The sequence below is a fragment of the Pelosinus sp. IPA-1 genome, from assembly GCF_030269905.1.
GTDB lineage: Bacteria > Bacillota > Negativicutes > DSM-13327 > DSM-13327 > Pelosinus.
In genome coordinates this window covers 1-230,686 of the sequence record NZ_BSVC01000009.1, presented here as the reverse complement: position 1 = coordinate 230,686, position 230,686 = coordinate 1, and the positions used below count along the sequence as shown (strand labels likewise).

The window sequence follows — 230,686 nt, the reverse complement described above, 5'->3', positions numbered from 1 at the left end:
CCTATCATTGTTTTTTGCAGTTTATTTTCTTCAGTCAATGGCAAGCTTTAAAACATTATGCAACAGAAAAAAATGTGAAAATTATCGGAGATATACCAATTTTTGTTGCTCATGATAGCAGTGACATATGGGCAAATCAGAAGCTCTTTGATCTAGACGAAAGGGGAAAACCAAAAACTGTAGCGGGCGTTCCTCCTGATTATTTCAGTAAGACAGGTCAGTTGTGGGGAAATCCTCATTATCGCTGGGAGGAGATGGCTAAAGATGATTATTATTGGTGGCAGCAGAGGATAAAAGTACTCCTCACCTTAGTCGATATAGTCAGGGTAGATCATTTCCGTGGTTTTGAATCTTTTTGGGAGGTTTCAGCTGAGGAGGAGACGGCAGAAAAGGGACGTTGGCGTAAGGGGCCTGGAGCGGTTTTTTTTCACGTTCTGGAAAAAAAGCTAGGTAAGCTGCCAATTATTGTCGAAGATTTGGGAATTATTACACCCGAAGTAGAAGCCTTGAGAAATGAGATTGGATTCCCAGGAATCAAGGTATTGCACTTTTCTTTTTCGTTTGATAAAAAGGGCAAATGTATACCTTACAGTTGCAAGAAAAATACGGCTGTATATACAGGAACACATGATAATGATACAACGGTAAGCTGGTATAGGAATCTCTTGGTGGAAGATCCTAAGCTAGCTGCCTGTGTACAAGAGCAGATTGGCATTCAGGCGTTAGAGGAAAATGAAATTCACTGGAAGTGTATCGAGTTTGTTTATCGGGGTAATGCCAATACAGCCATTGTGCCACTACAAGACATTATGGGTCTTCCTAGCCAAGCTAGAATGAATTTCCCTGGTACAATAGGGGGCAGTAATTGGGCCTGGCGATATCATAAAGAGATGTTAACAAAAAGGATAACGGATAAATTGGCAACACTTGTTGATCAGTATAATCGGTAGTAATTTAGAGGAACCATTTTCTTCAAAAAAAATCTTGACGAAGGATATGTCACAGAGTAAAATTATAATTAATACCGAACCAGTATAGTATTGTTTTAAAGAGGAAGTGTATATGTGCAGTTTAACCAAGCAACGGATTACGCATTTCGGGTCATTATACATCTAACGGAATTACCAGAAGGAAAGCTAGCAAACGGTCAGACCATTGCTGAGCAGCAGAATATACCTCCAGGATTTTTGCAGAAAATCATGAGATCTTTAAGTCGGGGAGGGTTGGTAAAGTCCTATCGGGGGGTAGATGGTGGTTTTGTGCTGGCAAAGCCTGCAAAAGAGATTAGTCTGTTAGATGTGATTCAAGCGATGGAAGGTCCGATTGATTTACAACGATGTTTGAAGGAAGATGCTTCCTGTACTAAAGGCTGTGAATCGAAATGCCTAGTACATACATCGTTGGCTGTTATTCAACAGGATTTTGTGAAGTCCCTAGAAAAGGTTAAGTTTGATCAGTTAGTAGAAAAAAATAATAGAGAAGGGTAGGGATAGTATGGATGTTTTGCTTTTAGCACGATGGCAATTTGCAATGACAACGGTATACCACTTTTTATTTGTACCGCTGACATTAGGCTTGTCAGTTTTAGTAGCGGTCATGGAAACCTTGTATGTTCAGACAGGAAATGAAATGTATAAAAAGATGACCATGTTTTGGGGGAAGTTATTTTTAGTTAACTTTTCCATGGGTGTGGTAACTGGGATTGTTCAGGAATTTCACTTTGGTATGAACTGGGCTGAATATTCTCGTTTTATGGGGGATATTTTTGGAGCACCTTTAGCATTAGAAGCCTTGACAGCCTTTTTCATAGAATCAACTTTTCTTGGATTATGGATTTTTGGCTGGGAGCGATTATCGAAGAGAGTGCATTTAGCTTGTATTTGGTTAGTCGCATTTGCTAGCAATTTATCTGCTTTTTGGATTTTGGTCGCCAATTCCTTTATGCAGTCTCCTGTAGGATATGCCTTACAAAATGGACGGGCAGAAATGACTGACTTCTTAGCCGTAATTACGAATCCTTATGTCTGGGGGCAATTTCCACATACTGTTTTAGGCGGACTTGTGACAGCGGGTGTATTTGTGACAGCGATTAGTGCTTATTATTTATTAAAACAACGTCATTTACCCATCTTTCGTATGTCGATTAAAGTGGGTTTAGCATGCATGTTAGTAAGCACTTTATTAGTAATGGGCACAGGGCATTTGCAAGCTCAATACCTAGCTAAAAAACAACCAATGAAAATGGCTGCCATGGAAGCCTTATGGGAATCGGCAGATCCTGCTCCTTTTGCCATTGCAGTGGTGGTGGATGAAGCGAATAAAAAGAATTCCTTTGAAATCGGTATTCCCAAGGTGCTATCTTTATTGGCCTATGATAAGCCAGAGGGAGAAATAAAGGGCATTAATGAACTACAAGCTGCAGCAGAAATGAAGTATGGGCCAGGAAATTATACTCCATCCATTACACAGTCCTTTTGGACCTTTAGAATCATGGTTTTGTCGGGTTTATGGATGATGTTATTAGCGGTTATTAGTATATTTTTATTATATAAAGAGCGATTAGAGGAGAATAGGACAGTTCTTAAGTTGTTACTCTGGAGCCTACCTGTGCCTTACATTGCAAACTCAACTGGGTGGATATTAACTGAAGGGGGACGTCAGCCCTGGATTGTTGTAGGTTTACAGAAGGTTAGTCAGGCTGTTTCTACCAACGTAACAAGTACGGAAGTTTGGATTTCTTTAATTGGTTTTACGGTAATATACGGCGTGCTGGCGATAGCGGCTATTTATTTAGTGCGGAAGTTTATTTTAGAAGGACCTGTGGAGCATAAGCCGGTTCTAGGTGTGCTGACTAAGAATAAGGAGGCGACATTATGGAACTAAATGTATTATGGTTTATTTTGGTTGGTGTTTTATTTACGGGCTTCTTTTTCTTAGAAGGATTTGATTATGGTGTTGGAATGTTATTGCCTTTCTTAGGCAAGGATGATGTAGAACGACGGATGATTATAAATACCATTGGGCCGGTTTGGGATGGAAATGAGGTTTGGATGATTACTGCAGGGGGTGCCATGTTTGCGGCGTTCCCACATGTATATGCAACTATGTTTAGTGGTTTTTACATGGCATTGTTTGTAATGCTCATGGCTTTGATTGTGCGGGGAGTGGCTTTTGAATTTCGGAGCAAAGACGAAAATCCTCAATGGCGCAGCACTTGGGATTGGATGATCTTTATTGGCAGTGCTCTGCCAGCACTGCTTTGGGGTGTAGCTGTTACCAACCTGATTCAAGGCATCCCTATTAATGCTAAGATGCAGTATGCTGGAACCTTCTTTGATTTGTTAAGCCCTTACACTTTAGTAGGTGGGGTTGCCTTTTTACTCGTGTTTTTATTCCATGGGGCTTTGTTCTTAACCCTTAAGATTGAAGGGCCAATTATTGAACGTGCGCGAAAAGCAGCTGTAACAATTGGAATTCTTGCTGCCTTAGCCTTCTTAAGCCTCGTAGGGTTAACGTATACGAACACAGATTTATTCAAAAGTGGATTAGCTAGTGTTACCATGTGGGGAGCCGTTGTAGTTTTTGTTTTGGGATATGCTTTAGCATGGATAAAAAAATACGGATGGGCTTTTGCTATGAGCGGGTTGGCCATTGTTTTCACAACAATCGCCTTTTTCAGTGGCTTATTCCCTCGGATTATGGTCTCTAGTTTAAATCCGTCATGGAGTTTAACGATCCACAATGCATCTTCTAGTGCCTACACTTTAAAAATAATGACATTTGCGGCGCTAATCTTAGTGCCCATAGTGCTAGCTTACCAGGGCTGGACCTACTGGGTATTTCGAAAACGCGTTACTGCTAAAGACTTAGAATATTAAAAGATAAGGGCGGCTTTCGAGCTGCCCTTATTCAATAATTGAGCTAGATTTATTGTTTTATCAAAAAATTATGTATATTTTGTCGATTTATGATATAGTTATTGGTATATTATTCAATTCGAAAAAGGGGGCTATAACAGTGAGTTTAAAATTTGTTGAGAGTGATATTGCAAGTCTTCCTGAGGCTTATCGGAATTTTTATCATGTTATTATAACGTTCATACCTAGAGAAAGAGTTTTTGTCGATCCGATTCGGACATTAGCTTATGGCGCCGATGCTAGTTTTTATAGCATGCTACCGAAACTGGTGGTAAAAGTAAAATCTCCTGAAGAAATGGCGAAAATTTTAAAAGAGGCCAATAAGGTGAACATTCCTGTAACTTTTAGGGCAGCAGGCACAAGTTTGTCAGGACAGTCAATTACGGATTCTGTGCTTTTAGTAGCAACGGAAGGCTGGCATAAGTACTCAATTGGCCCAGGTGGCGAATCCATCGCCCTAGAGCCAGGGATTATTGGGGCTGAAGCCAATGCTTATTTAAAATCATATTCCCGGAAAATTGGACCTGATCCAGCTACCATTAACAATGCGATGATTGGCGGTATTGCTGCTAATAATGCCAGTGGTATGTGCTGTGGGACGGCGGATAATAGCTATAAAACAGTAGCTAGCATGAAACTTATTTTTGCTGACGGCACTATGTTAGATACTGGTGATGCAGCATCCCGTGAAGCATTTAGAAAAACTCATCCATCAATCATACAGGACATTGAAAAGATACGTGATGAAATTACTGCTGACGAAGAGTTGACCAAACGTATTAAGCATAAATATAAAATTAAAAATACGACAGGTTATGGACTAAATTCTTTTGTAGATTATTTTGATCCTTTTGATATTATCAACCATTTGATGATTGGTTCTGAGGGTACTTTAGCGTTCATAACGGAAATTACCTATAAAACAGTAGTCGATCATGAATATAAAGCATCCGCGTTAATGATTTTCAAAGATATGAATACAACTTGCTTAGCAGTTATGAAACTTGACAGAGATCTAGTCGCAGCTGCAGAAATGATGGACCGTGCATCTCTTCGCTCGGTAGAAGATGAAGCAGGCATGCCAGCCTATTTGAAAACTTTATCACCTGATGCTGCTTCTTTACTAGTGGAAGTGCGTGCCGAAAGCAAGGCTGCCTTAGATGAATTAATTGAGGGCGTCAAAGCAAGGTTAGCAGATATTCCTACGGTACTTCCGATAGAATTTACCGATGTAAAAGCAGAATACGAAGTATTATGGCATATTCGCAAAGGAATTTTCCCTGCGGTTGGCGGTATGAGACAACCGGGTACTTCCGTAATTATTGAGGATGTTGCTTTTCCAAAAGAGAAAATGGCAGAAGCAGTGCCAGAACTAAGAAACATTATGGATAAATACCATTATGAAGATGGTATTATTTATGGACATGCTTTAGATGGTAATGTGCATTTTGTTGTAACCCAGACATTTAAGACGCAAGAAGAAATTGAACGCTATCAATCATTAATCCAGGATGTCTGTAACATGGTAGTGAATGAGTATGGCGGTTCTTTAAAAGCAGAACATGGTACAGGACGTAATATGGCACCCTTTGTAGAAATGGAGTGGGGTCAAACAGCTTACCGCTTTATGCGCAAATTGAAAAAGGTGTTTGATAAAGATAATACCTTAAACCCTGATGTTATTATTACGGATAATCAACTGCTTTATATTCAAAACTTAAAACCAATGGCTCAGGCGCACGAAATTATTGATAAATGTATAGAGTGTGGTTTCTGTGAAATTAACTGTCCTTCTAAAAATCTTACGGCAACTCCTAGACAGCGTATTGTAGTACAACGTGAGATTGCTAGATTAAGGCAAACCGGGGAGGATAATACTCGGCTGCGTCGTTTGGAAGAAGATTATGCTTATTTTGGTGACGAAACCTGTGCGACAGATGGACTATGTTCCACTACTTGTCCTGTAGGGATTAATACTGGTGAGCATACTAAACATTATAGAGCTAATTTAATGGGGGATCGCGGTAAATCCATTGGTCGATTTATTACCCAAAACTTTGCAGGAGTTACTACGATGGCACGCCTTGGTCTTACTAGTGCCGGCATAGCCCACTCGATACTGGGTACGTCTTTAATGGGAGGAATTGCTCAAGGCTTACATTCTTTGAGTGGTCATAAAGTGCCTTTATGGAATCCATGTATGCCTGGCGCCGGAAAAACTCCAGATCCATCTCAATCGAAAAAAGGCGTAGCGGGACGGAAGGTAGTGTACTTCCCAAGCTGCGTTAGCCGGACCATGGGTGGTGCTTCTGCTGTTGATAAAGACAAACGGCAACTCAGTCAAGTAATGATTAAGCTGATGGAGAAAGCTGGCTATGAGGTGATTTTCCCTCGTGAGATGGATAAATTATGTTGTGGCATGCCTTTTGAGAGTAAAGGATTATTTGAATCCGCAGATAAAATGAGCAGTGAGTTAGAAAAAGAATTACTTGTTGTTAGTAATAATGGAGAGTATCCAATTGTTTGTGATACCAGTCCATGTATTTATCGTATGAGAAAAATGATGGATAAAAAACTTAAAATGTTTGAACCATTAGAATTTATTCATGATTATCTACTCGAATTACTAAACTTTAATAAAGAGCAAGAAACGATAGCGGTTCATGTTACTTGTAGTTCTACAAAATTAGGACTTAAAGAAAAATTCAAAAAAGTAGCAGAGGCTTGTGCTACTACTGTTGTTATGCCGGAGAAGGTAAGATGTTGTGGTTTTGCTGGTGATAAGGGTTTCGAAGTCCCTGAATTAAATGAATCAGCATTAGCCGAACTAAAGGATTGTTTACCAGCTGATTGCAGTGCAGGCTATTCCAATAGCCGTACTTGTGAAATGGGTTTATCTCATCGTAGTGGCCTTAGCTACCAATCCATAGTATACTTGGTAGATCGCTGTACTACGGCAAAATAATCTTCCTTTCTTGATGTTTACTAGCTATGCCTCCTATGAAAATAGGGGGCGTAGTCTTTTCTTATACTGAAAAGGTTTACAAACCACAAAGACACAATGCTGCTAACACGGCACACAAAGGATAAACTATGAGTAGAACTTTTTGTGAATATCTCTTTGTGTCCTTTGTGTCTTTGTGGTTTAAATATTTTGTGTATGTTTTGAAGGACACAAGCGTTTTTCTTATGGCAAATAAAAATATTGCAAGTTTATTAAATCCTCGCTATGATTATAGAGTAAGATAACAATTATCCGATGACTAAACCGCTCTAACACTCCCATCTTCATCTCTTTAACAGTCTGTAATTCCCTGCCCTTGAAGGTCAGGGAAACAGGCTGTAAACTCGAAATAAGTTCGCTCTAGGGGTCTCCGGACCCAAGGCTCACTTATATAAGTGGGAGTTAAGAGCGGCTAAGTCCCTGGATAAGTGCGACTAAGATTCAGATGGAGTTAAAACTCCATCTGAATCAAGTCTTCTTTATCAATAAAAAATAGTTTTTTCACTAGTGTTAAGGAAGGGAGACTGCTAAGTGGTTGCATGGTGACATGCTTTCTTTTTTTACGGTTATAATAAGACTCTCCCTATAGAAATAGAACAGGAGCATGTTTTATGATTGATAAACGTCTGATCGAGCAGCTAAAACAGCATAGAGAACAATTCTGTCTGCTAGTTGGGCTGGGGTTCGGTGGTGGTATATTAGCGGTACTACAAGCTAACTATTTAACCAAAGTGATAGCCGGGGTATTTTTGGACAAGCTGGATCTGCCTGAGGTATGGCAGTGGATGGGTGCCTTGTTTGGGGTTATGATTGTGCGTAGCCTATTCACGTGGCTAATCGAGGTTAAGGCGCATCGGCTGGCTTCCTATGTAAAAGTTAACGTCAGGCAACATATATTATCCTCCCTTTTGGCCTTAGGTCCCCTTTATATTCGTGGGCAACAAACAGGAGAATTGGTTAATGTATTGGTAGAAGGGGTAGAAAATTTAGAACCATATTTTGCAAAATTCCTGCCTCAGTTATTTACAGCAGTGATAGTGCCATTGGTTGTTTTGACTTCTGTAGTCCCTCTAGATGGAACTACAACGCTTATTTTACTATTCACAGCGCCGTTAATTCCGATTTTTATGATATTAATCGGACGTTCAGCAGAACAAGTGAATAAAAGGCAGTGGGAGACTTTGTCCCGCCTAAGTGCACATTTTTTAGATGTGCTACAAGGCTTAACCGTGCTGAAAGTATTTGGGCGCAGTATTGAGCAAATACAAGTAATTGATCGTATGAGTAATCAATTTCGAGATAAGACGCTGAATGTATTAAAAGTAGCTTTTTTGTCAGCCTTAGTATTAGAGTTGGTGGCAACAATTAGTACGGCGTTAGTGGCGGTAACCATTGGATTGAAATTGTTATATTTTAAGATGGATTTTCCCCAGGCTTTTTTCTTACTGCTGCTAGCTCCAGAATTTTATTTGCCCCTGCGCCAGTTAGGGGCTCATTTTCATGCTGGAATGGCTGGAACTGCGGCAGCTGATCGAATTTTTGCCATTTTATCCTTACCCCGGAGGCAAGATAAGGCAAGACATAAAAATCCCTTTCCTCAGCAAGAACAAGTGGAAATTACTTTTGAAAATGTACATTATGCTTATCAAGAGGGAGAACGTCCAGCTTTGCGAGGGTTGACCTTTGAGATGAAGCCAGGAGAGACTGTTGCTTTAGTTGGAGCTAGCGGTTCGGGAAAAAGTACGGTGGCAAGCCTATTGCTCGCATTTATGCAACCGGATAAAGGAAGTATTTCTATTAATGGAATTTGTTTATCCGACATACGGGTTGAGGACTGGTTGGCTCAAGTTGCCTTTGTGCCTCAAGAACCCCATTTGTTTTACCGCTCGGTGGCTGATAATATACGTTTAGGGCGGGAAGAGGCAACAATGGAGGAAGTCATTAGGGCGGCAAAGAATGCGGGAGCCCATGAATTTATCCTCAGTTTACCGGAAGGATATGAAACATTAGTGGGAGAGGGGGGGCATGGTTTAAGCGGTGGACAAGGCAAGCGACTAGCCATTGCTCGAGCTTTTCTGCAGGATGCCCCCTTCTTGTTGTTAGATGAGGCTACAGCAGGCTTAGATCCTCAAAATGAAGCTGTGATTGAGGAGGCTTTGGCACGCCTCATGAAGAGGCGCACCGTCTTAATTATCGCCCATCGTTTGACGACAGTGTACCAAGCAGATTGGATTGTAGTGCTAAATGAGGGGCAGGATGTAGAAGCTGGTCGCCACGATACATTAATGAAAGATCGTGGCTTGTATTCACAACTTGTAATGGCCTTCCGAGGTGAAAAATGAATATATTGTTACGATTATTAAGAATTATAGGCCCCTCTTGGATGACGATGCTTGTGGCTGGTGTTTTTGGTTGTTTGACCATTGGCAGTAATATAGGATTAATGGCTGCTTCCGCCTACCTTATTTCTAGTGCGGCCCTGCATCCCTCAATCGTAGAGTTATCAGTTGCTATTGTGGGAGTGCGTTTTTTTGGTATTTCTAGGGCTGTTTTTCGCTATTTAGAGCGCTATATTTCTCATGATGCTACTTTTCGTTTATTAGGGATAATACGGGTATGGTTTTATACCAAACTAGAAAGATTAGCGCCTGCAGGGTTATTAAAATGGCAGAGTGGGGAATTGTTTGGCGCTATTGTTGGTGATGTGGAAACCTTAAAAGAGTTTTATCTTAGAGTTCTGGCTCCTCCTTTTATTGCACTTTTAGTACTGATTGGTACGTCCATCTTTTTGGCACAGTATAGTAGGCAATTTGTATATGTACTGGTAGGCGGATTTTTCACGTTAGGTGTCCTGTTACCTTTTATGGTTCTAAGGTTACAACGCCCAATTGCCAATGAATTGGTCCAAACTAGAACTGAAATGAAGGCCCAATTAGTGGACAGTATAACAGGTGTTGTTGAACTTGCCGCTTTTGGTCAAACGCAAAGGCAGGCTCAGCGTATTGAAATTATTGATCAACGTTTAGCAAGACTTCAGGGAAAAGTAGCAAACGTGACTGGGATGATAGATGCGCTTGGCATGTTAATCGTCAATGCTACGGTGTGGCTCGTTTTGTGGTTAGCGATTCCTTTGGTACATAGCGGTCAACTAGAGGGGATTTATCTAGCAGTAGTGGCTTTAACAGTGCAAAGTAGTTTTGAAGGGGTATTGCCCTTACCGATAGCAATGCATTATTTGGCTGAAAGTTTGTCAGCTGCCAAACGTCTCTTTGCTATAGTGGATCAGCAGCTTGCTGTGCTTGATAATGGCCAAGATATATTTTTAAATAAGAATGTAAATATTGAGGTAGATAAACTCAGCTTTTCTTACCGGGAAGGAACGACCATATTGGATAATGTCTCCTTTTCCGTTGCACCGGGACAAAGTTTGGCTATCGTAGGGCCTAGCGGGGCGGGAAAGAGCACTTTGCTGCACTTATTATTACGGTTTTGGGATTATCACCAAGGTTCTATTCGGTTTGCCGGGAATGAAATAAAGAATTATGATTCTCAGGAAGTGCGTAAGCAGTTTGGTGTGGTAGCACAGCAAACGCATTTATTTAATGCTAGTATCAAGGATAATATTTTGCTGGCAAGACCAGACGCTACTGAAGATGCCCTCATGGAGGTCATTAAAAATGCTGAGCTTAGTGAATTCATTAAGAGCTTACCTCAGGGTTTAGATACTATGGTAGGGCAAAATGGACATGCCTTATCAGGAGGGCAAAGACAGCGGATTGCCATTGCTAGGGCGCTTTTAAAAGATGCTCCCCTATTAATTTTAGATGAACCTACGGTAGGCTTAGACGCTTTAACGGAAGAGGCGATTATGGAGACCATTTCTCGTTTAATGCAAGGGAGGACTACCATTTTAATTACCCACCGTTTGACTGGATTAGAAAGAGTAGGGGATATTATCGTACTAGAGGCAGGCCGCATTATTGAACAAGGTAGTCAGGTAGAGTTATTAGAAAAACAGGGTCTTTTTTATCAGTTGTGGCGTTTACAACATGATGTGTTATAATAGTATAGGAAAATAATAGGTAGTAAAATAAAGAAGTATTTATGATAGGATATGGAGTGAAAAAATCGTGTTAGATGCTTTATTTACAGTAGAAAAGGACTGCCCTATTTGCGAAAAAAAAATCAAAGTAACACGTGTACGTTCACGATTAGATATGATTAAACAAGACACTGACTTTTGCTGTCAGTATAAGAATGTAAATCCTTATTATTATGCAGTTTGGTTTTGTCCTCATTGTAGCTATGCGGCACAAGACACTTATTTTGATGAGATTGTACCTGCGGCGGCAGAACGAATCCGAAAATTTTTTTCGGAAAGAAATGTGAGCATTGATTTAAGTGGTACTAGAACTAGAGAACAGGCAGTTGTTAGTTATCAATTAGCGATTTTGTGTGCAGAATTGGCAGCAAGCCCTGCTAGTCGATTGGCTGGTCTGCATTTAAGATTAGGGTGGCTGTACCGAGAAGCTGGGCAAGAAGAGGAAGAAAAAGTCATCCTGGCAAAGGCTGCTGCATATTATGAAAAAACCTTGGCAAAGGAAAGTATGCCAGTAGGCCCTATGTCGGAGTTAACGATTACGTATCTTGCGGCGGAATTGTTAAGGCGAACGGGAGCAAATGAGAAGGCATTATTATATCTTAGTAAGGTAGTGAGTAGCCCACAAGCTAGAGAGGAAAAACGGATTGCCGATTTAGCTCGTGACGTTTGGCAGGATATGCGAGCAGCAGCGAAAGCAAAAGTCCCTGCGAAATAACAAGGATAAGAGTTACGTAAAAAAGTAGACTTGACGAACACGCGCCAAGTCTACTTTTAATTGTATATTAAGAGATGTATTATTTACTTTCTGGGTCAAAAAGTTTATACTGATTTACTTTTCGTCTAAGTGGGTAGCTAGAATTTCACCGAAATAAAGGGTATGGTAGTTGCCAGTAGGATACCATTTTTCGTTTAAGTCAGCGGCCAGTTGATCCTGTACCATTTCTTGTTTATACACTACTTTGCATTCGTAGTGTAAACCGCAATTTGCAATTACAGGAGTGGATATTTTTTTGCCAGGAATCGTCTTTAAATTAGCGGCTGCTAACTTATCTAGATCTCTGCCGGACTTAGAACCTGCGACTCCTAATGCTGCGCTCATATCTTTAAAAGGGATGCTGACGGTAAATTCCTGGCTTTTTTCGAGACACTCATAGGTATAGCGAGACGGTCTTACCATTGCCATGAAAACAGGTTTGCCCCACATGAAGCCAATACTACCCCAGGCGATTGTCATAGTATTAACTTTTCCGTCAACCATAGTAGTTAAAAAGGCTCCTTTGCTTAGTATTTCGGTAACTTCCTTAGCGTGTTCGTTATAGGATATTTCTGTACTCATGAATAAACCTCCCACGGATTTTTGCTAAATTTAGTCTATATTTTTATCAGATGATAAATACTAGGTTCTTCTATTCTGACTTAAAACCCATTGCCCTGTCAATAAAGACCAGTTAACTTCTTGATTTCATTTCACCATTTTGCTTAACAGTTAGCTTGTATAAAACAAGAAAATAGATACTATTTGAAAGAAATGTTTTCTGTAAAAATACACTTGACTTTAATCTGGCGATAAAATATAATATGTTTAAATTGATAGTTGAACATGATGAAAGGGAAGCTAAGTGTGCAGAATGTACAGAGAACCGACGGATGGTGGAAGTCGGTCATTTTGGCAAATGGTTCCGCCCTGGAGTGGCTAATGATGAATTATGACGGGTGTCGCCCGATATAGCGATTAGAGTTGGCTGTTATGGCAATTTGGGTGGCAACGCGGGAATATCTCTCGTCCCTGTTATGGGATGAGGGATTTTTTTATTTCTTTTTAAGACAAAATGCTTTCTGTTCACGTTGAAAATAGTTAAATTTTAATTCATAAAATATGGAGGGGTATAGAATGAAAATATTAGTGAGTGATCCTGTTTCAGCTCAAGGTGTAGAGTTATTACAAAAGGAATATGAGGTAGATGTTAAAATAAAACTACCGATAGAGGAATTAATTCGTATTATTCCCGAATATGATGCTTTAGTTGTACGCAGCGAGACCAAGGTTACTAAAGCAGTAATTGAGGCAGCTGCTAACTTGAAAGTGATTGGTCGTGCTGGAGTCGGTGTTGACAACATAGATGTAGAAGCAGCAACTCAGAAAGGCATTGTAGTACTTAACGCTCCTGAAGGCAATACGATAGCAGCAACGGAGCATACCATGGCTATGATGCTCGCTCTAGCTCGCAACGTCCCCCAAGCTCACGCTAGCATGAAGGACGGACAATGGATGCGCAGCAAGTTAATGGGAGTTGAAATGCGTGGTAAAACACTGGGGATTCTTGGCTTAGGACGTATCGGTACGGGTGTAGCCAAAAGAGCTTTGGCTATGGAGATGAATGTTGTAGCTTATGACCCATTTGTTAGTGCAAATCAAGCGACTGCCATGGGTATTCAGTTATTGGAATTGGAAGAAATTTTTCCAGTTGCTGATTTTATTACTTTACATTTACCCTTTACAGCAGAAACAAAGTATCTTTTAAATAAAGAAAGTTTTGCGAAAATGAAACCTGGGGTACGGATTGTGAACTGTGCTCGTGGCGGCGTAATCCATGAAGGAGATTTGGCTAAAGCTGTGGAAGAAGGTATTGTAGCAGGGGCGGCAATTGATGTGTTTGAAAAAGAACCCGTTGATCCAGAAAATCCATTGCTAAAATTAGATAAGGTGATTGTAACACCTCATTTAGGAGCGTCTACTGCAGAAGCACAAGTTGGTGTAGCTGTAGACGTAGCAAAGGGTATTATCGCGGCATTAAAAGGGGAACCTATCGCAACAGCAGTTAATATGGCACCAATTCAGTCACATGTGCTAGAAGTCATTCGTCCTTACTTTAATTTGGCGGAAAAGATGGGGTGCTTGGCTATTAACTTGGCAGAAGGCCGTATTACAGCAGTAGATGTAGAATACAATGGAGAGATTAGCGAAGTAGACACAAAAATGCTGACAACAGCAATGATTAAAGGCTTGCTAAACTCCATTTTGACAGAACATATTAATTATGTGAATGCTCCAGGTGTTGCTAAATCTCGTGGTATTAAGGTGCGGGAAGTAAAAAGCAAAGAAACAGCTAATTTTGCTAATTTGATTACAGTAAGAGTCCATACAGACAAAAAAACTCATGTTGTGGCGGGGACTTTATTCGGTCATCAAGAAGGACGTATTGTTATGATTGATGGATACCGAGTCGATGTAGATCCACAAGGATGGTTAATTGTCGGTCTTCATTTGAATCGTCCAGGCATCATTGGTCATGTGGGCACGATTTTGGGAAGTGATGGAATTAATATTCATAGTATGCAAGTGGGGCGTACTGAGGAAAAAGGAACGAATATCATGGTTATGGGCGTAGACTCCGATGTTCCAGCAGCCGTTATGTTAAAGATAAAAGCAGTGGATGGAATATTAGGGGCGAAAATGATTAATTTTTGTGTAGTATAGGAGGAAAAAAATTATGGCAATTGTAAAACCTTTTTGTGGATTAAGACCGGTACCTGAACTGGCAGATAAGGTTGTCTCTTTACCCTATGATGTAATGGATTCGAATGAGGCAAGAGCGATTACCACAAAAAATGAATATAGTTTTTTAAGGATTACAAAATCCGAAGTAGATCTTGCTCCTGATGTTAGTCCATATTCGGAAGCCGTATATGAAAAGGCAGCTGAAAATCTTAAGGATTTTATTGCAAAAGGTGTTTTGGTACAAGATGAAAAACCGTGTTTTTACATTTACAAACAACAGATGGGCTCTCACAATCAGGTAGGATTAGTGGCTGCTTTATCCGTAGAAGAGTATAAAAATAACATTATTAAGAAACATGAATTAACTCGGCCAGATAAAGAACAAGATCGAGTGAATAATATAATGGCGACGGAGGCTCAAACAGGAGCTGTATTCGTTACTTACAAAGCAGATGATCATATTAATGCTGTACTAGCTCAGTGTATGACAAAACAACCAGTTTATGATTTCCAGACAGAGGATGAAATTCGTCATACCTTATATGTTGTGGATGATGCAGCTAAGATTAAATCCATTGAGCAAGCCTTTGCTCGCATTGGAACTTTATACATTGCTGATGGCCATCATCGCTCGGCTGCTGCAGCAAGGGTGTATGATACCTACAAAGAAAAAAATCCAGATCATACAGGAGAAGAGGAATATGCTAAATTCCTTGCTGTAATCATTCCTCATACAATGACGAAGATTATGGATTACAATCGAGTGGTAAAAGATTTAAACGGCTTAACCGAGCAGGAGCTATTAGAAAAAATTCAAGAAAAGTTTACCATTAACCCATGCACTAGAATATCGTGTAAAGCCGAGTATCCTCATTACTTTGGCATGTACATTAATAAGGCCTGGTATAAGCTGGTGGCCAATCCAGGTACCTATGATGAGAATGATCCTGTAGATAAGTTAGATGTAAGCATCTTACAAAACAATCTTTTAGCACCTATTCTTGGAATTGGAAACCTTCGGACGGATAAACGCATTGATTTTGTGGGTGGAATTCGCGGTATGGCGGAATTGGAAAGGTTAGTAGACAGTGGTGAGTATGCGGTTGCTTTCTCCATGTTCCCAACGTCTACCAAGGAATTAATGGCGATTGCGGATTCAGGACAAATTATGCCACCTAAGTCTACTTGGTTTGAGCCAAAACTTAGGGATGCTATTGTAGTACATTTATTAAATGGGAGGAATTAAATTGACTCATCGCGTTTTTAACTTTAATGCGGGTCCAGCTGCATTGCCGATAGAAGTATTAAAACAAGCTCAAGCTGAATTTTTAAACTATCAGGAAACTGGTATGTCTATACTCGAGACCAGTCATCGTTCTAAAGCCTATGAAGCGGTAAATCGGGAAGCTGAAGCAACGTTAAAAGAACTATTAGGACTCGGCGATAATTACCGAGTTCTATTCCTCCAAGGAGGAGCTAGTACTCAATTTGCGATGATACCGATGAATTTCTTGCCTCAAGGGCGCACTGCAGACTATATCTTAACAGGAGCTTGGTCCGAAAAGGCTCTTAAAGAAGCCAAACTATTTGGAAATACACACATAGCGGCGACTACTGGGGAAGACAATTATAAACGTATCCCCAAAATCGGCGAGATTCAATTAAGCGAAAACCCGGCCTATGTTCATATTACCTCAAATAATACGATTTTTGGTACCCAGTGGCAGGACTTTCCTTCCTTTGGGCAAGCACCTCTGATTGCCGATATGTCCTCTGATATCTTAAATAAACCTTTTGATGCGGAAAAATTTTCGCTGATTTATGCCGGAGCTCAAAAGAATTTAGGGCCTTCAGGGGTAACAGTTGTTATTGCACGCAAGGAGCTGCTAGAGAATAATCCAAAGGATATTCCTACGATGATGCGCTATGAAACACACGCTAAGAACGATTCTTTGTATAATACACCACCTGCTTTTTCTGTATACATACTCAATTTGGTATTGCAATGGCTAAAAGGACAAGGCGGCTTAGCAGCAATTGAGAAACGCAATGTAGAAAAAGCCAGTCTGATCTATAATGCCATAGATCAAAGTGGCGGTTATTACCGAGGTCATGCGCAAAAAGACAGTCGCTCTTTAATGAATATTACCTTTCGTTTGCCTAGTGAAGAACTGGAAAAGACCTTTGCAAGCCAAGCAGAAAAGGCTGGCCTCATAGGCCTTAAAGGGCACCGTTCAGTTGGTGGATTACGAGCATCCATATACAATGCAATGACAGTAGAAGGATGCCGTGCATTAGAACAATTTATGCTGAATTTTCAACAAAAAAATGGGTAGACTATAAAAAGAAAAATAAAAAAGCGGGAGTACAGGGTAACCTGTATCCCGCTTTTCATCTATATAAAATTTGGCAAAATAATATAAGAATGTTAAGTTGGCATATCCATTTTTGGTTTAGTTTCAGGGGTGGGTGAAGGCACTATATGAATAGAGATGCCACCAATAGCAGGCGCTAGTGTATTAAAAACAGCCGTATAGATGAGAGCAAGTATGCCGGAAGCTAGACCAGCCAGTAATGTAATGAAAGCACCACCTAATATGCCAAAGGAACTTCTATCTAGCAGGCCGAAGGTTATACCAACAAGACTTCCTGTGCATATTCCACCAATAAACATTAAGTAGAACAAAGGTCTGTATTCAAGGCGCATAAGTTTATAATTATACATACTATCACAACCTTCCATCTAGATTTCTATAAGGATGTAAGAGGGGAATTTTAAAAAGGCAGGAGGAATAGCAAATGTCTAGTGAAATTTTTGATATTGCCATAATTGGCGGAGGTCCGGCGGGATTATCTGCAGCCCTTACTGGAAGAATTCGCAATAAGAATGTTGCCATTTTTGAGCATATGGATTTCAGTCTAAAACTACAAAAGGCCCATATTGTAGATAATTATTTAGGAGTACCTCAAATTACTGGACAAGGGATGATGCAGCAATTTTTGGCTCATTGTTCCGCTCATAACCCAACAATTATTAAAGAAAAAGTCGTTAATATTTTCCCTGGAGAAGGTATTTTTACCTTGGTATCACCAAAGGCAACTTATCAAGCGCGAAGTGTAATTATTGCTACTGGGGTAGTTGCTACTACTATATTCCAAGGTGAAAAAGAATTTTTAGGGAAGGGTGTAAGTTATTGTGCTACTTGTGATGGCATGATGTATAAGGGGAAAGATGTAGCTGTGATATCTTATACGGCAGAGGGGGAACATGAAGCAGAATATTTAAGCGAATTATGCCGCACAGTATACTACTTACCTCAATATAAGGAAGTGCCTACTTTGCGTTCAGAGATCAAAATACTGAATGAAAAGCCGGAGGCAATTACAGGTGATGTAGTAGTACAAAAGCTACAAGTGAATAAAGAAGAATTATCTGTTCATGGTGTATTTATTATTCGGATGTCTGACCCTGTAGAAAACGTATTGCCAGGCCTTGCATTAGAAGGTGAAGTGATTAAAGTCAATCGTGATATGTCAACAAGCATACCAGGAGTTTTTGCAGCAGGGGACTGCACGGGAAAACCATGGCAAATTGCAAAGGCTACTGGTGAGGGCTTGGTAGCCGTATTAAGTGCCATTTCTTATTTGGGGAAGAAAGATAAATAAAGCAATCGACAAGTAAACCATAAGGTTGTATAACCAAAAAGCGGGAAGATAATAGCAATAAGGGCAGTAAAACCAACATGACTGAGCAGTAAAGCAAGTAAAATTATAAGTAGTAAGCTGACTGTTGTAGATAGTCCGGTGGCAGCAGTCAGTTTAGTTATACATCCATATAGGCTTGCCAGGCCCGTGGTATACATGGCAGCCGCGAAGATAAAAATATAAGCCATATGATGTAGTGTATGCTGAGATTCAGCTATATAGAGCATCGGTATTTCATAATCTAAGGATAAGGGATAGTGAACGAGAACGACTACTGTAATCAGACCTGCTAGTGACAATAATAAGATACTGCCAACAATGCTGCCAGCAATACGGATAGAACGCTCAGAAATGCGAGATCCTAAAGGTGCTAATAGAGTGGCACTCATCACCAAGTTATAGGAAAGATAAAGTAGGCTAGAAATCAGCCAGTTTGAAACAGGCAAATTTGCTGCTCTAGGTGGTGCTTGGACGAGGGCTATGTCCCATTCGTGATAAGAGAGTGAGTAAATTCCAATGTAGATTGTGATAATAGCTAGTAGTGGAGTGATAATAAGATTAGCATTCGTTATTCCAGTAAGTCCGTATAGGGTTGTAAGGGTGAGACAAAGGGCCATAAGACTTGCTCCAAGGCTATAAGATATAGTCAGAGTATCTCGGAATAAGGTGCCAGCCGCTGCTAGCATAATGGTAAGTACACCGAAGAGAAAAATTGTTACAAAAAGATCTAATGCGGTACCAATTTTCTTGCCGCAGACATAATATAATATATGATGATAACTTGTAGCTCTGATTGAGTAACTGATTTCCAAAAGTGTACTGCCCAGCAACGCGAACAAACAGCATGTTACCAATAAACCTACTAATCCCATATTGCCATAAACAACAAAAAACTGGGTGAGCTCTTGCCCAGAGGCAAAGCCAGCACCCATGATAGTACCAGCATAGGTAGCCGAAATCCTAGCGATCCGCATGAGTTGATGAGAGGACATTGCATCACTCCTTCAGTTCCAATACTGTTTTACTTTTTCATATGTAAAAAAGTGGGATATTATGCAGGAAATATAAAAAAAACATGGAATTCCAATATGTAGATGTAGAAAAGTTATGTCGTAGGGTTTTAGCTTATAATAGTGAGCTGCTTGTGTAGGTGAGTTGTGAAAAATGCTGTAAGAGGAGTTTGCCACAAATGAAAAAAGACGTTCGCTATCGTGTAGCAGAGATAATCGAGAAGGGGTTACTGCACGGCGTTTTAGTCATTAATAATGAATTTGAATCTGTATTTATAAACGATGCATTGTGCAATATGTGGCATATCAGTGAAGAAGAGTTTATCAATAAATCAATACTAGACATTTTTTATAACGGTAATAAGAAAAAGAGTTGTGGTAGCTACCAAGGACCTTTAATTGAGACAATGGATACTGGAGAGGAATTTAGCTCTTGCGAGGTGTATTTAAATATGCCTAACCAAGAGGGGAAATGGTTTTTAGTAAGTACCTTTTTATTGCGAGATGAGAATGGTCTGCCTGAGTTTGCTGTAGGCAATTATATTATGATAGACAAATTTAAAATGTTTGAAAATAAATTAAATGTCGTGAATATGAATATTATAAAGGCATTTTGTAAAGCCATTGGCGTAAGAGATCTGTACACTATGCAGCATAGTGAAAATGTTGCTGCCCTCATTGTTGGATTAACAGAATATATGAAGCTTTCTGCAAGTGAAGTCACTATGGCATATTTAGCAGGTATAGTACATGATGTAGGTAAAATTGGAATTTCAGAAGAGATTCTAAATAAGCCAAGTCGCCTAACAGATGTAGAATATGAAGTAATTAAGCGCCATCCAAGTAAAGGCGCAGATATTTTGAAGGAAGTAGAGGAATTTGCCACCTTGGCAGAGATTGTGCGCCATCATCACGAACGATACGATGGAAAAGGGTATCCTAGTGGCCTACAGGGGGAAAATATTCCATGGATTAGCCGTATGCTGACCATTTGTGATGCATATGATGCTATGACTAGCTTACGATGTTATTGTGAACCTCATAGTGTGGAAGAAGCTCTAATCGAGATTGAAAATTGTGCAGGTAAGCAATTTGACCCTGGCATTAGTAATGTTTTCATTGATTTTATTAGAGAATGCAATGGCGATTTAGGGTTGAATGCTGTTATAAGCACGTAACCATTATTCAATAGAGAGATGCTTTACAATAAATGGTGAATATTGTAGAATATAATGGTATAAGCTATTTATGTATAAGAGCAGATTTATGCCGTTATGTACCGTATAACAGCGCTTATGCGGGAAAGATACTCTCGTTCCTGAATAGCAGGCGGGAGTTTTTTATTATTATTTATGTATCATCCCAGGAGGGAAATGTACATTCCAAACAATCTATGTTAAAAAACGATAGAGTTTTCTTAGTATAAATAGGAGGGTTTAAAGCATGCTTGATATTAAATTTGTCAGGGATAATACAGAAGAAGTACAACAAGCTTTAGTAAAGCGCGGCATGAATCTCAGTTTAGATGAGTTCTTAGTTTTGGAAAAAGAGCGTCGTGAATTGTTAAGTCAGGTAGAGGCACTTAAAAATAAACGAAACACTGTATCTCTTGAAATTAGTCGTCTTAAAAAAGCCAAGGAAGATGCGGAAAGTTTAGTATCCCAAATGCGTTTAGTCGGCGATCAGATCGGTGAATTCGATGGCAAGGTTAAGGAAGTAGAGGGAAAACTGCAAGCTATTATTATGAACATCCCTAATATACCTCATCATTCAGTACCTATTGGCAAGGATGAGCAGGACAATATCGAGGTGCGCAATTGGGGGACTCCTACTACGTTTGAAAAACCGCCACTGGCTCACTGGGAAATTGGCGAAAAACTTAATATTCTTGATTTTGAACGGGGTGGCAAAGTCACTGGAACACGATTCACTTTTTATCGTGGACTAGGAGCTCGGTTAGAACGTTCTCTGATTAATTTTATGCTTGATATTCACACTGGTGAACACGGCTATACGGAATTTTTCCCTCCATTTATTGCAAATAAAGAGAGTATGACAGGAACCGGGCAATTGCCTAAGTTTAGTGAAGATATGTTTAAGTTGGAGGGACTGGATTATTATTTGATTCCTACTGCAGAAGTACCAATCACTAATTATCATCGAGGAGAAATCTTAGATGTCAAAGATTTACCTTTATATTATACGGCTTATAGTGCCTGTTTCCGTGCAGAAGCAGGAGCAGCTGGCCGGGATACTCGTGGTTTAATTCGTCAACATCAGTTTAATAAAGTAGAGATGGTGAAGTTGACTTTACCGGAGAACTCTTATGATGAATTAGAAAAGTTGACTCGTAATGCAGAACGTATACTGGAGTTGCTAGAATTGCCTTATCGTACAGTTGCCTTATGTAGTGGCGATATGGGCTTCTCTTCTGCAAAAACCTATGATATTGAAGTGTGGCTGCCTAGCTTTAATACCTATCGAGAAATTTCATCCTGTTCAAACTTTGAGGATTTCCAAGGCCGTCGTGCTGATATTAAATTTCGTCGTGAGGCGAAAGGAAAACCAGAATTTGTACATACGCTAAATGGTTCAGGTTTAGCGATTGGCCGTACGGTAGCCGCTATTTTGGAAAACTATCAACAACCTGATGGTTCTGTTGTTGTACCTGAAGTATTGCGTTCTTATATGGGTGTTGATGTAATTAAATAGCCAATCATCAGGATGATGGTTCTGATTAAAAAGAGACTTGGTAAATGCCAAGTCTCTTTGCAGAATCAGAGAGTAGATGTATTTTAGGTAGTCCGTGCAGTATCTATATTATTAACGCTCCGCCATTTCATTTAACCTATGCTTATAATAATATAGATACTGCGCTTAAAGCTAATAGGTGAAGGAAGCCTTGCCGACTTTCTTATATAGAGGAGGATCCGTTATGATCAAAGCCGTTATTTTTGATATGGATGGTGTCATTATTGATAGTGAGCCATTGCACTATAAAATTTTTATGAATTATACAAAAACTAAATTTGGATTTACCATTTCCGATGAAGAATATGATACTTTCATAGGTACTACAAATCTTCATATGTTCTCCAAGCTTAAAGAAAAATACAAAATTGATGGTGATATCAATACTTTGCTTCAAGAGTATGAAGACAAATGCGTTGAATTCTTAATGTCGGAAAAAGATGAAAAGCCTATCTCTGGTGTTGATATCTTAGTAAAAAAGCTTTACGATGAAAACTTCAAATTAGCCTTGGCTTCTTCCTCGCCTAAAAAACAAATTCTTATTGTTTTGGATATGTTCTCATTAAGTGATTATTTTGCCAAAAAGGTTAGCGGACAAGAGGTTGAGAAGGGCAAGCCTGCCCCTGACATTTTTTTGCGGGCGGCTGAATTATTAGGCGTTCTCCCCGAGGAGTGTTTGGTTTTTGAGGATTCTAAAAATGGAATCCTCGCAGCTAAAACTGCTGGAATGAAGTGTATTGCTTTTTATAATCCGAATTCCGGGAAGCAAGATTTGTCTTATGCAGATAAAATTATCAAAAGTTTTGATGAAGTCAACAATGATGTTTCTTTTGTAAAAGAATTTTATTAAAAAAGATAAGTGCGACTAAACCGCTCTAAGACTTCCTCTTATAGAAGATGGGAGTCTTAGAGCGGTTTAGTCATCGGATAAACTTTCTTAGTAAGGATTTGCTAAGAAAGTTTATCTTTTTATTTATGTTTTTATAAAAAAACTAGAAGAATTAGATTCTAACTTCAAAATTGCCTTGGATTTTAGAAGATGCTTTTTTCTTGTTTTTTACCATAGCCACAGGTAGAGGGGGCGTAGCAGTACCCTCAGCAGAATTGATTAAGTCTAAGAGTTCTTTCTCGTTACTTTCTGAATAATCCAGAATGGTACGTTCCTTCTTTTTCTTGTTGTTCCACAAATGAAGAGCTACAAAAGATAAAGCAAATAGTAGAACAATGGTAGAAATCAATCCAAAGCCAAAAATCGAAGTTGGTTTATTCTTTTGAGCTGGTGTAATATCTGATGCTGCAGTAGTTGCACTTGTGGTTTCATTATAAGTACCTAAAAGTGGTGGAGATGCTGTGCTTTGGCTCTGAGGCGAGGATGATTTTTCGCTAGTAGATGCTTTCGTTGGAGAGCTTTGTGGTATCACCTCTGCTTTTTTAGCATCTTGCGCTGATTTCGTAGTTTCTGATTTCGCTGGATTTGTAGAAGTTGTAGGAGATGTTGCTGCATCACCCCCAATAATTGATGAAGATTTTACCTCCATAGTAGGCGGAGTAGGGGGGGTTGGTTTAGTTGGTGGGGTTGGGGTTTGCATAGATAAAAACTCCTTTATGTAGGAATAATGTAGTATCTTGGCGAAGTATAGTATCTTATAATTACGAGTATAGCAAAAGTTTTTATATAAAGATAGAGCCAGATATAAAGAGGGGGAATAATTTTGCACATGAAGTTGAGCAATAGCATTGCCCAAAAAATTGCGACGTTACTCTATGATATAAGCGGCCTTCCTGTAACAATTTGGGATAATAAAGATAGAATTCTCGTTGCGACAGGGACTTGTAACACCCTGTCTCAAAATAATGTAAGGTGCAAATCCCATACGAAAGATAGTAAAAAGGAACAAATTAATAGCTCTAATAGGACTATAGAGAGAATGATCCTTCGAATCGGAGAAACGGTAATCGGTAAAATTGCCGTTGAGGGTCCAAGCCAAATTGCTAATATAGTAGCTAGACTTGCAGCCGAATTTATTATGATTTTAGTGCAGGAAAGGGACTCCTGTTTGACAGCTGATGTTAAGGATTTTAAGAGAAGCGAAAATCGGCTTCCTATTTTGGCTAAGATATTTGAGAGCAGTGGCGAAGCGATTTCTATTACCGATAGAGAAAATCGCTTTGTTGCCGTAAACCAAGCCTTTTCCAACATCACAGGCTATGCTACTGAAGAGATAATTGGAAAACAACCTAGTATTTTAAAATCAGGTCGCCATGATCGTATTTTTTATCAAAATATGTGGGATTCCATTAATCAAAGCAGTTGCTGGCAAGGAGAGATATGGGAAAAACGCAAAGATGGAGCAATTTACTTAAAATGGTTAAGAATTGACCTAATAAAAGATAGTAAGGGTAATCTTATAAATTATTTAGCTACATTTACAGATATTAGCGAAAAAAAAGCGGCAGAGGAACGGATACATTATCTTGATCGGCATGATACTTTAACTGGGCTGCCGAATCGAAAAATGTTAGAAAAACAATTATTAACTGATATTGAACATGCTAAGCTTAGCAACAAACGTGTAGGCGTTATTTCAATGGATTTAGACCGATTTAAAAATATCAATGATTCTTTAGGTCATCAAATTGGTGATGAATTCTTAAAGCAAATAGCCCATCGGTTACAGTCATTTTCTGAAAAAACAAGTATTACAGTGCGGTTTAGTGGTGATGCTTTCATCATTATTTTGCCGATTATTTCGCGGAAAGAGGAAATTATTGCTCTGATCGGTGAAATCGTGAATGTTATTGAAAAACCCCTTGTCCATGGTGATTTAGAATTAATGATGACAGCTAGCATTGGTATTAGCATGTTCCCCGATGATGGGGATACCCCCGAGGTTTTGATCCGCAATGCGGACACGGCAATGCACAAGGTAAAAGACAATGGGCGCAATGGTTATGAATTTTTTGAGGCCAATATGAATGAATATGCATCGGAGCGTCTTATGCTCGAAAATAATCTGCGGCGAGCCTTAGATCGGGGAGAATTTATTTTGTTTTACCAACCGCAGTTTGATAGTAAAACAGAAAATGTGATTGGGGTAGAAGCGTTAATTCGGTGGAAACTTTCTACTGGAGAAATCATATCTCCGGCAGATTTTATCCCTATTTTAGAGGAAACAGGTCTTATTATCCCAGTTGGTGAGTGGATCTTATTAGAAGCTTGCAGGCAACACGGGCGATGGATTGAAATGGGGCTACCTCCCATTCCAATGTCAATAAATATATCTGCTATTCAATTTCATGATTCGGATTTTTTAATTATGCTTGGAGATGTTATAAGAAAAAGTGGCATAGATCCAAAGTATTTGGATTTAGAAGTAACGGAAAGTGTTGTAATGAGGCAACTGGAAGTTGTGATTAAGCAATTAGAAAGTATTAAGGGAATGGGAATTAGCTTATCGCTAGATGATTTTGGTACAGGCTTTTCAAGCCTTAGCTATTTGCGTTATTTTCCTTTAGATCGGCTGAAAATAGATCAATCTTTTGTGCGGGGATTGGCGGTAGCTTCTGTGAATGAGGCAATTATCGAATCGGTGGTTGCCCTTGGGAAAAGTTTAAAAATAAAAACCATAGCAGAAGGCGTAGAAACAAAGGAAGAACTGGAATTCTTGCGTAAACTGCAATGTGATGAAATACAGGGATATTACTTTTCAAGGCCTTTGCCGAGTGAAGAATTTGTGAGATGGTTTAAAATGAGATAAATATAAAACCCTTATACTATCAAATAGTATAAGGGTTAATTAACAAAAAAATGCAGTTATTCAAGTCGTAATGGCTAGGGCGGCAGGACTCGAACCTGCGGATGCGGGAATCAGAATCCCGTGCCTTACCAGCTTGGCGACGCCCCAATAAAAGTCACATACACAATTATATACTATATCTTTTTAAATAGCAAATTCATTTTCAGGATACTTTTCAACCCGTTGGTATACAGGGTGATAAGCTAAATTGGGACTAACTGCATTAATATTGACATAAATTAAGAACGCTGATAAAATTTGCAGTAGTAAATAGACTTAGGCAATAGTGCCTTCGAACTTTGCTCCCTTATAAGAGATTGCCTTTTCTAGTTACGCATTAGTAAATAAGGCAGAAGAATTGCAAAAACAATTAGAAATTTTAATATAAGAAAAAATCATATAATTACCCCCCGACCATAGGCACGGGGGGTAATTATATGAAAAGGTGGCCTGTCGGTGGATGGGCTAACAGATAGTAGGAGTAGCATGTATGCGTTGCAGAAAATAATAAATGAGAAAATGCCTAATCGAAACATAATGCCAACGAAATGCAATGAAAGGAGATAACAAATTTTTTGTTATTGAATAAAAAATGAAAAAATTGATTATTGCAGAAAAACCATCTGTAGCGAGAAATATTGCTGATGCAATAAATGCAAAGGTTAGAAAAGATGGATTTATTGAAGGAAATGACTATGTAATAACTTGGGCCTTCGGACATTTATTGCAATTATATGATGTGAAAGATTATGATCCGTCGTTAAAAGGCTGGCGATTGGAAAATTTCCCTTATATTCCACAGGAATTTAAATATAAAGTCAAAACCTCTGGGATTAATAAAGAACAAGTGGATAGCGGGGCGCAAAAGCAAATTAATATTATAAATACTTTGATTGCAAGATCAGATATTGAAGGGATTATTGCTGCAACAGATGATGATCGCGAAGGACAGGTGATTTTCGATGAAATAACAATTTATCTAAAAACGCAGAAACCGATTGAAAGATTACTGTTAAATGAATGGACAAGTGACGAAGTTCAAAGAGGATTGAAGAATTTAAAACCTAATAGCAATATGCAATCTTTACAGGATGCGGGAATAGGACGTCAACTGGCCGATTGGCTAATTGGCATTAATCTTACCTCAGTGGCGACTGTAAAATATCGCGGTGACGAAAAAATAAAAGTTTTAAATATTGGACGGGTCTTATTGCCAACATTGAAGATTATTTATGATCGTGATAAAGAAATAGAAAGCTTCCAAGAATCTAGGTATTATAAATTGATCGCAGAATTTAATACACGCGAAAATGTTACGTTTGAAGGTACCTATTATGAAGATGATAATGAAAAGTTTGAGCAGCAAGAGTATCTAGACGTCATAAGAGAGAAAATAAATGGCAAGAACGCTGTGGTTATGGCCAAGACGGTTGAAAGAAAAAAAGAATATCCACCATTTTTATTTAATTTATCGAACCTACAAGGGGTTATCACCAGTAAATATAAAGACTGGACATCAGATAAAGTATTAAAGACAGCACAATCTTTATATGAAAAAAAGGCTATTACTTATCCGCGTACGGCTAGCCAGGTTCTGGATGAAAGTTTAATAGAGAAAACTGAAAAAGTATTAAATACTCATAAGCAGGGTAATCCATTTGCGAATGAGATTATATTTCACACGGCTAAAAGGATATTTGATAGTAAAAAGGTTGAAAGCCATTCAGCAATCATTCCTACATACATGTTACCGGGGAATTTAACCAATGATGAAAAGATTGTCTATGATGAAATAAAAAATCGTTTTCTAGCGCAATTTATGCCTATTGCTGAGAGCGAGGAAACTATTTTAACTATTAAGATTGATGATAATCTGCTAAAAGGGATATTTATCAGTAAAGGCAAAGTTCAGCTTACTGAGGGATGGAAAAAAATAGAGAAGGTAACTACTAAAGAAGTAGATTTGCCAATGATAAAGGAAAAGGAACAGTTGGTAGTCGAAAATGGAAAGGTAACTGAAATTAAGCGTAAAGCCCCTAAAGCTCATAACGAAAAAACGTTGTTACGGGTTATGGAGACTTGTGGGAAAAGTTATGAAAAAGAAGATTCTGAAGAAATGATGTTGGCAATACTGAGCGGATTTAGTATCGGGACACCGGCAACTAGGGCTGAGACAATAAAAAAACTAAAAGACGTTGGCTATATAAGAGCCAAAGGGAAAAGTCTTGTTTGCACTGATCTAGGCAGAATGCTAGTTGAAAGCTTTCCGGTACCTGATCTGTTTGATTTAGAGTATACTGGTAAGCTTGAAAAAACACTTGCCGATATTGAAAAAAGGAAATTTCACAAAAGCGATTTTATTAATATGATAGTAGAGTTTATAAATAAATCAGTTAATGATATAAAAAATGATCCGAAATTCGGCGCGAAAAGTACTGTGGCCAGCGATGTGGAAATATTGGGGCAGTGTCCGGAATGCAGTAGTCCTGTGGTGGAAACGCCTAAAAGCTTTGGTTGTAGCAATTGGAAAAATGGCTGTAAATTTGCGATATGGAAAGATGATCGATACATTACGAGTTTTGGCAAGCAAGTTTCGCCGGAAATGATTAGACTGTTGCTGCAAAATGGCCGGGTAGGTTTTCGGGGGCTAAAAAGTAAAAAAGGAACAAATTTTGCTGCATATTTTCATTATGTAAAAGATGAGAATACGAGCCGCTATAATTGGAGCATAGAGTTTATTGATAATTGATATTAAATCATACTAAGCACGCAAATGTCCTATAAATATATGCTGTACAATGAAATAAAGGGGCATAATCTACGTCGTGTTAATCGAGACGATTGAAACAACTTTAGACTATATAACGAATAAATAGAACCGCGATAGTAAAGCGTCCATAAAATTTAAACGAAATTATTTAAGCTACTAAGGACTGAATCCTGTATTACACAGTGCTCAGTCCATTTAATTTGTCTTTAATTGTATCGAAGATTGATCTGGGAGATCGTTTTAAAATCGCATGGTAGACGATAAGGCTGAGCTAAATAGTTTTGATCAACAAACTATTGTTACGACTTTATGGCAAAAAGCCAAGGAATATCTTCAAAAAATGGCAAAACCTCTTTACTACTTACAAAAGATGCAATTTTAATATGAAAACCTGTCGAAAGAGGCAGGATTTTAACTCAAAATTGTAGTAATATAGTAAATGTTGGTTAATGCATAAAAATACAAATTCTTTTACTATATAGCTTTTAAAAGTAGCTATATAGGGAGGTTATCATGAAAAAAGCTAAAGTCCTATTGGTTGATGATGATGGTATTGCCCTATTGGTACATAAGAAGATGTTGGAGGGATATTCTCATGTCATAACAGCAACGAATGCAAATGATGCCTTAGAATTAATAAAGAAGGATTCTTCGATTGCTGTAATTGTATCTGATCAGTACATGCCTGAAATGAATGGGATTGAACTATTACAAATTGTACGTACAATGGCGCCTGCTATGGTTCGCATTATGATTACCGGTTTTGCAGATTTAGATGTTGCAATGCAGGCAGTAAATATGGGTAATGTTTTTCGTTTTTTAATGAAACCTTGTTGCAAGGAAGATTTGGTACTAGCGGTAGCGGACGGGATTGATAAATACTGTAAGATAACTGGAGGAACTTTAGAACACGAAGTACTAACCGAACAGTTGACAGAGAGAGAGCGAGAGGTTCTCATCATGTTAGGTAACGGCTTTACAAGCGGAGAGATTTCCTTGGCTATGGGAATTACCATTGGTACTGTTAAAACACATGTAAACCATATTTTTGGTAAGTTAGAGGTTAACAGCAGAATTAAAGCGGTAGCCCGAGCAAAAAAAATTGGTATTATATAAGAAAAGGTTATTTTGTTTTGGGGGATATCTATAGAAGATGTTCCCATTTTTATTTTTAATATCTATATCCTTTGGATGATGTAATTTTAAGATAATTAATCTATATTAAGAGTAAAAAATGATTTTGGAGAGACGTAATGAATGTAGAACTTACATTACTATTAGTGCTGTCGGGAGCTTCTTTTTCGATTTCTTACTATATTTGGCGAAACCAATTTGTATATGGATTATGGTTGTTTTGGAGTATAACCTTCTTAGGGCTTATGTTAGATGTGATTGGATTTTTTATATATGAAGGCTGGGATAGTGCAATGATAAGCATAGCCGCAGCATTTCTATGTATAGTAGTTACTAGTTTTCTTACTTTTAAATTTGTCGCCGTAGTGCCAACGGCTAAAAACATAATATTTGAAAATATGGGCGAAGGCGTAGTCGTACTTGATACTAAAAATCGGATACTCGACATAAATCACAGGCTTGAAAAGATCGTAAATATTAAAAAAAGTGATGTAGTAGGAATTTCGGTAGAAAAGATAACATCTAAATGGCTGAAACAAGCGGTTCAAGGTGATGGCCCTGTGCGTTATTCTATTACGATGCAACTTGGAGATGTCTATTATGAGGTTAATTCTAAATTATTAGAGCATGAGGGGAAGGTAGTTGGTAGGGTCGTTGTATTATCGAATATTACAAGTCGTATTTTGGCGGAGCAACGCCTAGGACAGTTGTTGCAATCAGAAGAAAAACTACTGCAGACTGAAGTACTAGCTCATATGATGTTTAATCATCATCAAGCTTTGATGATGATAATCGAAAGTAAGACAGGGCATATACTGGAGGCTAACAAAGCGGCAGAAAACTTTTATCAAATCCCTTTAGTTGGACGCTTAACTTCCGAATTGCTTGAGTCGCCTCACAATGTAGTGGAACAGGATATAGAACAATATGCTAAGATTGGAGAGTATCAGTTTACGACACGGCATAGGCTCGCATCCGGTGAAGTAAAAGATTTATCCGTGCATCTGACAACAAAGGTAGTTGGTGAGATGATATTATCCTTTTCAATTTCCGAAGATATTACGGAAAAACTGCAATTGGAGAAAGCGCTGCGAGAGGCTAAAGAAAAAGCGGAAAATGCAAACCAGGCGAAGGATAATTTTTTGGCGATTATTAGTCATGAGCTTCGTACTCCGATGAATGGTATCTTAGGTATGGCGAAATTGGTATTGGGAACGAAATTACAACCTGACCAGCGGGAAAGTTTAGAATTGGTATTGGTTTCGGGAGAAAAGCTATTAGGTTTGTTAAATGATTTATTGGATTTAGCAAAAATAAATGATGGGAAGCTAGAATTGGAATGTATTTATTTTTCATTGCAGGATATGATGAATGAATTTGGTAGGCTTATAAAGATAAAATCACGGAAAAAAGGTCTACAGTGTATGATCCATATTGAGGATGACGTACCAATGGGATTGTATGGCGATCCTAGGCGTTTACAGCAAATTTTAATGAATTTAGCAGATAATGCAGTCAAATTTACGAAAAGTGGATTAATTGCCATTACTGTCAATGTAAAGCAACGGCTTGATGGGACGATAAAACTCTTATTTACTGTACGGGATACGGGGATCGGTATTCCTCAGGACAAGATTAATGTTATTTTTCATAAGTTTACACAAGTTGATTCATCGACGACACGTAAATATGGTGGCACTGGTTTAGGGCTTAGCATTGTAAAACATTTGGTAGAAAGTATGGATGGCGCGGTATGGGTAGAGAGCAGCTTAGGAAAAGGCAGTTCTTTTTATTTCACGATTGACTTTGCTGTACCTAAGAATATCCCTGATAACAGCCTCTTAGAACTGGGCTCTCAGGAGAGCAATAAAGAACATGAAAATATTAAACCACTGAAGATTCTATTAGTTGAAGATGAATTTATTAACCAAAAAGTGGCTATAAAATTACTGTCGAATCAAGGTCATATAGTTACCTTAGCGAGTAATGGACGTCAAGGGGTAGAACTATTTTCGACGGAGCACTTTGATGTAATTTTTATGGATATACAAATGCCAGAAATGGATGGAATTCAAGCAACCGCAGCGATTCGTGAAGTAGAAAAAAGAGCTGGTGGTACTAAGCATACTCCTATTATAGCTATGACGGCTTATGCCATGAAAGGGGATCGGGAGCGTATGCTAGCTGCAGGATTGGATGAATATGTAAGTAAACCCCTAGATTTTGATTTACTTACTTCCATATTAACAAAAATCGATCAAGAGAGGTATGGTAGTGGGGTGAAGGATGATTTAATAAACCCAACTGAGGACCAAGAAGTCTTGAATAGTACCTATCTGGAGCAACTCATGACGTTATGCATGGATGACGTAGAAACTGTTAGAGCTGTTATTAGTTGTTTTCTAGATAATGGTGCCCAATATATGGAGAATATAGAAAAAGCAGTAGCGGAAAAGGATGCCATCCAACTAAAAATGAGTGCTCATCGCTTAAAAGGTGCCGCTACATATTTTGGCAATCAGACAGTGGTAGATTGTGCAGCTCGGCTAGAGAAGATGGGACATGACAAACAACTATCTGAAATTGAAATGGTTTTTGAGCAGCTTCAAAAAGCTACAGATGAATTAAAGTTAGGGTTAAAAGAGGCTTGGGATGTTTTAAATCAAAAAAGATAAAAAAACACACGGAAAAACCGTGTGTTTCTTTTTATATTAGATTGTTAGTGCTGTATTGGATCACCAGAAAAGACTTTTAGAATTTCAAAATTAAGTTTTTGTGTTTCCAATATAGCAGTTACTTTTGCATCAATATGTTGTAGGGTAATAATTAGGTCATCTTGATTGTCCGTAGCAAGATGATCGATGGTTGCGTGTATCTTCTTTAGTTCCCCGGAAGTGAGTTCTTCTAGATTGTGTAGACGCCGGTCAATGTTCTCCATTGTTGTCAGTAATTTGTTTAATGTTTCTTCTTTCATGTGATCCACCCTGTCTTTATCAAGTCTTAATCATGTATATTAGCTGAAAGTTAGTATTTTTGTCGATTCATTGTACATTTTTTATGCTCCAACGTCAATAATTATTCGAATCTAAAAGGAAATAAAGATATAGCGATAGTAAACTCTCGCCACGTCAAATATTTTTTACGGAATCAGAAAGTATAACACTTTCTTGATTCCAAGTAAGAACGACTAAGGCTTCTGCCTACGTTTGAGAACTTGGCCTAAACCAAGTCTTTTCTTATATCTTTTGGATCTAGGATTGCAATAGCTCCTTCTTCACCAGTACGAATTCGAATAGCATTTTCAATAGGATAAATAAAGATCTTTCCATCTCCGATTTTACCCGTAGAACACACCCTTTTTACTGTTGCGATTACCTTTTCGACAGGGACCTCACATACTACGATTTCTATTTTGATGCCAGCTAAAAGGTTAATGTTATACTCCTTACCTCGATATATCTCTGTATGGCCTTTCTGTAAACCACAGCCAAAGACTTGACTTACAGTCATACCGGTAACGCCAATCGTATTTAACGCCTCTTTTAATTCTTCCAATTTACCGGGACGAGTTACTATGTCAATTTTGGTCATTTTCATTTATTATTACCACCTTTTTATAATAAATTATGGTTTTGGTGGCCAAATTCCCCAATTTAGGTTTGTCATTTCTCGCGCAGGGTCTTCATTGCCAGAGAAAGCAAGAGGAGATCCGGCTGTTAGATCTTGATAGATGTAGCCTCGTTCACCATGTTCTGTAAGATCAAGCCCTACCGATTCTTGATCGGCATCAACACGTATAGGAGCAAGAGCGCTGATGATTTTGAGGATCATATAGGTTCCGGCTGCTGCGAAGAGTACGCTGGCTCCAATGCCAATTAATTGTATCGTTAATTGATGAGGGTTGCCAAAAAAGAAGCCGTCTGCTCCTGCTGGGTTTATCGCTTTCGATGCAAATAAGCCAGTAGCAAAAGTTCCCCAAATGCCGCCGATGCCATGGACGCCAAAAACGTCAAGAGAGTCGTCGTAACTGAATTTTGCTTTTAAGCGGCTAACAGATAAGAAACATAAAACGCCTGATATACCTCCAATAAAAGCGGCGGGCAGGACATCGACAAACCCTGCTGCAGGTGTAATAGATACTAATCCAGCGATGCCACCACTGACGGCACCTAAAACAGTTGGTTTACCATGATATAGCCATTCGGTCATTACCCAAGTCAAGGTGGCCGCTGCACCTGCAGCATGGGTAGTAACAAAAGCATGTACAGCCAAACCATTGGCGCCAAAGGCACTGCCTGCATTAAAACCTAACCAACCAAACCATAGTAAAGAGGCGCCGAGAACGGTCATTGGAAGATGGTGGGGGAGAATAACCTCGGTATTATAATCCTTACGTTTTCCGATAAAGATCGCAATGATAAGTCCAGATATACCTGATAAGATTTCGATCACCGTACCACCGGCGAAATCTAGCAGCCCCATTTCTCGTAGCCAGCCACCTGTGCCCCATACCCAATGAGCAAAAGGATCGTAAACAAAGGTGGCCCACAGGAGCGTGAAAAGAATAAAAGCGGGGAATTTCATCCTTTCGGCAAAGGCACCACTGATTACAGCTGGAGTAATAATAGCAAACATAGCCTGGAAAATCATAAAAGCCATATGTGGAACCGTTGCTGCATAATCCGTATTCGGCACTTGTCCGACAGTAGCGAGACCTAGCCAGGAAAAACTTCCAATTAAGTGGTTTATATCAGGGCCAAAGGCTAAGGTATAACCAAATAATATCCATTGAACTGAAATTAGGCCAATTAGAAAAAAACTTTGCATGATGATACTCAATACATTTTTAGCCCTCACCATACCGCCATAAAATAATGCTAGGCCAGGCGTCATCAGCATAACGAGTGCAGCGCATGTTAATAAAAAAGCAGTGTCACCCGTGTCGATTTTGGGAAATTCATTAGATACCGAGGCTTCTGCGAAGGCCGTTGTTGTAGTAAACATCATAAAGAGAATATAGGTACCTATTCTAATAATTAGCTGTTTCATGCCATATTCCTCCTAGTTTATAGTAGTAACATAAAGAGAAAATTAAATGAAAAAGGACAAAGATGTCCTAAGGAATATTCCTTAGGACATCTTTGTCCTTGACAAGTGTACAATATTCTGCGGTATGCGCAAAATATTGTCTACCTGTTTACTATAAAAGTTATAAGTAGAATATAGCAGGATTTTAAAAGCGTGTCAATTGGGTGAAGATAGAATATATTGTAAAGTTAATGCAATCCTAATAGAGAGAATCTAATTTTTGACGTAAAAAAGAACCTGACAGCTAAAACTGTCAGGTTCAAAAGGAGGATTATCGTTATAATAGAAAGTGCTAGTAAAAGAATGTTATGATTTAATCTCTTGGGGATCGATGATCGCAATATCCCCTTCTTCGCCAGTGCGAATTCGAACGGCATTTTCGATTGGATAAACAAAGATTTTGCCATCCCCGATTTTTCCTGTACGACATACTTTTTTGATTGTTTCTACTACTGTTGTTACAGGTACTTCGCATACGACTATTTCAACTTTGATACCAGCTAAAAGATTAATATTATATTCTTTGCCGCGATACACTTCCGTATGGCCTTTTTGTAATCCACAACCAAACACTTGGCTGACTGTCATACCTGTAACGCCAATGGCTGCTAAAGCTTCTTTCAACTCTTCAAGCTTTCCAGGACGGGTCACAACATCAATTTTGGTTATTTTCTGCATGTCACTTTACCACCTTTCCCATTGATTATTTAGAATGTGACGCTTGTAGAATAGGGCTTACTAGTGATTCTTTTGATTGATCAGCAGCAAGAGAGAAGGCTAAAGAAGAACCAGCGGTTAAATCTTGATAGGTATAACCACGTTCGCCATGTTCGGCGATATCAAGGCCGATATCTTCATGAGTTTCATCAGAACGAACTTGCATAAAGATACTAATTACTTTTAAAAGAAGTAAGGTCATAACAGCTGCAAAAACCCAAGTAACAGCCACACCAATTAATTGAGTAACAACCAAATCTGGGTTACCGAAGAATAATCCATCAGCACCTGCTGGGTTTATTTCCTTAGAAGCAAATAAGCCAGTAGCTATGGCGCCCCAAGTACCGCCAAGACCATGAACACCAAAAGCATCAAGTGCATCATCATAACCAAGTTTTGCTTTTACTATACTAACGGCGCTGAAACAGATGGCGCCACCCGCTAAACCAATAATAATGGCAGGTACTGTACTAACAAAACCTGCAGCAGGAGTTATGGCGACAAGACCTGCAACACAACCGCTAGCTGCACCTAAGATTGTTGGTTTACCATTGACTTTCCATTCTGTTAAAACCCAAGAAATCGTGGCTGCAGCTGCTGCAACATGAGTAACAACAAAAGCACTAGCGGCAAGACCGTTGGCGGATAATGCACTGCCTGCATTAAAACCGAACCAGCCAAACCAAAGAAGAGAAGCACCGATAAGAGTCATTGGCAGATGATGTGGCAACATAATTTCCGTGCCGTATCCTTTGCGTTTGCCAATAAATAAAGCAACTACCAAACCAGAGATGCCTGAAGAAATATGAACTACAGTACCGCCAGCAAAATCTAGAACTCCCATTTCACGCATCCAACCACCTACGCCCCACACCCAGTGAGCTAGAGGATCATAAACAAAGGTGGCCCAAAGAAGAATGAATACAGCAAAAGCTGAGAATCTCATACGTTCTGCGAAGGCGCCAGTAATTAAAGCTGGTGTGATAACGGCAAACATGAGCTGAAAGATCATGAAGGCTAAATGAGGGATGGTAGCTGCGTAATCCGCATTTGCTGTTTGGCCTACGTCGTTTAAACCAAACCAAGCAAAGCTACCAATAAAGTGATTAATATCAGGTCCAAAGGAAAGTGTATAACCCCAAAGTACCCATTGTACAGAAATAAGTCCAATAATAAAGAAACTTTGCATAAGAGTGCTGAGTACGTTTTTGGTTCTGACCATACCACCGTAAAATAAGGCTAAACCAGGTGTCATGATCATAACTAGGGCCGCACTTAGTAAAACGAAAGTAGTATCACCTGTGTCAATTTTAGCGACTTCGGCAACTGTTTCTGTTGCTTCAGCGAATACTGTTACGACACTAAGTAACATCATAAGAACAGCAGTACTCATAATAGTAAATAGCTTTTTCATGTTAAAATCCTCCCATTTTTGTTATAGATAATTTGTTTTATATTTCCAAATGGAAAGAAAAAAAGCGCCTAAAGGTAATAATACCTTTAGGACGCCTTTGTCCTAATAGACAGAAAAACCTCCGCAAAATAAATTGCGAAGGCATCATTGCCTATTAATATAAAATTTATTAACTGAATTATAACAGTACGTAGAGACTGTGTCAATAGAAAAAGATAATAAAAGTATTAAAGGGCACAAACAAAAGAAAATAAAAAAATCCGAACAAAAACTAAACATTTATATATAAAATTCGGAAAAAATGAGTTATAATGTTTGTTGGATTCCGAGCAATAAAATTGGTAAGAAGAGTTCTGTAAGCAAAATTTAAAGCAAGTTTTATGTATGTATTCTAGTTAAATATAATAATATGAAGGAGTCAATAATGAACAATAAATATGATGTAGCTATTATTGGTGGAGGGCCTTCGGCAATTTTTGCAGCCTATGAGTTAGTAAGTAATAATCCTTCAATTCGTGTAGTTATGATTGAGGAAGGTCACGATATTCACCAAAGAAAGTGCCCTATTTCCGAGAAAAAGGTGACCCATTGTATCGGTTGTAAACCTTGTAATATAATGAGAGGATTTGGTGGGGCAGGTGCTTTTTCTGATGGGAAATATAACTTTACCAGTGAATTTGGAGGCTGGCTTAATGAATATATTTCGGATGCCCAAGTGGAAGAACTAATTGATTATGTAGATTCTATTAATTTGCAATATGGAGCACCAGCAGAATTTTTTACAACTAAAAATAGTACCATTCGTAAAAAAGCCATCGCTCATGATTTACACCTTTTGCAAGCAAAAGTTCGACATTTAGGCACAGAAAATAATTTGCAAATCCTAAAATGCATTAATGAAATCCTGAAGGATAAAATTACCATATTGTTTAATAAACATGTAGATGAGTTTAAGCAGCAGGGGGAAAAGTTTATCCTTAGCCTACAAGATAGTGATGAGGCCATTGAATGTGATTATCTGATCGCGGCTCCTGGTCGTGCCGGTTCAGAATGGTTTTCTAAAAAGTGTAAGGATATGGGGATGACAATTTCTAGCAATCAAGTAGATGTTGGAGTGAGAGTTGAAATTCCAGCAGAAGTATTTCAACATGTTACTGATGAGGTGTATGAAGCCAAATTAGTATATCGAACGAAACAATATGGGGATTTAGTACGTACTTTCTGTATGAATCCCAAAGGTTATGTGGTAGCGGAAAATACAGATGGTATCATTACTGTGAATGGACATAGTTATCGGGACGAAAAATTGCATAGTAAAAATACTAATTTTGCATTATTAGTAAGTAATCGTTTTACTGAACCTTTTAATGAACCTCATCAATACGGTAAGCGGATTGCCTCTTTCTCAAATATGTTAGGCGGAGGAGTATTGGTACAACGATTTGGTGATTTGATAAAGGGGCGTAGAACGAATGAACATCGTCTGGCCCAGAGTTTTACTAAACCGACACTTGCTGCAACGCCTGGAGATTTAAGCTTAGTTCTGCCTAAACGTCATTTGGATAATCTAATTGAAATGATTTATGCCTTAGATAAAATTGCCCCAGGTATGGCAAACGATGATACACTACTCTATGGTGTAGAAGTGAAGTTTTATAGTTCTCGTTTGAAATTGACAGAAGAGCTAGAAACACAGATTCCCAATATGTTTGGTATTGGAGACGGAGCTGGCGTAACGAGGGGGCTGTCCCAAGCCAGTGCCAGTGGTGTATATGTAGCTAGAATCATTAAGAAGAGAATGGAAAAAAGGTCATAACAAGTAGTGAGGGAGGGGCTTTCTTTTAGAAAACAAAGGAAGCCTCCCTATATATAAATATCTATAAAAATAGATAAATAAATAAAAATTATTTGACATGTGAAAAAATAAACAGATTTCATTGCAAAAAACTATAACCGACATAGCTTTTTGCTATAGCGAAAAAGTGAGTAAAAGTGAGAATGGCTGAGGAAAAAGGACAAAATAGCAATAAGATTCACCGTAAGTACTAGTGAATCTTATTTATGAATATGTTATTGTTATACTAAGAAGATGGAGGTGCATATATATGCAAAATGAAACCGTGGCCAAAAAGCCTCATGTTGTTATTGTTGGTGCTGGTTTTGGGGGAATCCGCACAGCAAGGGCTTTAGCAAAAAATGATGTAAAAATTACTCTTATTGATAAGTATAATTATCATTTATTTCAACCCCTGTTGTATCAAGTCGCTACTGCTGGATTATCTGTGGATGATATTGCTTATCCCGTTCGTGCTATTTTTAGGGACCAAAAGAATGTAGATTTTCGTTTAGCGGAAGTATCAAATGTAGATTTTGAAACTAAAGTTGTTACGATGAACACAGGTCAAATTAGCTATGATTATCTAGTGGTAGCAGCGGGTGGTATGACAAACTATTTTGGCATGGCTTCCATGGAGAAAAATGGCTTTGGTATGAAAACTCTTGATGAGTCCGTTGAGATTCGTAATCACGTGTTACGTATGTTTGAATTAGCCGCTCATGAGAGAGACGCAGATAAACGTCGTGCTTTACTAACTTTTGTTATTGTTGGTGGCGGTCCTACTGGTGTAGAGTCAGCGGGTGCCCTTTCCGAGTTGATTTATCATGTAATGGTTAAGGAATACCATAATATGAATTTCAAAGAAGTACGTATTATGCTAGTCGAGGCTTCCGATAAGCTATTAGCAACTATGCCAGAAGAATTACGAGATATTACAGTAGAAACCTTAATCCGTAAACATGTAGAAGTACGGATGTGTGTGCAAGTGACAGAGTATGATGGTCAACGTATGAGCCTTAAAGGCGGCGAAGTCATTCCGACTTACACCGTGATTTGGGCTGCTGGGGTAAAAGCTAACAATTTAATAGACACTCTAGACGTGGAGCAAGCTAGTATGCGTAGAGCGGTTGTAAATGAATACTTGCAGCTACCTACTCGTCCAGAAGTCTTTATTATCGGTGATGCAGCACATTGTATGCAAGGTGAACGGCCATTGCCGATGGTTGCTCCTGTTGCTATGCAGCAAGCAGATGCTACCGCTAAAAATATAAGAAACATAATTAGGGGCAAAGAACTTAAGAAATTTGTCTATAAAGAGATGGGGAATATGGCTACGATTGGTCGTAATGCTGCTGTCGTTCATATGGGGAAATTTAAGACTCATGGTTTTTTTGCTTGGGCAATTTGGTCTTTTGTTCATATCTTACGCCTAATCGATTTCCGGAATCGGGCAGTTGTCTTTGTAAAATGGATGTGGGACTATCTTGTTTACGAACGAGTAGTGCGCATTATTACCCGGCAATAATATAAATAGTAACGGGCAGGAGAAAACTGTTTGTTACTATTTTTATTTCATCACCCTTGGATCTCACGCAGCTTTAATATAGAATATATCGTTTCTACTTAACCCTCATATTCCTCCAATTACCATCCAAGTTGTTCCACTGAGCGGTTTTTGGTTTCCTCCACAGTAATACTTAAGGTAAGTTATATATGAATCGATTTTATATATAACTTAAAAAATAGGAGGAGGTTTATTGTGAACGGTATTTATCTTGTCATTATTGCTGCACTTTGGCTAACGCTAGCTTATCGCATTTATGGTTCTTTCATTGCCGCTAAAGTGCTTACTCTAGACGCAGAGCGGGCTACACCGGCAGTACGTCTAGACGATGGTCGGGATTATGTTCCGACAAACAAGTGGGTTACCTTTGGTCATCATTTTGCGGCCATAGCCGGTGCTGGACCTTTGGTCGGTCCGGTAATCGCAGCACAGTTTGGGTATCTTCCAGGAACTTTATGGTTATTAATTGGGGCAGTTTTTGCTGGTGCTGTCCATGATATGGTGATTTTGTTTGCCTCAGTCCGCCATAATGGCCTATCAGTGGCGCAAATCGCAAAAAAAGAAGTCAGTAATATATCTGGTTTTTGTACTTCGATTGCGGTCTTATTTCTGCTAATTATTACTCTTGCTGGTATGGCTGTAGTTGTAGCGAATGCCTTGTACAACAGTCCTTGGGGTACATTTACTGTTGCTGCGACGATTCCTATTGCAATCTTTATTGGTATTTATTTACGTTGGCTGCGACCTGGTAAAATTCAAGAAGCTTCCGTTATTGGTGTTTTGTTGGTTTTGGCAGCTGTTTTTGTTGGTCCTTGGATACAACATTCTTCCTTGGCACCATATTTTACATTTGATGTAAGGCAATTATCTATTATGCTAGCCTTTTATGGCTTTTTTGCAGCTGCATTGCCAGTATGGTTGTTGTTAGCGCCTCGAGACTATCTGAGTACCTACATGAAAATTGGTACAATCGCAGCTTTGACAATTGGTATTATTGTAGTTAGACCTGAAATTCAAATGCCTGCATTTAGTCAATTCGTCAATGGGGGCGGACCCGTTATTGGCGGTCCAGCCTGGCCGTTTGTTTTTATTACAATTGCCTGTGGTGCGTTATCTGGGTTTCACTCTTTAATCAGTACTGGTACAACACCGAAAATGTTGACAAATGAACGAGAAATTCTTCCTATCGGTTATGGTGCTATGTTAGTAGAAAGCTTTGTTGCCTTAATGGCATTGATTGCTGCTACAAGCTTAAATCCTGCTGACTATTTTGCAATCAACTCAACTCCTGCGGCTTTTGCCAAATTGGGATTAGTAGTTGATCAATTACCTCACTTGTCCGAAATGGTTGGTGAAAATATAACAGGCCGTCCGGGTGGTGCCGTTTCTTTGGCGGTTGGCATGGCTCATATTTTCTCGAAAATACCTGGTATGGAATCGTTAATGTCCTTCTGGTATCACTTTTGTATTATGTTTGAGGCATTGTTTATTCTAACACTGATTGATGCCGGTACTCGCGTTGGTCGTTATTTATTACAAGAAATGGGCGGCGTAATCTATAAACCACTCAAAAATACTCACTGGTGGCCTGGAATTATCTTTACAAGCGCCTTGATTTGTTTTGCTTGGGGCTATCTAGTACTACAAGGTAATATTTCCACGATTTGGCCTTTATTTGGTGTTTCAAATCAATTATTAGGTACTTTGACTCTTGCAATTGGTACGACAATGCTCTTTCGTATGGGCCGGGGGCGATATGCCTGGATCACAATCATGCCAATGATTTTCTTGGCAACTGTCACATTTACTGCAGATTATATGAACATTTTTAATACATATTTGCCAGCAAAAAATTATCTTCTAGCTGGCGTAAGTGGTGTAATGTTTGTTTTAGTAATCGTTGTTCTTGTTGACTCAATTATTCGCTGGGTAAAGTTATCGCGAACGGTTCCACCTGATTATAACAACGAATCAGCAAAAACAAAGACAATTCTTAGTTAGAGTCAATAAAGAAGGTTAAGAAAAGAAGTTCCGCTAGTCGGAACTTCTTTTTACGGAATCAGAAAGTATAACACTTTCTTGATTCCAAGTGAAGGACGACTAAGGCTTCTGCCTGCGTCCGGGGACTTGGCACAAGCCAAGTCTTTTTTTATGGTATCAGAATTTATAAGTTTCTAGTTAAAAAGATTGAACCACAAAGACACAATGCCGCTATCGCGGCACACAAAGAAGATGGGAATGAACCCCTTTGTGACCTTTGTGTCTTTGTGGTTCAAAAAGGACGCGTAGCGTTTTTCTTATTTATAATCATGATTGCATAGATGATATGATTTATATATAATGAATTGGAAACATGTGGGGTTTATAGGGGGTTATAAAATGATAGATATGCCAGCCATCATTTCAAACAATGTAATTGATAATATGAAGGGATGGAGCATCGATCTAAAAATACCGGATATGTCTTCTGTAATTTCTGTTTTAAAAGAGACTTGGGATCTACAGACTTTTACCAACTTAGAGCAGGGAAAGGTCGCAGTTCCTGATGATGTAATAAATCAATCGCTGGCAGCTATGTTAGAGGGGAATGGCCAGGTCAAGGAATTGTCAATTACATCATTAGACGATAAAAAAATAAAAATTACAGCATTAACAAAAACAGCAGGGCACATTATTTTTATATGCCGTGTGGAACAGTTTGAACATAATAAGGACTATTCTGTGATGAAGCTGAAAATTTTAGATAAAAAATTGCCTGATAAGCCGATTGTATCCTGGATTTTTTCTAAAGTAAGCTTGGCTATGGTAACTAAGTTAGTAGGTAATGTAAATCCGGGACAAGGCTTAGCAGTGAAAATTACTGGCAACGAGGTAACCATTGATTTTCATCAAGCCTTATATAATTCTTCACTTGGTGGTGTCGATATATTAGGTTATAAGCCACTAGACGCTATGATCATTACAGAAGCAGCGCCGCAAAAGGGGTTTGTAAATTTTACAACTAGTATTGATATGCCAGACAATGTTAAAAACATGATTAAGAATGTACTGCCTTAAAGTTGGAAGATAAATTCTAGAGGGTAGAGAAAAACAGGCATTGTGATAATGCCTGTTTTTCTCTGCGTTACTATGTACATTGTTTTAGATCATTGGTACATAATCTGGGGTGCACATGCGGAGGATAGTAATATTCTTTTCTGTGGAAAGATCAATAAGCTTTTCGTCAGTGGTACGTACAATTGGAATATTAGAGTTAGACGCAGGGAAGAAAATGATAGTTGCTTCTCGGTTATCACTAAGGATAACATTACAATTAACAAGGGAATCACGGACTTGCTGCGTAAATAATTGACAAATGGAAGGATCTAGCTTGCCAAACATTTCGTGAGATAAGACGTTAAGAGCAGTAAATGGATTGCAATATTCTTCCTGATAAGCGTTTTTATGAAAAATATTAGCGATGGCAATGATCTTAGCATATTTATGAATCTTGGAACCGTCAACTCCCATAGGAGCTCCTGTTCCATCTAGGTATTCGTGATGCTGTAGTACGCTGAGGATAATTTCATCGGGAATACCTTTTACACTTCTAAGTAACTTTGCGCCATTAATCGTATGAGATTGAGGCTCGGGGAGATTATCAGTACTAACGACCATTCTGCCAATATCATGAAGCAATCCAGCTAAGGTCAATGCTTTCATTTCTTCTTCATTAAAATGCAATTGTCGGCCGATTAAGCCACTAATGTAGGATACCATTACGGTATGGTGAGAGATTTTAGTAGCCAGTTGAAAGTCATTGATTAATAAATAATCCATAAGAGCAGGTCCTGTTGTAAGGATTGAAGAATAAATAGCAAAAGAAGTATCTTTAAGAGATAAGACGGGTACCTTATTTTTGCTACGTACAAAATCAAAAGAATTCTCAGCCGACGTTGTAATTGAATCATATTCTTGTAAAAACTGGATACATTCTGGAGAAACAAAAAATGAAGAAGGCGGTGTTTTCGGCTGGGCTGCTTCTTGTGTTGACGGATCGTGATCATCTTCTATATTAATGAAGACGTAATTTACGTCCCACATACTTAATAATGAGATTGTCCGCTGGCTTATTGTGCTTCCCTTGCCCAACAGAATTTTTCCGTTAGGAGTAATGACGGCATCACTAAGAATCAACCCTGGTGTCAAATCGTTTACGGAAATCATTTTGTTAGCGATAAGAATCAACTCCTCTAATTTTATAGCGATCGTTTGGGAATTTAAAATGCAATAGTAGAATCTAAAAATAAAGTATATGTATTATTATACATGTTCAACTGAAATTACCAAAGTAATTTAGAAGAATAGGTAACTTATTTTATGATTCTTCTTATGCAAGTTACAGAATGAGAGTTATAATAGCAATTAAGAGTAAAATTTGTGTGAAATACGGAGGAAAAGAAAATTGATATATTTTATTAAGTTCCTATATAGTACATTTTTGTTTCCCCCAGGGATTTTTATTGTCGGATTTTGTTTATTCTGTCTTTTATTATATCGTCAAAAATCTGTATTTACAAAAGGGGTTGTGCTACTGACATTCCTATTTTATTTAAGTACTATTCCCTTTGTAAGTGATCGGATTATCGGTTCTTTAGAAAGTACATATCAACCTCCCCAGATTGTAAGTGGAGATGTGATTATTATGCTGGGGGGCGGTGCAACTCTAGATACACCGAATGTATATGGTTTAGGTCATTTATCCGGATTTGCTGCTAACCGTCTTTTAACTTGCGCGCAGCTCTATCAAAAACTTCATATTCCCATTATTGTGTCAGGGGGAAAGGTGCTAGAGACAACGGGTAGTGAAGCCGATATTTCTAAAGTGATTTTAATCGGGCTTGGGGTGCCCGCGGAGAAAATAATTGTAGAAAATAAAAGCTTAAATACAACGGAGAATGCCAAATTTACAAAAGAATTAATAAAACAGTATGATTTTAAACAGCCTATTCTCGTGACATCGGCTTTTCATATGGAAAGGTCTGTCCTGCAGTTTAATAAAGTTGATATAGCTGTCACGCCTTATCCAACAGATTACCAGACCAATGTAGAACGGAAATTTCAGCCTCATCAATTATGGCCTTCAGCAAGTGCTCTTCTAGATATCAGTTTAGCTCTAAAAGAGTATGTAGGAATTTTAGCTGTAAAGTGGTACTGAGTGCCGTTGTAATATAGTGCTAGAGTATTTATAAAATACTGGGTGTAGACATTTGCCATATAAGACTGTTACAATAATGCAAGGATCAAATATGATAAAATAGTATTAATCGTTTAATAATAAAAATATTTAAGAAAAGAAGTGAAGATATGATAGGTGTAAGCAAATTGCTTTGTGATACAGAAAATTTTGGGGATAAACTTCGTTATGCTCCAGGTGTTCATGGACAACGCCATGGTGCTGCTCATGGTATGGGGCCAGTACTTTCTTGGAATATTACTAGAACCTGTAATTTAAAGTGCGTACACTGCTACTCTGATTCTGACGGCAAAAAGTATGAAGGTGAATTAACAACAAAAGAAGCCAAAAAATTCATTGATGATTGTGCTGATTTTAAGGTGCCGGTATTGTTATTGTCAGGAGGAGAACCTTTAATCCGCCCTGATGTATTTGAATTAGTGGAACATGCGAATAAACATAACATACGTGTTACTTTTTCTACGAATGGTACTTTAATTGATAAACAGTTAGCAAAAGATATTAAAGCATTAAATGTAGGTTATGTTGGTATTAGTCTTGACGGATTAGGTGAGGCTAATGATAAGTTTCGTGGCAAGGCAGGAGCTTTTGATAAGGCGTTAGAAGGTATTCGAAACTGTTTAGAAGTTGGGCAGCGCGTCGGATTGCGTTTTACCATTAACCGCTATAACTTCCATGATCTTGAGAATATTTTTCGGCTTATTAAAGAAGAAAAGATTCCTCGGGTCTGTTTTTATCACCTAGTGTATTCGGGTAGAGCTTCGCAAATGATGGAACATGATGTTACCCATGAAGAGTCTCGCCAGGCGATGGATCTCATCATGAATAAGGCAGTAGAACTTAATAAAACCTGTGAAATCCTGACAGTTGATAATCATGCCGATATTGTATACTTGTATTTGCAATCATTAAAAAATGATCCTGTCCGTGCGGAAAAAGTATGGGAATTAATGATGCGCAATGGTGGCAATCGTTCTGGTATTGCCTTTGGTAATGTGGATCCACTGGGGAATGTGCATTCCGATCAATTTACGCAAAATTACACTTTTGGTAATGTTCGTGATCGTTCCATTGGAGATATATGGAAGGATGAATCGAACCCTATATTAGCGGGCTTAAAGGATCGCAAGGCTTTACTGCAAGGCCGTTGCGGTATCTGTAAGTGGTTAAGGGTTTGTAATGGTAATTTCCGCGCCCGTGCTGAAGCTGCTACCGGTAACTTTTGGGAGTCGGATCCAGCTTGTTATTTAACAGATGAGGAAATCGGAATCAGTAAATAGGATATAACCAGGCTTGCTGTCATCTGAGGGTGACAGCTTTTTTTTATCGGTTAGATAGTATCCAATACTAGAGAGTAAGAAGATAATTGACAGGAGAAAGTAGGAGAATGGAGAACATTATAGTAGATTGAAACCCATATAATGGGAGTGTAGGTGTTGAATATGATTTGTGGGAGGAACTATATGCAAAGGGCAATTATAGGACACACAAATGGATTGAATGCCGATTTTGCTGTCCTAGTTGTACGGGAAGCACATCGGCTGCAGCTAAAATATAAAACAAAATTATCGATAAATTACAAGGATGATAAAAACATAGCGAGCACAGATTTTGGTTTACTTGTTGGGTTACAAGTAAGGAAAGATGAAGAAGTCTTCATTTCCAGCAAGGAAAATTATTCGAGTGATGCAGTTCAAGAAATGGTTAAATTCTTAGAAAACAAAGAAGAACAGGTTTGTGATTTAAGTAGAAGGTTTAATAGTATTTTAGGGTTAATTTCGGATGGAGTTGGTTTGTTAAACCAAAAAGGGCACATTGTTTTTGTAAATGCTGTTTTTTCAAGTTTAGTACAGCGATCCAGCGAAGAGCTACAAGGAAAACACATAAGTGAAGTGGCTTCTAATGTGTGGGAGAATCGGGATCTATCAAAGAGTATCGCTCCTGCTATAGTCCCCTTACAATATGTAATAAGGCCAATTATTGCTGACGACGTAGAGATAGGATATATTATCTTAATGAAAGATGATCGAGAAGTGAATTGCTTAAAAGAAAAAATTAAAATACTCAAATTGAAAACGGAAAGTATGGAAAAGCAGCTAGCAAAAGAAAAAGAAGCAAACTGGCATCCCCATCAGTATATAGGGCAGTCCTCAGAGAAAAATTTTATTAAAAGGATTAAAATGGATTCGGCATTTGAAAAGTTTATTGGCATGAATGAACAGGTTTTAAATGCCATAGCACTGGCAGCTAAAGCAGCTAAAGTTCAATCTACGGTTTTAATTACAGGGAAAAGTGGAACGGGCAAGGAAGTGGTCGCTGAAGGGATCCATTTAGCTAGCCCAAGAGCAAAACAGCCTTTCATAAAGATCAACTGCGCCGCCATTCCAGGGGCTTTATTGGAAAGTGAATTATTTGGGCATGAAAAGGGTGCTTTTACAGGAGCAATAAAGCGAAAGCTAGGAAAATTTGAGATGGCAGATGGTGGAACTTTGTTTTTAGATGAAATTGGTGAGATGGAAATGAGCATGCAGACGAAATTGCTCAGGATTTTACAAACCAGTAGTTTTGAGCGAGTTGGTGGAGAAGAAACGATAATGGTTAATGTTAGAATTCTAGCTGCTACGAATCAAGATATAGAGGTTATGGTAAAGGAAGGACGTTTTAGGGAAGATCTTTATTATCGTTTGAATGTTATTCCTGTATCGCTGCCGCCTTTAAAAGAAAGAAAAGATGATATCCCTTTATTGGTAGATTTCTTTCTGAAAAAGTTTAATAAAGATTTTGGTAAGGGGATATTAGGAATTAAAAAAACTGCTATGGATGCATTAATAAGCTATGATTGGCCAGGAAATGTGAGGGAATTAAAAAATACAATTGAAAGAGTGGTTGCTCTAGCAGATAACCAGTACATTGAATTAAGTGATTTACATCCGACAATTCTCCAAAATACAAAAAGTAAATTTGACAATAAAGCAGAGCCAATGTTTACTTCTCTAGTACAAGGAGATATATTCCTTCTAGAAGAATATGAAAAACAAGTTATTAAAGCAGCATTACAAAAATATGGTAGTTATACTGCGGCAGGTAAAGTCCTTGGTATAACACATAAAACGGTGGCAGCTAAGGCACAAAAATATGGTATCGATAAGAATATTGAAAATGGATAATACAGATAAAATCCCTCTAACAAATTTATTAGAGGGATTTTATCTGTACTTAGTATTGGAGCAAATTTCCCCGTTACGGGGAATTAATTCCTAAAATGCTTGTGATAAATTAAGTGTACCTAATTTATCGGTTGAAAAAATATACGGTGTAATCCTTAAATAGCGCGCGGCAAGCTTAGTGGAAGGAAAAATCGCATCAATTTTAGTTTCTCTTAGATCTTGGCATATAACTTGCAACTGATAATAGTAACTGTTAGTAACAAATTAACTTAGAGAGAAAGGAGGCATTTGTTACTATCTAGGTAAAAAAATGAGTATGAGGAGGAGTTAAGTTTATGTCACTGGTATTAGCGGAATTTATGGGCACGACAGTCCTGACTACCTTTGGATGTGGTGTTTGTGCGAATGTCAATTTAAATCGATCGAGAGCAAATGTTAGTGTATTAGGTGGCGGATGGATTACGATTACAGCAGGATGGGCATTTGCCGTAATGCTCGGTGCATTTGTTAGCAATGCGCTGGGTGGTGCGGGGGAATTAAATCCAGCACTCGTTTTATTTAAGGTACTTGCCGGTGCTTATACGGTTTCCGTGGCGATTCCCATTATGATAGCTGAAGTAGTTGGTGCTATGCTCGGTGCTGCTATGGTTTGGTTGGCGTATCTTCCTCACTGGGAAGTTACGGAAGATAAAGGAGCTATTTTAGGTACTTTTACCAGTGGCGCAATGATCAAAAATGATATGGCCGCGTTTCTCTGCGAACTTATAGCCACTACATTCTTATTTATCTGTCTTACTGCTTTTGGCAGTAAATTAGTAACTGGTACTGGTCTGGCACCTGGCTTCGGCAATTATTTAGCTGCTATGTGCATCTGGGCTGTAGGCTTAAGCTTAGGCGGACCCAGCGGATATGCATTAAATCCTGCTCGTGACCTTGGTCCTCGTATCATTCATGCAATTTTACCGATTTCTACAAAGGGCAGTTCTGACTGGGGATATGTCTGGGTGCCTATTTTTGGTCCATTCCTTGCAGCGTTTGTTGCATATGGGGTTTGTATAAGCACAGGGTTGCTTTAATATATAAAAGACTTGATGCAGATGGGCTAAAAAACCATCTGCATCAAGTCTTTTTATATAAAAAAGAAAAGGCGCTTCTATAGTAGCTTTTTAAAAGTTTGCTAATTGAATTTTATGGATACTTTGATGTACTATAGTACTAAGGAATAAAAAGTAAAATGGTTACTTAGAGGGGGATATATTATGGATGTAAAAACAATCAAAGAAACCGCGAAGAAAAAAATGGCTGGAAAATGCCGAGTATGTCCTATTTGTAATGGAAAAGTTTGCGCAGGAGAAGTCCCTGGCATGGGGGGCACTGGGACGGGAGAGGCTTTCGCAGAAAACGTAAAAGCCCTTGCAAATATAAAATTGAATATGCGGACGATACATAGTGCGTTGCAGCCTGAGACAAGTATAGAAATGTTTAATCATCAGTTTAAAACTCCAATCATGGGTGCGCCGATTACTGGAGCAGTGATTAATGCCGGGGATGCATTAAATGAACTGCAAATGGTTTCTGCGATTGTAGAAGGTAGTAGCTTGGCTGGAAGTATAGGATGGATTGGTGATCCCGCGAACCCTAGCCTGTATGAAGACGGCTTGCAATCAATTCGCCTTGCAGGGCAAGGAATCGCAATTATCAAGCCACGCCTTGATCTAAAAGAAATTAAAGAGCTTTTCAAATTAGCGGAAAAAGCGGGTGCAATAGCTTTAGGAGTAGACCTTGATGGGGCGGGACTTATTACGATGGCTTTAAAAGGACAACCTGTTGGACCGAAAACCAAAGAGGAGCTTACGGAATTAATACAGTCTACCAAATTACCTTTCATTGTTAAAGGCATAATGACGGCAGACGAAGCAATCAAATGCGTGGAAGTGGGAGCAAAAGCGATTGTAGTATCCAATCATGGAGGCCGAGTGTTAGATCATACCCCAGGTGCAGCAGATGTGTTACCTGAAATTGCTAAAGCCGTAAAAGGAAGGATAACCATTTTAGCTGATGGTGGTGTGCGTTCTGGAGCCGATGTATTAAAACTCTTGGCATTAGGTGCAGATGGAGTCTTGATTGGCCGTCCGCTGATTGTTGGTGCTTATGGCGGCGGTACAGAAGGCGTTAAAACTATCGTTGAAAAATATACCAGCGAGCTAAAAGCTGCAATGATTCTGACAGGCTGTAAAAGCATCAAGGATATTGGGCCAGAAGTTTTATGGCATAGATAATTGAACCACAGAGACACAGAGGACACAGAGAAAAATAGGGTTATAAATCACTTTTGCGCACTCTGCGCCTCTGCGGTTAAGATATCTTTTCCCCTTTTGTGTGCCACGTTAGTGGCATTGTGTCTTTGTGGTTCAAAATTTAGTACAAAAAGTCAGATTTCTTTTAGCTGAGCAAATTTAGTAAAAAAGTTGCGATAAGCCCAATAACTGGCAACAAAGGAAGATATGCTTACAGCACCCGCAAGCATGAAGGCAACCATAATTTGATATTTGATGGCTGTTTCTGGAGCAACTCCTGCTAAAATTAGACCTGTCATCATCCCTGGGAGTTGGACAATTCCTAAGGTTTTCATAGAATCAAAAGTGGGCAGCATAGCGGTTCTAATACTGTCTCTGATTAGGGAGAGGGAAGCTTCTTTCGGTGGAGCCCCTAGGCAGAGTTTGACTTCCACCTCTTCTCGTTTCGTTTGAAAATTACTCAGGAGGTTCTTAAATAAAAGACTAGTAGCGACCATTGAATTACCTACGACCATGCCACTAATGGGGATGACTTGACTCGGCTCGTAAGGAATGGCCTTGAAACTAACTAATCCACCTAGAGTAATGACCAGACCAGTAAAGATGGCGGCGAAGGATATCAACGTGGCTTGTTCAATACCTGCCCCTCGTTTCGCAGCAACGGTTGAAGCATTATAGACCATGATCACTAGAATAATAGTTGTAAAGAATAAATCATCAAGGGCAAAAATAAATTTTAAAACAAAACCGATAAGAGTTAGTTGTACTACTGCACGTAGACTGCCAATGAGCATGTCTTTTTCTAACCCAAGTTTCTCTTTATAAGATAAAGCGAGAGATAGAAGTACTAAACTAAAGGTTAGAATAAGAGATAGATTATTCATGGGCTTCTCCTTTTTGTGAAAAAAAATCAATACTGGTACCAAAAAAACGAATAGTACCTGCTTCAAGATAGAGAATCTTTTGCGCTAAACGCTTTGCTTGCGAAATATTGTGGGTAATAAATAATAGGGTTGTATTGTGAGCCTGTTGCTCATGAATGAGTAGTTTTTCAATAAGCAGAGTGTTTTCCTCATCCAGGGCCGCTGTGATTTCATCTAGTAATATAACTTCTGGTTTCATTAACAGGGAGCGAATCAATGCAATACGTTGCTGCTCACCGCCTGATAGGGCGGTGTTCTTTTTTTCTAGGGTATTTTCTGGTAAATTTGCTTTCAATAAATAGTTGCGTATCTCATCTAGGTTAGGTTCTTGATTAAGTAATTGATAAGGATAAAATATATTTTCTTGTACAGATGCACCAAATAAATATGGTTTTTGTAAAATATAGCTAACGCTACGTCGTAGCTCTGTAGGGGCATAGTCTAAGGTATTTTTGTTTTTATATAATACTTCACCTTGTGTTGGGCTAAAAAGTAAGTTTAAAAGGCGAAAGAGAGAGGATTTGCCTGATCCTGACGGCCCAATAAGACCAACTCGCTCTCCTTTTTGTACCGAAAAGGAGATATTATGTAAGATGGATTGTCTATTTAGAATGAGTTGGACATTATTACATTGCAGTATATTCACGGTATCACCTCAAAAATAGTATAGATATATCATATCATAAGATGCTTATTTTATAGGGTATAGATTGAGCGAATAAGACGCAAGATAAAAGAAAAACTAGCTCAGCCTGCTTCTTTAATTACAGAGCTAAATACCTTCTATTGAGTGAAGTTTGGTAAACTAAGAAGCTTTCACAGTTTTGTGGGAGTTTTTTATTGTTTTTACTAATTTTTTTATTGCACTTTTGCTAGTGTATGATACAATCAAATCGGTCGCTTTTTTTGCTGTTTAAATAGGAGCAAAAAATGCAAAAAAATAACAAACAGGATGGGAGAGGGATATGAATAGTTCATTCAAATTAACAAAGGCAGCTGTAGAAAAGTTGGCACAGCAGTACGATACTCCTTTATTGGTAGTATCATCAGAGCAAGTAGAACGTAATTATTCTTTTTTGGCGAATTATTTACCGGGGGTTAAGTTACATTATGCGGTAAAAGCCAATCCTCATGAAGCAATTATCCGGAAACTGGCTGAACTAGGCTCCTATTTTGATGTGGCCTCTGATGGCGAGATGCAATTTCTAACAGAGATGGGCATAACGTCAGAACGTATGGTATATGCCAATCCTGTGAAAACAGCCAATGGGCTTAAGGTAGCCAAAGATACCGGTGTATATAAATTTACTTTTGATAGTGAAAGCGAAATTAGCAAAATGGCCAAGGCGATACCTGGTGGTACTGTATTACTTAGAGTTAGAGTGGACAATCCCAATGCCTTGGTAGATTTAAATAAAAAATTTGGTGCCCATCCTGAAGATGTGTTGCCACTTCTAGAATTAGCTCGTAAGCAAGGGCTTGATGTTGCTGGTTTGTGTTTTCATGTAGGCAGTCAATCTTCTAGTGCTGATGCTTATATGGAAGCGTTAGAAATTTTCCGTGACCTGTTCGATAAAGCGAAGGAAGCTGGTTTTGCACTGCGAATTCTGGATATTGGCGGTGGATTCCCAATTCCAGCTATTAATGAGACTACTGATATTATTGCTATGCTAGAAGCCATACGAGATGGACTTGAGAAATATTTCCCTGATACGGAAATATGGGCGGAGCCAGGGCGTTTTATCTGCGGTACGGTAGCTAATTTGATTACTCGTGTCATTGGCACACAAAAACGTAATGGCAAGCAGTGGTACTTTTTAGATGATGGGTTGTATGGCACATTCTCTGGTGTTATTTTTGATCATTGGGATTTTGAATTAGAGACATTTAAAAAGGCTGAGAATATACCTGCTACCTTTGCAGGACCGAGCTGTGATTCTTTAGACATTATGTTCCAGGACAAAATGACGCCTCCGCTAGCCATTGACGATTTGATTTTAGTGCCCAATTGTGGGGCATATACCTCCGCATCGGCGACCGTTTTTAATGGTTTTTCTAAAACTCCTATTCTAGTGTGGGAAGAAATCAAGGATAAGGCGTAAATCAAAATGAAGATGGGATGCCTTCGGCATCCCTTTTTTATTTTTTTATTGCAGAATTAGTAATTACAGGTTAAACTAAAAAAATGTCGAATTTGGAAAGAGGAATGAATCGATAAGGTGGATGTATTAAAAAGATGGACATGAACACTCTTGATAAAATTGTTAAAAATACAATTGCCGCTGTCGAGAATGGGAAAACGCAGATCTATGATATTTACGAAGCTGCTCGCAATGAAGTTGAAAATATAAAAAAGGACGTAGAACGTATCAAGCAAGAAACCGTTAGCATTATATTTACAGTAGATGATTTAGAAAAAAAGGAACGGCGTTCTAGACTTAAGTTAATGGAAGTAAGTCGTAATTTTAGCGTATTTACTGAAGAAGATATTAAAGCGGTGTATGATGATGCTAAAAGCTATCAAATTCAGTTGGCTGTAGCCAGAGCGCAAGAACAAAATCTGCGGCGTCAACGAGATGAACTGGAAGTTAGATTACGCTCTTTAAAAAATACAGTGGCGAAGGCAGAGGGATTAACAACCCAGGTCGGAGCGGTGCTCGGGTATTTAGGGGAGCAAATGGGCGGCGTTGTGACGCAGATCGAATCTCTACAACAAAGCCAGGTGTTTGGGGCCAAGATAATTAAGGCCCAGGAGGAAGAACGACGTAGAGTTTCTCGAGAAATTCATGATGGCCCAGCACAAGCTATGGCAAATATTGTTTTCCGTGCGGAAGTTTGTGAACGGCTGATTGATATTGATTTAATTAGGGCTAAAAAAGAAATAACGGATTTGCGGGAACAGGTGCGGGTTTGTTTAAAAGAAACAAGAAAAATTATTTTCGACTTACGCCCGATGACCCTTGATGATTTGGGTTTGATACCGACAATGAAGCGTTTTTTAGATGCGGTCAAAGAACGAAGTGGAATTATCTCTGAAGTTAGAGTATTGGGTACAGAACGAAGGTTGGATTCTTATGTGGAAACCGGTCTTTTTCGAATTTTTCAAGAGGCCGTTACAAATGTTGAGAAGCATGCCAAAGCGAGTATAATTTCCCTTGTGATAGAATTTCGTTCAAATTTATTGTTCGCTACCATTGAAGACAATGGCGAAGGTTTTGAGATGGTAGATAATTTTGGTAGTGAAAGTTTTGGTTTACTAGGTATGCAGGAAAGAGTAAACCTTTTGAATGGTGAACTAACAATTAAATCAGAATTAACTGTAGGTACAAAGATTATTATTAAGGTAAATTTAAAGTAGTAGGGATACGTAGAGTATATTCCTATTACTTTTTTTTCGTTGAATTAACAAAATGTAGTTTTTAGTTTGTATTTTTTATTCATCTTATGAATGGATTATAGTAGATTTATGTGGGTATTTGTTATAATATAACAATTATAATATGTCATAAGACCGTAAAATCTTATTAATTGAAGAGTATTTTATTACAAGGGATGGATGGCATGAATCATCAATTTAAAATTCTAATTGCCGACGATAGTAAATTGGAACGTCAAATATTACGGAACAACCTTATCTCTTGGGGCTATAAGGTTTACGAAGCTGCGAACGGTAGAGAAGCTCTTGAGATGTTTGACAAAATTGGGCCTGATTTGCTCATCCTGGACGGAATTATGCCAGAGGTGGATGGCTATGCTGTATGTGAATATTTGCAGCAAGAAAGAAAAAGAAGCAAAACCCCCATTATTTTAATTACTGCTTATGATAATGAAGAAGCTGTAGAGCGGGCCTTTGTAGCGGGAGCCGGTGAGTATTTAACAAAACCTGTGTACTGGAACGTCTTGAAGTATCGTATAAAAAGGATTTTACTCGCAAGGCAGGCGGAGATCGCATTAGGGAAAAGTGAAGAGAAATTGCAAGGTATCTTAAGCAATGCTGTAGTCGGAATTGGAATGCTGAATGATCGTGGTCACTGTATTTATGCCAATCAAAAACTTGTAGAGATGTTAGGATATTCCATGGAAGAGTTATATAATATTACCTTAGAACAGGTAACACATCCTGATGATAAATCAGTTATGAGAAAGCAAGTAAAAAAAATGATTAAGAATAAGAAGCAGGAATATCATATAGAACGGCGCTATATTAGAAAAGATAAAACTATTTTTTGGGCTCGATTATCTGCATCCGTGGTATACGATGAAGAACGGAACATCAAGAGTATTATCGGAATTGTCATTGATATTACAGACCGCAAGGCAATGGATGCTCAACTAAGTTTACAAAATCAATATTTACTAGCATTAAATGAAGTATCACTGCAACTATTAAATCGTTTAGATCTTGATGATGTGTTGGCTATGATCGTGACTCAGGCTGTGAAATTGTTTGATAATGCAAGTGGCAGTTTGTATCTTCTAAAACCTGGTAATGTAGAGGCCGAGCTTAAGTTTGCCGTTGGAAAGGAAGAAGATAATCTAGGCGAAATTCGGTATAAAGATGAGGGCCTTCTTGGTGAGGTATTTAACACGGGTGAGACCATTATCATAAATGATTATCAGAAAAGGACAAATTCTAGATCTAGCCACAATATGGAAAGTGGTGGAGTTTTTATTGGAATGCCTCTATTTTCGGATAAAAGAGTTGTTGGTGTCATTTATATTTACATTAACGAGCCAGGTTGGGAATGTACCCAGGAGCAAAAATTCTTGTTAGAACGTTTTATTGGCTTAGCTTCTGTTGCCTATGATAATGCAGTGCTTTATAAACAAGCCCAGGAGGAAATTACTGAGCGTAAGCTTATGGAAGAAAAATTACGCTATATGAGTATGCATGATTCTCTTACAGGTCTTTATAATCGTACCTATTTTGAAGAAGAAATGCAGCGTATTTCATCGAGACATTACAAGTCGGTAGGCATCATTGTTTGTGATGTTGATGGGCTAAAAATTGTTAACGATACATTAGGACATGCTTTCGGGGATGCATTGATTGTTGCCGCAGCAACTGCCTTACGTCGAGCTTGCCGTATAGGAGATAGGGTGGCTCGTATTGGTGGCGATGAATTCGTAATTTTATTGCCGGAGGCAGATTCTCTAGTTGTAGAAAAAGTGAGCCAAGGAATTGAGGGGAAATTGAAAGAGTGTCAACTAGATAGGGCTATGGAAGGGAAAGTCGTGCGCATTTCAATTGGCTGGGCTGTCCAGACAGGACAGAACTTAGATATACAAGAGCTGTTTAAAGAAGCTGATAAAAGTATGTATGAAGATAAATTAAGGAATAAAAGGAGTAAACTAAATTAGATTTCAGCTTACCTGTCATTTTTCACGCTAAATGGGTATAATATGCAGGTGGAAAATTACCTATTTAAGGGAGGCGAGATAGTTGCGTTTAAGGCAAACGGATACACCCTTACTAGCGGCGATGCAACATTATGTTAAAGAGGAAGTCATTCCTTTTCATACACCAGGGCATAAACAAGGCAAAGGTATGCACGTTGCATTAGAAAAACTAATTGGCAAAAATGCTTTAGCTCTAGATTTGGCTTTAATGGAAGAATTGGACGATTTCCATGAACCTCATGGTTGTATAAAAGATGCGCAAGATTTAACAGCACAGTTATATGGTGCTGATCATAGTTTTTTTGTTATTAATGGTACTACCGGAGGTATTTATGCCATGATTTTGGCCGTTGCAGGTCCTGGTGAGAAGATTATCGTACCCCGTAATGCTCACCGTTCTATCATTGGCGGAATTATATTAAGCGGTGCAATTCCTATATTTATACAGCCAGAAGTTGACAATGAGCTGGGGCTTGCTATGGGGGTTACGCCGGAAATGGTTGAAGCAGCGGTGCTTGAACACCCTGATGCAAAGGGGGTATTGGTAATAAACCCTACTTACTATGGTGTAGCTACGGATTTAGAAAGGATTGTAAGCCTTGTACATCGAAATAATATGGTAGTATTGGTAGACGAGGCACACGGTCCTCATCTTCGTTTTAGCAGACGTTTACCGATACAAGCTTTAGATGCGGGGGCAGATATTTGTGCTCAGAGCAGCCACAAGATTATTGGTGCCCTAACCCAATGTTCTTTAGTTCATTGCCGAGAAGGACGTGTACGGGTTCCCCATTTAAAGGCAATGCTGCAGCTAACTCAATCGACAAGTCCCAATTATATTATGTTGGCATCGTTGGATGTAGCACGAATGCAGATGGCTTTAGAAGGGCCTCAATTGATAGAAAAGGCAATTGACTTAGCCAATTGGACAAGGGCGGAAATTAATAAAATCCCTGGTTTATATTGTTTTGGTTCTGAAAAGGTTGGGGAACCAGGTGTTTTTGATTTAGATCCAACGAAGATTACTGTTACCGTGAAAGGTTTAGGCTTAACTGGCGGTGAAGCTGAGCGGATACTACGCCATGAATACAAAATACAAGCTGAATTATCGGATTTATATAATATTCTTTTTTTAATTACCTTAGGGGATGGGGAGTACGAAGTAAATGCATTGGTGACAGCTTTGAAGGATATGGCAGAAAAGCATGCAAAACCTTACGACTTTTCATTAGTAGAGAAATGTATCAAAGCTCCTTATCCTACAGCGCCACAGGGGGTGTTATCGCCTCGTGATGCTTTATTCGGAAACACTTGCATGGTAGATTTTACTCAATCCGTAGGTATGGTCTGTGCAGAGATTATTACCTTTTATCCTCCAGGGATCCCCTTGCTTTGTCCAGGGGAAAGGATTACTCAGGAAATTATTGATTACTGTCAATTACTGCAACAAGGTGGCATGCACGTATCAGGGCCTGAAGATTATACGCTAAAAACGATTAAAGTGGTGGATTAAATGAATGGTAAATTGATTATTATTGAAGCTGGAGATGGTTGTGGCAAAGCAACACAGACTGAAAAATTGTACAATCGCTTGGTGTCCGAGGGGAAAAGTGTCCGCAAAGTGACATTCCCTGATTATCAAAGCAAATCTTCTGCTTTGATTAAAATGTACTTAAATGGCGAGTTTGGTGATAGTCCAGATGCAGTGAATCCATATGCTGCATCAAGTTTTTATGCTGTAGATCGCTATGCGTCTTATAAGCAGGATTGGGGAGAGTTTTATCGTCGGGGTGGTATTATCATTGCGGACCGTTATACTACGTCTAATATGGTTCATCAGGCGGTAAAAATTATTGATGAGCAGGAAAAGGATGCTTTTCTAGATTGGCTATGGGACCTGGAATTTATTAAATTTGGTTTACCGATTCCTGATGCAGTTATGTTTCTTGATATGCCGCCAGCATATAGTCTTATCCTTAGGCAGGAGAGGGCAAAACAACAAGGGCAGGAAAAAGCAGACATTCATGAAAGAGATGAAAAATACTTAGAGCACTGTTATTTTAATTACTGCGCTATCGCACAAAAGTATCAATGGCATAAAATCCAATGTATTGAAGATGAAAAACTTAAAACTGTGGCACAAATCCATGAAGAAGTATACCAAAAGGTACAGGATATATTGGCTAGTAGTATGGTATAGTAGACAATATATAGGATAGGGGGTAAGGCCATATGTTGATTGTTTTACTTGGCGCAAATGGATGTGGAAAAACAACCATAGAGAAGAGATTAGAAACCGCTAGTATGCATAGACTTCGCTCTCATACAACCCGGGCAAGAAAAATCGGTGAACCTGAGGATGCGTATTATTTTGTGAAAAAAGAGGACTTTAAAAAAGTTGATATAGTGGAAAGTGTATTATATAAAAACTCTTTTTTTGGTCTTAGCCGCGAAGAAGTCGAGAAAGCAAAAACACAAGACTGTGTAGTAACCTTAGATTGGAATGGTGCGCAGCAAATTAAACACCGCATTCCTTTTGCCGTCACTGTATATATTGATTGTCCAATGTATCAGCTGGAAAAACGCTTACCGATTCAAAGTGATAAAGAACAACAAAGAAAAATTCTAGAACAGATACAATTAGATTCTAAATGTGCAGAGGATTGTGATTATATCGTTCGTAATTATGATGGCCAATTAGATGAAGCCTGCACTCAAATTTTAGAAATTTGTCGTGAGTACAAAAGTAAGGAACAAACTACATAATTAGCTATGAAAAAGGTGAATGCTAGCAAGCTATAGCATTCACCTTTTGGCTAATAAAAAAGTGAGTTTTAAAAAGACAAAACCCAATGTAAGTAGTAGCGGTCCATGGGGAAAAAGGAATGATGTTTGAGAATTAATGGTATAATAAAATAGATCAATTTTAAAAATGGAGGGACTATGGACCGTTCAAAATCATTAGGGGAAGAGAAAATTTCAACATTACTTTGGCAATTTTCCCTACCAGCCATTACGGGAATGGTAGTAAATGCTTTTTATAATGTAATTGATAGCATTTTTGTTGGTCGTGGCGTGGGTGAAGTTGGTCTCGCCGCAGTGACTATCGCTTTTCCCATTATGACGGTTTTAATGGGCTTTGGTATGTTAGTAGGTGTAGGGGCGGCTGCTACCGTTTCTCTTAGAATTGGCGAACAAAAACAACAAGAAGCCGAAAAAATACTAGGCAATGCTTTTACTCTGTCCATGATACTCTCCATAGCTTTCACAGCCTGTATACTATTATTTCTAGATCCGATATTAAGTAGTTTAGGTGCTGAACCGGCGGTGTTGCCCTATGCGAGGGACTTCACTAGGATTATAGTTCTTGGTAGTGCTTTTATGTATGTAGGTTTTGGTTTGAATAATATTGTGCGGGCTGAGGGAAATCCTAAAATGGCCATGTCTACCGTTCTTATTTCAGCAGTGCTTAATACCTTGTTAAATCCTTTATTTATTTTTGTTTTTAATCTGGGAATCAGCGGATCTGCTTTGGCGACAATAATGTCTCAAGGGGTATCGGCTTTGTGGGTATTAGTTTATTTTTTGGGAAAGAAAAGTTTGCTGAAATTACATTCTGTCAATCTTAGATTAGAAAAAAGAATTGTGATTAATATTTTTAAGATTGGTATGTCACCTTTCTTAATGCAGATCGCTGCTAGTTTAGTGACAGTTTTATTTAACTTTACCTTATTAAAATATAGTGGAGAATTAGCCATTGCTTCCATTGGCATTATTAACCGAATGGCAATGCTTATGCTTATGCCTATTTTTGGAATCAGTCAGGGGTTACAGCCAATTATTGGATATAACTATGGAGCGGGTAACTATGGAAGGGTTATGAAGGCTTTAAAAATAGGTATATGGGCTGCAACTTTGCTTTCAACTGTGGGCTTTATAATCATTCAAGTGTTTGATAAACAAATTATTATGTTGTTTAATGATAACCCTGAACTGATTGCTATTGGTTCTGAAGCCATGCGGATTAATTTATGCATGCTGCCAGTGATTGGTTTTCAAATTATTGGGGCGAATTACTTCCAAGCTGTTGGTAAAGCAGGTTACTCCATTGTGCTTAGTATGTCGAGACAGTTAATTATACTTATTCCCCTATTGTATTTTTTACCAAAAGTATTAGGGCTCAAGGGAGCTTGGATGGCTAGCCCAATCGCTGATCTTTCTTCTGCTTTATTGACAGGTATATTCTTATTCTGGGAGCTTCGCAAATTAGGTAAAATGTAGATACTAGAAATATCGTAGGTAAATATAAATATGAGCCATGATAATAGATAAGATCATGAAGGGGAAAGCGACGAATAAAAAGTGGCGAAAAGAGATGGGATAACCATTTTTTTCTGCAATACCAGCCACGATGACATTGGCAGAAGCCCCAATTAAGGTTCCATTACCTCCAAGGCAAGCACCAAGAGCCAGTGACCACCAAACGGGTTCCATCTGAGCGCCTGAGATGGCGCTCATTTCTTGTAACATAGGGATCATAGTAGCAACAAAGGGTATGTTATCAATAAACGCGGAAGCGATAGCCGAAAGCCAAATGATTAAATAAGCTGTTAATTCAATTTGGCCGCCTGTGAAAGCTAAGGCCCACTGGGCTAAGGTTTTAATAACGCCTGTTGATTTAAGACCACCTACTAAGATAAAAAGTCCTGTAAAGAAAAAGACGGTAGGCCATTCTACATGTAGTAAAATATCTTCTGGCTCTTCCTGGCTAACTAACATAAGTAGCATGGCCCCTGTCATTGCAATGGTTGCAGATTCTAGATGCAGCGTACCATGAAGCAGAAAGCCAATTAAAGTAAGAGTGAGTACAAATAGGGATTGTTTCAATAGTAACCAATCTTTAATCTGTTCTTTAGAAGATAAGGTTAATACTTGCAAACGGTGTTCTTCTTCGACCTGTAATTGTTTGCGATAAAATAGCAGCAAAAGAAGAATGGTAACTAGTAAGATCAAAAAGGCAATAGGAGCCAAGTGAAGAATAAAGTCGGTAAAGGTTAGGTGAATGGCGCTGCCTATCATAATATTAGGAGGATCACCGATTAAGGTGGCAGTACCTCCAATATTAGAGGTGAGTATTTCGGTAATAAGTAAAGGCATAGGATTTATATTGAGACGTTCTGTTAATGTTAGGGTAACTGGTACGATGAGTAGTACTGTAGTAACATTATCTAATAATGCGGAAGCAACGGCAGTAATGATAGAAAGTAATGCCAGTAAGGAAATAGGATAGCCTTTTGTTATTTGTACTGCCCAGATTGCAATCGCCTCAAAAATACCACTGCGACGCGTAATGGACACCAAAATCATCATTCCAATAAGTAATCCTAACGTGTTAAAATCAATATCATCTTTGATCGCTACTTCCTGGCTCAAAAAACCTACAAGTATCATAACTAGACCACCGATCATGGCGATCACTGTACGATTAAACTTTTCTAGGATGATCATGGCATAGACAAGGATGAAGATCGTGATGGCACCATAAAAGGACAATGCTGGATTCATAAAATACCCTCCTTCTAAAAAAAATCATGGAGAAGTCTTGTTGCAGACTCCTCCATAAAAAAACAAGATATTATATTGTGCCTAAAGTTATTGGAATTAGTATACGATAATTGGTAATGAGAGTCAATATTTCACAAAAAAATAGTTTTCTTGTGAAAATAGGTTATTTTACTAGTAATAAAAGCATAAATTGATTATTTACTGTAAAACAATTATAATTTAAATGATCAAATGTTATTTTGTAATTCTAGTAAATTGTGGCTCAATATAGCGTGAAAGGCAGTGACTGACCTATATGAAAATTAATACGTTGGGTGCTCCTCAGTTACCATCTCTCCAGGAGAGAGATACTACGAATAAGACCGAGACATCTCAAGGCCATTTCGCCTCAGACCTGCTCAAAAATCAGGATGGACAATCTCGAGAAAGATTAAACGCCTTATTGGTGGAGATTGACAATCAAGGGAAAAAATTAGGTGAAGTACCTACCTATTCCGAACTTAAAAAATATCGTGAAGTAGTACGGCAATTTGTTGGTGAGGCGGTAGGACGTATGTATACGTTACAATCGCAACAAGGTTGGGATCGCCATGGTAGACAGAAAGTGTATACCATCATTAAAAAAGTGGATGCGACGTTAGATAGTTTAACTGAAGATGTGCGCCAAGGGCAGGAAAAGAAGCTGGATATCTTAGCGAAGCAAGACGCAATTCGTGGCATGCTAGTGGATTTATATATGTAGAGGTGCAGTATGGAGTGGAATGATGTAATTGGACATAAGGACCAGGTAGCGATATTGCGTCATATGGAAAAAAGCAAACGTATGCCTCATGCTGTTTTACTTGCTGGACCGACTGGTATTGGTAAGAGTATGGTTGCGAAAGTACTGGCAACGGCTTTATTATGTAATAATGAGGAAGAACGACCTTGTGGTAAGTGTCCTTCTTGTTTACAAATGTCCTATGATAGTCATCCTGATTTTTTATCAATTGTCCCTGATGGGGTAACTATTAAAATTGAACAGATTCGGAATTTGCAGCATGAAGTTTCGTTGGCGCCCTATATTAGCCAGCGAAAGGTGTGTATCATTGACAATGCTCAGTTAATGACCACGCAAGCAACTAATAGTTTATTGAAGGTGCTAGAAGACCCACCAGGAGAAATTATATTTATATTAACTACTGCAAGTAAAGATATGATGCTGACTACTATTTTATCTCGCTGTATGGTGATTTCTTTTCAGCCTTTAATGGATGATGAGTTAGTCCAAGCGTTAATTAACAAAGGCTACTTGCCAGGACAGTCTGAGGTGGCAGCTCGCCTTAGTGCCGGCCGTATGGGGATTGCAATTGCATTGCTTCAACCAGAAGGTTTTACCCTGCGGAATCAGGCAATGGAGATAATGGAAAGAGTAGTTTATGGCGGTATTGATAAGATATGGGATATTTCAGCTAAATTAGAAAAAATGGAGCGTAACGAAATTTTAGATATAATAAGGTATTTAACCTATATATTGCGTGATATACTATTGCTTGTAACGGGGCAAGGCAAGCAATTTGTGTTTAATATAGATATTGTGGAAGAATTGAGTGAACAGGCTGATCGGTGGAAGGAAAGTCAATTAACGAAAGCCATTAAAGTAGTGGAAGCTGCTAGGCGAGCCTTTCAGGCCAATGCAAATACAAGGCTTACAAGTGAAGCGTTACTGATAAAAATATATGATTTGGCAAGGGGGGTTTGAAGGTGGAAACAGTAGTAGGTGTTCGTTTTAAAAAAGCTGGCAAAGTTTATTATTTTGCACCTGGTGACATTATGCTGGTGGCAGGGGATTTTGTAATTGTTGAAACTGCTAGAGGATTAGAATATGGTGAAGTTGTAATTGCGCCACGAGAAGTAACCGAGGATGCGATTGTAGCCCCGTTAAAAACAGTGCAGCGTAAAGCAACTGCTGAGGATAGCATTAAGGTAGAGGAAAATAGGGCAAAGGAAAAGGAATCTTTTTCTATTTGCGAACAGAAAATAAAAACGCATGGTCTCAATATGAAATTAGTTGATGTAGAGTATACTTTTGATGTAAACAAAATTATTTTTTATTTTACTGCGGAAGGACGTATTGACTTTCGTGATTTAGTCAAGGATTTAGCAGCTGTATTTCGTACTCGCATTGAACTTAGACAAATTGGTGTACGGGATGAAGCGAAAATGATGGGAGGAATCGGCTGCTGCGGCAGACCATTATGTTGCTCTACTTTCTTAGGAGATTTTGAGCCCGTCTCGATTCGAATGGCTAAAGATCAAAAGCTTTCTCTTAATCCTACAAAGATATCGGGGATTTGTGGACGCTTAATGTGTTGCTTAAAATATGAAAATGACTCCTATGGACCTTGCTGCAAAAAAATTGCCCCTCCGGTTGTTGGATGTGAGGTCATTACGATAGATGGAGAAGGCAAAGTCACATCTGTCAACCAAGCCAAAAAAAACGCAGCGGTATTGCTTTCGAGTGGTAATACGGTAGTTATTCCATGGGAAGAGGTTGTTGAGAAGGATAACAATGGATAACCAAGTGGTATTAGGCCTAGAGGAGCGATTGGATGATTTGCTCATTGGGAATCTAAAGATAATTCAGCATGAGAAGGAATTTTGTTTTTCTTTAGATGCGGTGCTGTTATCCCACTTTGCTACTGTAAGGCCAGGGGCAAAGGCGGTAGATTTGGGGACAGGAACTGGTGTGATTTCTCTAATTTTGGCAACAAGAGGCATTGGACATGTAATTGGCCTAGAATTGAGTCAATCCATGGCTGCTATGGCAAGTCGCAGTGTTAATTTAAATAAATTAGATGAGAAAGTAACGATTATGCAAGGTGACTTGTGTAAAGTGAAAGATATATTTTCCTCAGATGGTTACGATTTGGTAGTTTCTAACCCACCCTATCGTCCAGTCGGCGGAGGTCACATAAATCCAAATGATAAAGTGGCTATGGCAAGGCATGAAGTAACTGCTACGTTAGAAGATGTTATAAATGCTGCTCGTTATTTGTTGAAATATCGCCGTGGACGATTTGCTATGGTTCACTTGCCGGAACGTATGGCGGAAATATTAACGATAATGAGTCAGGCCGGCATTGAACCAAAAAGGTTACAACTTGTATACAGTAGTATTGATAAAAAACCGACCATGCTCTTAGTAGAAGGCATACGAGGAGCAAATCCAGGCCTTGAGGTATTACCACCGCTAATTGTCTACAAATCTGATGGCAGCTATAGTGAAGAAATAACGAAGTATTATAAAGAGTATAGATAGTAAAGTAACGAGTAACGGGTAGCTATATACCCATTACTCGTTCTCGTTTAGCACCTACAGAGCAAATCTGATTTTAAGGATGTATTGAGGAATAATTGAGCCGCAGTGGGCACACCAAAACAGGCGTTATTACGAGATCTGAAATTTCTCTCTGCATCCTCTGCGCCTCTGCGGTTCAAAAAACTTGAAGTGTACGCCTTAGTTACTATTCTATACCATAAAAGGAAGTGAAAGTATTTGGTCGAGAAAATTGGTATGTTGTATTTGTGCGCTACGCCGATTGGAAATTTAGAAGACATGACTTACCGAGCAGTGAGGGTACTTAGTGAAGTTAGCGTCATTGCCGCGGAGGATACGCGTCATACTCGCAAATTGTTAAGTCATTTCGAAATACATACTCGTCTAGTTAGCTATCATGAACATAACAAAGTGACAAGAGGTCCTGAGATAATAGAACGCTTACTGACAGGAGAAGATGTTGCTGTAGTAAGTGATGCTGGTTTGCCGGGAATTTCAGATCCAGGTTCTGATTTAGTGCAATTAGCGATAGAGGCAGGTATCCAGGTAGTGCCTTTACCTGGAGCGAATGCCGCCTTATCAGCACTCGTTTCCTCAGGCCTAGATACAACAATGTTTACGTTTATCGGATTTTTACCAAAAAACAAAAAAAAACGTCGGGAATTACTAACCAGCTTTGCTGCCAATCCTTATACGATGGTGTTTTATGAATCGCCCCATCGGATAAAACAAACATTAACAGAACTTAGTGGGGCATTTGGCGAGAGGCCAGCAGTAGCAGCTAGAGAACTCACAAAGAAATTTGAAGAGTTTATTCGAGGCTCATTAGAGACTTTAGCCGTGCATTTTGCCGAAAATGATCCTAGGGGGGAATTTACTCTTATTGTAGGTGGACAAACATGTGATGAAGATTTGGAGCTGCAAGAGGCAGACGGGGAACAACTTACACTAGAAGAAGCCGTCATAAGACTAATGGAAACAGGTGTAGCTAAAAAAGAAGCGATCAAAACGATTGCACTTAAAAGAGGGTTATCAAAAAGAGAAGTCTACCAGGCTACATTGGAGTAATTTTAATTTTGGACAAAAAAAATAAGAGGTTATAGAACCTCTTATAGATCTTAAACAGCTTTTGTTACTGTCATAGCATCTAAACATTCTTTACAGATGTTTTTATTTTTAAAGACCGTTACTTCATCAGCGTTACCACAGAACACACAAGAACAAGCTGGTTCATATTTGCGCAAAATGATACGATCGCTATCTACATAAATTTCTAGAGCATCTTTTTCTTCAATGGAGAGTGTACGGCGTAATTCAATTGGAATAACGACCCTGCCAAGCTCGTCCACTTTTCTTACAATACCAGTTGATTTCATAGTAATTGATTTCTCCTCTCATTACAACAACATTCGACAATTTATGTCTAACTAAATACTACCAAAAATTATACAAGCTGTCAACCTATTTTTACCATAACAGTAAATATGTTGTACAATACTCCAGAGAATTTTGTCATAATGAGGGGAACGGTGGAAAGAGACTAGAATCATTCGACATTAGTGTATATTTTTGGTAAAATAGGATCATCTTAAAAGGATATAAAAAAATAATTTAAATGTCGAATTATGGCATGAAATATTATTGTAAAGAATTTTAAGTGTAATACATATAAGTTTACATAAGTAAAGGGGAATTGGTCTTTTAAATCTGGAATTTACTAAAGTTTACTACTATAATTAGTTTATGTTACACAATATAAGGAGGCTATTAAAAGCTATGGAAAAAAAACCATTTTATATTTCAACACCAATTTACTACCCTAGTGATCGTTTACATATCGGTCATGCTTATACGACAACAATTGCAGATGCAGCGGCTAGGTACAAACGTTTGAATGGTTGCGAGGTTCTTTTTCTTACAGGTTCTGATGAACACGGCCAAAAAATTCAGCGAAAAGCTGCGGAACAAAATGTTACTCCGATTGCTTATGTTGATAAAATTGTAGATTCCTTTAAGCAATTATGGGAAAAGCTTAATATTTCTAATGATGATTTTATCCGTACAACAGAACGACGCCATCATGAGGTAGTACAAGCTATTTTCCAAAAGATTTATGACAAAGGTGACATTTATAAAGCTGCTTATGAAGGCTGGTACTGTACGCCTTGCGAGACATTTTGGATTGAACGTCAGGTTGTAGATGGAAAATGTCCGGATTGTGGTCGTCCTGTAGAAATGGTACAAGAAGAAAGCTATTTTTTCCGTATGTCTAAATATCAAGATCGATTGCTTGCTTATATTGAAAGTAATCCTGAATTTATTCAGCCAATCACTAGACGAAATGAGATGCTCAATTTTATTAAGGGTGGTCTAGAAGATTTATGTGTTTCTCGTACTACCTTTGATTGGGGCATTCCCGTGCCATTTGATACCAAACATGTAGTTTATGTATGGTTTGATGCTTTAACTAATTATATTACCGCTGCTGGATATCTTGATGACCAAGAGAAATTTACAAAATTCTGGCCAGCAGATATACATTTAGTAGGCAAGGAAATTGTGCGGTTTCATAGTATTATTTGGCCAATTATTCTAATGGCTTTGGATCTTGAACTACCTTCCCAGGTATATGGCCATGGCTGGCTAATCATGGAAGGGGATAAGATGTCCAAATCCAAAGGTAATGTAATTGATCCAGTGGCTTTAATTGAAGAATTTGGTCCAGATGCCATCCGATATTTTCTACTTAGAGAAATTACATTAGGGTTGGATGGAAATTTTTCGCGGGAAGCGTTAATTAACCGTATAAATGCAGATTTGGCCAATGACTTAGGCAATTTATTACATCGGACTTTAAATATGATTGGCCGCTTCAATGAAGGGGTTATTAAGCCGGCTGGTGATGTAGAAGAAGTTGACAGAGCCCTGGCAGAGCTAGTAAAAAGTACTGTAAATCAGTATGAAAAGTTAATGGATGGCATGGATATTAATGCTGCCATCAAAATAGTGTGGACATTGATCAGCCGTACCAATAAATATATTGATGAAACAGCACCATGGGCACTTGCTAAGGATGAGGCTAAGAGAGCGCGTCTCAACACGGTATTGTACAATTTGGCTGAAACTCTTAGAGTCGTAGGAGTTCTTATTTATCCTTTTATGCCGGTTACAGGGCCTAAAATTTGGGCTCAGCTAGGCATTCCTACTGACTTTAAAACCGTATCCTTAGAGGATGTCAAAGGTTGGGGGAAACTTCCAATCAATGGCGTGGTAGCAAAACCAGAACCAATTTTCCCACGGATTGAGGATAAAGTAGCTGAAATTCCAGTTGAGGAAAAGACAGAAGAAAAACCAAAAACAAATGTGGTGGCAGAGGCTACAAATAGTTTACCTGAAGTAACAATTGAAGAGTTTGCAAAAATGGATCTTAGAGTGGTTACTGTACTAGCAGCTGAAAAGGTGGAAAAGGCTGATAAGCTTTTAAAACTTACAGTAGATTTAGGTACGGAACAACGCACCATTGTATCAGGAATCGCCAAACATTATGCACCAGAAGATTTGGTAGGAAAAAGTGTAGTGATGATAATTAATCTAAAACCGGCGAAAATTAGAGGAATTGAATCCCGTGGTATGGTACTTGCTGCTTCTTGTGATGAAAAACTAATTGTTGTCACTGCCCCCGAAATGCCAGCTGGCAGTAAAGTGAAATAAAGAAGACTTGATTCAGATGGAGTTTTAACTCCATCTAACCCTAGTCGCACTTATCCAAGACTTAGCCGCTCTTAACTCCCATTTATATAAGTGAATCTTGGATTCGAAAATCCTTAGAGCGAACTTACTTGGAGTTTTACAGACTGTTATCCTAAGCAGAGGGCAGGATATTACAGGCTGTTAACGAGATGAAGATGGGAGTCTTAGATCGGTTTAGTCATCGGATAAATTTACATAAAAAAGCAAAAGCGCCTGCAATAGGCGCTTTTGTCAACTAGAATAAAGGAGTTGTTTTTCTATGTTATTTGACTCTCATGCTCATATTGATGATGAAAAATTTGATAATGATCGTGATCAAGTAGTGGCTAGAGCCTTAGAAAATGGTATAACAGGAATCATTAATGTAGGTGCTTGTATGGCTTCCTCGGCTCGTTCTATAGCCTTAACACAAAAGTATGAAAATATCTATGCAGCTGTAGGCATCCATCCCCATGACGCAAAAGACGCTTCGGAAGAAGATTACGAACAACTCGCTCAGTGGACAAAGTTACATAAAGTTGTAGCGATTGGTGAAATTGGCTTAGACTATTACTATGATTTATCACCTCGGGAAGTGCAACGGGCGGTTTTTATTCGTCAACTTGATGTTGCGCGGCAAACGGGTGTACCCTTTATTATTCATGACCGTGATGCACATGGAGAGATTTTAGATATTTTGAAAAAGGAAGCCAAAGGAGCGCCAGGTGTATTGCATTGCTTTTCTGGTAGCTTAGAAATGGCCCGTGAAGTACTAAAGATGGGGCTTTATATCTCTATTGCAGGTCCCATTACCTTTAAAAATGCTGCAAAGCTTCCAGAAATTGCGGCAACGGTTCCTCTGGATAGGTTGTTAGTGGAAACGGACTCTCCTTATTTAACACCACATCCTCATAGGGGGAAAAGGAACGAGCCTGCTTATGTAAAGTTAGTTGCCCAACAGGTTGCCGATTTGCGTGGTATAGAATTGTCTGTATTAGCTAAGGCAAACCGAGAGAACATAAGAAGTTTATTTAAAATATAGAAATTAACAGAATAAATTACCTTATGTGGGAATATCTTTATAGAGAGTATTCCCACTTTTTGTTTTAGAAAAGGAGGTTAGTTTTAATCGATTTCTTAATTTTAAGGATTAAGATGACCATTTTCTAATTCATGCATAAATAAGGACATTTTGGCAAATAATCTATATAATTTAGCAAAATAATTAATAAAAGTTAAAATAATATTGGACAATAAATGAAACTCGTGGTATAATACTCAAACGTTTGAAAAGGAGGTATTTTATGCGTCAAATTGAATTGAAAAAAATTATTTTTCGACAAAAGATGCTACCCCTACTTCTCTCACTATTCACTGTTTTATTGGTGGCGACAGGGTTCATGTTTGCCAACAAAAAAGTTCAAATTGCCGTTGATGGCAGCACCATGATGATTAGCACATTACATAGTAAACCGGAAGAGGTTTTAGCTCAAGCCGGAATAAATTTAGGATCCAAAGACGAATATCGTCTGTCAACAGCAAAACTGGCTGATGGCAGCGTGATTTCTGTATATCGTGCTGTGCCTGTTACAATGACCTATCGAGGAAAAACAGAGGTACTAGTTACTGCTAAACCTACGATAGGAGAATTGGCTGAAAGTCTGGGACTAGAAAAAGAAAATACTAAGCTTATTCCCGATGGACAGACCAAGTTAGAAGCAAATATGGTGATTCAGGCTGTATCGTTAACGGAAAAAGTTGTTGAACGCGACGTACCCGAACGATTTACAGTAGTTCGTCAGCCTGATTCCACAATGGAAAAGGGTGTAGAGAGAGTTGTAGAAGACGGACAGGATGGTATTAAAACCGTTACTGTTCGTATTCATTTTGCTGATGGTGTAGAGGTAAGTGCTGAACAAGTTAGTGAGAAGATTAAAGAGGCGCCAAAACCTCAGGTCATTCATGTGGGTACTCGGGATATGATTGAAACATCCAGGGGATCCATGAGATTTAGTCGAGTAGAAGCAATGGAGGCCAGTGCTTACCTGCCAACGGATGGATCATCGGCTGGTATAACGGCAACCGGCGTACAAGCTCGCCGTGGTATTGTGGCCGTGGATCCTGATGTCATACCTCTTGGAACCAAGGTGTATGTACAGGGGTATGGCTTAGCTACGGCTGCTGACGTTGGTGGTGCTATTGTTGGTAACCGTATTGATTTATGTATGGAAGATGACAGTGAAGCTTGGAGATTTGGTAGACGCGTAGTAAAAGTTTATGTTCTTGACTAACAGGGGGTATACTCCCTGTTCTTTTTTTGATACTATAGTAAGGATATTAAAATAGTAGTTATTAACCACAAAGACACAAAGAAAAACCTCTTAGTGTTCTTTGTGTCTTTGTGGTTCAAATAGTTTCTACATTCTTTATATTGAAATACCATTAGCGGTAGTGAGAACGTATCTGGAAGAGGTAAATGAATTGATTAAAGAAGTTATTGTTGTGGAAGGCAAAAATGATATACACGCGGTAAAGCGGGCTGTAGATGCGGATTGCATTTCGACAGGTGGCTTTGGGCTATCAGCTCATAGTTTAGAAAAAATTGAACATGCTTATAAAAAACGGGGCATAATTATTTTAACGGATCCAGATAGTGCTGGTGAGCGAATCCGTAAATTTCTGAGCCAACGTTTTCCCGAGGCGAAGCATGCTTTTGTTCCTAAAGAGGATGCAATGGCAAAAAATGATATTGGTATAGAACAAGCATCTGGTGAAGCCATTCGTGCAGCACTTTCGAAGGTGCGCTATTTAGAGTGGCAGCTAAGTGAAGAGTTTGTTTGGGCAGACATTATGAACTGGGGTTTAAGCGGTGCGAAGGATGCTTCAGCTAGGCGGGCAATCTTAGGAGCCAAACTTGGTATTGGTTATGCCAATGCGAAAACCTTTTTGCAGCGACTGAATCATTACGGCGTAACCCGTAATGAGTTTGAACAAGCCGTAGAATTAAATTTGGAGGCATACGATGAAACAGCCGACTATAGCAAATAAAGACGTTACGTACCATATCCTAAAACGATTTGGTATTCGTATGAGCAAAAAATTGGGGCAGAATTTTTTAATTGATGAACATGTGGTACGCAGTATTGTCGAGGCTGCTAATATTACAGATGGAGATGCGGTGCTAGAGATTGGTCCTGGCATTGGTACTTTAACGCAAGGTCTTGCAGAAGCGGGAGCCAATGTTACAGCTGTGGAAATTGATCGACGACTCATTGAAGTATTGGCAAAAACTCTAGAAGGCTATGAAAATATTCGCGTAGTCCATGGAGATATTTTAAAGATTAATATCGCTGAGGAAGTAATGGCACCTCGTTATAAAGTGGTCGCTAATTTGCCTTACTATATTACTACGCCTATTATTATGGGGCTGTTAGAGGCACGGATGCCAATTGATGTATTGGTAACTATGGTGCAAAAAGAAGTCGCTCTACGAATGGTGGCTGTACCTGGTACGAAAGACTATGGTTCATTATCTGTAGCCGTCCAGTATTATACGAAACCAGAAATTATGTTCAAAGTACCACCTGCATCCTTTGTTCCGCCGCCAGCTGTAGATTCGGCTGTCATTCGCTGTACGGTAAGAGAAAAGCCCCCGGTTGAAGTAAATGAAAGAGTCTTTTTTAGAATTGTCAAGGCTGCTTTTGCTCAACGCCGTAAAACCCTGTCCAACACTCTGAAAACAACAGGTGTACCTGCAGAAACGCTGAAGATTATCTTAGACAAAGCAGGCATCGATGGTACTCGCCGTGGTGAGACCTTATCAATTGAAGAATTTGCTGCCATTGCGAACGTTTGGATTCAGTAATAAAGAAGGCCTACTTTTTATAAAGTAGGCCTTCTTTATCTGCATAAGTTAGTTGTGCCCCAAAAAGTCCTGTTGTCATAACAAAAAAACGCTTTGCTAAGGAGTCATTTCAAACATAATGGATTTCCTGTGAGAAAATGGTCTAATACATCAAAGCGTCGTTCGCTATGATAACCTGTATAGGTTTTATTTTGCCACTGGCGTGTACGGGGGGTATTTTGAAAAACACTAATTGCCTCTAGGCAATCACCTACAATAGTTTCAATAATTTTAGCACCATGAACATTGGTTTTAAGAGATGAGCCTAATTGATAATGGGGAATTGTAGTGGCCACGTCAATCTTAAGTTTGTTAATTCTTGCTAATGCCATAGTTACGGGAGGGATTGCTAATTCGCGGAGGGGTATAGTGGTTAAAAAACGCCGTGAAACGGCATGGGGACCATGGGAGGGAGTTGCTAAGTTTATTTTTTTGTCTAAACCTAGTTCTTTATTAAGGTTTAATCTCCATTGGAAGGTAGGGTTATAGCGTTCTATGTGACGGGGCGGAGAGGGATAACAGTTGGTTAAAGCCATATCTAAGTGTTTAATTAATACTCCATCAATAAGTTCTGTTAAACTATCAGCAAAAGTTCCTACCATATCACCGTCTACAAAAGCCACTACATCGCTACCCATTGCTAAGGCAACCTTTGCGCCAATTGCTCGGGGGATGTCAATACCGAGACGTTCGTGAAAATAGAGAATTTGTAACTTGGGAATACCAATTTGTAAGACTTCATGCAAGGTAGAATCAACGGAGCCGTTTGCTACTAAAATAATTTGATCAATTTGCAATGTGCTTAAGTTTTGTAGGACTGTTACAATACGTCCAGCTTCATTCTTTGCTGGGACAACCACAGTAATCATGCGCCATCACCTCGATGATTTTGAGTGCGGTGCATGTGACCTTAAAAAGGCCACAGGTGTAATACAGTATATTGAATAGAAGTGTATTTTGACACCGATTTGAAAAAGATAAATATACGTTTGAATAAAACTAAAGATCAAAATAAAAGCATCAACATTTTTTCTTCCCTTCTCCCATTGGTGGCATTTTGCTTTATGCTACATAGTATGTAATAAGCGAGGGAGGGATGAAGGTGGCGAATGTAGCAATAGGAGATTTGGTAATCCGCAAATCCCATGGCGGTGATATTGTCTTTAAAGTAACAGATATATTCGAAGATGATATAGGGCAGTTGCACTGTGTCTTAAAGGGGATGCATTTACGCTTAGTGGCAGATGCGCCTATCGTTGATTTGGAACGTGTAGGTGCAGAGCATTTGCGTAGTGAAATTTTGCATATGGAAAGTGTGCATAATGATACATTAAAAAGGGTTATGATGCGGCGTAGTATAGAACGAGAAAGAGTCAATCTGAACCGCTCGGAGAGCTCTAAGAAGTATGATTACTTTGATTTACCAGGTCGAGTTTTGCATTTGGATGGTGATGAAGAGTATCTTAACATGTGTTTAAAAACCTATGGACAAATGAACATGGAAGCCGTTGGCCGATGCATTGAGGAGTCTAAACAATCTGAACATGTGATTGAGTTAGTCGATCAATACCGGCCCGATATTTTGGTGCTAACGGGTCACGACGCCCTAATAGGCGGTGGAAAAAAGGATTTACGGGATATTAATAATTACCGTAACTCTAAATATTTTATAGAATCAGTAAAAAAAGCTAGAATCTTTGAACCGTCAAGGGATGACTTGGTCATTTTTGCTGGGGCTTGCCAATCTTACTTTGAAGCAATACTGGCCGCAGGATCGAATTTTGCAAGTGCACCGACAAGGATTTTCATTCATGCTTATGATCCTGTTTTTATTGCAGAAAAAGTGGCTTTTACTCCGATCAATCGTACAGTAGATTTAGGTGATGCTATTACGGCATCCGTTACAGGTATTGAAGGAGTAGGTGGGGTAGAAACAAGAGGGAAATTCAGATTAGGGTTACCCAAGACGCCTTATGGTACTTAATAAAGACACCTCCAATGATGAATTGCGATCATTGGAGGTGTTTTTCACTTTCTATTTTTATACAGATATCTAAATTAGTGCCTGCTTTTATCCGATGACTAAACCGCTCTAAGACTCCCATCTTCATCTCGTTAACAGCCTGTAATATCCTGCCCTCTGGTTAGGATAACAGTCTGTAAAACTCGAAGTAAGTTCGCTCTAAGGATTTTCGAATCCAAGGCTCACTTATATAAGCAGGAGTTAAGAGCGGCTAAGATTCAGATGGAGTAAAAACTCCATCTGAATCAAGTCTTCTTTATGAAATTTTTGTGTTTTTGATTGCAATTTAACATATATATAATTGGAAAGGTTATATGAGCTTTGATAAGATTGAAAAAATAGTTAAGATTAGGTGGTAATAATCGGAGGTATAGGAATGAATGAACTTATTACAGGAATCTTAGGAAACTATTCTCATTTTTTTAATATGGCCGAATTTACTAGTGTTGTTTATAATCCTATGAATTGGGCGATTATCGGCAGTTTGATTTTATTAGAAGGGCTGTTATCAGCGGATAATGCCCTAGTGTTAGCAATCATGGTTAAACATTTGTCGAAAAATCATCAGAAAAGGGCATTGTTTTATGGTATATTAGGTGCTTATCTGTTTCGATTTATCGCTATCGGTCTAGGTACCTATTTAATTAAAATATGGTGGATTAAAGCTGCTGGTGCTTTGTATCTTTTATGGATGGCATTTCAGCACTGCTTTTATAAAAAAAACGGTAAGGATAATGCTGTTACGGAAACGCCACATGGTTTTTGGCGTACCGTATTAGCAGTTGAAATTATGGATATTGCTTTTAGTATTGATAGCGTCTTGGCTGCTTTTGGGATCAGCGATCACGTTTGGGTTTTATACCTAGGCGGTATTTTTGGTGTTATGATGATGAGAGGGGTGGCGCAGATTTTTCTGACTCTAATTAATATATATCCAGAGTTAGAAACAACGGCATATATTCTAATTAGTATTATTGGTGCCAAAATGATGGCATCTGTCTTTAATTACCATGTTAGCCAAACGGTGTTTTTCTCTATTTTAATTACTATATTTTTTGGCACATTTGTGGTGCATCACTGTCGCAAGCGGAATGCTTAATATCTATTTTATCCTTAAAAAATAACAAAAAGAGGTGAGGTTATGGGCAAAGATATTGGTTTATGGAGACATCGATCTTTTTGGGGATTCCATTTTGTCTTTCATCTTATGATTGGAATCGTAGCGATAAGTGCTGGTATTGTAGTTATTATGAATGAGGAAATCTTAAGTGGCCTAGGGCTAGTGGGAGCAGGGCTCTTTGCCGTGTTAAATGGCGGGGCGGGGTGTATAGAATTATGGAAAAGTAAGAAATCCAGGCGAAGTAGAATAAACATAAGCCAATAGAACAAAAGGCGTTATGCCGATTGTTCTATTTTATTTTTCATAGACAAATAGTTATGTAAACATTACCACAGTAGAAAAACAGGATTTTTGTCGATATAAGTAGAATAAACACTCTTATACCAACATAAAAGGTATTATTATGTTAAGTAGAAAGGTAGGTAATTATATTGAAAAACCAAAAGTTGTTTAGTATGGTCACCCTTGGATTTTTAACGGTTTCGCTAATAACGACATCGTTTGGTGGAATTTTTGCTAAAGCTGCTTTCGCAGCTGATTCTGAGGTCAGTGTCCAAGATGAAAAGAGTAAAGATAATAAGGGAATTGTAAATGGAGTTTTGGCTTTAGGCTTGATTGCCTTAGCTTCAGGTCATGGGGGAAGTAAAGGAGACGTTAGTACGTCAAGTAAGTCCGCAACGTCTACAACAGGAAATACAACGACTACTACAGGAAACACAACTACCACAACACCTACTGCAACAACGGGAACGGCAGCAAATGAAAAATTAGCATTTGATTTGTTAAATGCAGATAGAGCAAAAAATGGCTTAGCTCCACTAAAGCTTAATTCACAGTTAACAAAATTAGGGGAAAACTATGCTAAGGATATGATACAACGTAATTTCTTTGCTCATACGGATCCTGATGGCAAATCACCTTTCGATCGGATGGCTAATGCAGGAATCAGCTATAAATCAGCAGGGGAAAACTTAGCAATTAATACAAATGTAACGACTGCTGAAACAGCTTTTATGAATAGCTCAGGTCACAGGGCAAATATTCTTAATTCCAGTTACACAGACGTTGGGGTCGGTGTCGCTTATGATTCCAAAGGATCAGCCTATGTAGTACAAGAATTTATTGGCAAGTAAATCTTAAAAAAAGTAAAAAATCCTACGGCTTAGCCGTAGGATTTTTTTGTAATTCGAAAAATTACATAGAAACGCCGCATTTATGGCACATGCCACGGTGTCTGTGATAATCAAATTCATGGCCACAGCAGGGGCATACTTTGTAAAGGCGGTATTGGCATACTTTATACAGTTTGTAATAAGTCTTATAAGTCTTTATACATTCTTTTTCCATTTTACATTTCATTTTTGACATGTCTGAACACATGTTGGAATAACAATCCTCACCCATTTTTTCTTTCATATAGGGCATTTCTTCATAATGATCTTCTTCATCCATATGACAATAGTCATGCTTGTGAGGGTGACAGTCGTATTTTGGGTAATCCATTAATTAACAACCTCCTTTATTTTATTACTACTCTGTGAAAAGGGATTTGTTATATGCTATGCGAGTAAGGGTTAAAGTGTTATGTCTAATATAATTTTTTTATGAAGTAAAATATCTAACTGACGTTCATTTGTTTAAACCTTTTTGCACATAAAATATCATGTCGGCATATATATAAATAGAACATAAAAAGGGGGGAATACGTGTGGACGATAAAGATATTCGTCAGAATTATAATCCGTGTACATTAGGAGTAGAAACTGGGCCGCAAAATATTATTGTACGACAAGTCATTGGGGAAGCAGAAAAACAAAAGGTTCTAGATATTCATGTTGTTGTTCCTGACACAAAACCTGCCGTTGAACAAATTATTGATGTTTTTGTAAAAAATTTAGAAATTAATTGTGTTGATGTAATTTATGATAAAATAATTGTTCGTGGCGAGTTCGAGATTAAAACCATCTATGTAGCTGATTTACCTAATAATCCTGTGCATGCTATTGAAATTAAACATTACAGATGGACTCAGGATATTGATATGCCTGGTGCACGTCGAGGTATGGATGCGGATGCCAGCGTTTTTGTTGAATTCGTAGATTATGATGTGGATGAATGGTCTCGTGCATACAAGTACAAATATGGTGAAATGGATTGCGATGATGATGATAAGGACTGCGATGACGATTGCTATGACGATGATGATGATTGTGATGACGACGATGACCATCACCATCATGACCATGATAACCATAATTGCCATGATCCTCATAATTGCAATGATCACAAACATCACAAACACCACCACCATCACCACTGCAGCCGTGAGTTTGATATCTCTATCGTACTTAAGATTATTGGCAAGGTTATCGCTGACCGTGAAGTGCAAATTGGTGGGGGAGGAAGCCTGCCTACCAAACCGAAAGGATAAGTAGGTCTCATATGTTTCTAAAGGGGGGGAGTTAAGTGAGTGATGAGCTAAAGCAGGGTTCTAGGGCAACAGATATTGAAACAATGAATACCATGGCAGGAAATTGCGGCTGCCCAGAGCCAGGTCCGGAAACAATTGAAGTCGAACAAGTTTTAGGCGCAGAAATGAAGCAGTTGGTTGTAGAATTTGACATGTTCCTACCTGAGCAAAAGCCAGACATTGAACAAGTCATTGATGTGTATGTAAAAGATGTAGATATTGATTCAGTAGATGTTATTAGAAATAAGGTTATTATTCGCGGCGATTTAGAAGTAAAAGTAATGTATGTAGCAGACCTGCCCAACCAGCCCGTTCATGCGTTTGAAAGACGTCACGTACGTTATACTCGAGATATTGATCTTCCTGGTGCTGAACCAGGTATGGATGCTACTGCTGACGTTACCGTTGAGTATGTAAATTATGAATTTCATAAACACCATGATAGACGTAAAGTATATGTTACCATTGTTCTTAAATTCTGGGCGCGTGTCATTGTAACAACGCAAATGGATGTATATGCCCTAGGCCCAGTTTCAGACGTGAGCGAAATATCGTATAATACCGCCAATGCAACGACATCCCTGCTTAGTAACCAAGATATTGTTTCTGCTTCCCAAACAGGTGGCGGAAATATTGAGGGTTTTGGTGAAGAAAATTACTTTGTAACCGGCCCAAGTATGGAGAATGAAAACTTTAATGTAACTGGGCCAGGAATTCCTCAAACTGCTGGTACGAGTATGGGAGTTAGCGGCACAGGTACAATTACCGGAGATAATGTTAATATTCGCACAGGCCCAGGCACTAATTTTCCTGTAGTGGTCAAGGTGAAAAAAGGTGCCACAGTAACCATTAAAGAGCAGGCATTTGGCTGGTACCGGGTGGCTATTAATAATAGTTCTAACGTAGGTTGGGTTGCAAGTTGGTTAGTCCAGACTACTGGTACACCAACAAATCCCAAAGGATAATGAAGGCGCTAAAATACCGCACAATCTGCTTAAATAAGTAGTTTGTGCGGTATTTTTTTTACTAGTATTTAATACGGGTGCATATATTGTAGCGTATTAGAAATAAAATAAGGAAAAAATTTATCGCAACCTAGAAAAAGAGGGGGGAGAAAGGTGCTAACAGCAGTTAAATACATTGGTTCAATAGGAGTTGGCGTTACATCACCTCAGATGTTTCGGGGAAATGACGGAAACGTATATGTGGTTAAATTACAAAATAATCCCATGGGAACGAAGGTACTAGTCAACGAATATATAGCATGCTGGTTTGGTAAACGAATGGAATTATGTTTTCCCCCAGGAGATATGCTAGAAATTGATCAACAGTTACTGCAAAAAAATAGGCGGATGCGTGCTGCCGGGGTTCGTTGTAGAACGCATTTTGCCAGTCAATATATTCATAGTAATCGATATGTCACAAGAAATAATTTATATAAGGCAGTAAATAAAACAGCGATGGCTGGTGTCATGTTATTTGATCATATGTTTCACAATATCGATCGTACCAAAAATCGCAAAAATTTATTAGCACATTTGAGAGATTCGGCTTATATGTTATATGCCATTGATAATTCTCACCTATTTGTGCGTGGGCGCTGGAATGTAGGGACTTTAGAAAAGCTTGTAACGAAAATAGTTGTGAATAAACGAAGAGTATATGGCTGGTTACTTACTTATTTTCTTATTGCTAAAGATTTTGCTCCTTTTGCAGCCCGGGTTAAAGAGATTACTAAGGAGGATTTAGTTCAGCTGGTAGAAAGCATTCCTCAGGAATGGCTGCCCAAAGTAGAAGAGCGTGAAGCATTACTAGCCTTTATGATAAAGCGTTGTGAAATGGTAGATGCAATCGTGCTGCGTTTATGTCAGTCAATTCCGGATATAAACAGGCGTACCCACCTTTACTAGGGAAAAGAGTTCTTCTACATTGCTATTATGCATACGAATACAGCCATGAGATACCATAGTACCAATTAACCATGGTTGGTTGGTACCATGAATTCCATAAGAATCTAAATTAAGTCCTAACCAGCGAGTGCCTAGCATACCACCTGGATTCATCATTTTATAAACAATGGAGTAATCCCCTAAAGGTGTGGGGGTGGAGGACTTACCGATCCCTACTGGATACTGACGTACAGGAGTGTTACCGTTAAAGAGTGACAATTGGCGAGAAGATTCGGTAATTAAAATATTGGCTCTAGGTAAGGAAAAATCAGCTCGTTTGCTAGACGGGAGAGATTTGATGGTAGTGATCCTTGCTTGTTGTAGGTGGCAGTAGGTAAGAGGATCTACCATTCCTGTTGTAGGAAGGTGTTCTTTTTCTTGAAATAAAGCGACGGCGCGGATTGTTTCTATATCGTATTTATTATGGATCGGCCCTTGATAAAATTCTTGATTGACCAATAACTGCTGTATTTCTCCAATGAGAGGGTTCTCACTATCTTCCTTAAAATCAACAGTTCGTAAACGGTGGGGCAAGTAGAGGGTACGAAGATTCATAAAATCTACCTCCTGAAAAAATCTTTAGTTATTATATGTTCAAATGGTTCGGCTGGTGCAGCGTATAAATAGGGGTAGTAAAGGGTCAAAATATCCATGACGACAATCCAATAGTAAAGGCTCGATAATCCCAAAGGATATAAAATATATTGTATAAAATATTACTGATATTTGCAGGCAAACCCCCCTAGCACGTCGAATATAATAAAATCATTGTTTTGTGGGGGTGCATTACCATATGGAGCAAATAAAGGCAGAAGATGAATTACAGTTGGTTACTTTTCGGCTGGCAAGTGAGGAGTATGGGCTTCCTATTACGAAGGTTCAGGAAATCAACCGCTTATTACCAGTTACTAAGTTGCCGCAAACACCTTCTTTTATGGAAGGAATTATTAATCTTAGGGGTCGCATCATTCCGGTGATTGATTTAAGAAAAAGATTTCAATTATCAATAACAGAGCATGATGATGATACACGGATTGTTGTTGTAGAAATGAATGGACAAACCGTAGGTGTTACCGTTGATGCAGTGAAAGAAGTAGTAAGGTTGAGCACCGCAAACATTGAGACGCCACCGGCATCAATCGCGGTAGATTCTCGATTTATTAATGGAGTTGGCAAGACGGACGATCGTCTAATTATTTTATTAGATATTGATCAAGTTTTAACAGCCCAGGAAGAAGTTGCTGTAAAGCAAATGAATGAATAGGTGAGTATGCTAAAAGTAAGAGGAAATGCGAAAATTAATTTAACCCTTGATGTCCTTTATAAAAGAGAGGACGGGTTTCATCAAGTGGAAATGATAATGCAAGCCATAGAACTTGCTGATATACTTCATTTAGAAGAAAGAGAGAATGGCAATATAAGTGTGAAAAGTAATATTGCCAGATTGCCTTGTGATCATAGAAATTTAGCTTACCGAGCGGCAGCTCTGATTAAAGAAGCTTGTCAAGTGAATAAAGGTGTACATATTCATCTGGAAAAGAACATACCTGTAGCTGCTGGGTTGGCTGGTGGCAGCACAGATGCTGCGAGTGTTTTAAAAGGACTTAATGAATTGTGGAAATTAGGTCTATCGATCTCCGATTTGGAGATACTTGGAGCTAAGTTAGGTTCAGATGTACCGTTCTGTTTACGAGGCGGTACTATGCTGGCAACAGGACGAGGTGAACTATTAAAGCCACTTACGGACTTAAAACCTTGTTATGTAGTATTGGCAAAGCCCCCCATTGGTGTTTCGACTGCTTGGGTCTATCGCCAATATCGGGGACAGGATGTAAAAGATCATCCTGATACTGATGGAGTGGTAGCTTGTCTAAATCAGGGCGATCTAACTGGTGTAGCCAATCGCTTGCAAAATGTATTAGAAACGGTAACAATTAAAGAGCATCCTGAAATCAAGGAACTCAAAAAAACTATGATGCAATACGGTGCAATGGCCAGTTTAATGTCGGGCAGCGGGCCTACTGTCTTTGGACTAGTAGAGGAGCAGGCCGGAGCCGAGTACCTTGCTGCAAAAATTAGAAGCCAAAGGTCGGCAGAAGTATTTGTAACTAAGACAGTAGGAAAAAATGGGGGAGTATAATGGAGCGGCGTTTATTACCAATTAAATTAGATAGCTATCAACCTCTTCGGGAAGTGGTATGTGAAACCTTGCGGAATGCAATTGTTTCTGGTGTATTACAACCTGGAGAACGTTTAATGGAAATTCAAGTAGCTGAAGAGTTAGGTGTAAGTCGTACCCCGGTCAGAGAAGCCATCCGTAAGTTAGAATTGGAAGGTTTTGTCGTAATGATTCCAAGGCGTGGTACCTATGTTTCTGATCTTTCAATTAAAGATATTACAGAAGTATTTGAAGTTAGAACATCATTGGATGTTTTAGCTGCAGGACTGGCCGCGGAACGTATTACCGAGGAAGAATTAGAACAAATGGAAAGGCTCTTAGTCGAAATTGGCGGTTACATTGAAATAAATGATATGGATAAAATAGTAGAAGCCGATAGCCAATTTCATGATATTTTATACCGGGCTAGTCGTAATGAACGCCTTGTAGGAATTATAAATAACTTGCGGGAACAACTCACTCGCTTTAGGTCTTTATCTATGTCATATCCAGGTAGACTTAAAGAAATGTTTGGTGAACATACCCGCATGGTTGAGTCTTTAGGACAGAGAAATGTATCCTTAGCTCAACAATTTGCAGGAGAACATATGGCGAATGCGGAACAAGTTTTATTAAAAAATATGCTAGAGAAGGGTTCGCATTCAAAGCAAGAATAGTTTTCGATTTTTGGGATAATATATAGAGAGATCTTGATTTTTATAATTTTTAATATTCACATGGGAGGTTTGGGTTATATGTATGATGCCATTATACTGGCTGGCGGTGAAAATAGTGAACATTTGAGTAAGTTTTCATCTCAGTCGTATGAGGCGATGATTGAAATAGCTGGTAAACCAATGGTGACCTTTGTGGCAGATGCATTGGCAGCTTCCCCCCAAGTGGATAGAATATTTATAATGGGGCCAATTCCTCATTTACAAAAATGCAGATTTCCAGATAATGCAGTGTTACTTGAGGGCGGCTACACTCTTTTAGAGACAATTCAACTGGGGATGAAAGCGCTAGGACATGAAAATAAGGTACTAGTTGTTACTGCGGACATTCCCCTTTTAACTCCTAATGCCATTGCTGATTTTTTCGCCCAATGCGACAAAGAAGAGGCGGATTTGTATTATCCGATTGTTAGTAAGGAAATTAATAATAAGTTTTATCCCAGCAGCAAACGCACTTATGTACGTTTTAAGGATGGAACCTATACGGGGGGGAATATTTTTTTAGTCAACCCCAAAATTGTACCGCAATGTCTCTTAGTAGCTGAGAGGCTCATTAATAATCGTAAAAATCCTTTTAAACTTTGCTGCATATTAGGTTGGGGATTTGTATTACAATTTTTCCTTGGGACATTAAGTTTAACTAAGGTGAAAGAAAGGGTAGCTACATTATTAGGTATTACAGGTGCTGTTGTTCAATCGCCCTATCCGGAACTGGGGATTGATGTTGATAAACCAAGCGATTTAGAATTGGTTCGCACTACTTTCTCTTTTCGCTCCTAGTGTTATAAGGCGTGACTTGGCATAAGCCAAGTCACGCCTTATAACATTAGGATACCCCTGCTTTTTTAGCAGTCAAAATGAAAAATAATTATAATTTCGTGCAGGGATTTGATCTTTTGCGGAGAAAGTGAATGAAAATATAAAAAAACAGGATAATATTCGGTGTTTTTCATGATGGAGGATAAAAAGCAATGACGAAAGTACGGAGAGTGGAAAGAGTTATAGCCCTTAGCAAAATGTTGATGGACATGCCTGGCTATCTATTTTCATTGGGACATTTTAGTAGCTTGTTTGGCGCAGCAAAATCAACATTAAGCGAGGATATGGTAACGATAAAACAGTCTATGCAGGAATTTGGCCTAGGAACAGTAGAAACAGTGTCAGGAGCCTCTGGCGGTGTAAGGTACGTACCATGCCCTTCCGAAGAACGCATGAATACTATGCTTACCCAGTTAGCAAAACAACTCTCTGATCCCGAACGGATAATTCCTGGTGGTTTTTTATATATGTCCGATATTTTATTTATGCCTGACTTAATGATGCAAGCTGGTGAAATTTTTAGGGCCAGATTTTCCCATTTAACACCTGATTTTATTATGACAGTGGAGACGAAAGGAATTCCTCTGGCCTTTGCTACGGCTAGAGCTTTTGGTTTACCCTTAGTTATTGTACGGCAAGGTAGTAAGGTTACAGAAGGGCCTTCTGTAAGTATTAACTATGTAACCGGCTCTACAAAACGGATTCAAACCATGTCCCTGCCTCGCCGGGCTCTCGCTGCTGGTTCGAAGGTACTGGTAATCGATGATTTTATGAAGGCTGGTGGCACCGCACTTGGTATGATAGATTTAGCAAATGAGGTAGGAGCACAAGTTGTAGGTACAGGTGTACTCATTGCCACCAATGAACCAGAAAAAAAATTAGTAGAAGATTATTTAGCATTACTCATGTTACATGACGTTGGGCAGCATACTAAGACAATAGATATTCGACCCGTGTTATAACTACTGTTTCTAAATGATTTAGGAGGCGATGTTGTTATGAAACAAGGTATCGGTTTAGCTGATGTCAAGAAAGCCCATCATGCCATGTATGATGTAATTCATCATACCCCTTTAGATAAGAGCGTTACATTTAGTAATATGGCTGGGTGCGATGTATATTTAAAATTGGAGAATTTACAAAAAACAGGTTCCTTTAAATTACGTGGTGCTTATAATAAAATTCACTCCCTTACTCCTGAAGAAAGGGCGAAAGGCGTTATTGCCGCATCGGCAGGAAATCACGCCCAAGGGGTAGCTTATGCTGCGAGGATGATGGAAGCAAGAGCCACAATTGTCATGCCGGAAGTGGCTCCTTTGGCTAAGATAATTGCGACTAGGGGATATGGAGCTGAAGTCCTGTTGAGTGGAACCGTATATGATGATGCTTTTCATAGAGCGCAAGAATTAGAACAAGAAAATGGGCAAACGTTTATTCATGCGTTTAATGATTATCAAGTAATCGCAGGGCAAGGGACAGTAGGTATTGAAATCTTAGAAGAGCTAGAGGATGTTTCAGCGATTGTCGTACCCATCGGCGGTGGAGGATTAATTGCAGGTATTGCCCTTGCTGTAAAAGAATTGGCTCCCCATGTAAAAATCTATGGTGTTCAAGCCCAAGGGGCACCCGCCATGTATATGTCTAAATATGCTCATACTCTAAAAAGTACGCCTGATGCTGTGACTATTGCCGATGGGATTGCTGTAAAAGCTCCTGGAGATTTAACCTTTCCCATTGTAGATCATTATGTTGACGACATCGTAGTTGTTGATGATGAGGCCACTGCAGGTACGATTTTAATGTTACTGGAAAGAGCAAAATTAATGGTGGAAGGTTCAGGGGCAATTGCGTTGGCTGCGATTTTAAATCATAAAATTCCTGCCAAGGGTAAAGTCGTGAGTGTTGTGTCTGGCGGAAATATAGATGTAAACTTTATTTCGCGCATTATTGAAAGAGGGTTAGTCAAAGCTGGAAGACGTATTAAAATTTCTACACAAATTACGGATCGGCCTGGTTTATTACAGCAATTATTGACGGTAATTGCGAATTCGCAAGCAAATGTTATTTCTGTTTTTCATGATCGCGTAGAACAAAATGTTCCGATTGGGCAAGCCGTTATTGAAATTAGCTTAGAGACAAGAGATGCACTGCATACGGAGCAAATTCTGCAAAATTTACGTCAGCACGGATATAGTGCGAGAACGATATGAGTTTAATTAAAGGGAAGATAAAAAATCTTTAATGCATTATAATATAACTAGAAAATTCATTATTATCAAACTTTATTTTATAGGCAGGAATGTTGTCTTTGATGTCGAAAAGTAAAGAAGTTTGGGGATTTGAATACATTGTTATCCTTAGTGAGAATATGGATTTTGGTCGAATGGAGGAAGGTTAATGTCTGATTTACTGGCGGTAATTTTGGCGGCAGGCAAAGGTACACGGATGAAGTCAACCTTACCCAAAGTGTTACATAAAATTGGTGGCAAGCCAATGGTGCAGCATGTACTTGATGCAGCAGATGTAGCAGGAGCCAAGAAAAAAGTTGTAGTTGTTGGTTTTGGCGCAGAATGTGTGGAAGGTACTTTAGGAAAACAGGCTGAATTCGTCGTTCAGGCGGAACAATTAGGAACAGGCCACGCGGTTATGCAGGCGGCTGAGTTTTTAAAAGACTTTGATGGAACGGTAATGGTGTTATGTGGCGATACACCACTGCTAAGGGGAAAAACCTTAGAAAAACTTTTTACTGAGCACAAAGCGGTTGGGGCATCCGCAACAGTGTTGACGGCTCATATGCCAAATCCGACAGGTTATGGACGTGTCATTCGTGATGCCAGCGGACAAGTCTTAAAGATTGTAGAACAAAAAGATGCTAATAGTAGAGAGTTAGCAGTCAACGAAGTAAATACAGGTATCTATTGTTTTGAGCGAGCTGCTTTATTTGAGGCACTGCAAAATACAAACTGCAATAATATGCAAGGTGAATATTACTTAACTGATGTTATTGGAATTTTGGCAACGGCTCATTCTAAAGTATGGGCGGTTAAAGTGGATGACTATCAAGACACATTAGGAATTAACTCGCGTATGCAATTAGCTGAAGCGGAGAAAATAGTCAGAAAGCGTAAGTTAGCAGAACTAATGGATGCTGGCGTTACCATTATGGATATCGATAGCACTTTTATTGACCAGGAAGTAACGATTGGTCCAGACTCCATAGTTTATCCATTTACTTGGATTGAAGGTAACACTACAATTGGCGGTAACTGTCAAATAGGACCCAATAGTCGTATCCAAGAGAGTATTATTGGCGATAATACTACCTTGCATTTTAGCTATGCCCATGAATGTAAAGTAGGTAATGATGTAATTGTTGGCCCATATGTTCATTTACGTCCGAAAACGGTGCTAGCTGATAAGGTTAAAGTTGGAAATTTTGTTGAAGTGAAAAATTCTCAAGTTGGTATAGGTAGCAAAATTCCTCATTTAAGTTACATTGGCGACACAGATATGGGGGAAAAAGTAAATATTGGATCAGGCACCATAACTGTGAATTATGATGGTAAGAACAAAAGTCGGACCATTATTGAGGATGGTGCTTTTATTGGTTGTAATACTAATTTAGTGGCTCCTGTTACCGTCGGTAAAGGTGCTTACGTGGCTGCAGGCTCGACTATTACCAAGAATGTACCATCAGAGTCTTTAGGTGTGGCTAGAGCACGTCAAAGCAATATTGATGGTTGGGCTGCAAAAAAGTAAGGTGACATGAAAGATAACAAAAGTTAGCATAGGAGAAAGATTTTCTCTTTTAATATAAATTGATTTCGTAAGAAAAAAGCATAATCAGGAGGTAACGTTTTACAATGGAAGATATGAAGAGGTTGCGGATTTTTTCCGGTAATGCCAATCCAGGGTTGGCTAAAGAGATTGCTGACCATTTGGGTCTTACTATGGGGAATGCTTTTGTTGGGCATTTTAACAACGGAGAAACGCAAGTCATCATTGATGAAAGTGTGCGCGGTAAGGATGTATTTATAGTGCAGCCTACTTGTAATCCCGTAAATGACAGCATGATGGAGCTTTTAATTATGGTTGATGCTGCAAAGCGGGCTTCTGCACGTACAATTACGGCCGTAGTTCCTTATTATGCTTATGCACGGCAAGATCGTAAAACTCGAGGCAGGGAACCTATATCTGCTAAATTGATTGCAGACTTATTGACAACAGCTGGTGTTGCCCGTGTCCTTACAGTCGATTTGCATGCTGGTCAAATTCAAGGGTTTTTTGATATCCCAGTGGATCATATGCCTGGAGTACCTTTGTTAGCAGATTACGTTCGTTCTAAGAATTTGGATGATTTGATTGTGGTGTCTCCAGATTTAGGCGGTGTAACTCGCGCTAGACAATTGGCCGATAGGCTGCATGCGCCAATTGCTATCATTGAAAAACGTCGTCCTATGCCTGGTGTTGCAGAAGTTATGAATCTTATCGGTAATGTAGAGGGCAGAACAGCCGTTATGATTGATGATATCGTTGATACGGCTGGTTCTTTAACAGAAGGTGCCAATGCATTAATAAAATTTGGTGCAAAAGAAGTATATGCTTGCTGTACTCATGCTGTATTAAGTGATCCAGCTGTAGCCCGCATTAAGGCATCTGTTATTAAAGAATTAGTTATTACCAACACGATTCCTCTGCCTGCAGAAAAAGAATGTGATAAAATTAAGGTATTATCCATTGCACCTCTTTTAGGTGAAGCCATACTTAGAATTTTTGGTGAGCTTCCAGTTAGTAGAATGTTTGATGAGTAAGCTATATAAAAATAGAAAGGGCGCGCATATTGCGTCCTTTTTTTTACTTACTATATATAATAGAATCTAAAGTCATCTCTGACAGCGTATAAAATTCTTTAATGTAATCTTGGCAGTTCTTATTTTTTCTCTGAGAATCATATGGTATAATCCCAATAAGGTTGGTGATGGTAATGGTGAGGATAAAAAATGGAGAAATTAGCATAGGAAAAGCGACAATTGCTGATATACCTCAAATTGCATCATTATTTACAGAGAGTTTCATTGAAAGCGTGCTCCATCATTGTGGTGGAGTTTTGCCAGAACCTCAGGCAATGCAGGATGTATTTACCTTAGTCTATCAGGCAGAGCCTGAGGCTGCAATTGTGGCCCGAGATGTAACAGGTAAGGTGATAGGCTATTGTTTTGCTCCTACTGAATTATCAAATTTGTGGCTGCGGGCAATATGGGAAGGTCATTTGCTAAAATGGGCCTGGCGATGGATATCTGGGAAATATGGCTTTGGTTTACATCCAGTTAAAATCATTATAATGAATAAAGTGGCTTTTTTTTACTCAGCCGTTACCCCTAGTAAGCCAGCAAAAGGCAGGATTTTATCCATTGCTGTTGCAGAAGAGGCTAGAGGTCAAGGGGTAGCCAATTTACTATTAGAAAATGCAATAAAGTATTTTTCGAAAAAAAGAATCAATCGAGTGCGCTTAGAAGTAAGGCCCTCAAATAAAGTAGCCATTCGATTATACGAAAAGTGGAATTTCGTGTTTGCAGGTTATACGGCAGATTCACAAGGTAAGTGGATGATTATGTACAAGGAAATGGAGCACGATCATGTTTGATATAAAAATACGATTGATTAGTATGTTAGGGTTACTGACAATTATCGTATTGGTTGGTTTGGTATTAGATTATCGTAATGTTGCCACAAAACCTATACGTACAGGGATGTGGTTGGCTGTTCTTGGAATTACAGCGGGGATTTTTTTAACACTTAGTGCCGTATTACCGGAAAACGAGTTTTTTGGCAGAGTTTTTACCGAGGTAAGAACTACACAAAAAGTGGTGGCCCTCACCTTTGATGATGGGCCTTATCCCCCCTATACGGAGCAGGTATTAGATGTATTAAAGGAATTTCATGTACCTGCTACCTTCTTTGTTATTGGAGAAAATGTTAAAAAACATCCTGAGTTGGTAAGTCGTATTGCTTCCGAGGGACATCAATTAGGAAACCATACCTACCATCACATCGATTTATTAAAAGCGGATCGGAAGGTAGTTGTTGGTGAAATTGACTCCACGAGTCAGGTTATTGCAGCCGCCGTTGGTTCTGCACCCCATCTAGTAAGGCCACCACATGGTTTCCGCGATCCTGTTGTACTAGAAGTGATGGCGGAGCGAAGCTTAAAAGTTGTGGAGTGGTCAGTCATGAGTCGGGATTGGACCAATCCGGGGGTTGAAGAGATTGTAGACCGTACGGTAAGTAAGGTGAAGAATGGCTCTATTATTCTGCTGCATGATGGGGATGGTATCGCGTCTCAGGCCTCAAGGGCGCAAACGGTAGAAGCTACTAGGCGTATTATTCAAACCCTGTTAGCGCAAGGGTATAAATTTGTAACAGTTGACGAGATTTTAACAAAAATGGAGGACAGTAAAGGGTGAAGATTGTAGTAGGTCTCGGTAATCCGGGGCAAGAATATAGTGCTACACGCCACAATGTCGGCTTTATGGTGATTGATGAATTAGCACGGCGCTGGGGCGTTAGTAATTGGAAGAATCGTAAGGAAGCATTAATTGTGGAACATCGCAAAGAGGAGCCAGTGCTCTTAGTGAAGCCTCAGACCTATATGAATCTAAGCGGTGTAGCAGTAGGTGAGCTGGCTCGATGGTACAAAGTTACTCCGGAAGATGTTATTGTTATCTTTGACGATATGGATTTGCCTACTGGTCGTTTGCGTCTTAGAATGAAAGGCGGGTCTGGAGGTCATCGAGGAATTGAATCCTTACTAACTCATTTAGCTAACGATTCCTTTCCCCGTGTTCGAATTGGAATTGGTCGTCCGCCAACAGGGTGGCAGGTTGTAGACTATGTCCTTAGTCGCTTTACAGTAGAAGAGCAGCCCCTGCTTGTAGAGGCAATCGATAAAGCGGCTGAAGCGGTGGAGTCGATTATCACACAAGGTATGAACAAAGCGATGAATCTGCATAACAAGTGATTACTAAATAGAAAAACTAAGATGCAGCTGGAGTTGAAACTCTAGCTGCATCTTAGTTTTTTTTTACGGAATCAGAAAGTATAACACTCTCTTGATTCCAAGTAAGAACGACTAAGGCTTCTGCCTGCGTCCGAAGACTTGGCGCAAGCCAAGTCTTTTCTTATAGTACCAGAAAGTATAAGTTTTGTTGTTGTTTGTAGGTCGCTTCGAGTCCATATTATTAGCGCTTCACCGTGTTACTTGACTTACGCTTATAATAACATGGACCCGTCGCTTGATCCGTAGACTAAAAGGACGCAAAGTGTTTTTCGTATAAACATTATCCTTTTGTTGTATTCGTTGTTGCTTCACTTTTTTTTAGCATAGTAACCAGGAATGCAGTGATGACGGTTCCGATGGCGATGGACACAACATACATACCTACATTGCTTACCGCATTTGGAATCAGCAAAACAAAAATGCCGCCATGAGGAGCTCTTAAAGCACAATTAAATATCATTGACAATGCGCCAGTAATAGCTGAACCGATTACAATAGAGGGAATAACACGAAGTGGATCGGCAGCGGCAAATGGTATAGCGCCTTCAGTAATAAAAGAAATACCCATTACAGAAGCAGCTTTACCAGCTTCTCGTTCTTCAGGGGTAAACTTGTTCTTGGCTAGGAATGTAGCAAGTGCTAAACCTAAAGGGGGGGTCATGCCTGCAGCCATAATCGCTGCCATTGGTTCAAAAACATTACTACCTAATAATCCAACGCCGAAGGTATATGCAGCCTTATTGATCGGACCGCCCATGTCAAAAGCCATCATAGCACCAAGGATAAGTCCTAAAAAGCCTGCATTAGCAGAAGTCATACCTTTTAATGTTTCAGTCATAGCATCCATAATCGCTTTTACAGGTGTTCCAATAACATAAATCATTAAAAGACCAATGAGCAAGGTGGATAAGAAAGGAATAATGAGTACGGGTTTTAAACCTTCTAGATTTCTAGGTAATTTCACATAAGTCTTGATCCATAAGGCAATATAACCAGCAAGGAAACCGGCAATAATACCACCCAGGAATCCAGAACCAATTTTTGCAGCTAACATACCACCAACAAGACCAGGGACTAAACCAGGACGGTCAGCAATAGAATGAGCAATAAAACCAGCAAGTAAGGGGACCATAAGAGCGAAGGCAGAACCACCACCAATATCCATTAAGGCAGCCGCTAAGGTTCCCTTTTCTTTAAAGGCTTCAATGCCAAAAACAAAGGAAAGGGCAATAATTAAACCTCCAGCAGCTACTAGTGGGATCATATAGGATACGCCATTCATGAGATGTTTGTAGGGGCCGCTTCTTTTGCTTTTTTGTGCTTCTTTGGAAGTTTCTACTGCTTCAATAAAGTCTGTTGTTTTTTTAGCATTAGTGGCTTTTTCGATTAACCCCTTGGGGTCTTTTATAGCTTCTTGTACAGACGCATCAATAATAGGAATCGAACGAAAACGTTCTCTATCGACTTGTGTATCAGCAGCAATAATAATAGCGTGGGCCCCTTTGATATCTTCGGGAGTGATTTCGTTTTCAACACCTACAGAACCTCTGGTCTCCACTTTCATTTCAATTCCCATTGCTTTTGCATTCATTTGCAAGGATTCAGCTGCCATATAGGTATGGGCGATCCCGGCAGGACATGACGTAATTGCTAATAATTTCATGATAAAAACCCTCCTCTTATTTTGCTTTTCTGTAATACAGAAAGGGTATGTTTTATGAATCACAAGGACTATTGCGATCAATAGATATAAAGAAGACTTGATTCAGAGGAGTTTTAACTCCATCTGAATCTTAGCCCTTCTTATCCAGGGACTTAGCCGCTCTTAACTCCCACTTATAAAAGATGGGAGTCTTAGAGCGGTTTAGTCATCGGATAAAAAGTAATCTAAAGTGTCCTCCAGTCCTTGCAACTCAAAAATCTTCGTTGTTTCTTATGCTTCAAATGCTGCTAATACATCTTCGTAGGTTGCAGCGGATAGTAATTTATCTCTTACTTCTTGATGCATCAGCTTGCGGGAAATATAAGATAACACTTTAAGATGGACATCATTAGAATCTGCAGGAACGGCAATCAGAAAAAATAAATGAGCAGCGGTTCCGTCTAGTGCTTCATAATCAATGCCAGCTCTCGATATCCCAAAAGTCAGAGCAGCCTCCTTAACACTACTATCTTTAGCATGAGGAATTGCAATGCCCATACCGATTCCTGTAGAAAATTCTTTCTCGCGGCGTAAGACTGCCTCTTTATACTTAGCTTTGTCCGTAAGTTTGCCATCGGCATGGAGAATTTCAATCAACTCATTAATAACGTCTTCTTTGTTGCTGGCCTCTAGGTTAAATTTCACTCTTGTTGCTGATAATAAATCTTGAATATTCATTTTAAATTACCTCCACTTTTGTATTTCAATTTGGCTTAATAGTTTATTAACGTCTGTCAAAGAAGCAGCTTGTGTACCGGGGAGCGTAACGGCTGCACCTGCGGCGGCTGATGCTAGCTTTATGCTATCAGTAAGGGATAGGTTACGCGCTTGCCCTACACTAAAACCAGCTACAAAAGCATCGCCTGCTCCAACTGTACTACTAACAGGTACATTAGGGGCTATAGCTCTTAAGATTTGATTGTTGTCAGCGACTAAAGAGCCTTTTTCGCCAAGGGAAATGGCTACTTTAGCGATGCCTTGGTTTAATAGATATTGTATGGCGCCAAGAATTTCCTCATCTGAATCCATGGGCGAATTCATTAATTGGCTAAGTTCGGGCAAATTTGGCTTAACTGCAAAGGGGCGGGCGGCAATGCCGGCAACTAATGCTGGCCCACTAGTATCTAGGATTACTTTGCAATCATATTGATGTAAAATTTCAATAAAGTTGGCATAGGTATCAGTTGGTATTGTGGGTGGCAAACTGCCGGATAATACGAACCATTTATGTTTGGCAGCAAGTTGACGTAGCGTAGTTTGTAAATTATCTAAATCTGCTATCGTTGGTGAAATACCAGGGAAATTTAATTCGCTGACTACATCAGTTGTAGTATCAACAATTTTAATGTTTACACGATTTTCTCCCTTTACTTCCACAAAATGGTTGTGTATATTTTCTTGATCAAAATACTCTTGAAAAGAACAAGCATTTTTCTTGCCTAAGAATCCTGTGACAAGTACTGGATAATCGAGGGCCTTTATCACTTTGGCCACATTGATTCCTTTGCCGCCGGGATCGGTACGTTCGTTATCGACTCGATTGACTTCTCCCAAAGTGAAGTTTTGTAAGTGCAATGTACGGTCGAGAGCTGGATTAAAAGTGACAGTAACGATAGGTGTTATAATATTTTGATTCAAAACATTCACTCCTTTATAATGTAGTGGATTCAGCGATAACAACTTGGGTGTAGTTATTTATAATATCCAGAGTGTCCTTATTAATGCCATTGTCAGTGATAATCATAGATAATTCGTCTAAACTGCAAATTTGAGTAAAGGTTTTCTTATCAAACTTAGAATGATCAGCTACTAATATAGTAGTTTTACCAGCTTGGAGCATAGCCCTCTTAGTTTCAGCTTCTGCTAGGTGGTGAGTAGTTGCGCCTAAAGTACAGTCAATGGCGTTAGCAGCAAGAAATACTTTATCAAAGCAGAAAAGTTTAAGCATCGCATTCGTTAGCGGACCTACGAGAGAATTAATGGATTTTCTCCATGTACCGCCTAATAAAAGTACCTCAATATCTGGTTCCTCGGCAAAAACGAAAGCAACATCCATGCTGTTAGTGACAACCGTTAACTTTCTGCCGCATAATGCCCGGGCAATTTCACGGGTGGTTGTACCCGCATCTAATAAAATAGTTTCACCGTCATGAACCATGCTGGCAGCTGTAGCGGCAATGTCTCTTTTTTCATTTAAAAGGAATACTTCGCGATCTTGAAAGCTGAGTTCAGAACCTAATTGGACAGAAACAGCACCTCCATGTGTCCGCTGAACAAGACCTAAATTTTCAAGTTCTTGTAAGTCGCGGCGTATGGTAGCTTCTGATACTGTAAATAAAGAACTAAGCTCAATTACCTTAACAGGCTGGCCTGCATTTATAAATTGTATAATCTTATTACGCCGTTCTTCAGCAAACATATATGCCCTCCTAAAGTAAACTGTATTTTCAGTTTACTCTGTAAATGTTCATTTGTGATCATTATAAGAGGGGGAGATGAGAAAGTCAATCACAAACGAACAGAAATAATCAAAAATCAAAAAATAACTAGGTTACTTAGGTTTTATCATTTAATAGTTCTCATTTTACGGAATCAGAAAGTATAACACTTTCTTGATTCCAAGTAAGAACGACTAAGGCTTCTATCTGCGTCCGAGAACTTGGCATAAGACAAGTCTTATCTTATAATTTACAAATATTTATAATTTATAAAGAAAAAACAATATTGCTTAGCATAAGCTGGTATGCTATAATAATGTGGTGAAAAGCAAGTAAGCGGCTTTAAAGTGAGGTGCAATAAATGAAAGATAAAATTCATCCTAATTATGGTGAATCAAAAGTAATGTGTGGTTGTGGCAACACTTTTGTAACTGGTTCTATTAAGAAAGAATTACGTATTGATGTGTGCTCAAAATGCCATCCGTTCTTTACTGGTCAGCAACGTAATATAACTGCCGGTGGACGTATTGAGAAATTCAATAAACGTTACGGTCAACAGGCCTAAAAACGGGGTAGCAGAGCAGAAATGCTCTGCTACATTTATATCTGTAGCAAAGATATAAGCCCTTTTCTTATAAAATAAAGGAGGGGATACCATGAAACCGAAAGTAAGTATTGGTGGGCAAGCAGTCATTGAGGGTGTAATGATGCGTGGTCCTGGCATGATTGCAACTGCCGTCAGGGAGCCTTCAGGTGAGATCATCATCAAAAAGGAACCTTTTACACCTGTTAATGACCGGTATCCCATTTTGAAAAAACCGATGCTAAGAGGTGTCGTTGCCTTGGTTGAGTCTTTAGTACAAGGACTCAAAGCGCTATCTTTTTCAGCCCAAGCGGCTGGTGAAGAAGGGGAAGAATTATCAAATAAGGAAATTGCGCTAACCATGGTTTTTTCTCTTGGCTTAGCCATTGTATTATTTGTAATTATCCCTACCTATGCGGCAAAATATATTCATAGTGCGATTACTGATCCACGATTGTTAAACCTTATGGAAGGCGTGTTGCGACTATCGATCTTCCTAGTATATATTACGGCGATTTCTAGGATGAAGGATATTAGGCGAGTGTTTGAATATCACGGAGCTGAACATAAAACGATTCATGCTTATGAAGCCGGAGTACCCTTGGATGTTGAACATGTGCGGACATATACCACGCTGCATCCTAGATGTGGTACCAACTTTTTGTTGATTGTAATGATTGTAAGTATCATTATGTTCGCTTTTCTAGGCTGGCCAGAGTTATGGATCCGCATTGTTTCTCGTATTATTCTAATGCCGGTAGTAGCAGGTCTTGCTTATGAAATCATTCGTTTTGCAGGAAAAAGTGAAGCGGCATGGGTACGGGTTGCAATTATGCCAGGTTTATTATTGCAGAAATTAACTACTAGAGAACCAAGTGATGATCAACTAGAAGTGGCTATTAAAGCCTTAGAAGCAGTTCGAACAGTAGAAGAAGTATAGCTATCGGTAAGCACAAAGGACACAATCTTTTAACAACAAAGTGTTGTATGTTCTTTGTGCTTATGATACAAAATAGATTTAGAGGAGAATGACCATGCGGGATAAATTGCAGGCCATTGAAGATAAATATCTTGAATTGGAAAACTTAATTAGCGACCCTTCAGTTATGGCTAATATGGAAGAGTGGCAAAAACTTACCAAGACTCATTCTAAAATGACACCTATCGTAGCAAAATTTCACGAGTATAAAGAGGTACAACAAGGAATAGCAGATGCTCTTGAAATGCTTAATGATAAATTGGATAATGATTTTCGGCAGATGGTGTCAGCAGAACTTGCAGAATTAAAAGCTAAAAATGAAGTACTGAATGAAGAATTGCGTATTTTGCTCTTGCCTAAAGATCCTAATGATGACAAAAGTGTAATTGTTGAAATTCGTGGCGGAGCTGGTGGCGATGAAGCTGCCCTATTTGCTGGGGATTTATTTCGTATGTATACTCGATATGCTGAGAATCAAGGTTGGCGCACCGAAATATTGGATGCCAATGCACCGGATTTAGGTGGTTTTAAGGAAGTGGTCTTTGAAATTCACGGGGATGGTGCTTATAGTCGATTGAAATATGAAAGTGGTGTACACCGTGTACAACGTGTTCCCACCACAGAATCAAGTGGACGTATTCATACCTCTACTGTTACAGTGGCTGTATTACCTGAAGCTGAGGAAGTAGATGTAGTAATTCATCAAAACGATCTTCGAATTGATACCTATTGTGCCAGCGGTGCCGGCGGTCAGCATGTCAATAAAACAGAGTCAGCGGTTAGAATTGTTCATTTACCGACAGGCATAGTTGTTCAGTGTCAAGATGAAAAGTCTCAGCTTAAGAATAAGGATAAGGCAATGCGTGTACTCAGAGCTAAGGTGCTAGAGAAAGCGGAGGCAGAACATAACGCGGAAATGGCGGAAACTCGTAAAAGCCAGGTAGGTACAGGGGATCGCAGTGAACGGATTCGTACCTATAATTTCCCTCAAGGAAGGGTGACAGACCATCGGATTGGTTTGACATTGCATAAATTGGATTTTGTTCTTAATGGCGACCTTGACGAAGTGATTAATGCTTTGATTGCCACAGCTCAAAGTGAACGTATGCAGCAAGGTGAATGATATGGAAAATAAGAAAGATATTTGGACCATTCAGACAATTTTAAACTGGACAAGGCAGTACTTCTTAGATAAAGGCGTGGAAAATCCGCGCCTTGATGCGGAAGTACTGCTTTCCCATATTCTAGATAAAGAACGACTTTATTTATATGTTCATTTTGATCAACCCTTAGAAGAGAAGGAGTTAGCAGCTTTTCGCGTAGCTGTTAAAAAGAGAGCTGCCCGTTTACCAGTCGCTTATATTATTGGGATAAAAGAATTTATGGGTTTAGATTTTGAGGTCACACCCGATGTCCTCATTCCTAGACCAGATACGGAAATACTGGTAGAAGCGGCTTTGAAACGTCTTTCTACATTAGATAATCCTCATATTTTGGATATTGGTACAGGGAGTGGAGCTATTTGTGTAAGTATGCTCGCAAACTTACCTACAGCAAGTGGTGCGACCGTTGATATATCAGCAGCGGCTCTCGATGTAGCAAAAAGAAATGCAATGAAGCATCAAGTGCATGAGAGACTTACGTTTTGCCAGGGGGATTTGTTTACCCCTGTAGAAGGACAACAGTTTACTGCTATTTTGTCCAATCCTCCTTATATTCCTGAAGCAGATATTCGGGGGCTTACCCCTGAAGTGCGGCAAGAACCTAACTTAGCCTTAGATGGCGGTCAAGATGGGCTAGATTTTTATCGCCGGATTATAAAAGAAGGTAGAAAGCATTTAGTAACTGGTGGCTTTATCGCAATGGAAGTCGGTATTGGGCAAGCTCAGCTTGTTGCTGATATGGCAGAAAAAAACGGGGATTTTAAAGTAAGCGAAATTATAAAAGACTACGGCGGCATTGATCGGGTTGTGGTGATAGAAGGACTGTAAAGGTAGGTTTTTAGTTATGCATACTGAATATTTTATTGTGGATAAAGAAAATCCTGATAAGGCGGTGTTATCAAAGGCAGCAGAACTTTTAAAACAAGGCAAGCTAGTGGCCTTTCCTACGGAAACTGTCTACGGACTAGGGGCTAATGGACTTGACGAAAAAGCTGCAGCTGGAATTTTTTCAGCTAAGGGCAGGCCTTCTGATAATCCTTTGATTTTACATATTGCCAATCGTGAGGATGTTGATCAATTGGCTACGCATATTTCAACAAATGCGAAAGTATTAATGGAGGCTTTTTGGCCTGGGCCTCTAACTGTTGTCTTGCGGCGTAAAGCTATCGTGCCTGATATTATTACAGGGGGGCTAGAAACGGTAGCAATTCGTTTGCCGGACTCCATAGTTGCTAGGCAGCTTATTTTTATGGCGGGTACGCCCATTGCAGCTCCTAGTGCGAACACCTCAGGACGACCTAGTCCAACGAGTGCCCAGGCTGTATTAGATGACCTTGAGGGTAAGATACATGCTGTTGTGGATGCTGGTAATTGCCAAATTGGTGTAGAATCAACTGTTGTGGATTGTACTACGCCCGTACCAACCTTGTTAAGACCGGGGGGGGTTACCTTAGAAATGCTAATGGCAACAGTAGGGGAAGTGGAAATTGATCCAACTCTTGCCGGTAGTTTTGAACTTGCACCTAAGTCTCCTGGAATGAAATATAGTCATTACGCTCCAGATGCACCTATGGTTTTATTTGAAGGTGCCTACCCTCATTTGGCAGATCTTCTGCTACTGGAAGTAAAAACAGCGCTGGCAGAAGGCAAAAAAGTAGGTGCTGTGGTTTCGACAGAAACAGCAGCTAGGCTACCGAAAGAAGTAGTAGCTTTTGTTTATGGTAGTCGTAAGAGAATTGATGAAATTGCTGCCAATTTATATAAGGCATTGCGAAGTTACGATGATAATCCTGTAGATATAATTTATACCGAAGGTATTCCAGAAGATGGGCTTGGACTGGCGATTATGAATCGTCTTCGCAAAGCAAGTGGTTATCGTATCGTGAACGGATAACATATCCCCCATGCACTCCACATATATATACTCTAAGTGGAGGTGGGATTGGGTGAGTAGTTTAGAGATCCTGGTGCTAAGTGCAGCATTGGGAACAGATTTGTTCTCAGTGGCGGTTCCTATCGGTATGAATCGAATGCGGCGTAAGATTGTTTTCCGGGCAGCTGTTGTATTTGCTTTGTTTCACATTGTACTTATATTGCTAGGTTACTATATTGGGCACTTCTTGGGAGCGATAGTTGAGCGGGTAGGTACATATCATAGCCAATATTCATTTATTGCAATGGAAAATTGGGCTAGTATCTTAGGAGCATTGGTTTTAACTGGGTTGGGCATATATATGATTAAGGAAAATCTGGAGGATACTGTTCCAAATAAAAATAAGGTACACCCCTTGCAAGGTTTTTCTCTTATTGTATTGGCAACAAGTGTGAGTATTGATGCATTTGCCGCCGGTTTTAGCATGGGTATGATGGATGTAGATTTGTTAAAATTAAGCGTCATTTTAGGGATTGTAATCTTTACTATTGCCTTAATAGGCTTGGGTTTGGGCCGTAAGGTGGGGCGATGTATTGGTGGCAGAGTAGAGCTTCTAGGCGGAATGATTCTTATTTTGTTAGGATTACATGTGCTGTGGACCGTGCTATGATAAAAATGTAACGGATGAGATATAATATTAAATGGAGAAGGGCAGTTGAAAGATTGATATGCTGCAAATTTTAATTGTTTGCACGGGCAATACCTGTCGTAGTCCTATGGCTGAAGTATTGCTGAGAGACAAAATAGAGAAAAATTACTTAACGGATCAAATTGTTGTGTCATCTGCTGGTGTTGCTGTATGGGGTGAAGGCGCTGCCTCTATGGGAGCTCAAATGGCTATGGGGCGGCGTGGTATCAATATGTTAAGTCATCGTTCTCATCGCCTTCTCCCTGGGGATATCCAATCTGCTGATTTACTCTTAACCATGACAGCGAGTCATAAGGCGGCGGTGGTTGAAATTATGCCTGAGGCGATAGATAAAGTCTATACCTTGGCAGAGTTTGCCGGAGAGGATAGAGATATTATGGATCCTTATGGGGAGAATGTTACTGTTTATGAGATGTGTGCAGAGCAAATAGAAAAAAATCTAGAAAAGTCTTGGAAGAAAATAGTGACCCTTGCAGGAAAAAAGGATTGCATAGAGAAAAATGACGAATAGAGCGTGTTTTATACACGCTACCTTATTGTAAAGAGGTTGGAGGTTTATAATGTTAGTAGCGATAGGTAGTGACCATGGCGGCTTTCGGTTGAAAGAAGAGATTAAGAGTTTGCTGACAGAAGCAAACATCGAGTTTCAAGATTTCGGGACTTATTCTGCAGAGGCAGTTGATTATCCAGATATCGCAAAAAAAGTTTGTGATGTTGTAGTTAGTGGCGAGTATACGAGAGGCATTTTGATTTGTGGTACCGGTATTGGTATAAATATTGCTGCCAATAAAGTAAAAGGCATTCGAGCTGCTCTTTGTCACGATGTATTTTCAGCCCAAATGACGAGAGAGCACAATGATACCAATGTTTTAACTATGGGGGAAAGAGTCATTGGTCCAGGTTTGGCTCGTATGATTGTTTCTACTTGGCTTAATACGGAATTTCTTGGTGGTCGCCACGCGAAGCGAGTTGAAAAAATCTCTGCATTAGAAGGTTAAAGATGATCTGGTGGAGGTTAGTACAGTGATTGAACTAGATGCAACTAGAACACAGACGATAGAGGCTGCTACTGAATTGTTAGAAATCGCAAAACTCGCTCCAGGGCAAATTCTAGTAGTAGGTTGTAGTACAAGTGAAGTAATTGGTGAAAGAATCGGTTCTTCTGGCTCTTCCGAAGTAGCTAAGGCTATTTTAGGCGGCTTATTGGAGGCGTGTGCTCCCTTTGGAGTGTGTCTTGCAATACAGTGCTGTGAGCATTTAAATCGCGGACTAGTAATAACAGCAGAAGCCAGTGAACGCTATGGTTTAGAACCTGTCATGGTAATCCCAGTTCCAAAGGCGGGCGGAGCCTTGGCATCTGAGGCGATGAGGGTTTTTGAAAACCCTGTTGTAGTAGAAAATATTAAGGCCCATGCGGGGATTGATATTGGGAGTACCTTAATCGGTATGCATTTAAAAGCCGTAGCCATACCTGTGCGGTTATCCCGGAAACATATTGGACATGCGTTTGTTACGGCAGCTCGAACTCGCCCTAAGTTAATTGGCGGTTCACGGGCTGTTTATCCGATGACCAAACCGCTCTAAGACTCCCAGATATAGGTGGGAGTTAAGAACGGCTAAGATTTAGATGGAGTTAAAACCTCATCTGAATCACGTCTTCTTTATGAGTAATTATAAATATGGGGGAATAAACATGAGTATGCTATCAAGTTTTGATCCGGAAATTGCAAAAGCCATTGATTTAGAATTGCATCGGCAGCAAAATAAGTTGGAGCTAATTGCTTCTGAGAATTTTGTAAGTAAGGCGGTTATGGAAGCCCAAGGATCCGTGCTAACAAATAAATATGCGGAAGGCTATCCAGGAAAACGTTACTATGGTGGTTGTGAACATGTAGATGTTGTAGAACAGCTAGCGATTGATAGGGTGAAACAACTTTTTGGTGCAGAACATGCCAATGTACAGCCTCATTCTGGTGCCCAAGCAAATACGGCAGTATATTTTGCTTTTTTACAGCCGGGTGATACGATCTTGGGAATGAATTTAGCCCATGGCGGACATTTGACTCACGGTAGCCCTGTTAATATCTCAGGTAAATGCTTTAATATTGTACCCTATGGTGTAGATGAGGTAACCCATCGTATTAATTATGATGAAGTTGCCGAGCTAGCTGCTAAACATCGCCCAAAAATGATTGTTGCAGGTGCAAGTGCTTATTCTCGAATTATTGATTTTGAACGCATGGGTCAAATTGCTCGCGAAGTAGGAGCCTTATTTATGGTAGATATGGCTCATATTGCTGGTTTAGTAGCGGCAGGGCTGCATCCTAGTCCTATCGGGCATGCTGATATTGTAACAACAACAACGCATAAAACTTTGCGCGGACCACGTGGCGGCGTAATTATGTGCAAAGCAGAGTTAGCAGCAAAAGTTGATAAATCCGTATTTCCTGGCATGCAAGGTGGGCCATTAATGCATGTTATTGCTGCGAAAGCGGTTTCTTTCAAAGAGGCATTAACAGATGAGTTTAAAATGTACCAGCAGCAAATTGTGAAAAATGCAGCAGCTTTAGCAGCAGGTTTGTCAAAGGCTGGGTTCACTTTGGTTTCTGGCGGTACTGATAATCACTTGTTGCTGGTTGATTTGCGTCCACAGAATATGACAGGCAAAGATGCAGAGAAGGTGCTAGATGCGGTAGGTGTTACTGTTAATAAAAACGCGATTCCTTATGATCCTACTAGCCCTTTTATTACCAGCGGCATTCGTATTGGTACAGCAGCGATTACTTCTCGTGGGATGAAAGAAGCAGATATGGATCTTGTAGCTGAAATTATTGCCATGGTACTGAAGAATTCGGCTGATGATGCAGTGAAAGCTAAGGCTGCCAACATGATTGCTGATCTGTGCAAGAAATACCCATTGTACGCATAAAGAAGACTTGATTCAGATGGAGTTTTAACGCTATCTGAATCTTAGTCCTTCTTATCCAGGGACTTAGCCGCTCTTAACTCCCACTTATAAAAGATGGGAGTCTTAGAGCGGTTTAGTCATCGGATAAAAAATACATACAGAGCACTAGTTAAAATCGATTCCGAGTCATCGGAGTCGATTTTTTTATTGCATCGTGTTCTTTGCGTCTTCGCGTTTCAATAATTTTGCATTATCTCTAGTCTTCTATGTTCTTATGGTTCAAATGCGTTGTCTCAATATTATCTATGTAGACAAGGATTGAAACTCTATCATCGTATTTTGTATTATTTTTCTTACCGTAAAACAGTAAAATATTCTTGCTTTTTCTCTGCAATGACTGGTATAATGGCTTAAAATGTTACATCATGTAGCTACAAAAAACAGTTTTGTTTTTCTGTAGCGGTCATTGCAGTGATCCAATTCTTTAAAAATGAAAATGTTTGCGAAAGGAGGACTTGTATGTATTGGAATAAGACCATTGAAACCATGGAACATGAGCAAATGCAACAATTACAGGCCAAAAGATTACGCGATGTGGTAGAACATATGTATCAAAAAGTGCCGTTTTATCGTGCTCTTATGCAGCAAGAAGGCTTATTGCCTCAAGATATAGCAACACTAGCGGATATTAGCAAGTTGCCGTTTATGACGAAACAGGATATGCGAGATAATTATCCTTATGGATTATTCGCGGTACCACCTAGTGAAATTGTTCGTATTCACGCCTCTAGTGGTACGACAGGTAAAGCTACAGTCGTTGGTTATACAAAAAGAGATTTGGGCATGTGGTCAGAGGTTATGGCTAGGTCATTAACAGCAGCAGGTGTTAGTAAGCAATCTTTTGTGCAAATCTCTTATGGATATGGCTTATTTACGGGCGGTTTGGGTTTACATTATGGAGCAGAATTAGTGGGAGCTTCTGTCATTCCTGTATCAAGTGGAAATACGGCTAGGCAGATATCTCTAATGAAAGATTTTGGCACAACCGCATTGGCTTGCACTCCTTCCTATGCCCTTCACCTAGCAGAAACTATGAATGAGATGGGAATTGATCCAAAAAGTACAGCGCTAAAGGTTGGGATATTAGGGGCTGAGCCGTGGTCAGATAAAATGCGAAATCAAATTGAAGCAAGTCTTAATATTAGGGCTACGGATATTTACGGATTGAGTGAAATTATTGGGCCGGGTGTTGCCTGTGAATGTTCCGAGCAGCAGGGACTTCATATTAATGAGGATCATTTTTATCCAGAAATTATTGATCCTTTGACTGGAGAGATACTGGCAGACGGGCAAAAAGGCGAATTGGTATTGACTACTATTAGTAAAGAGGGCATGCCAATGATTCGTTATCGGACCCGGGATTTAACAGTACTAGATCGTAGTCCCTGTGGCTGTGGACGCACGCTTGTGCGGATGAGCAAAGTAATGGGGCGTAGTGATGATATGCTGATTATTCGCGGAGTCAATGTTTTCCCATCTCAGATTGAGAGTGTTTTGCTTGGCTTAGGGGAAACCTCACCTCATTATCAATTGATTGTTGACCGCCAAGGGCATTTGGATACATTGACTGTCATGGTGGAAATTTCGGAAGCTATGTTTTCTGATGAAGTGCGCCGTTTAGAAATGTTGGAACGAAAGATTCAGACAGAGTTAGCGAGTGTCTTAAAAATAGCAGCTAAGGTACGCTTAGTAGCTGCTAAAACGTTAGAACGAAGTGAAGGCAAAGCCAAAAGGGTAATTGACAATCGCCAAATTTAAGAAAACATGTAAGTTTTATGACTATCCGAAAAGGAGAGGTAGCGTATGATTATTCAGCAACTATCAGTATTTCTAGAAAATCGTACAGGGACACTGGCAGAAGTATTAGCAACCTTACATGAAAATAACATTAATATTAGAGCTATGTCTGTGGCAGAAACAGCAGACTTTGGAATTTTACGTTTTATTGTTAATCAACCTGAGAAAGTAGAACAAGTATTACGAAAAGCCCAATTTGCTCTAAGAGTAACACCCGTATTAACCATGGTATTAGATGATAGCCCTGGCAGCTTGCTAGATCGAATCGAAAAACTAAGCAATGCAGGTATTAATATTGAATATTTTTACGCATTTGCTGTGGTAGGCACGGAGAGGGCTCGGATTGTGCTAAAAGTAGATGCGTTGGCAGAAGCCCAGCAATTACTTGGGGAATACGAGGAAGGTCAACATAAGGAAAAAGAGCAAGAAACAGACTTTTATTGGTAATGTTCTACGATTTGCGTTTGAAATTGACGCCATGTCTATAGTCAAAAGCGGAGGTGAATGTTGTGGGGCATCATACAATATCCATTTTAGTATTGAACCAATCTGGAGTACTGGTGCGGGTGGCAGGGATGTTTTCACGTCGTGGATTTAATATTGAAAGTTTAGCAGTAGGCACTACTCACGTACCGGAATATTCCCGAATTACTGCTGTTATGCAGGGTAGCGATGCTATCGTTAAGCAGGTAGTTAAGCAGTTAGAAAAGTTAGTAGAAGTACGTGCTGTAGAAATTTTACCAGTAAATATCGCGGTAGTACGAGACATGGCTATGATAAAGGTGCGAGCAGGTAAAGAAAAGAATTTAGAAGTCTTGCAGTTAGCCGAATCCTTTGGGGCTAAAGTCGTAGATATATCTGAACAATCTTTAATTGTAGAAATTACTAGCGGCAAAACCAATGCGGATGCTCTAATTGCGGCCTTATCGCCTTACGGAATCATAGAAATGATTCGCGCAGGTGTTGTTGGCTTGCAACGGGGAGACTGTAGTATTTACGAAAAGGAAAAATGTGAAGTTAGCGAGTTGTTTGATACATCTCCAGCGGAATTGTAATCGAAAAAATGTTAAAAAGCGGTAAAGACCACCTCTCATAGGCAACTGAAGAGGCAGTTTTTAAAATAAATAGGATAATATTAAAATTTAGGAGAGATGATGAAGATGAGTAAAATGTATTATGACAAAGATGCGGTAGTAGAATTAATTGCAAACAAGACGGTAGCTATTATAGGCTATGGCAGCCAAGGGCATGCCCACGCTTTGAATTTACATGATAATGGCGTTAAAGTAATTGTTGGTTTATACAAAGGAAGTAAGTCTTGGGAAAAAGCACAAAAAGATGGTTTAGAAGTTAAGGAAGTGGCTGGAGCTGTAGCTGCTGCGGATGTAGTTATGATTCTAGTTCCTGATGAGAAACAAGCTAAGATCTATAAGGAAGAGATTGCCCCTAATTTGAAATCGGGTGCTGCTTTAGCCTTTGCTCATGGTTTTAATATTCACTTTAATCAAATTAAACCACCAGCAGATGTGGATGTATTTATGGTAGCACCAAAGGGACCTGGTCATTTGGTACGTCGTGTATTCCAAGAAGGTGCTGGAGTACCTTGCTTGAAAGCTGTATACCAAGATGCCTCTGGTCAAGCTGAAGCCTTATCTTTAGCTTATGCATGGGGTGTTGGCGGAACAAGAGCGGGCGTATTAACAACTAGCTTCCAAGAAGAAACAGAAACAGATCTATTTGGCGAGCAAGCTGTTCTGTGCGGCGGTGCTACTGCACTCGTAAAAGCGGGTTTTGAAACCTTAGTGGAAGCTGGTTATCAGCCTGAAGTTGCTTATTTTGAATGTTTGCATGAACTGAAACTGATTGTAGACTTAATGTACGAAGGCGGTATGGCAGCAATGCGTTATTCAATCAGTGATACTGCTGAGTATGGCGATTATATGATTGGCAACCGAATTGTAACCGATGCAACCAAATTAGAGATGAAAAAAGTTCTGAAGGAAATACAAACTGGAGTATTTGCAAAAAATTGGATTTTGGAAAATCAAGCGAATCGTCCGGAATTTACCGCTACAAGACGCAGAGAAGCAGAACATCAAATTGAAACAGTAGGTAAAGAATTGCGTGGCATGATGAGTTGGTTGAAAAAATAATTGCAAGATAGAGGTGTTGGTATGGAACGAAATATTAAAATTTTTGATACCACACTACGTGACGGTGAGCAGACGCCTGGCGTATGTTTGGATATGCATGAAAAGCTGGAAATTGCCCAAAGTTTGGTTAAGCTAAAAGTGGATATCATTGAAGCTGGGTTTCCAATTGCCTCCCCAGGTGACTTTAAAGGGGTTAGTAAAATAGCAGAGATGATTAGGGGGCCTGTGATAGCCGGTTTGGCGAGGGCGAATAAAAAAGATATCGATGCTGTGGTGCAGTCTTTAGCAAAAGCAGAGCGGCCGCGAATTCATACTTTTATTGCTACCAGTGATATTCATATGGAATATAAGTTAAAGATGTCTAGAGATAAGGTGCTGGAGATGACAGAAGAGTCTGTGCGTTATGCCAAGCAATTTATGGAAGACATCGAATTTTCCGCAGAGGATGCTTCTCGGTCGGACTGGCAATTCCTTTGTCAGGTATATGGGAAGGCAATTGCTGCAGGTGCTACTGTCATTAATGTGCCTGACACAGTTGGTTATACGACCCCTGATGAATATGGAGCTTTAATTCGTTATTTAAGAGAAAATGTGCCTGGTATTGATAAAGTAGATATCAGTGTTCATTGCCATAATGACTTGGGATTAGCTGTAGCTAATTCCTTAGCAGCAGTGCAGGCTGGGGCAAGTCAAGTGGAATGTACCATCAATGGTTTAGGGGAACGGGCAGGTAATGCGGCTTTAGAAGAATTGGTCATGGCATTTTATACCCGTCGTGATTATTACAAGGTAACGACAGGGATTGATACTAAGCAAATTTATCGTGCTTCTACCCAAGTCAGCGCGTTGACTGGCGTGGATGTACAGATCAATAAAGCTGTGGTAGGAGACAATGCTTTTGCTCATGAATCAGGCATTCATCAACACGGTGTTATGAGCAATGCTTTGACCTATGAGATTATTTCTCCTGAAGTTATCGGTATGAGTCGCAACGCCATTGTCCTAGGAAAACATTCTGGCCGGCATGCTTTTGAAGAACGTCTAAAACAGATGGATTATAATTTTGATAGTGAAACCATTAATGTGTTATTTGCCAAGTTTAAAGACTTAGCAGATAAGAAGAAAGTGGTTTTTGATCAGGATATCGCCGCCTTAATTATTGATAAACCGTCTATGCAGCCAGCTTGGTATCGTTTAGTATCTCATCAGGTAGTAAGCGGCGGCAGTGATAATGTGGCAACTGCGTCTGTACGCTTAGAGACCAGTAATGGTCTTACAGAAAAAGCAAGCTGTGGGGATGGACCGGTAGATGCCATCTTTAAAGCCATAGAACAAGCTGCTGGGTTTGCTGTAGGTTTGAAGGATTATCAGTTAAAGGCCATTACTGCAGGTGAAGATGCCTTAGGGGAAGCCACGGTATGGATAGAATATAACGGTTCTGTCTTCAATGGGCGGGGCTTAAGTACAGATGTTATCGAGGCTAGTGCAAGAGCCTACATTAACGCTATTAATAAACGTTTAACTGTATGCGGTTATCCTCAGGCGCAGCAGGTGGTTGGGAGTAAATAATTATGAGTGAAAAAAATATTGTTGTCATTCCGGGTGATGGCATCGGAGAAGAAATAACATCGGCAGCTGTCCGTATATTAAATAAGATAGCAAGTAAAAGTAATATAACGCTAACCTTTGAAAAACATTTAGCGGGTGGTGCAGCGATTGATGCGTATGGTGTACCTTTACCGGATAGCACAATTAAAGCAGCTAAAAATGCAGATGCTGTTCTTTTAGGGGCTGTAGGTGGTCCAAAGTGGGATAGTGTTCCTCCTGAAATACGGGCAGAAAAGGCAATTTTAGGATTGCGCAAAGAATTAGGCCTTTATGCTAATTTGCGCCCGATTAAAGTATCAGAGGCTTTAATCGAGTTCTCGCCGTTAAAAGCCGCAGCTATTTCTGGTGTAGACATTTTACTGGTACGTGAATTAAATGGTGGTATTTATTATGGGGCGAAAAATGAAGCTGCAATGGTGAATGGTGTTGAGCAAGCTTCTGATCTTGAAATCTATAGTGCCCCTGAGGTTCGCCGCATTGTCACATTGGCTTGTCAAGCTGCTAAACTTCGTCGTAATCAAGTGGTGTCTGTAGATAAAGCCAATGTGTTAGCTTCTTCAAGATTATGGAGGAAGGTAGCAAATGAGACGGCTAAAACATTTGCGGATGTTAGCTTGAGCCATTTATACGTGGATAACTGTGCAATGCAGTTGATTTTGGCACCAAAACAGTTTGATGTAATTGTAACCAATAACTTATTTGGTGACATTTTAAGTGATGAAGCTGCAGTGTTGACAGGGTCGATTGGTATGCTGCCATCAGCAAGTATTGGTGATGGTACGGGACTTTATGAGCCAATACATGGATCAGCACCAGATATTGCAGGCCTAGGCCTAGCCAATCCAGTAGGTACTATCTTGTCTGCTGCTATGCTTCTTCGTTATTCCTTAGGCGCTGAACAAGCAGCCAATCAAATTGAACAGGCAGTAGAACAGGTTTTGGTAGAAGGATATCGTACCGCTGATCTGTATAAACATGGATCGACAAAGGTGACAACAGAGGAAATGGCTGGACTGATTGAAGGAAAACTTTAGGTAATATCTCGATGTAGGGAGGTGACTTGTATGGAGATATCTGGTGCGCAGGCGATTGTGGAGTGTTTGTTAGAACAGGGGATTGATACGGTCTTTGGCTATCCAGGAGGACGTATTTTACCTTTGTACGATGCCATTTATGGTGGCTCAATACGTCATATCCTCACGGCGCATGAACAGGGTGCGATACATGCAGCTGATGGGTATGCCCGTGCTAGTGGAAGGGTCGGAGTCTGTATTGCCACTAGTGGACCGGGGGCAACAAATTTGGTAACTGGGCTGGCTAATGCTTACTTGGATTCTGTGCCTTTGGTGGTTATTACGGGGCAGGTCTCTACGGATCTTATTGGTAATGATGCCTTTCAGGAAGTGGATACAACGGGTATTACCATGTCCGTAACAAAGCATAATTTTCTCGTCAAAGATGTAACCTTATTACCAGAAGTCATACGCTTTGCATTTCGAATTGCTTGTTCCGGACGTCCAGGGCCCGTTTTAATTGACATACCAAGTGATATTCAAGCAGCTAAATTTATTTTTTCTCCTGGCAAAAAGGAAAAGAAAGCAAAACCACAATGGGAACTATCCGAATTTGGTAGTAGAACTATTGAGAAAGCAATTGATGCTATCACAAGAGCGAAGCAGCCAGTGATGATTGTTGGTGGCGGCGTGGTTTCTTCTGGTGCATACGAACAGGTTATTGGTTTGGCTGAAAAAATCGGGACGCCTGTGGTGAGCACTCTGATGGGATTAGGTGTATTTCCATCGAAACATCCTTTGTTTTTAGGATTAACGGGGATGCACGGTGGCAAGGTTGCCAATCATGTTGTCCATGGTGCTGATGTTGTCATTGCCATTGGCAGCCGATTTAACGACCGAGTAACAGGGAATAAGTTTAAATATGCAGAGGGGAAAACAGTCATTCACATTGACGTAGACCCAGCCGAATTAGATAAGAATGTTATCACCCATATTGCCTTAGCGGGAGATGTAAAACAATTAGTAGAAATCTTGCATCAACGTATTAAACCTGTTGATGGGCTTATTTGGTGGGATAAGATTGAGGCATGGAAAGAAAAATTCAAGGTTGATTATGGTAAAGATATATTGACTGCACCTTGGATGCTTAGGCATGTATCTGAGGTTACAGCTGGTAAGCCCTTTATCTTTGCCACGGATGTAGGACAGCACCAAATGTGGGCTGCTCAAAATTTAAATATAGAGTCACCTCGTTCTTGGATTACGTCTGGTGGTTTAGGAACAATGGGCTTTGGTTTACCTTCTGCTATTGGGGCACAGTTAGCTGTTCCTGATAAGAGAGTGATTACCATTGTAGGGGATGGCGGCATTAAGATGACTGGCTGTGAGTTATTTACGGTTAGGACGCAGAATCTGCCGTTGATTACCATTGTTGTTGATAACAGCTCATTGGGAATGGTCCGTCAATTGCAGGAGTTGTTTTACAAAGAAAGATATTCTGCTTCACTGCAAACAGTGCAGATGGATTTTGTCTGTTTTGCGAAATCCTTTGGCGTTGAAGGGGCTTTAGCTACGACGCAAGAAGAGTTTACTGAGGCCTTTGCTGATGCCCTAGAAAGTAACAGTCCAAGACTTATTGTAGTAAAGATTCTCACAGAGCATTTAGTAACCCCCATGTTAGTACCTAATTCACCCTTAGATACGTTTATGGATATTTAACAAAATAGAGACCTAGTCGATTATTATGACCAGGTCTCTATTTTTGTATATAGAAGAAATATGCTTTTCGGATGGAGTTTGGAAAACGTGATTAACCACAGAGGCGCAGAGGACGCTGAGAGGAATTTTAATAATAAAAGATATCCTGCCTCTGTGTTCTCTGCGTCTCTGCGGTTTCGTTATTTTTTTAGATTTGCTACAAACCGTCCAATCCGCTGGAGGGCTTCTGTAATATTTTTTGTTGATGTGGCATAAGAACAACGAACAAATCCCTCGCCGCTATCGCCAAAGGCATTGCCTGGTACTAAGGCTACTTTTTCAGACATCAATAACTGCTCCGCAAACTCGAGTGAAGTTAGGCCGGTTGATTTTATCGAAGGAAAAACATAAAAAGCTCCTTTTGGCTCAAAACACTCTAGTCCAATTTCGCGAAACCCATCTAAAATAAGACGGCGACGTTGATTGTATTCTGTAACCATATGAGTAACCTGTGACTCCCCTCTTCTGAGAGCTTCAATTGCAGCGATTTGGGCTGTGATGGGAGTGCATAGCATCGTATACTGATGGATTTTAGTCATAGCTCCGATAAAGGCAGCATTAGAGGCTGCATAACCAATACGCCAGCCGGTCATAGCGTAAGCCTTGGAAAAGCCGTTTAAAACTATGGTGCGATCCCGCATATCTGGTAGACTTGAGAAACAGGTATGGGTGCCGTCGTAAGTGAGCTTAGCATAGATTTCATCAGAAATAACGATAAGGTCATGCTTTTGGGCAAAAGCTGCAATACTCATTAATGCTTCTCTAGTCATAACAGCGCCAGTAGGATTATTAGGATAACCAATCAATAGCACTTTCGTGCGAGGTGTAACGTAAGCTTCTAACTGGTCTGCAGTGATGCAAAACTGGTTATCAATATTGGTAGGCACTGTAACGGCAACACCGCCTGCTAGTGTGACGCAGGATTTATAGGATACATAACAGGGTTCAGGCACCAAAACTTCATCACCAGGGCTAAGGAGAGCGCGCATAGCTAAATCTAATGCTTCGCTTACTCCCACTGTCACTAGTACTTCTTGCTTGGGGTCGTATGTAACTTGGTAGTCATTATAGAGAGATTTAACGATTTCCTCGCGAAGTTCAAGAAGTCCATAATTAGAGGTATAGGAAGTATAACCTTTATGCAATCCGTAAATACAGCTTTCCCGGATGTGCCAGGGCGTGACAAAATCAGGTTCGCCTACACCTAGAGAAATGACGCCCTTCATTTCTGCGGCAATATCAAAGAAACGCCGAATGCCAGAAGGGGGAATGGCATTTACAGTTGGTGATATGCGCTCTGACCAATTCATGGTGATACCACCAACCTGTGCTCTTCTTCTGAGTCATCAATGATAACCCCAGCATATTTATATTTCTTTAACATAAAATTGGTTGTGGTGCTAACGACTCCATCAATAGTCGACAATTTAGTAGAAACAAAATCAGCGACATCTCTTAAGCTAGCCCCTTCAATTGTGACAGAAAGATCATATCCTCCTGACATCAAATATAAACCTCGGACCTCGGGATAACGGCAGATACGTTCCGCGATGGCATCAAAACCAACCTCGCGCTGAGGAGTAATTTTGACTTCAATCACAGCTGTAACATTATCAACACCTGCTTTTTCCCAGTCGATAATGGTTTGGTATTTTAAGATTATTTTTTCATCTTGAAATTGTTTTATAAGCGCGGCAATTTCCGGTGCAGGCCTGTTTAACATAACCGCTAGCTGCTCTGGCGATTGAGTATGATCTCTTTCTAGGCATTCCAAAAGTTCTTTCATAGAAATGGTCCCCCTTGATAAAATAATAGGATAAAGAAGACTTGATTCAGGTGGAGTTTTAATTCATCTGAATCTTAGTCGCACTTATCCAGGGACTTAGCCGCTCCTAACTCACGCTTATAGAAGATGGGAGTCTTAGGGCGGTTTAGTCATCGGATAAAAAAGATACTGTATTTTCTAGGATACCACATATACTAATGAGAAGTACATGGATTTACAAAAAAAATGCCATATTTCCTATGATATAATTAGAATATTCGATTTATAGATGTTGGCAAATTGAAAAAGAAGAGGGAATTGAACCGCAGAGAACACAGAGGCGATATAAGTTTTAATTCCCTTAGTATTCTTCAAATATTCGTGTTTAAAATGGTTTTGTTTTCATAAATTTTTTCTGTGTCCTCTGCGCCTCTGCGGTTTATTTTTCCCCCGTTGTATTCTTCCTTTAGTTCACTTATCATATATAGTATAATTAATGTAATATTTGATTGCTGTTGAATTGAAATAGCGGAGGTAATTATGCGGAAAAATTGGGACTTATATTTTTTAGATATTGCATTTCAAGTAGCGGAACGTAGTACTTGCTTAAGAAGGCATGTAGGTGCAGTCATTGTGAAGGACAAACGTATTAAAGGAACAGGCTATAATGGGAGTCCTGCGGGATTGCCTCATTGTATAGATGATGGTTGTGCTATGCTAGGAGAGCATTGCGTACGCTGTATACATGCCGAACCCAATGCCCTTTTGGAATGTACGCCAGATGAACGGCGAGGCGCCACTCTTTATTGCACTGATAGGCCATGTCCTGAGTGCCAAAAACTAATTATTACTTCTGGCATTACTAAGGTCGTGTATGCTAGAGATTATACTCCTCACACCGATTGGTTTGCATTATCTGCAGTAGAAGTGGTATATATGCCAAAAGAGGGAGCGTAATACATTATGCTTGAACCAATTTACCTACCTAAATTAAATAACCTTACACCAACATTAGACTCTACCTTACTTAAGATTATGGAGGAGGCTGGTGAACTCGCAAGAGCTGTATTGCACTTTTTACCTTATGAGAATACACTAGTGAAAGAAAAAGATGCTAGTGACCAAGGAACAGTTTTACTTACCGAAGTGGCTGCCGAGCTCTTGGATGTAGCGCAAACTTGTGTAACCATGCTATTTGTAATGGAAGAATTTTATGGGATAGAGGTAGATACCTTAATTGATCAGCATCTGAGCAAGTTAGAACAAAAAGGGTATTTATTTGATAATCGCCTTCAATACAGCATCACGACGGTTGGTGATTTTAAATATTTAAAATTACCTCAGCTTATCTTGGAAGAGGTAAGTTTGCTGACAACGGTATGCAAGATTCAAGAAGAAATTGGTGAGTTAACTCAGTATTTAGGAAAAAGGGCAGGGGCATCAGGAGAAGAAGCTGACTTAACAACAGAAGCGGCTTTGCTAGGATGTGCTTACGAATTATTAGATGTAGCCCAATGTTGTTTTACTATGATGTATATTTTGGCACAAAAGTATCATGTTAATATACAAGAACTAAGAAAAGCTCATATTGAAAAACTGAAACGCAAGGGTTATTGTATAGACTGCCCCTAATAAATAGGTTATATTAAATAGTATAGATGCAAATAATGAAAGGATATGTCTAAGACCACTCCTAGCGTATCGACAATGATTTTGCAATTTCTTTAATGCATTCCATATAAGAGCATAGGGCTCAATATACTAGTAATAATGAGGATTTACCCTAATAGAATCCGTTTGACAAGGGTATTGACGTGATGTAAAATGGGATTGTTGTGTAGAAATGAGGTGCTTAATAATGCAGACATATATTGTGGCGTTTACCGTTGCCTTAGCGGTTGCTTACTTTGTAACACCGCGGGTAAAAGATTTAGCAATAAAAGTAGGAGCCTTAGATGCTCCGGATGCTCGTAAAGTGCATACCAGGCCTATTCCGAGAATGGGGGGCTTAGCTATTTATGCAGCCTTTGTATTGGCTGTTCTAGCAAGTATGTATGTGAGTCGTGAAGTGTTGGGTTTGTTAGTTGGTGGTACGGTAATTCTAATTGTAGGTATTATTGATGATTTAAAGCCATTACCTGCCAGAGTCAAATTATTAGGGCAAATCGTCGCGGCTTCTGTACTGGTTATGTTCGACATTCGTATCGAATGGTTAACCAATCCTTTTGGGGATATGTTGTATGTAGAATATTTGTCGATTCCTCTCACTATCTTATGGGTGGTTGGTTTGACAAATACAGTGAATTTGATTGATGGTTTGGATGGATTGGCTGCTGGAGTATCTACCATTGCTTCAGTCACTATATTGTTAGTTGCATTGCAGCAAAACTTTTGGACAGTGGCTGTGTTAACAGCTGCTTTAGCTGGTAGTGCTTTAGGATTTTTGCAGCATAATTTTAATCCTGCCAAGATTTTTATGGGTGACACAGGCAGTATGTTTTTGGGATATATGCTAGCGGCGATATCCATTCTTGGTGCAGTGAAGAGTGCAGCTACTATTGCCCTGATTGTACCTATCGTAGCGTTAGGATTGCCAATTTTAGATACTGCTTTTGCGATTATTCGTCGTTATATGAGCGGACGTCCTATTTTTAAACCAGATAAAGGTCATTTGCATCACCGTTTATTGGAAATGGGGCTAACCCAGAAACAAGCAGTATTATTGATGTATGTCATAAGCGGTTGTTTAGGTCTGAGTGCAATTGCCTTGACTGAGGTGAACAAATCGTTAGGAGCCTTTATTGTAATTGCTTTGCTTGGTGTTGCCTTTATTGGCGCAAGGAAAATAGGGGTATTAAAGGCAACGAAATCGATTGAAAGTCATTAAGTCACACAAGTGGGCGGGCATTATGCCTGCCTATTTTTGTTACGGAATCAGAAAGTATAACACTTCCTTGATTCCAAGTAAGAACGACTAAGGCTTCTGCCTGCGTCTGAAGCCTTGGCATAAGCCAAGTCTTTTCTTAATAGAATGTCCCTCCAAGGTTTTCCAAAACAGATTTAAAGGGGAGTATATAATGTCACGTATTAAAGTTATGACAGTGTTTGGAACAAGGCCAGAAGCAATTAAAATGGCTCCAGTTATTTTAGAACTCAATAAGCATCCTGAACAGATTCAGCCGATTGTAGCTGTTACAGCGCAACATAGAGAAATGCTTGATCAGGTACTGCAGCTATTTCAGATTGTTCCTGACTATGATTTGGATATTATGTCCCAAGGGCAAACATTATTTGATATTACAGCTCGAGCGATGCAAGGTTTGAATGAAGTCATTGGTAAAGAAAAACCTGATATTGTATTGGTACATGGGGATACAACGACTACTTTTGCAGGAGCTTTGGCTGCTTATTATCATCAGACGGCGGTGGGACATGTTGAAGCAGGTCTTAGAACCCAAAATAAATATTCTCCGTTTCCAGAAGAAATGAATCGAAAATTGACTGGATCCCTAACGGATATGCATTTTTCGCCGACTAAGACAGCAAAGGCCAATTTGCTAAAAGAAGCTGTAGCAGAAGAAGCTACTTTCGTTACAGGTAACACCGTGATAGATGCCTTACTAACTACTGTAAATAAAGAGTACAAGTTTGCAGATGAAATGCTAGACGGGATTGACTATATAAATAAACGAGTTGTTCTAGTTACGACGCATCGCAGAGAAAATTTAGGTGAACCTATGCGACATGTTTACCAAGCCCTTAGGCAGATTGTTACGGAATTTGAGGATGTAGTAGTCGTTTTTCCTGTACATAAAAATCCTCTTGTCCGAGAAGTGGTAAACAGTGAATTAGGTGACATAGAACGAGTTAAACTAATTGACCCATTAGAGTATCAGCCTTTTGCTAATTTATTAGCCCGTTCCCATTTTGTTCTCACTGACTCAGGCGGTGTGCAAGAAGAGGCACCAGCGTTAGGAAAACCGGTACTAGTACTACGAGATAATACAGAACGACCCGAGGCTATTGAGGCAGGCACTGTAAAACTAATTGGTACAGACAAAGAACGAGTTTATCAAGAGACTCGTCTCCTGCTGGCGGATCATGTGGAATATGAGCGAATGGCAAATGCTTGTAATCCCTATGGTGATGGACAAGCATCTCGTCGTATTGTAGAAAACATTCTTTGGAAGTATGGGTTTTCCCAGGTAAAACCTGATCAATTCGGAAATTGTCAGGTGAAATAAATGGTTACCTGTATAAAAAGTAATTAAAGAAGGTATAAAGGTATTAATGTTCTCTTCAATATAAAACGTATTTAGCAGGATTTTATTGGTATTTGTCGAAAAAGTAATATAAACTTATTAAAATGGGAATATTTATGTAGGAAACAGTAAGAATAGTGTATGTCTAGTTTTGAAGGAACGCCTTATTGTGAGGAGATTGCCATGCAGAAGAAGGATAAAAATGAGTTGTTTAGCGGGATTAACACGGCTGCAACGATTGGTTTTTATATGGTGTCTTCTGTAGCGGCAGGTGTTCTATTAGGTAAATTGGTAGATAAATACTTAGATAGTAGTCCTTGGGCGACGATAGTGGGTATAATACTAGGTATGATAGCAGGAATGTGGTCGATGTATAAGCGGTTAGTGGGAGGTAAGTAGGGAGTAAACCACTTTCTACCAGAGATATGCAAGAATATATTATACAAATACGGCGAACATTACTGCAGATCTTAGCATGGGGTTTTTTTATCTCAGTAGGTGCCTATTTCACTGGATCTGCCTGGAGGATACCAGGGTTTATAATTGGACTTTTTACCAGCGGGGTTTATTTTTTGTTAATGTGCTATCGGGTAAGTAAAAGTGCCGATATGCCTATACATAAAGCACTGCTATATATGCGAGTTGGATGGATTCTTCGTCTGAGTTTTATTGTAATTATGTTGTTTATGTCTTTAAAGATACCTGTTCTTGATTTTTGGTCAGCGGTTTTTGGATTATTTACACTTCAAATTGTCATGTTTTTAAATGGAGTTGTTATTGTAGGAAAAAGTTTTTTCCATATTATATAAGGTTGCACAGATACCTGTTTCAGGTGTTTTAGCATAATGGGGCGTATAAATTATACGCAACTTAACTAGAGGTTCTTAAAAATGATCTAGACGCAAAAAGCGATGGGGATTTTGAAAGAACCTTTACTAGCAAAAAGGAAGGGGGGAGGGTATGGAACACGGTGGAGGACATGAAATCGGAAGTCATAAGTTAGCCCATTTTGCAGGTTTGACCTTTAATTTGGATACGCTGACAATGACTTGGATTACGATGGCAATTGTCATTTTACTGGCAGTGGTAGCAACAAGACGTATTGAATTACGGCCAAGGGGCTGGCAGAATTTCCTGGAAATGGCGGTTGTTGCGTTACTTGAACAAGTGGAAGCAAACATGGGAGCAAAAGGTAAAAAGATGGCACCGCTGATTATCACACTGTTTTTATTTTTAGCAGTGGGTAACGAATTAGGATTGATACCCGGCTTCACGTCACCAACCAATGATATTAATACAACTCTAGGACTAGCGTTAATGATTGTGATCATCGTACATGTTCTGGGCGTTAAAAACAAAGGGCTTATACGGTATGTAAAACATTTCTTTGAACCCTATGTACCGTTTGTCATTATTAATATCATTGAAGAAGTAGCAAAGCCTATTACGTTATCTTTCCGTTTATTCGGTAACATTTTGGCTGGTGAAATTCTGTTACTAGTTCTGGGTATGCTGGTACCTTATGTTGTGCCTACATTATGGCTGGCTTTCAGTGTTTTTGTTGGCATTGTACAAGCATTTATCTTTACCATGCTGTCAATATCCTATTTATCAAACTCACTGCAAGATGACCATCATTAGCCTTAGACTAAACACATGTAATTAGAATGGTAAGAAATAGTTGAAATGGTAAGTAAATCAAAAATGTTTTAAGGAGGATTTTATAATGGAACATGCAATTATCGTTGCTGCCTCAGTATTAGGGGCAGGATTAGCTATTGGTTTAGCTGCTATTGGTGCTGGTATCGGTGATGGTGCTGTAACAGCAAAAGCAATTGAGGGAATGGCTAGACAGCCTGAAGCTAAAGGTACTATTTTAGTAAATATGCTGATTTCCGTAGGCTTGATCGAATCTATTCCTATTATCGCTGCTGTTATTGCGATTGTATTAGTATTTGCAAACCCTTTTTTAAAGTAAGGTTTAAAAAATATAAGGTTACTGGCATGGAAATGATGCCAGTGTCTCCTGATACCGTTTGATAAGGAGGTGCTTTCATTGGTTGAATTAAATGGGACGCTATTAGCACAAATTGTAAACTTTCTTATTTTAGTTGCTATTCTTGCTAAATTTGCTTATAAGCCCTTGATGCAAGGCCTAGAAGATCGTCAGCAAAAAATTGCCGACAGTATAGATTCAGCAGAACGGGAGAGGCGCGAAGCAGAGCAACTGAAGTTAGAATATAAACAACAGTTGGTAGAAGTTCGTGCACAGGCGCAGGCAATAGTAGAGAAAGCCGAGAAATTGGCAGAAGAGAATAAGGAAGAGATTTTAAAAGCGGCACGTGCAGAAAGTGCTCGTATACTGAAAAGTGTGCAAGAAGAAGTTGCTCGTGAACGGGAATTGGCATTAGCTCAGCTAAAAGGTGAAGTTGTTGCTTTATCAATGGCCGCGGCTACGAAGATTATGAAAGAAAAAATGGATAGCGAAGCTAATGCTGCCATCGTGGCTGATTTCATTGATAAACTTGATGATAAGAAGATAGGTGGCTTGCCATGCTAGCCAATCAGTTAGCAGTAAAGTATGCCCAGGCCATCTATGAGTTAGCAGCTGAGAAGGACATGCTAAATGTAGTAGAGCAAGAACTACGTTTGGTGGAGAGTACCATTGCTTCTTATCATGATTTGTCTATCCTAATGTATCATCCTCAAGTATTAGCTAAGGCCAAACAAGAAACCATTCGGAAGGTTTTTGAACAAGATTTAACTGATTTTGTTCTTAAGTTTTTATTATTATTAGTAGACAAAAGACGTGAAACCGTGTTGCCAGAGATCATTCGAGAATATATAAAAATGGCAAATGAAGCACGTAATATTCTAGAGGCAGAAGTCATTACGGCTATGCCTTTAGGGGAAAGCCAAGAGAATGCTCTTGTGAACAAATTGGGTGCTGTAACTGGTAAAAAAGTTGTGATAACCAAACGTATTGATACAAGTATTATCGGTGGGATGATTGTTAAAATTGGCGATAAATTAATTGATGGTAGTATTGTTCGCCAGTTAGCAACATTGAAAAATGCACTTTTGAATAACGAAGTGACGGGGATTGGGGTGACAGACTGAATATGAAAATAAGGCCAGAAGAAATAACTGCGATTATTAAACAGCAGATAGAAAACTATCAGGTAGACCTCAATGTAGATGATGTTGGTACTGTTATCGAGGTGGGAGATGGAATTGCCCGTATTCATGGTCTTGAAAAAGCCATGGCCGGCGAATTACTTGAATTCCCCAATGAGATATTTGGTATGGTCTTAAATTTGGAAGAAGACAATGTTGGTGCCGTGCTCCTTGGTGGAGAAACGGTAATAAAAGAGGGCGACACAGTACGCCGTACAGGCCGCATTATGCAGGTGCCTGTTGGCGAAGCTATGGTTGGCAGAGTTGTCAATGCCCTAGGGCAACCGATTGATGGGAAAGGACCGATCAAAACAACAGAGTTTCGTCCTGTTGAGTTTCTTGCACCAGGTATTGCAGCTCGTCAATCCGTTAAGGAACCGCTGCAGACAGGTATCAAAGCAATCGATTCTATGGTGCCAATTGGCCGTGGACAGCGGGAACTAATTATCGGTGACCGTGGTACAGGCAAAACTGCTATTGCCATTGATACAATATTGAACCAAAAAGGGCAAGATGTAATTTGCGTTTATGTGGCTATTGGGCAAAAGGCATCTACAGTGGCCCGTGTAGTACATACTTTAGAAGAAAGTGGTGCAATGGCTTATTCCATAGTTGTCGTTGCTTCTGCGTCGGATAGTGCACCACTGCAATACATTGCTCCTTATGCTGGTGTAGCAATGGGTGAATACTTTATGTATAAAGGTGGTCATGTACTTTGTGTATATGATGATTTATCAAAACATGCAGTAGCTTACCGTGCTATGTCCCTACTGCTTCGTCGTCCACCGGGTCGTGAGGCATATCCAGGGGATGTATTTTATCTACATTCTCGTCTGTTAGAGCGAGCTGCGAAGTTGTCCAAAGAATTGGGCGGCGGTTCGATTACTGCATTGCCAATCATCGAGACCTTGGCAGGCGACGTATCTGCTTATATTCCGACCAATGTTATTTCCATAACAGATGGTCAGATCTTCCTAGAAAGTGAAATGTTCTACTCTGGTATTCGTCCAGCGATTAACGCAGGGTTGTCCGTATCACGGGTAGGTGGCTCCGCTCAGATTAAAGCGATGAAGCAAGTTGCTGGAAGGCTTCGTCTTGATTTGGCTCAGTATCGAGAATTAGCAGCTTTTGCTCAATTTGGTTCTGATCTTGATAAAGCTACTAAGGCTTCGTTAGATCGTGGGCAACGTACTATGGAAGTTTTAAAACAGCCTCAATATTCTCCAGTAGGTGTAGATGAGCAGGTTGTTGTTATTTATACGGCCATTAATGGCTATCTTGACAATATTCCTTTAGGTGATGTTGCCGCATTTGAACGCGATTTCCTTAAGTTTTTAAGAGCCAATCATCCAACCATTGGACAGGCCATTAAAGAGACCAAGGCTTTGTCCAAAGAAACTGAGGAAGCATTAAAACAGGCAATTAAAGAATTTAAAGAAACATTTGTCTCAGATGATAAAACGGCGAGGTGATGTAAATGCCTAATGCACAGGATATACGCCGCCGTATAAAAAGCGTAAAAAGTATTGAACAAATCACGAAAGCCATGAAAATGGTAGCTGCCGCCAGATTGCGTCGAGCACAAGAAAAAGCTGCCGCTAGCCGCCCTTATACCGAAAAGGTTAGAGAGGTTTTGGCAAGTGTAGCTAATCATGCGAGTGATGTTTCTCATCCGCTATTAGAGGTCAGAGAAGTCAATCGTGTAGCTTACTTGATTTTAAGTGCTGATAAGGGCTTAGCAGGAGCTTATTCTTCCAACGTAATAAAAGAGGCATTACCTCAGATTACAGCGGCGAAAGATAAAAGCAGTATCCTTGCTGTTGGTCGTAAGGCGAGAGATTACTTTACAAGGCGAGGCTATGCTGTGGAGGAAGAGTATACTGGCTTTTCCGAAAAACCTACCTATCAAGATGCGGTAACCATTGCTAGGTCAGTTGCTGAAGGTTTTAAAACAGGTAAATACGATGAAATTCATTTAGTATATACCTTGTTCCAATCGGCAATTACGCAAATTCCTACCAGTGTGAAGTTACTTCCTATCGAAGATACGGGAGCAAGTTCGGCAGATCAAGAATATATCTTTGAACCATCAGCAGAAGAGGTTTTGAATTTTTTATTGCCTCAATATTTGGAAACCGTTATTTATGGAGCATTGCTTCAATCTGCTGCAAGTGAGCTAGGTGCTCGTATGACAGCTATGGGGTCTGCTACTGATAACGCAGAAGAATTAATTGCTAAGCTCATTTTGAATTACAATAAAATCCGTCAGGCCACTATTACTCGGGAGATTTCCGAAATTGTGGGCGGTGCCGAGGCGTTAAAGTAAAAGATAGGAGGGGGAAACCTTTGAGTAGTACAGGCAAAGTAATACAGGTTATTGGACCTGTTGTTGATATTGAATTCCCTCCGGAACAGTTACCTGCCATCTATAACTCTGTTAAAATCGCGGATACCTCTACTGATGTAGAGGTTAGTTTAACCGTAGAAGTTATGCAGCATCTTGGCGATAATATCGTGCGCTGCGTAGCGATGTCCTCTACGGATGGTTTGACCCGCGGTATGCAAGCTGTAGATACTGGCGCCCCTATTAAAATTCCCGTGGGTAAAGGTACGCTGGGTCGGGTATTTAATGTACTAGGTGAAACAGTAGATAACAATGAAAATAAAGTAGCAGTGGACGATTATTGGCCGATTCACCGTCCAGCCCCTAGTTTTGAAGAACAAGAGACATCAACACAAATCCTAGAAACAGGTATTAAAGTTGTTGACTTGATTGCTCCTTATTCTCGGGGTGGTAAAATTGGTTTGTTTGGCGGTGCTGGTGTAGGTAAAACAGTACTGATCATGGAACTCATTCGTAACATTGCAACAGAACATGGCGGCTATTCTGTATTTGCGGGTGTAGGGGAACGTACTCGTGAGGGAAATGACCTATGGATGGAAATGCAGGAATCCGGTGTTATCGAAAAAACTGCCTTAGTTTATGGGCAGATGAATGAACCACCAGGAGCTAGAATGCGTGTTGCCTTAACCGGTCTTACAATGGCAGAATACTTCCGGGATGTAGGCGGACAAGATGTATTGTTTTTCGTAGATAACATTTTCCGCTTTATTCAGGCAGGGTCTGAAGTGTCTGCACTCTTAGGACGTATGCCATCAGCCGTAGGCTATCAGCCGACGTTGGCGACAGATGTAGGAGCTTTGCAAGAGCGGATTACCTCAACGAAAAAGGGTTCCATTACCTCTGTACAAGCAGTATACGTTCCAGCAGATGATTTGACAGATCCAGCTCCTGCGGCTACCTTTGCTCATTTGGATGCTACGACTGTATTGTCTAGACAAATTGCGGAACTTGGTATTTATCCAGCCGTAGATCCGCTGGATTCAACTTCACGAATTGTTGACCCTAATATTATTGGGGAAGAACATTATCAAGTAGCTCGTGGTGTTCAGGAAATTTTGCAGCGTTATAAAGAATTGCAAGATATTATTGCAATTTTGGGTATGGAAGAATTGTCAGATGATGACAAACTTACCGTATCTCGAGCACGTAAAATGCAACGTTTCTTGAGCCAACCTTTCTTTGTGGCAGAAGCATTTACGGGTACACCTGGTAAATATGTACCATTGAAAGAAACCATTCGAGGCTTTAAAGAAATTTTGAGCGGTAAGCATGACGATTTACCAGAAACCGCCTTCTATATGGTTGGTTCTATCGATGAAGTAGTGGAGAAGGCTCGGACGATGAAAGGGGAATAATAAATGGCTAAAACAATTAGGCTGGATATTGTTACCCCAGAGAAAATGGCTTATTCTGAGGATGTTACCATGGTGATCGCCAGGACGACATCTGGGGATATTGGTATTCTTCCAGGACATGCCGCACTTATTGCTGCCTTGGAAATTTGGCCCCTTCGAGTAATTACCGAGAATGGTGAGCTGCAAATTTCCATGTGCGGTGGTTTTATTGAAGTGCAGCCTGAGAAAATTACTGTCTTGGCAAATTGTGCCGAATTACCTGATGAAATCGACGTGGAAAGGGCTGCAGCAGCAAAAGAACGTGCGGAAAGTCGCTTGCGTACAGCAAGTCCGGGTATCGATTTGATAAGAGCCGAGATTGCTCTCAAACGTGCTTTGGTCCGTCTACGAGTCAAAGAACATAAAGAATAATAGCTGAAAACAGGCTGAGCTTATGCTTAGCCTGTTTTTGTTTTAAAATCAAAAATTTAGTAAGACTTGGTGTACGCCAAGTCTTTTCTTACGGAATCAGAATTTATAAGTTTCTAGTTAAAAAGATTGAACCACAAAGACACAATGCCGCTATCGCGGCACACAAAGAAGATGGGAATGAAATGGATAGAACCCCTTTGTGACCTTTGTGTCTTTGTGGTTCAAAAAGGAAGCGTAGCATTTTTATGTTCACAAGATTTGTATATCTCCTTCAACAAGTGGCAAGAATAGGCATACAGAGTAATTTATATATAAAGAATTATTTATTAAAAAGGGTGGAGAGAATGGTTAAATTTCGGACAAGATTATCAATGACCCTAGCAATCTTATTACTTTTATCCCTTGCTATGGTGAAGGAATTACCTGCTGCTACTCCTGAAGAACCTTTAAGCCAAGCTATGGAAGCAACTGGTGCACATGTAAACGAATATAGTATAAATGCTTGGGTAAAGCTGCCTGATGAAAAGATGAATGATAATCAGCTGCAAGAGATGGTAGAAAAGATAATGGAACAGCTCGGCGTGAATGCTGAAGATTATCAATTGACTCAGCAGCAAAGGGGCACTCATCGTACAGTACAAGCGGAAGCAATAAGGCCGAAGTGGCACACTTTTGTTGCGGCGCAGGTGGTTCCCAAACAGGGAGATAGCTCTCAAATGGAAACTTATTTAGTGGTGAATATGGAATCCATAGTGAATGAAAATACTTCTATCCAGCAGTTACAAAGAAAAATTAGTGACAGTATAAAAAAAAATGGTGTCTCACCCAAGATTAATACTTGCTTGATTGGATGGCTTGATGGTAAACTAGTGGATGGAGAACAACAAAGAGTATTAGAAAAAGCCTTTATGGCAATAGACGGAGTTATTATTGACAAACTGAAAGTTGAAAACTTCCTTAGTTATACAGGATTTTCCTCAATTGCTGGAGAGTGGCTGCAAGTAGGTGACAAAAAGGTGAATATAAATATAGCAACACGCTACAGTCAATATGACAATCGTACTTACGTCATCATTGGATCACCAATTATTACGAAAGAATATTAATTAATAAAATAGCACTCATTCCTTTTAAATATATTAGTAGAGTTTGCGGGAGGATATGACCTTATGGAGAGATTAGTTATCCGCGGTGGTAACAAATTATATGGAACAATTAAAATTAGTGGGGCAAAAAACGCAGTGCTGCCACTTATTGCAGCAACTTTGCTCGGGACATCCCCGAGCACATTAGAAGGGATACCTGATTTAGAAGATGTGCGTACGTTTAGCCAAGTGCTTAAGCATCTAGGCGTTGAGGTACAATATAATAAAGAAGAACAGACCATGCTCGTTGATAGTACGGTGATTGGTAGTTGTGAAGCGCCTTATGAGTTGGTCCGTAAAATGCGTGCTTCTTTTTTAATTATGGGGCCATTATTGGCTCGTTATGGTCACTCCAAAATATCTTTACCGGGTGGCTGCGCGATAGGAACTCGCCCAATTGATTTGCATTTAAAAGGCTTCGAGGCCCTAGGTGCGAAGATTGATATTGGACATGGATATATTGAAGCAACTGCACCGAATGGATTGACTGGTGCTAGAATTTATTTAGATTTTCCTAGTGTAGGTGCTACAGAAAATATTATGATGGCAGCCAGTATGGCAAAAGGTCAGACTATTTTAGAAAATCCAGCTCATGAGCCGGAAATTGTTGATTTAGCCAATTATCTTAATACCATGGGTGCACGCATTCGTGGTGCTGGTACGAATCTAATTAAAATTGACGGAGTCCCTGAATTAACTGGTAAAACCTATGAGGTTATTCCCGATCGCATCGAAGCTGGTACTTATATGGTAGCAGCCGCGATGGCGGGTGGCGATTTATATGTTGAAAATGCCTTGCCAGAACATTTAAAACCTGTCATTGCAAAATTAAAAGAAGCTGGCGTTACCATTGAAGAAGATACGAATGGTATACGTGTCAAAAGTGATGGTAATTTGCGAGCTGTAGATATTAAGACGTTGCCTTATCCTGGATTCCCAACAGATATGCAAGCGCAATTTATGGCGATGACTACCATATCTCATGGAACCAGTGTGATAAGTGAGACTGTATTTGAAAATCGTTTTATGCATGTAGATGAATTAAAACGTATGGGAGCCAATATAAAAATTGATGGCCGTAGTGCTGTAGTAGAAGGAACTCCTACGTTAACAGGCTGTCCCGTAAAAGCCACGGATCTTAGAGCAGGAGCTGCCCTCGTGTTAGCTGGCCTCGTTGCTGAGGGAGAAACTGAAGTAGGTTATCTTCATCACATTGACCGAGGTTATGATGGATTAGTAGCTAAATTATGTGGGGTCGGTGCAGACATCAAACGTGTCGGTACAAATGAATGTAAAAAGTAAATGAGAAACTGGTGAGATATCTATCTTGCCAGTTTTTTTACTGCTTTGGTAAAGTAAACGTTGAACCACAGAGAACACAGAGCACCACAGAGGGCGCAGAGTAGCATTTATAATATGGTTTGCCATAAGAAAGCTTCCATTCTCTGTTTCCTCTGCGCCTCTGCGGTTCAAATCCTTTACGCCCTCCGTATTTAATGTTTTCTTTGTGCTCTTTGTGTCTTTGTGGTTCAAAAAGGACGCGTAGTGTTTTTATTAACTATATTTTCAATTCTTCACAATCTTCATATCTTCGCGGCTCAAGGCGCTTTTTGTTTGCAAAAAATGTATCTTTTCCTTAATCCTCTTTCCCGGTCATACTTACCCAAAGCTTGGCATAGAATGTAGTGGTTATGTAGAGCAAGGGGAGGGGCAAGTGTGAAGAAAATAATAGCATGCGCTGTATTATTAGTATTGGTGCTGGTTATTATTGTTCCGGCTCTGGTAGTGGGCAGCTTCAATAGAGAACCAAGTTCAGATAGGAGTGAGAACGTAGCGAAAGGAGAACATATATTAATAAGAGTATATCTTCACGAGCAGAATAAAATTGTTGAAATGAATCTTGAAGAATATATTAAAGGGGTTGTAGCGGCAGAAATGCCTGCAGAGTTTGAGTTGGAGGCATTGAAAGCCCAGGCAGTTGCTGCGAGGACCTACGCGGTTAAAAGCATGGTCGCATTTGGTGGTAGTGGAATTGCAGAACAACCTGGTGCAGACGTAAGTACTGATTTTAAGCAAAGTCAAGCTTGGCAAAATGAAATAAAATTAAAAGAACGCTGGGGTACGAATTATGATCGTTATTGGAGTAAGATCAGCCGAGCAGTGGAGGAAACAAGGGGCCAAGTAGCGACTTATAACGGAGAACTTATTCAGGCAGTATTTCATTCGACGAGTGGGGAACGGACAGCCAGTGCCAAAGAAGTATGGGGGTTTGATTATCCCTATTTAATTAGTGTGCCTTGCAACTGGGATCAAAAATCACCCCGCTATCATGACAAGAAAGAATTTACGTTAGCACAAGTAGAGCAAATACTAGGGCCGGAAACCCAAGTAGTAGCAGCCATGCAAAATGGCGGTACCGGACCAGCGCAGATTGTCAGTACAACAGAATCAGGCAGGGTAGGCCAGATACGTATTGGCAGTAAAATTTTATCAGGTGCTGAGATTCGTGAAAAAATGGATTTGCGTTCTAACAACTTTAACGTAGCAATTGAAGATGGAAAAATGGTTTTTAATACAATTGGCTACGGTCACGGTGTAGGTTTATGCCAATATGGGGCTAACGGTATGGCGAAAGAGGGTCATGATTTTCGTCAAATTATTACTCAATACTATACGGGAGTAGCTCTTAAAAATATTTATGCTTCCTAGATTAATAGGAGGCTTTTTTCTTACGGAATCAGAAAGTATAAGTTCCTAGTTAAAAAGATTGAACCACAAAGACACAATGCTGCGATGCAGCACACAAAAGAATACGTTAAACACAGAGAACACAAAGATGCACAAAGAACATAGAGACATTTTTATTCTACCCCTTTGTGCTCTCCGTGTCCGCGTAAGCGGCTTTGTGTCTTTGTGGTTCAAAACGTCTATCTTTTAAAAGGACGCGTAGCGTTTTTATTATAATTATAGCTAGAGGCTGTTTAAAAATATCCTAGAAAGGACATACTTAGTACGAGGTGATAGTATGTCCAAATTGAAGTTTGATACCTTGTCCTCTATAGCATTTTATTTAAAAAGAATCAATACTGCATTGCCAAAACCAAGGTTTTCTTCAAAAAAAATTTCTTTTAAAAGCTTATATACTGGAGTTGGTTTATTGGCACTCGCTCTTGTGTTGATGGTAGGTGTATTAATGGGATTACAAAGTAAGCGGCAAGAAATAATGGCAGGTCCACTGCAAGAAGTAAAGCAGCAAGTTGTAATTATCCCAAGTACGGCAGTAATCGATGAAAAAAGTAAAGAGATTTCTCAAACGGTTACTGTCACAAGCCCTGAAATAACAAAAAAACAAGAACCTATGATTACGTCAAAGGATTTCCATGGAATCAAGGGGCAAATTAAAGCTGACTTTGGCTGGCAAATGCATCCTTTATATAATGAGTGGCGTTTTCATACGGGTATTGACATAGTGGGAGCACAAGGACAGAAGGTATCTGCCATACAGGATGGTCAGGTGAGTGATATCTTTCAAGATAAAACGAGTGGCTTAACTGTAATCGTGAAAAATGATATATATATAGTTTATTATGGTTCCTTAGCAAACGCTAAAGTCGCCAAAGGAAGTTTTATCAAAGCGGGTGAAGAAATTGGGAAGATGGGTAATTCTGATGCCGAGCCATACTATCACCTGCATTTAGCAATCAAAAAAGCAGATGAATATATCGACCCTAAGTTAGTAGTAAGCAACGAATAAAGAAAATTTAATTCATATGGACTTTTAACTCCATATGAATCTTAGCCATTCTTATCCAGGGACTTAGCCGCTCTTAACTCCCACTTAAATAAGTGAGCCTTGGGTCCGGCGACCCTTAGTGCGAACTTATTTCGAGTTTACAGCCTGTTTCCCTGACCGTCAAGGGCAGGGAATTACAGACTGTTAACGAGATGAAGATAGGAGTCTTAGAGCGGTTTAGTCATCGGATAAAAATAGTAACCTTTAAAAAGCACAGCAGTGCTTTTTTTTATTTTGTCCGCATATATATTAGCAAAGCAGGTGAGGGGGCAGAATAAGTATGAAAGATTATATCCGTAAAAGGGTATTGGACATTTGTCAGCACATTTTAGAAAGTAAACATACAGTGCGGCAATCAGCAATTGTTTTTGGTGTAAGTAAAAGTACAGTACATAAAGATATGATAGAACGTTTACCTTTAGTTAACAAGAAAATGGCAAATCGAGTAAGAGTTATACTAGAACAAAATAAAGCAGAGCGCCATATCCGCGGTGGGGAGGCAACTCGCAAAAAATATAAAGAAGCTGGAAAAAGTGACAAAAAATGAAGGATTTTCTTTTTTAATGTAGAATGGAAGCAAGTGAACATTGTTTACTTAGAACAGTTAATTAACCACAAAGGCGCATGGGATTAGTAAATTTTTTGTCTTTGTGGTTTAAATAAAAAGAAAATATGGACAAGTATTAGTAGAGTGGAAGGGGATTGCACATGTTTGGAATGTCAATGGACATTGGAGTGGATTTAGGGACTGCTAACGTATTGGTATACATAAAAGGTAAGGGAATTGTACTTCGCGAGCCATCTGTAGTGGCGATTGATCGTGATACAAATACAGTATTGGCTGTAGGTGAAGAAGCACGCCGTATGCTTGGTCGGACACCAGGCAATATTATTGCTATTCGCCCATTAAGAGAAGGTGTCATAGCTGACTATGATACGACGGAGACTATGCTGCGTCATTTTATTCAAAAGGTCGTTCCGAGAAAAATTTTTTTTAAACCACGTATTATGGTATGTATACCCTCCGGTGTTACTACAGTAGAAAAACGAGCAGTATTAGAAGCAGCTGTACAAGCAGGTGCAAAAAAAACCTATTTAATTGAAGAACCTTTGGCAGCAGCTCTTGGTGCAGGTTTAGATATTTCTGAGCCTTGTGGCTCCATGGTAATCGACATTGGTGGCGGTACCACTGACGTAGCTGTTCTTAGTTTAGGCGGCATTGTGGTAAGCGAGTCTTTAAGAGTCGGTGGGGACAAGTTTGATGAAGCGTTAGTACGTTATGTTAAACGAGAATATAATGTTATGATCGGTGAACGTACAGCGGAACAAATAAAAGTCAATATAGGCACAGCATTAGCCACAGGTCGCAATGAGAGTATGGAAATTCGTGGACGTGATTTAGTGTCTGGTTTACCTAAAACCTTGCGAATAACTTCAGCTGAGACCTTTGATGCCTTATATGAGTCTGTGTCTCTTATTGTGCAAAGGGTAAAAACAGTGCTAGAAATCACCCCTCCAGAATTGTCCTCTGATATTATGGATAGAGGTATTGTAATGACTGGTGGTGGCTCTATGCTTTATGGTTTGGACAAGCTTATTCAGCAAGAAACCGGTATTCCTACCTATCTAGCGGAAGATCCTCTTTCTTGTGTAGCATTAGGTACAGGCAAAGCTTTAGATTCTTTGGGAACTCTTGAAGATAGTTTAACAACACTAAAAAGAGGTAGTATTGCTTAACATTAGTTTGCTTTAGGGTAAAAAAAGGAGTGATAACATGATTCGTGGTTTGTACACCGCAGCGTCAGGTATGTTAGCAGAGGCACAGCGCACAGATGTTATTTCAAATAATTTAGCAAATGCTAATACTGCTGGCTTTAAAAAGGACATGACAATTACTAAGGATTTTGCAAGTATGCTCATTTCAAGAGTGAATGATGGTCCAGAATCTCCAACGATCGGTAGTATGGGTGTTGGGGTCATGGTGGATGAAGTGGCAACTGATTATTCTACTGGGACAATTAGGACAACAGGTAATGATTTCGACCTAGCAATTGAAGGAAGAGGCTTTTTTGCAGTAGAAACCCCTCAAGGCAAAAGATATACTCGCAATGGTACTTTTGCCAAGAGTGCAAAAGGTGAACTCGTTACCAGTGATGGGTATCGAGTACTGGGGCAAAATGGTCCAATTATTATAAACGGTGGAAAAATGGAAGTTAGCAGTGACGGACGGGTTTTGGTTGATAACAATGAAGTAGGCAAACTTGAAATAACTGAATTTGCAAATGAAAAAGCACTAAAAAAAGAGGGTGCAAGCTTATTTCTTGAACCTACTGGTCAACGAGGACAGGTAGCCACTGGTGGTGTAAGACAAGGAGCCTTAGAGATGGCCAATGTAAATGTAATTGGCGAAATGGTGAATTTGATCTCTAACTATCGTGCTTATGAAATTAACGGTAAGGTCATTCAATCTCATGACAGTTTAATGGGGAAAGCCGCAAATGACGTTGGCAAATTATAGCTAATAATTTAATTTAAGTTTTTTGTCTGTTTTTGCGATAGTATAGATAGGAGTAATCCAAAAAAATGATTGTAGCACTGCTTTAGAAATAGAAGCGGATAAGCACATACATAGGAGGATTTTTATTATGATGAGGGCATTATGGACAGCTGCTTCAGGTATGGCTGCCCAACAGGCAAATGTGGATGTTATCTCCAATAACTTGGCGAATGTTAATACCACAGGCTTTAAAAAAGTTCGTAACGATTTCGAAGATTTGATGTATCAAACGATTCGTCAATCCGGTTCATCTACTGGACCAGATACGCAGCTACCTACAGGAATACAAATTGGGCATGGCGTACGTCAAGTTGCTACACAAAAGGTTTATACAGAAGGTAACTTTCAAACTACAGGAAATGCGCTGGATGTGGCAATAGAAGGAGACGGCTTCTTTCAGGTCACTATGCCAGATGGTACGCTTGCCTATACTCGTGATGGCTCCTTTAAAAAGGATTCTACGGGCAGAATTGTTACTTCAGAAGGTTATCCAATAGAACCTGCTATTACTATTCCAGAGGGTGCAACTAACGTTGCTATATCGGCGGACGGTCGTGTATCAGCGAAACTTGCTGGCCAGACGGCTCCTCAAGATTTAGGACAACTCCAACTTGCTGTATTTGTTAATCCAGCTGGACTCGATAGTATGGGAAAAAATTTATTAAAAGAGACCGCTGCATCGGGTAATGCAGTAGTTGGCAACCCGGGAACTGATAGTGCAGGTACACTTGTGCAAAATACGTTAGAGATGTCTAATGTTGCCGTGGTTGATGAAATGGTAAATATGATAGTTGCTCAAAGAGCTTACGAATTAAATTCAAAAGCAATCACTACATGTGACACTATGCTTGAGCAAGCTGCCCAATTGAAACGTTAAGGTGAGGATAATGGGAAAGAAAATAGGGCTACTGGTTTTGCTGCAATTTTGCTTTTCCTTTCATTTCGCGCTCGCCCAGGATATTGTTGTGACAATTTTTGAACAGGCAAGAGTAACTGGTTCGACAATAACACTAGGAGAACTGGCTGATATTAGTGGTGGCAGTCTGGAACAAGTTCAAGGTTTGGGGCAATTGCAATTAGGTGCTGCGCCGAATCCTGGCAGTAGCTTTGTCTTAGCGAAAGAAGTACTTAACATGCGTTTAGCAGCGGCAGGTGCTGATTTTGGTAATATCGTTTGGCAAATTCCTAATAGTGTTACCATTACTGGGAATTCACAAATTATTAATGGACAAGCCTTAATTGACCAGGCTATGATAGCTATCAGGAAACAAGCTGGATCCAATGTTTTAAAGGAGGATCTTGTTATTTCATCTCTGGGGCATGTACAAGATGTAGTCGCTCCGTTAGGTAATGTTACTTTTAGCACTTCGTTGCCTTATGGCATTCGTTATAATACGCCGACAACTGTGTTGGTTACTGCCACTGTAAACGAAAAAGAATTTGCAAAAGCTGGACTGAAATTTGATGTGAAACTATATCGCCCAGTCACGGTGGCCGCTCGCGAGGTCAATGCTGGTGAAATCGTGACCGAAGATACTTTGCGCTACGAACGAATGGATATAGGTAGGTTAGCTGCGGGTTATGTTATGGATAAGAAAAAGATTGTTGGGTTAATGGCAAGGCGTCCAATTACGTTAGGTACAGTGCTAACGGACACTATGATAATTAAACCGATAGCAATCAAACGAGGCAGCACTGTTACCTTAGTCGCTCATATTGCGAGTATGGAAGTAACGACAATTGGACAAGCCATGCAAGATGGCTGCGAGGGGCAATTAATTCGTGTGAGAAATACCTCTTCTAATAAAATTGTTTTGGGAAAAGTATTGAATGAAAGCACCGTAGAGGTGCCTACATATAAAGGTTCATAAAGATCTTGAGAAATTTAAATTATGCATGATTTGAAAGTGAAGGTGTAAATATGTTTAACCTAACAAAGATTATTGTTAGCTTGGCGTTAGGTTTCTTGTGTTTGGGGCTAACAGCAGCATCTTCAGTATCGGCTATGTCTTTGTGGAGTGATGCTGGGTCTGCCAATCTATTTAGTGACCATAAGGCTCGTGCAGTTGGCGACTCTCTTACGATCATCATTAATGAAAACTCTAGTGCGAGTCGTGTGGGGAATGCAAGCAATTCTAAATCCTCTAGTACGAGTATGAATGCAGGCACAGGGATCTTTCATGGTATAGCCTCTGCAAGCGCTGGTAATGCCGATTCTTTTACGGCAAAAGGATCACTTGCCAATACGAATACTGTTACAGCGCAAATGTCAGCTCAAGTTATTGAAGTGAAGCCGAATGGCACTTTAGTCATTTCCGGTACACAAAGCATTAAACAAAATGGCGAAGAACAAAAAATTACTGTTTCCGGTGTGGTTCGCCCCGAAGATATTCTGTCAGATAATACGGTATTATCTACTTATATAGGTAATGCGCAAATTCGAGTAGATGGCAATGGCCCTATTGCGAAGAAGCAACGGCAAGGAATTATAAGTCAGTTATTCAATTTCTTGTTCTAAAACGGAGGATATTATGCGTAAGTTAGTGGTTAGTGTTGCAATTGTAATTTGTGCCATATCTATTATGGCAACTGCCATGGCATCTAGTGCAGTAACACGAATTAAAGACGTAGCAAAGGTGCAAGGTGTACGGACGAATCAATTGGTCGGTTATGGGCTAGTCACTGGTTTAGCCGGTACAGGTGATTCCAATACACTGGTCCAAACGAGACAGTCAGTGGCTAACATGTTAAAAAGTTTTGGGATAACAGTTTCTGAAGCCCAACTTAAATCTAAAAATGTAGCTGCCGTTATGGTTACAGCTCAATTACCAGCTTTCGCAAAACCTGGTGATACAATTGATATGACGGTTTCTTCTATGGGGGATGCCAAGAGTTTGCAAGGTGGTATTTTATTGCAAACGCCTCTAAAAGCCGCTAATGGTCAAGTCTATGCTGTAGGACAAGGTCCTGTTTCTACAGGTGGATATAACGCTAGTAGCGGTGGTAGTAGTCAACAAAAAAACTTTCCTACAACAGGTACAACTCCGAATGGGGCTATTGTAGAACGGGATGTCCCTACACAATTGGTATCTTCAGACGGATCAATTACCTTATCTTTGAGCCAGCCCGATTTTACGACAGCAACCCGTATTGCTGATACGATTGATAGTCGTTTTGGTTCCATTTCAACAACAAAGGACCCGGGAACGATAATTGTAACCGTACCAAGTGGATATGGAAGTAATGTAGTAGGTTTCGTGGCAGCAATAGAAGAGCTCTATATTAATCCTGATAATATAGCTAAAATTGTAATTAATGAACGTACAGGCACAATTGTTATGGGATCGAATGTAACCATTGACGAAGTTGCTGTTGCTCAGGGTGGACTTAGCATTAGTATTACAAAAACGACAGATGTATCTCAGCCACCACCTTTCTCTAACGGATCTACAGTGACAACGAATAATACTACAGTAGATGTGAAAGAAGATAAGGCAAATATTATGGTATTGCCATCTACGGCAAGTGTTGGAGATGTAGTTCGAGGATTAAACGCAATTGGCGCTACACCGCGAGATATTATCTCAATACTACAAGCAATAAAAGCATCTGGTGCTTTACATGCTGATTTACAGATCATTTAAGGTGGTGAGCAAATATGGAAATATCAGGAATAGGTTCAACTGGTATGATAAATACCTTGAATTCTGCACAGACTAAAGCAAATAGTGATTTTGCCGATAAATTGGCAACGGAAACAGAGAAGGCAAAGGCTTCAAAAGATGATGCCAAACTCAAAAAAACATGTCAAGACATGGAAGCAGTATTCTTAAATATAATGATGACCAATATGCGAAAAACAGTGCAAAAGTCTAAGTTAGTAGATACTTCGCAAGAAGATACTATGCAATCCATGTTAGATAGTGAAATTACAAAAAATATGGCAAAGGCTGGTGGTATGGGATTGGCGGATATGCTTTATCGCCAACTCCATGTTGCTGCAGCACCTGCCAGTCAAAAGTCCCAGGCACCGAAATAGTGCCTGGGCTTTTCTCACAAAAAAAGATGAATTCGATGTTGCTCATATGGGGGTTATTTAAATGAAGGCTTATAAACGGTTCTATAGTATTTTGATTTTATTACTCTTGTGTTCTCAAATTGCATGGGCTGCTCCAAACAGCTCTGTGCTGCAAAACGTTAGATTTAGCCAAACGCCGGATAAGGTAAGAATTGTATTTGATGTAAATGAACTACCAGCATATACGGCTAATCTAACTGCAAATCCAGATCAAATTGTACTTGATTTTGCTAATGCTAGTAGTGCAATCAAGTTGCCAACCCTGTTATTAAATGACACAGCAGTTAAGGATTTACAATTATCTGAAGTGCAGCCGGGCAAACAGCGGGTTGTTATTAACCTAAAAACATCTGCCGTTACCTATAAGGTATTTACATTGGCCAAACCAAATCGAGTAGTGATAGACATTTCCAAGAAAGTCGATCAAAAATACGAAGAAGAGATTAGTACGGGGATCAAATATACTTCGTTATATCGTAATACCAATGCAGGCCCTATAACTGCTTATGTAGTTGATTTATCTCCTAGCAGTGCTTATCAACTAAAGCCCGTACTCTCAAATGATGCAATTGTAGACCGGGAATGTGTTTTGTCAATGACTGAGCGTGCTAAAGGGATTGTTGGCATTAATGCTTCTTATTTCGCTCCAAATGGAGAAATTTTGGGTTTACTGAAAATGGGTGATCAAATAGTAAGTACCTCAGCCGTAGGGCGTACTACTTTAGGAATACTACCTAATGGCCAAATTATGTTTGATCAGATCGACTACAAGGGAAGCGTTACCTTACCAGATGGACGATTAGTTGCAATTACAGGTGTCAATCATGAAAGAGGCCCAGATGATCTGATTTTATATAATAATTACTATGACAATATGACAGGTACTAATGAGTTTGGTACAGATTATATTGTAAGTAAGGATACCATTACCGCAATCGCTCATGGTAATGCTGTCATACCTCCAGGGGCTGTTGTTTTATCCGCTCATGGTAGTAATGAAAAAGCATTAGCAGGTTTAAAAGTTGGTGATAGTATCAAAATTAGTCAGTCGCTAGGTTCAGCATGGGACAATACCAGTTACGTCCTTGGTGCAGGTCCAAGATTAATTAAAGGTAGTAGTGTATTTTTAACAAGTAAATAGAAGAGTTCCCTTCAGATATAACTGTTGGTAGAGCACCACGAACGGCGATTGGCCAAACTAAAGATGGTCATATACTTCTCGTTGTTGTTGATGGTCGTCAAGAGCATAGTATTGGTATGACCCTCTTAGAATTAGCATTGTTGATGCAGGAATTTGGCGCTGTGGATGCAATGAATTTAGATGGTGGCGGTTCTAGTGAGATGGTAATAAAAGGTAAGATTATCAATAAGCCCTCAGATGGAAGAGAAAGGTATGTAGGCGATGCATTAATTATTGCTCCGAAGGATTGATAATTCCCTCCAATACTGTATAATGAAATTAAGTAAGGAGGTGGCTTTTATGCTACACAAAAAAAGGATAACAGTAGCAGTAGTAGCATTACTACTGATAGCAGGTAGTTTGTTGGCTACGGCGAGTAATATAGTAGATCAAAAGGCAACTTTATCTGGACCCGTTATGGCAAATGGACTAGTGACTCCAGGAACTGTTGTTCATGAAGGTGATATTTTGGTACGTGTTGGCACGTTAACTGGGGCAGTCCCAGCATCAAGAGCCACAATAAATGGCGTCGTTAAGGAAGTATTAGTTGCACCTGGCAGTAAAATTACCGTAGGCGATACAGTTGTTCGTATTGAAGCCGGTAAATAGAGAAAGGATGATAGTTTTGCAAAAAATATTCAGGCAGTGTCGTCTGGCACTGCTTATTTTTTTATTAACACTACCCGTATCTTCGGTATGGGCTGCCCCTGAAATGATGCCAGTAGATGACATTAAACAAGGCATGCAAGGTATAGGAAAAACCGTAGTTTCTGGTACGAAACTAGAAGAGTTTGGGGTAGAAGTGTTAGGGGTTATGAAAAATAAGGGCCCATCCGGGGACTTGATTCTAGTACGCACTTTCGGTGATGTCATTGATCGTACTGGAGGGATTGCCCAAGGAATGAGTGGCAGTCCCGTATACATTAATAATAAATTAGTTGGGGCTATTGCTTATGGTTGGTCTTTAACAGATCACAAAATTGGTATGGTTACTCCCATAGCCGATATGCTCAAGTTGTGGGAAATGCCTGATAAATACAATGCTTCTATGCAGGTAGAGGATAATTTACCAGGATTTGAAGAAATGGCTACTCCCTTAATGGTATCTGGCTTTAGCAGCAATGCCTTATCCATGCTGCAAGATAAACTGAAACCATTTAATTTAACACCGTACGAGGTGGGAGCTGCACCTTCCGATGCAGAATTTGGTCCTCTAGTACCAGGTGGTGCTGTAGGAGTAGAATTGGTTCGAGGCGATAGCAGTGTAGCCGCTTTAGGAACTGTTACTTATGTTGAGGGGGATAAGGTACTGGCCTTTGGACATCCCTTCCTAAAGAAGGGGAATATTGGCTATTTTATGACCAATGCGTATGTTTTTACTACTGTGATGGGATTAGAGAATTCATTTAAAGTGGGTACAACAGGAGAGGCCGTTGGTTTAATTAATCAAGATCGTGGTGCGGCGGTAGCCGGAAAACTAGGCAGGTACCCTACTATTATTCCTGTACGCATTATGGTAAAAGACAACGATACAGGGAAGATCTCAGATTCGGCAATTCAAGTGGTCAAGGATGAGCAATTATCCTCCATTTTATCTGCGACCACTGTATTCAATGTGATAGATAAAACGATAGACAGAGTGGGACCAGGGACTGCGAAAGTTAGCTTCGAAATTTCAGGACGAAATATGCCAGTAGAGGTCATTCGTCGGGAAAATATGTTCTATAGCCCCGCTAGCGTAGGTGAGGCTGCTGTAGGTGAATTTTTGGATGCTATGACGATGATCTCAGGCAATCAATACAATCCAGTTGATATTATGGATGTTAAAGTAAATGTTTCCATTAGTGAAGAGCGTCGTACCGCTACGATTGTTGAGGCCAAGGCTAAGACGCTTACGGCCAAACCTGGCGAGACAATAGATATAGGCGTTAAGATAAAGCCTTTTCGTGGTGAAACCATTACCCGCGTAGTACCCTTTACTGTTCCCAAAGAACAACCAGAAGGTCCTCTAACTTTAGAAGTGCGAGGCGGCGGCATGGTACCTATAATGCAACTATTATCCAAACAGCAAGGGCTTGATGAAGGCTTGTTGCTGCTTGCGAAACCAAAACAGAAGAATCAAGGATTTTCTGATGTTATTAAGGAATTCGTAGAACGTGACCGTAATAATGAGATTGTTGTAGAAGTGTTCGATATGGGCGTTGAGAATATTATGGGTGGCAGTAAAGTAAGCAAAAATAGCGTTGATAATAAAAGTCAAGAAAATACATTAATTGAGCAAACCAGTCATATGAAACAAGAGATACAAGATAGTAGCACTAAAGAGATTAAAAAACAAAATAAAGCCAAGAATCGTATTGCCACAGACTATATTATTGATGGCGATACGCAAGTTTTAGTTACAGTTGTAAAAGACAAAACTAAATAGTTAGGAAAATGAGTTTTCCTATAAGATAATAACCCTCTTATATGAATAGTTTTTCATAATGATTGACTATTTACATAAGAGGGATTTTCTTGTTTTATCCGATGACTAAACCGCTCTAAGACTCCCATCTTCTTGGGAGTTAAGAGCGGCTAAGTCCCTGGATAAGAAAGGGCTAAGATTCAGATGGAGTTAAAACGCTATCTGAATCAAGTTTTCTTTATGAATTTCTTATGGTGATGGTGCAGGGAACTTGTCTTTTTTATGGAATACTTCATATTATGACAAATTCTCAATATAATGATTACTACAAGTGAAATTCAATGTGAGGGATTGCGTATGTTACTATCTTTCTTAGAGAATATTGGGCGGCACGTGATTCATGCTGCAGAGAACAGTGGTCGAATTATGATACTGCTTTTTAATACTATTTATCACTTTCGAAAACAGCCTAGAATGCGACATGTGCTGCATCAGATGGCACACCTTGGGGTGGATTCCTTACCTATTGTGCTGCTAACTATTTTATTTACAGGTATGGTTATTACTTTACAGACTGCCAATGAGTTTATTAAGTATGGTGCTCAGTCATCTGTAGGCGGTGTTGTGGCAATCGCCATGGCTAGGGAATTAGCACCAGTGCTAACAGGTGTAGTCGTCGCGGGACGGGTAGGGGCAGCAATTACCGCTGAAATTGGTTCCATGAAGGTGACAGAACAAATTGATGCTTTGAGAGTTATGGCAATTGATCCGATCAAATACCTAGTGGTTCCTAGATTTTTGGCCTGTATAGTTATGTTGCCGATGCTAGTAGTTTTTGCCGATATTATTGGTACATTAGGTGGATATTTAGTAGCAACTTTATATGCTGGTATTGGCTCTTTTACCTATATTCACTCCATTAAATTATTTGCAGTAGTCAATGATATAATGGGTGGCCTAGTTAAGGCTATGTTTTTTGGTGGTATCATTGCCATCATTGGCTGTTACAAAGGACTGACAGCTGGAGAAGGAGCAGAAGGTGTGGGTAAGGCCACCACTGCTTCCGTAGTGAGCTCTATTATTTTAATTTTTGTCAGCAATTATTTCCTATCGTTATTAATCTATCGTTGAGGGTATTAGGAGATATGCTTAACTGCAGAGGCGCAGAGAATATAATATAAATCCATCTCTGCGTCCTCTGCGTCTCTGCGGTAAAAAACGTTACTTTTTTCAGTTTGTAACATAGGACGGTGATTTTATGATAAAGTTGGTTAACATCAGCATGAGTTTTCATGGGAAAACTATTTTGCAAGATATAAATTTAGAAGTAACCCAAGGGGAAACTATGGTGGTCATTGGCCCTAGTGGTTCCGGAAAAAGCACATTATTACGTTTAATGATTGGCCTTTTAAAACCTACAGAGGGAGAAATATGGGTTAAAGGACAGGAAATTACAAACCTATCAGAAGATAGTTTAAATAAAATCCGTATTGGCATGGGGATGGTATTTCAATATTCCGCTCTGTTTGATTCAATGTCAGTAGGGGAAAATGTAGCCTTTGGCCTTAGAGAACATACGGATATGTCAGAACCAGAAATTAAGAAGGTTATCTCTCGCAACTTGCGAATGGTAGGCTTGGCGGGGCAAGAAAATGTAATGCCTAATGAGCTATCCGGCGGTATGAAAAAACGTGTTAGTTTAGCGAGAGCCATTGCGATAAAGCCAGAAATTGTGCTGTATGATGAACCGACAGCGGGTCTTGATCCGATTATGTCAGGGACGATTGATAGACTCATGATGAACACTAAGCGTGTACTAGGGGTTACTTCCGTAGTGGTTACCCATCACATGTCTAGTGCCTTTAAAATTGCTGATCGCATTGCAGTAATTCATGGTGGGCGAATTATCGAAATGGGTACCGTAGATCAAATTAAGAATACGGAAAATGCCATTGTGCAACAATTCATTCACGGTTTTAAATCACCTGGCGCATATGTTCGAAGGAGGTCAGAAATAAAATGAATATGAGTACAGAAGCCAAAGTTGGTTCCGTGAGTATGATTGCCTTTTTGTTATTGGCTTATATGATTATTCATCTAGGCAGTTTTAGCTTTGGCGATCAAGGGTATCCAGTCCAAGCTGTATTTAGTCAAGTGAATGGCCTGAAAGATGGTAATGTAGTCCGCTATGCAGGTGTAGATGTCGGGCGGATAAAAGGTATAGAAGTGCTTCCTGAAGGCGTAAAGGTAACCATGCTAATGAGTCCGGGGACTAAAATTCCCCAAGAATCAAAATTTGTTATTGGGGCCGATGGTTTAATGGGAGAAAAGTATGTTAACATTATCCCGCCTAGCAAAAGTTCTGGTTTCCTAGTACCTTATGCAATCGTGAGGGGAGAAGAAATTCAGGGATTAGATGAGCTGATTGCTTCCTCGGATCGAGTGTTAGCAGAAGTTCACGATTTGGTGAAATCGCTAAATGAAATTATTGGTGATGACAAAGTGAAAGCGGCGATGAAAGGGACAATTCTAAACGCCAAAGAGATTACAGACAATCTTAATGCTTTAACAGCTGGTTTGGCACGTATGATGCAAAACAATGAGGGCAATGTAAGCGAAATGGTAAGTAACTTAAGTGCGATGTCTCGCAGTTTGCGAGATGTGGCAGGGCGAGTAGATACCATGTTGGCTGTGGTCGATAATGATGGGCAAACGGCCAAGGATTTGCGAGAAACCATTCAAAATATTAAAAATACCAGTTTGCGTGTAGAGAAAATGGCGGCTTCTTTAGAAGGTGTTGTAACGGATCCAGAAACGGCTCAAAACTTAAAGGAAACCTTAAAAAATGCTAGAGCAGCCAGTGATAAGGCCAATAAAATGCTGACCAAAGTGTCATCAATTCAGACCAAAATGGGATTTGAAACTTTATACAATAATGATACAGGCAAATACAGTAGTAATGCTGATGTTAAGATTACTACCTCGCCTCAGGATTTTGCCGTTATTGGTGTTAATAATATTGGGGATGGTAGTAAAGGGAATTTTCAGATCGGCAAAGGTAATGAACAATTTTCTGGTCGTGCTGGTGTAATTGATAGTAAGGTGGGAGTTGGTGTTGATACCCAAGTCGGAAAACAAATGCGGCTGTCCGTTGATGTCTATGACCCAAATGATGTGAGAGTTAAGCTGCGTACTCAATACCAAGTGGCCCCTGATACCTTTATCGTTGGTCAGGCGGATAACATTAACAAGTCAGATGATCGAAATACCTATGTGGGTGTCCGCAAAACCTTTTAAAGAAAATTAAAATCATAAGGCATCATTTCCTTTTATTGTTGACACTGGATATATTTAGCCATATAATTGAAATGTATTGACTGAACAGTCAAGGCTGTTTCGACGAATTGAGGGGGATTTTTACATGATAAAACATGCTCATTGGAAAAAACGTTTAGCAGTAGCGTTAACAGGTGGATTACTAATGCTAAATACGGTGGTTGCATTAGCGGCACCAGTCGAGCTAACTTTAGAAGATAGCATTGCCATGGCTCTAAACAGTAATCCTGCAATCAAAATGACAGATGCGGACCGAAAGAGTGCAGAGCTGCAGATTAAGGTAGCGAAAAGTGGAAATTTACCTGCATTAGCTATAGTGCATAATGATACTTTAGCACATTCAGGTGTTGATAAGGTTACTGATTTTAATACATCAGTTTCGTTAGGAATAAATCTATATACTGGCGGTAAGACAGAAAGTGATGTTTCTGCAGCAAAACTTAAATTAAAAGTAGCCGATTCTGCGGTAGAGCAAAGTAAACAAAAAATAAAATTGGATGCTACCAATGGTTATTTTACGATTTTACAAACGAAAAATGCATTAAAGGTTAGCCAAGAAGCTGTTGATCAAATGGAAGCACATTTGAAAAATGTGCAGGCACAGTATGCTGTAGGTACAGTGGCAAAATCTGATGTATTACGCTCTGAAGTAGAGTTAGCCAATAATCAACAAGCTTTAATTAAAGCAAAAAATGCTTACGATTTAGCAATTTCTAATTTAAATAATATAATTGGTTTGCCTTTAGATACAGAGGTAACAGTAAAAGATGAGTTAAAGCATGAGAGATATACGATGGCATTAGCCGACAGTATTCAATATGCTCTTGCCCATCGTCCGGAAGCCATACAAGCCGACTATAATATTGATGTCCAAAAGGAAGCTGTCAAGGGGGCTGAAAGTGGTAAATTGCCGACGGTCAGTGCCAATGCTACAACAGGCTGGCAAGATAAAGACTTCCCTGGTGCAGATAACAATTCTTGGTCAATCGGCTTAAAGGCGACTTGGACGCCTTTTGATTCCGGTGTAACCAATGCGAAAATTAAACAATCGGATTCAGCAGTAGTGAAGGCTACAGAGCAGGCTAGACAGACGAAGGATTCAGTCCAATTAGATGTACGCCAAGCTTATTTGAACATGAGTGAAGCGGAAAAGCGAATTGATACGAATCAAGTTGCCGTAGAAAAGGGAGAAGAAGATTTCAAGATTGCGCAAGTTCGCTATAGCGCAGGAGTGGGCACAAACATTGATGTAATTGATGCTCAAGTTGCCCTGACCCAAGCAAAGAATAATTATATCCAAGCCATGTATGATTTTAATACAAGCAAAGCCAACCTAATCAAAGCCATGGGTGTACCTGTGGTAGAGGTGAAAAAATAAATAAATATCTGAAGAGCTGGGATATCCCAGCTCTTCAGTATTATATATAGAAAGTATATATTTTACCAGTAGCAATAAATTTTAAACTTAGTAGAAAAAAGATGAAACACGAAGGTAGCGAAGACGTATAATGAGAAAGAAGGAAAATTATGTTTAGTTCTATTATTCTTCGTAATCTTCAGGTCTTCGCGTTTCAAAATGCTTTTCTTATATTCCTATCTTAGGTGAGGTTTCCATTTCTATGGAATATATTACTTTCTCTCGGATAGAATAAATTCAAGCGATGATAAAGGAAGCAGGTCTTCTTGTGTAGAAGTATATGCTGTTATGAACGCCTTATGAGGTGAATCAGGAGGCTAAAATGAAAGAGAAAATCATTGCAGTAATAATAGCAGGTATGCTTCTTGTTGCGGGTAGTGTTTTTTGGCTGACTAGAAGCCAAGAAGTCATGACAGGAGCCCAGCATATATTGAGTGAAGAGTTGGCTTCCGCGTTAGGAAGTTTAGTGACCGTTGGGGACATTGAACTCACTTCCTACAATCGTGTAACTATACATAATATTACTATTTACGATAAACAAGCAGAAAAATTAGCTACCAGTGATAAGATTATTGTTTCCTATAGCCCCTGGAATATTTTAAGGGGAAAAAATGTAGTGGGCTCTATTTCAGAATTACAGGTGGAAAACCCCATTCTTTGGCTTACCCAGAGAAAAGATGGGCACTGGAATATTGAAGATATATTAAATCAAAGTAAAACAACACAGTCCTCTTTAACCAGCAAAGTGAAGTTAGTAGAGGGCAAAGCAATTGTAAATGCTTACAGCACTACATGGGAATTTGAAGCATTAAATGGTAGCTTAAATTTTGCGAATAAACCAAGAATAGAACTGCAGCTACAGGCTTTCCATAATGGAGCGGCGCTGAAAGTCCGAGGGGCAATCAATACCCAAGGCCGTAGTACGGTAACCCTTACAGTAGATCAATTGATGTTGGCTGACTACCAAGCATTGTGTCCAGCGGATGGCCCTATCAATCTGGTAGGGGGTAGTGCAGAAAAAGTAGAAGTTATTGCCGCTTACGACAAAGGTAATATAGAGTGGGCTGGTGAAGCGCAGCTCAAAAAGGCAGATGTAGATGTTGATGGCGTACCCTTGCGTCAAATAGATGGAGGCATAACTTTTACTAATAAAAATATATATGTTTTTGCTAAAACCAAAATATTTGATCAGCCAATTGCTGTGCGTGGTACTGTTCGTACAGACGCCAGCGAGCCAATATTGGATTTAACGGTGGCTTCTACTGATTTTGATCCTAGAGTCCTCGGTGAAAATATTCCAATCAACGGTAAATTATCCTTTGAGGCTGGAGTGACAGGCATTACCAGTAATCCTAAAATTATTGGTAATGTAGAGATGAAAACAGGAGAAGTCGCAGGCTATCCAGTATATGATGTACAGGCCAAGTTAGATATGGCGGATAAAAAAATAACCATTCATCAACTAGATGCGGATGTCTTTAGTGGGCATGTTACTATATCAGGTCAAGTAGAACCAGAAACTACTGGCTACCAGCTTGCTTTAAAAGGGCAGCACATTGATACGCAAAATTTAGCCGAGATGATACCCTCTATGAGGGGCTATGTGGATGGGACGGCAGTAATTACAGGTACAGGACCCTTGGCAAATGCCAAGATACAGGGCACCGTAGCCATGGGGCAGGGAGAATATAGTGGTACAAATTTTACATCTCTTGCTAGTGGATTTTATTACCAGAGTGGTAATGTTACAGTAGATTATTTTAATGTTGGCTTGGGGCAAGGCGTGGTCACCGCCAAAGGTTTAATTACAGGGCAAAATATGCAGCTACAAGTATACGGACAAGGCATACCATTACAACTTATAGGAGAAAAGCTGGGAAAAGAAGTTCTAGGAGTCGGTCAGTTCGATGGTGAAATTCGTGGTACGCTAGCCGCCCCCGAATTATCAGCCAATTTTATGGCTGATAATGGGGAGATCTTGTATCAGCCCTTTACCCAAATCGTTGGAAATATTCACTTGACTCCTCAGCAAATCGCATTACAAAACGTTGAAATGACCTATGGGGTAACCAAACATAAAATACAGGGAACGTTAGAACTAACGGGGCAGCAAGAAATTAATATGGTAATCAATTCCCAGCGAGCTAGAGCGGAGACTCTGATAACGTTGTTGGCGCCAGGTGAAAAATTGACAGGTAATGTGGATAATGAAATGACCCTAAAAGGTCCTTTGGAAAATCTCACGATTGATGGACATATTACTTTGACAGATGGTAGTTTTCGTGGGCAGCTCCTTGCAAAGGGAACGGGTTCTTACAAACGAGAGTTAGGGATTACAACAATTAATAACTTTGTCATTCAATCACTCAGTACACAGATCCAACTATCAGGCAGTATTTCACCTAACAATGATTTAAATTTTGATGTAGTAGCCCAAGATATTGACATTGGGAAACTCAATATTACTACCAAGATTCCATATACAGCCGCAGGGAAGGCAAAATTTAAAGGGAAGTTGACAGGCACTCCTGCCATTCCTAACTTTACTGGTGAACTTTCCGCAGATACATTGTTCTTTAATAACCAATCATTTACAGGCGTCCTAGGTACCATTGCAGTTTATGGGAATGAAGTAAATATCCCTGCAGTTTCTTTTCAGCAGGGCAAGGGTAAATTTAATTTTTCTGGTGGCTTTACTCTAGATTCGGGAGAAGTGTATGGCACTCTTGATGTCGAAAATGGAGAATTAAAACCAATCATTGCAATGTGCAAATTAGGAGACAAAGAAGTTGCTGGTCTTCTTAACGGACAAATTAAAATGAATGGCACTATGGATAAGCCGATCATCCATGTAACAGGAGACTTAAAACAGGGGAGTATTAAGAATTATCCTCTAGAAGCGGTTACAATTGACGTTGGATTGGATAATAACAAGATAACCATTTACGATTTTACTGTACATCAAGGTACAGGGGTTGTTATGGCTCAAGGCACAGCGGATTTAAATAAAAATGGTCCCCTTGATTTAGAAGTAGGTGGCAGGGATATTGATGCTGGGTTAGTGGCAGCCTTCTTTAACACGAATGTAAAGCCTACAGGAAAATTAGAGTTTGCAGCTCAAATTTCTGGAGTCTCCGATAATCCTCATACGGCACTATCCTTAGATATTAACAATGGTGGAGTAGGCAATGCTACCTTTGATTCTTTGTATGGCTTATTGATCTTAGACAACGATATTATCCACGTGGATCAAATTTTATTAAAAAAAGGACCTTACCAAGCCAGTGCCTATGGTATGATCCCAGTTGCAGCATTAAGTCAAGATGGTAGACAAGAAGGAAACCGTGGCGAGGAAATGAATCTTAAGGTGCGCTTAGACCAAGCGAATTTAAGTATTTTATCCTTATTAACAAAAGAAGTCGCATGGGCCCAAGGGGCAACGCAAGGTGAGATTACCGTGACAGGGACCTTAGGGCAACCAATACTAATGGGTAATATTACTGTTAATGATGGTACCTTGAAATTAACAGCCCTGAAAGACCCTATCCAAAAAGTGGGGGTTGATATTGCCTTCGAAGGTGATAAAATAAATATAAAGAAATTTGATGGTCATATGGGCACTGGATTATATAGCGTCACAGGTACTACTAGAATTAAAGGGTTAGGTTTAGCAGACTACGATATATCGTTACTGCTTGATAAACCTGTTATTCGCAGCAAGTATTTTACGGGACCTATTGATGGTAAATTGATGCTTAGCCAAAAAGGTGATAAGGCCAAATTGTCAGGAAAGCTATTATTTGAAAATGACATGATTGACATTCCTACCATTCCCGATATGAAGGAAGCTGATTTGAATATGGATTTAGATGTGGAAGTTGCAGTCGGCAAAAAAGTCCGATTCTACAATCCTTATCTATATGATATTTTAGCTGCTGGACGGGTGAAATTGGGGGGAAGCATGACGGAGCCAGATGTTACAGGACATATTATTGGGATTCGTGGTACTGTCAGTTATCTTAGGACCCAATTTAAAGTAAATGAAGCCAGCGTTGATTTTCGGCAATATGCTTCCTTTGAACCGATAGTGAAGCTAAGTGCTCAGACGCGTCTTCAGCAAACAGTGGTCAATCTGAATGTAAGTGGTCCTGCACGGGCGATGCAGTTTAACTTAACCTCAGAGCCAGCGATGAGCCAGCAAGAAATACTATCTCTCTTGACTCTTCGCAGCCATTATTTTGATAAACAAAATGGTGGAAATACGGAACTTGGACGAGACGAACTTGTTAGTGCCCTTGATGCGGGCCTGCAAATGCGCTTTGTTAGCGAAGTAGAAGGTAATTTGCGTAATGCATTAGGCTTAGATGAATTTCGTTTTGTTAGGGATACCACTTCTAATATAGTCAAAAAAAGCTATGCCGATAAAGATGAGAATTCAACAGTTAATCGAGAAGTTTATAACTTGCAAATGAGTAAGTATTTGACAGATAAGCTACTGATCAACTATATTGTAGGTGTGGATCATACCAAAAGTGAACTATCTTTCCGCTATAGTGTTAACAGACGCCTCAATATAACAGGCTCAATTGATGACCAAAATCAAACATGGCTTGGAGCAGAGGCGAGGTTTAGGTTTTAAAGAAGGGTGATTAAGATGATTTTAAATCAATATCTAAAAGAACTGAAAAAAATAGAACTGCTGACAAGAGAAGAAGAGGCGAATTTGTGGCAGGAGTATAAAGAAAAGGAAAATTTAGAATGTCGAAGTAAGATCATTGAAAATTATCAGCCTTTAGTATTTAAGGTAGCATCTAGCTGGCGCTTGGATGAGACTAGGATGATGGATATAATCCAAGAAGGAACAGTTGGTTTAATTGAGGCAGTGGAGAAATATGATCATAAGCGAGGTGTGGCTTTTAGCCTCTATGCTACGCAGCGAATTCGTGGTCGTATGCTCAATTATATGGAGCGGGAAGGAAAAATCGGTATTGTGTGTATTGATAGTCCTTTATCTAGTGAGCAAGATATTACCTTAGGAGACATTTTGGTAGATACCAAAGCTGGTGTTTCTAGTCAGGCAGAGCATAACTATCTTGTAGCGCAGGTAAAGAATGCGATGAGCCGTTTACCGAGTAACGAGCATGCTGTATTAAGTGGTGTTTTTTTAGAGGATTGTGAACCAAAACAATTGGCTGAAAGTCTAGATATGAGCATTTCTCATATCTACCGCTTACAAAAGCAAGGTATAAAACGTATCCGTGGCATGCTATCCAGGTTTATGCAGAATTGGTAACTGCAAAACAATGAGGAAAAGGGCACATATAGGGCGCATGCTCATAGTAAAGACAGCTAATCTCCGAATATAAACATTTTTGCCGGATAGTCAATGACCATAATCTGGCCCCTTTGCAGGATTATATATATTGTTTATAATAGGGGTGTTGTATATGGCTGATTTTAAAAAGAATATTGATCAGCATTTACGTTCAGCAAAAGGATGGTTAACAAAAGCAGAAGATGCTTTTGATAAGGAAAGGGACATCCGTGGAGAGTTGGATTTGATGCTGGCCCAAGCTGAACTTCAACATGCTAAAGAAGCCAACCGATCTATGCATTGGCGCTACAAGTATATTGTCCTGCGTCATGGAGTTGCTTTATTATGTGCGGTAGTTATGGCAATCGGTTTAGGTGGAGTGTATTGGTGGAACCATCAATCAGAAAACGTTGTACCTGTTCCTTTGGTAGAAAAAGCAAACCTACCAGTGGAATCCAAGATACCCTGGAACAGTAAGGCGGAACCTTCTCCTCCCGTTTTAAAAGAACCGGAAGAGAAAGCAGTTGTCAAGGAAGATATTCCGCCAGTAAGAAAAACTACTACCAATAATGTAGTTAGTCAGACAATAAAGTCGGAACCTTCTTCTCAAGGGGAATCATCCGTATCTGTATCTCCAGATGAAATGCAAAAATTAGTGCGGGCCGCCGGAAAATCATTACGCGGCCAGTAAGACAAAAAGGAGGTTATGCATGAAAATCCAAAAAAACTATAGGCATATACTACTTGCGACTATCTTTAGTCTCAGTCTTGTTTTCTCCGTTTTGTCTCCTGCTTATGCCGCAGATCCTACTGGTAAAGTAGTTACTTCCGTTTCTGTAACAGGAAATACTACTGTGGCAGAAAAGACAATTATGGATGTAGTGAAAGTGAAACCCGGTGAAACATTAACAGCGGACAAAATCAAGCAAGATATGCAGGCTATTTATGAACTGGGTACTTTCTTTGACGTAGTATCTAACTTTAATGAAGTTCCAGAAGGAGTTCAGGTAGTTTATACAGTGATGGAAAACCCTGTATTGCAAGATATCATTATTAAAGGCAATACAAAGGTGTCAACAGACAAGTTAAGTAGTATGCTGAAAGTTACTAAAGGCAGTATTTTAAACTCGAAAACATTGAATGAAAATGTAAGAGCCATTGAACAATATTACCACGATCAAGGATTTATCCTGACTAAGGTTAGTGATGTGTCAATGGGAAATGGTGGCGTGCTGACAATTACCATCAATGAAGGGGTATTAGAAGGCATCCAAATTAAAGGAAATGAAAAAACAAAAGATTATGTTATTACTCGTGAAATGAAGTTGAAGCCCAATCAACCCTTCAATGTGAAAGATGCCAAACGTAGTATGCAAAAAGTGTACAACCTTGGCTATTTTGAAGATGTAAATATGAAATTGAATCCTGGTAAAGAACCCAATGCAATCGTTCTTGAAACCACAGTAGTGGAACAAAAGACGGGTAAATTTTCCATTGGGGGCGGTTACAGTAAATCCGACGGTATGATTGGCATCATTGAACTTGGTGATGATAATTTCCGTGGAACAGGAGATAAAATCAACTTACACTGGGAGTTTGGTGGTACGGCGAGCAATAAGAACTATTCCGTAAGCTATACTCGTCCATGGTTAGATGCTAAGCAAACTTCCCTAGGTTTTAATTTCTACAACATGACAAATCAATATAATGATTATGAAGATGATGGTAGCACGAGATCGACCTATGACAAAAATCGTAGAGGTTTTGATGTTACCTTAGGACGTCCTCAAGGGGAGTATACTCAGAATTATATTACCTTGAAACATCGTGATGATGCCTATGTAAGTTGGGTATCTGGTGTTGATTATACGAAATCAACAGATACCTTTATGCAAGATCATCCAAATTATTTAAAAGATAACTTTGGTACCACTAACAGCGTCAGCTTGATGCGTGTTTATGACTCTCGGGATAATGTGTTTAGTCCGACTGAAGGCAATCGGGTTTCCCTGACTGCTGAATTTGCTGGAAAAACCTTAGGTGGAGATTTTAACTACAATAAATATACTGCGGAATCTCGCAATTATATTAAAGTAGGACATGCACAAGTTGTAGCACTAAGGGGAACGGTTGGTTATGCCGATGGTAAGATGCCAGACAGTGGTCGTTTTGCCGTAGGTGGCTCTGATACCCTTCGTGGTTACCGTGATGATCAATTTAAAGGTGATAAAATGCTTGCTGCGACAGCAGAGTATCGTTTTCCTATCGCTAGTAAAGTAGAGGGTGTAGCCTTTAGCGATATTGGTAAAGCCTGGACTGGCGAAGGATATAAACTTAATGATTTAGAGGCTAGTGTCGGATTTGGGATTCGTGTTTCTACACCAATCGGTCCTATTCGTCTTGACTATGCTAAAGGCAGTCAAGGTGCAAAAACCCACTTTAGCTTTGGTGGACAATTCTAAGCTAACATTATTTCGGAGTCAGGTCTATGACCTGACTCCGAAAATCTATAAGTATGGTAAACTAAGAGGAGGTGCACTATCATTAATAGAAATCCCTCTAGTTTTGTTTGTATAACTGCATTCCTATGTCTTTTCTTATTATCAGGAGTGGCCCACGCCTCTGACGAAGTGGAAAAAGTAACAGTTACCATTGTTTCTAGTCAAATGCCACCTCCCAAGATTGCCAAACGTATGACTGCCAGTGTGGGGACTGTAGGAGAGCAAATGGTAGTTGGTCGTAAGATCAGTGAAGTTGTAGAGGGTAAGGCTTCCTATGAAAAGCTGATTAAAGAAATATTTGATCGGGTATTAGTTGGATATTCGGTACAATCTGTTACTCTTGCCCCTAGTGGGAATACTGCTTTAACAGTAGAGGTTGCTCCATGGGGAGATGTAGTACAAGGGGTAGCAGTGGAATTTGATTTTGGTAATTTATCGGAAGAAGTAGTGAAACTGATTAAACAAGACATGGGGAATGTAGAAGAAAAAGTAAGTGATGTGTTGATCGGATTGCCAGTTGATGCGGTAGACTGGGCAGGAGGGTTATCAAAAATAGCAACAAGAGAAATGCTATCTACTCAGCTGCCAGAGTTTCGGGCTAACATAGAAGTCATCCCTGGGATCCATACCCTTGTGAAAGTGTCATTGTTGCCAATCGGGGCGGTAGTGCAGGATGTTCATGTATCTCTTAGGTCGGAAACGATTCCGAATATTTTACTAGCCGCTGCACGGCCGACGATGGATGATACGAGTAAGAGTCTTATTGGTTTGCCGGTGGCTTTTCTTGAAAGACACCGTGATTATTTCACTACGCAACTCGTATCCACTGTTGCTGAACAGCCTTTAGCTAAAAAGTATGGCTTGCAAGTCACTCCCCAGCTTAATGTTGGAGTTGACACTGAAATTGCGTTGAAGGTAGAAACCGATAAATACAAAGTAACTCTAGAAGGCTATTTGGACATGGGGCGTAGGCAAGACAATACTTCGGCTAGATTGCACCTTGGAAAGTTTATCGGGAACCGTGATGAAGCCTTTGTAGAAGTAAACTTCATTCCTAGTACCGTCGCCTGGGGATTTGTTCCTGGATGGGGACATAAGATTGGTTCTAGTACCACATTTGGATTGAAATATGATACAAAGAATGCACAGGAGCGATTATGGCTTCAGCAAGAGTTAAAATCCAATTGGGCATTACGTCTAGAACGCACTCCCAAGAATGGTTACAATGAGCTAGGCATTCGGTACAAACTCCACGATTTTTTAAGTGCAGAATATATTATTACGAAAGATGACCAATGGCTACGATTAATTGGCAATTTGTAGAAACTATATAGTTTCTTTTACAAGCAATGCCTTGAATATGTAAGTGTACCCTGTTATAATAAAAAGGTAAAAATTTGATGCCGGTAGGCAGAGAGAAGGGTTTTTGTGCTTAAATTTGATAAAAAACAAGTTAAGTTTGTGTCCTTAGCAATAGCAGTATTTTTTATGTTGGGTATCGTTGGTTTAGCTTTATCCCAAAGCGGTAAATCTTATGCAGCAAGCGCCAACAGCTCCTCAAATATTGGTGTTGTCAATTATCAAGTTCTGGTTTCTCAGCATCCTGATATGGCGAAAGCCCAAGAAGCAATGCAGGCTGAAGTAGAATCAGCAAGAAAAGATTTCGAAACGAAATCAGCTACCATGAATGATAAAGAAAAACAAGATTTTTATGCGCAAGTACAACAAAGATTGTCCTTGAAACAACAAGAATTAATTGCTCCTGTATATAGCAAAGTTGATGATGCAATTAAAGCAGTAGCTAATGCAAAAGGTTTAGCAGTTGTCATGGATAAGAGCAATGTTGTTTTTGGTGGTCAGGATATTACCGACGAAGTTGGTAAGAAATTGAACGGGAAGTAAATAAAAAATGTAGTATGGCCGAGCAGGTATGACCAGCTCGGTTCTTTATTAGAAAGAGGTGATTTTGGTGTCTACTAGAAGGTTTCTTATTGTGACGCTAGCTTTGATGATGCTTGTCGCCGGATGCGGTACCAAAAAAGACCAAGACACTAAAGCGCCAGCTCAGCCCCAAGTGGGCATAATTGATATGAATAAGGCTGTAAAGGCCCATCCTAAATACAATCAGTTCCTTACTTTGGAGAAACAAGCAAATACAATAGCAGCTAAGGTAGAACAGGCGGCCATAACGCAGCAGAATCAAAGCAATCAGACAATGCCTGAAATGCCGCAAGGTAATATGGCAGAATTAAATAAGGCATTTGAGCAAGAGTACAATGAAAAGATGGCAGTGAAACAAAATGAAATGAATACAAGGCTTGCTGCTAAAGAAGCGGCCCTGCATAAAACTTTATCGGAGGAGCTTAAAGTCTACTCTGAAGAAGTGGATAAAGAATTCCAGCCGCAAATTTTTAATTTGCAACTTAAATTGAAAACAGTGCAACTGACAAAAGAGGAAACTACTTCCCTGCAAGGGCAATTAGAAACTCTACAAACTCAGTATGCTAAAAAGATGGATGAAAAACAAGCTCAGTTAGTAAAACAAATGGAGCAAGCTATGGCACCTGAACAAGCTGCCGTGCAAGAAGAACTAGGAGCCTATAGTAACCAGCTAAACCAAGAACTTTCTAAGCAAGCTGCTGCGAAAGAGGCAGAAATAGCAGTACGCAGTACGCAGCAAACAACCATACCAGATAGCACAAAACTCGTAGATGATGATCTTTCCCAGCAATTAGAAATGAAGCAGCAAGAAATGCGAGCTTTACAAGACTCTATTATAGAAAATATTAAAGATAAGACAGGTAAAGTTGCTGTTGAGCGGGGCTTTGAAGCGGTATTAACGAATGCTCTGGTAAATGTAAGTGGTGTCGACATAACAGATGCAGTAATTGCAGAGTGTAATAAATAATAAAATTGTATATAATAGTAGCGAATGTTACAAATTATGTAGATGAAATGCTACGATGATCCTTTTAAGAAATAACAAAGTAGAAAAATGGAGGACTTACCATGAAAAAAGGAAAAAAAATAGTTTTATTGTTCTTAATAGTACTTACTGCGGCTCTTTTGGGCGGTTGTATGTCAAGTGGTGACAATGTTGGGGTAATTGATGTGAATAAAGTGATGACAGACAGTCCAAAAGTAAAACAGTTTCAAGATCAATTGAATACCAAAGGAAAAGAACTTAGCGACCAATTAGAAAAAGATAAAGCATCACTAAGTCCAGCTGATTTTCAAAAGAAACAAGAAACCTTATATGCAGAGTTCATGAAAACGAAGCAAGATATGGAAGGTCAAATTGATGCGAGTATAAAACAAACCCTAGATGGTATTGCAAAAAATAAAAAATTAAGTGTAATCTTATACAAGAATGGTGTAGCCCAAGGTGGCACTGACATTACAGACGAAGTTATTAAACAACTCCAATAAGAATTTTTAGCAGTCCAGGAGGATTTCCATTGAAGAAGAAGTTAAGCGAAATTGCTCACCTGGTAAATGGCATTTTACTAGGCGATGGTGATATTGAAATAAGTGGCGTTACAAATATCGAAGATGCTGGTGCAACGGATATTGCCTTTGCAGTACCACCTCACCTGGATAAAGCAGCTTTGTCAGATGCTGCTGCTGTTATTATACCAAATTCGATAACGGACTTTGCCAAACCAGCAATTATGGTGGAAAATCCAAGAGTCGCATTTACCGAATTGTTAAAAGTATTTACACCTACCATTCTTGTGGAGCCTGGCGTCCATCCTACGGCAGTAATTGGTAAAGAGGTGACTCTTGGGAAAAACTCGGCGATTATGGCTTATGCTGTGATTGCTGATCATGTTAAGATTGGTGACAATGTCGTTGTGTACCCTCATAGTTATATCGGTGTAGAAAGTACCATCGGTAATGATAGTATTATCTATCCGAATGTTACAGTAAGGGAATATTGTCAGATTGGTAACAGGGCTATTCTTCAAAGTGGAGCGGTAATCGGTAGCGATGGCTTTGGTTTTATTACAGTAGGTGGCCGTCATCAAAAAGTGCCGCAAGTAGGCAACGTGATCATCGAAGACGACGTGGAAGTGGGAGCCAATGTAACAATTGATCGAGCTACAACAGGCAGTACCATTGTTAAAAGAGGTACGAAGATTGATAATTTAGTACACTTAGCTCACAATGTGGTAGTTGGTGAAGATTGCTTTTTAGTGGCACAAACAGGAATCGCTGGTAGCACTAAAATTGGCAATCATGTAACTTTTGCGGGGCAGACAGGCTGTGCAGGGCATATAACAATTGGTGATAATTGTGTATTTGCTGCACGGTCTGCTCCCATTAGCGATGTACCAGAGGGTTCCTTTCTTGCGGGGTTTCCAGCTAAGCCTCATAAGGAATGGCTGCGCGGGGAAGCCGGTATCAATAAGATCCCAGATTTAATCAAAAAAATCCGCGATTTAGAAAAACGCCTAAACTCCTTAGAGACCAATAAATAAAGGCATATATTGCCACTATTTTATAGTGTTAAAGTTTCAAAGAAGATAGTGATAAAAGATGATTGAACCACAAAGACACAAAGAACACAAAGAGAAAGTTTAATCCCGTTTTTTCTCTGTGTCCTCTGCGTCTCTGTGGTTCAAAATTCTTTACGTCTTTATGTCTTCATCCACTACACAAATATTACCTAGACAAGTTTGGCAGGAATGTGGCGAGGCTTGGGGAATATTTATTTTATATAGTTACATTTTCAGATTAAATTGTTTTAAGGAGAAAATTTCATGAAAAAAGTTTTATTTGGAATCAGTATATTGCTGTTGACGTCTGCACCTGTATTTGCAGCGCCATCTGTAAATGGCTCTACCGGTCTTATTAATAACCCATCCGCTGACGTATTGCGTGAGGGGCAGGTATCTTTAGGTTACTATCACCTGAAAGATGGTGGTGTGGGTATATTTAATACGAACATAGCACCTAACTTGGAGCTCGGTGTGGCGGGTTTTCGTTATGATGGGCAGCAAAACAAGAATCTTGTCAATGCGAAATTTGCCTTGGTGCCTGAGACTGTACTTAGCCCAGGACTAGCTGTCGGGGTAGAAGATATAGGCAATAATAATAAGCGCTCATCCTATGCTGTAGCAAGTAAAGCCTTACCTTTGGGCTTTCGAATACACGCCGGCGTAGGTAATGGACGATTTGATGGTGTCTTTGCAGGCATTGAGAAAACTATTAATCCTGTTAGCATTTTAACGGGTAATAATGCCTTTCCTGCTACAACGTTAATCGCCGAATATGATGGCAAAAACATGAATTATGGAGCCCGCATGTCTATTGTACCTGGCCTTAAACTAGATGCAGGCTGGCGCAATCATGACGGCTATGTGGGAATTAGCTTTACGAATTAATCATGCTGAACTATAGCTAAGAAAGGTGCATAACATGCTATATAAATTTGTGAAAATAATAAGTAGTATTGTCAGTATGTTACCTCAAGCTGTAAGGCAAAACATTGGCAATCTACTAGGTGAAGTATGTTGGCTGCTAGTGCCACCGAAACGAAAGACTATGGCCGTGAACAACATCATGTGCAGTTTAGACGCTGATACAATGCAGGCTACTACTATTGCTAAGAGAAGTGCAGCTCGTTTCGGCAGAATGTTTATGGAAGTATTGTATATGCCAAAATTGAATAAGGATAATATAAGAAAATCTGTGCATATTGAAAATTCCCAGTATCTAAAGGATGCTTTAGACTGTGGGAAGGGTGTAATCATAGCAACTGCACATAGTGGAAATTGGGAGCTTTTTGGAGCTGCCTTAGCCATGTATGGTTTTCCTATAGTGGGTGTGGCGCAGAAACAAACCAATGCAGACATGGATCGATTTATGATTGAGACTCGTACTATGGCTGGTATGCATATAACCTATAAAAGCGGCGTACGAGAAATGGTTAAGATGTTGGGGGAAGGAAAAATTGTAGGTTTGCTAATGGACCAAGATGCAGGTAACGATGGTGTAATGGTTGAGTTCTTTGGACGTTTGGCATCAACGCCGCAAGGGGCAGCAGCCTTAGCCAGAATGAAGGATGCACCTATTGTTCCAGCATTTATTACCGCGAATGCTGATGGAACTCATAAAGCAATTTTGCATCCACCTATTTGGGTACAAAAGACCTCAAGTCGAGAAGCTGACATTCTGTCAACTACCCAGCAGCTAACCAATATCGTTGAACAACACATTCGAAGGTACCCTCACGAATGGTTCTGGTTACACAATCGTTGGAAAAATAGTCCAAATAGTAAATAAGAATAATAAAAAGCTTTGCTATGTTCTTGGTGATGTTACCTCAAACCTAGTAAAGCTTTTTTTATTGTGCAGTGTTATGAAAAGATATTTGAACCACAAAGACACAAAGGACACAGAGGAGATTACACGTCCCTCTTTGTGTCCTTTGTGTCTTTGTGGTTCAACAACTCTACTTCTTTCCAGTATATACATTTAGAAAAAAACGTATATACTAATATTATTTTTTTGATATACGTGGTATAATATACCCTTGAAGGAGAGGGGTGAATAATCATGTCGACTATTATGAAAAAGATTAAAAAACTAGGCGCATTTAATATTATGAAAGATTCTTTTTATCGTGACGTAATGACTCTCATGGTGGTTAGTATAGTGATTGGTTCACTGCTGGCAACTTCTATATCTTTAGCAGCTAATTCCTATTTCTCCAAAACATTGTCAAGTTTAGTTGGCGATTATGGTGAATATGATATTATCATTCAATCCCGTGAAGAAATGAAAGAAGATACTGCAATACACATTCAAAAAATCATTGATGAAGTTTTTCCGGGATCACGAATGAAAGAAGGACCAACCATAACAGGTAAAACCTCCTTCTTTATTGCTGTGCCTGCACAATATAGAACAAAGCAGACCTATGAAGATTTGGGTAAAACCTTTGGTGGTATTCCTGGTGGCGCAGGGGTTGGAGTCTTAACAGAACCACGCCTAACCATCCGGGGGGTGCCTGAAGGAGCCAAAACTATGCTAATGGATCGTATCTCGCAAATTGATGGTGTAAGCTTTGCCTTTCGCGATGGTGCTTCCATTGGAGTGGTATTATCGTCACTGGATAAAGCAACCCTAGTAACAGAAAAAATCAAAACCATCCTAAAAGAATACCAAGTTGTTGAAATCAGCTTTCCCGTGGGTAGTGAACCGCAAAACCCGATTCGTATGGGGGAATCAATCGCCGATGCTATGCAATCTCAATTAAAACTAGAATATGCCAAAAATGTATCGATTGATGGCAAGAATGATGATATGACCTATACCGTAAGTACTATGATGGAATTAAAACGATTCCTTTCAGCCTATGCATCCCAAATTACCATTACACCAAATGGAAATGAAAAATTAGTAAAAGGTGATGTGGTTGCATTTGCCGGAAGCGGCGTTTTAACAACAGGCAATCCAGTAGAAAAAGGCAATGTGCTAGTACAAATTGGGGTTGTTCGTCCTGATGGTAAAGCAGAAGGTACGATTACCCAGGGGGATAGTACACTTCTTACTAATAACCAAGGTTATAAAGTGACGAATAACGTAGTAAGTACACCGGTTGGTACTGTGACCTATAATAATCCAAGGCAACAATTAGGTTCCGCCTTAACAGAAACGACAAAGATTGTAAATCAGATTCCTGGTGTTGCCCAAGATACCCAAAACCTAACTAATATTGCAACAGATACCTTGAACAATTATGGCAAGAGTATCAATGCAATGGATCAAACGTTAACCAGTTTGCAGTCGGCAGGTACGACGATTCAAGCCGCGACGAGTGGATTGGCTAATATTGATACGTCTTCCTTGCAGAATCAAGTAGATAGTTCCTCAAAATCTATGGGCGGTTTAATCAATACACTACAAGTGATTAAGTTGGTAAATAGCGATGTAGGTGTTACCGTCGATAACCTTGTTAGTTCCCAAAGAAATTTAACGAATCTAAAAACCGGTTTAGGAGCATTGGATCATGTGGCGGCTGATGCCCGCCAAGCTAAAGGAACCATCGATAATATTGTAGTGAATGGCCAAACCACCATTGCAGCTTTGCGCTCCTTTGATATAGACGGTTCTAAGAAAAATATTAATAGCATCAATGGTCGTTTGGCACAATTAGGACAGCTCAATATTCCTCTTGTAACAGGGCAGTTACAATATATGGCGGCTTCTGTCCCAAATCTGAAAGATGAAGACATTAGCCACTCCGTAGCTTTATTAGATAAATTTATTGCAGGTCAAGTAATTCCTGGTGAGCGTATTCAAATTCTTACTACTAGTAATATTAGCACGGATGCAATTGCGCCTGTAGTATATAGTCAAGTAGGACATAAAAATGTATCTTTATACTCTACAGAATTAGGAGTTATTGAACCCAATGCTCGTGGTGAGCTGTATAGTGTGTTAAATGAAGTGAGAGCAGTTTTAGCAGGTATGACAGCTATCATTGTGACAATACTGCTGTTAGCTCTAGATCATACGGCAATTATGACAGTAATTCGTCGTAGTAGCACTTTGAAAAAACAGAAGGCCAAAGGCTGGCGTGGGATGCTAAGTCGAATGATTCGAGTATTTACTGCGACAGAAAGAGTGTATGGTATGGTTGTAGGTGCTGTACTATTAACTAGCATGTTTATTTTAGGCAGAGGTGGAATTCCTTATTTACCGTGGATTGCTGTACCTTTCATTGGTGCAGTACTAGGACTATTGGTTGCTTGTTATACCGAGAAGATTAGCCCAATTTCAACCGATGAAATGATGGCAGGACAATCTTTAGGATTATCGATTGATGAAATCATGCGAGAAATTGTTATCCCCAATGGACGTCCAGGTCTATTGCAAAAACTAAACCAAAGAAAAATGAAGTTTAAGTGACGAAGAATGAACCACAAAGACACAATACCACTAGCGTGGTACACAAAGAAAAGCCTTCTTTGTGACTTTTGTGTCTTTGTGGTTCAAATTAAGCAAAACATTCTAAAATGAAATGAGGTGATTATTATGCTTACGATTCAAAACTTATATAAACGTTTTGGAAACTTGGTAGCAGTAGATGATTTTAATCTGCATGTTGAACAAGGAGAAACGGTGGTTCTTATGGGGCCGTCTGGTTGTGGTAAATCGACAACCATTCGCACGATTAACCGACTGGTGGAACCTGATAGTGGAATCATAACTGTATCTGGTACCGAAATCACGGGGCTTACAACAGAAGAGTTACGCAGAGTTCGTAAGCGTATCGGCTTTGTATTTCAACAATTTAATCTAATTGGCCGTTTAACTGCAGTGGAAAATGTTATGCTAGGGTTAGTAATGGATGGCATACCGCGAGAAGTTGCATATGATAAAGCGATAGAAGCGCTAACTAAAGTAGGATTAGAAAATCGTGCAGAGCATAAGTCGGCTGAAATGTCGGGTGGGCAACAACAGCGGGTCGGTATTGCCAGGGCTTTGGCTTTCGAACCAGAGCTTATGCTTTGGGATGAACCGACGGCTTCCCTTGATCCTATTTTAGTAAGAGAAGTTCTAGTTATTATGGAAGAGTTGGCTAAGTATCGTGCCAGTACTATGCTGGTAGTTACCCATGAAATTTCCTTTGCCATTCATGTGGCCGACCGTATTGTACTAATGGATAAAGGGCGTATTGTGGAAGAAGGCATACCAGAAACAGTTTTCGGGAGTCCTATCTCTCACGTCGGTGAGCAATATAAAGAACTTATTGAATATCAGCAAATTACCAACGCCCGCACTCTAACAGGAAAAAATATTGCATAAGAGATAAGATGGTGGAACCACAGAGGACACAGAAGCGCCTCTGTGTCCTCTGTGGTTTTGTAACCTTGTCTTTCTTCGTTTCTTCGCGGTTCAAAACATCTCTTTTTTCAAATCAATTCATAATTCATTTTGGTAAATTTACAATAATTTTATAAAATCTTCTTGCAGGGAGATGAAATATTTTATAGAATGTATAAAGGTTATTATATCAGGAGGATATCATGCATCAAAGAACAGTAGCCAAAGCTGTAACATACACAGGGATCGGATTACACTCAGGTCAAGATGTAACTATAATTATAAAACCAGCACCTCCGGGTACAGGGATCGTTTTTTCTCGCATTGATTTACCAGGAAAACCACAAGTGGCAGCAATCGCTGGTAATGTTACTAATGCAATGAGAGCGACTACTTTAGAAAATGGCTTGGCCAAAGTGCTTACCGTGGAGCATCTCTTAGCAGCATTCTATGCATTAGAAATAGACAATTGCTTAGTCGAAATCAATGCTGCTGAACCCCCTGTTGCAGATGGCAGTTCTCTGCCCTTTGTAAAGATGATTCAAGAGGCGGGGGTAGTGGAACAAAATGTTCTGCGCAAGTTGGTAACCATAGAAAAGACACAGATTATCAGAGTGAATGATAAATTTATAACTATTTTACCTTATGATGGATTTAGAATCACTTTTACCTCAATTAATCCCCATCCCATGTTAGGGGTTCAATTCGGTGATTATGAAATAACACAAGATGTTTTTATTCGTGAAATTGCACCAGCTCGTACTATCGGTTTTATGCATGAAGTAGAAGCCCTCAAGGCGCAAGGACTGGCTCTAGGCGGCAGCTTAGAAAATGCAGTAGTATATGATAATGAAAAAGCTCTTACACCCCTCAGATTTGAGGATGAATTAGTCCGTCATAAAATTTTAGATATAATCGGAGATTTAGCACTAGTAGGTCGCATCAAAGGTCATGTGATTGCGGTGAAATCAAGTCATGCATTAAATACTGCATTGGCGAAAGAAATAGTGGAACATATTTAGTTAAGGAGCTGAACCTACATGTTGTCTACAACTGAAATACAAGAAATTCTTCCTCATCGATATCCATTTTTATTGGTGGATCGTATTATTGAGATTGAACCGATGAAGCGGGCGGTGGGGATAAAAAATGTAACAATGAATGAACCATTTTTTCAAGGTCACTTTCCAGGGCATCCTGTTATGCCAGGGGTTTTGCTGATGGAGGCTATGGCCCAAGTTGGTGGGGTAGCTATGTTGTATCCAGAAGAAAATCGCGGGAAATTAGCTTTTTTTGCAGGTGCAGATCGAGTCAAATTTAGAAGGCCAGTAGTTCCTGGTGACCAAGTTCGTATGGTAGCAGAACTGATAAAAGTACGTGGCAACATGGGCAAGATATGGGCACAGGCTTTCGTTGATGAACAGTTAGTAGCAGAGGGAGAATTTTTATTTGCTTTAGCATCAAAATAAAGTAAATAAAAGAAAAGTAGTGATATTGGGGTTTAAATTTGCGGTAGTCGGTGAAATTCAGCTATAACGGCTGCATTTGGTTGAATATTGCTTGTCATATTTAGACTGGTCAGTCGGACTATAAGAATAGAGTGGATAGGAAGTACCGGAAAGTATTTAGTCTAGTAAGGAGTGAAGTGCAGATGAAGCCGGAAAAGGTTGTTGTAGCTCTGCGTAAAATACATGAAACAGCAGTGGTTCATCCGAATGCCCGTATTGGCAAGGATGTTGAAATTGGACCTTATGCAGTCATTGGAGAAAATGTGGTAATTGGTGAAGGCACTAAGATTAGTGCCCATGTTGCCATAGATGGATGGACTAGTATCGGGAAAAATTGCGTTATCTTTCCTAGTGCATCGATTGGCTCAGAGCCACAAGATTTAAAGTTTAACGGTGAGAAAAGCTATGTATTTATTGGCGATAATACAAAAATTAGAGAGTTTGCCACTGTAAATCGAGCAACTGGTGAAGGGGAAGAAACTCGCATTGGCTCGAATTGCTTATTGATGGCTTATACTCATGTAGCTCATAACTGTATAGTAGGCAATCATGTTATTATGTCCAATGCAGCTACCTTGGCAGGTCATGTAGTTGTCGAAGACCGGGCTGTTATTGGTGGTTTGGCTGGTATTCATCAGTTTGTTAAGATTGGTATGAATGCCATGGTAGGTGGTGCGTCGAAAGTGGTACAGGATATTCCGCCTTTCGTAATTGTAGATGGTCATCCAGCGAGAGTGTCGGGTTTAAATAATGTTGGTATGGCTCGTTCTGGCATTGGCATTGAAGCCCGTAGCAATATCAAAAAAGCATACAAGATATTATACCGTTCTGGTTTAAGTTTGGCACAAGCCATTGAAACAATGGAACAAGAATTGGAATCCTATCCTGAAGTGGAACACTTCCTGCGTTTTTTACGTAATGTAGAGCGGGGTGTCTGCCGCGGTCGTCGGGACGGGGAATAGGAGTTTGAGAGAATGAAGACAATAGGTTTATTAGCTGGTGTCGGACGATTGCCAGTAGAATTTGCCCGTGCCGCTCGCGGCATGGGCTTTACCGTGATTGCTGTAGGAGTAGTGCCTGGTGTAGATACTGAGCTAGAGCAGGTTACAGACAAGACGTATCACATTAGTGTAGGAGAGTTGCAAGAAATTATTACTACCCTCAAAAATGCAGGGGTTACGGAAGTGACCATGCTGGGAAAAGTCACGAAAGAATTAATGTTTACTGGTGCGGTCCAGCTTGACAATCGAATTAAAAAATTACTAGCCAGTCTTACGGACAATAGCGATGACACCATTATGTTAGCTTTTGTTCGTGAATTGGCTGGAGAAGGTCTAGGGATTCTAGACCAAACAGCGTTGCTTCGTACCTTGATGCCCGGGCCAGGAGTACTTACGAATCGAAAACCGACAGAAGAAGAACAAACTGATCTTGAATTTGGTTTTGCTATGGCAAAAGAGATTGGCAGACTGGATATTGGACAAACGGTTGTAGTCAAAAACCGCGCTGTAATGGCAGTGGAAGCAATTGAAGGTACCGACGTATGCGTTCGTCGTGGCGGCGAACTAGGACGAGGTGGAGTAAGAGTAGCAAAAGTAGCCAAGCCGAACCAAGATATGCGTTTTGATGTACCAGCTGTAGGCCCTAACACGATGGAATCCATGATTATAGCAGGAGCAACAGCCCTCGTCATAGAAGCAGGCAAAACATTACTTGTTGATCGAGAAACGGTGATAAAAATGGCCAACGACCATGGCATAACAATTCTAGTAATGTGATAAAATAGGAATAAACTTAGTGTTTTATTAACCACAAAGGCACAAAGACGCTAGCGCGTCACACAAAGTGGAACGTCCATAGTGTCCTTTGTGTCTTTGTGGTTCAAAAAGTTTTACCTTATGATAACAATTTTGATGGAGGCTTTGTATGTGTAAAATCATGATATCGGTTGGAGAAGCATCAGGTGATTTGCATGGCGCTAGTGTAGCTAGTGCATTGAAAACCATACAACCTGACGTCGAAATATTTGGTATGGGTGGTCAGGCGATGCAAGCCGCGGGTGTGAAAATCGTGTATGATATTGCGAATTTAGGCGTTATCGGGTTTGTGGAAGTCATTAAAAACCTGCCTAGATTGTTTAAACTACGCGATGATCTAGTCGAGCTCATGGAGAAAGAACGCCCTGATGCCTTAGTCATTATTGACTATCCTGATTTTAATATGCGGTTGGCTAAAATCGCAAAGCAAAAAGGTATTCCTGTAATATCTTATATTAGTCCTACCGTCTGGGCATGGAGACGAGGCCGGGCAAAAGAAGTCGCCGAAATTGTAGAAAAAGTGGCGGCTATTTTTCCTTTTGAAGCAGATGTATATCAGGAAGCTGGGGCGAATGTTACGTTTGTTGGCCACCCTTTGCTAGATATAGTAAAAACAACTATGACCAAGGAAGAAGCCTACCCGTATTTTGGAGCGAATCCTGAGCGGCCAATCGTCTTACTGTTGCCAGGAAGTCGACAACAAGAAATTCTTAAACTATTACCAGATATGCTGGCTGCTGGGGAAAAAATAGCAGAACGAGTGCAAGGTACCCAGTTTTTTCTGCCAGTGGCCTCGACAATTTCCCGGGAAATGCTACATAACATAATAGCGGAATATAAAATACCAGTTGTTTTGACAGAAAAGAACACCTATGATCTAATGAATATTGCCGATGTAGCCATCGCTGCATCAGGTACGGTTACTCTAGAAGCAGCTTTGCTCAAATTACCAACCGTTATTATTTATCGTGTAGCAACCTTGACCTACTTGTTGGGCAAACTTTTGATAAAAATACCCTATATCAGTTTGCCCAATATTATTGCCGGACGTAAGGTAGTACCCGAATTGTTGCAACATGCTGTAACAGCTGAGAATATTGCGAATGAAGTGCTGCCTATTTTAAGTGATCCTAAGGTCAAAAGTGAAATGCTGATTGATTTGCTAGAAGTAGGGCAAAAATTAGGTGAGTTAGGTGCAGTTGAGCGGGTAGCAAGGGAAATTTTAGCCGTTGCCAAGAGACCGAGTGGAGGATAACATGACAATATATTTGCGTCTATTACAATATGTCAAACCCTATTTGCCACGAATGATTGCAGCAATTTTTTGCATCATTTTAGCGGCTAGTGCCAACCTATATGTGCCTTGGATATTAAAAGGTGTTATTGATGATGTCTTGACGACCAAAAATATGACAATGCTGAATACCATTGCCATAGGCATTGTGATTGTATATTTTCTTAGAGGTATTTTCTTTTATGGACAAACTTACTTAATGTCCTACATTGGCCAAAAAGTTATTATTGATATTCGCGAAGGTGTTTACCGTCATTTACAACGATTATCTCTGTCCTATTATGAAAAACGACAAACTGGTAAAATCATGAGTTATATTACCAATGATGTTGCAGCTGTACAAGGCGCACTCGTCGAATCTATGATTGAATTAGTTACAGAAGGTATGACTTTAATTGGTTCATTAGGAGCCATGTTTTATCTGCATTGGAAACTATCTCTTTTGACTTTGGTTACTCTACCTTTAGTGGGCCAGGCTATTAATATTTTTGGCAAAAAATTGCGGAGATCTAGTACGGCAATGCAAGAAAGGGCTGCTGATATTACCTCCGTACTCCAAGAAAGTATTTCTTCTGTCAGGGTTATTAAATCCTTTGCCAGAGAAGACTATGAAATCGCACGGTTTAATAGAGAAAACGAGCAAAACTTTCGGGCAGTAATGAAGAATTCTCAAATCATGGCAACCTTAACTCCTGTTATTGAATTTCTAGCGGCAATTGGTGTTACCATGATCATTTGGTACGGAGGGCGGGAGGTAATCAGCGAAAACTTAACAGCGGGCTCCCTTGTTGCCTTCTTAGTTTATGCCGTAAATTTATCTAATCCGATTAAACGTCTAAGTCGTGTATATGGTAGCATTCAAAAAGCCTTATCTGCTGCTGAGAGAGTATTTGAAGTACTAGATACTAAACCGGAAATTGAGGATATGCCGAATGCGATGCCATTATCGACCATTAACGGTTATGTAGCATTAAATCAAGTAACCTTTGAATATAAAGAAGGAGAACCAGCTCTAAGTCAAGTAAATCTTTCAATCAATCCAGGCCAAGTCGTAGCTATCGTTGGACCAAGCGGTGCAGGAAAAACCACCATTGCCAATATGATTCCTAGATTTTATGACCCAACAGACGGAAACATTACCATTGATGGTATTGATATAAAAACTGTAACCTTACATTCGTTAAGGGAGCAGATCGGTATTGTGCCTCAAGAAACCATACTTTTCAATGGTAGCGTCTATGAAAATATTTTATATGGGAAATTAGATGCAACACAAGATGAAGTAATTCAAGCAGCCAAAGCAGCCAATGCTCATAATTTTATCTTAGATATGCCCGGTGGCTATGAAACTCAAATTGGTGAACGAGGTTCAAAACTATCTGGTGGTCAAAGGCAGCGAATTTCCATTGCCAGAGCTATTTTGAAAAATCCTCGCGTATTAATTTTGGATGAAGCTACCTCTGCTCTGGATACAGAAAGTGAAAAATTAGTGCAAGAAGCAATTGACAAGTTGATGATAGGACGTACTTCTGTTGTTATTGCCCATCGGTTGTCTACGGTACAACGGGCAGATTTGATTGTAGTTATGGATAAAGGCAGAATCAAAGAAAAGGGTACTCACAAAGAACTTTTAGCCGCAGGCGGTTTATATAGTAAATTGTATCAGGTCCAATTCGAGAAATAGGTAATGCCAAAGACAGAAAAAGAGGTATCTAACATGCATTTTCTTTATAACCTGTTAGCAATCGCGCTTGTTGTGCTAGCTACCCCGGTGTTTTTTATACGATTGATTAGGGAAAAAGGTTTTAGCAGGCGATTGCAGCAAAGTTTCGGTTTTTTGCCTGAAGAAGACTTGGCACCTGTAGTTAAGCAAGATTGCATTTGGCTGCATGCAGCTTCTGTAGGGGAAATCGTCGCCGCCAGTCCAATCATCAAAGAGATACGTTGTGCCTTCCCTGATAAGCCTATATTAATATCGGTAGTAACTTCTAGTGGGTATGACATGGCGAAAAGAATTATCAAAGATGCTGATAGTATTATCTTTTTCCCTCTCGACGTGCCCTATTTGAGCCATTATGTTATTAAACGGATTCGCCCTTGTGTATTTTTATTGGTAGAGACAGAATTGTGGCCCAATTTTTTAAAGGCAGCGAGACACTTTAGTATACCTGTAATGATGGTTAATGGCAGGATAAGCGATAAAAGTGTGGAACGTTATCATTATATGCGCAGCGTATTAAAAGCCATGCTCAATACGGTGGAAATATTTTGCATGCAATCTTCAATTGATGCTCAATATATTATCCGCTTAGGAGCGGATAAAGAGCGGGTTGTTGTGACAGGCAACACCAAGTTTGATCAAACCTATACGAATGTGACAAACGAGGAACAACAGACTCTACTTCGGGAACTGGGGATTGAAAATTCCTTCCCCATTTTAATGGCGGGTAGTACTCATCCAGGGGAAGAAGAACTCTTGTTTAGTGCCTTTCAAAAGGTAAAAGAGGAGTTCCCCACAGCCAAATTAGTAATAGCTCCTCGTGATATTCTTCGTAGTGAAGAAATTGCCCTTTTAGCGAACAAATTTGGTTTTTCTGGGAAACTGCGAAAAAATTTACTTGCCAATCCAAATATTAACCATGATGTTGTGGTACTAGATACTATTGGTGAGTTGGGGAAAATTTACAGTTTGGGGACGATTATTTATGTTGGTGGTAGTCTAGTACCGAAAGGCGGACATAATATTCTCGAACCTGCGGCACATGGTAAACCCATTATAGTCGGTCCTCATATGTTTAACTTTAAAGATACGTATGCATTGTTTTCCGAGAGGGAAGCCTGTGTAACAGTATATGATGCCGATGGCCTAGGGGAAAAAATACTAGATATCGTAAAGAATGAAACCTTACTGTTAAAAATGTCTCAAGAAACAATAAGGATTATTGAAGAAAACCGTGGGGCTTCACGAAAAAGTGTGACGTACCTAAAGGACTTGCTAGCAAGAATAAATTAAGCAAAAGGCGGAACAAGTATGCGCCAACGTGAAGAATTACAACTTTATTTATACAAATTAGTACATGGTGAACAGCCTGGCCGCTTTGCAGCTTTTTTACTAGGATTGCTGCAAGGATTTTCTATGCTTTATGGTTGGGCCGTACGCCTTAAATTACGCTTATATAAGCATGGTCTTTTAAAACAGCATAAGTTACCTTCCTATGTAATTAGTCTTGGTAATATTACGGTAGGTGGTACGGGGAAGACTCCCACCGCTCAGCGGTTAGCGATGATTATTCGGGATATGGGATATCGAGTCGTTATTTTAAATCGAGGTTACCGTGCTGGTTGGAAAGGTAAAGTTGGCTTAGTTTCAGACGGAAACAAAATCTATATGACAGCAACAGAAGCAGGGGATGAAGCCTATCTGTTAGCAAAAAGCTTACCAGGAATTTCAGTAGTCATTGGACGAGATCGAATTATTACAGGGGAATATGCTGTTAAGGAACTAAAAGCGGATGTGATTATTCTCGATGATGGATATCAGCATTGGCAGTTGGCTCGGGATTTGGATATTGTTTTAATTGATTCATTAAATATGTTTGGCAATAACTTTATGTTGCCAAGGGGAACCTTGCGGGAGCCCTTACCCAATTTGGATCGAGCGCAAGTCTTTTTATTAACCAAAGTAGACCAATCCACGAATGATGCGCGAGATGTAATTCATACGACTCTAGACCGCTACAACAATACCGCTTTGGTTGTGGAAAGCATTCACAAACCAAGGTGCTTCGTGGAAATTGAGGAATGGTATAAAGGGATGCGGGTGACTGATGTGGCATTAGAGACCATTCGTGGGCAAAAAGTATTAGCGTTTTCTGCCATTGGCAACCCTTCCTCCTTCGAACAAACCATTTTGGATATTGGCGTGGCCCAAGTTTCTGGGGTACGTTATGCAGATCATCATGATTATACAATGGCAGAAATGCAGTATCTTATGCAGCGAGCTGTGGACGAAAAGGCTTATGCCTTAGTGACAACGGAAAAAGATGCTGTGAAAATTCCTGCTGAATTTATCCACTCCAATCGCCCTCTTCCATTATACGTCTTAAGCATCGCTGTACATTTTACCGAAGGTTATGAAGAGCTAATGGGGCTAATCGAAACTACCGCTATAAAAAAGTATAATACAGTAAAAAGGTAGTATGGTTTCTTGAAAGTTCAATACGATACTTCTAAAGGAGGTTTTTCGATGAACATAGTATGTGTTATTCCAGCCCGTTACTCTTCCACTCGGCTTCCTGGGAAGCCTTTGGCAGATATTGCTGGTAAACCTATGATTCAACGTGTATATGAACGGGCGATTCTTTCTAAGCGCCCTAAGCAAGTCATAATAGCAACAGACCACTCTTTAGTATATGAAACGGTTGAAAGCTTCGGCGGAAAGGCTGTTTTGACATCGCCAGATCATCCTACAGGTACCGATCGACTAGCTGAGGTAGCAGAAAAATTCCCTGATGTTGATTTGATTATCAATGTCCAGGGGGATGAACCCATGATTCAGCCAGAAGTTATTGATCAGTTAGCTGGTGCTTTTGATAACAATCCTGACTTGCACATGGCAACCCTCATGACGCAGATCGATAAAAGTGAATATCAAGTTCCTAGTGTTGTGAAAGTAGTAACGGATTTACAAGGTTATGCATTGTATTTTTCTCGTTCCCTCATTCCCTTTCCTCGTGTAGAGACAGGCTTGCCTGTGTATAAACACATTGGTATTTATGCTTATCGCAGGGATTTCTTATTGAAATATGCAAAGCTAACTCCCACTCCCCTAGAAAAGGCAGAATCTCTAGAACAACTACGGGCCTTAGAACATGGCTATCGCATAAAGGTAATCAAAACAGACTTCCAATCCATTGGTGTAGATACCATGGAAGATTTAGAAAAAGTGAATTTATTATTGAAGAATTAATAACAAATTCAACTCTCAGCTTCCTTTGCGCTTTTGCGGTAAAAAAACGGTTGAACCACAGAGGGCACAGAGAAGCGCAGAGGAGAAAATACAATTATGTCAATATAAATCTCCTCAGCGTCCTCTGTGTCTCTGTGGTTCAAAAAATACATCCTCGAAATCAATGAAAATTTAGGAGGCTTTTTTATGAATACAGTTAACATTGGATCCATTACTGTTGGTGGGAAGAACCCTATCGCTTTGATGGCTGGGCCTTGCGTGATTGAAGGGGCAGAACGTACCCTCAAAATCGGGAAAGCTATAAAGGAAATTACAGATCGCTTAGGTATTCCCTATATTTTTAAAGCATCTTTCGATAAAGCCAATCGTTCATCTTATTCTTCTTTTCGTGGACCAGGTCTTACAGAAGGCTTAGAAATCTTAAGGCAAATTAAAGAAGAATTAGGCGTACCAGTGGTAAGTGACATTCATTGCAGTACACAAATTGAGCCAGCAGCAAATGTCTTGGATGTTTTACAAATACCTGCATTTCTATGTCGCCAAACTGACCTAGTCTATCAAGCGGCTAGCACAGGAAAAGTGGTAAATGTAAAAAAGGGACAATTCTTAGCTCCTAATGATATGAAAAACGTAATTGCGAAAATTCGCGAAGCTGGTAACGAAAACATTCTCCTGACAGAGCGGGGGGCAAGCTTCGGTTATAATAATTTGGTAACGGATATGAGATCTTTGCCTATCATGCGTTCTTTTGGCTATCCTATCGTATTTGATGGAACTCATAGCGTACAATTACCAGGAGGTGCTGGGACGACTTCTAGCGGGCAAAGGGAATTTGTACCTTATCTTACTCGCGCCGCCGTAGCAACAGGAATTGATGTCTTATTCATGGAAGTTCATGATAACCCAGCAGAGGCATTATCAGATGGCCCGAACATGCTCTACATTGACCAACTAGAAGACTTACTAAAAGACGTACAAGCTCTTGACAATGTTGTACGTAAACATAAATAACATGTGTTAGATGTACCCAAAAATGAACCACAAAGACACAATGCCACTGGCGTGGCACACAATAGGAAACATCCATTCCTATAGTGCCTTTGTGTCTTTGTGGTTCAATTCTTATTAGTGTAATGTCTTTCTGAATATAGAGAAAAAGCATTTCGAACCGCGAAGATGCGAAGGGTATGAAGAATAGTGAACAGCGCTTCCCAACTTTGTATCTTCGCGGTTTAAATATTTTTAACGGAGGTATAGGCCATGATTATTGAACAAGCAAAGAAAGTCTTAGCCATTGAGGCAAAAGCCATTGAAAGCTTAATTCCGCGGATAAATGGTCAATTTACAGCTGCTATTGATATGATATTATCTTGCACAGGGCGGGTTGTAGTTACCGGAATGGGCAAATCCGGGCATATTGGCAAAAAAATTGCTGCGACCCTTGCTAGTACAGGAACTCCTGCCTTTTTTTTACATCCAGCAGAAGGGATTCATGGGGACCTGGGGATGGTCACTGCTGACGACGTTGTATTGGCATTGTCTAACAGTGGGGAAACAGCAGAAGTTGTTAGTATTTTTCCGGCCATTAAACGTATTGGTGCCAGCATTGTAGTCATGTCTGGTTGCGCGGAATCTACCATGGCCAAAAATGCAGATATTTTTCTCGATGTAGCCGTAGAGCAAGAAGCTTGTCCTTTAGGTTTGGCGCCGACAGCTAGCACTACTGCCTCACTGGCTATGGGAGATGCCTTAGCAGTCGCCTTACTATCAGAACGTAAATTTACACCTGAAGATTTTGCCGTGTTTCATCCAGGGGGAGCGTTAGGCCGCAGACTTTTATTAACGGTAGAAAACATAATGCATTCCGGCGAAGAAAATCCATTAGTTACCCTAGATAAGACTGTGAAAGAAGCTTTATTTGTTATTACTGCCAAAGGACTTGGCGTTACTAATGTAGTGGATGAACAGGGGCATCTAGTTGGGATCATTACGGATGGTGACATTCGCCGAGGGTTAGAGCAAGGGCATGAATTCCTAGATAAAAAGGTGGATCGCCTTATGACAAAAACGCCACGTACCATTACAGCGAACAAGCTAGCTGCTCAGGCGCTGCGTATTATGGAAAAAAATCATCCTAGGCCTATTACTGTATTACCTGTAGTTGATGAACAAAATAAGGCGATTGGTATTATTCACCTTACTGACTTATTGCGCCAAGGAGTGGTATAATGGATAAGACAAGTCGTGGACAAAAAATTAAACTGTTGATCCTAGACGTAGATGGTGTATTGACAGATGGACATATTATCTTTGGTCGTGACGGGGAATTAATGAAAAATTTTCACGCTCAAGATGGATTAGGAATTACCATTGCTCATAAAGCAGGCTTAAAAACTGCTATCATAACTGGCCGAGAAAGCCAGATTGTTCAATTGCGCAGTTCTGAGCTTAAGATACTGGATGTCTACCAAGGATCGAAGAATAAACTAGAGGCTCTTTATGAACTAGTAGAAAAATATAATCTTGCTTTAGAGGAAGTAGCCTATGTAGGTGATGACTTGATTGATTTATCAGTTATGACAAAAGTAGGATTGTCCTGTGCTGTAGCCAATGCTGTACCTGAAGTCAAAAGTTATGCTCATCTAGTGACCAATCACCATGGCGGCAAAGGGGCAGTTCGTGAAGTCGTTGAATTTATCTTAAAATCCCAAGGGAAGTGGGAGGAGATAATAAACTCCTACATCCAAGGTGGACAGATAAAAACACAGCAGTAAGGAAGGAGGCTCGTCAATGTCTAACGTTTGGCAATATTATTTATTAAAGAGTATCAGTCGTATGGTTTGCTTATTACCATACAGCTGGGTTTTATTTTTAGGTAGAAGGCTCGGTAGACTTTACTACCATATTGCTGCTCGGCAGCGGCGGCGTGCCTTAGAGCAGATGCAAGAATCCTTAGGAATATCTTATGAAGAAGCCTCCAGAAACATCGCTAGTTTGTTTACTAAATTAGGACAGACTTTTTTGGAAGTGTTATATACGCCAGTTCTCAAAGTAGAAAATGTGCATCAATATATTAGCATAGAAAATCGTCATTATCTTAGCCAGGCGGTAGAGCAAGGACGAGGCGTAGTTTTGCTGACAGCTCATATTGGTAACTGGGAGTGGTTAGGCGCAGCCTTGGCTATGGATGGTTTCCCTATGGCCGCCGTTATTAAACGGCAGCCCAATGACCAACATACACGGATTTTAAATGAGTACCGTGAATTAGTAGGCATTGAAATTTTCTCAAGAGGCACGGCAGAATTGGTAAGTGCAGCTAAAGCATTGAAACAAGGAAAAATTCTTGGTTTCTTAGCGGATCAGGATGCAGGTGTCAATGGCCTATTTATTGAATTTCTGGGTAAGATGTCCTCTACACCAACAGGTCCTGCTATCTTTGCAAAAAAGTTCAAAGCGCCTGTAGTGCCCAGTTTTATCGTGCGAAGTCCAGAGGGTGGGCATCGAGTTCTTATTGGTGAGCCTTTTTATTATGAAGATACAGGTAACGAAGTAGAAGATATTCGTAACCTTACTATTAAAATGACCCAAATTATTGAACAAACCATTCGTCAATATTCGGATGAGTGGTTATGGTTTCAGAAACGTTGGAATACGGCCTATACCCAAGTTGCCGTGAAACAAGAAGAAAGTATTGGTGGCAAAGAAAGGGTGGGTAAACAGGCATGAAAAAAACAACAGGAAGCATCATAGCCTGTGTTATCATGATATTGGTTGGCGGTTTATACTATTTTCTCAAGGATGAACCCTTAGTTCCACAAGCCAAAGAGGCAGAACCAGAGGCTCAACAAACATCCAAACTTTCTTATGCAGGCAATTCGATTATTGAAGAAAAAGATGGCAAACGTTTGTGGGAATTAAAAGCCGAGACCATCGAGATTGATGTAACTACCAAAAATGTACAAATGAAAAATCTAGTAGGCACCTTTTATCAAGAAAAAGGTGGTAAAATTGAGATTACAGCTCCAGAGGCATTTTTAGATAGTAAGACGAAAGACATTTCAATGTCGACTCAGGTCCGTGCTGTGGCCAGTGATGGAGGAACCTTTAATGCCAAGGATGCACGGTGGTCAAGTAATGAAAAACGTTTTTATGGGTCTGGTGATGTAATTCTTACTAAAGAGGATACTGTCATTACAGGAGATAAAATAGAAAGCGATTCCAATATGGAAAAAGTAAAAGTGTATGGCAATGCTAAGGTCATAAAAGGAGGGTCTTCCCAATGAAAGCGAATATAACGAGAACAGTTTTTACCTTGGTACTTGCCTCTATGATAGCTTCATACGGTTATGCTGCGCAAAACAAGCCAGTGGAGCTGGCGGCAGACAGCATTGAATATGATTCGGTCAAAGGGATTATGACAGCCCAAGGAAATGTACGTATGGTGCAAGAAAATGCTACTATGACAGGTAGTAGTGCAGAATATAATAGTAAGACCAAGGAAGCACATGTATTTGGTGGTGTGCAAGTAGTACAAGAAGATGCTACCTTAACTGCACAAGAAGTACACTCCTATGACAATGTTCATATGGTTGCAACGGGAGATCCTATATTAACAAAGGGAACAAGTAAACTGACAGGGCCTAAAATTGACTATTATTCTGACAAGCAATATGCTATAGTCAAAGGATGGGCAAACTTAAATACTCCAGATGGGATTATGACAGCGGATCAAATAGAGTCCTTTTTCAGTGAAAATCGCGCTGTAGCCCAAGGTAACGTGCATATCGTCAGTGAAACTCGCAATATGGACGCGACATCAGACCAAGCCGTGTATTATGGTAGCAAAGATCAACAGGGAAAAACAGTTCTTACAGGCAATGCAAGAGCAGTGCAAGACGGTAACGTGTTGACAGGCAATACCTTAACCTTATACCTAGATAATAAAGTCATTGACGTGCAAGGTCGCAGCAAACTTGTCATAACACCTCAATAAGAATGTAATGAATGTTGAACCACAAAGACACAATACCGCTGTGCGGTGCACAAAAGAATAAATTCTATAGTGTCCTTTGTGTCTTTGTGGTTCAACTATTTTAATGCTTATCTGATTAAAAAGATAATATTTAATCCTTAGAGCAAGGAGTTTTCATATGTATATCGAAACGTTTAATCTGGTGAAAACCTACAAAAATCGCAATGTAGTTGATGGCGTTAGCTTACGGGTCAACCAAGGGGAAGTTGTTGGCCTATTGGGTCCTAACGGCGCTGGTAAAACAACGACTTTCTATATGATTGTTGGCTTGGAACGTCCTAACAGTGGTATGATTGTCATTAATGATGAGGAAGTAACAGAAACGCCTATGTACCGTCGTGCCAGTTTTGGTGTAGGTTATCTGCCCCAAGAAGCATCCGTATTTCGTAAACTTTCTGTAGAAGATAATATTATGGCCATTTTGGAAACGACACAGTTAACATCTGATCAGCGGACAGAAAAAGCAGAAAAATTGCTGGATGAATTTAATATTACTCATGTTCGTAAGCGCAAAGGCTCCCAACTATCAGGCGGAGAACGCCGCAGGGTGGAAATTGCCCGTTGCTTAGCTACTGACCCAGCATTTATATTACTAGATGAACCTTTCGCAGGTGTTGATCCGATTGCTGTTGCTGATATTCAAGAGATTATTAGTTATCTAAAACAACGCGGAATTGGTGTGCTGATTACCGATCACAATGTTAGAGAAACCTTAAGCATTGTAGATCGTGCCTATATTTTAAATGAGGGCCAAATTTTAATTCATGGTGATGCAGATACCATTGCCAATAGTGAAATCGCTAAAAAATTCTATCTCGGTGAGAATTTTAGCTTATAAATTTTAATTTAGATCTCCTTTGTGATCTTTGTGTCCGCGAAGCGGCTTAGTGTTGTTTGTGTTTCAAATGTTTTTTTTATGTTTTTTGTAAAAGGGAGAAATTTATGCGCATACTTGATAAATATATAATAAAAGAACTGTTAGGTCCCTTTATTTTTGGCATTGCCTCTTTTTCCAGTGTTTTTATTGGCACGAGCACCATGCTTCGAATCGCCCAATATGTAACCCAATATGGTGCGTCCCTGAGTTCTGTAGTGAAATTATTCATTTATAGCCTGCCTAGCATTGTTGTGTTAACTTTTCCTATGTCTATGCTTTTGGCAGCACTGTTAGCCTTTGGCCGTCTATCTGGTTCTAGTGAAATTACAGCCATGCGATCAGGGGGAATCAGCTTCTATCGCCTAGCAGCTCCCGTATTTATTGTTGCATTTTTTGTAAGTATCTTTGCGGTGGTGTTTGCTGAAATGGTTGTTCCTCAATCCAATGAAGCTTACAACTACGTGGTGCGTTCTGAAATTCAGAAGAATACGGCGCTAAAATCGCAGGAACATATTATTATTAAGGATGTTAAAGGGGATATGTTAGAAAGACTAACCTATGCTCGTAAATATGAAGAAGAAACAAATACTATGTATGCCGTAGCCACGCAGGAATTTGATAATGGCCAATTAGCACGAGTTGAAAATGCAGAAAAAGCAGTATGGCAAGATAATCATTGGACCATGTATAATGGAATTATTCATGATTTGACAGCCGAAGGAAACCTAGAACGTACTATGCATTTTGCTGAGCAAGTTATGCCAATGGATAAAGCTCCAAGTGCCATTTCCCGTGAACAAAAAAAACCAGAGGAAATGACCATTAAGGAACTAAAGCAGCATATTAAGATATTAGGACAAGAGTATGTAGACGCTAAAAAATATGAAATGGAATTACAGCAACGTCTTTCCATTCCAGTGGCGAGTTTTGTTTTTGCTCTCATTGGCACACCCCTTGGATTGCAGCCTAATCGATCTAGTTCTTCTATTGGATTAGGAATTAGTATTATTATTATCTTCGTTTACTACACCATAATGACCGTCTTCACTGCATTAGGGCAAGGTGGTGCCCTTCCTGTAGTATTAGCTGCTTGGATACCTAATATTATCGGTATTATTGCAGGAGCTCTCCTAGTTCGCAAAGCCTCACGCTAAGTATTATAGAAGATAACGAACGAACCGCAGAGGCGCAGAGACCACAGAGCGGATGCGGGAAATATCTCTAGAAATAAAATGATACCCTCTCTGCGCCCTCTGTGTCTCTGTGGTTCAAAAATCCTTCGCGTCTTTCACTTCCGCACAGCGCTTTTCATCTTCGCGTTTCAGAATCCCTCTGTGTCCTTTATGTCTTTGTGGTTCAAAAACTCTTCATTCCTTCCCGTTTCAATTGTCTATTTAAAATTTCCTCATTAGAAAGAAAGGAGGTAGCACATCATGTACGGTCTAACCCTTATAGCCATTCTTACCATTACTGGTGGTGCCATTGCCTACATTGGTGACAAATTAGGTACAAAAGTAGGTAAAAAGAAACTTAGCATCTTTGGTTTACGCCCCAAGCATACTTCTATCATCGTTACCATCATTACAGGTTTTCTTATTACCGCTTCCACAATTGGTGTATTGGCATTAGTCTCACAAGATGTGCGTACCGCCCTCTTTGGTATGGAAGCGTTAGCTAAGCAATTATCTTCCCTCAATCAAGAAGTAACAAGCAAAAATGCAGAGCTTGCCACTAGCCGTGCTGCTCTGGAAGCCAAAAATGCGGAATATACAGCCCTCACCCTAAAAGTAAAAGATACAGCCGAGCGTTTGAGTGCGATTACCGAAGAGTTATCTGCAGTAATAGCCCAGAGGGATCGTACCTCTTTGGAACTGCAGCAAACCCAAGCAGACTATGCGCTAGCCAAAGGTGATCTATCAAAAGCACAGCAGGCAATTAGTACTTTGCAAGAGACAAAGAACCAGCTAGATATACGGGTTCAGTCTCTAAACGAAGCCAAAGTAACATTACAAGATGACGTAGATCGGTTAAATCAATTGACAACGAGATTAGGTCAAGGCATTCAAGTAGTACGTGAAGGTTCTATTATATATAGAGCAGGAGAAGTACTTTCTACAGTTATTCTTCCAGGTGGAGAAAGTAAGAGTGATACAGAAAGAGCCTTAGCCGAAGCAATTTATGATACGAATCAGCATGTAATTGATAGACTGGGGATTGAAGATAGAAGCTTAAACGTACTGTGGATTGCCCAGGCCGACTTTGATAAAGTGGCAGCAACATTAGCAAAAATTCCTCAGAATGCTATTGTACGTATAACAGCAAACGGTAATACTGTATATGGCGAACCAGTTATTGGTCAAATTAATCTTTTCCCGAATAACCTTATCTATAAAAAGGGAGAAACCATTCAAATGGCAGTGATTGACCTTGGGTCTAAGACAGAGCAGCCTGAAGAGGCTGTGATGACCTTTTTGCGGAAGGTCAACGTGACTGCCGTGAATAAAGGTATATTGCCGGATCCGATTCAAGGAACCGTAGGAGCTATGAACGGTGCTGAGTTTTATGATACCGTCAACAAAGTAAAACGGTATAACAAAGGTAAAGTTATGATTACGGCCACCGCTAAAGAGGATACCTATGCCGTAGGCCCTTTAAAAATCGAGATGCATATTCAAGGGGGAGCAGAATAGGATACACCTTAAGAAACCATTGCAAAAGTTACCAATAAGGAATCCTGCTTAAAAAGCAGGATTCCTTATTTTTTTGCAGAATTACAAAAGTATAATAGTTATGTAAAACTATAATATTTTTTTAAGTGAGTATGACCAACTAGTCAATGTTTGTAGATATTAGATTAATACCAATATTTACACTAAGGTCATAAGCAGGAATATAAAAAGATTTATAGAATTATGTAAACTAGAACCTGTGAAAGCGACAGGGACATAAAAGTGGCATGCAGAGCATCCAAGATTATGTTGGTGAGAACACCCGCGAAAATATCTAGCGTTATGTAAACTATCATATTTTTTTAAAGTGATCTGACTAAATGGTCAATCCTGGAATTGCAAGAATAATACCAATATTTACACCAAGAACATAAGCAGGACTTTAAAAAGATTTATAGAATTATGTAAACTAGAACCTGTGAAAAGCGACAGGGGCATGAAAGTGATATAGAGTATAGGAAGGCTGTTGCTGAGGAAACGTGGACACTCATGGAACGCCCCCTTTAGTCAATAGCTCTTATCATGTTGGTGATAGCACCCGCAAAATTAAAAAACATTTTAGGGGGATTCTTCAAATGAACAAGAGACTTTTAAAAGTAGCAGTAACAACTGCATTGGCTGCTAGCATTGCAGTACCAGCATTCGCTAATCCTTTTTCCGATGTTCCTGTAAAACACTGGTCATATGATGCAGTATCCAAATTGGCACAAGCTGGTATCGTTGATGGTTATGGCGATGGCACTTTCAAAGGTGACAAAACTGTTACTCGTTACGAAATGGCACAAATCGTAGCAAAAGCTATGACAAAATCATTGAACAATGATCAAAAAGCAACTGTTGAAAAATTAGAAAAAGAATTCGCTACTGAATTAAACACTATGGGTGTTAAAGTAGAAGGCATGCAAAACCAAATCGACAACATGGTAAAAATCTCTGGTGATGCTCGTGTGCGTTATACTGATGTAAAAGATACGAATGACAAAACTGACCTTCGTACTCGCGTTTCTTTTGATGGTAAAATCAACAATGAAATTGGCTACAATGCGCGTTTAAGTGCAAACTTCAATCCTAGCGATAATAACCAAACCGTTGGTGTTAAATTAGATACTGCTAACGTAGCATTCAATGCATTGGGTGCAAAAGCTACTGTAGGTCGTCAAGACGTAACTTTAGGTTCAGGCATTCTGTTTGATGATAGAATGACTGGTCTTGGACTTCAAACTGGTGCATTAAAATTGTTTGCAGGTAATAATACTGGAACTACTACTAATGGAACTGCTAATGCTCCTGAACACATGTATGCTGCTGAATATGGTGTTAATGTAATGGGTGGAAAAGTAACTGCTGACTACTTGAAAAACGGTGACAACAAAGCATATGCAATCAATGGTTCTGCTCCTATCGCTCACGGCGTAACTGCTCTTGCTGATTATGTTAAGAACGATACTAACAAAGCAAGTGCTACTGCTTTTGGTGTTAAATTCGACAAAGCTGGCTTGACTGTTCTTCATAGAGATGCAGATGCAGGCGTTTACAATGCTTACTCTAGCTCTGATGTAATTGCTCTTCCTACAGACGTAGCAATTAAAGGTATGGAATATCAATACGACAAAGCTCTTACTAAAAATGCTAACTTAAATGTTAAATACCAAGATTTCGATAACATGAATGCACGTACTTCTGCAGCTGTTAACGTAAAATTCTAATTTAACCTTAATCAAAAGAGCACCCCCTCGGGGTGCTCTTTTTCCGTTGGCCTTGGCAGAGAGTTGAAACACAGAGAACACAGAGATCCACAGAGGGCGCAGAGGATTATTATAGTATTCGTGAGTATATAACCTTAGTGTTCTCTGTGTCCGCGTAAGCAGCTCTGTGCCTCTGTGGTTCAAATTAAAATCTCTCAAAGGAATTCACCCATCAACCGAGAACATTAACAATACAATATAAAAATTCCCCTCTACCAGAGGGGTGCCTGAAAGGCGGGATGTGTCGTGACCATAAGCCAAACGATTATCAGCATTGATCCAGGAAGAGAAAAATGCGGAATAGCTGTTGTACATAAAGAAAAAGGTGTATTAAAGCAAGCGATAATTGATACAATCAATCTAGCTACTACGATAGAACAGCTGACTAGTAGTTATCATATAGAAACAATCATTATGGGAGATGGGACTTCGAGTAAAGATGCAAAAAAAACATTAGAAAAAATAAAAGATATCGACCAATCAATAACTCTCATTCTCGTAGACGAATACCGTACCACGGATGAAGGTCGCCTTCGCTACTGGCGTGAGAATCCTCCCAAAGGCTTAAAACGCCTAATCCCAGTAACAATGCAAGTGCCACCCTGTCCAGTGGACGATTATGTAGCCGTAATACTAGCAGAACGCTATTTTCTTATGAATAAGCAAGTATTAAACGAAAACATAACAAAAACTTAACAAAAATTATAAAAAAATACAAAATACAAGAAGGATAAAAAAAAAAGTTGGAGAATATACACAAAAGTGAAGTAAGATTTTACATAGTAAGTTTGCGAAAGAAATCATTTGAGGAAACATGGACACTCAAGTTTGGATTCTTCTTAGGCTTATGGTGTAGGACTTGCTGAACAAAAATAAAAAACCTAAGGAGAGATTCTAAACATGAAAAAACAATTAGTAGCTTCTTTGGCAGCCGCAATGATCCTTGGTGTAGCTGGTACTTCCTTCGCTGCATCCAACCCTTTCGTAGACGTTCCTGCGAATAACTGGGCTTATGACTCTGTAAAAATGTTGGCTAAGGCTGGTATTGTTGACGGCTATGGCGATGGCACTTTCAAAGGTGACAAAACCATCACTCGTTATGAAATGGCTCAAATTGTAGCAAAAGCTATGGGCAACGAAGAAAAAGCGAATGCGCAACAAAAAGCAGAAATCAAAAAATTGCAAGCTGAATTTTCCGATGAATTGGACAAGCTTGGTGTACGCGTAGGTAATTTGGAAAAAAACCAACCTAATTTAAAATTCAATGGTACTTTTGGATTACGTTACCATTCACAAGATAATGAGGGAATTGCAGATACAACAGCATTTAAATACAGATTGCGCTTAGATGCTAAGGCTGTTGTTGACGAGAATACAACTTTTGGAATGAGAATTGCAAATAATAGTTACAATAAGAAGTTAAGTGCTTATGGATTGCCTGCCGGTTCTCAATGGTCTACTTTTGGGTCTGATAAATTAGGAGATAATAATGGTACTGGTACTGATAATGCGACAATTGACCGTGCATTCCTAACTCGTCAAATGGGTACTGTTACTGCTACTGCTGGTCGTCAATCTCTAGTAGTTGGTACAACTCAAGCTATCGTTGATAATGGCAATATTAACTTCGATGGTATTAAACTTGCTACAAAAATAGGCGCAGTAAATGCTACTGTGAATCATGGTCGTTTGGTAAGCCAAATCGATGTTGATTCAGTTGAATTATCCACTAAGACTGGTAAATTTGCTTATGGTGGAGGTTATTTCGCCGTAAGAGATAATGCTCCAACATCTACTAATACTGCGATTGGTCCAGATGTCTTAAAACTCAAATACCTCAATGCAGCATATACCTTTAATTCTAAGTTTTCATTAACTGCTGAAGGTGGACAAAATGATGCTAATTACGCTACACACGATGACAAATTCTATACTGTATTAGCGAAGTATGGTGCACAATCCCTTAAGAAAGACGGCGACCAAAACTTTGTTGTCCAATACTACTCAGTAGGTGCAAATTCATTAGGAATAGATACTCCTAATGGTAGTGGTTTGACAACATTAGATGCTGCTAAGAATGTTGCTACTAAATTCACTGGTTGGGACTACTCATACAACCGCGCTCTCAGCAAAAACCTTACTACTGAATTCCACTATGTGAAGATTGATAATAAAGACACTCAAAAAGACGATTACAATTATTATCGTGTAAATGTAACTGCTAAATTCTAATTCATACAGAAAAAAGAAACCTGACTTCGGTCAGGTTTCTTTTTTAGCTCATAAAAAATGTACATTGGTATGATACATTTTTGAAAAAAATCAACTTGACTTATCAGTCATTATTGTGTAAAATTGGAAATGTAAAGAACATGTTAAATTTTTCATATAAAGTTAATATTATCTTTGAAAAAACAGGGAAAATTTAATACAATGTTGAATATTTCTCAATATATAGAATATATTACTTATATGGAGATTTATTTTTAAGATCTTTCACTGCTAGAAACTAATTGTCATCAAAAGAAATTTTTGTATGACGAAAAATTCTCGCAGTAGTGAATAGATATGAACTGTAAACTTTAAGCTAGGATAACATTGAGGAAACATGGATACTCAAAAGATATCCTTTCTTAGGTGGAGGTTCATCGTAAACCCAAAAAAATAAAAACCTAAGGAGAGATTATCATGAAAAAACAATTAGTAGCTTCCTTGGCAGCAGCAATGATACTTGGCGTAGCTGGTACTTCATTCGCTGCAACAAATCCTTTCTCTGACGTTCCTGCAAAACATTGGTCCTATGATGCTGTAAGCTCATTGGCAAAAGCAGGTATCGTTGATGGTTATGGCGACGGTACATACAAAGGCGACAAAATGATCAGCCGTTATGAAATGGCTCAAATCGTAGCAAAAGCTATGGCTCATTCCGACAAAGCTGATGCAGCACAAAAAGCTACCATCGACAAACTTTCCGTAGAATTCGCTAGCGAATTGGAAGGCTTAAATGTTCGCGTAACTAAATTAGAAAAAAATTCCTCTACAATTAAAGTAACTGGTGAAGCTCGTTTGAGAGCTGAAAAATACTCCGATGATTTGGGAGGAAAACCTAATACTTTTAACTTACGTACTCGTGTAAATCTTGATGGTCAAATTAATGATCAATGGTCTTACTATGGTCGTTTGCAAGCTGTTAATGACTTGAAAAATTCTGGTAATACTGACGTAACCATGGATAATGCTTATGTAAAAGGACAACTTTTTGGTACAACAGCTACCATCGGTCGTTTTGACTACTTCTTAAACAATGGTTTAATGATTGATAGTACGTTAAATGGTGTGAATTTTGCAGCAGGTAATGCATTGAAAGCTAATCTGTTCTATGGTAGAGACAACAATACAGATGAATGGGGTAATGATTCAAAAGTTACTGGGTGGAGCCCTAACTTGGAAGTACTTGGTTTAGGTTTGAAATATGATACTTCCAAAGCGACTACATTAAATGGTGGTTATTATCAGTTTAAAGATACAGACAAAACAGGGAAATTGAATTTCTCAGGAAATGATAATGATAAAGTTAAAGTTTGGGAAGCTGGTTTTAATACAAAATTCGCTAAAGATTGGGCTTTAAATGCTTCTTATGGTAAGTCTGATGCTGATACGCAAAATAAAGCATATTATGCTGAATTTGATTACAAAGGTGCTGATAAAAAGAAAGTTGGCTCTTATGGCGCATGGGTTAACTATCGTCACTTAGATGGCTATGCTTCTCCTAAGGCTACTTTTGATGGCGCTTACACTGCATTCGGTCAAATTGACCTCGCCAACGGAACAGCTATTGGTGCTAAAGGTTATGAAGTAGGATTTAACTATACTCCAATGTTGAATACTGTTCTTCGTGTTAAATATGCAGATCTTAAACCAACTAACGATGCAGTATCCACTGAAAAAACTAAATTCTATCAAGCACAAGTTGAGTTCTTCTTCTAAGAACAACTCACTGAGAAGCCGCTGGCATTTGCCAGCGGCTTTTATTTTTCCATTATTTTCATTGATTAATTCAGCAGGAAATAATGGTTATTACATAGAAGGTATGAATATCCAAATAATATCTACAAGGGTGGGGAAAGTCATGAAAAAACGATTTATTACCGGTCTGCTAGTCATTTGTCTGCTATCTGTTTCTGCAGTGCCTGTTACCCAAGCCTTTGGCTTTGGTGATATTTTAAAAGTTGGTGGTATTTCCATTCTGATTGATAAGTTCTCAGGTCAACTGAATGGTTTTATCAATACTCTCACATTTAAGCATGGCGCTGGTTCTGACTACGCAACGAAAGTCGTGCCAATTCTTAGCTTCGGCGACGGTGGTTACATAGGTGCTGCCCAGGTAATTGGTTCCCAAGAACTAATAGACAGAACTCAAGCAGTTGTTCAAATTGAAGGTGACTTTAGTGGAAGAACCTTTCGCGTAAAGGCATTAATACCAATTGATAGCAAAAACCCTGTAAACTTCTCTCGTGTCAATGGTGTAGGGGTTTCAGCTATCATTGATGTAAAAATTTAGTAAAGAAAAAGAACAATTTTTTGAACCACAAAAGCACAATACTGCCATCGCAGTACACAAAGGATAGTGAAAAACTCCTTTGTGCCCTTTGTGTCTTTGTGGTTCAAATTTTTTATTTTGTTTTTTCTCTGTGTCCTCTGCTTCTCTGCGGTTAACGATTCCTTTATTTTTTGCTGTCTAATAGTTAGTCTCAGCAGGAAAATTTTGTAGTAATCACGAATTATGATATAATTAGACAAAATTAAAAGGAGGACATGCATTACATGTGGCGTAAATTTATTAGTTTAACAATACTTACATTATTTATATGTTCGAATATGGGGCTTGCTTTTGCTAAATCTGTTTCAGAAATGACTGTCTTGGATAAGATTGTTGCTACGGAAAAGTTTTTTTATGGTGCCGAAATGACAGGTGCGTTAGTAGAGCGTATGAGTAAATTAGAAAAAGATGTATTAGGAAAGGAAAGCAAAGAAGCATTGCTTAACCGTGCAGATACTTTATACTCTTATTCCCACGATAACTTTGTAGATGCACCATCCTTTTTTATTAAATTGAATGCTGTTGAATGGTCTCTTACTCATGCTGTTACAACAGGCCCAGCTAAAGGGCGGATTGAAAATCTTGAACATATGCTTACTGGAATTCCTTCCGCAGGTTCCTATGATGAGCGGTTAAACAAATTATTAAAGTTGGCTTATGCAAACGGTAAAGTATCTATTACGAATGCAGCAGTAAGTAAAGATAGTTTACTCAAAATAAAGTTAGTTACACCACTTAATACACGTACCAGTCGCCCTGGAGATGTTGTAGTGTTTCAGACTGCTGATGACATCTATATTGATGGAAACTTGGTAATTCCTAAGGGAGCGCAAGGTCAAGGGGTGGTCAATAAGGTAGAAGGGGCTAGAAATTTTGGCCGCAATGCTGAGCTCCAAGTTACTTTTGATACAATAGAGGCCATAGACGGCACGATGATTAATACGATACTAGGAGAAAAAGCAAAAGAGGAAAATAAGTCATTAGCGACAGCGGCAGGCGCCTCCATTGCGGGTATGGCCATTTTAGGACCAATTGGTATCGTTGGCGGAGCCTTTGTTCATGGTAAAGAAGTAGAGATTCCTGCAGGTACCGAAATGTATATTCAAACAAAAGTAGAAACAAATGTTTATGGTATACAGGGGAAATAATTAGGTAAATTTTCACAAAAGCCGTCAATAGACGGCTTTTTCTACATATTGCCGTATGGAGTTATATAAGAAAAGTGGTATAATAATAGAATAAAATAAGGAAAAATGCCACCTTTGTGTTCTCTGTGCCTCTGTGGCTCAAAACTTTCTTTTGTTTAAAGTATATGTTTTTTTGATAATAGAATTTGAAGCTTTGTGGGAAAACAATGAAACACGAAGATCGCGAAGACACAGAAAGAGTGCGAAGGGAGACTAGGCCTATTTCTATTCTTCACAATCTCTTCGTATCTTCGTGGTTCAAAAAGTTTTTTATGTATTGTGCCTTGGACATAATGTTTTATTGATCTAAATTTTTTTTGATAGGAGAAAGTAATGCAAATAAAGAAATTTATGGTTTGTGCATCTGTATTGATGTTAGTTTCTAGTGCCTCTGTGGTGGGACGAGCAGCTGATACCCAGGGAGAGCAAGCTCCTGATACGACTGATAAACCTCAGTTAAAGGCTACAACCGCTACAAGCAATACAACCAAGACAACAAACAAGGAAACCAAAAAGGAAACAAAAAAAGATAAACCCAAATATCCAATTGTAATTGAAGGTAAGAATTTATCTTTTAGTGAGGAAACAGGTGAGATATTTGCTGAAGGCAATGTAGTTGTAAAACAAAATACCGATGTTCTTTTAGCAGATGTTATACATGGCAATAACAAAACTACAGAAGTATGGGTAGACGATAAGGCGACACTACAGCAGCCAGGTAGTGAGCTGGTGGGTACACATACCCATTACAATTACACGACTCACTTAGGGAACATGCAGCAAGTTAAGGGGATCGTAGGCAAAGAGCATATTTCTGGGAAAGAGCTTGAGTTTTTTCCTGGTGAGCTGATCGCTCATGATGGCACGATGACTCAATGTCCTGCAATCGTACCTGATTATCATATCAGCGCTGATAAAATTGAAATTTGGCCCGGGGAAAAGATGATTGCATACAATGCTAAAATGTGGATTAAGAATGTAGTCATTTATTCCGTACCGAAATATAAAAAATCATTAAAAAAAGGTGAAGGTGAAACTGCTTTCCCACGTATTGGATATCGAAATTCAGATGGCGCATATATAATACAACATTTAGAGTATCCAGTGGGTAATACTGTTTCTGCTTATACAAATTTGGCTTATTACTCCAAATCGGGTTTTAAACCAACTGTTGGGGTGATTGATAGGGAAAAAAGCTATTCAATCAACTTAGAACAGGGCGATTTTCGCGATGATGATGATAATTGGATTAAGAAAGAGCCTGATGTTAAGTTCAATTTATATAGAAAACGGTTGGGCGATTTGCCGGTTAGTTATACTTTTGACATGAGTTATGGTAAATGGACCGATGCATACAAAACCAGTTGGCACCAAGAAGAAAATCTTTATTTTTCGCATGATACCATTACCCTTAGTAAGGGGTTATATTTAGGCTTAGGCACAGGAATACAACGGATCCATGAGAGTTATAATGGATCTACTACCAATAAGATTAAGTTTGATACATCACTTATGAAACAATGGTCTCCAAAGTGGACTACGACTACGGAATTCCATTATACCAAAAATAATACATCGTTATTTAATTACAATACGGCCGATATGGCGCGAGAATTTGATGCAGGATTTACCTATAAAATTGATAAAATGAATACAGTTGGTTTCCGGCAAAGCTATGATTTAAACAATAATAAAGTATATGACCAAGATTATACTTGGTATAGAAATTTACATTGTTGGCAAGCAACGGTTACCTATCGGGCAAAACGCCACCAAATTAATTTTGATATAAGTACGACACGCTGGTAAAAAGGAGTAAAGTCATTGCAAAATAAACTTTTGAATCGTATTGCACAACTTGAGAATCGTAAAATCATGGTTGTTGGCGATATGGTGGCAGATGTCTATTTAGAAGGTAAAATATCACGAATTTCACGAGAAGCTCCCGTGTTAATACTGGAGCATACAAAAGAAAATGTTGTTCCAGGTGGTGCTTCAAATGTTGTGCATAATGCAGCTACATTAAGTGGTATTGTATATGCTGTAGGTATAGTAGGTCAGGATTATGCAGGGCAAGAATTGGTACGAATACTTAAAGACAAAAAAACGGAAACAGCTGGATTGCTTGTGGATTATAATCGACCAACTATTACAAAAACACGCATTATGGCAGGTGGGCAAGCAACAGTGCGGCAGCAGATTGTACGAATTGACAAAGAAAAAAAAGAAGCTTTAGATGATAATATGAAGAAAGCCCTCAAAGATTATATAACGACTCATATTGTCGACATGGATGGAGTCGTGATCAGTGATTATGGCAGTAACACGGTTGCACCGCATCTAATACACCATATTATTCAAACTTGTCGAGATAAAAATATACCTTGTATTGTAGATTCTAGGTATAACGTAATGGAGTATAATGGAGTCACCGTGGTAAAGCAAAACGAATCGGAAGCAGCTGCAGCCGTTGGTTATGAGATAGTCGACCAAGCTTCACTATTAAGCGCTGGAAATACAATTCTAGAAAGGCTTAATGCCAAAGCAGTTCTTATTACCCGTGGGCCAGATGGTATGACCCTATTCGAACAATCAGGTAAGATGACTCATATTCCGGTAATCAATAAAAGCGAAGTATATGATGTAACTGGCGCAGGGGACACGGTAGTAGCGACAATGATATTAGCTTTGGCTGCGGGCGCAACCTATGAAGAGGCGGCGCGGTTATCTAACTTCGCTGCTGGTATCGTAGTCAAAAAACCAGGCACAGCAACCACTAACCTCGCAGAACTCCGCGAAGCAATCGGGGAACATTTTGAGTGAAAAATATTAAACCACAAAGACACAATTGCACTGAAGTGCAACACAATGGGGAATGTATAGAAAATCTTTGTGTCTTTGTGGTTAAAATTTCTTGATACTTTTTAAAGTAGGTGTAGTATGAAAATTGTAGATTCTAACCAAATGAGGAATATAGCAGAGCAACTTAAAGCCGATGGTAAAACGATTGTGTTTACCAACGGCTGTTTTGACATTCTCCACGTGGGCCATGTCCGCTATTTACAGGCCGCTAGGGAACTAGGCGATTGTCTAATTCTAGGCCTCAATAGTGACCAATCTGTTCGTACCCTAAAAGGTCCAACCCGTCCTATAAATACCCAAGCTGACCGAGCCGAAGTTCTATCGGCTCTTTCTGCTGTTGATTATGTAGTAATATTTGAAGAAGCCACAGCGGAAAACTTAATCTCTCAAATCAAACCAGCCATCTACGTAAAAGGTGGCGACTACAACATCAAAGACCTCCCCGAATCCGCCATCGTCTCAGAATACGGCGGTCAAACCATCCTCATCCCCGAAGTAATCGGCAAATCATCAAGTAATATTATAAAAAAAATAAAAAAAGATTAATGAACCACAGAGGCACAGAGCACGCAGAGAATGGTCGCAGAGGGTGGTTTAATGGAATATACTGATAACATGGCGGCTTTAATTGATAAAGTTATTGGTGCAGCGATTGAAGTGCATAAAATATTGGGGCCAGGTTATCTAGAAGGCGTATATGAAGAGGCGCTGGTGCATGAATTGCAACTAAGAAATATACCACTAGAAAGACAAAAGGTAATTAATATCAATTACAAAGACAAGCCAGTCGGTGAGGGACGGTTAGATTTGTTAATTGATAAATGCCTAGTCGTTGAGCTAAAGGCAGTAAATGAACTTGCTGATATACACGTAGCTCAAGTATTATCGTATTTAAAAACTACAGGGTTACAACTTGGATTATTAATTAATTTTAATACAAAATACTTGTGTGATGGAATAAAGCGTGTTACAAAATCAAAATAATATTCTCTGTGCTCTCTGCATCTCTGCGGTTAAAATATTTTTTTAGAGGTTTTAATATGTACAAAAATATCCTTATCGTAAAACTCAGTGCCATTGGTGATGTAATTCATGCTTTGCCTGTTTCATATGCTTTGAAGCAGACCTATCCTGATGCGCGTATTACATGGGTGGTAGAAAAACCAGCCTATGATCTCTTGACCAATAATCCGTATATTGATGAAATTATCATATTTGATAAGCCAAAATTCAAATCCCTAACAGGCTTACTGTCAAATGGATATAAATTTTCACAACAACTCAAAGCCCGCAATTTTGACCTAGCTATTGACTTGCAAGGTTTATTTAAAAGTGCCGCCATTTCCTATCTCAGTGGTGCACCCCAACGACTGGTTTACTGCAATGCACGCGAACTAAGTGACAAAATCGGCCAACCAATTTGTGGCGATCATCAACACGGTCATATCGTTGATCGATATCTAGATGTTGCAAGTTACTTAGGATGTAAAATAGATAATGTCATTTTCCCTGTTAATATTATAGAACTAGAAGCACGAAAGGCAGAAAACATTGCTAACCATGCTGGCTTAAAATTAGAAAATCCCTATGTAGTCCTGGCTTCTGGTACGAATTGGCCTTCTAAATGCTGGCCAATTACTCATTTTGCCCAGCTTGCCGACAAACTTTATGACAATAATATAATCCCAGTCATCATTGGCGGACCTAATGATCAGCTACTAGCAGAAGAAATAATTTCAAAAGCCAAGATACCACCCATTGACCTAACTGGAAAAACGTCCCTGAAACAATTAGCCTATATTATAAAGAAGTCAAAAGCCTTTGTTGGTGGCGATACGGGTCCCATGCATTTGGCTGTGGCAGTAGGAACGTCCGTAGTGACCATGTTTGGCCCTACTGACCCTAAGCGGAATGGACCTTATGGAGAGAAGCATAAAGTCCTACTAGCACCACATTCATGTCAAGGCTGTTGGCAGCGTAAGTGTCCCAAAAATGTTGATTGCTTGTCAGAAATCACAGTATGCCAAGTTATTGATAAATTACAGGAAATTATATATTAAGACTATCCGTGTTACAGTGAGAAATTTGTAGCAGGCAAATATTGTGTTATGGAGTGATTTTACATGGGGCGCTTTAGTGTTTTTTTTGAAAACATTCAAAAGGATTTAAAAACATATTTATTTTTGATAGTATTATTATGCGTATACCGGGGTGCATTTATTTTTATTATGCAGGAATATATTGGGCCGAATACAGCGATGAATCAGATAGCTCTGGCTATGTGGGCAGGATTGCGGCTTACTTTGAAATCGGCCGGGATTATGGCGATGCTTTCTTTTTTAGCTTGTACGCTAACAACGGTAATGTTACCTAGGTTCAATACCAATCGGCTTAGAGTTGTTTTAGGATATGTTTATATTGTAGTCTTATCGATTCTATTTCAGGCAAGGATTCCCTATTATCGTGTATTTAATGTTACATTTAATCAGAACATTTATAACACATTTAATGATGATGTATATGCCTTATTTATTACCATGATTCAAGAATATAATCTGCCATCTAGAATTTTAGCCGCTATACTAATTGGCGCTATTATTTGTTATTTGTTTAAACTGGTTCTATTTAGCAGAAATTATAGATTGCCCCAATTTACAGCAACGAAAAGTTTACTGCTGCGTTGCAGCATAATTGCCAGTATCCCTGTTTTTATGCTATTTATGAGATTTGGGGGTAGCTTTACTTACAACCATTCAATTAACTGGGAGAATGCTGCGATTACTAAGGATACATTTCTGAATGAGGCAGTTTTGGATGATATACAGGCATTATATCGTGCTTATAGCGTTAATGAACGTATGTCACAGGGGGCTATGGCCAGTGGTGTACATAAAGAAAAAATTCGCGAGTACGCTAAAATGGCTGCTGGAAATGATATCGAATCGGATCGTATTGATGATTATTTAATTCGGCATGCAGCCGGAGCAAAAATTGCAAAACCTCGACATATCTTTATTATTTTAGGTGAAACCTATGCCCAGTGGCCAATTATGGAAAAATATAGCAAGTTGAATCTTGCAAATGGATTAAAGGAAATTATACAGCAAGATAATGCGATATATACGAGTTCTTTCTTGCCGAATGGCTCATTTACGCAAATGGCAATTTCGGCCATGGTATCTGGATTATCAGATGTATCTGTCCCTGTAAATTATCAGCCGCGCAGTTATGAGAAACCTTATGCTACGGCTTTGGCTCCGCAGATGCAGAAACTGGGATATAAAGTTGACTTTTGGTATGGTGGGTTTCCATCATGGGAGCGAATTAAAGATTTTACATTGGCCCAGGGGTTTGATCATTTTTATAGTTCTACAGATTTTGCTGCTGAGCAGGATAATATATGGGGAACCAAAGATGAATATATTTTTCAGGCACTTTTAAGCCACCTTTCTGAAGAAGAGCCAACGGTTCACTTGATTTTAACGGTATCGAACCATCCACCCTATAATTTGGATTTGGAAAAAGCAGGATTCGATCCTTCTAAAATTATTGACGGATTGCCAGAGGAGCAGAAAAACAATCAAGAACTGATTCGGCAATTGGGACATTATTGGTATATGGATAAAGTAGTTCATGATTTTGTAAGAGAGACGGAGCAAAAATATCCAGATAGTTTGTTTATTATCACAGGGGATCATGCAGATCGTGTTAATGTTACGAAAACGCCCGTACCCTTTGAACGATATTCGATTCCCCTTGTGATTTATGGACAAGGAATTACCAAAGACATATTACCCCCAAATAGGGCGGGTGGGCATGTCAATATTATGCCGACGCTGATTGAACTCCTTGCGCCGGAAAACTTTACTTATTATTCGATCGGGAATAGTCTAACGAAAGAAAATAAAGTTGGCTTTAACCCTGCTTATTGGATTACACCCCATGCGATGGGAAGTATAGAGCATCCAGATGAATACGAAATATTATCCGCTACTGATGATCAGGAAATACGACATGAAAAAGAAATGGCCGAGGAAAAAGTATCCATGATGAGAACAATATCTTCTTGGATTTTATTAAAGGGAAATCAGCTTTAAGGAGTGCGTAGATTGAACATTTTGATTTTATTCTCGCAGCCATGGCGCGTTGGCGGAGCAGAAACACATGTAGAGGCATTATTAAAAGGCTTAGAAGGGCATAATCTGTTTCTTGCCGTGAATGAAGGCAGTAATGAAGAAAAACTAGCACAATTGAAACAAAAGTTTCCACGCCTAATGATTGTTATGATACAGGCACGTGGTGCGAATCTACTAAGATGGAAAAAGGACATTGCAAGATTGTGCGATTTGGTAAAACGAGAGCATATTGATGTGATTTCTGCTCAACAGAGAACTGCCGGAATATGGGCCCATATGATTCGTCACTATATGCATGTTCCTTATACGGTAACGATGCATGATCCTTGGCATAGAGCAATGTTTAAATCTATTTACGCTAAAATGTTTACCGCAATATTTGTCGTTAGCCGTAATCTTGCAGATAAACTGGTTAGAAGTTTTGGTTTTTCCAAAGAACAGATTTATTTGATAAATAATGGCATTGACTTTCACGCATTCAAACCAATGGAAAAAGAAGTATGTCGAGAGAAACTAGGGCTTGCACCAGAAACTAAAATGATTTTGCATGTCAGTCGGTTAAGTAATGTAAAAGGTGCAGTTTCTTTGGCGGTAATTGAAAGTATGAAACATGTCCTAAAAAAGCGCCCAGATGCGAGGCTAGTTATTATTGGTGAAGGACCGATGCGAGATGAAATTAATAGTAAAATTGCTGAATTCAATCAAATGTATGGTGATAAAATTATAATTTATGATTTTGTCACCAATATTGCCGACTGGTATAATGCAACGGACATTCTCGTTGGTGAGGGCAGAGTAGCTATGGAAACGCTAGCATGTATGAAACCGATTGTTGCGATTCGGAATGTGGGTGCATTTATCGGCTCGATCGATACCGAAAATATTGTCTATGCTTGTGACGTGAATTTTGATGGGAGCGATCAAACTGTTACAGCGGAAAACATGGCAAAAGAAATAGACAAGGCATTGCAGCTAGAAGTAAGTGAAAGTGAAAAAATTGCCGAATATATTAAAGAACGTTTGAGTTTAGAAAACATGGCAAAAGCGTATCTTAATGTATTTAAGGGGATGAGTTAGGAGGTTTCCATGCTGAGAAAAATTTTAATCATCAATCGATTGGGAATTGGTGATGTTGTTGTCACCACACCCCTAGCAAAACTCATCAAGGAGAATAACCAATCAAAGGTAGGATTTGTTGTGGCGGCAAAATCTGCCGATTTATTAGTAAATCACAGTTATATTGATGATGTGTTTGCCTATAGTAAAAAGGACAAGCAAAAAATTATTTCTGAAATCCAGCAAAAGGGATACAATGAAGCTATCATTATAGACGAGCGGTTTACATCCACATTGCTGGCATGGAAAGCAAACTGCAAGTTATTAAATAAAGGCCTTGAAATATCTTTAGGAGCAAATCGTTTGTTTCAACGAAAAATGCGTAAAGTGAAGGCAATTGAAGATTTTTCAACCTATATTCACTTGCTAAATCCCGAGTTAAAAGAATATGAAATAGCTGCAATCTTGGGAAATCCTGATGAAGGAAGAAAAGAATATCTTGAAGAATGGATTAAAGAGCAGAAAAAAATAAGTGAAAAGCTGGTATTGATTGTTCCCAAAAGTGCGGCACTCAATAAAAATTGGCCAACTGCATATTTTAGTGAAATTAACAGCTTTTTAAATGATAAAGGAATCATTCCTGTATATATCGGATCAAAAAATGATATAGAATATATAGAAACAATTAAGGGAAGGAAGACAAATGCCGCAGGATTATTTAGCCTGAGAGAATTACCAACAATTGCGAAACATGCTGCATTTGCGATTTCTGTTTGCACGGGACCAATGCATATCATCAGTACAGCTAAGATACCAACACTTGTTCTATACGGGCCGAGTGATCCTGTACGCTGGGCTCCGCCTAATGCAATTGTTCTGCAAAACAAATTGCCATGTGTTCCTTGTGAACGGCTTGATTGTACACAGAAGAAGGGACAAACATGTATGGAATTGATTACGCCAGAACAAGTGAAAAAAATTATTATAGAACAAGGCTGGATATAGATGGAACGTAGGAGAGAAACTTATGAATATAAATCATGCAGTACTAGAGCAGCAAACCTTTGGTAGAAGCAAATTTGCAGAAAAAAAGCCGATTCATATAGCCTTTGGTGTAGATGCTAATTTTATACGTCCGATGGGCGTTGCAATGACATCTATAATTGACAATAATTCTAATCAAAGCCTTATTTTTCATGTATTTGCAAATTCTATTGAAACCGTCGATGTAGAACGTTTAAAAATACTGGCGGATGCAGAAGAAATTTTGATTCATTTATACTTGATTAATCAAGATGTTTTCAAGTCCCTTCAAACGACTTGGAATTATACAGTGGCTACTTATAATCGATTCATCGTTGCAAAACTCTTATATCCAACTGTTGAACGAGTCATTTATATGGATGCGGATATGGTGTGTAAGGGTGGTTTAGGTGAACTTGTTAAGATGGATTTTGAAGGTAATATTGCAATGGTTGTACATGATCAGGGCAAATTTGTTGCAAGTCATATGAGAACGTTAGATTTGAAACATGATCGTTACTTTAATGCAGGTATGCTCTATATTGATTTAAAAGCATGGAATGAAAATCAAATTTCAGAACAAGCGATAGAGCTACTGCAACAGAGAAAGTTCTTTTTGTTAGATCAGGATGCATTGAATATTCTTCTAGATGGTAAAGCAAAATTTATTGACCGTAGATGGAATGAAATTTGCAATATGGAGAAAAAAAGTAGTAGAATTTCAGAGGAAGCCGTGCTTGTGCACTTTGCCTCACGTAACAAACCTTGGCACATCTGGTGCATTCATCCGGAGAAGGAACTGTTTATTCGTTACTCAACTGCTTCCCTATGGAAAGATGTTCCCTTCTTCAATCAGCCGCGGAGTTATAAGGAAATGAAAATGATGGGGGCGGCTATGCTCCATCACGGAAACTATAGAGAAGCAATCTCTTGGTACTGGAAATATTGGAAGGCGCGGAAGCACGAAAAAAATAATGGATAGGTGGAACATATAATGGAGCTTTTTAACAATGCAATTTTAAATACGAAGAAGTTGTATGAACAGAAGAAATTTGAGGATACAAAAGAAGTATTGCATATTGGATTTGGCATAGATTCCAGATTTGCTCTTGGTATGGGTGTACTAATGACTTCGATCATTTTAAATAATCCGAATCAAAATATTGCATTTCATGTGTTTACAGATGGGATAGAGAAAAGTGATACTGAAAGATTACAGGAAGTAGCAAAAAAAGAGCGTATCGAAATCACAATTTATTATATTAATTTAGAAGTTTTTATAAATTTTCCAACTTCGTTAGGATGGTCGCATGCAACCTATTATCGGTTTATTATGGGGGAAAAATTATATGGCACGGCAGACAAAATGTTATATCTTGATGCAGATATTTTGTGTGTTGGCTCTTTACAGGAATTATTGGAAACGGATATGGGGAATAACATTATTTTGGGAATTGATGATTGCATGACGGATTTTGATGTAAAAGTAAAAAATCTGTCAATTCAGCACGGCAGATATTTCAATGCTGGTGTTATGTATATCGATGTAAATAAATGGCATGACGAAAAAATTGCTGATCGCGCAATGCAATTAATTATAGAAGACCCACAAAAATATAAATCTTTGGATCAGGACGTATTAAATGTTCTTTTAGATGGTAAAACCCAATATGTGGATATAAAGTGGGATCATATTTATAATATGTCATTTATGAATCATAAATTGCCTAAAAATACGATATTGATTCACTATACAGGAGATAAACCCTGGCATCGTTGGACTGAGCACCACTTTATGGTGAAACGATATTATGAATATATAAAAAAATCACCTTGGAGTGATGTTCCTTTAGCAGAACCTATCCACTATAAGGAGAAAAGCAAAATGGCTAAATCCTATAAAAAAAGAGGAATGTATCTGCAATATTTAAAATGCTATTATGACTATTTAATTTCGAGAACAAAGACGAAATTAAATAGTTAGTCTGTGGATTTTTTGATAATAGTTAGTGAGGGAGGAGAGAAGCTATGTCGGAAATTACAATTGTAACGGCTTTTTTTGATATAGGTAGGAAAGGATGGAAAACTTATGAACGCAGTTCCAATAGATATGTAGAATATTTTAAGTTTTGGGCTAGAATAAAAAATAAGCTTATTGTGTATACAGATAAAATCACTGCTGAACAAGTTATAAAAGTAAGAGATGAATTTCATTTAAAAGATAGAACGCAAATTATTATTATTGATGATGTATATGCACTTGAGCCGGAAGTATACAAAGAAATTCAAAATGCATTATCTAATGAGGCAGCAATCAACTTTAGAAGTTATCCTAAAAATCCGGAATCATGGAACTCGAATTATAATTATGTTACGTATTTAAAGCCATATTTTGTTGCAGATGCTGTCAAAAAAGGCTATGCTGCTGGCATGGTTGCTTGGGTAGATTTTGGTTATAATCATGGCGGAGAAAATTGCATTTATGCTGATGAATTTGATTTCCTATGGTGTTATGATTTTTCTCCGAAAATACATCTGTTTGCGATGGAACAGCCTGATAATATGCCAATCTTTGAAGTGGTGAGGACAATGCGTGCCTATATTGCAGGTGCAATTATGGTAGCTCCGGCAGAACTGTGGATTGATTTTGCCAGGTTATATAAAGAATCAATGCTGCATTTAACACATTGTGGTTTTGCCGATGACGATCAGACCTTGTCAATTATGGCATATAGAGAAAGGCCTGAATTATTTGAGATTCATCCGGTTGATGATTGGTTTATCGCGTTAAAAGACGTCGGTGGGGCACATCTGACAAGAGCATCTAAATTGCAATATAAAGAATCAAAAAAACAAGCAAAACACTTTTGGCAAGAGGGTAATTACTTGGATGCAATAAAATGGTATAACAAATATGCTAGAGAAAAATTGCAGGCAAAATGATAAGTTGAGGATAATGGGATATGGATATATTTAAAAATATAATTCTAAAAATAGAACAATTAAATGAACAGACTGTTTTTCAGGAAGTCCAAGCCGATTTTCATATTGCTTTTGGTATTGATAAAAACTTTGCCAGAGGTATGGGAATCTTAATCGATGCCATACATTCACATAATACAGAAGAAAAAATCGTGTTTCATGTTTTTACTGATGGTATTAATCAAAGCGATTTAGATAAGTTGAAAAAACTTACAGTATATCAGAATATAATAATCAAAATTTATTATATTGACATTAATGTCTTCAAAAATCTGCCGACAACCTTGGCATGGTCTTATGCTACCTACTATCGGTTTATAATGGGAAAAGTATTATATGGAACTGTAGATAAAGTTCTATATATCGATGCAGATATTTTATGCATTGGATCGTTGGCGGAACTAAAGAATATAGATATGGGTGAGAATATTGTCCTTGCAATTAGTGAAGAAGGGCAGTTTAATGTAAAACGCCTTGGCATACAGCAAGGAAAATATTTTAATGCCGGTGCTTTATATATTGATATTAATAAATGGAATGCTGCCCAGATTGCCGAAAAAGCAGTTGGTTTATTACAAGAAAACCCGGAGAAATATACGTATCTGGATCAAGATGTGTTAAATATTCTATTAGATGGCAAAACCTGTTTTATTGATAGAAAGTGGAATTATCTTTATGATATGCGCAAGATGAATAGTGAATTGCCAAAAGGTGTTGTATTCATACATTTTATTGGTGATAAACCTTGGCAGCGATGGTCTGAACATCATTTCATGGTGAGCTTTTATAATGAATATGCAAAAAAAACACCATGGGCAAATGTCCCATTGGTAGAACCAATTCATTATAAAGACAAAAAAAGAATGGCAAGATCTTTTGTCAAAAGAAATATGTACATGCGGGCATTGTATTGGTATGGTAGCTATGCGATCTCAAAAATAACGGCAAAAAAATAAGCTAAATTTAACAATGTGGGTGAAAAAATGTCCGAAATTACAATCGTAACTGCATTTTTTGATATAGGTAGAGAAAATTGGCGAAATTTTGAAAGAGATAAAAATAAATATATCAATTATTTCAGATTTTGGGCAAGAATACAAAATAAATTGGTTGTTTATACAGATCCCATAACAGCTGAAAAGGTTTGGGAAATTAGAGAAGAATATGGATTGAAAGATCGAACCAATGTGATCGTTATCGATAATATAAAATTATTGGATGAAGAAATTTTCTCTAAAATTCAACAGGTGGTATCTGACAATACGTTTACTAACTTTAGGGAACGTCCGGATAATCCAGAATCTCATAGTGCTCTATATAATTACGTTACGTATTTAAAACCATATTTTATTGCAGATGCTGTAAAAAGAAGACATGCCAATGGCATGATTGCATGGGTGGATTTTGGCTATAACCATGGGGGAGAAGCATGCACAATTTCTTCTGAATTTGATTTTCTTTGGAATTATGATTTTTCTGATAAAATTCATATATTTGCAACAGAAGAAATCGATAATATGCCTATTTTTGATATTGTAAGAAAAATGAGGGTTTATATATCGGGTGGTATCATTATTGCACCGGATTTTCTCTGGCAAAAACTTGCCGATTTATTTAGAAAATCGGTACTGCATTTATCACATTGTGGCTTGGCGGATGCAGATCAGACTCTATTGGTTATGTCATATAGAGAAGCACCAAAATTATTCGAAGTACATCCTGTAATGGACTGGTTTATGGTTTTGAAAGAATTTGGTGGAAAACATTTAACATTAAGAACAGCAAAACCCCTTCATAAAAAATATAAAAAAGAAGCAAAACAATATTGGCAGAAAAAACAATACAAAGAAGCGATCAATTGGTATTTCAAGTATGTAAAAGCAAAAATAGTAGGAGATCAACGACATGGTAAATAAGATAATACCTATTGAGCTTTTTAATAAGATAATATATTTTTTGGTTTGTGCATATGTCACATTATCTTTGACAGAAACCTTAGGCGCAATGCATTTCATAAGGGGGGCATTATTGTTAGGAATAATTCGCTTTATGGTAAAGCCTATGAAAATAACCATACAGACGAGTCATTTCTGGTATATAGGAGCATTTTTACTAGCAATTATTTTTACGATATTTTTCGATAAGGGAAATTATTATGAGGGAATCAGGTTTTTACGTTCAGACTATTTAGGGACGATGCTTCCAATGATATGTGTTCTATTTTTTATAAAAAAAGATCAAATTAGAACGATTATCTTATGTTTAATGGCTTCTCTCAATATAACGAATCTTTATGCCCTATGGGAAGCCTTTCATGGTATTGATCGTGTATATGGAATGGCAGGAGGTTATATGCAATTAGGAAGTGCATTAATCTTACTTGTTCCTCTAACGGTATTATTAATAATAAATAAAGAATTTATGCCGTCTGTATATCGCCCATTTTTGATGATTACTTTAATATTGGCACTTCCTGTTGTTTTCTTTAATGCAACTAGAATTACCTGGATTGCCTTACTGATAATCATACCAATACTGCTACTTTGTGTACAAAAGAATAAAAAGAAGGCAATTGCTTATAGCTTGGTTATCCTGATTTTATTTATTGGAATTTGTAGTGCGATCCCAAATGCGCAAGGACGGCTACACGTTATGGTTGACAGATCCTATCAGCCTAATTCGGAACGAATATTAATGTGGCAGAGTGCGTGGCACATGTTTTTAGACCATCCAATGACAGGTGTAGGGCTAGGAAATTATAAGGAGCAATATTATACGAAATATATATCACCTTCAGCGCAAGAACAGACAGTACACGCACATAGTAATATGATGCATTTAGCGGCAACAACAGGATTGCTGGGGGTAGGGGCTTATTTTGCCATGTTTGGGTACTTTTTATATGAAAGTTTCAAAAAATGGCGGTATAAGAAAACAATAGCGCCACTTATTTTCTTCTTTGCTACATTAGGATTTTTGATTCAGGGAATGACAGACTACAATATTGGTTTTATTGGGGTTGCTGCAAAAATATATTGGATGCTGCTGGCAATTTATTTAGTACTAGATGAAGCTGTTAGCGTAGAGGGTAGGTGAGTGTATGGTTTTAGTTAGTGTAGTTATGCCGATATACAATGCAGAAAAATATTTATCCCAAGCGATTGAAAGTGTTTTAAATCAAACGTTAAGAGATTTTGAACTTATTTTAGTGGATGATGGTTCAAAAGATAAAAGCCTGGAAATTTGTAATGCTTATGCTAAGCAAGATTCTCGAATTCAGGTGATTCATCAATCGAATGGTGGTATTTGTGCAGCTCGCAATTGTGGCTTAGAAATGGTGAAGGGCGAATACGTTACATTTATTGATAATGATGATGTGTATTTGCCAGATTTATTAGAAGAAAATTATAATATTGCAAAAAAGTACAATGCCGATATTTTGAAATATGGTAATCAATATATAAAACACAAAAAGTTTTCACCAGCTGGTATTTGTTCTTCAGAAAAACTGGATGAAAAGAAATTATTGATAATACAAAAAGAAGACCTCAGAGAAAAATACAAACAGCTAAATGATGATGATTTCCTTGTATACGTTTGGGATGGTCTTTTTAAGACGTCTTTACTAAAAGAACAGCAAATTAAATTTGAAACTTCATTTAAACATGGTCACGAAGATCGCGTGTTTTGTATGCAATTATACCAACATATTAATTGTATAATAATAAATCCTAAAATTTATTATCAGCATATCGTATATAAATCATCTACATCAAGAATTTTTTCCGTAGACCGGATTGATGATACGGAAAGATTGCTCAATTACGAACGGCAATTGTTTGATGCTCTGCGTCTGGATGATTTATTTCCGTCTTATTGGCAGGAAAGAGTTATGACCTATGTTATTTTAACATGCAGTATTGTTAGGAGTCCTGAAGCACAAATATCCTTTGGTGAGATTTTCTCGATTATGCGGAGACTAAGGGGAAAATATTATGTCAAAGCATTTGTGGGATCATTAGGAAAGGCGAATTATAAAAAAAGATGGAAGAATAAAATGTATGCATCGTTATTTGAACGTAATTATTTGAAAGTATTGACCAATATTTTATTGGTGGATAGGAAAGTAAAATATGTTTTGAGTTTGTTTAGTTAATTAGAGAAAGCTATCACTCTATTCAAATAAATACCTCACCTTAGAGTGAGGTGTTTTTATATTATTTTACAAAAGAGGATGTATCTGATAATTAAATGTTATATTATTGAAATTCAAATGATTTACAAAGAATGTGAATAACAGTATAATAGTATAGGCGTTTTACAATTGTAACATATTGAAAAAATTTATCTCTATGTAGTAAAATCTTAAATATTTGCTAGATATTACCAAGAAGAAGAGCAGGATTTTGTTGTTTTATAGGGAATTTTATAAACGAGAAACATTACACAAAATAAGGAAGGATACGATGTTATATGGAAGAACGAGCACATATTGCTGCACATAAGAATAATTCCATTTTTAATGCAATTTTATTGGAAAGAATTCGATCTTGGATTTTTGCAATTATATTAATAGTGATGGATTATTTGGCAGTTCTATTTGCAGTTTGCACGGCGTATTTTATGCGGGCAAATGTATTACCCTTATTTTATCAAACCTTTACTGTATCCGATGTGTATGTATTCATGGTCATTCCATTGGCCTTTGTTTTCTTTTTACATTTTGATAGACAATCTATCAGAAAACTTTATTTTTGGCAACAGGCGGAGAGACTTTTTAAAGCAAGTGCGTATGCTATGCTACTCGTATTAGTTGTTTCTTATTTTAGTGGATCTGCAAAAGACATATCAAGAGTTTTTATGCTGCTTGTTTGGATATTTAGCTTTACATATTTGGCAATTGGCCGATATGTATTAAAACGCGTGATTACAGCTGTTGGTGCATTGCAAGTGCCTACAGTTATTATTGGTGCAGGTAAAACAGCCGAACTTTTAATAGAAGCATTTCAACAGAATATGGGGTCAGGTTATAAAATAGTAGGTTTAATTGAGGATGATCCTCAACCATCTACTATTTTTCAACAATATCCCATCATTGGCACCTTTGCACAAGCAGAAGAAGCGATTCAACGCGCAGGTGTTCGCCATGTGCTAATTGCTGCACCAGGGCTTCCACGAGAAGAATTACTACTACTTGTTTATAGGTTACAACCTTATGTAGATCACATCACCTTTGTACCTGATTTATTTGGTGTGCCTGTGGGAAGTATGGAACTCGAAACATTATTTAATGAAAAAACAGTATTATTAAAGATAAGAAATAACCTTGCTCGGGTGCAAAACCGGCTTTTTAAATGGATGTTTGACTGTATTTGCAGCTTATTTGGTCTTGCGGTCATTATGCCGTTATTTTTAGTAATCAGTGTAGCTCTTTATTTTGACTCACCAGGCCCGATTATTTTTGCACATAAACGTGTTGGCTCTAAGGGAGAGAAATTTCCTTGTTATAAATTTCGCACGATGGTAATGAACTCACAAGAGATACTGGCAGATTACTTAACCAATAATCCTGAGGCTAGAGAAGAGTGGGAACGTGACTTTAAGCTGAAGAATGATCCTCGAGTGACGAAGGTAGGACAATTTTTAAGAAAGACAAGCCTAGATGAATTGCCCCAATTTTTTAATGTAATCAAGGGAGAGATGAGCCTCGTTGGTCCAAGGCCTATTGTAGAAGCGGAGATCGAACGATATGGTGAATATATTAATGACTACTATTTAGTTCGTCCAGGAATTACTGGTATGTGGCAGGTAAGTGGTAGGAATGATATTGACTATCCAGAACGAGTGAAAATGGATTCATGGTATGTGCGTAATTGGTCCATGTGGTTAGATATAATCTTGCTAATCAAAACTGTAAAAGTTGTACTTGCAAGGAAAGGAGCCTATTAATGATAAAAAAAGGGATTATTCTAGCGGGTGGGTCCGGCACTAGATTACACCCACTGACAATGGTAGTAAGCAAACAGTTGATGCCCGTGTATGATAAACCGATGATTTATTATCCAATTAGTACATTAATGCTGGCTGGGATTCGGGATATACTGATTATTACGACTCCCCAAGATTCAGTAGCTTTTCAGGAATTATTATCTGATGGTAATCAATGGGGTATCGATATTCAATATGCTGTTCAGCCAAGCCCAGATGGCTTGGCTCAGGCCTTCATTATTGGTCGTGATTTTATTGGCAATGATGGTTGTTCTCTTATATTAGGCGATAATATTTTCTATGGAAATCAGTTGTCACAATATGTCCAACGTGCTGCCCAAAGTGATTATGGAGCGACGGTATTTGCTTATTGGGTAAAAGACGCAAAAAATTATGGGGTAGTACAATTTGATAAAGAAGGGCGAGCAATAAGCTTGGAAGAAAAACCTCTTCAACCTAAATCAAATTATGCCGTAACAGGGCTTTATTTTTATGATAACCAAGTAGTGGATATGGCTACTGATTTAAAACCATCAACCCGAGGTGAACTAGAAATTACAGATATCAATAAGTTGTATTTAGAGCAGGGAAACTTGCGTGTTGAACAATTGGGGCGGGGATATGCATGGCTCGATACAGGAACCCATGACTCCTTATTGCAGGCGGCAAATTTTGTCCAAACTGTAGAGCAACGTCAGGGATTAAAGATTGCCTGTCCAGAGGAAATTGCCTACCGTATGGGTTTTATTGATATGGAACATCTGCTTAAATTAGCGGATCCCTTAAAGAAAAATGGATATGGTCAATATTTATTAGATTTAGTACAGCAAAGCATATAGTTTGTAGAAGATTTTTATTTGATACGATGAGATACGACGAAGCAATTCCTTCAATACTCAGAATTAAAGCTATTCCTTTAGATAAATGGAGGTTAGAGAAAAGGTGAAGGTAACTCAGACAGCGCTAAATAATGTTTATATTATAGAACCAAAAGTATTTGGTGACAATCGTGGTTGGTTTATGGAAAGTTATTCAAAAGTAAAATTAGCTCAAGCTGGAATTACTTGCGACTTTATACAAGATAATCAGTCCTTTTCCGCCTGTAAGGGTACTCTTAGAGGGCTGCACTTTCAATTGAATCCTAAGTCACAAGGGAAACTAGTACGTTGCACTAAAGGCGCTATTTTAGATGTCGCGGTAGATATTAGAAAAGGATCCCCCTTATATAAAAAATGGGTGGCTATTGAATTATCAGCAGAAAATAAAAAACAGCTATTTATTCCTAAAGGATTTGCTCATGGTTTTTTAACGCTTATGGATGATGTAGAAGTACAATACAAAGCCGATGAATACTACTCGCCGGAATACGATGGGAATATTTTATATAGTGATCCAGAGATTGGAATAGAATGGGGCAACGGTGAGTTCATCCTGTCTGATAAAGATAAAAAAGCACCATTGTTAAAAGATCGAACTGATTTAAACTTTGATTATCAAGGAGAAAATCAATGAAAATAATAGTAACAGGTGGCGCAGGATTTATCGGGGGTAACTTTGTCCACTATATGTTGAAGAAATATCCTTTATATAAAATTGTCTGTTTAGATCTATTGACTTATGCTGGCAATATGGAAACATTGGCGTCGGTAATGGATAATCCTAATTTTACATTTTTAAAGGGTGATATTGCTGATAGAGAGTTTATATATAATCTTTTTGGGGCAGAAAAACCAGACATAATCGTAAACTTTGCCGCAGAGAGTCATGTAGATAGATCCATTGAAAATCCAGATGTCTTTCTGCAAACGAATATTATCGGTACCAGTGTTTTACTAGATGCCTGTCGAAAGTATGGCATTAAAAGGTATCATCAAGTGTCGACTGATGAAGTATATGGTGATCTTCCTCTTGATAGATCGGATTTATTCTTTACTGAAGAAACTCCAATCCATACCTCCAGCCCATACTCGGCATCGAAGGCATCAGCTGATCTGTTGGTACAAGCCTATCATCGTACCTTTAGATTGCCAATAACAATTTCCCGTTGTTCCAACAACTATGGTCCATATCATTTTCCAGAAAAATTAATTCCCCTTATGATTGCGAATGCGATGAGTAATAAAAAGCTGCCGGTCTACGGAACTGGAGAAAATGTTCGTGACTGGCTGTATGTAGAAGACCACTGTTCCGCTATAGATTTAATTATCCACAATGGTAGAATTGGTGAAGTATATAATATTGGTGGACATAATGAGCGAACTAATTTAGAAGTGGTAAAAACGATACTTCGTGAACTTGGCAAAGAGGAAAGTCTTATCGAGTACGTGTCTGATCGCCCTGGCCATGATAGACGTTATGCAATTGATCCAATGAAAATAAAAACAGAGTTAGGTTGGGAGCCAACAACTCTATTCGACGTAGGGATTAGGAAAACAATACAATGGTATGTAGATAATAAGACTTGGTGGGAACATATTATGAGCGGTGAATACCAAGATTATTATAAAAAAATGTATGAGAATAGATAGTTTTAAAACATGAAGCTTTTTGCATGATTGAAGGAAGTGTTTTTGTGAAGATATTAATAACTGGCGCCAATGGGCAACTAGGGAAAGAGTTAGTAAGGAGACTTCATGGGACAGATTGCCTGGCTACTGGTAGTGCTGAAATGAATATAACTGATCAAAGAAAAACAATACAGGTCATTACAGAATATGAGCCAGATGTGGTGATTCATAGTGCCGCATACACCAATGTAGATGGAGCAGAAGCAAATCCAGATGTTGCTTACAAGGTAAATGCGATTGGAACACAAAATGTGGCAGCTGCTTGCCTCAAGTGTGGTGCGAAGATGGTATATGTTAGTACTGATTATGTATTTGATGGCACCCTCGGTCGGGCTTATAATGAATTTGATCAAACGAATCCGCAGAGTGTATATGGAAAAACAAAACTGGCTGGGGAAATATTGGCTAAGCATATCGTAAACAAACTCTTTATTGTGCGAACATCTTGGTTGTATGGTGATGGTAATAATTTCGTAAGGACAATGCTGAAATTGGGACAAGAAAAAGAAGAGCTGAGAATAGTGAATGATCAGTATGGTTGTCCTACTTCAACAAAAAATTTGACAGAGGTAATCTTACGGTTAATTGAAACGGAACATTATGGTACATATCATGCTGCAAGTATTGGAGTAACAACATGGTATGATTTCGCAAAGAAGATATTTCAAATATCCGGCAACAGTATTGTTGAAGTAGTATCGCAGACTACGCAAGAATTAGGGCGGCCTGCTCCGCGTCCTAGGTACTCACCTCTTGATAATTTGATGATGGAACATACGATTGGAAATATAATGAGACCATGGGAAGAGGTTTTAGAAGAGTATCTAGATACAAAGAGAAATGAGTAAATACTAGAATAACAGAGGGTTTCGATGGTGATATGATATTGAATTTTTATGGAAGTAGGTTGATGATGGGCTATATTAAGCAATTCTATAATTTCTTAAGAGCTATATTAGCGAGTAGAAGACTAATCCTTGAGCTAACGAAAAGAGATATTCAGGCTAGGTATTTGGGATCCTATCTTGGTATGGTTTGGGCGTTTTTACAACCAACAGTAACAATACTAATATTTTGGTTTGTATTTGAAGTTGGCTTTAAGTCTATGCCTGTTGATAATTTTCCATTTATCCTTTGGCTAATGTCGGGTATACTACCCTGGTTTTTTATTTCGGATAGCATTTCAAATGCGACTAATTCGATAATAGATAATGCTTATTTAGTGAAGAAAGTTTCATTTAGAGTAAGCATTCTACCTGTTACCAAAATTATGTCGGCATTATATATTCATATGTTTTTCATATGTTTTTTATTTATAATGTTTTTTATTTATGGTTTTATCCCAAACATATACAACCTTCAAGTCATATATTATTTATTTGCGACAATCGTTCTTGTCTTGGGAATTTCTTGGACAACGGCATCATTAGTGATTTTTTTACGTGACATAGGGCAACTAGTAGCAATGCTATTACAATTTGGATTTTGGATAACGCCAATATTCTGGGCTGCAAAAATCGTTCCAATTCAGTATCAGACATATTTAAAATTAAATCCTTTTTACTATATTGTAGAGGGGTATCGGAATACATTTATTTATCATAAATGGTTTTGGGAAGATATATATTTGACGGGATACTTTTGGATTGTGACGTTATTGATTTTTTCTATAGGCGCGATTGTTTTTAGAAAAACAAGGCCTCATTTTGCAGATGTTATATAAAGTAATATCACCCTTCTTATTGTATTGGAACGAATAGCTGTTCAAAAGTAATCTTAAATCAACTGAAAGTGAAGGATTTATTATGGATAAAGATGTAGCCATTAAAGTAGAAAATATATCGAAAATATATAAACTATATAACTCTCCAAAGGATAGATTAAAGGAATCAATTCATCCATTTAACAAAAGATATTCGCGGGATTTTTATGCTTTGAATAATGTTAGTATGGAAGTGAAAAAAGGAGAGACAGTTGGAATCATAGGAAGAAATGGTTCCGGAAAGTCTACCTTGTTAAAAATCATTACTGGAGTGTTAACTCCTACTTATGGAAATGTAACCGTAAATGGTAGAATATCGGCATTATTGGAATTGGGAACTGGATTCAACCAAGAATTATCAGGAATCGATAATGTATATTTTAGTGGTACTATTAACGGATTCTCTAAGGAAGAAATGGATGAAAGAATAGATGATATACTTGCATTTGCTGACATAGGGGATTTTGTATACCAACCGGTAAAAAGTTATTCAAGTGGCATGTTTGTACGTTTAGCATTTGCAGTTGCAATAAATGTTCAACCAGATGTTTTTATCGTAGATGAAGCATTATCGGTTGGGGATGCTCAATTTCAAAAGAAGTGCCTCAATGCTTTTTATAAATTGAGGGATAATGGATGTTCTATTCTATTTGTATCACATGAAACATACGCAGTTCGAAATATTTGTCAAAGGGCTCTCTATCTCAAAAATGGCGAGAAAATATTATTTGGTTCAAGTGCTGAAGTAGTTGATAAATATGTCTATGAATTAGAACAAACAGAAACAATAGAGAATAATAATCCTAAAGAAGAAGTGGAGGCAATAGAGAGTCAAAAGGGGGAAACGTCTTGTTCTGAAGTGCGGGAAGAAGAAGAAAATATAAACTTAGAACGAGAATATGTTGATAGTCCCCAGACTATTGGAGATACTCCAGACGTCATTATAGAAGAAGTTCATCTGCTAGACAAAGATAGCAAAGAAATTAACCAAGTTGTTAGTGGGCAAGATATGTACTTGAGATTTTCGTATAAAGTAATTGGGCAGATTGATACGAAGATTTCATTTGTATTCAATATATATCGACATAATGGTTTTTATGTTTGTGGAACTACGACTTTGATGGATGGTCTTGAGCCTTTCGAGCCTAACAAAAACGGGACTGTTACTGTCTATTTTCCAAAGGTTCGGTTACTTTCTGGTCATTATAAATGTAGAGTTGCAGTGAATGATGACCGGGGACTTGGCGTATATGCTGAGGCGGTACCTGTATGTGAATTTAGAGTAGTAGATAGATTTGAGGCGGTTGGATTAATTAACTTAGAACGCTCATGGATAATAAAGGAATAAGTTGTTTTATTGGGATGTTCTTAAGGTTAGGAAGTGAAATGCTTGAAACAAGCAATTGAGTTCTTCGAGCAAAATAAAAGTAATATTAAAATTGTTTTTTTTGACATATTTGACACGATTTTTTTAAGAGATGTTCATCCAGAATATGTGAAAAAGTTATGGGCAAAAAAAATACATATGGCACTGGGAATTAAAGCTTCCCCTGAACAGTTATATGCTATTAGAAATCGAGTTGAAGTGGAAATCTGTGAGGAGAATAGAAAAAGAGGCTTGGATCTGGAATTTAACTTTGAGGATTTCTGTAAACAATTTTTTACTGAGATAACAAGAGATGAAAAATATGGTATGAAGGGTACTCCTTATGAACTATTTATGCAAATATGTGAAGAAGCAGAATTAGATGTTGAAAAGTGTGTTCAGAAGATAGATGAAGATTTTTTGGTTTTTGCCTCCTTTCTCAAAGAACGGAAAATTCCTATATATTGTTTGTCTGATTTTTACCTTCCTAGAAGAATGCTCATGGAGTTGTTTCAACGGCATGGAATAGCTCATTTTTTTACGGATATTTTTGTTTCAAGTGAGTATTTGTTAACAAAGAGAACTGGACGCTTATACGATAAAGTTATTTCTGAGATGAATGTTCCTTTTGAAAGTGTTTTGATGGTGGGGGATAATGAGCATTCTGATTATAAGATTCCGCGTAGCAAGAAAGGTCATGCATATTTAATAGAGCGGGATGTAACAAGAGCGTTTTATCATAAACATATGAAGGAGTCGTTAAGTACTAAAGCTATCGAAAGAAAGATTGAAGTCATTACTCAAAAATTCCTTGACGAAACAAAGTTACCCTTTGGGCAAATCGCTTTAAGCTTGTATGCTTTTATTGAATGTCTTTATAGAAACTTTAATCAGGGAAAAGTTAAAAATGTATTTTTTCTATCAAGGGAAGGCGAGTATTTAAGGGAGTTATTTGATTTATATCAAACTATTCATAACGTGCAGCCCATAAATGCTCATTATTTATTAGTTTCCCGCAAAGCAACCTTTTTGCCTTCACTTCAAAAACTATCTGATGAAAAATTTGATACTCTTTTTCGTCAATATAGAAATATATCTATTAACGAGTTTTTATTAAATTTAAATTTTAGTGAGAATCAAATTCAAGAAGTGTCTATAGAACTTGATTTTAATTGTAGTCTGAAATTAAATGATTTACCTACAGATAATGTATTTGCCAAATTACTTGGGAATAAAACATTTGCGATGATTTACGAACACAATCGAAATGAACAATACAATAACTTTATTCAATATATAAATTCTTTTGGAGTTAATCTCGAAGAGGAAGGACTTCACTTAATTGATGTGGGGTGGAAAGGTACTATTCAAGATCATATTAGTGTGATAATGGAGGACATCTCTGTTTATGGCCATTACCTTGGGCTAGTAGAGCATGGGGCATCTCATGACAATAGTCATAAACAAGGGTTATTATTTTCTCGAATACCTACCAAAAGTATATTTTTTGATGCTTATAATGAAAATCGAGCTCTGTTTGAAGTTATTTTAGGTGCTAGTCATGGAAGTGCTGCTCGTTATGTGCAAGAAAATAACGAAAGTATCCAGGTTGTTGTGGAGCAAGAACCTCTTGAGCGCGAATTGTATGAAAATGTTGTTAGGCCAATGCAAATTCAACTAACTAAATTATTTGTTGCTATTGCAGAGGTAATGAATCGTACCCATTATAATTATGCCGATTTGGAAAGGTTTTTCGCTAAAAATCATGCTAAAATGGTTTTGTTTCCTAATGAACAGCAGCTTTGTTTTTTTGAAAGCTTGTATCATTTTGAAAATTTTGGACTTTACGAGTTTTCCAACTTTAATCGAACCCAAAAGATTAAATTTATGGAGCAATTAACAAATTTTATGATATTCTTACGAAATCCTAGGAAAGTTTTATCTAAAGGTTTCTGGGGACCGCTAACATTAAGAAATGAGGGGCTTGGAGTCTTTTCAAAACTGTATGGTGTTTATCGATATCTTAAAACTTTTAAGGAAGTGTGACAATGAAATGGGCAGTATTGCTTGGGTCACCAGATATTAGTGGTGGAACATATGTGATTTTTGAGCATGTTATTCGTGCGAAGCGTCGTGGCATTATAGTATATATGATCACAGAACATCCTATTAGTGAAAATAGTTTAGACTGGCATCCGGAAGCTAGAGAATTAAACTGGACTACTTTTTCACAGTGCCAAGATATGAACTTTGATATTGCATTTGCAACTTGGTGGAGAACTGTTTATGAGCTATACAGGGTAAAGGCGAAAAGTTATGCATACTTCGTTCAATCTATTGAATCAAAGTTTTATCCAGAACAGGAACAGGCTTTACGAAAGCTAGTGGACGCAACATATATGCTACCTTTAAAAATTATAACGGAGGCGCACTGGATTCAGGAGTATCTTAAATCCGAGTATGATAAAGAATCTTATCTTGTCTTAAATGGTATACGCAAAGACATTTACTATAAGGAAGGTGCGGCACATGCGTCTCGCGAATCTGGACGTTTAAGGGTATTAGTGGAAGGGCCTTTGGGAGTACCTTTTAAGAATGTAGAGAAAACCATCCAACTTTGTAAGCAGTCAGATGCAGATGAGGTATGGTTGTTAACTTCTAGCCCATTGACATCTTATCCAGGAATGGATCGAGTATTTTCTCGTGTAGCTATTCATCAAACCCCAAAGGTGTATCGATCCTGTGATGTAATAGTAAAACTCAGTTATGTAGAGGGAATGTTTGGACCTCCTTTGGAAATGTTCCATTGTGGGGGAACTTCTATTACATATAATGTAACAGGGTATGATGAGTATATTCGCAATGAAGTTAATGGTATCGTTATAAATAAAGATGATGAAGAACAGGTAATATGTGCTATTAATAGTTTGAAAAATGACAGAAGTAGGTTGGATCATCTTAAAGAAGGGGCTTCTAAAACGGCCAAAGAGTGGCCGGACTGGTCTCACTCGGCGTTAGAGTTTGAAAAAGCGGTAGCTCAAATTATTCAACAAAATGATAACTGCACACGAGAAATTTTAGAAAAAAAGTCTAAGTTCTTTTTTGATTTTTATATGTTGGCAGAAAAACAAAAAAATATGAATGGAAATAAAGTATCGAGTATTGCTAAAAGATTTCTAGATCATCGTTTCCCACGAATATATAAATATTTGCGGAATATTAAGTGGAAGATAAAGGTGATGGCTTGTCGTGCTAATTAAATGATGTAGTTAGGTATAAAACCATAAAGTGAAATATTTGAAGACTTCATTTAATGAATTTCCAATTTATAAAATTATACGCTGAAAAACAAGTGAATTTAAATAAAACGCTATAAAGATAGGGGGGCATATGATGGAACGACTTGATTTTGAAGAAAATCAATCTTTACAGCCTTTAGAGGCTGCAATTCATATTAATAGATATTTACTTGCCAAACAATTTTGTGAAGGAAAGAAAGTTTTGGATGTTGCTTGTGGACAAGGATATGGTTCATATTTAATGGCACATAATTGGGGGGCAGAATTCGTTGCGGGAGTAGATATTTCTACAGATGCGATAGAAGCTGCAAACCGATATTTTAAAAATGATAAAGTAAAATTTTATTGTCATGCGGCAGAAACTGTAAATGAGTTATTTCCTCCGGAAACATTTGATGTGATTATTTCGTTGGAGACCATTGAACATCTTACTGATCCAGTTCCATTTCTACAGGCTTTAAAACATTTAGTTAAACCTGGTGGAATAATAATTCTTTCTTGCCCTAATGACCATTGGTATTTCCCAGAAGAAGATCAAAGCAATCCTTTCCATGTTAGAAAATATACTTTTGATGAGTTTAGCAATATAGCTGAAATGGTTTTAGGGTCTGCTCAAGCTTTTATGATAGGAACGCCAATCGCTGGATTCGTGAATTTTAATATGAAAGATCCAATGGTGGGACGTTCAAATGCCAATCAACTGGCGATGTTAGAAGCTCATTCTAATGTATTTTCCGAGTTTGTACCTACTGATCGTGTTATTAGCTCTACGGTTGCAAGTTATTTTGTAGGATTGTGGGGTGCTAAATCAGATGTAGTTAAAGCAACGGTGGCATTTTACCCACATTCTATGGATAATGAAGATTTGGAAGTTCTTCGAAAAGAAGCTATTTTATCTAAAGATGGTGCTTGGAAAGCAAATCAAGAGATTAAGGAGTTAGAACTGAAAAATGGTCAATTATTACTTGACAAAGATACAGAGCTTCGGCACATTAGTTTAAAGTTAGCAGCAATTAAAGCAGAGAACGATTATATTCGGGAACAGCTTCAGCATGTGAGGCACTTACTGCAAATGAAGACCATTGAAAGAATAATACACTTGGCAAGAGTGTTAGTGAAAAAGGTTTATAATAAAATTTAATAGGGTATTAAACATTAGAGGGAGAATCATTGATGCACGAAAAAGAAAAAATAATGGAAGGGATTCGCTCAACACAATATCTCTGGGGAGAGCATCATAATCTATTGCAGTGTGATGCTCATTTAGATAGGGGACCTAATATTGGAAGGAATGGTGAAAATCTAACTATTTCTTTTCTATCCCTTAATAGGTCAAGCCTGTCGATTCGCTTATTATTGTCTATAGCTGAGAAAATAAATAATTTCGCTGGAGAAGTATTAATCATTGACAACGGCTCAGAGTTAAGCGAAATAGAACGCTTAGAGAAAGTATGTTTAGAAATGTCATATGCATGTAGAATTATTAAATTAGGATCTAATTTTGGCGTAGCGGGAGGTCGCAATCGTACAATTCCTCACGTAAAAACAGAGTGGATCATGTTTTTGGATAATGATATCTATTTTGTAGAAAATCCATTAAAGATCATGCAGAAAGACATTGGCAATCTAGGTTGTCATTTTTTTAATCTCCCCTTATTGGATAAAGATGGTAAGAAGATATTTGCTAAAGGAGGTCATTTATATACCTGTCTTGACAATGGAGACACTCATATTGGAGCTGGCTCGGCATATGTTCAAGGATCTCATGATGGGTTTATTATTGATGCATTTCTGTCTACTTTCTTATTTGGTGGAGCTTCCGTTGTACGAAAAGAAACATTTCTAAATATTGGCGGATTTGATGAGGGGATGTTCATTGGTTTTGAGGATCTCGATTTTTCAATTCGCCTTTTTCAACTTGGTATGAAAATAGGAAATACTGGTGTCATGGCGCTCGTTCATGCCCACGCTGAGCCGTCGTCGAGCCAAGATCAAGATTATGAGAAAAAACGTTTTTCATATGAGATTATTAAACAATCAGCACAATATTTTGAGAAAAAGCATGGAATGAAGGTTTGGAATGAGTGTGTGAGTGAGTGGTTAAAGGATCGTCAACGACAAATGGGCATTGCCACTGATGAGAGTTATATTGTAAAAAATCAATCGACAGATAGTTGTACAACAAGGAAGCGCCCTAAAATAGCTTTAATCGTAGATGTTGATAATTGGGCTTTTGGGAATATAAGTCGCCAACTGCAACGCTATCTTGGGGATCAGTTTGATTTTGTGATTATCCCCATGACTGTTGTGGATAATATTGTGCAATTGCTATTAATGGTAAGGGACTGCGATATCGTTCATTTTTTTTGGCGAGAGCATCTTACCTTAATTAACGCCCCTTATTATCAATCTTATGTGGAGGCAATGGGGGTAAACTACAATAAATATAAAGAAGAAATTATTAAACCGAGAATTTTTTCTACAGCTGTTTATGATCATTTGCTTCTTGAAAAAAATGATGTAGCAGAAAGGACTCCGTTGTTTCAAAACTTAATTACTGGATATTATGTCTCATCACAGCGATTAAAGGATATTTACGGTAACATAGAAGCTTATCCGAAGCCTATGGCAGTATTGGAAGATGGTGTAGATCTTACTTTATTTAAACCAGTCAAATTAGAACGATTTAATCATATTGAGGAGCGAAAAATCGTAATTGGTTGGTCTGGGAACAGTCAATGGGCATCGGAATTAGAAGACTTTAAAGGTGTTCATACTATTTTAAAACCTGCTTTAGAGGAATTGTACGCGGAAGGTTTACCGATTAAGGCTTACTTTGCAGATAGGGCTGAACGGATGATTCCACATCATGAAATGGTAAATTACTATTCTGAACTTGATGTCTACATATGTACTTCGAAAATAGAAGGAACGCCGAATCCTGTTTTGGAAGCAATGGCATGTGGTGTTCCTGTTATATCGACTGATGTCGGAATTGTTCCGCAGGCTTTCGGATTAGCACAATCTGAGTTTATATTAAAAGAACGTTCGGTTGAGTGTTTAAAGCAAGCAATACGTAAATTAATACAACAACCACAACTTTTTCGAGAACTTTCCGGTGAAAATTTACGCCAAATAAAAAAATGGGATTGGCAAGTTAAGACTCAAGGATTTGCTAGTTATTTTAATCAATTGCTTCAAAAAAAATAAGGGCATAGATTTGGTTTGAATGAGATAAAAAAATGTAAATCCTCGGTTATTTGTTAGGAGAGTTGTTGGATGTTGAAAAGGACTTCTATTATAATTGTTAATTACAATGGTTCAAAGGTAATTACCCAGTGTTTAGAGTCGCTAAAAAAACAAACGGACACTGATTTTGAAGTGCTTATTGTAGACAATGCATCTACAGATGATTCATTATTAAAAATCAGACAATTTCCGTGGGTGAAATTAATTAAATTGGAATCTAATTTGGGTTTCACAGGTGGTAATATTGAAGGTTTAATGCATGCAACAGGGAAATACATTTGTCTTCTGAACCCAGATACGGAGGTTTATCCGAATTGGCTTGAAAACTTATGTGAAGCAATGGAGCGAGATATGGAGATTGGTATTTGTGCTTCTAAGTTAGTTGTATATGATAATGGAATGATTGATAGTGCAGGAGATGGATGTACGACGACTGGTAAAGGATACAAACGAGGGGATGGTTTACATTCTAATCAATTCCAAAAGGAGGAATTGGTATTTGGAGCCTGTGGTGGTGCAATGCTGATTAGACGATCGTTGATAAATGAAATTGGTTTTCTTGATAATGATTTTTTCTTAATCCATGAAGATACAGATTTCAATTTCAGAGCACAATTAGCTGGCTGGAAATGTCTATTTGTACCGGGTGCAGTTGTACTACACAAGGTGAGGTCTAGTATAGGTCATATGAGCGACATGGCGGTTTACTACTCAGTAAGGAATGCGCGGTATGTTTTATTTAAAAATATGCCAGTAAAAATAATTGTAAAGTATTTTATCTGGCATTTAGTGCAAGAGCTTGGTTCAATCTTATACTTTGTATGTAAGCATAAAAAGCTAATGCCATATTTACGAGCAAACTGGGATTTTTTAAAGGAAATTCCTGCTTTGTTGTCAAAAAGAAGGGAAGTAAAGAAGATAATAAAAATATCCGAGTATGAGCTTGAAAACATGCTAACACCTGTTAATAATCCGTACATATACATGGAGAAATGGCGAAAGCTAATCTTGAAAGGTAAATGACTGTTAACGACATATGATGTTCTGTAGTAATGTCAACTTTAAATGCAGGGCAACAGTTTGAGGAAACTTTGTCTAGTCTTGAAATACGATTTATCTTATTTGTCCTAAATAGCCATTCACTCAACATCTACTGATGGAATAGTGGATTTGGCTGTACGTTATGGATTTGATGTTATATCTATTTAAGACTGTACTTATCTCTAATTTTTTTGCTGCGTACAGGATACAAACAAACTGAACGACTTTTCTCTGTTGTACAAAATGATCAATTTTTCTTATGTTTTCGCGTAACGATTGATATTTTGTTAGGGGACATAACTTGAATTTAAATTAGAAGAAGGGTCAGCGGCGGCTTATTTAGTGCAATATTATCTTGAAGGGGTGGGTGGGGCTTAATGGTTCAAGAAAAGTATTATCCTGGTTTTGATTACCTGCGAGCCTTTTTTTGTATTGCAATAGTTGGTTGGCATACGAAGGTGTTTGGATATGCTCATATCTTGGATAAATCATTAGACACTTTCAGAGTCACTTTACCTGACATTATTTATGCAAATATCTTACTTTTGGGAGTCCCTCTATTTCATCAAGTTTCTCTTTTTCTATACATTCAAAATAGAAAAAGAAATGATTATTTTATCGGTAGAATCAAAAAACTTGGCTTCCTCTACCTTTTTTGGACTTTGGTTAGTGTAGTATTTTTATATGATGGAATGGACTTTAATAAAGTAATCTCCTTGGATTATTGGATAGCAGCAGGATATACTCACATTTATTTTATATTTTCTCTAATTGTAACCACTATAGTGACGGAATTACTATGTTTACTTAGTTCTAGGGTAAGTGAAAATAAGTTCAGAGTACTTACGGTATTGTTACTATTGGCGAGTTGTATGGTATTAATTTTTAGAATACCGTTGTATGAATTATTAAAAACCTCACATTATGCTTACCTAATTGTAGCTTTTTATAGTCCAATAAACTTTATACCATATGTATTTACAGCGATGCTTATTGCTCACTACTGGAAAAAATCAAGCAGTTCTCTTCTCGGAATGTTATTTTTGCTCTCATCCCTCTTCGTTGTATGGGAATGGAAGAGTCAAGTCAATGTTTTTAACTTAGGACAAGGCGGTCTTCTAATTTCTCCCTATGCAAGACTGTCCCTTGTAATGACCGCAAGTCTAGTTATGTGTTTGGTTTTAAAGATCACTCAAAGGGCACCAAATTTGATATTGCAAATATCGAATCTATCTTTAGGAGTTTATATTACTCATTATTATTTCGCTAACAAGTTATTCCAATTTTCACCCGATCTCGCAAGGATTGCGGTCGATAATGGTATGTTATTATTTGTTTTCGTGCTAGTATTATCACTTGGGTTATCGTACGTCATAAAGTATAAAAAAATTACATGATAAAATGGGCTAAAATGGTATAGTGAGTTAGAATAAAGAGAGTTGTCTATTGATAAGAATTATAAATCGTGGAGTTGAATATAAAGTGGCACAAGTACAAGATACGACGTATTTTTCTGGTTTCGATTATTTAAGAGCCTTTTGCGCAATTGCGGTTGTTGCTACACATACAACTATATTTGGACAAACGGATATGTATATAAATAAGGGAGTTCATTTTATTGTAACTCTAGCTGAAATTTTTTATGTAAATGTACTTCTTTTGGCTGTGCCGATTTTTATTCAAATATCATTATTCCTTTATGTAACAAAACGAAAAACAACAGCAGATTTTATAAAACGCATAAAATCGATTTTAGTATTATGGTTTTTTTGGATATTTGTTAATGCGCTATTTACGGGAATATCGATCCCTCAACCATCTCTATGGTTACAATTTTTCTTAACTGGAGGGGGGTCTATATTCTATTTTTTTTCGGAATTGTTAATTTTGGTGGTTTTAGCTGAGCTCATGCTGAAAATAAAAAAGACTACTGACGAAAGATATTTTATTGGTATTACAGTTTTTTTATTTGCAATTTCATTAATGGTATTTTTTATAAAGCCTGAAATTCTTAATTTTGTTAAATGTGATCCCCAGTATTTATACTCTTATTGGACCCCAACTAATTTTTTCCCTTACGTTTTCTCGACAATATTGATATCTTGGTTAGCGGAAAAGAAGCCAAAATTGACAGTATATATCATACCTGTCGTATTATTATATATTGTGATGTCATTTATCGAATGGATGACCTTACCGGATATTCGTTATGTTGCACAAAATGGTTATGCATTCCCAACATATGGAAGGACGTCCGTGGTTTTAGCGGCAAGTTTTTTAGTAATATTTTTTTCTTTAAATCACTATAGGGTCCCTAAAATAATTCAATTTTTTTCGGATAATTCTTTAGCAATTTATGGTATACATATGTTTATTATACGTTGTAAACTATTCGATGTTCTTCAATTAAGAGAACCAATAAGTTCTTTTACATTATTTGCATGTACACTTACGGTTACAATTATTTTGGTCTATTTGATTAAATTTAAGAGGGTGGTGTAGTGGATAATTTTTGAGTTGCCTTTGAAGTTACATCTATATGACTAAAAAAATATTATCTTATAAATATGTTGTTTTTTCACATTTGAGTCATATAGTAGAAAATAACAATTGAAAATAGAGATTTAAGAAAGAATATGGTGATATATGTTGAGATACAAGACGTACTTATTATCGATTGTGATTAGTATAGTTCTATCGAATTCTTTTATTATAGATTATTTACTTAATCACTTAGGCGTACCGTTTGATTTATTATTTTCGGCTAGAATAGTAAGTGCTATTTTGTTGGTACCGCTAAGTAGGGTTTTATTAGCTAAAATAAGTGCACTGTTAAAAGAATATACCTTTCATCGTAACACTGCGATAGTAGTGTTGGCGTTTTTCTTGGCATTGTTTTTTCAATTTACAATTCCTATCAATACTTCTCAGAATTCTATGATAGAAATAACCGCAAATGGTTCAAAAGAAAGTTCCTCACTTGGAACTGAGGTTTGGATAAAAGGTATTGAAATCGATGGTAGAAGGATTCCATTTGATAAGTTCTTGTATGATCACAATGCATGGGAAGAGAAGAACGATTCGTTAGTTTCATATAAGAACCAGCCAGCGACTGTTCAATGGAAGGGTGAGGCAAATGAAAAAATAGAACTATATATGATACAGCATCCGTACTCAGGAGAGGTAAATATAAATATTAATGGTACTATTTCGACTTGTAGTTTATATGCCCCAGAAGGTCTTTCTAAGAGTATTAGCATAAATATTAATGATGGTAAGTGGCAATCCAAATCCGTATGGTTAAAATTTTTGGCTAATGTCATAATCATGTGGTTAATTATCATTCTTGCAATTCTAAAGCTAATAAAAAATAATGGAATTTTACCGATAAGTTATATACCAGCAAATAAGCCTTTACGAATTTTTTTACATATATTACCATTTGCTTTAGTGTGGGGATTTTATGTCCTTGTTTTTTATCCTGGTATTATGAGTCCTGATTCCGTTGATCAGTGGAAGCAAGCTAATGGTGCGAAGGTCTTAACTACTGCACACCCTGTATTTCATACTCTTTTCAATTGGGCCATAACTAGAGTATGGTTGTCGCCAACTGCGATTGCAGTTGTTCAAGTAACTTTTATGGCAAGTGTTGTTGGATATGCTTTAGAATCCTTATCCGATTTTGGTGTCACCAAAGTACGGTTAAGGGTGCTAACTTTATTCTTTCTTGGTATGCCGATATTTGGAATATTGGGTAATTCTCTCTGGAAGGACATACCCTATTCAGTTTCATTATTATGGCTAACGATTCTATTAACTAAAATTTATGTAACGGAAGCAAAATTTATAAGTGGGAAAGGTAATCAGCTTATTTTAAGTTTTGTCTTATTGCTAGTTTCGCAGTTTAGACATGAGGGAATATTTGCAGCCATATTAACTATTGTATGCCTAATGTTAGCTTATAAAAATAGGCGAAAAGAAGTATTACGTGTACTTCTAGGCTGTTTACTTTTCTGTGGTTTGTTTAAAGTCAGTGCTACTTTAGCGTTTCATCCCCAGCCTCCTCCAATAATATTTCAGGCAATGCAGATTGTCGTCCAGCCGATGAATCATATTGCTGCTGGTCTAAAAGAAGGGTGGGTACCTTCTTCTGATGATAAAAGCATTATAGAGGGAATTATGCCACTAGCAGTTTGGATTGATAATTATGATAAATATAATGTTGAAAGGCTAGTATATAGCCCTTTTTTAGATCCATATTTTTTGAAAGACAATCAAATTAACCTATTGAAAGTGTGGATGCACTTGTTTATAAATAGACCGGAGAGCATATTACATTCCTGGGCAAACTTGAATTCGTTGTGTTGGCAGATTAGGCAGCCTACAGATGGATATCAAAGCGTTACATTAAGGGAACAAGACTATATGTCTTTTTATAAAGAAGTTTATGGTAACGTTACTTTATCAAGTTTTTTGCCAAATGTTAAAAGCGCCATAATTAAATTTCATTTTTGGTCTAATAACTTTACCTATTCTTGGTTCCTATGGCGACCTGCATTATATTTTTATCTTTCTTGGTTCATGTTTATTGGGCTAATATTTAATAAGAAGTGGAAAGCCATCTTACCCATAGTACCAATAACAACACAGGTTATCGTAATGATGCTGCTCATTCCAGTGCAAGACGTTAGGTATTTATTTTCTGTATTTTTAGTGTGTCCTTTTTTAATTATGTTTACAACTTGTTTTCAAAGAAAACTGTAAAGTGAAAAATAATTAGTGGAGAAATTTTATGAATATAAATATCTTATTAGCGTTGACAACAACAGTGCTCTTAACTTCAGGACAAATACTTTGGAAAATTGGTCTTAATGATATATCTTATAATGAAGACTTTTTAAAATTATTTCTTAGCCTTTTAAAATCCGTACCAATTTGGGCTGGTGCTTTTCTGTATGTGATTAGTACGTTATTATGGTTTATTGTTTTAAAGTCGGCTCAATTTAGTAAAGTATATCCTATTTTAGCGGCATCATATATTCTTGGAATGTTTGCTGCTACTATTGTCTTCCATGAAAAAGTTTCTATAATAAATTGGTTAGGTGGGGGATTGATTATTGCTGGGATTGTATTAGCGACATGGCAAAATTAGGGGAAGGTGGTTTACAATGTTAATAAAATTAGCTAAAGAAGAATTACTACAAATTGTATCAGAAGTGCGCAAGAGTTCTTCTATTCCACTAAGTGATTTGGATGAAATGGCAATTCCAACCTATCTTCATAGCAATACTCTCATTAAATGGCTTTTTTGGCAAAGGTTGCAGTTTATCTGTGAGTTAGGAAAATTAGAAAATATAAATAATGTATTAGATTTTGGATGTGGTATTGGTGTATTACTTCCCACCTTATGTGCAAAGGTAAAAGGTAGTGTACATGCAATTGATTTGTATCCGCAGTTTGCTAAAGTATTAGCTAAAAAAAGAAATTTGAAGGTAGAATTTCATACTAGTGATAAAGAATTTTTGGATATACCAGAGAATTCTTTAGAACTTATTATTGCTGCTGATAGTCTTGAACATATTCATAATCCTGAGGAATATCTAAATATTTTCCGAAAAAAATTAATAGCAGGAGGGCGGCTAATTGTCTCTGGACCAACGGAAAACATTATGTATCGTATAGGAAGAATAGTAGCGGGCTTTGGTAATAAAGGTCATTATCATCATACTAATATTGACGATCTTTCAAATACGATTCAAGAATCAGGATTTGATCTGATGCATAGTAAGCGCTTACCTTTTCAATTTCCTCCTTACTTGTTTAAGGTACTTGAGTTTAAGGTGAATAGATAATTGAGTGGGGTTGGATAATGAAAGTTTTAATAATAATTCCTGCCTATAATGAAGGGGAAAATATTAGAAATTTAATCTGGGATTTGCAGAAATATAACGAATTCGGCTATGATATCCTTGTTATTAATGACGGATCTACAGATGATACAGCAAGGGCTTGTCGCGAAGAGGGGATTACTGTCATTGACTTGCCTTGCAATTTAGGGATTGGCGGAGCAGTGCAAACCGGCTATTTATATGCTGAGAAGAATAGTTATGATATTGCTATACAAGTAGATGGAGACGGTCAGCATAGCCCTGAATATATTTCAGAATTAATTGAACCTCTGAGAAAGGAAGAGGTAGATCTTGTAATAGGATCGCGTTACATAAATGGAATTGGATTTCAGTCAACAAGAATTCGACGAATTGGTATTAAGTTTTTTACCTTATTGATCTGGTTTTTGACTCGTCAGTGCTTTACTGATCCTACTTCTGGTTTTCGGGCGTGTAACAAAAAGGTTATTCAGCTTTTTGCTCGGAATTATCCTAAAGATTATCCTGAACCAGAGTCGTTAGTCTTTTTGAAGAGATATTCATGTAAAATCATAGAGAAGCCGGTAGTTATGAAGAGTCGATGCAATGGTGAATCATCAATTAATATAATTCAATCAATTTACTATATGATTAAAGTTACGTTGGCTATTTTAATTGATATATCGCGAAACAAAAGAGGATGAGGTAAGAGAGGTAGTATAATATGTTGCCAATTAGGTTGCAGGTCATCTTGATAGTATTTTCTAGTATATCAATGCTATTTTCTTTAAAAATGATTAGAAAATTTCAACTTGATCTTAAGTATGCGTTACTTTGGCTTGTGTTAAATTCAGCAATACTGGTACTTGCAGCATATCCTCCGTTATTACTCAATTTAGCCAAAGAGTTTGCTATTGAAATTCCTGCTAATGCGTTATTTCTTTTTGGCATTGTAATTTCAATGTCTATCATTTTTAGTCTAACAGTTGCTTTATCAAGAACTTCATACAAAATAAAGATGATATCCCAGGAATTAGGCATATTAAAAGAAGAAGTGCAAAGGTTAAAAAAAGGGGAATAGGTCTGTAGCTGTTGTAAAAGGTGAGTGAAACAAAATTTAACTACTATATGTATAAGTGGAGGTTTTAACTTGAAAGTTTTAGTCACTGGCGGAGCTGGTTTTATCGGTTCGCATGTAATAGAAAAATTGATGCAGGAACAATGCCAGGTGGTAGTTGTAGATAATTTGAGTTCCGGACTTAGGGAGAATATACCTGCAGGAGTAAAGCTTATTGAGATGGATATCTGTAGTGAAAAGCTATTAGATGTATTTATAAGTGAAAATTTTGATGCTGTAATTCACTTAGCAGCGCAAACTAAGGTACCTGTTTCTTTAGAAAGACCTGATTATGATTGTCAAATTAATATATTAGGTACTGTAAATATGTTGGAAGCATGTCGTAAGACAGAAGTAAAACGAGTGGTGTTTGCATCTACTGCGGCGGCATATGGTGATGTCAATAATGTACCTATCATGGAAAGTGCAGAAACTAGACCTACATCCTTTTATGGCCTGAGCAAGTTGACTGTGGAAAAATATTTGCAAGTGTATCAGCAAGTATATGGTTTAGAATATGTAGTGTTACGATATGCAAATGTTTATGGTGAGCGGCAGGGGGATGGAGGCGAAGGCGGGGTAGTTAGTATTTTTGTCCGCAGAATCGGTCAAAATGAGGTGCTAAACATATATGGTGATGGAGGACAGACGCGTGATTTTATTTATGCTGGTGATGTGGCAGCAGCTAATTATCAAGCACTCATGACTCCCAATGTGAATGCTGTATATAATGTTAGTACCCAGACGGAAGTTAGTGTCAATCATTTGATTGAGGTAATGGAGCAAGTTGCTGGAAAACAAGTGGAAAAAAGGTGTTATCCCGTGCGTGAAGGGGATATATATAGATCGATACTTTGCAATCAAGCGGCACGGGAAAAGCTTGGTTGGGAGTGGAAGGTTGTACTTACAGATGGTTTAGAGCGAACCTATAAATATATAACAAAGTGATTGTGATATATTCAAAAGGATGAATACTCCCATAATTACTTTTATGTGCAAGTATAAACGTTACTTTTATATTGATGAATCTCAATATTGGATAGGTTGAAAGAGCAGGAATGAAATGTTGTGGGAGAAGTATCATAAATATTTTATTCAGTTGGTTCATATACGACATACACAGTTAAAATAGTCAAACAAAACAGCTATAACCTTAGTGGTTTAGCTGTTTTGTTTTTTTGATGGTTTTAGTGGATTTTATATTGCTTTGTAGGGGGGGATTATCTATACCCTTTGGTGTATTTTACTATTTTTCCCTTTATGTTATAATTAGCGGAAAAAGGGAGATTTATTATCATGGATGATAAAAACCAAGAAGTTAATTGGGAACAGAATTCTTCTTCAAGTAATGATCAGGTTGCCAGTAGCCAATCGGTTGCAGGGACAACTAATAACCCAACGATTGACTCGCTTCTTACGGTAAATAACAATAAGGTATTACATTGGGATACTGGTGTAGTTTTTTATTCTATGCCTACATCTACTTGGAGTGCAACAGGTGAAAAGAATGAATATCAATCCTTTTCACCATTAACATCTATACAGATAGATGCGGTTAGGACGGCTTTTAAACAATGGGGATCTGTGTGTAATCTTACTATGATTGAGGTAGCTCCCTCTAGTTCGTGGGCTAACATAAAGATAGGAGAAAGTAAAGTACCTAATACCTCTACCACATGGCAGTGGTGGGATAGTTTTGGAGATATGACTAAAGCAGATGTTTGGTATGGTAATAATACGGCATATTCACCGAATAATCCGGTAGTAGGTAGCTATGATTATCATACAATTATGCATGAAATCGGTCATGCATTGGGCTTGAAGCATCCGCATGATACAGATGGATATCAAGTTAACTTGAATGACCCAAATGATAGTTATCATGATTCCATGGCGTATACTGTTATGAGTTATAAAAGTTATACGGGAGCGTCCAATGGTTATACTAACGGAGACGATAGTTATGCTTATGGGCCCATGATGGATGATATTGCGGCTGTTCAATATTTGTATGGTGCTAATTATACTTATAATGCAGGGGATAGTGTTTATAAATTTGATCCAACACAATCTAAGATTTTCCAAACGATATGGGATGGTGGTGGACATGATACATATGATTTATCTGCATATACAACAAATCTTAAGGTCGATTTACGACCCGGGCAATGGAGTACGTTTGACAGCAATCAATTAGCGGATCTTGGTAATGGGAATACTGCGCCAGGTAATGTGGCAAATGCTTTGCTTTATAACGGAGATACTCGTTCTCTTATTGAAAATGCAATTGGGGGAACGGGGAATGATACATTAATTGGCAACCAGGCGGATAATATACTCAATGGTGGTGCTGGTGCGGACTATATGGCTGGAGGTCTGGGCAATGACACCTATGTGGTAGACAATGTAGGAGACGTTGTGGTGGAGAACCCTGGTGAAGGAATAGATACAGTCTATTCCAATCTAGCTACCTCAATATTGGGCGCCAATGTTGAAAACCTGATTCTTTATGGTACTGGTAACATTAATGGTAATGGTAATGAACTTAACAACGTCATTACAGGCAACAGTGGTAATAATATTCTGGACGGTGGTTCGGGCGCGGACACCATGATAGGCGGCATGGGCAACGATACCTATGTGGTTGACAACGTTAGCGATGTTGTGGTGGAAAACGCTGGTGAAGGTATAGATACCGTATTATCAAGTATTGCCTACACGTTGGGTGCCAATGTGGAGAACTTGACATTG

The 230,686-nt window shown here is 38.8% G+C and carries 210 protein-coding genes, 1 tRNA gene and 1 pseudogene (1 of these 212 cut by a window edge); 188 read left to right on the top strand and 24 right to left on the bottom strand.

The genetic code is table 11. The annotated features are described in order from the left end of the window. The 8 genes from QSJ81_RS21275 to QSJ81_RS21240 all read left to right on the top strand — a co-directional run. On the top strand, nt 1-950 hold the 3' portion of the coding sequence (locus QSJ81_RS21275) for a bifunctional glycogen debranching protein GlgX/4-alpha-glucanotransferase (RefSeq protein ID WP_285719357.1). Its footprint begins 2,512 nt before the window's first position; only the last 950 of its 3,462 coding nucleotides appear in the window; the start codon falls outside the window, past its left edge; it ends in the stop codon at nt 948-950. Between the two features lie 114 nt (nt 951-1,064). After that, a complete protein-coding gene (locus QSJ81_RS21270; protein WP_285719356.1) occupies nt 1,065-1,487 on the top strand; it encodes an RrF2 family transcriptional regulator in 423 nt (140 codons plus the stop codon). A gap of 7 nt (nt 1,488-1,494) precedes the next feature. Continuing rightward, a complete protein-coding gene (locus QSJ81_RS21265) occupies nt 1,495-2,883 on the top strand; it encodes a cytochrome ubiquinol oxidase subunit I (RefSeq protein ID WP_285719355.1) in 1,389 nt (462 codons plus the stop codon). After that, on the top strand, nt 2,874-3,878 hold the full coding sequence (gene cydB / locus QSJ81_RS21260) for a cytochrome d ubiquinol oxidase subunit II (protein ID WP_285719354.1): 1,005 nt from the start codon (nt 2,874-2,876) through the stop codon (nt 3,876-3,878). Before QSJ81_RS21265 ends, cydB begins: the two co-directional genes overlap by 10 nt. Nucleotides 3,879-4,017: 139 nt before the next feature. Then, complete coding sequence (locus tag QSJ81_RS21255) at nt 4,018-6,882, top strand: FAD-binding and (Fe-S)-binding domain-containing protein (protein ID WP_285719353.1); 2,865 nt, start codon at nt 4,018-4,020, stop codon at nt 6,880-6,882. Nucleotides 6,883-7,532: 650 nt separating this feature from the next. Beyond that, complete coding sequence (cydD, locus tag QSJ81_RS21250) at nt 7,533-9,263, top strand: thiol reductant ABC exporter subunit CydD (protein ID WP_285719352.1); 1,731 nt, start codon at nt 7,533-7,535, stop codon at nt 9,261-9,263. Beyond that, nucleotides 9,260-10,984 carry a thiol reductant ABC exporter subunit CydC gene (cydC, locus tag QSJ81_RS21245; RefSeq protein ID WP_285719351.1) on the top strand — a complete coding sequence of 575 codons (1,725 nt, stop codon included), beginning with the start codon at nt 9,260-9,262 and terminating at the stop codon, nt 10,982-10,984. The genes cydD and cydC overlap by 4 nt, the downstream gene beginning before the upstream one ends. Nucleotides 10,985-11,051: 67 nt before the next feature. Continuing rightward, a complete protein-coding gene (locus tag QSJ81_RS21240) occupies nt 11,052-11,738 on the top strand; it encodes a DUF2225 domain-containing protein (RefSeq protein ID WP_285719350.1) in 687 nt (228 codons plus the stop codon). 114 nt (nt 11,739-11,852) lie between these two features. Here QSJ81_RS21240 and QSJ81_RS21235 read toward each other — a convergent pair whose 3' ends face one another. Further along, complete coding sequence (locus tag QSJ81_RS21235) at nt 11,853-12,359, bottom strand: flavin reductase family protein (RefSeq protein ID WP_285719349.1); 507 nt, start codon at nt 12,357-12,359, stop codon at nt 11,853-11,855. Between the two features lie 242 nt (nt 12,360-12,601). Here QSJ81_RS21235 and QSJ81_RS21230 point away from each other — a divergent pair, with 242 nt between their 5' ends. The 4 genes from QSJ81_RS21230 to serC all read left to right on the top strand — a co-directional run bounded on the left by QSJ81_RS21230 (nt 12,602) and on the right by serC (nt 16,858). Beyond that, nucleotides 12,602-12,733 (top strand): hypothetical protein, encoded by a 132-nt coding sequence (locus QSJ81_RS21230; RefSeq protein ID WP_285719348.1) that lies wholly within the window; start codon nt 12,602-12,604, stop codon nt 12,731-12,733. 181 nt (nt 12,734-12,914) lie between these two features. Further along, nucleotides 12,915-14,501, top strand: coding sequence for a phosphoglycerate dehydrogenase (gene serA / locus QSJ81_RS21225; protein ID WP_285719347.1), 1,587 nt, complete (start codon nt 12,915-12,917; stop codon nt 14,499-14,501). Between the two features lie 13 nt (nt 14,502-14,514). After that, nucleotides 14,515-15,768 carry a DUF1015 domain-containing protein gene (locus QSJ81_RS21220; RefSeq protein WP_285719346.1) on the top strand — a complete coding sequence of 418 codons (1,254 nt, stop codon included), beginning with the start codon at nt 14,515-14,517 and terminating at the stop codon, nt 15,766-15,768. A gap of 1 nt (nt 15,769) precedes the next feature. Next, nucleotides 15,770-16,858 (top strand): 3-phosphoserine/phosphohydroxythreonine transaminase, encoded by a 1,089-nt coding sequence (gene serC / locus QSJ81_RS21215; protein WP_285719345.1) that lies wholly within the window; start codon nt 15,770-15,772, stop codon nt 16,856-16,858. A 92-nt stretch (nt 16,859-16,950) separates the two neighbouring features. Here the strand turns inward: serC and QSJ81_RS21210 are convergent, their stop codons facing one another. Next, on the bottom strand, nt 16,951-17,247 hold the full coding sequence (locus QSJ81_RS21210) for a hypothetical protein (protein ID WP_285719344.1): 297 nt from the start codon (nt 17,245-17,247) through the stop codon (nt 16,951-16,953). Between the two features lie 74 nt (nt 17,248-17,321). Here QSJ81_RS21210 and QSJ81_RS21205 point away from each other — a divergent pair, with 74 nt between their 5' ends. Next, the gene (locus QSJ81_RS21205) at nt 17,322-18,188 is read left to right on the top strand and encodes an NAD(P)/FAD-dependent oxidoreductase (protein WP_285719343.1); all 867 of its coding nucleotides are present in this window, start codon (nt 17,322-17,324) and stop codon (nt 18,186-18,188) included. Here the strand turns inward: QSJ81_RS21205 and QSJ81_RS21200 are convergent. Next, nucleotides 18,164-19,219 carry a YkvI family membrane protein gene (locus QSJ81_RS21200; RefSeq protein ID WP_285719342.1) on the bottom strand — a complete coding sequence of 352 codons (1,056 nt, stop codon included), beginning with the start codon at nt 19,217-19,219 and terminating at the stop codon, nt 18,164-18,166. The genes QSJ81_RS21205 and QSJ81_RS21200 overlap by 25 nt on opposite strands. 197 nt (nt 19,220-19,416) lie before the next feature. Between QSJ81_RS21200 and QSJ81_RS21195 the strand changes: the two genes are divergently transcribed. From QSJ81_RS21195 to QSJ81_RS21185, 3 genes are all read left to right on the top strand, one after another. Further along, on the top strand, nt 19,417-20,415 hold the full coding sequence (locus tag QSJ81_RS21195) for an HD-GYP domain-containing protein (protein ID WP_285719341.1): 999 nt from the start codon (nt 19,417-19,419) through the stop codon (nt 20,413-20,415). Between the two features lie 265 nt (nt 20,416-20,680). Next, nucleotides 20,681-21,949: a serine--tRNA ligase gene (gene serS, locus QSJ81_RS21190; RefSeq protein WP_285719340.1), complete on the top strand. Its 1,269-nt coding sequence runs from the start codon at nt 20,681-20,683 to the stop codon at nt 21,947-21,949. A gap of 223 nt (nt 21,950-22,172) precedes the next feature. Next, nucleotides 22,173-22,838 (top strand): HAD family hydrolase, encoded by a 666-nt coding sequence (locus QSJ81_RS21185; protein WP_285719339.1) that lies wholly within the window; start codon nt 22,173-22,175, stop codon nt 22,836-22,838. A 151-nt stretch (nt 22,839-22,989) separates the two neighbouring features. Here QSJ81_RS21185 and QSJ81_RS21180 read toward each other — a convergent pair whose 3' ends face one another. Then, on the bottom strand, nt 22,990-23,577 hold the full coding sequence (locus tag QSJ81_RS21180; RefSeq protein WP_285719338.1) for a hypothetical protein: 588 nt from the start codon (nt 23,575-23,577) through the stop codon (nt 22,990-22,992). A 129-nt stretch (nt 23,578-23,706) separates the two neighbouring features. Here QSJ81_RS21180 and QSJ81_RS21175 point away from each other — a divergent pair, with 129 nt between their 5' ends. Then, on the top strand, nt 23,707-25,746 hold the full coding sequence (locus tag QSJ81_RS21175; protein WP_285719379.1) for a putative bifunctional diguanylate cyclase/phosphodiesterase: 2,040 nt from the start codon (nt 23,707-23,709) through the stop codon (nt 25,744-25,746). A 71-nt stretch (nt 25,747-25,817) separates the two neighbouring features. Here the strand turns inward: QSJ81_RS21175 and QSJ81_RS21170 are convergent. After that, nucleotides 25,818-25,893: transfer RNA gene (locus QSJ81_RS21170), tRNA-Gln, on the bottom strand. 484 nt (nt 25,894-26,377) lie between these two features. On the opposite strand from QSJ81_RS21170, the gene QSJ81_RS21165 reads away from it, so the two are divergent. The 3 genes from QSJ81_RS21165 (at nt 26,378) to QSJ81_RS21155 (ending at nt 32,364) form a co-directional block, all read left to right on the top strand. Further along, nucleotides 26,378-28,534, top strand: coding sequence for a type IA DNA topoisomerase (locus QSJ81_RS21165; RefSeq protein ID WP_285719337.1), 2,157 nt, complete (start codon nt 26,378-26,380; stop codon nt 28,532-28,534). Nucleotides 28,535-29,068: 534 nt separating this feature from the next. Further along, nucleotides 29,069-29,671, top strand: coding sequence for a response regulator transcription factor (locus tag QSJ81_RS21160; RefSeq protein WP_285719336.1), 603 nt, complete (start codon nt 29,069-29,071; stop codon nt 29,669-29,671). Nucleotides 29,672-29,808: 137 nt separating this feature from the next. Then, nucleotides 29,809-32,364, top strand: a complete 2,556-nt coding sequence (locus tag QSJ81_RS21155) for a PAS domain-containing hybrid sensor histidine kinase/response regulator (protein WP_285719335.1) — start codon at nt 29,809-29,811, stop codon at nt 32,362-32,364. Between the two features lie 44 nt (nt 32,365-32,408). Here QSJ81_RS21155 and QSJ81_RS21150 read toward each other — a convergent pair whose 3' ends face one another. The 5 genes from QSJ81_RS21150 to QSJ81_RS21130 form a co-directional block, all read right to left on the bottom strand. After that, the gene (locus QSJ81_RS21150) at nt 32,409-32,663 is read right to left on the bottom strand and encodes a hypothetical protein (protein WP_285719334.1); all 255 of its coding nucleotides are present in this window, start codon (nt 32,661-32,663) and stop codon (nt 32,409-32,411) included. Between the two features lie 245 nt (nt 32,664-32,908). Then, nucleotides 32,909-33,286, bottom strand: coding sequence for a P-II family nitrogen regulator (locus QSJ81_RS21145; protein WP_285719333.1), 378 nt, complete (start codon nt 33,284-33,286; stop codon nt 32,909-32,911). A 27-nt stretch (nt 33,287-33,313) separates the two neighbouring features. After that, nucleotides 33,314-34,738, bottom strand: a complete 1,425-nt coding sequence (locus tag QSJ81_RS21140; protein ID WP_285719332.1) for an ammonium transporter — start codon at nt 34,736-34,738, stop codon at nt 33,314-33,316. Nucleotides 34,739-35,083: 345 nt separating this feature from the next. Continuing rightward, nucleotides 35,084-35,455, bottom strand: a complete 372-nt coding sequence (locus QSJ81_RS21135; protein ID WP_038674137.1) for a P-II family nitrogen regulator — start codon at nt 35,453-35,455, stop codon at nt 35,084-35,086. A gap of 25 nt (nt 35,456-35,480) precedes the next feature. After that, entirely contained in the window at nt 35,481-36,908 is a 1,428-nt protein-coding gene (locus QSJ81_RS21130; RefSeq protein WP_285719331.1) for an ammonium transporter, read from the bottom strand. 424 nt (nt 36,909-37,332) lie between these two features. Here QSJ81_RS21130 and QSJ81_RS21125 point away from each other — a divergent pair, with 424 nt between their 5' ends. The 4 genes from QSJ81_RS21125 (at nt 37,333) to QSJ81_RS21110 (ending at nt 43,366) form a co-directional block, all read left to right on the top strand. Further along, entirely contained in the window at nt 37,333-38,724 is a 1,392-nt protein-coding gene (locus QSJ81_RS21125; RefSeq protein WP_285719330.1) for an NAD(P)/FAD-dependent oxidoreductase, read from the top strand. Nucleotides 38,725-39,013: 289 nt separating this feature from the next. Continuing rightward, nucleotides 39,014-40,270: an NAD(P)/FAD-dependent oxidoreductase gene (locus tag QSJ81_RS21120; protein ID WP_285719329.1), complete on the top strand. Its 1,257-nt coding sequence runs from the start codon at nt 39,014-39,016 to the stop codon at nt 40,268-40,270. Nucleotides 40,271-40,504: 234 nt separating this feature from the next. Continuing rightward, nucleotides 40,505-42,310, top strand: coding sequence for a carbon starvation CstA family protein (locus QSJ81_RS21115; RefSeq protein ID WP_285719328.1), 1,806 nt, complete (start codon nt 40,505-40,507; stop codon nt 42,308-42,310). A gap of 378 nt (nt 42,311-42,688) precedes the next feature. Beyond that, nucleotides 42,689-43,366: a hypothetical protein gene (locus QSJ81_RS21110; RefSeq protein ID WP_285719327.1), complete on the top strand. Its 678-nt coding sequence runs from the start codon at nt 42,689-42,691 to the stop codon at nt 43,364-43,366. Between the two features lie 84 nt (nt 43,367-43,450). Here the strand turns inward: QSJ81_RS21110 and QSJ81_RS21105 are convergent, their stop codons facing one another. Next, on the bottom strand, nt 43,451-44,536 hold the full coding sequence (locus QSJ81_RS21105; protein WP_285719326.1) for an HD-GYP domain-containing protein: 1,086 nt from the start codon (nt 44,534-44,536) through the stop codon (nt 43,451-43,453). Nucleotides 44,537-44,753: 217 nt separating this feature from the next. On the opposite strand from QSJ81_RS21105, the gene QSJ81_RS21100 reads away from it, so the two are divergent. The 5 genes from QSJ81_RS21100 to QSJ81_RS21080 all read left to right on the top strand — a co-directional run bounded on the left by QSJ81_RS21100 (nt 44,754) and on the right by QSJ81_RS21080 (nt 50,991). Continuing rightward, on the top strand, nt 44,754-45,506 hold the full coding sequence (locus QSJ81_RS21100) for a YdcF family protein (RefSeq protein ID WP_285719325.1): 753 nt from the start codon (nt 44,754-44,756) through the stop codon (nt 45,504-45,506). Nucleotides 45,507-45,655: 149 nt separating this feature from the next. Further along, entirely contained in the window at nt 45,656-46,825 is a 1,170-nt protein-coding gene (gene nirJ1 / locus QSJ81_RS21095; RefSeq protein WP_285719324.1) for a putative heme d1 biosynthesis radical SAM protein NirJ1, read from the top strand. A gap of 183 nt (nt 46,826-47,008) precedes the next feature. Then, nucleotides 47,009-48,712 (top strand): sigma-54 interaction domain-containing protein, encoded by a 1,704-nt coding sequence (locus tag QSJ81_RS21090; RefSeq protein WP_285719323.1) that lies wholly within the window; start codon nt 47,009-47,011, stop codon nt 48,710-48,712. Nucleotides 48,713-49,047: 335 nt separating this feature from the next. Then, on the top strand, nt 49,048-49,788 hold the full coding sequence (locus tag QSJ81_RS21085) for an MIP/aquaporin family protein (protein WP_285719322.1): 741 nt from the start codon (nt 49,048-49,050) through the stop codon (nt 49,786-49,788). A gap of 183 nt (nt 49,789-49,971) precedes the next feature. Beyond that, nucleotides 49,972-50,991 carry an alpha-hydroxy-acid oxidizing protein gene (locus QSJ81_RS21080; protein WP_285719321.1) on the top strand — a complete coding sequence of 340 codons (1,020 nt, stop codon included), beginning with the start codon at nt 49,972-49,974 and terminating at the stop codon, nt 50,989-50,991. Nucleotides 50,992-51,143: 152 nt separating this feature from the next. On the opposite strand, the gene QSJ81_RS21075 is transcribed toward QSJ81_RS21080, so the two are convergent. After that, on the bottom strand, nt 51,144-51,893 hold the full coding sequence (locus QSJ81_RS21075; RefSeq protein WP_285719320.1) for an ABC transporter permease: 750 nt from the start codon (nt 51,891-51,893) through the stop codon (nt 51,144-51,146). Beyond that, complete coding sequence (locus QSJ81_RS21070; RefSeq protein ID WP_285719319.1) at nt 51,886-52,578, bottom strand: ABC transporter ATP-binding protein; 693 nt, start codon at nt 52,576-52,578, stop codon at nt 51,886-51,888. Before QSJ81_RS21070 ends, QSJ81_RS21075 begins: the two co-directional genes overlap by 8 nt. A gap of 319 nt (nt 52,579-52,897) precedes the next feature. On the opposite strand from QSJ81_RS21070, the gene QSJ81_RS21065 reads away from it, so the two are divergent. The 7 genes from QSJ81_RS21065 (at nt 52,898) to QSJ81_RS21035 (ending at nt 61,613) form a co-directional block, all read left to right on the top strand. Continuing rightward, on the top strand, nt 52,898-54,034 hold the full coding sequence (locus QSJ81_RS21065) for a type III PLP-dependent enzyme (RefSeq protein WP_285719318.1): 1,137 nt from the start codon (nt 52,898-52,900) through the stop codon (nt 54,032-54,034). Between the two features lie 134 nt (nt 54,035-54,168). After that, nucleotides 54,169-55,290, top strand: a complete 1,122-nt coding sequence (locus QSJ81_RS21060) for a sensor histidine kinase (protein ID WP_285719317.1) — start codon at nt 54,169-54,171, stop codon at nt 55,288-55,290. 203 nt (nt 55,291-55,493) lie between these two features. Continuing rightward, a complete protein-coding gene (locus QSJ81_RS21055; RefSeq protein ID WP_285719316.1) occupies nt 55,494-57,293 on the top strand; it encodes a diguanylate cyclase domain-containing protein in 1,800 nt (599 codons plus the stop codon). 82 nt (nt 57,294-57,375) lie between these two features. Continuing rightward, nucleotides 57,376-58,845 carry an aminotransferase class I/II-fold pyridoxal phosphate-dependent enzyme gene (locus QSJ81_RS21050; RefSeq protein ID WP_285719315.1) on the top strand — a complete coding sequence of 490 codons (1,470 nt, stop codon included), beginning with the start codon at nt 57,376-57,378 and terminating at the stop codon, nt 58,843-58,845. Then, complete coding sequence (locus QSJ81_RS21045; protein ID WP_285719314.1) at nt 58,846-59,532, top strand: dTMP kinase; 687 nt, start codon at nt 58,846-58,848, stop codon at nt 59,530-59,532. 32 nt (nt 59,533-59,564) lie between these two features. Next, nucleotides 59,565-60,098, top strand: a complete 534-nt coding sequence (locus QSJ81_RS21040; protein ID WP_285719313.1) for a guanylate kinase — start codon at nt 59,565-59,567, stop codon at nt 60,096-60,098. A gap of 177 nt (nt 60,099-60,275) precedes the next feature. Further along, nucleotides 60,276-61,613, top strand: a complete 1,338-nt coding sequence (locus QSJ81_RS21035; protein ID WP_285719312.1) for an MATE family efflux transporter — start codon at nt 60,276-60,278, stop codon at nt 61,611-61,613. 3 nt (nt 61,614-61,616) lie between these two features. Here QSJ81_RS21035 and QSJ81_RS21030 read toward each other — a convergent pair whose 3' ends face one another. Continuing rightward, nucleotides 61,617-62,897 (bottom strand): ArsB/NhaD family transporter, encoded by a 1,281-nt coding sequence (locus QSJ81_RS21030; protein ID WP_285719311.1) that lies wholly within the window; start codon nt 62,895-62,897, stop codon nt 61,617-61,619. A gap of 295 nt (nt 62,898-63,192) precedes the next feature. Here QSJ81_RS21030 and QSJ81_RS21025 point away from each other — a divergent pair, with 295 nt between their 5' ends. The 5 genes from QSJ81_RS21025 to rsmI all read left to right on the top strand — a co-directional run bounded on the left by QSJ81_RS21025 (nt 63,193) and on the right by rsmI (nt 67,284). Beyond that, nucleotides 63,193-63,639: a YaaR family protein gene (locus QSJ81_RS21025; RefSeq protein WP_285719310.1), complete on the top strand. Its 447-nt coding sequence runs from the start codon at nt 63,193-63,195 to the stop codon at nt 63,637-63,639. A 9-nt stretch (nt 63,640-63,648) separates the two neighbouring features. Then, nucleotides 63,649-64,638, top strand: a complete 990-nt coding sequence (gene holB / locus QSJ81_RS21020) for a DNA polymerase III subunit delta' (RefSeq protein ID WP_285719309.1) — start codon at nt 63,649-63,651, stop codon at nt 64,636-64,638. 2 nt (nt 64,639-64,640) lie between these two features. Further along, nucleotides 64,641-65,456 carry a PSP1 domain-containing protein gene (locus QSJ81_RS21015; protein WP_285719308.1) on the top strand — a complete coding sequence of 272 codons (816 nt, stop codon included), beginning with the start codon at nt 64,641-64,643 and terminating at the stop codon, nt 65,454-65,456. Further along, complete coding sequence (locus QSJ81_RS21010) at nt 65,449-66,198, top strand: tRNA1(Val) (adenine(37)-N6)-methyltransferase (RefSeq protein WP_285719307.1); 750 nt, start codon at nt 65,449-65,451, stop codon at nt 66,196-66,198. Before QSJ81_RS21015 ends, QSJ81_RS21010 begins: the two co-directional genes overlap by 8 nt. A gap of 255 nt (nt 66,199-66,453) precedes the next feature. Continuing rightward, on the top strand, nt 66,454-67,284 hold the full coding sequence (rsmI, locus tag QSJ81_RS21005; RefSeq protein ID WP_285719378.1) for a 16S rRNA (cytidine(1402)-2'-O)-methyltransferase: 831 nt from the start codon (nt 66,454-66,456) through the stop codon (nt 67,282-67,284). A gap of 50 nt (nt 67,285-67,334) precedes the next feature. On the opposite strand, the gene QSJ81_RS21000 is transcribed toward rsmI, so the two are convergent. Next, the gene (locus QSJ81_RS21000; RefSeq protein WP_502929675.1) at nt 67,335-67,592 is read right to left on the bottom strand and encodes an AbrB/MazE/SpoVT family DNA-binding domain-containing protein; all 258 of its coding nucleotides are present in this window, start codon (nt 67,590-67,592) and stop codon (nt 67,335-67,337) included. 400 nt (nt 67,593-67,992) lie between these two features. On the opposite strand from QSJ81_RS21000, the gene metG reads away from it, so the two are divergent. From metG to rsmA, 5 genes are all read left to right on the top strand, one after another. Further along, complete coding sequence (gene metG, locus QSJ81_RS20995) at nt 67,993-69,927, top strand: methionine--tRNA ligase (RefSeq protein WP_285719306.1); 1,935 nt, start codon at nt 67,993-67,995, stop codon at nt 69,925-69,927. Nucleotides 69,928-70,225: 298 nt separating this feature from the next. Continuing rightward, complete coding sequence (locus tag QSJ81_RS20990; protein ID WP_285719305.1) at nt 70,226-70,987, top strand: TatD family hydrolase; 762 nt, start codon at nt 70,226-70,228, stop codon at nt 70,985-70,987. A 262-nt stretch (nt 70,988-71,249) separates the two neighbouring features. Further along, the gene (locus tag QSJ81_RS20985) at nt 71,250-72,236 is read left to right on the top strand and encodes a resuscitation-promoting factor (protein ID WP_285719304.1); all 987 of its coding nucleotides are present in this window, start codon (nt 71,250-71,252) and stop codon (nt 72,234-72,236) included. A 190-nt stretch (nt 72,237-72,426) separates the two neighbouring features. Next, a complete protein-coding gene (rnmV, locus tag QSJ81_RS20980) occupies nt 72,427-72,993 on the top strand; it encodes a ribonuclease M5 (RefSeq protein ID WP_285719303.1) in 567 nt (188 codons plus the stop codon). Continuing rightward, nucleotides 72,968-73,810 carry a 16S rRNA (adenine(1518)-N(6)/adenine(1519)-N(6))-dimethyltransferase RsmA gene (gene rsmA / locus QSJ81_RS20975; RefSeq protein ID WP_285719302.1) on the top strand — a complete coding sequence of 281 codons (843 nt, stop codon included), beginning with the start codon at nt 72,968-72,970 and terminating at the stop codon, nt 73,808-73,810. Before rnmV ends, rsmA begins: the two co-directional genes overlap by 26 nt. 104 nt (nt 73,811-73,914) lie before the next feature. Here the strand turns inward: rsmA and QSJ81_RS20970 are convergent, their stop codons facing one another. Continuing rightward, nucleotides 73,915-74,718 (bottom strand): glycosyltransferase family 2 protein, encoded by an 804-nt coding sequence (locus tag QSJ81_RS20970; RefSeq protein ID WP_285719301.1) that lies wholly within the window; start codon nt 74,716-74,718, stop codon nt 73,915-73,917. 233 nt (nt 74,719-74,951) lie between these two features. Between QSJ81_RS20970 and yabG the strand changes: the two genes are divergently transcribed. The 4 genes from yabG to QSJ81_RS20950 all read left to right on the top strand — a co-directional run bounded on the left by yabG (nt 74,952) and on the right by QSJ81_RS20950 (nt 78,125). Continuing rightward, a complete protein-coding gene (gene yabG, locus QSJ81_RS20965; protein WP_285719300.1) occupies nt 74,952-75,833 on the top strand; it encodes a sporulation peptidase YabG in 882 nt (293 codons plus the stop codon). Nucleotides 75,834-76,248: 415 nt separating this feature from the next. Next, the gene (locus tag QSJ81_RS20960) at nt 76,249-76,971 is read left to right on the top strand and encodes a TerC family protein (protein WP_285719299.1); all 723 of its coding nucleotides are present in this window, start codon (nt 76,249-76,251) and stop codon (nt 76,969-76,971) included. A gap of 42 nt (nt 76,972-77,013) precedes the next feature. Then, on the top strand, nt 77,014-77,256 hold the full coding sequence (locus tag QSJ81_RS20955; protein ID WP_285719298.1) for a hypothetical protein: 243 nt from the start codon (nt 77,014-77,016) through the stop codon (nt 77,254-77,256). A 167-nt stretch (nt 77,257-77,423) separates the two neighbouring features. Beyond that, the gene (locus QSJ81_RS20950; RefSeq protein WP_285719297.1) at nt 77,424-78,125 is read left to right on the top strand and encodes a CAP domain-containing protein; all 702 of its coding nucleotides are present in this window, start codon (nt 77,424-77,426) and stop codon (nt 78,123-78,125) included. Nucleotides 78,126-78,186: 61 nt separating this feature from the next. Here QSJ81_RS20950 and QSJ81_RS20945 read toward each other — a convergent pair whose 3' ends face one another. Then, entirely contained in the window at nt 78,187-78,495 is a 309-nt protein-coding gene (locus QSJ81_RS20945; protein ID WP_285719296.1) for a hypothetical protein, read from the bottom strand. Nucleotides 78,496-78,700: 205 nt separating this feature from the next. Between QSJ81_RS20945 and QSJ81_RS20940 the strand changes: the two genes are divergently transcribed. From QSJ81_RS20940 to QSJ81_RS20930, 3 genes are all read left to right on the top strand, one after another. After that, nucleotides 78,701-79,423, top strand: coding sequence for a DUF3794 domain-containing protein (locus QSJ81_RS20940; RefSeq protein WP_285719295.1), 723 nt, complete (start codon nt 78,701-78,703; stop codon nt 79,421-79,423). 35 nt (nt 79,424-79,458) lie between these two features. Then, nucleotides 79,459-80,427: an SPOCS domain-containing protein gene (locus QSJ81_RS20935; RefSeq protein WP_285719294.1), complete on the top strand. Its 969-nt coding sequence runs from the start codon at nt 79,459-79,461 to the stop codon at nt 80,425-80,427. A 153-nt stretch (nt 80,428-80,580) separates the two neighbouring features. Then, entirely contained in the window at nt 80,581-81,372 is a 792-nt protein-coding gene (locus QSJ81_RS20930) for a HipA family kinase (RefSeq protein WP_285719293.1), read from the top strand. Here the strand turns inward: QSJ81_RS20930 and QSJ81_RS20925 are convergent. Continuing rightward, a complete protein-coding gene (locus tag QSJ81_RS20925; protein WP_285719292.1) occupies nt 81,334-81,966 on the bottom strand; it encodes a L,D-transpeptidase family protein in 633 nt (210 codons plus the stop codon). The two genes, QSJ81_RS20930 and QSJ81_RS20925, sit on opposite strands and share 39 nt — an antisense overlap. Before the next feature lie 238 nt (nt 81,967-82,204). On the opposite strand from QSJ81_RS20925, the gene QSJ81_RS20920 reads away from it, so the two are divergent. The 11 genes from QSJ81_RS20920 (at nt 82,205) to pth (ending at nt 92,140) form a co-directional block, all read left to right on the top strand. Further along, the gene (locus QSJ81_RS20920; protein WP_285719291.1) at nt 82,205-82,675 is read left to right on the top strand and encodes a chemotaxis protein CheW; all 471 of its coding nucleotides are present in this window, start codon (nt 82,205-82,207) and stop codon (nt 82,673-82,675) included. A 6-nt stretch (nt 82,676-82,681) separates the two neighbouring features. After that, nucleotides 82,682-83,551, top strand: a complete 870-nt coding sequence (gene ispE / locus QSJ81_RS20915) for a 4-(cytidine 5'-diphospho)-2-C-methyl-D-erythritol kinase (protein ID WP_285719290.1) — start codon at nt 82,682-82,684, stop codon at nt 83,549-83,551. Then, complete coding sequence (locus QSJ81_RS20910) at nt 83,551-84,246, top strand: GntR family transcriptional regulator (RefSeq protein WP_285719289.1); 696 nt, start codon at nt 83,551-83,553, stop codon at nt 84,244-84,246. The genes ispE and QSJ81_RS20910 overlap by 1 nt, the downstream gene beginning before the upstream one ends. Nucleotides 84,247-84,324: 78 nt before the next feature. Beyond that, the gene (locus tag QSJ81_RS20905) at nt 84,325-85,083 is read left to right on the top strand and encodes a nucleotidyltransferase family protein (protein ID WP_285719288.1); all 759 of its coding nucleotides are present in this window, start codon (nt 84,325-84,327) and stop codon (nt 85,081-85,083) included. 191 nt (nt 85,084-85,274) lie between these two features. Next, the gene (gene purR, locus QSJ81_RS20900) at nt 85,275-86,084 is read left to right on the top strand and encodes a pur operon repressor (RefSeq protein ID WP_285719287.1); all 810 of its coding nucleotides are present in this window, start codon (nt 85,275-85,277) and stop codon (nt 86,082-86,084) included. Nucleotides 86,085-86,120: 36 nt separating this feature from the next. Beyond that, entirely contained in the window at nt 86,121-87,332 is a 1,212-nt protein-coding gene (gene ilvA, locus QSJ81_RS20895) for a threonine ammonia-lyase (protein ID WP_285719286.1), read from the top strand. Between the two features lie 187 nt (nt 87,333-87,519). Continuing rightward, entirely contained in the window at nt 87,520-88,881 is a 1,362-nt protein-coding gene (gene glmU, locus QSJ81_RS20890) for a bifunctional UDP-N-acetylglucosamine diphosphorylase/glucosamine-1-phosphate N-acetyltransferase GlmU (protein WP_285719285.1), read from the top strand. Nucleotides 88,882-88,985: 104 nt separating this feature from the next. Then, nucleotides 88,986-89,933, top strand: coding sequence for a ribose-phosphate diphosphokinase (locus QSJ81_RS20885; protein ID WP_038674063.1), 948 nt, complete (start codon nt 88,986-88,988; stop codon nt 89,931-89,933). A 173-nt stretch (nt 89,934-90,106) separates the two neighbouring features. After that, nucleotides 90,107-90,766, top strand: coding sequence for a GNAT family N-acetyltransferase (locus tag QSJ81_RS20880; RefSeq protein ID WP_285719284.1), 660 nt, complete (start codon nt 90,107-90,109; stop codon nt 90,764-90,766). After that, the gene (locus QSJ81_RS20875) at nt 90,759-91,586 is read left to right on the top strand and encodes a polysaccharide deacetylase family protein (RefSeq protein WP_285719283.1); all 828 of its coding nucleotides are present in this window, start codon (nt 90,759-90,761) and stop codon (nt 91,584-91,586) included. The genes QSJ81_RS20880 and QSJ81_RS20875 overlap by 8 nt, the downstream gene beginning before the upstream one ends. Continuing rightward, complete coding sequence (pth, locus tag QSJ81_RS20870; RefSeq protein ID WP_285719282.1) at nt 91,583-92,140, top strand: aminoacyl-tRNA hydrolase; 558 nt, start codon at nt 91,583-91,585, stop codon at nt 92,138-92,140. The genes QSJ81_RS20875 and pth overlap by 4 nt, the downstream gene beginning before the upstream one ends. 319 nt (nt 92,141-92,459) lie before the next feature. Here the strand turns inward: pth and QSJ81_RS20865 are convergent, their stop codons facing one another. The 4 genes from QSJ81_RS20865 to QSJ81_RS20850 all read right to left on the bottom strand — a co-directional run bounded on the left by QSJ81_RS20865 (nt 92,460) and on the right by QSJ81_RS20850 (nt 96,300). Beyond that, nucleotides 92,460-93,842 (bottom strand): PTS fructose transporter subunit IIC, encoded by a 1,383-nt coding sequence (locus QSJ81_RS20865; protein ID WP_285719281.1) that lies wholly within the window; start codon nt 93,840-93,842, stop codon nt 92,460-92,462. A gap of 270 nt (nt 93,843-94,112) precedes the next feature. Beyond that, entirely contained in the window at nt 94,113-94,559 is a 447-nt protein-coding gene (locus QSJ81_RS20860) for a PTS sugar transporter subunit IIA (protein ID WP_285719280.1), read from the bottom strand. Nucleotides 94,560-94,565: 6 nt separating this feature from the next. After that, nucleotides 94,566-95,519 (bottom strand): 1-phosphofructokinase, encoded by a 954-nt coding sequence (gene pfkB, locus QSJ81_RS20855; protein WP_285719279.1) that lies wholly within the window; start codon nt 95,517-95,519, stop codon nt 94,566-94,568. Nucleotides 95,520-95,532: 13 nt separating this feature from the next. After that, nucleotides 95,533-96,300, bottom strand: a complete 768-nt coding sequence (locus QSJ81_RS20850) for a DeoR/GlpR family DNA-binding transcription regulator (RefSeq protein ID WP_285719278.1) — start codon at nt 96,298-96,300, stop codon at nt 95,533-95,535. Nucleotides 96,301-96,680: 380 nt separating this feature from the next. On the opposite strand from QSJ81_RS20850, the gene rpmE reads away from it, so the two are divergent. The 17 genes from rpmE to ilvB all read left to right on the top strand — a co-directional run bounded on the left by rpmE (nt 96,681) and on the right by ilvB (nt 112,884). Further along, on the top strand, nt 96,681-96,884 hold the full coding sequence (rpmE, locus tag QSJ81_RS20845; protein WP_007958807.1) for a 50S ribosomal protein L31: 204 nt from the start codon (nt 96,681-96,683) through the stop codon (nt 96,882-96,884). Nucleotides 96,885-96,975: 91 nt separating this feature from the next. Then, a complete protein-coding gene (locus tag QSJ81_RS20840) occupies nt 96,976-97,842 on the top strand; it encodes a DUF1385 domain-containing protein (protein ID WP_285719277.1) in 867 nt (288 codons plus the stop codon). Between the two features lie 94 nt (nt 97,843-97,936). Further along, nucleotides 97,937-99,004 carry a peptide chain release factor 1 gene (gene prfA, locus QSJ81_RS20835; protein WP_285719276.1) on the top strand — a complete coding sequence of 356 codons (1,068 nt, stop codon included), beginning with the start codon at nt 97,937-97,939 and terminating at the stop codon, nt 99,002-99,004. A 1-nt stretch (nt 99,005) separates the two neighbouring features. Beyond that, complete coding sequence (prmC, locus tag QSJ81_RS20830; protein ID WP_285719275.1) at nt 99,006-99,872, top strand: peptide chain release factor N(5)-glutamine methyltransferase; 867 nt, start codon at nt 99,006-99,008, stop codon at nt 99,870-99,872. 16 nt (nt 99,873-99,888) lie between these two features. After that, on the top strand, nt 99,889-100,938 hold the full coding sequence (locus tag QSJ81_RS20825; RefSeq protein WP_285719274.1) for an L-threonylcarbamoyladenylate synthase: 1,050 nt from the start codon (nt 99,889-99,891) through the stop codon (nt 100,936-100,938). Between the two features lie 52 nt (nt 100,939-100,990). Then, entirely contained in the window at nt 100,991-101,587 is a 597-nt protein-coding gene (locus tag QSJ81_RS20820; protein ID WP_285719273.1) for a manganese efflux pump MntP, read from the top strand. 58 nt (nt 101,588-101,645) lie between these two features. Then, a complete protein-coding gene (locus QSJ81_RS20815) occupies nt 101,646-102,137 on the top strand; it encodes a low molecular weight protein arginine phosphatase (RefSeq protein ID WP_285719272.1) in 492 nt (163 codons plus the stop codon). Nucleotides 102,138-102,186: 49 nt separating this feature from the next. Continuing rightward, the gene (gene rpiB, locus QSJ81_RS20810) at nt 102,187-102,624 is read left to right on the top strand and encodes a ribose 5-phosphate isomerase B (protein WP_285719271.1); all 438 of its coding nucleotides are present in this window, start codon (nt 102,187-102,189) and stop codon (nt 102,622-102,624) included. Nucleotides 102,625-102,649: 25 nt separating this feature from the next. After that, entirely contained in the window at nt 102,650-103,210 is a 561-nt protein-coding gene (locus QSJ81_RS20805; RefSeq protein ID WP_502929674.1) for a TIGR01440 family protein, read from the top strand. Nucleotides 103,211-103,319: 109 nt separating this feature from the next. Further along, a complete protein-coding gene (gene glyA / locus QSJ81_RS20800; RefSeq protein WP_285719270.1) occupies nt 103,320-104,555 on the top strand; it encodes a serine hydroxymethyltransferase in 1,236 nt (411 codons plus the stop codon). A gap of 498 nt (nt 104,556-105,053) precedes the next feature. After that, nucleotides 105,054-106,352, top strand: coding sequence for a phenylacetate--CoA ligase family protein (locus QSJ81_RS20795; protein WP_285719269.1), 1,299 nt, complete (start codon nt 105,054-105,056; stop codon nt 106,350-106,352). Nucleotides 106,353-106,397: 45 nt separating this feature from the next. Then, on the top strand, nt 106,398-106,838 hold the full coding sequence (locus QSJ81_RS20790; RefSeq protein ID WP_285719268.1) for an ACT domain-containing protein: 441 nt from the start codon (nt 106,398-106,400) through the stop codon (nt 106,836-106,838). A 62-nt stretch (nt 106,839-106,900) separates the two neighbouring features. Continuing rightward, on the top strand, nt 106,901-107,446 hold the full coding sequence (gene ilvN / locus QSJ81_RS20785) for an acetolactate synthase small subunit (protein ID WP_285719267.1): 546 nt from the start codon (nt 106,901-106,903) through the stop codon (nt 107,444-107,446). 105 nt (nt 107,447-107,551) lie between these two features. After that, on the top strand, nt 107,552-108,544 hold the full coding sequence (gene ilvC / locus QSJ81_RS20780; RefSeq protein WP_285719266.1) for a ketol-acid reductoisomerase: 993 nt from the start codon (nt 107,552-107,554) through the stop codon (nt 108,542-108,544). A 21-nt stretch (nt 108,545-108,565) separates the two neighbouring features. Beyond that, entirely contained in the window at nt 108,566-110,113 is a 1,548-nt protein-coding gene (locus tag QSJ81_RS20775) for a 2-isopropylmalate synthase (RefSeq protein ID WP_285719265.1), read from the top strand. Between the two features lie 2 nt (nt 110,114-110,115). After that, nucleotides 110,116-111,186 (top strand): 3-isopropylmalate dehydrogenase, encoded by a 1,071-nt coding sequence (gene leuB, locus QSJ81_RS20770; RefSeq protein ID WP_285719264.1) that lies wholly within the window; start codon nt 110,116-110,118, stop codon nt 111,184-111,186. A 30-nt stretch (nt 111,187-111,216) separates the two neighbouring features. Further along, nucleotides 111,217-112,884 (top strand): biosynthetic-type acetolactate synthase large subunit, encoded by a 1,668-nt coding sequence (gene ilvB / locus QSJ81_RS20765; protein ID WP_285719263.1) that lies wholly within the window; start codon nt 111,217-111,219, stop codon nt 112,882-112,884. 179 nt (nt 112,885-113,063) lie between these two features. Here the strand turns inward: ilvB and QSJ81_RS20760 are convergent, their stop codons facing one another. Both QSJ81_RS20760 and QSJ81_RS20755 read right to left on the bottom strand, forming a co-directional pair. Next, entirely contained in the window at nt 113,064-114,233 is a 1,170-nt protein-coding gene (locus QSJ81_RS20760; protein ID WP_285719262.1) for an aminotransferase class I/II-fold pyridoxal phosphate-dependent enzyme, read from the bottom strand. Continuing rightward, nucleotides 114,230-114,709, bottom strand: coding sequence for an Lrp/AsnC family transcriptional regulator (locus QSJ81_RS20755; protein WP_285719261.1), 480 nt, complete (start codon nt 114,707-114,709; stop codon nt 114,230-114,232). Before QSJ81_RS20755 ends, QSJ81_RS20760 begins: the two co-directional genes overlap by 4 nt. Before the next feature lie 519 nt (nt 114,710-115,228). On the opposite strand from QSJ81_RS20755, the gene QSJ81_RS20750 reads away from it, so the two are divergent. The 107 genes and pseudogenes from QSJ81_RS20750 to QSJ81_RS20220 all read left to right on the top strand — a co-directional run. Next, entirely contained in the window at nt 115,229-115,645 is a 417-nt protein-coding gene (locus QSJ81_RS20750; RefSeq protein ID WP_285719260.1) for a deoxycytidylate deaminase, read from the top strand. Between the two features lie 6 nt (nt 115,646-115,651). After that, the gene (locus tag QSJ81_RS20745) at nt 115,652-116,320 is read left to right on the top strand and encodes a nucleoside triphosphate pyrophosphohydrolase family protein (protein WP_285719259.1); all 669 of its coding nucleotides are present in this window, start codon (nt 115,652-115,654) and stop codon (nt 116,318-116,320) included. 226 nt (nt 116,321-116,546) lie between these two features. Next, a complete protein-coding gene (locus tag QSJ81_RS20740) occupies nt 116,547-117,575 on the top strand; it encodes a glycosyltransferase family 4 protein (protein WP_285719258.1) in 1,029 nt (342 codons plus the stop codon). Between the two features lie 190 nt (nt 117,576-117,765). Further along, nucleotides 117,766-118,932: a non-hydrolyzing UDP-N-acetylglucosamine 2-epimerase gene (gene wecB / locus QSJ81_RS20735; RefSeq protein ID WP_285719257.1), complete on the top strand. Its 1,167-nt coding sequence runs from the start codon at nt 117,766-117,768 to the stop codon at nt 118,930-118,932. Nucleotides 118,933-119,091: 159 nt separating this feature from the next. Further along, nucleotides 119,092-119,349 (top strand): AtpZ/AtpI family protein, encoded by a 258-nt coding sequence (locus tag QSJ81_RS20730; protein ID WP_285719256.1) that lies wholly within the window; start codon nt 119,092-119,094, stop codon nt 119,347-119,349. 26 nt (nt 119,350-119,375) lie between these two features. Continuing rightward, the gene (locus QSJ81_RS20725) at nt 119,376-119,759 is read left to right on the top strand and encodes an ATP synthase subunit I (protein WP_285719255.1); all 384 of its coding nucleotides are present in this window, start codon (nt 119,376-119,378) and stop codon (nt 119,757-119,759) included. 151 nt (nt 119,760-119,910) lie between these two features. Continuing rightward, nucleotides 119,911-120,591 (top strand): F0F1 ATP synthase subunit A, encoded by a 681-nt coding sequence (gene atpB, locus QSJ81_RS20720; RefSeq protein WP_285719254.1) that lies wholly within the window; start codon nt 119,911-119,913, stop codon nt 120,589-120,591. 85 nt (nt 120,592-120,676) lie between these two features. Next, nucleotides 120,677-120,928, top strand: a complete 252-nt coding sequence (gene atpE / locus QSJ81_RS20715) for a F0F1 ATP synthase subunit C (protein ID WP_038674014.1) — start codon at nt 120,677-120,679, stop codon at nt 120,926-120,928. Nucleotides 120,929-121,006: 78 nt separating this feature from the next. Next, on the top strand, nt 121,007-121,510 hold the full coding sequence (atpF, locus tag QSJ81_RS20710) for a F0F1 ATP synthase subunit B (protein ID WP_285719253.1): 504 nt from the start codon (nt 121,007-121,009) through the stop codon (nt 121,508-121,510). Next, the gene (locus tag QSJ81_RS20705) at nt 121,504-122,070 is read left to right on the top strand and encodes a F0F1 ATP synthase subunit delta (protein WP_285719252.1); all 567 of its coding nucleotides are present in this window, start codon (nt 121,504-121,506) and stop codon (nt 122,068-122,070) included. The genes atpF and QSJ81_RS20705 overlap by 7 nt, the downstream gene beginning before the upstream one ends. A 2-nt stretch (nt 122,071-122,072) precedes the next feature. Continuing rightward, on the top strand, nt 122,073-123,599 hold the full coding sequence (gene atpA / locus QSJ81_RS20700; protein ID WP_285719251.1) for a F0F1 ATP synthase subunit alpha: 1,527 nt from the start codon (nt 122,073-122,075) through the stop codon (nt 123,597-123,599). 5 nt (nt 123,600-123,604) lie between these two features. Continuing rightward, on the top strand, nt 123,605-124,453 hold the full coding sequence (gene atpG, locus QSJ81_RS20695) for an ATP synthase F1 subunit gamma (RefSeq protein WP_285719250.1): 849 nt from the start codon (nt 123,605-123,607) through the stop codon (nt 124,451-124,453). A gap of 20 nt (nt 124,454-124,473) precedes the next feature. After that, a complete protein-coding gene (gene atpD / locus QSJ81_RS20690) occupies nt 124,474-125,886 on the top strand; it encodes a F0F1 ATP synthase subunit beta (protein ID WP_038674007.1) in 1,413 nt (470 codons plus the stop codon). A 3-nt stretch (nt 125,887-125,889) separates the two neighbouring features. Beyond that, complete coding sequence (locus QSJ81_RS20685; RefSeq protein ID WP_285719249.1) at nt 125,890-126,297, top strand: F0F1 ATP synthase subunit epsilon; 408 nt, start codon at nt 125,890-125,892, stop codon at nt 126,295-126,297. Nucleotides 126,298-126,641: 344 nt separating this feature from the next. Then, a complete protein-coding gene (locus tag QSJ81_RS20680) occupies nt 126,642-127,403 on the top strand; it encodes a YwmB family TATA-box binding protein (protein ID WP_285719248.1) in 762 nt (253 codons plus the stop codon). 63 nt (nt 127,404-127,466) lie between these two features. Beyond that, nucleotides 127,467-128,744, top strand: a complete 1,278-nt coding sequence (gene murA / locus QSJ81_RS20675; protein WP_285719247.1) for a UDP-N-acetylglucosamine 1-carboxyvinyltransferase — start codon at nt 127,467-127,469, stop codon at nt 128,742-128,744. Between the two features lie 414 nt (nt 128,745-129,158). Further along, nucleotides 129,159-130,151 (top strand): stage II sporulation protein D, encoded by a 993-nt coding sequence (gene spoIID / locus QSJ81_RS20670; protein ID WP_285719246.1) that lies wholly within the window; start codon nt 129,159-129,161, stop codon nt 130,149-130,151. A gap of 316 nt (nt 130,152-130,467) precedes the next feature. Next, nucleotides 130,468-131,196: a M23 family metallopeptidase gene (locus QSJ81_RS20665; RefSeq protein WP_285719245.1), complete on the top strand. Its 729-nt coding sequence runs from the start codon at nt 130,468-130,470 to the stop codon at nt 131,194-131,196. Between the two features lie 319 nt (nt 131,197-131,515). After that, nucleotides 131,516-131,782, top strand: a complete 267-nt coding sequence (gene spoIIID, locus QSJ81_RS20660) for a sporulation transcriptional regulator SpoIIID (RefSeq protein WP_285719244.1) — start codon at nt 131,516-131,518, stop codon at nt 131,780-131,782. 161 nt (nt 131,783-131,943) lie between these two features. Then, on the top strand, nt 131,944-132,972 hold the full coding sequence (locus tag QSJ81_RS20655) for a rod shape-determining protein (RefSeq protein ID WP_038673996.1): 1,029 nt from the start codon (nt 131,944-131,946) through the stop codon (nt 132,970-132,972). A 37-nt stretch (nt 132,973-133,009) separates the two neighbouring features. Beyond that, the gene (gene flgF, locus QSJ81_RS20650; protein WP_285719243.1) at nt 133,010-133,753 is read left to right on the top strand and encodes a flagellar basal-body rod protein FlgF; all 744 of its coding nucleotides are present in this window, start codon (nt 133,010-133,012) and stop codon (nt 133,751-133,753) included. 127 nt (nt 133,754-133,880) lie between these two features. Beyond that, nucleotides 133,881-134,669, top strand: a complete 789-nt coding sequence (gene flgG, locus QSJ81_RS20645; RefSeq protein ID WP_285719242.1) for a flagellar basal-body rod protein FlgG — start codon at nt 133,881-133,883, stop codon at nt 134,667-134,669. Between the two features lie 10 nt (nt 134,670-134,679). Further along, nucleotides 134,680-135,663, top strand: a complete 984-nt coding sequence (gene flgA, locus QSJ81_RS20640) for a flagellar basal body P-ring formation chaperone FlgA (protein WP_285719241.1) — start codon at nt 134,680-134,682, stop codon at nt 135,661-135,663. 50 nt (nt 135,664-135,713) lie between these two features. Continuing rightward, complete coding sequence (locus QSJ81_RS20635) at nt 135,714-136,310, top strand: flagellar basal body L-ring protein FlgH (RefSeq protein WP_285719240.1); 597 nt, start codon at nt 135,714-135,716, stop codon at nt 136,308-136,310. A gap of 13 nt (nt 136,311-136,323) precedes the next feature. Continuing rightward, nucleotides 136,324-137,436, top strand: coding sequence for a flagellar basal body P-ring protein FlgI (locus QSJ81_RS20630; RefSeq protein ID WP_285719239.1), 1,113 nt, complete (start codon nt 136,324-136,326; stop codon nt 137,434-137,436). 14 nt (nt 137,437-137,450) lie between these two features. After that, nucleotides 137,451-137,831, top strand: a complete 381-nt coding sequence (locus QSJ81_RS20625) for a rod-binding protein (RefSeq protein WP_285719238.1) — start codon at nt 137,451-137,453, stop codon at nt 137,829-137,831. Between the two features lie 61 nt (nt 137,832-137,892). Beyond that, complete coding sequence (locus QSJ81_RS20620) at nt 137,893-139,011, top strand: AMIN domain-containing protein (RefSeq protein ID WP_285719237.1); 1,119 nt, start codon at nt 137,893-137,895, stop codon at nt 139,009-139,011. After that, nucleotides 139,008-139,301 (top strand): phosphodiester glycosidase family protein, encoded by a 294-nt coding sequence (locus QSJ81_RS20615; protein ID WP_352230922.1) that lies wholly within the window; start codon nt 139,008-139,010, stop codon nt 139,299-139,301. Before QSJ81_RS20620 ends, QSJ81_RS20615 begins: the two co-directional genes overlap by 4 nt. Nucleotides 139,302-139,350: 49 nt before the next feature. After that, nucleotides 139,351-139,659, top strand: coding sequence for a biotin attachment protein (locus QSJ81_RS20610; protein WP_285719236.1), 309 nt, complete (start codon nt 139,351-139,353; stop codon nt 139,657-139,659). A 16-nt stretch (nt 139,660-139,675) separates the two neighbouring features. Continuing rightward, complete coding sequence (locus tag QSJ81_RS20605) at nt 139,676-141,478, top strand: SpoIVB peptidase S55 domain-containing protein (protein WP_502929673.1); 1,803 nt, start codon at nt 139,676-139,678, stop codon at nt 141,476-141,478. A 336-nt stretch (nt 141,479-141,814) separates the two neighbouring features. Next, on the top strand, nt 141,815-142,588 hold the full coding sequence (locus tag QSJ81_RS20600; RefSeq protein ID WP_285719234.1) for an MlaE family ABC transporter permease: 774 nt from the start codon (nt 141,815-141,817) through the stop codon (nt 142,586-142,588). A gap of 127 nt (nt 142,589-142,715) precedes the next feature. Next, complete coding sequence (locus QSJ81_RS20595; protein WP_285719233.1) at nt 142,716-143,480, top strand: ABC transporter ATP-binding protein; 765 nt, start codon at nt 142,716-142,718, stop codon at nt 143,478-143,480. Then, nucleotides 143,477-144,754: an MlaD family protein gene (locus tag QSJ81_RS20590; RefSeq protein WP_285719232.1), complete on the top strand. Its 1,278-nt coding sequence runs from the start codon at nt 143,477-143,479 to the stop codon at nt 144,752-144,754. The genes QSJ81_RS20595 and QSJ81_RS20590 overlap by 4 nt, the downstream gene beginning before the upstream one ends. Before the next feature lie 124 nt (nt 144,755-144,878). After that, a complete protein-coding gene (locus QSJ81_RS20585) occupies nt 144,879-146,171 on the top strand; it encodes a TolC family protein (protein ID WP_285719231.1) in 1,293 nt (430 codons plus the stop codon). 361 nt (nt 146,172-146,532) lie between these two features. Then, nucleotides 146,533-150,849 (top strand): translocation/assembly module TamB domain-containing protein, encoded by a 4,317-nt coding sequence (locus QSJ81_RS20580; protein ID WP_285719230.1) that lies wholly within the window; start codon nt 146,533-146,535, stop codon nt 150,847-150,849. Between the two features lie 15 nt (nt 150,850-150,864). Beyond that, nucleotides 150,865-151,503, top strand: coding sequence for a sigma-70 family RNA polymerase sigma factor (locus QSJ81_RS20575; RefSeq protein ID WP_285719229.1), 639 nt, complete (start codon nt 150,865-150,867; stop codon nt 151,501-151,503). A 154-nt stretch (nt 151,504-151,657) separates the two neighbouring features. Then, entirely contained in the window at nt 151,658-152,215 is a 558-nt protein-coding gene (locus tag QSJ81_RS20570) for a hypothetical protein (protein ID WP_285719228.1), read from the top strand. Between the two features lie 19 nt (nt 152,216-152,234). Then, on the top strand, nt 152,235-153,986 hold the full coding sequence (locus QSJ81_RS20565) for a BamA/OMP85 family outer membrane protein (RefSeq protein ID WP_285719227.1): 1,752 nt from the start codon (nt 152,235-152,237) through the stop codon (nt 153,984-153,986). Nucleotides 153,987-154,154: 168 nt separating this feature from the next. Further along, nucleotides 154,155-155,348 carry a hypothetical protein gene (locus QSJ81_RS20560; RefSeq protein ID WP_285719226.1) on the top strand — a complete coding sequence of 398 codons (1,194 nt, stop codon included), beginning with the start codon at nt 154,155-154,157 and terminating at the stop codon, nt 155,346-155,348. A 105-nt stretch (nt 155,349-155,453) separates the two neighbouring features. Continuing rightward, nucleotides 155,454-155,927, top strand: a complete 474-nt coding sequence (locus QSJ81_RS20555) for an OmpH/Skp family outer membrane protein (RefSeq protein ID WP_285719225.1) — start codon at nt 155,454-155,456, stop codon at nt 155,925-155,927. Between the two features lie 67 nt (nt 155,928-155,994). Beyond that, nucleotides 155,995-156,933: an OmpH/Skp family outer membrane protein gene (locus QSJ81_RS20550; RefSeq protein ID WP_285719224.1), complete on the top strand. Its 939-nt coding sequence runs from the start codon at nt 155,995-155,997 to the stop codon at nt 156,931-156,933. A 101-nt stretch (nt 156,934-157,034) separates the two neighbouring features. Then, on the top strand, nt 157,035-157,454 hold the full coding sequence (locus tag QSJ81_RS20545) for an OmpH/Skp family outer membrane protein (RefSeq protein WP_285719223.1): 420 nt from the start codon (nt 157,035-157,037) through the stop codon (nt 157,452-157,454). A gap of 29 nt (nt 157,455-157,483) precedes the next feature. Then, complete coding sequence (gene lpxD, locus QSJ81_RS20540; protein ID WP_285719222.1) at nt 157,484-158,506, top strand: UDP-3-O-(3-hydroxymyristoyl)glucosamine N-acyltransferase; 1,023 nt, start codon at nt 157,484-157,486, stop codon at nt 158,504-158,506. Nucleotides 158,507-158,788: 282 nt separating this feature from the next. Next, complete coding sequence (locus QSJ81_RS20535; protein WP_285719221.1) at nt 158,789-159,412, top strand: YjbH domain-containing protein; 624 nt, start codon at nt 158,789-158,791, stop codon at nt 159,410-159,412. Nucleotides 159,413-159,446: 34 nt separating this feature from the next. After that, a complete protein-coding gene (locus QSJ81_RS20530; protein ID WP_285719220.1) occupies nt 159,447-160,313 on the top strand; it encodes a lysophospholipid acyltransferase family protein in 867 nt (288 codons plus the stop codon). 273 nt (nt 160,314-160,586) lie between these two features. Next, on the top strand, nt 160,587-162,944 hold the full coding sequence (locus QSJ81_RS20525; RefSeq protein WP_285719219.1) for a hypothetical protein: 2,358 nt from the start codon (nt 160,587-160,589) through the stop codon (nt 162,942-162,944). 126 nt (nt 162,945-163,070) lie between these two features. Continuing rightward, nucleotides 163,071-163,844, top strand: coding sequence for an amino acid ABC transporter ATP-binding protein (locus QSJ81_RS20520; protein ID WP_285719218.1), 774 nt, complete (start codon nt 163,071-163,073; stop codon nt 163,842-163,844). A gap of 221 nt (nt 163,845-164,065) precedes the next feature. Beyond that, nucleotides 164,066-164,884 carry a UDP-3-O-acyl-N-acetylglucosamine deacetylase gene (lpxC, locus tag QSJ81_RS20515; RefSeq protein WP_285719217.1) on the top strand — a complete coding sequence of 273 codons (819 nt, stop codon included), beginning with the start codon at nt 164,066-164,068 and terminating at the stop codon, nt 164,882-164,884. Nucleotides 164,885-164,902: 18 nt separating this feature from the next. After that, nucleotides 164,903-165,331, top strand: coding sequence for a 3-hydroxyacyl-ACP dehydratase FabZ (fabZ, locus tag QSJ81_RS20510; RefSeq protein ID WP_285719216.1), 429 nt, complete (start codon nt 164,903-164,905; stop codon nt 165,329-165,331). A 182-nt stretch (nt 165,332-165,513) separates the two neighbouring features. Next, nucleotides 165,514-166,332, top strand: coding sequence for an acyl-ACP--UDP-N-acetylglucosamine O-acyltransferase (lpxA, locus tag QSJ81_RS20505; RefSeq protein WP_285719215.1), 819 nt, complete (start codon nt 165,514-165,516; stop codon nt 166,330-166,332). Nucleotides 166,333-166,344: 12 nt separating this feature from the next. Further along, nucleotides 166,345-167,148, top strand: coding sequence for an LpxI family protein (locus QSJ81_RS20500; protein ID WP_285719214.1), 804 nt, complete (start codon nt 166,345-166,347; stop codon nt 167,146-167,148). A 148-nt stretch (nt 167,149-167,296) separates the two neighbouring features. Continuing rightward, nucleotides 167,297-168,442: a lipid-A-disaccharide synthase gene (gene lpxB / locus QSJ81_RS20495; protein ID WP_285719213.1), complete on the top strand. Its 1,146-nt coding sequence runs from the start codon at nt 167,297-167,299 to the stop codon at nt 168,440-168,442. Nucleotide 168,443: 1 nt separating this feature from the next. Continuing rightward, the gene (gene msbA / locus QSJ81_RS20490) at nt 168,444-170,165 is read left to right on the top strand and encodes a lipid A export permease/ATP-binding protein MsbA (protein ID WP_285719212.1); all 1,722 of its coding nucleotides are present in this window, start codon (nt 168,444-168,446) and stop codon (nt 170,163-170,165) included. Between the two features lie 33 nt (nt 170,166-170,198). Further along, the gene (locus QSJ81_RS20485) at nt 170,199-171,494 is read left to right on the top strand and encodes a 3-deoxy-D-manno-octulosonic acid transferase (protein ID WP_285719211.1); all 1,296 of its coding nucleotides are present in this window, start codon (nt 170,199-170,201) and stop codon (nt 171,492-171,494) included. Between the two features lie 18 nt (nt 171,495-171,512). Further along, nucleotides 171,513-172,679 (top strand): tetraacyldisaccharide 4'-kinase, encoded by a 1,167-nt coding sequence (lpxK, locus tag QSJ81_RS20480; RefSeq protein ID WP_285719210.1) that lies wholly within the window; start codon nt 171,513-171,515, stop codon nt 172,677-172,679. 48 nt (nt 172,680-172,727) lie between these two features. Beyond that, nucleotides 172,728-173,450, top strand: coding sequence for a 3-deoxy-manno-octulosonate cytidylyltransferase (gene kdsB / locus QSJ81_RS20475; protein WP_285719209.1), 723 nt, complete (start codon nt 172,728-172,730; stop codon nt 173,448-173,450). A gap of 186 nt (nt 173,451-173,636) precedes the next feature. Then, on the top strand, nt 173,637-174,461 hold the full coding sequence (gene kdsA, locus QSJ81_RS20470; protein ID WP_285719208.1) for a 3-deoxy-8-phosphooctulonate synthase: 825 nt from the start codon (nt 173,637-173,639) through the stop codon (nt 174,459-174,461). A 249-nt stretch (nt 174,462-174,710) separates the two neighbouring features. Continuing rightward, nucleotides 174,711-175,679, top strand: coding sequence for a KpsF/GutQ family sugar-phosphate isomerase (locus tag QSJ81_RS20465; RefSeq protein WP_285719207.1), 969 nt, complete (start codon nt 174,711-174,713; stop codon nt 175,677-175,679). Beyond that, nucleotides 175,679-176,224: a KdsC family phosphatase gene (locus tag QSJ81_RS20460; RefSeq protein ID WP_285719206.1), complete on the top strand. Its 546-nt coding sequence runs from the start codon at nt 175,679-175,681 to the stop codon at nt 176,222-176,224. Before QSJ81_RS20465 ends, QSJ81_RS20460 begins: the two co-directional genes overlap by 1 nt. 16 nt (nt 176,225-176,240) lie before the next feature. After that, the gene (locus tag QSJ81_RS20455; protein ID WP_285719205.1) at nt 176,241-177,176 is read left to right on the top strand and encodes a lysophospholipid acyltransferase family protein; all 936 of its coding nucleotides are present in this window, start codon (nt 176,241-176,243) and stop codon (nt 177,174-177,176) included. After that, nucleotides 177,173-177,733, top strand: coding sequence for an LPS export ABC transporter periplasmic protein LptC (gene lptC / locus QSJ81_RS20450; RefSeq protein ID WP_285719204.1), 561 nt, complete (start codon nt 177,173-177,175; stop codon nt 177,731-177,733). Before QSJ81_RS20455 ends, lptC begins: the two co-directional genes overlap by 4 nt. After that, nucleotides 177,730-178,443 (top strand): LptA/OstA family protein, encoded by a 714-nt coding sequence (locus QSJ81_RS20445; protein ID WP_285719203.1) that lies wholly within the window; start codon nt 177,730-177,732, stop codon nt 178,441-178,443. The genes lptC and QSJ81_RS20445 overlap by 4 nt, the downstream gene beginning before the upstream one ends. 157 nt (nt 178,444-178,600) lie before the next feature. Then, nucleotides 178,601-179,320: an LPS export ABC transporter ATP-binding protein gene (gene lptB / locus QSJ81_RS20440; protein WP_285719202.1), complete on the top strand. Its 720-nt coding sequence runs from the start codon at nt 178,601-178,603 to the stop codon at nt 179,318-179,320. A 104-nt stretch (nt 179,321-179,424) separates the two neighbouring features. Next, nucleotides 179,425-180,513 (top strand): LptF/LptG family permease, encoded by a 1,089-nt coding sequence (locus tag QSJ81_RS20435; protein WP_285719201.1) that lies wholly within the window; start codon nt 179,425-179,427, stop codon nt 180,511-180,513. Between the two features lie 279 nt (nt 180,514-180,792). Beyond that, nucleotides 180,793-182,049, top strand: a complete 1,257-nt coding sequence (locus QSJ81_RS20430; RefSeq protein ID WP_285719200.1) for a DUF3084 family protein — start codon at nt 180,793-180,795, stop codon at nt 182,047-182,049. A gap of 614 nt (nt 182,050-182,663) precedes the next feature. Beyond that, nucleotides 182,664-183,794, top strand: a complete 1,131-nt coding sequence (locus tag QSJ81_RS20425; protein ID WP_285719199.1) for an S-layer homology domain-containing protein — start codon at nt 182,664-182,666, stop codon at nt 183,792-183,794. 285 nt (nt 183,795-184,079) lie between these two features. Then, nucleotides 184,080-184,529: a RuvC family protein gene (locus tag QSJ81_RS20420; RefSeq protein WP_285719198.1), complete on the top strand. Its 450-nt coding sequence runs from the start codon at nt 184,080-184,082 to the stop codon at nt 184,527-184,529. A 204-nt stretch (nt 184,530-184,733) separates the two neighbouring features. After that, nucleotides 184,734-185,085, top strand: a pseudogene (locus QSJ81_RS25815) (S-layer homology domain-containing protein); the annotation flags it as partial. Nucleotides 185,086-186,521: 1,436 nt separating this feature from the next. After that, complete coding sequence (locus QSJ81_RS20410) at nt 186,522-187,820, top strand: UFO1_4202 family uranium-binding S-layer protein (RefSeq protein ID WP_285719196.1); 1,299 nt, start codon at nt 186,522-186,524, stop codon at nt 187,818-187,820. 142 nt (nt 187,821-187,962) lie between these two features. Next, nucleotides 187,963-188,394: a hypothetical protein gene (locus QSJ81_RS20405; protein ID WP_285719195.1), complete on the top strand. Its 432-nt coding sequence runs from the start codon at nt 187,963-187,965 to the stop codon at nt 188,392-188,394. Between the two features lie 263 nt (nt 188,395-188,657). Further along, entirely contained in the window at nt 188,658-189,581 is a 924-nt protein-coding gene (locus tag QSJ81_RS20400) for a hypothetical protein (protein ID WP_285719194.1), read from the top strand. A gap of 372 nt (nt 189,582-189,953) precedes the next feature. Continuing rightward, complete coding sequence (locus QSJ81_RS20395; protein ID WP_285719193.1) at nt 189,954-191,429, top strand: LPS-assembly protein LptD; 1,476 nt, start codon at nt 189,954-189,956, stop codon at nt 191,427-191,429. A gap of 15 nt (nt 191,430-191,444) precedes the next feature. Then, nucleotides 191,445-192,443, top strand: coding sequence for a bifunctional heptose 7-phosphate kinase/heptose 1-phosphate adenyltransferase (locus QSJ81_RS20390; RefSeq protein ID WP_285719192.1), 999 nt, complete (start codon nt 191,445-191,447; stop codon nt 192,441-192,443). Between the two features lie 117 nt (nt 192,444-192,560). Next, on the top strand, nt 192,561-193,028 hold the full coding sequence (gene rfaE2, locus QSJ81_RS20385) for a D-glycero-beta-D-manno-heptose 1-phosphate adenylyltransferase (protein WP_285719191.1): 468 nt from the start codon (nt 192,561-192,563) through the stop codon (nt 193,026-193,028). 51 nt (nt 193,029-193,079) lie between these two features. After that, nucleotides 193,080-193,466 (top strand): GxxExxY protein, encoded by a 387-nt coding sequence (locus QSJ81_RS20380; protein WP_285719190.1) that lies wholly within the window; start codon nt 193,080-193,082, stop codon nt 193,464-193,466. 56 nt (nt 193,467-193,522) lie between these two features. Beyond that, on the top strand, nt 193,523-194,542 hold the full coding sequence (gene waaF / locus QSJ81_RS20375; protein WP_285719189.1) for a lipopolysaccharide heptosyltransferase II: 1,020 nt from the start codon (nt 193,523-193,525) through the stop codon (nt 194,540-194,542). A 63-nt stretch (nt 194,543-194,605) separates the two neighbouring features. Further along, nucleotides 194,606-196,579 carry an LTA synthase family protein gene (locus tag QSJ81_RS20370; protein ID WP_285719188.1) on the top strand — a complete coding sequence of 658 codons (1,974 nt, stop codon included), beginning with the start codon at nt 194,606-194,608 and terminating at the stop codon, nt 196,577-196,579. Nucleotides 196,580-196,591: 12 nt separating this feature from the next. Continuing rightward, on the top strand, nt 196,592-197,695 hold the full coding sequence (locus tag QSJ81_RS20365; RefSeq protein WP_285719187.1) for a glycosyltransferase family 4 protein: 1,104 nt from the start codon (nt 196,592-196,594) through the stop codon (nt 197,693-197,695). A gap of 9 nt (nt 197,696-197,704) precedes the next feature. After that, a complete protein-coding gene (locus QSJ81_RS20360) occupies nt 197,705-198,679 on the top strand; it encodes a glycosyltransferase family 9 protein (protein WP_285719186.1) in 975 nt (324 codons plus the stop codon). Between the two features lie 22 nt (nt 198,680-198,701). Continuing rightward, entirely contained in the window at nt 198,702-199,679 is a 978-nt protein-coding gene (locus tag QSJ81_RS20355) for a glycosyltransferase family 8 protein (protein WP_285719185.1), read from the top strand. Nucleotides 199,680-199,691: 12 nt separating this feature from the next. Continuing rightward, entirely contained in the window at nt 199,692-200,681 is a 990-nt protein-coding gene (locus QSJ81_RS20350) for a glycosyltransferase family 8 protein (protein ID WP_285719184.1), read from the top strand. A 44-nt stretch (nt 200,682-200,725) separates the two neighbouring features. Next, nucleotides 200,726-201,640, top strand: coding sequence for a WlaTC/HtrL family glycosyltransferase (locus QSJ81_RS20345; protein ID WP_285719183.1), 915 nt, complete (start codon nt 200,726-200,728; stop codon nt 201,638-201,640). 20 nt (nt 201,641-201,660) lie between these two features. Further along, entirely contained in the window at nt 201,661-202,635 is a 975-nt protein-coding gene (locus QSJ81_RS20340) for a glycosyltransferase family 8 protein (protein ID WP_285719182.1), read from the top strand. A 27-nt stretch (nt 202,636-202,662) separates the two neighbouring features. Continuing rightward, nucleotides 202,663-203,595, top strand: coding sequence for a WlaTC/HtrL family glycosyltransferase (locus QSJ81_RS20335; protein WP_285719181.1), 933 nt, complete (start codon nt 202,663-202,665; stop codon nt 203,593-203,595). After that, nucleotides 203,585-204,775, top strand: a complete 1,191-nt coding sequence (locus QSJ81_RS20330) for an O-antigen ligase family protein (RefSeq protein WP_285719180.1) — start codon at nt 203,585-203,587, stop codon at nt 204,773-204,775. Before QSJ81_RS20335 ends, QSJ81_RS20330 begins: the two co-directional genes overlap by 11 nt. A gap of 4 nt (nt 204,776-204,779) precedes the next feature. Next, a complete protein-coding gene (locus QSJ81_RS20325) occupies nt 204,780-205,835 on the top strand; it encodes a glycosyltransferase (protein ID WP_285719179.1) in 1,056 nt (351 codons plus the stop codon). Nucleotides 205,836-206,152: 317 nt separating this feature from the next. Then, a complete protein-coding gene (gene wbaP, locus QSJ81_RS20320; RefSeq protein ID WP_285719178.1) occupies nt 206,153-207,628 on the top strand; it encodes an undecaprenyl-phosphate galactose phosphotransferase WbaP in 1,476 nt (491 codons plus the stop codon). Further along, nucleotides 207,628-208,506 carry a glucose-1-phosphate thymidylyltransferase RfbA gene (rfbA, locus tag QSJ81_RS20315; protein WP_285719177.1) on the top strand — a complete coding sequence of 293 codons (879 nt, stop codon included), beginning with the start codon at nt 207,628-207,630 and terminating at the stop codon, nt 208,504-208,506. The genes wbaP and rfbA overlap by 1 nt, the downstream gene beginning before the upstream one ends. Before the next feature lie 103 nt (nt 208,507-208,609). Continuing rightward, nucleotides 208,610-209,179 (top strand): dTDP-4-dehydrorhamnose 3,5-epimerase, encoded by a 570-nt coding sequence (rfbC, locus tag QSJ81_RS20310; protein ID WP_285719176.1) that lies wholly within the window; start codon nt 208,610-208,612, stop codon nt 209,177-209,179. Beyond that, nucleotides 209,176-210,195: a dTDP-glucose 4,6-dehydratase gene (gene rfbB / locus QSJ81_RS20305; RefSeq protein ID WP_285719175.1), complete on the top strand. Its 1,020-nt coding sequence runs from the start codon at nt 209,176-209,178 to the stop codon at nt 210,193-210,195. Before rfbC ends, rfbB begins: the two co-directional genes overlap by 4 nt. A gap of 44 nt (nt 210,196-210,239) precedes the next feature. Beyond that, the gene (gene rfbD, locus QSJ81_RS20300; RefSeq protein ID WP_285719174.1) at nt 210,240-211,082 is read left to right on the top strand and encodes a dTDP-4-dehydrorhamnose reductase; all 843 of its coding nucleotides are present in this window, start codon (nt 210,240-210,242) and stop codon (nt 211,080-211,082) included. Between the two features lie 62 nt (nt 211,083-211,144). Then, entirely contained in the window at nt 211,145-211,957 is an 813-nt protein-coding gene (locus QSJ81_RS20295) for an ABC transporter permease (RefSeq protein ID WP_285719173.1), read from the top strand. An 82-nt stretch (nt 211,958-212,039) separates the two neighbouring features. Beyond that, nucleotides 212,040-213,344 carry an ABC transporter ATP-binding protein gene (locus QSJ81_RS20290; RefSeq protein ID WP_285719172.1) on the top strand — a complete coding sequence of 435 codons (1,305 nt, stop codon included), beginning with the start codon at nt 212,040-212,042 and terminating at the stop codon, nt 213,342-213,344. 42 nt (nt 213,345-213,386) lie between these two features. Further along, nucleotides 213,387-215,408 (top strand): HAD family hydrolase, encoded by a 2,022-nt coding sequence (locus tag QSJ81_RS20285; protein WP_285719171.1) that lies wholly within the window; start codon nt 213,387-213,389, stop codon nt 215,406-215,408. Between the two features lie 2 nt (nt 215,409-215,410). Further along, nucleotides 215,411-216,622 (top strand): glycosyltransferase, encoded by a 1,212-nt coding sequence (locus QSJ81_RS20280; RefSeq protein ID WP_285719170.1) that lies wholly within the window; start codon nt 215,411-215,413, stop codon nt 216,620-216,622. A gap of 130 nt (nt 216,623-216,752) precedes the next feature. Then, a complete protein-coding gene (locus QSJ81_RS20275; protein ID WP_285719169.1) occupies nt 216,753-217,802 on the top strand; it encodes a class I SAM-dependent methyltransferase in 1,050 nt (349 codons plus the stop codon). Nucleotides 217,803-217,834: 32 nt separating this feature from the next. Then, the gene (locus QSJ81_RS20270; protein WP_285719168.1) at nt 217,835-219,871 is read left to right on the top strand and encodes a glycosyltransferase; all 2,037 of its coding nucleotides are present in this window, start codon (nt 217,835-217,837) and stop codon (nt 219,869-219,871) included. 69 nt (nt 219,872-219,940) lie between these two features. Further along, entirely contained in the window at nt 219,941-220,933 is a 993-nt protein-coding gene (locus QSJ81_RS20265; RefSeq protein WP_285719167.1) for a glycosyltransferase family 2 protein, read from the top strand. Nucleotides 220,934-221,328: 395 nt separating this feature from the next. Next, nucleotides 221,329-222,348, top strand: a complete 1,020-nt coding sequence (locus QSJ81_RS20260) for an acyltransferase family protein (protein ID WP_285719166.1) — start codon at nt 221,329-221,331, stop codon at nt 222,346-222,348. A gap of 85 nt (nt 222,349-222,433) precedes the next feature. Then, nucleotides 222,434-223,453 carry an acyltransferase family protein gene (locus QSJ81_RS20255; protein WP_285719165.1) on the top strand — a complete coding sequence of 340 codons (1,020 nt, stop codon included), beginning with the start codon at nt 222,434-222,436 and terminating at the stop codon, nt 223,451-223,453. A gap of 144 nt (nt 223,454-223,597) precedes the next feature. After that, nucleotides 223,598-225,715 (top strand): hypothetical protein, encoded by a 2,118-nt coding sequence (locus tag QSJ81_RS20250; RefSeq protein ID WP_285719164.1) that lies wholly within the window; start codon nt 223,598-223,600, stop codon nt 225,713-225,715. Between the two features lie 28 nt (nt 225,716-225,743). Then, the gene (locus tag QSJ81_RS20245) at nt 225,744-226,103 is read left to right on the top strand and encodes an EamA family transporter (protein WP_285719163.1); all 360 of its coding nucleotides are present in this window, start codon (nt 225,744-225,746) and stop codon (nt 226,101-226,103) included. A gap of 16 nt (nt 226,104-226,119) precedes the next feature. Beyond that, nucleotides 226,120-226,803, top strand: a complete 684-nt coding sequence (locus QSJ81_RS20240) for a class I SAM-dependent methyltransferase (protein ID WP_285719162.1) — start codon at nt 226,120-226,122, stop codon at nt 226,801-226,803. 17 nt (nt 226,804-226,820) lie between these two features. Further along, nucleotides 226,821-227,522, top strand: coding sequence for a glycosyltransferase family 2 protein (locus tag QSJ81_RS20235; RefSeq protein WP_285719161.1), 702 nt, complete (start codon nt 226,821-226,823; stop codon nt 227,520-227,522). 20 nt (nt 227,523-227,542) lie between these two features. Continuing rightward, entirely contained in the window at nt 227,543-227,899 is a 357-nt protein-coding gene (locus QSJ81_RS20230) for a DUF2304 domain-containing protein (RefSeq protein ID WP_285719160.1), read from the top strand. 69 nt (nt 227,900-227,968) lie between these two features. Then, the gene (locus QSJ81_RS20225) at nt 227,969-228,883 is read left to right on the top strand and encodes an NAD-dependent epimerase/dehydratase family protein (protein WP_285719159.1); all 915 of its coding nucleotides are present in this window, start codon (nt 227,969-227,971) and stop codon (nt 228,881-228,883) included. Between the two features lie 348 nt (nt 228,884-229,231). Continuing rightward, nucleotides 229,232-230,686: M10 family metallopeptidase C-terminal domain-containing protein (locus QSJ81_RS20220; protein WP_285719158.1), on the top strand; the 1,455-nt coding region annotated here is incomplete at its 3' end.

Excerpts from the sequence above, each read along its gene's own strand:
- QSJ81_RS21265 (WP_285719355.1), top strand. The coding sequence starts at position 1,495 with ATGGATGTTTTGCTTTTAGCACGATGGCAATTTGCAATGACAACGGTA.
- cydB (WP_285719354.1), top strand. The coding sequence starts at position 2,874 with ATGGAACTAAATGTATTATGGTTTATTTTGGTTGGTGTTTTATTTACG.
- cydD (WP_285719352.1), top strand. The coding sequence starts at position 7,533 with ATGATTGATAAACGTCTGATCGAGCAGCTAAAACAGCATAGAGAACAA.
- cydC (WP_285719351.1), top strand. The coding sequence starts at position 9,260 with ATGAATATATTGTTACGATTATTAAGAATTATAGGCCCCTCTTGGATG.
- QSJ81_RS21235 (WP_285719349.1), bottom strand. The coding sequence starts at position 12,359 with ATGAGTACAGAAATATCCTATAACGAACACGCTAAGGAAGTTACCGAA.
- QSJ81_RS21230 (WP_285719348.1), top strand. The coding sequence starts at position 12,602 with ATGTTTAAATTGATAGTTGAACATGATGAAAGGGAAGCTAAGTGTGCA.
- serA (WP_285719347.1), top strand. The coding sequence starts at position 12,915 with ATGAAAATATTAGTGAGTGATCCTGTTTCAGCTCAAGGTGTAGAGTTA.
- QSJ81_RS21220 (WP_285719346.1), top strand. The coding sequence starts at position 14,515 with ATGGCAATTGTAAAACCTTTTTGTGGATTAAGACCGGTACCTGAACTG.
- QSJ81_RS21210 (WP_285719344.1), bottom strand. The coding sequence starts at position 17,247 with ATGTATAATTATAAACTTATGCGCCTTGAATACAGACCTTTGTTCTAC.
- QSJ81_RS21205 (WP_285719343.1), top strand. The coding sequence starts at position 17,322 with ATGTCTAGTGAAATTTTTGATATTGCCATAATTGGCGGAGGTCCGGCG.
- QSJ81_RS21200 (WP_285719342.1), bottom strand. The coding sequence starts at position 19,219 with ATGTCCTCTCATCAACTCATGCGGATCGCTAGGATTTCGGCTACCTAT.
- QSJ81_RS21195 (WP_285719341.1), top strand. The coding sequence starts at position 19,417 with ATGAAAAAAGACGTTCGCTATCGTGTAGCAGAGATAATCGAGAAGGGG.
- serS (WP_285719340.1), top strand. The coding sequence starts at position 20,681 with ATGCTTGATATTAAATTTGTCAGGGATAATACAGAAGAAGTACAACAA.
- QSJ81_RS21185 (WP_285719339.1), top strand. The coding sequence starts at position 22,173 with ATGATCAAAGCCGTTATTTTTGATATGGATGGTGTCATTATTGATAGT.
- QSJ81_RS21180 (WP_285719338.1), bottom strand. The coding sequence starts at position 23,577 with ATGCAAACCCCAACCCCACCAACTAAACCAACCCCCCCTACTCCGCCT.
- QSJ81_RS21175 (WP_285719379.1), top strand. The coding sequence starts at position 23,707 with ATGAAGTTGAGCAATAGCATTGCCCAAAAAATTGCGACGTTACTCTAT.
- QSJ81_RS21165 (WP_285719337.1), top strand. The coding sequence starts at position 26,378 with ATGAAAAAATTGATTATTGCAGAAAAACCATCTGTAGCGAGAAATATT.
- QSJ81_RS21160 (WP_285719336.1), top strand. The coding sequence starts at position 29,069 with ATGAAAAAAGCTAAAGTCCTATTGGTTGATGATGATGGTATTGCCCTA.
- QSJ81_RS21155 (WP_285719335.1), top strand. The coding sequence starts at position 29,809 with ATGAATGTAGAACTTACATTACTATTAGTGCTGTCGGGAGCTTCTTTT.
- QSJ81_RS21150 (WP_285719334.1), bottom strand. The coding sequence starts at position 32,663 with ATGAAAGAAGAAACATTAAACAAATTACTGACAACAATGGAGAACATT.
- QSJ81_RS21145 (WP_285719333.1), bottom strand. The coding sequence starts at position 33,286 with ATGAAAATGACCAAAATTGACATAGTAACTCGTCCCGGTAAATTGGAA.
- QSJ81_RS21140 (WP_285719332.1), bottom strand. The coding sequence starts at position 34,738 with ATGAAACAGCTAATTATTAGAATAGGTACCTATATTCTCTTTATGATG.
- QSJ81_RS21135 (WP_038674137.1), bottom strand. The coding sequence starts at position 35,455 with ATGCAGAAAATAACCAAAATTGATGTTGTGACCCGTCCTGGAAAGCTT.
- QSJ81_RS21130 (WP_285719331.1), bottom strand. The coding sequence starts at position 36,908 with ATGAAAAAGCTATTTACTATTATGAGTACTGCTGTTCTTATGATGTTA.
- QSJ81_RS21125 (WP_285719330.1), top strand. The coding sequence starts at position 37,333 with ATGAACAATAAATATGATGTAGCTATTATTGGTGGAGGGCCTTCGGCA.
- QSJ81_RS21120 (WP_285719329.1), top strand. The coding sequence starts at position 39,014 with ATGCAAAATGAAACCGTGGCCAAAAAGCCTCATGTTGTTATTGTTGGT.
- QSJ81_RS21110 (WP_285719327.1), top strand. The coding sequence starts at position 42,689 with ATGATAGATATGCCAGCCATCATTTCAAACAATGTAATTGATAATATG.
- nirJ1 (WP_285719324.1), top strand. The coding sequence starts at position 45,656 with ATGATAGGTGTAAGCAAATTGCTTTGTGATACAGAAAATTTTGGGGAT.
- QSJ81_RS21090 (WP_285719323.1), top strand. The coding sequence starts at position 47,009 with ATGCAAAGGGCAATTATAGGACACACAAATGGATTGAATGCCGATTTT.
- QSJ81_RS21085 (WP_285719322.1), top strand. The coding sequence starts at position 49,048 with ATGTCACTGGTATTAGCGGAATTTATGGGCACGACAGTCCTGACTACC.
- QSJ81_RS21080 (WP_285719321.1), top strand. The coding sequence starts at position 49,972 with ATGGATGTAAAAACAATCAAAGAAACCGCGAAGAAAAAAATGGCTGGA.
- QSJ81_RS21075 (WP_285719320.1), bottom strand. The coding sequence starts at position 51,893 with ATGAATAATCTATCTCTTATTCTAACCTTTAGTTTAGTACTTCTATCT.
- QSJ81_RS21065 (WP_285719318.1), top strand. The coding sequence starts at position 52,898 with ATGAATAGTTCATTCAAATTAACAAAGGCAGCTGTAGAAAAGTTGGCA.
- QSJ81_RS21060 (WP_285719317.1), top strand. The coding sequence starts at position 54,169 with ATGGACATGAACACTCTTGATAAAATTGTTAAAAATACAATTGCCGCT.
- QSJ81_RS21055 (WP_285719316.1), top strand. The coding sequence starts at position 55,494 with ATGAATCATCAATTTAAAATTCTAATTGCCGACGATAGTAAATTGGAA.
- QSJ81_RS21045 (WP_285719314.1), top strand. The coding sequence starts at position 58,846 with ATGAATGGTAAATTGATTATTATTGAAGCTGGAGATGGTTGTGGCAAA.
- QSJ81_RS21040 (WP_285719313.1), top strand. The coding sequence starts at position 59,565 with ATGTTGATTGTTTTACTTGGCGCAAATGGATGTGGAAAAACAACCATA.
- QSJ81_RS21035 (WP_285719312.1), top strand. The coding sequence starts at position 60,276 with ATGGACCGTTCAAAATCATTAGGGGAAGAGAAAATTTCAACATTACTT.
- QSJ81_RS21030 (WP_285719311.1), bottom strand. The coding sequence starts at position 62,897 with ATGAATCCAGCATTGTCCTTTTATGGTGCCATCACGATCTTCATCCTT.
- QSJ81_RS21025 (WP_285719310.1), top strand. The coding sequence starts at position 63,193 with ATGAAAATTAATACGTTGGGTGCTCCTCAGTTACCATCTCTCCAGGAG.
- holB (WP_285719309.1), top strand. The coding sequence starts at position 63,649 with ATGGAGTGGAATGATGTAATTGGACATAAGGACCAGGTAGCGATATTG.
- QSJ81_RS21010 (WP_285719307.1), top strand. The coding sequence starts at position 65,449 with ATGGATAACCAAGTGGTATTAGGCCTAGAGGAGCGATTGGATGATTTG.
- rsmI (WP_285719378.1), top strand. The coding sequence starts at position 66,454 with ATGTTGTATTTGTGCGCTACGCCGATTGGAAATTTAGAAGACATGACT.
- QSJ81_RS21000 (WP_502929675.1), bottom strand. The coding sequence starts at position 67,592 with ATGAAATCAACTGGTATTGTAAGAAAAGTGGACGAGCTTGGCAGGGTC.
- metG (WP_285719306.1), top strand. The coding sequence starts at position 67,993 with ATGGAAAAAAAACCATTTTATATTTCAACACCAATTTACTACCCTAGT.
- QSJ81_RS20990 (WP_285719305.1), top strand. The coding sequence starts at position 70,226 with ATGTTATTTGACTCTCATGCTCATATTGATGATGAAAAATTTGATAAT.
- QSJ81_RS20985 (WP_285719304.1), top strand. The coding sequence starts at position 71,250 with ATGCGTCAAATTGAATTGAAAAAAATTATTTTTCGACAAAAGATGCTA.
- rsmA (WP_285719302.1), top strand. The coding sequence starts at position 72,968 with ATGAAACAGCCGACTATAGCAAATAAAGACGTTACGTACCATATCCTA.
- QSJ81_RS20970 (WP_285719301.1), bottom strand. The coding sequence starts at position 74,718 with ATGATTACTGTGGTTGTCCCAGCAAAGAATGAAGCTGGACGTATTGTA.
- QSJ81_RS20960 (WP_285719299.1), top strand. The coding sequence starts at position 76,249 with ATGAATGAACTTATTACAGGAATCTTAGGAAACTATTCTCATTTTTTT.
- QSJ81_RS20955 (WP_285719298.1), top strand. The coding sequence starts at position 77,014 with ATGGGCAAAGATATTGGTTTATGGAGACATCGATCTTTTTGGGGATTC.
- QSJ81_RS20945 (WP_285719296.1), bottom strand. The coding sequence starts at position 78,495 with ATGGATTACCCAAAATACGACTGTCACCCTCACAAGCATGACTATTGT.
- QSJ81_RS20925 (WP_285719292.1), bottom strand. The coding sequence starts at position 81,966 with ATGAATCTTCGTACCCTCTACTTGCCCCACCGTTTACGAACTGTTGAT.
- QSJ81_RS20920 (WP_285719291.1), top strand. The coding sequence starts at position 82,205 with ATGGAGCAAATAAAGGCAGAAGATGAATTACAGTTGGTTACTTTTCGG.
- ispE (WP_285719290.1), top strand. The coding sequence starts at position 82,682 with ATGCTAAAAGTAAGAGGAAATGCGAAAATTAATTTAACCCTTGATGTC.
- QSJ81_RS20910 (WP_285719289.1), top strand. The coding sequence starts at position 83,551 with ATGGAGCGGCGTTTATTACCAATTAAATTAGATAGCTATCAACCTCTT.
- QSJ81_RS20905 (WP_285719288.1), top strand. The coding sequence starts at position 84,325 with ATGTATGATGCCATTATACTGGCTGGCGGTGAAAATAGTGAACATTTG.
- purR (WP_285719287.1), top strand. The coding sequence starts at position 85,275 with ATGACGAAAGTACGGAGAGTGGAAAGAGTTATAGCCCTTAGCAAAATG.
- ilvA (WP_285719286.1), top strand. The coding sequence starts at position 86,121 with ATGAAACAAGGTATCGGTTTAGCTGATGTCAAGAAAGCCCATCATGCC.
- glmU (WP_285719285.1), top strand. The coding sequence starts at position 87,520 with ATGTCTGATTTACTGGCGGTAATTTTGGCGGCAGGCAAAGGTACACGG.
- QSJ81_RS20885 (WP_038674063.1), top strand. The coding sequence starts at position 88,986 with ATGGAAGATATGAAGAGGTTGCGGATTTTTTCCGGTAATGCCAATCCA.
- QSJ81_RS20880 (WP_285719284.1), top strand. The coding sequence starts at position 90,107 with ATGGTGAGGATAAAAAATGGAGAAATTAGCATAGGAAAAGCGACAATT.
- QSJ81_RS20875 (WP_285719283.1), top strand. The coding sequence starts at position 90,759 with ATGTTTGATATAAAAATACGATTGATTAGTATGTTAGGGTTACTGACA.
- QSJ81_RS20865 (WP_285719281.1), bottom strand. The coding sequence starts at position 93,842 with ATGAAATTATTAGCAATTACGTCATGTCCTGCCGGGATCGCCCATACC.
- QSJ81_RS20860 (WP_285719280.1), bottom strand. The coding sequence starts at position 94,559 with ATGAATATTCAAGATTTATTATCAGCAACAAGAGTGAAATTTAACCTA.
- QSJ81_RS20850 (WP_285719278.1), bottom strand. The coding sequence starts at position 96,300 with ATGTTTGCTGAAGAACGGCGTAATAAGATTATACAATTTATAAATGCA.
- rpmE (WP_007958807.1), top strand. The coding sequence starts at position 96,681 with ATGAAAGATAAAATTCATCCTAATTATGGTGAATCAAAAGTAATGTGT.
- QSJ81_RS20840 (WP_285719277.1), top strand. The coding sequence starts at position 96,976 with ATGAAACCGAAAGTAAGTATTGGTGGGCAAGCAGTCATTGAGGGTGTA.
- prfA (WP_285719276.1), top strand. The coding sequence starts at position 97,937 with ATGCGGGATAAATTGCAGGCCATTGAAGATAAATATCTTGAATTGGAA.
- prmC (WP_285719275.1), top strand. The coding sequence starts at position 99,006 with ATGGAAAATAAGAAAGATATTTGGACCATTCAGACAATTTTAAACTGG.
- QSJ81_RS20825 (WP_285719274.1), top strand. The coding sequence starts at position 99,889 with ATGCATACTGAATATTTTATTGTGGATAAAGAAAATCCTGATAAGGCG.
- QSJ81_RS20815 (WP_285719272.1), top strand. The coding sequence starts at position 101,646 with ATGCTGCAAATTTTAATTGTTTGCACGGGCAATACCTGTCGTAGTCCT.
- rpiB (WP_285719271.1), top strand. The coding sequence starts at position 102,187 with ATGTTAGTAGCGATAGGTAGTGACCATGGCGGCTTTCGGTTGAAAGAA.
- glyA (WP_285719270.1), top strand. The coding sequence starts at position 103,320 with ATGAGTATGCTATCAAGTTTTGATCCGGAAATTGCAAAAGCCATTGAT.
- QSJ81_RS20795 (WP_285719269.1), top strand. The coding sequence starts at position 105,054 with ATGTATTGGAATAAGACCATTGAAACCATGGAACATGAGCAAATGCAA.
- QSJ81_RS20790 (WP_285719268.1), top strand. The coding sequence starts at position 106,398 with ATGATTATTCAGCAACTATCAGTATTTCTAGAAAATCGTACAGGGACA.
- ilvC (WP_285719266.1), top strand. The coding sequence starts at position 107,552 with ATGAGTAAAATGTATTATGACAAAGATGCGGTAGTAGAATTAATTGCA.
- QSJ81_RS20775 (WP_285719265.1), top strand. The coding sequence starts at position 108,566 with ATGGAACGAAATATTAAAATTTTTGATACCACACTACGTGACGGTGAG.
- leuB (WP_285719264.1), top strand. The coding sequence starts at position 110,116 with ATGAGTGAAAAAAATATTGTTGTCATTCCGGGTGATGGCATCGGAGAA.
- ilvB (WP_285719263.1), top strand. The coding sequence starts at position 111,217 with ATGGAGATATCTGGTGCGCAGGCGATTGTGGAGTGTTTGTTAGAACAG.
- QSJ81_RS20760 (WP_285719262.1), bottom strand. The coding sequence starts at position 114,233 with ATGAATTGGTCAGAGCGCATATCACCAACTGTAAATGCCATTCCCCCT.
- QSJ81_RS20755 (WP_285719261.1), bottom strand. The coding sequence starts at position 114,709 with ATGAAAGAACTTTTGGAATGCCTAGAAAGAGATCATACTCAATCGCCA.
- QSJ81_RS20750 (WP_285719260.1), top strand. The coding sequence starts at position 115,229 with ATGCGGAAAAATTGGGACTTATATTTTTTAGATATTGCATTTCAAGTA.
- QSJ81_RS20745 (WP_285719259.1), top strand. The coding sequence starts at position 115,652 with ATGCTTGAACCAATTTACCTACCTAAATTAAATAACCTTACACCAACA.
- QSJ81_RS20740 (WP_285719258.1), top strand. The coding sequence starts at position 116,547 with ATGCAGACATATATTGTGGCGTTTACCGTTGCCTTAGCGGTTGCTTAC.
- wecB (WP_285719257.1), top strand. The coding sequence starts at position 117,766 with ATGTCACGTATTAAAGTTATGACAGTGTTTGGAACAAGGCCAGAAGCA.
- QSJ81_RS20730 (WP_285719256.1), top strand. The coding sequence starts at position 119,092 with ATGTCTAGTTTTGAAGGAACGCCTTATTGTGAGGAGATTGCCATGCAG.
- QSJ81_RS20725 (WP_285719255.1), top strand. The coding sequence starts at position 119,376 with ATGCAAGAATATATTATACAAATACGGCGAACATTACTGCAGATCTTA.
- atpB (WP_285719254.1), top strand. The coding sequence starts at position 119,911 with ATGGAACACGGTGGAGGACATGAAATCGGAAGTCATAAGTTAGCCCAT.
- atpE (WP_038674014.1), top strand. The coding sequence starts at position 120,677 with ATGGAACATGCAATTATCGTTGCTGCCTCAGTATTAGGGGCAGGATTA.
- QSJ81_RS20705 (WP_285719252.1), top strand. The coding sequence starts at position 121,504 with ATGCTAGCCAATCAGTTAGCAGTAAAGTATGCCCAGGCCATCTATGAG.
- atpA (WP_285719251.1), top strand. The coding sequence starts at position 122,073 with ATGAAAATAAGGCCAGAAGAAATAACTGCGATTATTAAACAGCAGATA.
- atpG (WP_285719250.1), top strand. The coding sequence starts at position 123,605 with ATGCCTAATGCACAGGATATACGCCGCCGTATAAAAAGCGTAAAAAGT.
- QSJ81_RS20685 (WP_285719249.1), top strand. The coding sequence starts at position 125,890 with ATGGCTAAAACAATTAGGCTGGATATTGTTACCCCAGAGAAAATGGCT.
- QSJ81_RS20680 (WP_285719248.1), top strand. The coding sequence starts at position 126,642 with ATGGTTAAATTTCGGACAAGATTATCAATGACCCTAGCAATCTTATTA.
- murA (WP_285719247.1), top strand. The coding sequence starts at position 127,467 with ATGGAGAGATTAGTTATCCGCGGTGGTAACAAATTATATGGAACAATT.
- QSJ81_RS20665 (WP_285719245.1), top strand. The coding sequence starts at position 130,468 with ATGTCCAAATTGAAGTTTGATACCTTGTCCTCTATAGCATTTTATTTA.
- spoIIID (WP_285719244.1), top strand. The coding sequence starts at position 131,516 with ATGAAAGATTATATCCGTAAAAGGGTATTGGACATTTGTCAGCACATT.
- QSJ81_RS20655 (WP_038673996.1), top strand. The coding sequence starts at position 131,944 with ATGTTTGGAATGTCAATGGACATTGGAGTGGATTTAGGGACTGCTAAC.
- flgF (WP_285719243.1), top strand. The coding sequence starts at position 133,010 with ATGATTCGTGGTTTGTACACCGCAGCGTCAGGTATGTTAGCAGAGGCA.
- flgG (WP_285719242.1), top strand. The coding sequence starts at position 133,881 with ATGATGAGGGCATTATGGACAGCTGCTTCAGGTATGGCTGCCCAACAG.
- flgA (WP_285719241.1), top strand. The coding sequence starts at position 134,680 with ATGGGAAAGAAAATAGGGCTACTGGTTTTGCTGCAATTTTGCTTTTCC.
- QSJ81_RS20635 (WP_285719240.1), top strand. The coding sequence starts at position 135,714 with ATGTTTAACCTAACAAAGATTATTGTTAGCTTGGCGTTAGGTTTCTTG.
- QSJ81_RS20630 (WP_285719239.1), top strand. The coding sequence starts at position 136,324 with ATGCGTAAGTTAGTGGTTAGTGTTGCAATTGTAATTTGTGCCATATCT.
- QSJ81_RS20625 (WP_285719238.1), top strand. The coding sequence starts at position 137,451 with ATGGAAATATCAGGAATAGGTTCAACTGGTATGATAAATACCTTGAAT.
- QSJ81_RS20620 (WP_285719237.1), top strand. The coding sequence starts at position 137,893 with ATGAAGGCTTATAAACGGTTCTATAGTATTTTGATTTTATTACTCTTG.
- QSJ81_RS20610 (WP_285719236.1), top strand. The coding sequence starts at position 139,351 with ATGCTACACAAAAAAAGGATAACAGTAGCAGTAGTAGCATTACTACTG.
- QSJ81_RS20600 (WP_285719234.1), top strand. The coding sequence starts at position 141,815 with ATGTTACTATCTTTCTTAGAGAATATTGGGCGGCACGTGATTCATGCT.
- QSJ81_RS20595 (WP_285719233.1), top strand. The coding sequence starts at position 142,716 with ATGATAAAGTTGGTTAACATCAGCATGAGTTTTCATGGGAAAACTATT.
- QSJ81_RS20590 (WP_285719232.1), top strand. The coding sequence starts at position 143,477 with ATGAATATGAGTACAGAAGCCAAAGTTGGTTCCGTGAGTATGATTGCC.
- QSJ81_RS20585 (WP_285719231.1), top strand. The coding sequence starts at position 144,879 with ATGATAAAACATGCTCATTGGAAAAAACGTTTAGCAGTAGCGTTAACA.
- QSJ81_RS20580 (WP_285719230.1), top strand. The coding sequence starts at position 146,533 with ATGAAAGAGAAAATCATTGCAGTAATAATAGCAGGTATGCTTCTTGTT.
- QSJ81_RS20575 (WP_285719229.1), top strand. The coding sequence starts at position 150,865 with ATGATTTTAAATCAATATCTAAAAGAACTGAAAAAAATAGAACTGCTG.
- QSJ81_RS20570 (WP_285719228.1), top strand. The coding sequence starts at position 151,658 with ATGGCTGATTTTAAAAAGAATATTGATCAGCATTTACGTTCAGCAAAA.
- QSJ81_RS20565 (WP_285719227.1), top strand. The coding sequence starts at position 152,235 with ATGAAAATCCAAAAAAACTATAGGCATATACTACTTGCGACTATCTTT.
- QSJ81_RS20545 (WP_285719223.1), top strand. The coding sequence starts at position 157,035 with ATGAAAAAAGGAAAAAAAATAGTTTTATTGTTCTTAATAGTACTTACT.
- QSJ81_RS20535 (WP_285719221.1), top strand. The coding sequence starts at position 158,789 with ATGAAAAAAGTTTTATTTGGAATCAGTATATTGCTGTTGACGTCTGCA.
- QSJ81_RS20530 (WP_285719220.1), top strand. The coding sequence starts at position 159,447 with ATGCTATATAAATTTGTGAAAATAATAAGTAGTATTGTCAGTATGTTA.
- QSJ81_RS20525 (WP_285719219.1), top strand. The coding sequence starts at position 160,587 with ATGTCGACTATTATGAAAAAGATTAAAAAACTAGGCGCATTTAATATT.
- QSJ81_RS20520 (WP_285719218.1), top strand. The coding sequence starts at position 163,071 with ATGCTTACGATTCAAAACTTATATAAACGTTTTGGAAACTTGGTAGCA.
- lpxC (WP_285719217.1), top strand. The coding sequence starts at position 164,066 with ATGCATCAAAGAACAGTAGCCAAAGCTGTAACATACACAGGGATCGGA.
- fabZ (WP_285719216.1), top strand. The coding sequence starts at position 164,903 with ATGTTGTCTACAACTGAAATACAAGAAATTCTTCCTCATCGATATCCA.
- lpxA (WP_285719215.1), top strand. The coding sequence starts at position 165,514 with ATGAAGCCGGAAAAGGTTGTTGTAGCTCTGCGTAAAATACATGAAACA.
- QSJ81_RS20500 (WP_285719214.1), top strand. The coding sequence starts at position 166,345 with ATGAAGACAATAGGTTTATTAGCTGGTGTCGGACGATTGCCAGTAGAA.
- lpxB (WP_285719213.1), top strand. The coding sequence starts at position 167,297 with ATGTGTAAAATCATGATATCGGTTGGAGAAGCATCAGGTGATTTGCAT.
- msbA (WP_285719212.1), top strand. The coding sequence starts at position 168,444 with ATGACAATATATTTGCGTCTATTACAATATGTCAAACCCTATTTGCCA.
- QSJ81_RS20485 (WP_285719211.1), top strand. The coding sequence starts at position 170,199 with ATGCATTTTCTTTATAACCTGTTAGCAATCGCGCTTGTTGTGCTAGCT.
- lpxK (WP_285719210.1), top strand. The coding sequence starts at position 171,513 with ATGCGCCAACGTGAAGAATTACAACTTTATTTATACAAATTAGTACAT.
- kdsB (WP_285719209.1), top strand. The coding sequence starts at position 172,728 with ATGAACATAGTATGTGTTATTCCAGCCCGTTACTCTTCCACTCGGCTT.
- kdsA (WP_285719208.1), top strand. The coding sequence starts at position 173,637 with ATGAATACAGTTAACATTGGATCCATTACTGTTGGTGGGAAGAACCCT.
- QSJ81_RS20465 (WP_285719207.1), top strand. The coding sequence starts at position 174,711 with ATGATTATTGAACAAGCAAAGAAAGTCTTAGCCATTGAGGCAAAAGCC.
- QSJ81_RS20460 (WP_285719206.1), top strand. The coding sequence starts at position 175,679 with ATGGATAAGACAAGTCGTGGACAAAAAATTAAACTGTTGATCCTAGAC.
- QSJ81_RS20455 (WP_285719205.1), top strand. The coding sequence starts at position 176,241 with ATGTCTAACGTTTGGCAATATTATTTATTAAAGAGTATCAGTCGTATG.
- lptC (WP_285719204.1), top strand. The coding sequence starts at position 177,173 with ATGAAAAAAACAACAGGAAGCATCATAGCCTGTGTTATCATGATATTG.
- QSJ81_RS20445 (WP_285719203.1), top strand. The coding sequence starts at position 177,730 with ATGAAAGCGAATATAACGAGAACAGTTTTTACCTTGGTACTTGCCTCT.
- lptB (WP_285719202.1), top strand. The coding sequence starts at position 178,601 with ATGTATATCGAAACGTTTAATCTGGTGAAAACCTACAAAAATCGCAAT.
- QSJ81_RS20435 (WP_285719201.1), top strand. The coding sequence starts at position 179,425 with ATGCGCATACTTGATAAATATATAATAAAAGAACTGTTAGGTCCCTTT.
- QSJ81_RS20430 (WP_285719200.1), top strand. The coding sequence starts at position 180,793 with ATGTACGGTCTAACCCTTATAGCCATTCTTACCATTACTGGTGGTGCC.
- QSJ81_RS20425 (WP_285719199.1), top strand. The coding sequence starts at position 182,664 with ATGAACAAGAGACTTTTAAAAGTAGCAGTAACAACTGCATTGGCTGCT.
- QSJ81_RS20410 (WP_285719196.1), top strand. The coding sequence starts at position 186,522 with ATGAAAAAACAATTAGTAGCTTCCTTGGCAGCAGCAATGATACTTGGC.
- QSJ81_RS20405 (WP_285719195.1), top strand. The coding sequence starts at position 187,963 with ATGAAAAAACGATTTATTACCGGTCTGCTAGTCATTTGTCTGCTATCT.
- QSJ81_RS20400 (WP_285719194.1), top strand. The coding sequence starts at position 188,658 with ATGTGGCGTAAATTTATTAGTTTAACAATACTTACATTATTTATATGT.
- QSJ81_RS20395 (WP_285719193.1), top strand. The coding sequence starts at position 189,954 with ATGCAAATAAAGAAATTTATGGTTTGTGCATCTGTATTGATGTTAGTT.
- rfaE2 (WP_285719191.1), top strand. The coding sequence starts at position 192,561 with ATGAAAATTGTAGATTCTAACCAAATGAGGAATATAGCAGAGCAACTT.
- QSJ81_RS20380 (WP_285719190.1), top strand. The coding sequence starts at position 193,080 with ATGGAATATACTGATAACATGGCGGCTTTAATTGATAAAGTTATTGGT.
- waaF (WP_285719189.1), top strand. The coding sequence starts at position 193,523 with ATGTACAAAAATATCCTTATCGTAAAACTCAGTGCCATTGGTGATGTA.
- QSJ81_RS20370 (WP_285719188.1), top strand. The coding sequence starts at position 194,606 with ATGGGGCGCTTTAGTGTTTTTTTTGAAAACATTCAAAAGGATTTAAAA.
- QSJ81_RS20360 (WP_285719186.1), top strand. The coding sequence starts at position 197,705 with ATGCTGAGAAAAATTTTAATCATCAATCGATTGGGAATTGGTGATGTT.
- QSJ81_RS20355 (WP_285719185.1), top strand. The coding sequence starts at position 198,702 with ATGAATATAAATCATGCAGTACTAGAGCAGCAAACCTTTGGTAGAAGC.
- QSJ81_RS20350 (WP_285719184.1), top strand. The coding sequence starts at position 199,692 with ATGGAGCTTTTTAACAATGCAATTTTAAATACGAAGAAGTTGTATGAA.
- QSJ81_RS20345 (WP_285719183.1), top strand. The coding sequence starts at position 200,726 with ATGTCGGAAATTACAATTGTAACGGCTTTTTTTGATATAGGTAGGAAA.
- QSJ81_RS20340 (WP_285719182.1), top strand. The coding sequence starts at position 201,661 with ATGGATATATTTAAAAATATAATTCTAAAAATAGAACAATTAAATGAA.
- QSJ81_RS20335 (WP_285719181.1), top strand. The coding sequence starts at position 202,663 with ATGTCCGAAATTACAATCGTAACTGCATTTTTTGATATAGGTAGAGAA.
- QSJ81_RS20330 (WP_285719180.1), top strand. The coding sequence starts at position 203,585 with ATGGTAAATAAGATAATACCTATTGAGCTTTTTAATAAGATAATATAT.
- QSJ81_RS20325 (WP_285719179.1), top strand. The coding sequence starts at position 204,780 with ATGGTTTTAGTTAGTGTAGTTATGCCGATATACAATGCAGAAAAATAT.
- wbaP (WP_285719178.1), top strand. The coding sequence starts at position 206,153 with ATGGAAGAACGAGCACATATTGCTGCACATAAGAATAATTCCATTTTT.
- rfbA (WP_285719177.1), top strand. The coding sequence starts at position 207,628 with ATGATAAAAAAAGGGATTATTCTAGCGGGTGGGTCCGGCACTAGATTA.
- rfbB (WP_285719175.1), top strand. The coding sequence starts at position 209,176 with ATGAAAATAATAGTAACAGGTGGCGCAGGATTTATCGGGGGTAACTTT.
- QSJ81_RS20295 (WP_285719173.1), top strand. The coding sequence starts at position 211,145 with ATGATGGGCTATATTAAGCAATTCTATAATTTCTTAAGAGCTATATTA.
- QSJ81_RS20290 (WP_285719172.1), top strand. The coding sequence starts at position 212,040 with ATGGATAAAGATGTAGCCATTAAAGTAGAAAATATATCGAAAATATAT.
- QSJ81_RS20280 (WP_285719170.1), top strand. The coding sequence starts at position 215,411 with ATGAAATGGGCAGTATTGCTTGGGTCACCAGATATTAGTGGTGGAACA.
- QSJ81_RS20275 (WP_285719169.1), top strand. The coding sequence starts at position 216,753 with ATGATGGAACGACTTGATTTTGAAGAAAATCAATCTTTACAGCCTTTA.
- QSJ81_RS20270 (WP_285719168.1), top strand. The coding sequence starts at position 217,835 with ATGCACGAAAAAGAAAAAATAATGGAAGGGATTCGCTCAACACAATAT.
- QSJ81_RS20265 (WP_285719167.1), top strand. The coding sequence starts at position 219,941 with ATGTTGAAAAGGACTTCTATTATAATTGTTAATTACAATGGTTCAAAG.
- QSJ81_RS20260 (WP_285719166.1), top strand. The coding sequence starts at position 221,329 with ATGGTTCAAGAAAAGTATTATCCTGGTTTTGATTACCTGCGAGCCTTT.
- QSJ81_RS20250 (WP_285719164.1), top strand. The coding sequence starts at position 223,598 with ATGTTGAGATACAAGACGTACTTATTATCGATTGTGATTAGTATAGTT.
- QSJ81_RS20245 (WP_285719163.1), top strand. The coding sequence starts at position 225,744 with ATGAATATAAATATCTTATTAGCGTTGACAACAACAGTGCTCTTAACT.
- QSJ81_RS20240 (WP_285719162.1), top strand. The coding sequence starts at position 226,120 with ATGTTAATAAAATTAGCTAAAGAAGAATTACTACAAATTGTATCAGAA.
- QSJ81_RS20235 (WP_285719161.1), top strand. The coding sequence starts at position 226,821 with ATGAAAGTTTTAATAATAATTCCTGCCTATAATGAAGGGGAAAATATT.
- QSJ81_RS20230 (WP_285719160.1), top strand. The coding sequence starts at position 227,543 with ATGTTGCCAATTAGGTTGCAGGTCATCTTGATAGTATTTTCTAGTATA.